This window comes from Sulfitobacter sp. NFXS29, from assembly GCF_040148765.1.
Lineage (GTDB): Bacteria > Pseudomonadota > Alphaproteobacteria > Rhodobacterales > Rhodobacteraceae > Sulfitobacter.
Genome location: NZ_JAGDED010000003.1, coordinates 54,586 through 276,698 on the forward strand (window position 1 = coordinate 54,586; position 222,113 = coordinate 276,698).

The 222,113-nt window shown below is 62.7% G+C and carries 225 protein-coding genes, 1 tRNA gene, 1 other RNA gene and 1 riboswitch (2 of these 228 only partly in view); of the genes, 97 read left to right on the plus strand and 130 right to left on the minus strand.

Annotated elements, in window-relative coordinates; all coding sequences use genetic code 11:
* Together J3456_RS06850 and clpS are read right to left on the minus strand one after the other, a co-directional pair.
* On the minus strand, positions 1-455 hold the start of the coding sequence (locus J3456_RS06850; protein ID WP_349579484.1) for a class I SAM-dependent methyltransferase. It extends 538 nt beyond the left edge of the window; the window shows 455 of its 993 coding nt (coding positions 1-455); its start codon is at positions 453-455; its stop codon lies off the left edge, out of view.
* Between the two features lie 3 nt (positions 456-458).
* On the minus strand, positions 459-782 hold the full coding sequence (clpS, locus tag J3456_RS06855; protein ID WP_120352290.1) for an ATP-dependent Clp protease adapter ClpS: 324 nt from the start codon (positions 780-782) through the stop codon (positions 459-461).
* Positions 783-938: 156 nt separating this feature from the next.
* On the opposite strand from clpS, the gene J3456_RS06860 reads away from it, so the two are divergent.
* Together J3456_RS06860 and J3456_RS06865 are read left to right on the plus strand one after the other, a co-directional pair.
* Positions 939-1,646, plus strand: coding sequence for an HAD family hydrolase (locus tag J3456_RS06860; RefSeq protein ID WP_349579485.1), 708 nt, complete (start codon positions 939-941; stop codon positions 1,644-1,646).
* Between the two features lie 262 nt (positions 1,647-1,908).
* Complete coding sequence (locus J3456_RS06865; RefSeq protein ID WP_259946435.1) at positions 1,909-3,381, plus strand: D-alanyl-D-alanine carboxypeptidase family protein; 1,473 nt, start codon at positions 1,909-1,911, stop codon at positions 3,379-3,381.
* Positions 3,382-3,516: 135 nt separating this feature from the next.
* On the opposite strand, the gene J3456_RS06870 is transcribed toward J3456_RS06865, so the two are convergent.
* Genes J3456_RS06870 through J3456_RS06885 form a run of 4 tightly spaced genes read right to left on the minus strand, consistent with a single transcriptional unit; the run spans position 3,517 to position 9,229 of the window.
* Positions 3,517-5,097, minus strand: coding sequence for an ABC transporter ATP-binding protein (locus tag J3456_RS06870; RefSeq protein WP_349579486.1), 1,581 nt, complete (start codon positions 5,095-5,097; stop codon positions 3,517-3,519).
* Positions 5,094-6,200, minus strand: a complete 1,107-nt coding sequence (locus J3456_RS06875) for an ABC transporter permease (protein WP_349579487.1) — start codon at positions 6,198-6,200, stop codon at positions 5,094-5,096. Before J3456_RS06875 ends, J3456_RS06870 begins: the two co-directional genes overlap by 4 nt.
* A complete protein-coding gene (locus J3456_RS06880) occupies positions 6,200-7,291 on the minus strand; it encodes a microcin C ABC transporter permease YejB (RefSeq protein ID WP_349579488.1) in 1,092 nt (363 codons plus the stop codon). Before J3456_RS06880 ends, J3456_RS06875 begins: the two co-directional genes overlap by 1 nt.
* A 9-nt stretch (positions 7,292-7,300) precedes the next feature.
* Positions 7,301-9,229 carry an extracellular solute-binding protein gene (locus J3456_RS06885; RefSeq protein ID WP_502989495.1) on the minus strand — a complete coding sequence of 643 codons (1,929 nt, stop codon included), beginning with the start codon at positions 9,227-9,229 and terminating at the stop codon, positions 7,301-7,303.
* A 264-nt stretch (positions 9,230-9,493) separates the two neighbouring features.
* On the opposite strand from J3456_RS06885, the gene J3456_RS06890 reads away from it, so the two are divergent.
* Positions 9,494-10,747, plus strand: a complete 1,254-nt coding sequence (locus tag J3456_RS06890; RefSeq protein ID WP_349579489.1) for a GAF domain-containing sensor histidine kinase — start codon at positions 9,494-9,496, stop codon at positions 10,745-10,747.
* A gap of 44 nt (positions 10,748-10,791) precedes the next feature.
* On the opposite strand, the gene J3456_RS06895 is transcribed toward J3456_RS06890, so the two are convergent.
* Entirely contained in the window at positions 10,792-11,613 is an 822-nt protein-coding gene (locus J3456_RS06895) for an alpha/beta fold hydrolase (protein ID WP_349579490.1), read from the minus strand.
* A 125-nt stretch (positions 11,614-11,738) separates the two neighbouring features.
* A complete protein-coding gene (locus J3456_RS06900) occupies positions 11,739-12,239 on the minus strand; it encodes a c-type cytochrome (RefSeq protein ID WP_259946441.1) in 501 nt (166 codons plus the stop codon).
* A gap of 154 nt (positions 12,240-12,393) precedes the next feature.
* Here J3456_RS06900 and J3456_RS06905 point away from each other — a divergent pair, with 154 nt between their 5' ends.
* Positions 12,394-13,251, plus strand: a complete 858-nt coding sequence (locus J3456_RS06905) for a prephenate dehydratase (RefSeq protein ID WP_349579491.1) — start codon at positions 12,394-12,396, stop codon at positions 13,249-13,251.
* Between the two features lie 15 nt (positions 13,252-13,266).
* On the opposite strand, the gene J3456_RS06910 is transcribed toward J3456_RS06905, so the two are convergent.
* Positions 13,267-13,740, minus strand: a complete 474-nt coding sequence (locus J3456_RS06910; RefSeq protein WP_349579492.1) for an SRPBCC family protein — start codon at positions 13,738-13,740, stop codon at positions 13,267-13,269.
* Positions 13,741-13,812: 72 nt separating this feature from the next.
* Positions 13,813-14,781 carry an NAD(+) diphosphatase gene (nudC, locus tag J3456_RS06915; protein ID WP_349579493.1) on the minus strand — a complete coding sequence of 323 codons (969 nt, stop codon included), beginning with the start codon at positions 14,779-14,781 and terminating at the stop codon, positions 13,813-13,815.
* Between the two features lie 166 nt (positions 14,782-14,947).
* Between nudC and J3456_RS06920 the strand changes: the two genes are divergently transcribed.
* Together J3456_RS06920 and ffs are read left to right on the plus strand one after the other, a co-directional pair.
* On the plus strand, positions 14,948-16,792 hold the full coding sequence (locus J3456_RS06920) for a 5'-nucleotidase C-terminal domain-containing protein (RefSeq protein WP_349579494.1): 1,845 nt from the start codon (positions 14,948-14,950) through the stop codon (positions 16,790-16,792).
* A gap of 37 nt (positions 16,793-16,829) precedes the next feature.
* Positions 16,830-16,927, plus strand: an RNA gene (ffs, locus tag J3456_RS06925) — signal recognition particle sRNA small type.
* Positions 16,928-17,076: 149 nt separating this feature from the next.
* On the opposite strand, the gene ypfJ is transcribed toward ffs, so the two are convergent.
* Positions 17,077-17,910, minus strand: a complete 834-nt coding sequence (gene ypfJ / locus J3456_RS06930; RefSeq protein WP_349579495.1) for a KPN_02809 family neutral zinc metallopeptidase — start codon at positions 17,908-17,910, stop codon at positions 17,077-17,079.
* Between the two features lie 63 nt (positions 17,911-17,973).
* Between ypfJ and J3456_RS06935 the strand changes: the two genes are divergently transcribed.
* The 4 genes from J3456_RS06935 to recR all read left to right on the plus strand — a co-directional run bounded on the left by J3456_RS06935 (position 17,974) and on the right by recR (position 21,218).
* The gene (locus tag J3456_RS06935; protein WP_349579496.1) at positions 17,974-18,336 is read left to right on the plus strand and encodes a YidH family protein; all 363 of its coding nucleotides are present in this window, start codon (positions 17,974-17,976) and stop codon (positions 18,334-18,336) included.
* A gap of 77 nt (positions 18,337-18,413) precedes the next feature.
* Positions 18,414-20,177 (plus strand): DNA polymerase III subunit gamma/tau, encoded by a 1,764-nt coding sequence (locus J3456_RS06940; RefSeq protein WP_349579497.1) that lies wholly within the window; start codon positions 18,414-18,416, stop codon positions 20,175-20,177.
* 51 nt (positions 20,178-20,228) lie between these two features.
* Complete coding sequence (locus J3456_RS06945) at positions 20,229-20,573, plus strand: YbaB/EbfC family nucleoid-associated protein (RefSeq protein WP_007118099.1); 345 nt, start codon at positions 20,229-20,231, stop codon at positions 20,571-20,573.
* Between the two features lie 51 nt (positions 20,574-20,624).
* Positions 20,625-21,218 (plus strand): recombination mediator RecR, encoded by a 594-nt coding sequence (gene recR / locus J3456_RS06950; RefSeq protein ID WP_120351929.1) that lies wholly within the window; start codon positions 20,625-20,627, stop codon positions 21,216-21,218.
* A 90-nt stretch (positions 21,219-21,308) separates the two neighbouring features.
* Here recR and J3456_RS06955 read toward each other — a convergent pair whose 3' ends face one another.
* From J3456_RS06955 to J3456_RS06965, 3 genes are all read right to left on the minus strand, one after another.
* Complete coding sequence (locus tag J3456_RS06955) at positions 21,309-22,487, minus strand: type III PLP-dependent enzyme (RefSeq protein WP_349579498.1); 1,179 nt, start codon at positions 22,485-22,487, stop codon at positions 21,309-21,311.
* A gap of 186 nt (positions 22,488-22,673) precedes the next feature.
* Positions 22,674-23,795 (minus strand): endonuclease/exonuclease/phosphatase family protein, encoded by a 1,122-nt coding sequence (locus tag J3456_RS06960; RefSeq protein ID WP_349579499.1) that lies wholly within the window; start codon positions 23,793-23,795, stop codon positions 22,674-22,676.
* Positions 23,796-23,913: 118 nt separating this feature from the next.
* Complete coding sequence (locus J3456_RS06965; protein ID WP_349579500.1) at positions 23,914-24,693, minus strand: DUF1013 domain-containing protein; 780 nt, start codon at positions 24,691-24,693, stop codon at positions 23,914-23,916.
* Between the two features lie 123 nt (positions 24,694-24,816).
* Between J3456_RS06965 and J3456_RS06970 the strand changes: the two genes are divergently transcribed.
* Positions 24,817-25,461, plus strand: coding sequence for a ribonuclease T2 family protein (locus J3456_RS06970; protein WP_349579501.1), 645 nt, complete (start codon positions 24,817-24,819; stop codon positions 25,459-25,461).
* A 162-nt stretch (positions 25,462-25,623) separates the two neighbouring features.
* On the opposite strand, the gene J3456_RS06975 is transcribed toward J3456_RS06970, so the two are convergent.
* Positions 25,624-26,634, minus strand: coding sequence for an NAD(P)H-quinone oxidoreductase (locus J3456_RS06975; RefSeq protein WP_067624857.1), 1,011 nt, complete (start codon positions 26,632-26,634; stop codon positions 25,624-25,626).
* Between the two features lie 98 nt (positions 26,635-26,732).
* Between J3456_RS06975 and J3456_RS06980 the strand changes: the two genes are divergently transcribed.
* Complete coding sequence (locus tag J3456_RS06980) at positions 26,733-27,962, plus strand: AMP-binding protein (RefSeq protein WP_349579502.1); 1,230 nt, start codon at positions 26,733-26,735, stop codon at positions 27,960-27,962.
* Positions 27,959-29,065 (plus strand): acetyl-CoA C-acyltransferase, encoded by a 1,107-nt coding sequence (locus J3456_RS06985; RefSeq protein WP_349579503.1) that lies wholly within the window; start codon positions 27,959-27,961, stop codon positions 29,063-29,065. Before J3456_RS06980 ends, J3456_RS06985 begins: the two co-directional genes overlap by 4 nt.
* A 36-nt stretch (positions 29,066-29,101) precedes the next feature.
* Here J3456_RS06985 and J3456_RS06990 read toward each other — a convergent pair whose 3' ends face one another.
* From J3456_RS06990 to J3456_RS07005, 4 genes are all read right to left on the minus strand, one after another.
* The gene (locus tag J3456_RS06990; RefSeq protein ID WP_259983109.1) at positions 29,102-29,647 is read right to left on the minus strand and encodes a biotin transporter BioY; all 546 of its coding nucleotides are present in this window, start codon (positions 29,645-29,647) and stop codon (positions 29,102-29,104) included.
* A 62-nt stretch (positions 29,648-29,709) separates the two neighbouring features.
* Positions 29,710-30,306: an energy-coupling factor transporter transmembrane component T family protein gene (locus J3456_RS06995; RefSeq protein WP_349579504.1), complete on the minus strand. Its 597-nt coding sequence runs from the start codon at positions 30,304-30,306 to the stop codon at positions 29,710-29,712.
* Positions 30,281-31,015: an energy-coupling factor ABC transporter ATP-binding protein gene (locus J3456_RS07000; RefSeq protein ID WP_349579505.1), complete on the minus strand. Its 735-nt coding sequence runs from the start codon at positions 31,013-31,015 to the stop codon at positions 30,281-30,283. Before J3456_RS07000 ends, J3456_RS06995 begins: the two co-directional genes overlap by 26 nt.
* Positions 31,016-31,097: 82 nt before the next feature.
* The gene (locus tag J3456_RS07005) at positions 31,098-31,790 is read right to left on the minus strand and encodes a COQ9 family protein (RefSeq protein WP_349579507.1); all 693 of its coding nucleotides are present in this window, start codon (positions 31,788-31,790) and stop codon (positions 31,098-31,100) included.
* 110 nt (positions 31,791-31,900) lie between these two features.
* On the opposite strand from J3456_RS07005, the gene rpsU reads away from it, so the two are divergent.
* The gene (gene rpsU, locus J3456_RS07010) at positions 31,901-32,107 is read left to right on the plus strand and encodes a 30S ribosomal protein S21 (RefSeq protein WP_007118112.1); all 207 of its coding nucleotides are present in this window, start codon (positions 31,901-31,903) and stop codon (positions 32,105-32,107) included.
* A gap of 138 nt (positions 32,108-32,245) precedes the next feature.
* On the opposite strand, the gene J3456_RS07015 is transcribed toward rpsU, so the two are convergent.
* Positions 32,246-32,704, minus strand: coding sequence for an Lrp/AsnC family transcriptional regulator (locus J3456_RS07015; RefSeq protein ID WP_349579508.1), 459 nt, complete (start codon positions 32,702-32,704; stop codon positions 32,246-32,248).
* 138 nt (positions 32,705-32,842) lie between these two features.
* On the opposite strand from J3456_RS07015, the gene ald reads away from it, so the two are divergent.
* Positions 32,843-33,961 carry an alanine dehydrogenase gene (gene ald / locus J3456_RS07020; protein ID WP_349579510.1) on the plus strand — a complete coding sequence of 373 codons (1,119 nt, stop codon included), beginning with the start codon at positions 32,843-32,845 and terminating at the stop codon, positions 33,959-33,961.
* Between the two features lie 64 nt (positions 33,962-34,025).
* Here ald and mscL read toward each other — a convergent pair whose 3' ends face one another.
* Complete coding sequence (gene mscL / locus J3456_RS07025; RefSeq protein WP_259946461.1) at positions 34,026-34,457, minus strand: large conductance mechanosensitive channel protein MscL; 432 nt, start codon at positions 34,455-34,457, stop codon at positions 34,026-34,028.
* Positions 34,458-34,580: 123 nt separating this feature from the next.
* Positions 34,581-35,555, minus strand: a complete 975-nt coding sequence (locus J3456_RS07030; protein ID WP_349579700.1) for a histidine kinase dimerization/phosphoacceptor domain -containing protein — start codon at positions 35,553-35,555, stop codon at positions 34,581-34,583.
* On the opposite strand from J3456_RS07030, the gene J3456_RS07035 reads away from it, so the two are divergent.
* Entirely contained in the window at positions 35,454-35,669 is a 216-nt protein-coding gene (locus J3456_RS07035) for a hypothetical protein (protein ID WP_349579511.1), read from the plus strand. The genes J3456_RS07030 and J3456_RS07035 overlap by 102 nt on opposite strands.
* A gap of 219 nt (positions 35,670-35,888) precedes the next feature.
* Here J3456_RS07035 and J3456_RS07040 read toward each other — a convergent pair whose 3' ends face one another.
* Genes J3456_RS07040 through pheS form a run of 4 tightly spaced genes read right to left on the minus strand, consistent with a single transcriptional unit; the run spans position 35,889 to position 40,342 of the window.
* On the minus strand, positions 35,889-36,332 hold the full coding sequence (locus J3456_RS07040; protein ID WP_120351942.1) for a YtoQ family protein: 444 nt from the start codon (positions 36,330-36,332) through the stop codon (positions 35,889-35,891).
* Positions 36,333-36,347: 15 nt separating this feature from the next.
* Positions 36,348-38,744 carry a phenylalanine--tRNA ligase subunit beta gene (pheT, locus tag J3456_RS07045; RefSeq protein ID WP_349579513.1) on the minus strand — a complete coding sequence of 799 codons (2,397 nt, stop codon included), beginning with the start codon at positions 38,742-38,744 and terminating at the stop codon, positions 36,348-36,350.
* Positions 38,741-39,229 carry a hypothetical protein gene (locus tag J3456_RS07050; protein WP_349579514.1) on the minus strand — a complete coding sequence of 163 codons (489 nt, stop codon included), beginning with the start codon at positions 39,227-39,229 and terminating at the stop codon, positions 38,741-38,743. Before J3456_RS07050 ends, pheT begins: the two co-directional genes overlap by 4 nt.
* 39 nt (positions 39,230-39,268) lie before the next feature.
* On the minus strand, positions 39,269-40,342 hold the full coding sequence (gene pheS, locus J3456_RS07055) for a phenylalanine--tRNA ligase subunit alpha (RefSeq protein WP_349579515.1): 1,074 nt from the start codon (positions 40,340-40,342) through the stop codon (positions 39,269-39,271).
* A 173-nt stretch (positions 40,343-40,515) separates the two neighbouring features.
* Here pheS and J3456_RS07060 point away from each other — a divergent pair, with 173 nt between their 5' ends.
* Positions 40,516-41,190, plus strand: coding sequence for a type 1 glutamine amidotransferase domain-containing protein (locus J3456_RS07060; RefSeq protein WP_349579516.1), 675 nt, complete (start codon positions 40,516-40,518; stop codon positions 41,188-41,190).
* Between the two features lie 90 nt (positions 41,191-41,280).
* Positions 41,281-41,493, plus strand: coding sequence for a hypothetical protein (locus J3456_RS07065; protein ID WP_349579517.1), 213 nt, complete (start codon positions 41,281-41,283; stop codon positions 41,491-41,493).
* On the opposite strand, the gene J3456_RS07070 is transcribed toward J3456_RS07065, so the two are convergent.
* The 6 genes from J3456_RS07070 to pyk all read right to left on the minus strand — a co-directional run bounded on the left by J3456_RS07070 (position 41,482) and on the right by pyk (position 46,524).
* A complete protein-coding gene (locus J3456_RS07070) occupies positions 41,482-42,678 on the minus strand; it encodes a Hint domain-containing protein (RefSeq protein WP_349579519.1) in 1,197 nt (398 codons plus the stop codon). The genes J3456_RS07065 and J3456_RS07070 overlap by 12 nt on opposite strands.
* 222 nt (positions 42,679-42,900) lie before the next feature.
* Positions 42,901-43,944 (minus strand): alpha/beta hydrolase, encoded by a 1,044-nt coding sequence (locus tag J3456_RS07075; protein ID WP_349579520.1) that lies wholly within the window; start codon positions 43,942-43,944, stop codon positions 42,901-42,903.
* Between the two features lie 163 nt (positions 43,945-44,107).
* Positions 44,108-44,473: a 50S ribosomal protein L20 gene (gene rplT / locus J3456_RS07080; protein ID WP_007118124.1), complete on the minus strand. Its 366-nt coding sequence runs from the start codon at positions 44,471-44,473 to the stop codon at positions 44,108-44,110.
* A gap of 15 nt (positions 44,474-44,488) precedes the next feature.
* Positions 44,489-44,689, minus strand: a complete 201-nt coding sequence (gene rpmI / locus J3456_RS07085; RefSeq protein WP_007118125.1) for a 50S ribosomal protein L35 — start codon at positions 44,687-44,689, stop codon at positions 44,489-44,491.
* 136 nt (positions 44,690-44,825) lie between these two features.
* Complete coding sequence (locus J3456_RS07090) at positions 44,826-45,050, minus strand: hypothetical protein (RefSeq protein ID WP_067624919.1); 225 nt, start codon at positions 45,048-45,050, stop codon at positions 44,826-44,828.
* Between the two features lie 28 nt (positions 45,051-45,078).
* Positions 45,079-46,524, minus strand: a complete 1,446-nt coding sequence (pyk, locus tag J3456_RS07095) for a pyruvate kinase (protein ID WP_067624802.1) — start codon at positions 46,522-46,524, stop codon at positions 45,079-45,081.
* A 152-nt stretch (positions 46,525-46,676) separates the two neighbouring features.
* Here pyk and J3456_RS07100 point away from each other — a divergent pair, with 152 nt between their 5' ends.
* The gene (locus J3456_RS07100; protein ID WP_349579521.1) at positions 46,677-46,988 is read left to right on the plus strand and encodes a DUF1244 domain-containing protein; all 312 of its coding nucleotides are present in this window, start codon (positions 46,677-46,679) and stop codon (positions 46,986-46,988) included.
* Between the two features lie 192 nt (positions 46,989-47,180).
* On the opposite strand, the gene J3456_RS07105 is transcribed toward J3456_RS07100, so the two are convergent.
* The gene (locus J3456_RS07105) at positions 47,181-47,639 is read right to left on the minus strand and encodes a MaoC family dehydratase (RefSeq protein ID WP_349579522.1); all 459 of its coding nucleotides are present in this window, start codon (positions 47,637-47,639) and stop codon (positions 47,181-47,183) included.
* Between the two features lie 106 nt (positions 47,640-47,745).
* On the opposite strand from J3456_RS07105, the gene J3456_RS07110 reads away from it, so the two are divergent.
* Positions 47,746-48,189, plus strand: a complete 444-nt coding sequence (locus tag J3456_RS07110; RefSeq protein ID WP_259946479.1) for a DMT family transporter — start codon at positions 47,746-47,748, stop codon at positions 48,187-48,189.
* A 3-nt stretch (positions 48,190-48,192) separates the two neighbouring features.
* On the opposite strand, the gene J3456_RS07115 is transcribed toward J3456_RS07110, so the two are convergent.
* Genes J3456_RS07115 through dgcN form a run of 3 tightly spaced genes read right to left on the minus strand, consistent with a single transcriptional unit; the run spans position 48,193 to position 51,025 of the window.
* Complete coding sequence (locus J3456_RS07115) at positions 48,193-49,053, minus strand: D-amino-acid transaminase (protein ID WP_349579523.1); 861 nt, start codon at positions 49,051-49,053, stop codon at positions 48,193-48,195.
* 2 nt (positions 49,054-49,055) lie between these two features.
* Positions 49,056-50,021, minus strand: coding sequence for an N-acetyl-D-Glu racemase DgcA (gene dgcA, locus J3456_RS07120; RefSeq protein ID WP_349579524.1), 966 nt, complete (start codon positions 50,019-50,021; stop codon positions 49,056-49,058).
* A gap of 2 nt (positions 50,022-50,023) precedes the next feature.
* The gene (gene dgcN, locus J3456_RS07125; RefSeq protein ID WP_349579525.1) at positions 50,024-51,025 is read right to left on the minus strand and encodes an N-acetyltransferase DgcN; all 1,002 of its coding nucleotides are present in this window, start codon (positions 51,023-51,025) and stop codon (positions 50,024-50,026) included.
* 257 nt (positions 51,026-51,282) lie between these two features.
* Between dgcN and J3456_RS07130 the strand changes: the two genes are divergently transcribed.
* On the plus strand, positions 51,283-52,242 hold the full coding sequence (locus J3456_RS07130; RefSeq protein ID WP_349579526.1) for an L-malyl-CoA/beta-methylmalyl-CoA lyase: 960 nt from the start codon (positions 51,283-51,285) through the stop codon (positions 52,240-52,242).
* Positions 52,243-52,400: 158 nt separating this feature from the next.
* Entirely contained in the window at positions 52,401-53,363 is a 963-nt protein-coding gene (locus J3456_RS07135) for an acetyl-CoA carboxylase carboxyltransferase subunit alpha (protein WP_349579527.1), read from the plus strand.
* Here the strand turns inward: J3456_RS07135 and J3456_RS07140 are convergent.
* The gene (locus tag J3456_RS07140; RefSeq protein WP_349579529.1) at positions 53,360-53,806 is read right to left on the minus strand and encodes a GNAT family N-acetyltransferase; all 447 of its coding nucleotides are present in this window, start codon (positions 53,804-53,806) and stop codon (positions 53,360-53,362) included. The two genes, J3456_RS07135 and J3456_RS07140, sit on opposite strands and share 4 nt — an antisense overlap.
* Before the next feature lie 293 nt (positions 53,807-54,099).
* On the opposite strand from J3456_RS07140, the gene J3456_RS07145 reads away from it, so the two are divergent.
* Positions 54,100-54,411, plus strand: a complete 312-nt coding sequence (locus J3456_RS07145) for a hypothetical protein (RefSeq protein WP_349579531.1) — start codon at positions 54,100-54,102, stop codon at positions 54,409-54,411.
* 15 nt (positions 54,412-54,426) lie between these two features.
* Here J3456_RS07145 and J3456_RS07150 read toward each other — a convergent pair whose 3' ends face one another.
* Positions 54,427-55,077: a GntR family transcriptional regulator gene (locus tag J3456_RS07150; protein WP_349579532.1), complete on the minus strand. Its 651-nt coding sequence runs from the start codon at positions 55,075-55,077 to the stop codon at positions 54,427-54,429.
* Between the two features lie 126 nt (positions 55,078-55,203).
* Here J3456_RS07150 and J3456_RS07155 point away from each other — a divergent pair, with 126 nt between their 5' ends.
* Complete coding sequence (locus tag J3456_RS07155; RefSeq protein ID WP_067624770.1) at positions 55,204-55,497, plus strand: Dabb family protein; 294 nt, start codon at positions 55,204-55,206, stop codon at positions 55,495-55,497.
* Between the two features lie 8 nt (positions 55,498-55,505).
* Positions 55,506-56,627, plus strand: coding sequence for an aminodeoxychorismate synthase component I (locus J3456_RS07160; protein ID WP_349579533.1), 1,122 nt, complete (start codon positions 55,506-55,508; stop codon positions 56,625-56,627).
* Here the strand turns inward: J3456_RS07160 and J3456_RS07165 are convergent.
* Positions 56,624-57,325 carry a M48 family metallopeptidase gene (locus J3456_RS07165; RefSeq protein ID WP_349579534.1) on the minus strand — a complete coding sequence of 234 codons (702 nt, stop codon included), beginning with the start codon at positions 57,323-57,325 and terminating at the stop codon, positions 56,624-56,626. The genes J3456_RS07160 and J3456_RS07165 overlap by 4 nt on opposite strands.
* 111 nt (positions 57,326-57,436) lie before the next feature.
* On the opposite strand from J3456_RS07165, the gene J3456_RS07170 reads away from it, so the two are divergent.
* Together J3456_RS07170 and J3456_RS07175 are read left to right on the plus strand one after the other, a co-directional pair.
* Positions 57,437-57,766: a TIGR02300 family protein gene (locus J3456_RS07170; protein ID WP_067624760.1), complete on the plus strand. Its 330-nt coding sequence runs from the start codon at positions 57,437-57,439 to the stop codon at positions 57,764-57,766.
* 93 nt (positions 57,767-57,859) lie between these two features.
* Positions 57,860-57,935: transfer RNA gene (locus J3456_RS07175), tRNA-Ala, on the plus strand.
* 390 nt (positions 57,936-58,325) lie between these two features.
* Here J3456_RS07175 and J3456_RS07180 read toward each other — a convergent pair.
* Entirely contained in the window at positions 58,326-59,090 is a 765-nt protein-coding gene (locus J3456_RS07180) for a sulfite exporter TauE/SafE family protein (RefSeq protein ID WP_349579535.1), read from the minus strand.
* 142 nt (positions 59,091-59,232) lie between these two features.
* Here J3456_RS07180 and J3456_RS07185 point away from each other — a divergent pair, with 142 nt between their 5' ends.
* Positions 59,233-60,915: an acyl-CoA dehydrogenase family protein gene (locus tag J3456_RS07185; protein WP_349579536.1), complete on the plus strand. Its 1,683-nt coding sequence runs from the start codon at positions 59,233-59,235 to the stop codon at positions 60,913-60,915.
* A gap of 67 nt (positions 60,916-60,982) precedes the next feature.
* Positions 60,983-61,375, plus strand: a complete 393-nt coding sequence (locus J3456_RS07190) for an META domain-containing protein (RefSeq protein WP_349579537.1) — start codon at positions 60,983-60,985, stop codon at positions 61,373-61,375.
* Here J3456_RS07190 and recO read toward each other — a convergent pair.
* The 12 genes from recO to folK all read right to left on the minus strand — a co-directional run bounded on the left by recO (position 61,359) and on the right by folK (position 70,858).
* Positions 61,359-62,081, minus strand: a complete 723-nt coding sequence (recO, locus tag J3456_RS07195) for a DNA repair protein RecO (protein ID WP_349579538.1) — start codon at positions 62,079-62,081, stop codon at positions 61,359-61,361. The genes J3456_RS07190 and recO overlap by 17 nt on opposite strands.
* On the minus strand, positions 62,081-62,410 hold the full coding sequence (locus J3456_RS07200) for a DUF1491 family protein (RefSeq protein ID WP_349579539.1): 330 nt from the start codon (positions 62,408-62,410) through the stop codon (positions 62,081-62,083). The genes recO and J3456_RS07200 overlap by 1 nt, the downstream gene beginning before the upstream one ends.
* Before the next feature lie 15 nt (positions 62,411-62,425).
* The gene (gene era, locus J3456_RS07205; protein WP_342849867.1) at positions 62,426-63,334 is read right to left on the minus strand and encodes a GTPase Era; all 909 of its coding nucleotides are present in this window, start codon (positions 63,332-63,334) and stop codon (positions 62,426-62,428) included.
* Positions 63,331-64,017, minus strand: a complete 687-nt coding sequence (gene rnc / locus J3456_RS07210; protein ID WP_259946506.1) for a ribonuclease III — start codon at positions 64,015-64,017, stop codon at positions 63,331-63,333. Before rnc ends, era begins: the two co-directional genes overlap by 4 nt.
* A complete protein-coding gene (gene lepB, locus J3456_RS07215; protein WP_349579540.1) occupies positions 64,014-64,850 on the minus strand; it encodes a signal peptidase I in 837 nt (278 codons plus the stop codon). Before lepB ends, rnc begins: the two co-directional genes overlap by 4 nt.
* A 132-nt stretch (positions 64,851-64,982) precedes the next feature.
* The gene (acpS, locus tag J3456_RS07220; RefSeq protein WP_349579541.1) at positions 64,983-65,387 is read right to left on the minus strand and encodes a holo-ACP synthase; all 405 of its coding nucleotides are present in this window, start codon (positions 65,385-65,387) and stop codon (positions 64,983-64,985) included.
* A 145-nt stretch (positions 65,388-65,532) separates the two neighbouring features.
* A complete protein-coding gene (locus J3456_RS07225) occupies positions 65,533-65,976 on the minus strand; it encodes a PA2169 family four-helix-bundle protein (RefSeq protein ID WP_349579543.1) in 444 nt (147 codons plus the stop codon).
* A 113-nt stretch (positions 65,977-66,089) separates the two neighbouring features.
* The gene (locus J3456_RS07230; protein ID WP_349579544.1) at positions 66,090-66,842 is read right to left on the minus strand and encodes a pyridoxine 5'-phosphate synthase; all 753 of its coding nucleotides are present in this window, start codon (positions 66,840-66,842) and stop codon (positions 66,090-66,092) included.
* 99 nt (positions 66,843-66,941) lie between these two features.
* Positions 66,942-67,598 (minus strand): DUF2062 domain-containing protein, encoded by a 657-nt coding sequence (locus J3456_RS07235; protein ID WP_349579545.1) that lies wholly within the window; start codon positions 67,596-67,598, stop codon positions 66,942-66,944.
* A 37-nt stretch (positions 67,599-67,635) separates the two neighbouring features.
* Positions 67,636-69,786, minus strand: coding sequence for a RelA/SpoT family protein (locus J3456_RS07240; RefSeq protein WP_349579546.1), 2,151 nt, complete (start codon positions 69,784-69,786; stop codon positions 67,636-67,638).
* 36 nt (positions 69,787-69,822) lie between these two features.
* On the minus strand, positions 69,823-70,176 hold the full coding sequence (gene rpoZ / locus J3456_RS07245) for a DNA-directed RNA polymerase subunit omega (RefSeq protein ID WP_067264606.1): 354 nt from the start codon (positions 70,174-70,176) through the stop codon (positions 69,823-69,825).
* A gap of 73 nt (positions 70,177-70,249) precedes the next feature.
* Complete coding sequence (gene folK, locus J3456_RS07250) at positions 70,250-70,858, minus strand: 2-amino-4-hydroxy-6-hydroxymethyldihydropteridine diphosphokinase (protein WP_349579548.1); 609 nt, start codon at positions 70,856-70,858, stop codon at positions 70,250-70,252.
* A 123-nt stretch (positions 70,859-70,981) separates the two neighbouring features.
* Here folK and J3456_RS07255 point away from each other — a divergent pair, with 123 nt between their 5' ends.
* The 5 genes from J3456_RS07255 (at position 70,982) to J3456_RS07275 (ending at position 74,678) form a co-directional block, all read left to right on the plus strand.
* Entirely contained in the window at positions 70,982-71,536 is a 555-nt protein-coding gene (locus J3456_RS07255) for a LabA-like NYN domain-containing protein (protein ID WP_259946512.1), read from the plus strand.
* 253 nt (positions 71,537-71,789) lie between these two features.
* A complete protein-coding gene (locus tag J3456_RS07260; protein ID WP_349579549.1) occupies positions 71,790-72,527 on the plus strand; it encodes a helix-turn-helix transcriptional regulator in 738 nt (245 codons plus the stop codon).
* 60 nt (positions 72,528-72,587) lie between these two features.
* A complete protein-coding gene (ispH, locus tag J3456_RS07265) occupies positions 72,588-73,538 on the plus strand; it encodes a 4-hydroxy-3-methylbut-2-enyl diphosphate reductase (protein ID WP_259946515.1) in 951 nt (316 codons plus the stop codon).
* A gap of 55 nt (positions 73,539-73,593) precedes the next feature.
* Entirely contained in the window at positions 73,594-74,058 is a 465-nt protein-coding gene (gene rnhA, locus J3456_RS07270; RefSeq protein WP_120351974.1) for a ribonuclease HI, read from the plus strand.
* Positions 74,055-74,678, plus strand: coding sequence for a trimeric intracellular cation channel family protein (locus tag J3456_RS07275; RefSeq protein WP_132443817.1), 624 nt, complete (start codon positions 74,055-74,057; stop codon positions 74,676-74,678). Before rnhA ends, J3456_RS07275 begins: the two co-directional genes overlap by 4 nt.
* A 4-nt stretch (positions 74,679-74,682) precedes the next feature.
* Here J3456_RS07275 and fmt read toward each other — a convergent pair whose 3' ends face one another.
* The 4 genes from fmt to def (J3456_RS07295) are packed head-to-tail and all read right to left on the minus strand — an operon-like array spanning position 74,683 to position 77,140.
* Entirely contained in the window at positions 74,683-75,597 is a 915-nt protein-coding gene (fmt, locus tag J3456_RS07280; protein WP_349579550.1) for a methionyl-tRNA formyltransferase, read from the minus strand.
* A 36-nt stretch (positions 75,598-75,633) separates the two neighbouring features.
* Positions 75,634-76,131: a peptide deformylase gene (gene def / locus J3456_RS07285; RefSeq protein WP_132443819.1), complete on the minus strand. Its 498-nt coding sequence runs from the start codon at positions 76,129-76,131 to the stop codon at positions 75,634-75,636.
* Complete coding sequence (gene def, locus J3456_RS07290) at positions 76,128-76,625, minus strand: peptide deformylase (protein ID WP_349579551.1); 498 nt, start codon at positions 76,623-76,625, stop codon at positions 76,128-76,130. Before def (J3456_RS07290) ends, def (J3456_RS07285) begins: the two co-directional genes overlap by 4 nt.
* On the minus strand, positions 76,622-77,140 hold the full coding sequence (gene def / locus J3456_RS07295) for a peptide deformylase (protein WP_349579552.1): 519 nt from the start codon (positions 77,138-77,140) through the stop codon (positions 76,622-76,624). Before def (J3456_RS07295) ends, def (J3456_RS07290) begins: the two co-directional genes overlap by 4 nt.
* 96 nt (positions 77,141-77,236) lie before the next feature.
* Between def (J3456_RS07295) and J3456_RS07300 the strand changes: the two genes are divergently transcribed.
* Complete coding sequence (locus J3456_RS07300; protein ID WP_349579553.1) at positions 77,237-78,406, plus strand: MalY/PatB family protein; 1,170 nt, start codon at positions 77,237-77,239, stop codon at positions 78,404-78,406.
* Positions 78,407-78,448: 42 nt separating this feature from the next.
* On the opposite strand, the gene J3456_RS07305 is transcribed toward J3456_RS07300, so the two are convergent.
* Complete coding sequence (locus tag J3456_RS07305) at positions 78,449-78,805, minus strand: hypothetical protein (protein WP_120352295.1); 357 nt, start codon at positions 78,803-78,805, stop codon at positions 78,449-78,451.
* 173 nt (positions 78,806-78,978) lie between these two features.
* On the opposite strand from J3456_RS07305, the gene J3456_RS07310 reads away from it, so the two are divergent.
* The 7 genes from J3456_RS07310 (at position 78,979) to mnmH (ending at position 85,050) form a co-directional block, all read left to right on the plus strand.
* Positions 78,979-79,953: a glutathione S-transferase family protein gene (locus J3456_RS07310; protein ID WP_349579554.1), complete on the plus strand. Its 975-nt coding sequence runs from the start codon at positions 78,979-78,981 to the stop codon at positions 79,951-79,953.
* 90 nt (positions 79,954-80,043) lie between these two features.
* Complete coding sequence (cobD, locus tag J3456_RS07315; RefSeq protein ID WP_349579555.1) at positions 80,044-80,991, plus strand: threonine-phosphate decarboxylase CobD; 948 nt, start codon at positions 80,044-80,046, stop codon at positions 80,989-80,991.
* Positions 80,988-81,896, plus strand: coding sequence for an adenosylcobinamide-phosphate synthase CbiB (gene cbiB / locus J3456_RS07320; RefSeq protein WP_349579556.1), 909 nt, complete (start codon positions 80,988-80,990; stop codon positions 81,894-81,896). The genes cobD and cbiB overlap by 4 nt, the downstream gene beginning before the upstream one ends.
* 14 nt (positions 81,897-81,910) lie before the next feature.
* Entirely contained in the window at positions 81,911-83,089 is a 1,179-nt protein-coding gene (locus tag J3456_RS07325) for a lytic murein transglycosylase (protein ID WP_349579558.1), read from the plus strand.
* 13 nt (positions 83,090-83,102) lie between these two features.
* Positions 83,103-83,519 (plus strand): rhodanese-like domain-containing protein, encoded by a 417-nt coding sequence (locus J3456_RS07330; RefSeq protein WP_349579559.1) that lies wholly within the window; start codon positions 83,103-83,105, stop codon positions 83,517-83,519.
* A 71-nt stretch (positions 83,520-83,590) separates the two neighbouring features.
* The gene (locus J3456_RS07335; RefSeq protein WP_349579560.1) at positions 83,591-83,941 is read left to right on the plus strand and encodes a RidA family protein; all 351 of its coding nucleotides are present in this window, start codon (positions 83,591-83,593) and stop codon (positions 83,939-83,941) included.
* Positions 83,942-83,994: 53 nt separating this feature from the next.
* On the plus strand, positions 83,995-85,050 hold the full coding sequence (mnmH, locus tag J3456_RS07340) for a tRNA 2-selenouridine(34) synthase MnmH (protein WP_349579561.1): 1,056 nt from the start codon (positions 83,995-83,997) through the stop codon (positions 85,048-85,050).
* Here mnmH and selD read toward each other — a convergent pair.
* Positions 85,034-87,205, minus strand: coding sequence for a selenide, water dikinase SelD (gene selD, locus J3456_RS07345; RefSeq protein ID WP_502989496.1), 2,172 nt, complete (start codon positions 87,203-87,205; stop codon positions 85,034-85,036). The genes mnmH and selD overlap by 17 nt on opposite strands.
* 290 nt (positions 87,206-87,495) lie before the next feature.
* Here selD and J3456_RS07350 point away from each other — a divergent pair, with 290 nt between their 5' ends.
* The 4 genes from J3456_RS07350 (at position 87,496) to J3456_RS07365 (ending at position 92,589) form a co-directional block, all read left to right on the plus strand.
* Positions 87,496-89,589, plus strand: a complete 2,094-nt coding sequence (locus tag J3456_RS07350; protein WP_349579562.1) for a DEAD/DEAH box helicase — start codon at positions 87,496-87,498, stop codon at positions 89,587-89,589.
* A 229-nt stretch (positions 89,590-89,818) separates the two neighbouring features.
* Positions 89,819-91,216 carry an aminotransferase family protein gene (locus J3456_RS07355; RefSeq protein WP_349579563.1) on the plus strand — a complete coding sequence of 466 codons (1,398 nt, stop codon included), beginning with the start codon at positions 89,819-89,821 and terminating at the stop codon, positions 91,214-91,216.
* A gap of 206 nt (positions 91,217-91,422) precedes the next feature.
* Complete coding sequence (locus J3456_RS07360; RefSeq protein WP_067631066.1) at positions 91,423-91,686, plus strand: YMGG-like glycine zipper-containing protein; 264 nt, start codon at positions 91,423-91,425, stop codon at positions 91,684-91,686.
* A gap of 141 nt (positions 91,687-91,827) precedes the next feature.
* On the plus strand, positions 91,828-92,589 hold the full coding sequence (locus J3456_RS07365) for a sulfite exporter TauE/SafE family protein (protein ID WP_349579564.1): 762 nt from the start codon (positions 91,828-91,830) through the stop codon (positions 92,587-92,589).
* Here the strand turns inward: J3456_RS07365 and nagA are convergent.
* Complete coding sequence (nagA, locus tag J3456_RS07370; RefSeq protein ID WP_349579565.1) at positions 92,586-93,716, minus strand: N-acetylglucosamine-6-phosphate deacetylase; 1,131 nt, start codon at positions 93,714-93,716, stop codon at positions 92,586-92,588. The genes J3456_RS07365 and nagA overlap by 4 nt on opposite strands.
* A complete protein-coding gene (locus tag J3456_RS07375; protein WP_349579566.1) occupies positions 93,713-94,603 on the minus strand; it encodes a glucosamine kinase nucleotide-binding domain-containing protein in 891 nt (296 codons plus the stop codon). Before J3456_RS07375 ends, nagA begins: the two co-directional genes overlap by 4 nt.
* A 115-nt stretch (positions 94,604-94,718) precedes the next feature.
* On the opposite strand from J3456_RS07375, the gene pdxR reads away from it, so the two are divergent.
* The 6 genes from pdxR to J3456_RS07405 all read left to right on the plus strand — a co-directional run bounded on the left by pdxR (position 94,719) and on the right by J3456_RS07405 (position 103,660).
* A complete protein-coding gene (gene pdxR / locus J3456_RS07380; RefSeq protein ID WP_349579567.1) occupies positions 94,719-96,182 on the plus strand; it encodes a MocR-like pyridoxine biosynthesis transcription factor PdxR in 1,464 nt (487 codons plus the stop codon).
* Positions 96,183-96,278: 96 nt separating this feature from the next.
* Positions 96,279-98,054 carry a sulfoacetaldehyde acetyltransferase gene (gene xsc, locus J3456_RS07385; protein WP_349579568.1) on the plus strand — a complete coding sequence of 592 codons (1,776 nt, stop codon included), beginning with the start codon at positions 96,279-96,281 and terminating at the stop codon, positions 98,052-98,054.
* A gap of 3 nt (positions 98,055-98,057) precedes the next feature.
* Entirely contained in the window at positions 98,058-99,158 is a 1,101-nt protein-coding gene (locus J3456_RS07390) for an acetate/propionate family kinase (RefSeq protein ID WP_349579569.1), read from the plus strand.
* Entirely contained in the window at positions 99,155-101,971 is a 2,817-nt protein-coding gene (locus J3456_RS07395; RefSeq protein ID WP_349579570.1) for a molybdopterin oxidoreductase family protein, read from the plus strand. Before J3456_RS07390 ends, J3456_RS07395 begins: the two co-directional genes overlap by 4 nt.
* Before the next feature lie 49 nt (positions 101,972-102,020).
* Positions 102,021-102,785 (plus strand): 4Fe-4S dicluster domain-containing protein, encoded by a 765-nt coding sequence (locus tag J3456_RS07400; RefSeq protein ID WP_349579571.1) that lies wholly within the window; start codon positions 102,021-102,023, stop codon positions 102,783-102,785.
* Complete coding sequence (locus tag J3456_RS07405) at positions 102,785-103,660, plus strand: dimethyl sulfoxide reductase anchor subunit family protein (protein WP_349579572.1); 876 nt, start codon at positions 102,785-102,787, stop codon at positions 103,658-103,660. The genes J3456_RS07400 and J3456_RS07405 overlap by 1 nt, the downstream gene beginning before the upstream one ends.
* A gap of 62 nt (positions 103,661-103,722) precedes the next feature.
* Here the strand turns inward: J3456_RS07405 and dapA are convergent, their stop codons facing one another.
* Positions 103,723-104,598, minus strand: coding sequence for a 4-hydroxy-tetrahydrodipicolinate synthase (dapA, locus tag J3456_RS07410; protein WP_067941085.1), 876 nt, complete (start codon positions 104,596-104,598; stop codon positions 103,723-103,725).
* Between the two features lie 125 nt (positions 104,599-104,723).
* Here dapA and J3456_RS07415 point away from each other — a divergent pair, with 125 nt between their 5' ends.
* Positions 104,724-106,688: a lytic transglycosylase domain-containing protein gene (locus J3456_RS07415; RefSeq protein ID WP_349579573.1), complete on the plus strand. Its 1,965-nt coding sequence runs from the start codon at positions 104,724-104,726 to the stop codon at positions 106,686-106,688.
* Here the strand turns inward: J3456_RS07415 and J3456_RS07420 are convergent.
* Both J3456_RS07420 and mnmC2 read right to left on the minus strand, forming a co-directional pair.
* Positions 106,653-107,546, minus strand: a complete 894-nt coding sequence (locus J3456_RS07420; RefSeq protein WP_120351998.1) for a DMT family transporter — start codon at positions 107,544-107,546, stop codon at positions 106,653-106,655. The genes J3456_RS07415 and J3456_RS07420 overlap by 36 nt on opposite strands.
* A complete protein-coding gene (gene mnmC2 / locus J3456_RS07425; RefSeq protein ID WP_349579574.1) occupies positions 107,543-108,217 on the minus strand; it encodes a tRNA (5-methylaminomethyl-2-thiouridine)(34)-methyltransferase MnmC2 in 675 nt (224 codons plus the stop codon). The genes J3456_RS07420 and mnmC2 overlap by 4 nt, the downstream gene beginning before the upstream one ends.
* Before the next feature lie 58 nt (positions 108,218-108,275).
* Here mnmC2 and J3456_RS07430 point away from each other — a divergent pair, with 58 nt between their 5' ends.
* Positions 108,276-109,313 (plus strand): NAD(P)/FAD-dependent oxidoreductase, encoded by a 1,038-nt coding sequence (locus tag J3456_RS07430; protein WP_349579575.1) that lies wholly within the window; start codon positions 108,276-108,278, stop codon positions 109,311-109,313.
* A 59-nt stretch (positions 109,314-109,372) separates the two neighbouring features.
* Here the strand turns inward: J3456_RS07430 and J3456_RS07435 are convergent, their stop codons facing one another.
* Positions 109,373-110,029, minus strand: coding sequence for a YiaD family glycine zipper/OmpA-like lipoprotein (locus tag J3456_RS07435; protein ID WP_067629273.1), 657 nt, complete (start codon positions 110,027-110,029; stop codon positions 109,373-109,375).
* Positions 110,030-110,128: 99 nt separating this feature from the next.
* Positions 110,129-111,031 carry a methylated-DNA--[protein]-cysteine S-methyltransferase gene (locus J3456_RS07440; protein WP_349579576.1) on the minus strand — a complete coding sequence of 301 codons (903 nt, stop codon included), beginning with the start codon at positions 111,029-111,031 and terminating at the stop codon, positions 110,129-110,131.
* A 109-nt stretch (positions 111,032-111,140) separates the two neighbouring features.
* Here J3456_RS07440 and nth point away from each other — a divergent pair, with 109 nt between their 5' ends.
* Genes nth through J3456_RS07455 form a run of 3 tightly spaced genes read left to right on the plus strand, consistent with a single transcriptional unit; the run spans position 111,141 to position 113,364 of the window.
* On the plus strand, positions 111,141-111,785 hold the full coding sequence (gene nth / locus J3456_RS07445) for an endonuclease III (protein ID WP_120352000.1): 645 nt from the start codon (positions 111,141-111,143) through the stop codon (positions 111,783-111,785).
* On the plus strand, positions 111,782-112,771 hold the full coding sequence (locus tag J3456_RS07450) for an adenosine kinase (protein ID WP_349579577.1): 990 nt from the start codon (positions 111,782-111,784) through the stop codon (positions 112,769-112,771). The genes nth and J3456_RS07450 overlap by 4 nt, the downstream gene beginning before the upstream one ends.
* Positions 112,771-113,364, plus strand: a complete 594-nt coding sequence (locus tag J3456_RS07455; RefSeq protein WP_349579578.1) for a GNAT family N-acetyltransferase — start codon at positions 112,771-112,773, stop codon at positions 113,362-113,364. The genes J3456_RS07450 and J3456_RS07455 overlap by 1 nt, the downstream gene beginning before the upstream one ends.
* 29 nt (positions 113,365-113,393) lie before the next feature.
* On the opposite strand, the gene J3456_RS07460 is transcribed toward J3456_RS07455, so the two are convergent.
* Genes J3456_RS07460 through J3456_RS07470 form a run of 3 tightly spaced genes read right to left on the minus strand, consistent with a single transcriptional unit; the run spans position 113,394 to position 114,561 of the window.
* Positions 113,394-113,876 (minus strand): hypothetical protein, encoded by a 483-nt coding sequence (locus J3456_RS07460; protein WP_067629283.1) that lies wholly within the window; start codon positions 113,874-113,876, stop codon positions 113,394-113,396.
* On the minus strand, positions 113,873-114,355 hold the full coding sequence (locus J3456_RS07465; protein ID WP_349579579.1) for an RNA pyrophosphohydrolase: 483 nt from the start codon (positions 114,353-114,355) through the stop codon (positions 113,873-113,875). The genes J3456_RS07460 and J3456_RS07465 overlap by 4 nt, the downstream gene beginning before the upstream one ends.
* Entirely contained in the window at positions 114,352-114,561 is a 210-nt protein-coding gene (locus tag J3456_RS07470) for a GNAT family protein (RefSeq protein ID WP_349579580.1), read from the minus strand. The genes J3456_RS07465 and J3456_RS07470 overlap by 4 nt, the downstream gene beginning before the upstream one ends.
* A 113-nt stretch (positions 114,562-114,674) precedes the next feature.
* On the opposite strand from J3456_RS07470, the gene J3456_RS07475 reads away from it, so the two are divergent.
* The 4 genes from J3456_RS07475 (at position 114,675) to zapE (ending at position 120,086) form a co-directional block, all read left to right on the plus strand.
* The gene (locus J3456_RS07475; protein ID WP_349579581.1) at positions 114,675-116,702 is read left to right on the plus strand and encodes an FAD-dependent oxidoreductase; all 2,028 of its coding nucleotides are present in this window, start codon (positions 114,675-114,677) and stop codon (positions 116,700-116,702) included.
* A 111-nt stretch (positions 116,703-116,813) separates the two neighbouring features.
* Entirely contained in the window at positions 116,814-117,755 is a 942-nt protein-coding gene (locus tag J3456_RS07480; protein WP_349579582.1) for a zinc transporter ZntB, read from the plus strand.
* A 144-nt stretch (positions 117,756-117,899) separates the two neighbouring features.
* Complete coding sequence (locus J3456_RS07485; protein ID WP_067629295.1) at positions 117,900-118,805, plus strand: LysR family transcriptional regulator; 906 nt, start codon at positions 117,900-117,902, stop codon at positions 118,803-118,805.
* 222 nt (positions 118,806-119,027) lie between these two features.
* Positions 119,028-120,086: a cell division protein ZapE gene (zapE, locus tag J3456_RS07490; protein WP_349579583.1), complete on the plus strand. Its 1,059-nt coding sequence runs from the start codon at positions 119,028-119,030 to the stop codon at positions 120,084-120,086.
* 18 nt (positions 120,087-120,104) lie between these two features.
* Here the strand turns inward: zapE and J3456_RS07495 are convergent, their stop codons facing one another.
* From J3456_RS07495 to J3456_RS07510, 4 genes are all read right to left on the minus strand, one after another.
* Positions 120,105-120,290: a hypothetical protein gene (locus J3456_RS07495; RefSeq protein ID WP_067629297.1), complete on the minus strand. Its 186-nt coding sequence runs from the start codon at positions 120,288-120,290 to the stop codon at positions 120,105-120,107.
* Positions 120,291-120,386: 96 nt separating this feature from the next.
* The gene (locus J3456_RS07500; protein ID WP_349579584.1) at positions 120,387-121,658 is read right to left on the minus strand and encodes a bifunctional folylpolyglutamate synthase/dihydrofolate synthase; all 1,272 of its coding nucleotides are present in this window, start codon (positions 121,656-121,658) and stop codon (positions 120,387-120,389) included.
* Positions 121,655-122,614, minus strand: a complete 960-nt coding sequence (accD, locus tag J3456_RS07505) for an acetyl-CoA carboxylase, carboxyltransferase subunit beta (RefSeq protein ID WP_349579585.1) — start codon at positions 122,612-122,614, stop codon at positions 121,655-121,657. Before accD ends, J3456_RS07500 begins: the two co-directional genes overlap by 4 nt.
* Before the next feature lie 56 nt (positions 122,615-122,670).
* Positions 122,671-123,570 (minus strand): CPBP family intramembrane glutamic endopeptidase, encoded by a 900-nt coding sequence (locus J3456_RS07510; RefSeq protein ID WP_349579586.1) that lies wholly within the window; start codon positions 123,568-123,570, stop codon positions 122,671-122,673.
* 210 nt (positions 123,571-123,780) lie between these two features.
* Here J3456_RS07510 and ilvD point away from each other — a divergent pair, with 210 nt between their 5' ends.
* The 5 genes from ilvD (at position 123,781) to blaOXA (ending at position 128,226) form a co-directional block, all read left to right on the plus strand.
* Positions 123,781-125,547, plus strand: a complete 1,767-nt coding sequence (gene ilvD, locus J3456_RS07515) for a dihydroxy-acid dehydratase (RefSeq protein ID WP_349579587.1) — start codon at positions 123,781-123,783, stop codon at positions 125,545-125,547.
* Between the two features lie 22 nt (positions 125,548-125,569).
* Positions 125,570-126,127, plus strand: coding sequence for a hypothetical protein (locus J3456_RS07520; RefSeq protein ID WP_349579588.1), 558 nt, complete (start codon positions 125,570-125,572; stop codon positions 126,125-126,127).
* A gap of 120 nt (positions 126,128-126,247) precedes the next feature.
* A complete protein-coding gene (locus J3456_RS07525) occupies positions 126,248-127,021 on the plus strand; it encodes a DUF6478 family protein (protein WP_349579589.1) in 774 nt (257 codons plus the stop codon).
* Between the two features lie 9 nt (positions 127,022-127,030).
* Positions 127,031-127,405 carry a hypothetical protein gene (locus J3456_RS07530; protein WP_349579590.1) on the plus strand — a complete coding sequence of 125 codons (375 nt, stop codon included), beginning with the start codon at positions 127,031-127,033 and terminating at the stop codon, positions 127,403-127,405.
* A gap of 32 nt (positions 127,406-127,437) precedes the next feature.
* Positions 127,438-128,226 carry a class D beta-lactamase gene (gene blaOXA, locus J3456_RS07535; RefSeq protein ID WP_349579591.1) on the plus strand — a complete coding sequence of 263 codons (789 nt, stop codon included), beginning with the start codon at positions 127,438-127,440 and terminating at the stop codon, positions 128,224-128,226.
* 53 nt (positions 128,227-128,279) lie between these two features.
* Here blaOXA and J3456_RS07540 read toward each other — a convergent pair whose 3' ends face one another.
* Genes J3456_RS07540 through gpmI form a run of 3 tightly spaced genes read right to left on the minus strand, consistent with a single transcriptional unit; the run spans position 128,280 to position 132,274 of the window.
* Entirely contained in the window at positions 128,280-129,620 is a 1,341-nt protein-coding gene (locus J3456_RS07540) for a S41 family peptidase (protein ID WP_259946561.1), read from the minus strand.
* A 3-nt stretch (positions 129,621-129,623) separates the two neighbouring features.
* Complete coding sequence (locus tag J3456_RS07545) at positions 129,624-130,760, minus strand: murein hydrolase activator EnvC family protein (protein ID WP_349579592.1); 1,137 nt, start codon at positions 130,758-130,760, stop codon at positions 129,624-129,626.
* Complete coding sequence (gene gpmI / locus J3456_RS07550) at positions 130,757-132,274, minus strand: 2,3-bisphosphoglycerate-independent phosphoglycerate mutase (RefSeq protein WP_349579593.1); 1,518 nt, start codon at positions 132,272-132,274, stop codon at positions 130,757-130,759. Before gpmI ends, J3456_RS07545 begins: the two co-directional genes overlap by 4 nt.
* Positions 132,275-132,443: 169 nt before the next feature.
* On the opposite strand from gpmI, the gene J3456_RS07555 reads away from it, so the two are divergent.
* The 4 genes from J3456_RS07555 to J3456_RS07570 all read left to right on the plus strand — a co-directional run bounded on the left by J3456_RS07555 (position 132,444) and on the right by J3456_RS07570 (position 136,582).
* Positions 132,444-132,623, plus strand: coding sequence for a zinc-finger domain-containing protein (locus J3456_RS07555; RefSeq protein ID WP_067622513.1), 180 nt, complete (start codon positions 132,444-132,446; stop codon positions 132,621-132,623).
* 123 nt (positions 132,624-132,746) lie between these two features.
* Positions 132,747-135,545 (plus strand): DNA polymerase I, encoded by a 2,799-nt coding sequence (polA, locus tag J3456_RS07560; RefSeq protein WP_349579594.1) that lies wholly within the window; start codon positions 132,747-132,749, stop codon positions 135,543-135,545.
* Positions 135,545-135,751 (plus strand): YdeI/OmpD-associated family protein, encoded by a 207-nt coding sequence (locus tag J3456_RS07565; protein WP_349579595.1) that lies wholly within the window; start codon positions 135,545-135,547, stop codon positions 135,749-135,751. Before polA ends, J3456_RS07565 begins: the two co-directional genes overlap by 1 nt.
* A 213-nt stretch (positions 135,752-135,964) precedes the next feature.
* The gene (locus J3456_RS07570; protein ID WP_349579596.1) at positions 135,965-136,582 is read left to right on the plus strand and encodes a glutathione S-transferase; all 618 of its coding nucleotides are present in this window, start codon (positions 135,965-135,967) and stop codon (positions 136,580-136,582) included.
* On the opposite strand, the gene J3456_RS07575 is transcribed toward J3456_RS07570, so the two are convergent.
* Together J3456_RS07575 and J3456_RS07580 are read right to left on the minus strand one after the other, a co-directional pair.
* Entirely contained in the window at positions 136,571-137,344 is a 774-nt protein-coding gene (locus J3456_RS07575) for a hydroxypyruvate isomerase family protein (RefSeq protein ID WP_349579597.1), read from the minus strand. The two genes, J3456_RS07570 and J3456_RS07575, sit on opposite strands and share 12 nt — an antisense overlap.
* An 18-nt stretch (positions 137,345-137,362) precedes the next feature.
* The gene (locus J3456_RS07580) at positions 137,363-137,938 is read right to left on the minus strand and encodes a DUF1285 domain-containing protein (protein WP_349579598.1); all 576 of its coding nucleotides are present in this window, start codon (positions 137,936-137,938) and stop codon (positions 137,363-137,365) included.
* 70 nt (positions 137,939-138,008) lie between these two features.
* Here J3456_RS07580 and J3456_RS07585 point away from each other — a divergent pair, with 70 nt between their 5' ends.
* The 4 genes from J3456_RS07585 to J3456_RS07600 are packed head-to-tail and all read left to right on the plus strand — an operon-like array spanning position 138,009 to position 144,701.
* Positions 138,009-139,016 (plus strand): AAA family ATPase, encoded by a 1,008-nt coding sequence (locus J3456_RS07585; RefSeq protein ID WP_349579599.1) that lies wholly within the window; start codon positions 138,009-138,011, stop codon positions 139,014-139,016.
* The gene (locus tag J3456_RS07590; protein ID WP_349579600.1) at positions 139,013-139,900 is read left to right on the plus strand and encodes a DUF58 domain-containing protein; all 888 of its coding nucleotides are present in this window, start codon (positions 139,013-139,015) and stop codon (positions 139,898-139,900) included. The genes J3456_RS07585 and J3456_RS07590 overlap by 4 nt, the downstream gene beginning before the upstream one ends.
* The gene (locus J3456_RS07595) at positions 139,897-142,662 is read left to right on the plus strand and encodes a DUF4159 domain-containing protein (protein ID WP_349579601.1); all 2,766 of its coding nucleotides are present in this window, start codon (positions 139,897-139,899) and stop codon (positions 142,660-142,662) included. The genes J3456_RS07590 and J3456_RS07595 overlap by 4 nt, the downstream gene beginning before the upstream one ends.
* Positions 142,659-144,701, plus strand: a complete 2,043-nt coding sequence (locus J3456_RS07600; RefSeq protein WP_349579602.1) for a hypothetical protein — start codon at positions 142,659-142,661, stop codon at positions 144,699-144,701. Before J3456_RS07595 ends, J3456_RS07600 begins: the two co-directional genes overlap by 4 nt.
* Here J3456_RS07600 and J3456_RS07605 read toward each other — a convergent pair.
* The 5 genes from J3456_RS07605 to J3456_RS07625 all read right to left on the minus strand — a co-directional run bounded on the left by J3456_RS07605 (position 144,698) and on the right by J3456_RS07625 (position 149,557).
* Complete coding sequence (locus tag J3456_RS07605; protein WP_349579603.1) at positions 144,698-145,579, minus strand: nickel/cobalt transporter; 882 nt, start codon at positions 145,577-145,579, stop codon at positions 144,698-144,700. The genes J3456_RS07600 and J3456_RS07605 overlap by 4 nt on opposite strands.
* The gene (locus J3456_RS07610; RefSeq protein ID WP_349579605.1) at positions 145,564-146,214 is read right to left on the minus strand and encodes a DUF1007 family protein; all 651 of its coding nucleotides are present in this window, start codon (positions 146,212-146,214) and stop codon (positions 145,564-145,566) included. Before J3456_RS07610 ends, J3456_RS07605 begins: the two co-directional genes overlap by 16 nt.
* A 91-nt stretch (positions 146,215-146,305) precedes the next feature.
* Entirely contained in the window at positions 146,306-147,085 is a 780-nt protein-coding gene (yaaA, locus tag J3456_RS07615; RefSeq protein ID WP_349579606.1) for a peroxide stress protein YaaA, read from the minus strand.
* Between the two features lie 29 nt (positions 147,086-147,114).
* Positions 147,115-149,160 carry a DNA helicase RecQ gene (gene recQ, locus J3456_RS07620; RefSeq protein WP_349579607.1) on the minus strand — a complete coding sequence of 682 codons (2,046 nt, stop codon included), beginning with the start codon at positions 149,158-149,160 and terminating at the stop codon, positions 147,115-147,117.
* A 109-nt stretch (positions 149,161-149,269) separates the two neighbouring features.
* Positions 149,270-149,557, minus strand: coding sequence for a YggT family protein (locus J3456_RS07625; protein WP_349579608.1), 288 nt, complete (start codon positions 149,555-149,557; stop codon positions 149,270-149,272).
* A 132-nt stretch (positions 149,558-149,689) separates the two neighbouring features.
* Between J3456_RS07625 and J3456_RS07630 the strand changes: the two genes are divergently transcribed.
* The 6 genes from J3456_RS07630 to arfB all read left to right on the plus strand — a co-directional run bounded on the left by J3456_RS07630 (position 149,690) and on the right by arfB (position 155,012).
* Entirely contained in the window at positions 149,690-150,268 is a 579-nt protein-coding gene (locus J3456_RS07630) for an acyl-CoA thioesterase (RefSeq protein ID WP_349579609.1), read from the plus strand.
* 104 nt (positions 150,269-150,372) lie between these two features.
* Complete coding sequence (locus J3456_RS07635; RefSeq protein ID WP_349579610.1) at positions 150,373-151,746, plus strand: MFS transporter; 1,374 nt, start codon at positions 150,373-150,375, stop codon at positions 151,744-151,746.
* Positions 151,743-152,687, plus strand: coding sequence for a penicillin-insensitive murein endopeptidase (gene mepA, locus J3456_RS07640; RefSeq protein WP_349579611.1), 945 nt, complete (start codon positions 151,743-151,745; stop codon positions 152,685-152,687). Before J3456_RS07635 ends, mepA begins: the two co-directional genes overlap by 4 nt.
* Positions 152,660-153,574 carry an esterase-like activity of phytase family protein gene (locus J3456_RS07645; RefSeq protein WP_349579612.1) on the plus strand — a complete coding sequence of 305 codons (915 nt, stop codon included), beginning with the start codon at positions 152,660-152,662 and terminating at the stop codon, positions 153,572-153,574. Before mepA ends, J3456_RS07645 begins: the two co-directional genes overlap by 28 nt.
* Before the next feature lie 64 nt (positions 153,575-153,638).
* Complete coding sequence (locus J3456_RS07650) at positions 153,639-154,259, plus strand: queuosine precursor transporter (RefSeq protein WP_349579613.1); 621 nt, start codon at positions 153,639-153,641, stop codon at positions 154,257-154,259.
* A 330-nt stretch (positions 154,260-154,589) separates the two neighbouring features.
* Positions 154,590-155,012: an alternative ribosome rescue aminoacyl-tRNA hydrolase ArfB gene (gene arfB, locus J3456_RS07655; RefSeq protein WP_342849784.1), complete on the plus strand. Its 423-nt coding sequence runs from the start codon at positions 154,590-154,592 to the stop codon at positions 155,010-155,012.
* Between the two features lie 3 nt (positions 155,013-155,015).
* Here arfB and cobF read toward each other — a convergent pair whose 3' ends face one another.
* Genes cobF through cbiE form a run of 7 tightly spaced genes read right to left on the minus strand, consistent with a single transcriptional unit; the run spans position 155,016 to position 160,442 of the window.
* Positions 155,016-155,765, minus strand: a complete 750-nt coding sequence (gene cobF, locus J3456_RS07660) for a precorrin-6A synthase (deacetylating) (RefSeq protein WP_349579614.1) — start codon at positions 155,763-155,765, stop codon at positions 155,016-155,018.
* Entirely contained in the window at positions 155,762-156,064 is a 303-nt protein-coding gene (locus J3456_RS07665) for a DUF1636 family protein (protein WP_349579617.1), read from the minus strand. Before J3456_RS07665 ends, cobF begins: the two co-directional genes overlap by 4 nt.
* The gene (cobA, locus tag J3456_RS07670) at positions 156,061-156,786 is read right to left on the minus strand and encodes a uroporphyrinogen-III C-methyltransferase (protein WP_349579619.1); all 726 of its coding nucleotides are present in this window, start codon (positions 156,784-156,786) and stop codon (positions 156,061-156,063) included. The genes J3456_RS07665 and cobA overlap by 4 nt, the downstream gene beginning before the upstream one ends.
* Positions 156,786-158,108 carry a cobyrinic acid a,c-diamide synthase CobB gene (locus J3456_RS07675; protein ID WP_349579620.1) on the minus strand — a complete coding sequence of 441 codons (1,323 nt, stop codon included), beginning with the start codon at positions 158,106-158,108 and terminating at the stop codon, positions 156,786-156,788. Before J3456_RS07675 ends, cobA begins: the two co-directional genes overlap by 1 nt.
* Entirely contained in the window at positions 158,105-158,890 is a 786-nt protein-coding gene (cobM, locus tag J3456_RS07680) for a precorrin-4 C(11)-methyltransferase (protein ID WP_349579621.1), read from the minus strand. Before cobM ends, J3456_RS07675 begins: the two co-directional genes overlap by 4 nt.
* The gene (locus J3456_RS07685) at positions 158,887-159,264 is read right to left on the minus strand and encodes a cobalamin biosynthesis protein (protein WP_349579622.1); all 378 of its coding nucleotides are present in this window, start codon (positions 159,262-159,264) and stop codon (positions 158,887-158,889) included. The genes cobM and J3456_RS07685 overlap by 4 nt, the downstream gene beginning before the upstream one ends.
* The gene (gene cbiE / locus J3456_RS07690) at positions 159,261-160,442 is read right to left on the minus strand and encodes a precorrin-6y C5,15-methyltransferase (decarboxylating) subunit CbiE (protein WP_349579623.1); all 1,182 of its coding nucleotides are present in this window, start codon (positions 160,440-160,442) and stop codon (positions 159,261-159,263) included. Before cbiE ends, J3456_RS07685 begins: the two co-directional genes overlap by 4 nt.
* Between cbiE and J3456_RS07695 the strand changes: the two genes are divergently transcribed.
* Positions 160,441-161,190 carry a cobalt-precorrin-6A reductase gene (locus tag J3456_RS07695; RefSeq protein WP_349579702.1) on the plus strand — a complete coding sequence of 250 codons (750 nt, stop codon included), beginning with the start codon at positions 160,441-160,443 and terminating at the stop codon, positions 161,188-161,190. The two genes, cbiE and J3456_RS07695, sit on opposite strands and share 2 nt — an antisense overlap.
* On the opposite strand, the gene cobJ is transcribed toward J3456_RS07695, so the two are convergent.
* The 10 genes from cobJ to J3456_RS07745 form a co-directional block, all read right to left on the minus strand.
* On the minus strand, positions 161,166-161,900 hold the full coding sequence (gene cobJ, locus J3456_RS07700) for a precorrin-3B C(17)-methyltransferase (protein WP_349579624.1): 735 nt from the start codon (positions 161,898-161,900) through the stop codon (positions 161,166-161,168). The two genes, J3456_RS07695 and cobJ, sit on opposite strands and share 25 nt — an antisense overlap.
* On the minus strand, positions 161,897-162,628 hold the full coding sequence (locus tag J3456_RS07705) for a precorrin-2 C(20)-methyltransferase (RefSeq protein ID WP_349579703.1): 732 nt from the start codon (positions 162,626-162,628) through the stop codon (positions 161,897-161,899). Before J3456_RS07705 ends, cobJ begins: the two co-directional genes overlap by 4 nt.
* 2 nt (positions 162,629-162,630) lie before the next feature.
* On the minus strand, positions 162,631-163,260 hold the full coding sequence (locus J3456_RS07710) for a precorrin-8X methylmutase (protein ID WP_349579625.1): 630 nt from the start codon (positions 163,258-163,260) through the stop codon (positions 162,631-162,633).
* A complete protein-coding gene (cobG, locus tag J3456_RS07715; protein ID WP_349579626.1) occupies positions 163,250-164,398 on the minus strand; it encodes a precorrin-3B synthase in 1,149 nt (382 codons plus the stop codon). Before cobG ends, J3456_RS07710 begins: the two co-directional genes overlap by 11 nt.
* Complete coding sequence (cobN, locus tag J3456_RS07720; protein WP_349579627.1) at positions 164,395-167,637, minus strand: cobaltochelatase subunit CobN; 3,243 nt, start codon at positions 167,635-167,637, stop codon at positions 164,395-164,397. Before cobN ends, cobG begins: the two co-directional genes overlap by 4 nt.
* 6 nt (positions 167,638-167,643) lie before the next feature.
* Positions 167,644-168,678 (minus strand): cobalamin biosynthesis protein CobW, encoded by a 1,035-nt coding sequence (cobW, locus tag J3456_RS07725; protein WP_349579628.1) that lies wholly within the window; start codon positions 168,676-168,678, stop codon positions 167,644-167,646.
* Positions 168,675-169,049: a DUF1636 family protein gene (locus tag J3456_RS07730; RefSeq protein WP_349579629.1), complete on the minus strand. Its 375-nt coding sequence runs from the start codon at positions 169,047-169,049 to the stop codon at positions 168,675-168,677. Before J3456_RS07730 ends, cobW begins: the two co-directional genes overlap by 4 nt.
* A 72-nt stretch (positions 169,050-169,121) precedes the next feature.
* Complete coding sequence (locus J3456_RS07735; protein ID WP_349579630.1) at positions 169,122-169,619, minus strand: hypothetical protein; 498 nt, start codon at positions 169,617-169,619, stop codon at positions 169,122-169,124.
* Between the two features lie 11 nt (positions 169,620-169,630).
* Positions 169,631-170,314 (minus strand): CbtA family protein, encoded by a 684-nt coding sequence (locus tag J3456_RS07740; RefSeq protein ID WP_349579631.1) that lies wholly within the window; start codon positions 170,312-170,314, stop codon positions 169,631-169,633.
* A gap of 222 nt (positions 170,315-170,536) precedes the next feature.
* Positions 170,537-170,707, minus strand: coding sequence for a CbtB domain-containing protein (locus tag J3456_RS07745; protein WP_349579632.1), 171 nt, complete (start codon positions 170,705-170,707; stop codon positions 170,537-170,539).
* 34 nt (positions 170,708-170,741) lie between these two features.
* Positions 170,742-170,958, minus strand: a riboswitch (cobalamin riboswitch).
* 165 nt (positions 170,959-171,123) lie between these two features.
* Here J3456_RS07745 and J3456_RS07750 point away from each other — a divergent pair.
* Entirely contained in the window at positions 171,124-172,125 is a 1,002-nt protein-coding gene (locus J3456_RS07750) for a PAS domain-containing protein (RefSeq protein WP_349579633.1), read from the plus strand.
* Positions 172,126-172,128: 3 nt separating this feature from the next.
* Here the strand turns inward: J3456_RS07750 and pncB are convergent, their stop codons facing one another.
* Both pncB and pncA read right to left on the minus strand, forming a co-directional pair.
* Complete coding sequence (gene pncB, locus J3456_RS07755) at positions 172,129-173,421, minus strand: nicotinate phosphoribosyltransferase (protein ID WP_349579634.1); 1,293 nt, start codon at positions 173,419-173,421, stop codon at positions 172,129-172,131.
* Positions 173,422-173,491: 70 nt separating this feature from the next.
* Complete coding sequence (pncA, locus tag J3456_RS07760; protein WP_349579635.1) at positions 173,492-174,088, minus strand: bifunctional nicotinamidase/pyrazinamidase; 597 nt, start codon at positions 174,086-174,088, stop codon at positions 173,492-173,494.
* Positions 174,089-174,186: 98 nt separating this feature from the next.
* Here pncA and trhO point away from each other — a divergent pair, with 98 nt between their 5' ends.
* Complete coding sequence (trhO, locus tag J3456_RS07765; RefSeq protein WP_349579705.1) at positions 174,187-175,086, plus strand: oxygen-dependent tRNA uridine(34) hydroxylase TrhO; 900 nt, start codon at positions 174,187-174,189, stop codon at positions 175,084-175,086.
* A gap of 6 nt (positions 175,087-175,092) precedes the next feature.
* On the opposite strand, the gene J3456_RS07770 is transcribed toward trhO, so the two are convergent.
* The 5 genes from J3456_RS07770 to J3456_RS07790 form a co-directional block, all read right to left on the minus strand.
* Positions 175,093-176,421: an NAD(P)/FAD-dependent oxidoreductase gene (locus J3456_RS07770; RefSeq protein WP_349579636.1), complete on the minus strand. Its 1,329-nt coding sequence runs from the start codon at positions 176,419-176,421 to the stop codon at positions 175,093-175,095.
* Positions 176,418-177,239 carry an ABC transporter permease gene (locus J3456_RS07775; protein WP_007118263.1) on the minus strand — a complete coding sequence of 274 codons (822 nt, stop codon included), beginning with the start codon at positions 177,237-177,239 and terminating at the stop codon, positions 176,418-176,420. Before J3456_RS07775 ends, J3456_RS07770 begins: the two co-directional genes overlap by 4 nt.
* Positions 177,236-178,111: an ABC transporter permease subunit gene (locus tag J3456_RS07780; protein ID WP_349579637.1), complete on the minus strand. Its 876-nt coding sequence runs from the start codon at positions 178,109-178,111 to the stop codon at positions 177,236-177,238. Before J3456_RS07780 ends, J3456_RS07775 begins: the two co-directional genes overlap by 4 nt.
* 2 nt (positions 178,112-178,113) lie before the next feature.
* Positions 178,114-179,241 carry an ABC transporter ATP-binding protein gene (locus J3456_RS07785; protein WP_349579638.1) on the minus strand — a complete coding sequence of 376 codons (1,128 nt, stop codon included), beginning with the start codon at positions 179,239-179,241 and terminating at the stop codon, positions 178,114-178,116.
* Positions 179,242-179,340: 99 nt separating this feature from the next.
* Entirely contained in the window at positions 179,341-180,426 is a 1,086-nt protein-coding gene (locus J3456_RS07790) for a polyamine ABC transporter substrate-binding protein (RefSeq protein ID WP_349579640.1), read from the minus strand.
* A 145-nt stretch (positions 180,427-180,571) separates the two neighbouring features.
* Here J3456_RS07790 and J3456_RS07795 point away from each other — a divergent pair, with 145 nt between their 5' ends.
* On the plus strand, positions 180,572-181,273 hold the full coding sequence (locus tag J3456_RS07795) for a GntR family transcriptional regulator (protein WP_349579641.1): 702 nt from the start codon (positions 180,572-180,574) through the stop codon (positions 181,271-181,273).
* 75 nt (positions 181,274-181,348) lie between these two features.
* On the plus strand, positions 181,349-182,743 hold the full coding sequence (locus J3456_RS07800; protein WP_349579642.1) for an aspartate aminotransferase family protein: 1,395 nt from the start codon (positions 181,349-181,351) through the stop codon (positions 182,741-182,743).
* A gap of 33 nt (positions 182,744-182,776) precedes the next feature.
* On the opposite strand, the gene J3456_RS07805 is transcribed toward J3456_RS07800, so the two are convergent.
* The 7 genes from J3456_RS07805 to dapD all read right to left on the minus strand — a co-directional run bounded on the left by J3456_RS07805 (position 182,777) and on the right by dapD (position 189,849).
* The gene (locus tag J3456_RS07805) at positions 182,777-184,072 is read right to left on the minus strand and encodes a lytic murein transglycosylase (protein ID WP_349579643.1); all 1,296 of its coding nucleotides are present in this window, start codon (positions 184,070-184,072) and stop codon (positions 182,777-182,779) included.
* 101 nt (positions 184,073-184,173) lie between these two features.
* Positions 184,174-186,438, minus strand: a complete 2,265-nt coding sequence (gene rnr, locus J3456_RS07810) for a ribonuclease R (protein ID WP_349579644.1) — start codon at positions 186,436-186,438, stop codon at positions 184,174-184,176.
* A gap of 32 nt (positions 186,439-186,470) precedes the next feature.
* Complete coding sequence (locus tag J3456_RS07815) at positions 186,471-187,040, minus strand: TIGR04282 family arsenosugar biosynthesis glycosyltransferase (RefSeq protein ID WP_349579645.1); 570 nt, start codon at positions 187,038-187,040, stop codon at positions 186,471-186,473.
* On the minus strand, positions 187,037-188,182 hold the full coding sequence (gene dapE, locus J3456_RS07820) for a succinyl-diaminopimelate desuccinylase (protein WP_349579646.1): 1,146 nt from the start codon (positions 188,180-188,182) through the stop codon (positions 187,037-187,039). The genes J3456_RS07815 and dapE overlap by 4 nt, the downstream gene beginning before the upstream one ends.
* 101 nt (positions 188,183-188,283) lie before the next feature.
* On the minus strand, positions 188,284-188,622 hold the full coding sequence (locus J3456_RS07825; protein WP_349579647.1) for a DUF8846 family protein: 339 nt from the start codon (positions 188,620-188,622) through the stop codon (positions 188,284-188,286).
* A gap of 88 nt (positions 188,623-188,710) precedes the next feature.
* Positions 188,711-188,965 (minus strand): GlsB/YeaQ/YmgE family stress response membrane protein, encoded by a 255-nt coding sequence (locus tag J3456_RS07830; RefSeq protein ID WP_067622328.1) that lies wholly within the window; start codon positions 188,963-188,965, stop codon positions 188,711-188,713.
* A gap of 56 nt (positions 188,966-189,021) precedes the next feature.
* On the minus strand, positions 189,022-189,849 hold the full coding sequence (gene dapD, locus J3456_RS07835) for a 2,3,4,5-tetrahydropyridine-2,6-dicarboxylate N-succinyltransferase (RefSeq protein WP_067940927.1): 828 nt from the start codon (positions 189,847-189,849) through the stop codon (positions 189,022-189,024).
* 173 nt (positions 189,850-190,022) lie between these two features.
* Here dapD and J3456_RS07840 point away from each other — a divergent pair, with 173 nt between their 5' ends.
* Positions 190,023-190,886, plus strand: coding sequence for an LOG family protein (locus J3456_RS07840; protein WP_349579648.1), 864 nt, complete (start codon positions 190,023-190,025; stop codon positions 190,884-190,886).
* A gap of 20 nt (positions 190,887-190,906) precedes the next feature.
* Here J3456_RS07840 and J3456_RS07845 read toward each other — a convergent pair whose 3' ends face one another.
* Together J3456_RS07845 and J3456_RS07850 are read right to left on the minus strand one after the other, a co-directional pair.
* The gene (locus J3456_RS07845; RefSeq protein WP_349579649.1) at positions 190,907-191,872 is read right to left on the minus strand and encodes an NAD(P)H-dependent flavin oxidoreductase; all 966 of its coding nucleotides are present in this window, start codon (positions 191,870-191,872) and stop codon (positions 190,907-190,909) included.
* Positions 191,873-191,875: 3 nt separating this feature from the next.
* Positions 191,876-193,489, minus strand: a complete 1,614-nt coding sequence (locus tag J3456_RS07850) for a GMC family oxidoreductase (protein WP_349579650.1) — start codon at positions 193,487-193,489, stop codon at positions 191,876-191,878.
* Positions 193,490-193,768: 279 nt separating this feature from the next.
* Between J3456_RS07850 and J3456_RS07855 the strand changes: the two genes are divergently transcribed.
* From J3456_RS07855 to J3456_RS07865, 3 genes are all read left to right on the plus strand, one after another.
* Positions 193,769-196,969, plus strand: a complete 3,201-nt coding sequence (locus J3456_RS07855; RefSeq protein WP_349579652.1) for a CHASE domain-containing protein — start codon at positions 193,769-193,771, stop codon at positions 196,967-196,969.
* 138 nt (positions 196,970-197,107) lie between these two features.
* The gene (locus tag J3456_RS07860) at positions 197,108-198,760 is read left to right on the plus strand and encodes a PAS domain-containing sensor histidine kinase (RefSeq protein ID WP_349579653.1); all 1,653 of its coding nucleotides are present in this window, start codon (positions 197,108-197,110) and stop codon (positions 198,758-198,760) included.
* A gap of 12 nt (positions 198,761-198,772) precedes the next feature.
* Positions 198,773-199,144 carry a response regulator gene (locus J3456_RS07865; RefSeq protein ID WP_349579654.1) on the plus strand — a complete coding sequence of 124 codons (372 nt, stop codon included), beginning with the start codon at positions 198,773-198,775 and terminating at the stop codon, positions 199,142-199,144.
* A gap of 91 nt (positions 199,145-199,235) precedes the next feature.
* On the opposite strand, the gene J3456_RS07870 is transcribed toward J3456_RS07865, so the two are convergent.
* The 5 genes from J3456_RS07870 to J3456_RS07890 all read right to left on the minus strand — a co-directional run bounded on the left by J3456_RS07870 (position 199,236) and on the right by J3456_RS07890 (position 204,372).
* Positions 199,236-199,595 (minus strand): Hpt domain-containing protein, encoded by a 360-nt coding sequence (locus tag J3456_RS07870; protein ID WP_067940935.1) that lies wholly within the window; start codon positions 199,593-199,595, stop codon positions 199,236-199,238.
* Entirely contained in the window at positions 199,592-200,563 is a 972-nt protein-coding gene (locus J3456_RS07875; RefSeq protein WP_349579655.1) for a response regulator, read from the minus strand. The genes J3456_RS07870 and J3456_RS07875 overlap by 4 nt, the downstream gene beginning before the upstream one ends.
* 286 nt (positions 200,564-200,849) lie before the next feature.
* Entirely contained in the window at positions 200,850-202,220 is a 1,371-nt protein-coding gene (locus J3456_RS07880) for an aspartate aminotransferase family protein (protein WP_349579657.1), read from the minus strand.
* Positions 202,221-202,267: 47 nt separating this feature from the next.
* On the minus strand, positions 202,268-203,752 hold the full coding sequence (locus J3456_RS07885) for an NAD-dependent succinate-semialdehyde dehydrogenase (protein WP_349579658.1): 1,485 nt from the start codon (positions 203,750-203,752) through the stop codon (positions 202,268-202,270).
* Between the two features lie 128 nt (positions 203,753-203,880).
* Positions 203,881-204,372, minus strand: coding sequence for an Lrp/AsnC family transcriptional regulator (locus J3456_RS07890; protein WP_349579659.1), 492 nt, complete (start codon positions 204,370-204,372; stop codon positions 203,881-203,883).
* Positions 204,373-204,436: 64 nt separating this feature from the next.
* On the opposite strand from J3456_RS07890, the gene ehuR reads away from it, so the two are divergent.
* From ehuR to doeB, 8 genes are all read left to right on the plus strand, one after another.
* Positions 204,437-205,819, plus strand: coding sequence for a MocR-like ectoine utilization transcription factor EhuR (gene ehuR / locus J3456_RS07895; RefSeq protein ID WP_349579660.1), 1,383 nt, complete (start codon positions 204,437-204,439; stop codon positions 205,817-205,819).
* A 131-nt stretch (positions 205,820-205,950) separates the two neighbouring features.
* Positions 205,951-206,961, plus strand: a complete 1,011-nt coding sequence (locus J3456_RS07900; RefSeq protein ID WP_349579661.1) for a TRAP transporter substrate-binding protein — start codon at positions 205,951-205,953, stop codon at positions 206,959-206,961.
* A gap of 76 nt (positions 206,962-207,037) precedes the next feature.
* Complete coding sequence (locus tag J3456_RS07905) at positions 207,038-207,676, plus strand: TRAP transporter small permease (protein WP_206054276.1); 639 nt, start codon at positions 207,038-207,040, stop codon at positions 207,674-207,676.
* Positions 207,677-207,679: 3 nt separating this feature from the next.
* Positions 207,680-208,966 carry a TRAP transporter large permease gene (locus J3456_RS07910; RefSeq protein ID WP_259946621.1) on the plus strand — a complete coding sequence of 429 codons (1,287 nt, stop codon included), beginning with the start codon at positions 207,680-207,682 and terminating at the stop codon, positions 208,964-208,966.
* A gap of 12 nt (positions 208,967-208,978) precedes the next feature.
* A complete protein-coding gene (locus J3456_RS07915; RefSeq protein ID WP_132443899.1) occupies positions 208,979-209,419 on the plus strand; it encodes a universal stress protein in 441 nt (146 codons plus the stop codon).
* A 17-nt stretch (positions 209,420-209,436) separates the two neighbouring features.
* Positions 209,437-210,228 (plus strand): aspartate racemase/maleate isomerase family protein, encoded by a 792-nt coding sequence (locus J3456_RS07920; RefSeq protein ID WP_349579663.1) that lies wholly within the window; start codon positions 209,437-209,439, stop codon positions 210,226-210,228.
* Positions 210,229-210,288: 60 nt separating this feature from the next.
* Entirely contained in the window at positions 210,289-211,470 is a 1,182-nt protein-coding gene (doeA, locus tag J3456_RS07925) for an ectoine hydrolase DoeA (RefSeq protein ID WP_349579664.1), read from the plus strand.
* Positions 211,467-212,456: a N(2)-acetyl-L-2,4-diaminobutanoate deacetylase DoeB gene (gene doeB / locus J3456_RS07930; protein ID WP_349579666.1), complete on the plus strand. Its 990-nt coding sequence runs from the start codon at positions 211,467-211,469 to the stop codon at positions 212,454-212,456. Before doeA ends, doeB begins: the two co-directional genes overlap by 4 nt.
* 15 nt (positions 212,457-212,471) lie before the next feature.
* On the opposite strand, the gene J3456_RS07935 is transcribed toward doeB, so the two are convergent.
* From J3456_RS07935 to J3456_RS07980, 10 genes are all read right to left on the minus strand, one after another.
* Positions 212,472-213,431, minus strand: coding sequence for an ABC transporter ATP-binding protein (locus J3456_RS07935; RefSeq protein ID WP_120352070.1), 960 nt, complete (start codon positions 213,429-213,431; stop codon positions 212,472-212,474).
* On the minus strand, positions 213,428-214,405 hold the full coding sequence (locus J3456_RS07940) for an ABC transporter ATP-binding protein (protein WP_349579667.1): 978 nt from the start codon (positions 214,403-214,405) through the stop codon (positions 213,428-213,430). The genes J3456_RS07935 and J3456_RS07940 overlap by 4 nt, the downstream gene beginning before the upstream one ends.
* Positions 214,406-214,408: 3 nt before the next feature.
* On the minus strand, positions 214,409-215,314 hold the full coding sequence (locus tag J3456_RS07945; protein WP_067938852.1) for an ABC transporter permease subunit: 906 nt from the start codon (positions 215,312-215,314) through the stop codon (positions 214,409-214,411).
* A complete protein-coding gene (locus tag J3456_RS07950; RefSeq protein ID WP_349579668.1) occupies positions 215,314-216,321 on the minus strand; it encodes an ABC transporter permease subunit in 1,008 nt (335 codons plus the stop codon). Before J3456_RS07950 ends, J3456_RS07945 begins: the two co-directional genes overlap by 1 nt.
* A complete protein-coding gene (locus J3456_RS07955) occupies positions 216,315-217,424 on the minus strand; it encodes a M24 family metallopeptidase (protein ID WP_349579669.1) in 1,110 nt (369 codons plus the stop codon). The genes J3456_RS07950 and J3456_RS07955 overlap by 7 nt, the downstream gene beginning before the upstream one ends.
* A gap of 78 nt (positions 217,425-217,502) precedes the next feature.
* Positions 217,503-219,095, minus strand: a complete 1,593-nt coding sequence (locus J3456_RS07960) for an ABC transporter substrate-binding protein (RefSeq protein WP_349579670.1) — start codon at positions 219,093-219,095, stop codon at positions 217,503-217,505.
* A gap of 64 nt (positions 219,096-219,159) precedes the next feature.
* Entirely contained in the window at positions 219,160-219,750 is a 591-nt protein-coding gene (locus tag J3456_RS07965) for a helix-turn-helix domain-containing protein (RefSeq protein WP_349579671.1), read from the minus strand.
* A gap of 202 nt (positions 219,751-219,952) precedes the next feature.
* Positions 219,953-220,759, minus strand: a complete 807-nt coding sequence (locus J3456_RS07970; RefSeq protein WP_349579672.1) for a metallophosphoesterase family protein — start codon at positions 220,757-220,759, stop codon at positions 219,953-219,955.
* Complete coding sequence (locus J3456_RS07975; RefSeq protein WP_259946633.1) at positions 220,756-221,544, minus strand: ATP-binding cassette domain-containing protein; 789 nt, start codon at positions 221,542-221,544, stop codon at positions 220,756-220,758. The genes J3456_RS07970 and J3456_RS07975 overlap by 4 nt, the downstream gene beginning before the upstream one ends.
* On the minus strand, positions 221,537-222,113 hold the 3' portion of the coding sequence (locus J3456_RS07980) for an ABC transporter ATP-binding protein (RefSeq protein ID WP_349579673.1). It continues 398 nt past the right edge of the window; 577 of the gene's 975 nt are visible here — the last part of the coding sequence; the start codon falls outside the window, past its right edge; it ends in the stop codon at positions 221,537-221,539. Before J3456_RS07980 ends, J3456_RS07975 begins: the two co-directional genes overlap by 8 nt.

A 222,113-nucleotide genomic window follows, 5' to 3' on the forward strand; every position in this document is an offset into this window, starting at 1 on the left:
GCGGGGCCAGCTTCCCAATCGGTGAAGAAATCGCTAGAGCCCGCGTCGATCCAGTAAAGCTTGCCATGCGCCTTGGAGATCGGCCCCTGCACCGTCACCCGCGCCCGCATCTCGCGCAGGATCGAATCCGCGCCATCAGTCTTTTGCCCATCAACCACCACCGGCCCGTCGCTTACGGCACAGGCTTGCGCGACCAAGGCGCGGGCCTCATGTTTGGCGCGCGGCAGGCAGACGATGGCAGCGGCATAGCGCCCCTCGATCGAATGCGCGGCCTCATAGCCCCGCGCCGTCCAAGCGTCATAGGCGGGTTTGAAATCGTGAATGATCTTGCAGCGCTCGGGCGGCAAACCGGCCAGATCAGCGTCCACGGGGGGCTGAAAGATGGCGATCACCCCAGTTTCGGGCAACTCCAGCCCACCGCCGTTCAGGGCCAGTTCCAGTCGCGGATCAATCACGTGTTATTCTTCTTTTTCCATAGTGCATTGCAGCGGATGCTGGTGACGCCGGGCGAAATCCATCACCTGCGCCACTTTCGTCTCCGCGATCTCGTGGCTAAAGACGCCAACCACGGCCAGGCCCTTTTTGTGAACCGTCAACATGATCTCAAACGCCTGCGCGTGGTTCAGGCCAAAGAACCGCTCCAGCACATGCACCACGAATTCCATCGGGGTGAAATCGTCGTTCAGCAGCATCACCTTGTAAAGCGGCGGGCGTTTGGTCTTGGGACGGGTCTTGGTCAACAACTCGGTGTCGTCGTCATCCTTGGGGCCGTCCGCCATCATCTGCCAACCCATCGCGGGCCGGTCTGCTGCTTGGATCGTCCAATCTGCTTTCGCGTCGTCACGGTGCATTGCTGCTCCTGCGGCTGGGGGTAGAGCTTGTTCGTCGTGCAGCCGTCTATATAACCTCTGAACCAATTTAGGAAAGAGGCAGCACATATGGGCGGGGCACTCACCACAATCGGTTTCGATGCGGATGACACATTGTGGCATAATGAACGCTACTTTGCACTCTCTCACGACCGTTTTGCAGCCCTTCTAGCCGAACATAGTGAACGCGACCACCTGATGGCACGGCTTTTGGAAGCCGAACGGCGCAATCTGCCGCATTACGGCTACGGGATCAAAGGGTTCACCCTGTCGATGATCGAGACCGCAATCGAGGTGACAGGGGGCAAAGTCCCCGCCGAGGTGATCGGTGACCTGCTCGCCGCCGGGCGCGAGATGCTGGAGCATCCGATCGAACTGCTGCCCCATGTCGAAGACGTGCTGGAAAACCTGCGCGGTGATTACCGGCTGATCGTGGTGACCAAAGGCGACCTGCTGGATCAGGAGCGTAAACTGGCGCAATCGGGCCTGCGAGAGAGGTTCGATGCGGTCGAAATCGTCTCTCACAAGACCGAAGCCGCCTATCGCCACATTTTTGAGCAGCATGGGCAAGGGGCTGCGCGGGGGCTGATGGTCGGCAACTCACTGGCCTCCGATGTGCGCCCGATGATCGCGGCGGGCGGCTGGGGCGTCTATGTGCCCCACGACCTCACATGGGCGATGGAGCACGCCGAAGCGCCAACCAATTCACCACGTTTTGCAGAAATCAGCGACCTCTCGGGCCTTCCGGAAACGGTGAAAAAGATCGTGTCGGGGTGACTCGCCCGCGCCGGTGAGTCGCCCCTGCGCCCGCCCCAAACGCCCCACTAGGGGCCAATTTACGCCCAATTCTCGCCTTATTCGCGCTTATAGTGGGTCAATGTGCGCAAGCCTCTACATATTGGAGGGGGGATCCGTCCTTTTTTACCCTGTCCATCGGATTCGACGGCTTCCGCGATGCGCCGTCCTATGCTAGCTTTGAACCAATCAATAAATGGTCAGCCGAAAATCGGCGACTTGAGGCAGTAAAAGGCAGGCAAATATGAAGGCTCGGCGCATTCAGCCGGCCCGCTACGGGCTATTTCTATTCGCAGCACTTTGGGTTCTGGTCATCCTCCCCCTCAGCGCCATGGCCGCCCCCTATGCCGCCTATGTCATCGATGCCCGCACCGGCAAAGAGATCCACGCGGAAAACGCCGACACGCGCCTGCACCCCGCCTCCCTGACCAAGATGATGACCCTCTACATCGCTTTTCAAGCGGTCGAACGCGGGGAGCTTTCACTCGACACCCAAGTTACGATCTCCAAGAACGCCGCGTCGGAGCCGCCCAGCAAACTGGGCATGCGTCCGGGCCAAAAGATCGCTCTGCGCTACCTGATCCGCGCCGCCGCCGTGAAATCCGCCAATGATGCCGCCACCGCGATCGGCGAAGCCATCGAAGGGTCCGAAGCCGCCTTTGCCCGCCGGATGAACCGCACCGCCAAACAGCTTGGCATGACGCGCACCACCTTCAAAAATATGCACGGGCTGACCGAAAGCGGTCACCTCTCTACTGCGCGCGATATGACGGCCCTGGGCCGCCACCTGCTCTATGATTACCCGCAGTACTACAATCTGTTCTCGCGCATCACCGCCGACGCGGGCGTGCGCAAGGTCTCCCACACAAACCGCCGGTTTCTGGGGTCTTACAAAGGCGCCGATGGCATCAAGACCGGCTATACCCGCGCCGCTGGCTTCAACCTGACGGCCTCGGCCGAGCGTGGCAACGAACGGATCATCGTGACCGTCTTCGGGGGCAAATCCACCGCTTCGCGCAATGCCAAAGTGGCTGAGTTGATGGACCTCGGCTTCCGCCGCGCCCCCTCCTCGGCCCCCCTGCGCAAACCAGTGCCCCCGGTCTACGCCGATGTCGAAGACACGCCCGCTGCCCCCGGTGCCGCAGGCAAAACGATCCGCCTTGTCGGAGCCGTCACCACCTCCAAACGCCCGCAACTCCGCCCCCGCAGCGAAGTCGTGGTCGTGGCCACCGCGGCTGCCCCCGAAGCAACCAGCACCGTCTCGAACAGCGACATTACGGCAGCCCTCCGCGAAGCAGTGCAAACCGCGCCAACCCCGCCCGCCGCCGCGCCCACACCAGAGATCAAAGACGCCGAAGTCGTCATCGCCGCTGCGCAGGCCTCCCCCCGCCCCGAACCGCGCCCCAAAGACGTAACGCTGGCCGTACAGCAAGCGGTAGAGCAGGAAATCGTGACCCGCGTCTCCACCTCGGGCGGTCGCCACTGGGGGGTCAACGTGGGCCGCTTCCCCAGCCGCTACGCCGCCGAGAAAGTTCTGCTGAAAACCGCACTGGCTGAAATGTCGACACTTGATGGCACATTGCGCAAAGTGGTGCAGCGTCCGCAAGGCTATGACGCGAACTTCCTCGGCCTGTCACGCGAAAGCGCCGACCTCGCCTGCCGCCGTCTGGCCGCGCGCAACGTCAGCTGCTTCATGATCGGCCCGAGCGAAGGCTAAAACCCAAAGACCGCCGCCGCCCCTCAGGCAACGCCCACCAATCTTCATCCTTTTAAAAATACCGCGGGGGAATCGCGCGCCCCGGCGCGATGGGGGCAGCGCCCCCCTCCCCCTCTCGGCACTCACGACGTCTGATTAACCAGCCGCCTGCAACAGCTTGCGCGTATAGTCGGTCTGCGGATTGTCATAAAGCGCATCAACGTCGCCGTATTCCACAACATCACCGCGTTTCATCACCATCACCTTATGCGACATCGCCCGCACGACCTTCAGATCGTGACTGATGAACAGATAGGCCAACCCGTATTTCGCCTGCAATTCCCGCAGCAAATCTACAATCTGCACCTGCACCGTCATGTCCAAGGCCGAGGTCGGCTCGTCCAGAACCAGCAGCTTCGGCCGCAGCACCATAGCGCGGGCGATAGCGATCCTCTGGCGCTGCCCGCCGGAAAACTCATGCGGGTAGCGGTCCATTGTCGCCGGGTCGAGCCCCACTTCCGTCATCACCTCCGCCACCAGTTCACGTCGGTCGCGCGCCTTGTCGATCTTGTGGATCGCCAACCCCTCCGAGATGATCTGGAAACAGGTCATCCGCGGGCTGAGCGACCCGAAAGGATCCTGAAAAACGATCTGCATGTCGGCGCGTAGGCGGCGTAGCTTTTTGGTGGACCATTTGCGCAGGTCCTCGCCACGAAAAGTCACCTCCCCTTCCGAGCCGATGAGCCGCATGATCGCCAGCGCCGCGGTGGTCTTGCCCGAGCCGCTTTCGCCGACGATGCCAAGCGTTTCGCCCGCGCGGATCGACAGGCTGGTGTCATTGACGGCCTTCACATGGCCCACGGTACGGCGCAGCAGGCCCTTCTGGATCGGGAACCAAACCTTGAGGTTGTCAGTCCGCAGCACTTCCGCAGCATCCGCCGCCACAGGGGCGGGCGCGCCGGTGGGCTCGGCGCCGAGCAGTTTGCGTGTGTAGGGGTGTTGCGGATTATCGAAAATCTCAGCCGTCGGCCCCTCTTCGACGACCAGTCCTTTCTGCATCACAAAGACCCGGTCGGCGATGCGCCGGACGATCCCGAGGTCATGGGTAATGAACAAAAGCCCCATCCCCATCTCATCCTTCAGGTCTTTCAACAGGTCGAGAATCTGCGCCTGAATGGTCACGTCGAGCGCCGTGGTCGGCTCATCCGCAATCAAGATGTCGGGCTTGTTGGCCAGCGCCATCGCGATCATCACACGCTGCCGCTGTCCGCCGGAAAGCTGGTGCGGATAGGCGCCCATGCGGCTCTCCGCGTCATTGATGCCGACCTGTTCCAGCAGGCTCAACACCCGCGCCCGGGCCTCGGCCCCCTTCAACCCCTGATGCAGTGCCAGCGACTCCGCCAGCTGCTTTTCGATCGTGTGCAGCGGATTGAGCGAGGTCATCGGCTCTTGGAAAATAAACGAGATGTCGTTGCCACGCACCTTGTGCAGCAGCTTGTCATCCGCGCCGATCATCTCTTGCCCATCATAGGTGACCGAGCCGCTGACCCGCGCGCTATCGCCCAAGAGCGACACCGTCGAGAGCGCCGAGACCGACTTGCCCGAGCCGCTTTCGCCCACCAACGCGACTGTCTCTCCCCGGTTGACGGCAAAGCTGACCCCGCGCACCGCCGGGATCAACTGCCCGTCCTGCCGGAAGGAAACTTGCAGGTCTTTGACGTCCAACAAAGCAGTCACGAGAAGGTCTTTCTGGGGTCGAATGCGTCGCGGATGCCTTCAAAGATGAAGACCAGCAGCGACAGCATGATGGCAAAGGTAAAAAAGGCCGAGAAGGCCAGCCAAGGCGCTTGCAGGTTCTGCTTGGCCTGCAGCGTCAACTCCCCCAGCGACGGCGCGGAGGACGGCAGACCGAAGCCCAAGAAGTCGAGCGTCGCCAGCGTGGAGATCGTCCCGGTAATGATAAACGGCAGCATGGTCAGCGTCGCCACCATCGCATTGGGCAGCATATGGCGCAGCATGATGGTGCCGTTGCCGACCCCAAGCGCACGGGCCGCGCGGACGTATTCAAGGTTGCGTGCGCGCAGGAATTCGGCCCGCACCACGCCCACCAGCGCGGTCCATGAGAACAACACCAAGAGGATCACCAAAAGCCAGAAACTTCGCCCCAGAATCGCGAACATAATGATGATCACGTAAAGCGACGGCGTTGAGGACCAAATCTCGATGATGCGCTGAAAGATCAGATCGAGCCAGCCGCCGAAGAAGCCCTGCACCGCGCCCGCCAAAATGCCGATGATCGACGCCGCCCCGGTGACGATCAGGGTGAAGACCACTGACAAACGGAAACCATGGATCACCCGCGCCATCACATCGCGTTTGGTGCCGTCGGTCCCGAGCCAGTTCTGCCCATTGGGCGGCAGCGGTGCGGCCCCGGGGCGGTCCACGGCGGTGTCGAAGGAATAGGGAATGACCGGCCAGAGCGCCCAGCCTGTCTCGATCGCCTCGCCTTCGACTTCGCCATCCTCGGCGTCGAGGATATAGCCCTCGGGATCGTCGAAACAGGCGTCTAGCCCGCCGGTCGCAATGAGGCATTGCACCTCCGGATCGCGGTAGGCGGCCTCGGTCTGGAAATCGCCGCCGAATGCGGTCTCGGGGTAGAAGTTGAAGATCGGCGCGTAATACTCGCCGCGGTAGCTCACGAGGATCGGCTTGTCGTTGGCCACGAACTCGGCCAGCAGCGAAATGCCAAAGAGGATCGCGAAAATCCACAACGACCAATAGGCACGGCGGTTCGCGGTGAAATTGCGCCAGCGGCGCTGGTTCAGGGGGGACAGCGCCATCAGCCTTCCCTCTTCTCAAAGTCGATGCGCGGGTCGACGAGCACATACATCATGTCCGACAAGATGCCGACGACAAGACCGATGAGGCCAAAGATGAAAAGCGTCCCGAAGACGATCGGATAATCGCGCGCCACCGCCGCCTCAAAACCCAGACGCCCCAACCCATCAAGGCTAAAGATCGTCTCGATGATGATCGACCCGCCGAAAAAGACCGAGATGAAGACCGCCGGGAAACTGGCGATCACGATCAACATCGCGTTGCGGAAGACATGTCCGTAAAGCACCTTGCGCTCTGACAGGCCCTTGGCGCGGGCCGTGATGACATATTGCTTTTTGATCTCGTCCAGAAAGCTGTTCTTGGTCAGCAGCGTCAGCGTGGCAAAGGCCGAGATCGTCGAGGCCAGCACCGGCAGGGTGATGTGCCAGAAATAATCGGCCACCTTGCCCAAGGGGCTGAGGCTGTCGAAATTATCCGAGGTCAGGCCACGCAGCGGGAAGATCTGCCAGTAAGACCCACCGGCAAAGAGCACCAGCAACAGGATGGCAAAGAGGAAACCGGGGATCGCATAGGCCGCGATGATCGCGCCCGAGGTCCAAGTGTCAAAGCGCGAGCCGTCGCGCACCGCCTTGCGGATGCCCAAGGGGATCGACACCAGATGCGCGATCAGCGTTGACCAAAGCCCCAGCGTGATCGAGACCGGCAGCTTTTCCTTGATCAGGTCGATCACACTGATGGCACGGAAGTAACTCTCGCCGAAATCAAGCCGCATGTAGTTCCACAGCATGTGAAAGAACCGCTCCACGGGGGGTTTGTCGAAGCCGAATTCCTTCTCCAACTCCTCGATCAGTTCCGGCGGCAGGCCCCGGGCGCCGACATAGGTGCTGTCCGACCCGCGCGCCATCGTGTCGACCCCGGCGTCGTTGTTGCCCCCGGCAAAGCCGCCAAAGACGTCACCGCCGCCCTGAATCCGCGCGATGGCCTGCTCTACCGGGCCACCGGGGACGAATTGCACCAAGGCAAAGTTGACCACCATGATGCCGAACAAGGTCGGAATCACCAGCAACAGCCGTCTGAGAATATAAGCACCCATGAGGTCGCTTTACCGCAAGGCGCCGGAGGCGCGCAATTGCTGCGCGCGGTCTTCATCATACCACCAGAAATCGAGGTAGCCCAAAGCATAGGACGGAATCTCGGGGTGGTCGTATTGGTCGTAATAGGCAACCCAATAGCTGTCGTTGTACCATGTGGGGATCATGAAGAATTCATGCCGCAGCGCCCGATCCAGCGCCATCAGAGCCGCATCTTCGTCCTCTGCCGTTTCGGCATCGAGCGAGGCTTCGATGATCGCGTCGACCAGCGGGCTGGCAAGCCCTGCGGGGTTGAACAGCGAAAATTCTGCCGCCTCGGACCCGTAGCGCTGTGACAGACCGGTGCCGGTGCCGAGGAAGGCGGCATAGGCGTCATAGATCATGTCATAGTCGCGGTCCCGCTCGCGGGCGGTGTATTGCGAACTGTCCACCTTCTCCAGCCGCGCGTCGATGCCGATGGATTGCAGGTTGCCCACAAAATTTTCGATCACCGCCGAAATCGTCGGCGACCCGGCGGAGTTCATCAGGAAGTTCAGCCGCAAGGGCTCGCCCGCCTCATTGACACGCATGCCGTTCTGCACGGTCCAACCCGCATCCTCCAACAGCTTGGAAGCCTGCCGCGCGTTGCGGCGGTCCAACAGGCGGCTGGGGTCTGAGGTATGCGGCACCACGGCAGGCGCGCTCAACAGCTCCCCCGGCACCAGATCGCCAAGGCTTTCCAGAAGCGTCAGTTCCGCCCCCTCGGGCGCGGCCCCGGCCATCAGCGGCGTATCTTGCGTGAACGAGGCGCGGTGGCTGAAAAGCCCGTATTGCAGCGACTCGTTGGTCCATTCAAAGTTGAACATCAGTGCCACGGCCTCGCGCACACGGCGGTCCTGCAGCGTCTCGCGGCCGAGGTTAAAGATGATGCCCGAAGGCGTGGGAGGCGAGCCGTCGGGCAACTCAGCCTTGACGATATCGCCGTCACTCACCTTGGAGAAATCGTAACCCGTGGCCCATTTCTTGGAATCCCCTTCGGCGCGGAAGGTGTATTCACCCGCCTTGAACGCCTCAAAGGCCGAAGTGTCGTCGCTGAAAATCTCCAGCCGGATGCGGTCGAAATTCATGCGGCCACGGTTGATCGGCAGGTCGCGGCCCCAGTAGTCCGGGTTGCGCTTGAGCACGATGCGTTTGGTCAGATCGACGCTTTCGACCATATAGGCGCCCGATCCGGGGGGCGGGTCCATCCAGCTGTCTTTAAGGGTATTGCCGGTTTCCTCGAACCAATGTTTCGGCCATGCGGGCACGCCGCCTACCGTCTCGATCAGGCTGCGGCGGGAGATACCGTCGGCAAAGTGGAACTTCACTGTATGATCGTCCAGCGCTTCAACCTTGGGGATGCGCTTGCGCACCGCGTCTGCATAGGATTTCAGGCCCTCGTCCAAGAGCAGGTTGTGCGAGAACACGATGTCATGCGCGGTCACGGGCGTGCCGTCCGAAAACGTCGCCTCGGGGCGCATGTGGAAGGTCACCCAAGACTTGTCCTCGGGGTACTCAAGGCTTTCGCACAGCAGGCAGTAGCTTTCGCCATAGACATCCGCCGGCAGCGGCTCACCCGATGGGGCCTCGCCCAGCAGGCTTTCAAACCCGAAGATCGAGAACAGATGCGCGCGGCCCTTGCCGGAATAGGGGTTCATCGAATCCAGCGTGCCCACGAAGGGGATCGAGATTTCCCCGCCCTTGGGCGCATCGGGGTTCACATAGTTAAAATGCTCGAAATCCGCCGGGTAGGTCAGATCGCCATAAAAAGAATAGCCATGGCTTTTGATGACCTCCTGCTCCTGCGCCGCGGCGGCACCGGCCAAGAGGGCCGCCACCATCAGCGTCAGCGTCGCGAGCCATAGCGGCAGGTCATCAAAGACCGAAGGGCGGGTCGCGGCGCGGGTCTGGGCACGGGGCATAGGTCACTCCTTGGCGTGGCATAGTCCGGGTAGGCGTCATCTAGGCTAACGCTGTGAGATGCCAAGATACAAGTTGCGAATATGTAAGGTTGCCCTGCACGGGCGGTCCACCGCGGAGGTTGCCCCGCTGAAGGGCGGTTTCCCCCGCTTCCGCTCGCGAGAATGTGTGTCCGACGCCCGGGAACTTCGCGGGCCAGCCGATTTCTCGCCCCAATATTAACAGATTCTTCACTCAAATTAACGATGCGTAAACTGGAGCAGACAATGAGAACCTACCCGATTCCCTTTAACGAAGAAGCCCGCTTGCGCGCCGTTTTTGATGTGCCCGGCCTCACAGCCGAGAACGAAGCTTTGTTCGACACTATTTGCGAGGCCACCCGCCGTCTGCTTGACTGTCCGATTGCACATATCAGCGTCGTGGAGGCCGATACCCAATGGTACAAATCCGTGGTCGGCTACCCGCTGGAACCGATGCCGAAAGACACCGGGTTTTGCAGCCATACGATCATGTCAGACGTGCCACTGGTGGTGCCCGACCTCAGCAAAGACCCTCGATTTGAGCGCCACCCCATGGTTGCCAAGGGCGGACCCGAGGCGCGTTATTACTGCGGCGTGCCGCTGATCCTGTCCTCGGGCCACCGCTTTGGCAGCCTCTGCGCGCTGGACCTGCAACCGCACGAACAGCCCTCCGAGAAACAGATCGCCCTGTTGGAAGACCTTGGCCGTATGGTCGTCGCCGCGCTTGAGCGCAGCCAGCCGAACGCCCCTGAGCTAAAGGCCGACACCAGCGCCGAATCCACATTTTTAACGCTCGTGGGTCACGAACTGCGAACACCGCTGACGGTTCTTTTCGGCAGCCTGCGCATGTTGGAGGCCAAAGCCGAACAAGGGGTAAATCCGCTGCTGATTCGCTCTGCCCGGCGGTCTGTCGACCACCTCAGCGCGTTGATCGAGACGATCATTTCCTACAGCAATGTCAGCACCGGAGAGCTGAGCCTGAACGAGCGGAAATGCAATCTGAACGATCTTTTGCAATCGGTTTCGGCCCTGCATTTCGCCACCACGGATGCGACCACGAAAACCATCACCCTACGCGACAGCCTGCCGCTGGAGGAAATGCACATAGATGGCGACCAGATCGAATTGGCGGTGACGGCCTTGGTGCTAAACTCCGTGCTGCACGGCGGCAGTGAAATCGCGCTAGGGACGTTCAAAGACGCCGAGGGCAATATCGAGATTTCGATCACCGACAATGGCTCTTTTGACGATCACGTCGACCTTGCCGAGCTTTACAAACCCTTTGTCGTCGGCGGCATGATGGATAATCGCGGCACCAAGGGCGGGCTGGGCCTTGGTCTGCCGCTGACCCGCAAGCTGATCGAAATGCACGGCGGAGATTTCGAGGTGCATGTAGAGGCGGGCCGCAGCCGCGCCGTGATCCGCCTGCCCGCCTGGCGCTGCGACATCGGCGGGATCGCCGCGGCAAACGTCGCCGCCCCGGTGATCGCGGCTCAGTAATTTTGATGCGCGGGGCGCGCACTATGCCGCGCCCCGCTCTTTGCTCAGGCTCCGTCGACCGTGCGGATCAATGCGTTGATCTCTTCCGCCAATAGGTCCGGGTGATCCTCGGGCGTGAAGTGTTTGCCCCCTTCAATCCGCCGCAGCGGTGCATTCAAATCTTTCGCAAGCCGCTCCCCATATTCGAGTTTTTGAAACTCATCGTCCGCGCCCCAAACAATCCGAGCAGGGATGTTGAGCGTGGGCAGCTTGTCCGCGATGGCCTTGGTGTCTTCCACGTCCAGCGACTGCGCCTGCCGGACAAAGGCTTCGGCCTCTCCATGTTGGGCGTAATGCGGGGCGTGGGCGTCAAAGGCAGCCTCGGCGGCGGCATCGGTCTCATGCCCCTTTGAGAACATCATCTTCAGCAACTGGTGGAACGACCCATCGGGCGCATGTTTCGCCACGCCGCCGGTCTTGGCCACAGCGCTGACCAGCGGCACCGGCCATGAATCATAGCTGATCGCATTCGTCAAAAGCAGCCCGCTGACCATTTCAGGATGACGCACCGCCGCAATTTGCGCGACACCGCCACCAAGGTCATGCGCGGCAAGGATCGCACGCGAGATACCCTGATCGCGCATCCAAGCGACCAGATAGTCCGCCTGGGCCGCGACCGAAATATCACGCCCTTCACCCTGCGGGATCGAAGCCCCATACCCCGGCATTTCCCAAGCGAGCACCCGGCGCCCGGTGACCTTCGGGGCGACATCCCGCCAAAGCGCGGGACAGGTGGGAATACCGTGAAGCAGGATGACAGGCTCCCCCGCCCCCGTCTCTTCCCAACGCATTTCGATCCCATTGACCGTGGTTGTATGACTTTGCATGTCGCGTCTCCTTTCGGTGTGGACGTTTCATGGCCCAACACCTGTATGAGGAAGACGTTCCTCCGCGTCCCAAACGCAAAAGCCGCCCCGAAGGGCGGCTTTCACTCACGCAATGCAGCGTGGAATTAGTTGGAAACGCTTTGCAGGTAAGCGATCACGTCGGCGCGGTCTTCGACCTTACGCAGACCGGCGAAACCCATGGTGGTGCCGGGGGCGTAGCCTTTGGGGCTTTCCAAGAAGGCGCTCAGCTCTTCCGGGGTCCATGCACCTTCGAGCGAGGTCAGCGCACCGGAATAGCCGAAACCGTCAACCGAGGCGATATCGCGGTCGACAACACCGTCAAGGTGCGGACCAACGGCGTTGGAACCGTCGACCTTGTGGCAAGCGGCGCATTTGCGGAACACTTTAGAGCCGCTGTCGGCATCGGCTTCGGCCATCACGGCGGTAAAGTCGATCTCTTCGCCGCCTTCGTCACCACCGGCATCGGCCACTTCGATCACATAGGACGCTTCCCCATGTGCATCGGCGTGGTAAATCTCTTCACCCGCCCATTTGCCCAGCAGAAGTACCAACCAGGCGCCGAATACGCCGGCTGCGATTTTGGTCAGGGTCATTGTATCGAACATGCGTCAGGGTCCATCACTTGGTATTGGCACCATGGGCGGGCCATGGTTCTTGGCATCGTTGCCCGCGTATCTATTGCTTTCCCTTGGCGCAGGCAAGGTGTAGTTACCGCGACCAATTGCCCTTCTCCGCGCCTTTTGCAGCAGGATACGATCCATGACCGTCCAGACCACGCCGCGCATCGCCTTCCAAGGGGCCCTTGGTGCCTATAGTCACGAGGCCTGCCTTCAAGCCTGCCCCGACATGGAACCGGTACCCTGCCAGTCGTTCGAAGGGGTGATCCGCGCCGTAAATGAAGGCCGCGCCGAACTGGCGATGCTGCCGGTGGAGAACACGACCTATGGCCGTGTGGCCGATATCCACCGCCTGCTGCCGGAAAGCGGGCTGCATATCATCGGCGAAGCTTTCGTCCGGGTGCGCATCGCTCTGATGGCCCGCCCCGGCGTGGCATTAAAAGACATCAAACACGTCCGCGCGCATCTGGTGCTGCTGCCGCAGGCGCGCAGTTTCTTGCAGCAACATGGCATCACCTCTGAACCCGCCGCCGATTCCGCCGGGGCCGCCGCCGAACTGGCCGCCACCGAGGGCTGCACCGATGGCGTTCTGGCAGGCGAGGTCGCGGCAGAGATCAACGGCTTGACCGTGTTGGCCCGCGATATCGAGGATATGGACCACAACACCACCCGCTTTTTGCTGATGGCCCCGCAGATCGACCTTTCGCGCCGGGCCGAGCGGATGCTGACCACCTTCGTCTTCGAGGTGCGCAACATTCCCGCCGCGCTTTATAAGGCGATGGGGGGCTTTGCGACCAATGGCGTCAACATGACCAAGCTGGAAAGCTATATGGTCGGCGGGTCATTTACCGCGACACAGTTCTACGCCGATATCGAAGGCCATCCCGAAGACCCGGCGGTGAAACGCGCGCTGGATGAATTGGGGTATTTCACCAATAAGCTGGAAATTCTCGGCGCCTACCCCGCCCATCCCGGCCGGGGCGCGCCGACCGGGATGTAGGCTAGGCGCGCAGCCTCAGACTTTGACGCCGCGGGCGTGGCGCACTTCCATACCGCGGGCATATTCCGCGACGCGGTCCTTGTATTTCTTGGTCAGGGTCGTCTTGGCCAGTTTGAGCGATTGCACCCAGAGCCGCGCGGAAAGGGTCAGCGGCTTGATCTCAAGCGCTACCAACACGCGCGTGCTGTTGCGCGACAGGGGCATCAATTCAAACGACATTTGCCCCGCCAACCCCTGTGACATGCTGTCGATCACCATCTCGTTGGGCCGGTCGAAGGTCACCATCTCAAGCGTCAGCTCGCGCCGCTTGCCGCGCAGGGGGAAGACCGCGTTCCACGTCATTCCCACACCGGGCTGATGCATCGCATCGGCGCGCTGCACCTCGGCACCGCGCCGCATGGCCGCCCGCTCAAAGCTCTCAAAATCGCACAACATGTCAAAGACCGCTTCGATCGGCGCTTCGACGTCTTCTTTGGTCGAGAATTTCATTCCGTCCGTTCCAATTCTTCTGCTCGCATTTGCCACCCCTGCCGCTTTGACCACGCCTGTTAGGTCGGTGTGTCAGGTCAGTGTATCCGCAAGCCAGTTTTCCAGCAAGAAATGCGCGATGGCCCCGCGGCGGGCGGGCAGCAGACGCGGGTGGCTTCCGGCAAAGACATCCATCATCTCTTCTCGGGTGACCCAGAGCGCGTCTTCGATCTCAACCGGGTCGATGGTCAGGTCGCGGCTCAGCGCTTCGCCAGCGCAGCCCAACATCAGCGAGGCCGGAAAGGGCCATGGCTGGCTGGAGAGGTAGCTGACCGCGCCGACCTGCACCCCTGCTTCTTCAAAAACCTCCCGCCGCACGGCGGCCTCTACCGTCTCTCCCGGTTCGACAAAGCCTGCCAGCAGGGAATACATCCCCTCGGGCCAGCCGGGGGAGCGGCCCATGAGCACGGAATTGCCATGGGTAATCAACATGATGACCACCGGGTCGGTGCGTGGGAAATGTGCGCCGCTGCAATCGGGGCAGACGCGCTGCCATCCGCCTTGGGCCAGATCGGTCGCAGCGCCGCAGCGCGCGCAATGGCGGTGGGTTTCGTGCCAGCCGAGGATCGCCTTGCCGCTGGCAGCCAGTTCGGCATCGCGCGGATCGAGCCATGTCATCACCCGCCGCAACTCGGCGAATGCCATGTCATCGCCCAGCAGTGGGTGCCGCTGTTCGCTGGGGTCAAGGAACGCCCCCAGTTGCGATTGGTCCAGATCGGCAGGCTGCCAGCCTGAGATATCGACGGCAAAGCGCGCGGCCCCGTCCTCACGGCCCAGCAAGATCGGCGCGGCAGCGGCCTCTTGCAGCGCCGGGTGATCCATCGCCAATCGGACCAAACCGGCAGGGCGTTCAGGCGCGATCAGGGGCTTGCCACGCCAAAAGACAATGGCACGGGCCGCAGGGTCGGCGCGAAGCTGCGCCAATGCTTCCGGGTTGCCGCGTATCTCTCCCGCCCGATCAAGAGCCGAGCCTCCAAAGGTTACCGTCTCCGCATGACGCATGGTGCTCTCCCGATACCGGCCCGATACAGGCTTTGTGCGTTTCGCCCAGCCATGCCACGGCGCGGGCGATATTGGCAATCCCAAGCCCCCTTGCCAGACCGGTTGAAATCTGGTCATATCAAAACATCTTTAGGTTGTATAATTTTAACGAGTAATTCCCTTTACGGTGAACAAGCACAGCACATATGTCACGGCCGGTGTCGTTCCCCCCGAGGGGGGCACCCCGGTCGGGGCACGTCTGCGCATACTGGCCACGACTGATTTGCACATGCAGATCGTGGGCCATGATTATGTGGGTGACCGTTCGGTGGGGCACCATGGGCTGGCCGGGGTTGCCACGCTGATCCGCACCGCCCGGCAAGAGGCCGCCGCACAGGGCGCGGCCTGTCTCTTGCTCGACAATGGTGATCTGTTGCAGGGCAATGCCTTGGGCGACCAACTCGCCCAGATGCCGGTCACCCCCACGCATCCGCTTGTCGCCTGTGTAAACCATCTGCGTTATGACGGTTTGGGCTTGGGCAATCACGACCTTGATCATGGTCTGCCCTATCTGCGCGCCGTGGCGGGCGCGATTGATATGCCGCTGATCTCAACCAATCTGCATCTGACCGATCCCGGCCCCCTGCGCCACTGGGCCGTTGTGTCATGTCTGCTGCCCGCTGTTGGGGGGCATCCCTCCTCTACGCTGCAGGTTGGCCTGCTCTCCGTTCTGCCGGGCCGAACGGCGATTTGGAACCGCGAGGTCTTGGAAGACGCGGCTGAAATCGTCAGCCCCCTCGAAAGCCTGCGCAGCGCCGCTTTGGCGCTGCGGGCAGAGGGGGCCGACCTGACCGTGCTGCTAGCCCATATGGGCATCCCCCAAAAAGGAGAAATCGCCGCCGAAGAAGACATCTGCGCCTTGGCCAAGATCGAAGGGATCGACGCCGTGATTGCCGGCCACACCCACCTTCGGTTTCCCGGCGCGGACCACGGCCCGCGCAAGGGAGTCGACACGCAGGCGGGCACCCTGTCCAACCGACCGGCGGCAATGCCGGGGTTTGGCGGGTCCGATTTGGCGGTGCTGGATTTGGCCCTCGAACGGGACGCGCGGGGGGGCTGGCGGGTGTCGCAGCATCACAGCCACCTGCGCGACAACAGCGCGCAAACACTGGCCGATCCCGTGGTGCTCAGTGCCGCGCGGATCAGCCACATTGGCACCCGCAAGCATCTGGAAGAGGTGGTCGGCCACACCGGGACGGCGCTGCACAACTACTTTGCCCTTGCCATGCCCACCTCCATCGATGCGCTGACCGCCCGCGCGCAGGCCGAGGTGATACGCGAAGGCGTGGCGGGCACGGCGGACAGCGCATTGCCCATCCTCGCGGCGACGGCGGCACATACGGCGGGCGGGCGCGGCGGGCCCGAGCATTTTTTACACATCCCCCCCGGTGCGGTGCAGCGCCGCCACATCGCCGGGCTGGTTCCATATCGAAACGCGGTCTGGGCGCTGCGTATCACGGGGGCTGACCTCCGGCGACGGCTGGAAAAAGCGGCAGAGGTTTACGCCCCGCTTGGCAGCGCGACAGGTCCGCTTCTCGATCCCTGCCGCCCGCCCTTTCACTGCGATACGATCTACGGCGTGACCTATGCAATCGACCCCCACCGCCCCCGTGGGGCGCGCATCACCGCGCTGTCGTGGCAGGGGGGACCTGTCGAGCCGGACCAACGGTTTCTATTGGCGACCAACCAGTTTCGTGCAGCGGGCGGCGGCGGATTTGACCGCGCCCCCCTCGCAGATGTCGCCCTGCGCAGCCCCCTGCCCCTGACCGAGGCGCTGATTGCCGCCCTCACGCCGGACCCGGACCACCCGTGGTCCGGCGCTCTCCCATGGCACTTCGATGGGACCGGTGCGCAAGCGGTCCTCTATACCTCACCGAACGCGTTGCCTTTCGTTAATGATATCGCGCATCTGTCGCCCGATCCCCGCGGAATGACGGCGTCGGGCTTTGCCCAGATCTGGATCCGCTTGTGAGGCTTGCACTTCGATCCTTCCCCTCCTATATGGGCCTTGAGAGGTTGGTGCGGGCAAGCGCCTCGCCAACCCGGTCAGATCCGGAAGGAAGCAGCCGTAACGAGCCCCGCTTGGGTCGTTATCAGCCTCTCACCACCGTCGCATTGTGCAGCAATGCAACGCCCCCGCAGTCGTTCCGCAGGAACGCTGAGAGGGGTCGCTACTCCAAAGAAAATGACGCGGTTGAGAGATAGCAGGCCCGCCGACGTGCCCCGCCCGCGGGCACCACGGGCATCCTCACCGCCTCACAGCCGATCCGCCTCAAAGGTATCACAGGCCGCGACTTCGCCGCTCTCAAAGCCCCGTTCGAACCAACGCGCGCGTTGCTCTGACGTACCATGGGTAAAGGTATGCGGTTGTGGCACCTGACCTGCCTGCCGTTGCAAATGGTCATCCCCGATCATCCGCGCCGCATTCAAGGCCTCCTGAAGGTCGCCCTTTTCCATCAACCCTTCGACGTTCGACGCCCAGATCCCCGAAAAACAATCGGCCATCAGTTCAAGCCGCACGGTCAGGGCATTCGCCTCAACCTGGGAGGACTGCTGCCGCATCCGAGCCACCTGCGGCAAGACGCCGATCTCATTCTGCACGTGATGAGCGACCTCATGTGCAATCACATAGGCCGCCGCGAAATCGCCCTCGGCCCCAAGACGCTGGTCCAGCGTGCGGAAAAAGGCTGTGTCGAGATAGGCCATGTTATCCGCCGGGCAGTAGAACGGCCCCGTCGCCCCCGACGCCCCGCCACAGGCGCTTTGAGTAACGTTTTCAAACACCACAAGCTTGGGCGGCGTATAGGTTTCCCCCAGTTGCTCTTGGAAAATCCGGCTCCAGACCTGCTCTGTCGTGGTCAGCACGCGGGCGGCGAAATCGACTTGCGGGTCTTCGCTGTCGCTCAGCGGGCGGGACTGCTGGACCTGACCGCCGCCTTGGCCGGTCAATAGCGGGGTCACGTCGATGCCGGTGAAATATCCGATGGCCATAACCGCCAGAACGCCCACCAGACCAAGTCCGCCAGCCTTGCCGGCCCTTCCGCTGCGGCGAATGACATTCTTACTCCGCCCAATTCCACCCAACCGCATGAACCGTCCCTCGCTATGTCAAAGCCTATTGCCACATGAACGCGCAAGGCGCAGTTTGGTTCAATGAGTGATAAGAATGACCTAGCCGAAGACCGCACCGATTGGGCCGAGGATCGCACGATTCTCGCCAATGAACGCACCTTTGCGGGCTGGATGCGCACCGGCATGGCCTGTGTGGCCGTGGCGATTGGTCTGCGCGCCGTTTTCGGTGAGTTCGAGCCGACATGGGTGGCGAAAGCCGTGGCTTCGGTCTTCATCCTTGCAGCGCTTTACGTCTATTGGGCGGCACAGGCCTCGGCGGCGAAAACCCAAAAGCGGCTGAGCGACCATCACGCCCATGCCCAGCCTAACAGCCGCATGAAAATCTTGGCGATCTTCCTCGCCTTTGCCTCAACCGGCGTCGGCGCGATCCTTTGGATGCTCTGAGCATCCCGCAAGCACGGTAGACGCCACGGCGCGGAGCGCCTAGTTTACGGCCTTGACCGAATCCGATCTGGGGCACCATGACAGATACATCCGCCTACCGCGTTCTGGCCCGCAAATACCGGCCCGAAACCTTTGCCGATCTTGTCGGCCAAGACGCCATGGTGCGCACGCTCAAGAACGCTTTTGCCGCCGACCGGATCGCGCAGGCCTTTGTGATGACGGGCATCCGTGGCACCGGCAAGACGACCACCGCGCGGATCATCGCCAAGGGGATGAACTGCATCGGCCCAGACGGCAACGGCGGGCCGACGACCGATCCTTGCGGCGTCTGCGAACACTGCACCGCCATCATGGAAGGCCGCCACGTCGATGTGATGGAGATGGACGCCGCCTCGAACACCGGTGTCGCCAACATCCGCGAGATCATCGATTCGGTGCACTACCGCGCCGCCTCGGCCCGCTACAAAGTCTACATCATCGACGAAGTGCACATGCTCTCCACCGGTGCATTCAACGCGCTGCTGAAGACGCTGGAAGAGCCGCCCGAACACGTCAAATTTATCTTTGCCACCACCGAGATCCGCAAGGTGCCGGTGACGGTGCTGTCGCGCTGCCAGCGCTTTGATCTGCGCCGGATCGAACCCGAGGTGATGATCGCCCTGCTGCGCAAGATCGCGACGTCTGAGAATGCCGAGATCACCGACGACGCGCTCGCACTCATCACCCGCGCCGCCGAAGGCTCGGCCCGCGACGCGACCTCGCTGCTGGATCAAGCGATCAGCCACGGCGCGGGCGAGACCGGGGCCGAACAGGTGCGCGCCATGCTGGGGCTGGCCGACCGGGGCCGGGTGCTGGACCTTTTCGACATGGTGCTGCGCGGCGATGCCGGTGCCGCGCTCACCGAACTTTCCGCGCAATATGCCGATGGGGCCGACCCGATGGCGGTGCTGCGTGATCTGGCCGAGATCACCCATTGGGTGTCGGTCGTGAAAATCACCCCCGACGCTGCCGAAGACCCCACCATCGCCCCCGAAGAACGCGCCCGTGGCCAGCAGATGGCCGAGACCCTGCCGATGCGGGTGCTCACGCGGCTGTGGCAGATGCTGCTGAAAGCGCTGGATGAAGTGGCCGCCGCCCCCAACGCGATGATGGCCGCCGAAATGGCCGTGATCCGTCTCACCCATGTGGCCGACCTGCCTTCGCCCGAGGAACTGGTGCGCAAGCTGCAAAACAGCACGCCACCCCCGCCCCCCGGCCCCGTCGGTGGTGGCGGTGGCGGCGGCAATGGTGCACCCCAAGGCAGCACCGGCGCGCAGGCCGTGCAACACGCCCAGCAGCGCATGGCGTCGAACCCCGGCCCGCAGGGGCAGAGCACCGCCTTGGCGCAAGACCTGAACGCCGCGCTGGCCCGCTTCCCGACATTCGAACATGTGGTCGAGTTGATCCGCGTGAACCGCGATGTGAAATTGCTGGTTGAGGTCGAAACCTGCCTGCAACTGGCCGCCTATCAGCCCGGCCGCATCGAATTCGTCCCCACCGACGACGCCCCGCGCGATCTGGCGCAACGGCTGGGGCAAAAGCTGCAACTCTGGACCGGCAACCGCTGGGCGGTGTCGCTGGTCAACGAAGGCGGTGCCGAAACCATCGCGCAGATCCGCGATGCGCGCGAACTGGCGCTGAAGAAACAAGCCCAAGAACATCCGATGATGCAGGCGGTGCTGGCACAGTTCCCCAAAGCGCGGATCACCGCGATCCGCACCCCCGAAGACATCGCCGCCGCCGCCACGGCAGAGGCGCTGCCAGAGGTCGAAGACGAATGGGATCCGTTCGAGGACGGTTGATACACCCCACCTCACGCCACATATAAACGACAACGCAACAAGGAGACCCAGATGCTCAAGGGATTAGGCGGCCTCGGCGATATGGCCGGGATGATGAAAAAAGCGCAGGAAATGCAGGGCAAGATGGCCGAACTGCAAGAGGAGATGCACAACATCACCGTTGAAGGTGAATCCGGTGCAGGCCTCGTCAAAGCGACATGTAGCGCCAAGGGTGAGTTGAAGGGGCTCGATATCGACCCGTCGATCTTTAACAAAGACGAAAAAGAAGTGGTCGAAGACCTGATCCTTGCCGCCATCAAAGATGCGCAGAGCAAAGCATCTGAACGCGCGCAGGCCGAAATGTCCAAGCTGACCGAAGGCATGGGCCTTCCCGCAGGTATGAAACTGCCCTTCTAAACGGTTGGGGCGGAGACGCCCCTTCCCTCCCTTTTCCCACAGGTGCCATTCTTGAGCTCTACCCGCGACATTGACGCCCTGATCGAGCTGATGGCGAAATTGCCCGGCCTTGGCCCCCGCTCGGCCCGGCGCGCGGTGCTGCACCTGATCCGCAAACGCGCGCTGTTGCTCACCCCTTTGTCCGACCTGATGCAGACCGTCGCCGCCACGGCGCGCGAATGCCTGAACTGCGGCAACGTGGGCACCGCTGATGTCTGCGACATCTGCACCTCCGAAAAACGTGCCAATGGCGAGCTTTGCGTGGTCGAAGATGTGGCCGACCTCTGGGCGATGGAACGGTCTGGCGTGTTCAAGGGCCGTTATCATGTGCTGGGCGGCACGCTCTCGGCGCTGGATGCCATCGGCCCGCAGGAATTGCGTATCCCCCGTCTGGTGGACCGGATCGACACCGAAAGCGTGACCGAAGTGATCCTCGCGCTCAACGCCACGATCGACGGCCAAACCACCGCGCATTACATCGCAGATCAATTGGAAGGCCGGGTGCGGCTCACCTCCCTCGCCCAAGGGGTTCCGATTGGCGGGGAGCTTGATTACCTCGACGACGGGACCATCACCGCCGCGATGCAGGCGCGTAAGGCGCTTTAAGCCCCCCCGGAATTGCAGTCCGGAATCAAAGCGGGCCGCCCGCTCCTCCCAAAGCAGACGACCCTTTTCCGTGGCGACGCAGACCGTGCTTTAGAGCACGATCACATCAAGCGGCGGAAATCCATTGAACCCAACCGAACTGTAAGAGCTTGTGTAGGCTCCGCAAGCGCGAATCATCACTTTATCGCCATCGCGTAGGGCCAAAGGCAGGTGAATCGGTCGTTTTTCGTAAAGAATGTCCGCCGAATCGCACGACGGGCCAGCCAAAACGCAGGGTCCGGTCTCTTCGCCGTCATGCGGGGTGACGATCTGGTAGCGAATCGCTTCGCCCTCGGTTTCGGCAAGGCCAGAGAAACGGCCAATGTCGAGATAGACCCAACGGTGCAGGTCGTCCGCGGACTTACGGCTCACCAGCAGGACTTCGGCCGCGATATGACCCGCCTCTGCCACCAGCCCACGGCCCGGCTCTGCCATCAGTTGCGGCACGTCGCCGAACCGTGCTTTGACAGCCGAGATGACGGCCGCAGCATAGGCGCGCGGCGCCTCGATGCTTTCGCCGTAAAAGGCCGGGAAGCCACCGCCGAGATTCAGCAGTTGCAAATCATGGCCATCCGCACGGGCGGCATGCCACAGCGGCGCGACTTGATCCAACACCGGGTTCCAGAACTCCGCCTTGCGGGTCTGCGAACCGACGTGGAAGGACAGGCCGAAGGGCACGAGGCCCACGGCAACCGCGTGGTTCAACAGCGCAGGCAGCGCCGAACCAGCACAACCGAATTTGCGGCTGAGTGGCCAGTCGGCCATGGAGTTTTCGACGATCAAGCGCAGGTAGACCCGCGCGCCCGGTGCATGGGCGGCGATTTTGTCGAGTTCGGCTTCGCTGTCGGCTGCGAACAGGGTCACGCCTGCGGAATGCGCGAAAGCGATGTCAGAGGCGCGTTTGATGGTGTTGCCGAAAGAGATGTTCTCAGGCTTCGCACCTTGGCTGAGGCAAAGCTCAATCTCGGCCCGCGAGGCCGCGTCGAAGCCAGAGCCCTTTTTGACCAGCAGACGGATGATTTCCGGCGCCGGGTTTGCCTTCACCGCGTAGTGGATATGCGCCTCGCCCAGCCCTTTGTGCAGCGCGTCATATTGCGCGGCGACACGGTCGCGGCTAATCACCAGCGTTGGTTTGTCAAAGCTGTTGGCAGCGATATAGGCGGCAGCCGGATCGGAAAATGCAGTGGTTGCGGTGCGCAGGGCACCGGGGACTGTAGCGTTCATGGTCATCTCCAAAGAGCAGGTGGGGCTGGTTCCCCGCGTGTCGTTTCAAGAGACGTTACCGTCGCTACATAAACGCGGGTCAGTCAGAGTAGGAACTGACCGGCCAGAGGCGCGTGCGTTGGCGTCTGTAATGCGCCACATACGCCGTTTTAGGATTCGTACAAGGGGTAAAATTACCCGAAATGCAGATTGTTAGTTTTGCTCGTCTTCCCAGTCACTGCCGATGGGGTCGCGGTCTCTTTTGCGTTCTTCTTTGATCATATCTTCGGTCTCCTGCTCCTCTTCTGGATCGGTTTCCTCGGGATCACTTTCGGCGGCTTCGGTCTGGGCCAGCGCCAAGACAAACCACATGGGGAAGTGATCCGACCCGATCTTATCCAACCGGTCCATCTCAAGCAGTCGGAACTGCGGGTCGTGGAACAGGTGATCGAGCGGCCAGCGCACCCACGGCATCGTCGCGCTAAAGGTGTTATACATGCCGCGCCCCACGCGCGGGTCCAACAGGGCGGAGAGCCGCTGGAACCGCCGCGTCGTCGTGGACCAAGCCACATCGTTCAGATCGCCCGACACCACCGCGGGCAGCGGATCTTTCTCGGCCTCGATCCCGACCAAAGCGATTTCGCTGTCGCGCCCCTTGGTGTCATGTTCGATCACAGGCGGTTCGGGGTGCACGACATAGAGGCGGAAATCCTCCCCCATCGGCAGATGCACCCGGGCGCGGATCGACGGCACGTCGCGCGTTACCAGCTCCCGCACCTCAACCTCCGACAACGGCAGTTTCGACATCACGCACAGCCCGTAGCCATTGTCGAGCGGCACGTCGATGCGGTGCTCGTAGTTCTTGCCCAGCCCGGCATCCAGCGCATCAATCCAATCCTGATCCACTTCAATGGCCATGAAGATATCCGGCACCCTCGCCTCAACGAGGGCGATAAGCTTGCCATAGTCCCGGTTGGATTTCTTGACGTTGGCGGCCAGCAGACTGAAATGGCGGTCCGTCTCGCGGCGCAGTTCGGGCGAGGCGGCGAGCGATTGCTTGCGCCAAAGTGGGGTGAACTTGGTGATATAAAGCGCCTGAAGCGCTGCAACGCCCAGCATGAGAGCGATGCCAATCATGCCGGAAGGCGTCGTCGGCCCCTGCACCAGCGCAAAGGCGGCGGCCAGTAGCAGCGCCAGACCAAGGAATTGCTCACGTGGGAAGGCCAGCCCCCGGATCGCCCCAAAAGGCAGCTTGCTCATCGGCAGCAGGCTGCACAGTATCAGCAGCCCTGCCAGCCCCCAGATCATCCAGTCCAATGCCGTTTCCAAATCCATCCCCCGGCGCAAAGCGCCTTTTTAACAAAGAAAAACAGGGCGCCGGAGACTCCGACGCCCTGTCACTTTAACACATCCTTGTGGCGAAAGTTCCTTCCGCCACACCCCCTGAGGGGGCTTAGCCCTTGGCTTTGTCTTCATCCTCGTCGTCTTCATCGGTGCTATCGGGCAGCGAGAAGAAGCTGTCGGCGTCGGAGTAATCGCCCTTGGAATGATCCTCTTCCTCTTCGTCGTCCGTGCTGTTGCCGGAGAGGGTGAAGGTCTCCAGACCTTCGATGGCCGTGGGGATTTTCGGCTCGTTGTCCATGCCGAGGCTCTGCTCGGTCGACACCAGCTTGCGGCGCTCGTCGTCGTTCATCACTTCGCCCGCAGCGGCCTTTTTCGCGGCGGCCTTTTGCACGGCGGCGTCAAGCTCAGACTGTTTGCACAGGCCAAGGGCAACCGGGTCGATTGGCTGGATGTTGGCGATGTTCCAATGCGTGCGCTCGCGAATCGCTTGGATCGTCGGCTTGGTGGTGCCTACCAGCTTGCTGACCTGACCGTCGGAAAGTTCGGGGTGGAACTTGACCAGCCACAGGATCGACGCCGGACGGTCCTGACGTTTGCTGAGCGGGGTATAGCGCGGGCCGCGGCGCTTCTCTTCGCCTTCAGCGGCGGCGTTGAACTTGAGCTTCAGCTTGTGCAGCGGATTGTCCTGCGCCGCGTCGATCTCTTCTTGAGTGAGCTGGTTGTTGGCAACCGGATCAAAACCCTTCACGCCCTGCGCCACGTCGCCATCGGCGATGCCCTGCACTTCCAACTCATGCATGCCGACGAAATCGGCGATCTGCTTAAAGCTGATGGTGGTGTTGTCCACGAGCCAGACGGCGGTGGCTTTGGCCATAATCGGTTTTGCCATGTCACTCTCCTAAAAACGCAATTTTCCCGTCGCCTGAAAGGCTGTCCTGCTTGGCAGAACGGTCTTCATTGTCGGGGAAGTTGGCGGCTGTATACTGTCTCAAACATCATAAGGGAAGACCCAATGCGGCCACTGCGCGCCTGTCTGCTGATCCTCACGCTGATCGCCCCCACCGCCACGCTGGCCGAAGGGGAGCGTTCGGGTGAATTCGACTATTACGTCATGTCCCTGTCATGGTCGCCCAATTGGTGCGAATTGACCGGCGACGCGCGGCAGTCTCCGCAATGCGATGCGGATAAGGACCACGGCTGGACGCTGCATGGGCTTTGGCCGCAGTTCACGCGCGGGTATCCGTCCTATTGCCAAAGCGGCCAGCGCCCGCCCAGTCGCGCACAGACCGGGGAGATGGCCGATATTATGGGCACCGGGGGCTTGGCATGGCATCAGTGGAAGAAACACGGCTCTTGTAGCGGGCTGGACTCGGCGGATTATTTCGCCCTCTCACGAGAGGCCTACGCCCGCATCAACCGCCCCGAGGTCTTTCGCAAGCTCGACCGCGCCGTTTCTCTGCCCGCCTCCGTGGTAGAGGAGGCATTCCTCAAGGCGAACCCCGACCTGACCGCACAGGGGATCACCATCACTTGCAAGCAAGGTCACATCCAAGAGGCGCGCATCTGTCTGTCTCGCAGTCTTGAGTTCATCCCCTGCGGGCCGGACGTTCGGCGGGACTGTACGCTTGATAACGCCTTGTTCACCCCTCTGCGCTAAACCCATCGGGGCGAGTATTTGGGCGAAAACGGGAGAGGCGTAATTTCCTCCCCCGCATTCAATGCCTTTCGGCTCTCTCTCCAACACGGGTGGCTGGCGTCCCGGCCACCCGTGCTATCAGTAAACGAATTACTGGTTAACAATTCGTTACTGATTCAAATTTTATTGGTCTGCCTCGGCGTCCAGCGCGCCACCGACCTTTAGAACGATCTTGCCGATATGGCCGCTGGCCTCCATCCGGCGGTGCGCGTCATTCGCCTCGGACAGGTCATAGGTGCTGTCCATCACCGGCGCGACGCGGCCCTGCTCCAACAGGGGCCAGACGTTCTGCAAAAGCTCCTCTGCTATCCGCGCCTTGGCCAGATCGCTTTGCGGGCGCAGGGTCGATCCGGTCATGGTCAGGCGGCGGGTCATCAATGTGACAAAGTTCACCTCCTGTTTGGCCCCCTGCAGAAAAGCGATCTGCACCAGCCTGCCATCTTCGGCCAAAGCCTTCAGGTTGCGGTTGATATAGCTACCCCCGACCATGTCGAGGATCACATCCGCGCCGCCCTCGGCCTGCAGCACGTCAACGAAATCCGTATCCCGGTAATTGATCGCCACTTCGGCACCCAGCTTCATGCAGGCCGTGCATTTGCTATCCGTGCCCGCGGTCACAAACACCCGCGCGCCCAAGATACGGGCCAATTGGATCGCCGTCGTGCCGATGCCGGAAGAGCCGCCGTGGATCAGTACTTTCTCCCCAGCCTTAAGCCCGCCTCGCATAAAGAGGTTGGACCAGACGGTAAAGAAGGTCTCGGGCAGGCAGGCCGCTTCTTTCAGCCCCATGCCTTCGGGAATCGGCAGGCAATGCGCGGCGGGGGTGGCCACATATTCGGCATAGCCGCCACCGGGCAGCAGGGCGCAGACCAGATCCCCCGGTGCCAGTGTCGTCACGCCGGGGCCGACCTCGACCACCTCGCCCGAGGCCTCCAGCCCCGGCAGATCGCTGGCGGTGGGCGGCGGCGCATATTTGCCCGCGCGTTGCAGCGCGTCGGGGCGATTCACCCCGGCATAGGCGACCTTGATGATGACCTGCCCATGTTTCGGCTGGGGCCGCGGGCGGGTGGTGCCCTGAAGAACGTCCGGACCGCCGGGTTCGGTGATTTCGATTGCACGCATGGTCTCTGTCATGTCTGAAGTATCCTCGGGTCTGATTTTGCCGCAGCCTAACGGGCGGCCCCGGGGCGTGCACCCGGAAATTGAAACCCGGCGGAAGTGGGAGAAGGCGGATGCGCGCGCAAGGCAGTTTCAGATGGCAGCAGGACGCGCGGCTTTTCGCGGGACAATCGGAAGTGCCCCGCGCGCCCGAAGGCCAGCGCGACAGCTTCCGCGCCCTGCCCGCGACCCCGACCTTCGACGCGCTGACGGCCCTTACCGCAGCGATCAGCCAGCAGGCCCCCTTTTGGCTCAGCGACCGCCCCTTGCCCGATGAGATCGCCTGTCCGCCCGGCGCATTCCTTACCCTCACCGGGGGCGCGTCGGGCCAACCCAAGGCCGTGCGCCGCAGCCAAGCCTCTTGGATCGCCAGCTTTGACGTGAACGCCGATCGCTTTGCTCTAACCCGCCACGACAGCGTTGCCGTGTTGGGGCAGCTCAGCCATTCCCTGTCGCTCTATGCGGTGTTGGAGGCGCTGCACCTTGGCCTCGACGCGCATGTTCTGGCCGATCAGCCCCCCCGCCAGCAGGCGGCGCAGATTGCCACGACGGGGGCGACGATCCTCTATGCCACGCCGACGCAATTGCGGCTGCTGGCCCGTGGGGCCGCCGCCCCGCTGCCCTCGCTGCGGCTGGTGCTTTGTGGCGGCGGCGCGCTTGATGCGGCGACGCGGGCGGCGACCGGGCGGCTTTGCCCCCATGCGGCGGTGCATGTGTTTTACGGCGCGGCAGAGACGAGCTTTATCACGCTGGCCGATGCCGCCACGCCCGAAGGATCGGTTGGCCGCCCCTATCCCGGCGTCGAGCTGCGGCTTTTGGATGCGGCGGGGCAACCCACTTCAGACGTGGGTGAAATCTGGGTGCGCAGCCCGTACCTTTTCGATGGCTACGCTCTGGGCCGCAGCACCGAGACCCGCAGGCAGGATGGTTTCGTGACCGTGGGCGAGATGGGCGAACTGGATGACAAAGGACAGCTGTGGATCAGAGGGCGGCGGCAGCGCATGGTGCAGATTGCCGATCAACTGGTCTTCCCCGAAGCGGTGGAGGCCGTGATCGCCGCGCATACCGGGCTGCCCTGCGCGGTGCTGCCCCGTGACGATGCGCTGCGGGGGCAACATCTGATTGCAGTTGTCGAAGGCACCGCAGAGGCGGCGCGCCCTGAAACGATTATCGCCCATTGTCGCGCAGCACTCGGCCCACTGGCCGCCCCCCGTCGGGTCTATTTCCGCGCCGACCTGCCGCTGTTGCCTTCGGGCAAGATTGACCTTCGCGCCCTCGCCGACGGGTTGGAGGGCAAATCATGAGCCGCGCCTACATCGTTTCTGCCTGCCGCAGCCCGGTCGCCCCGCGCGGCGGCGCCTTGGCGCATCTGTCTTTGCCTGACCTTGCCGCGCCGGTCCTTTCCGCCGCCCTTGCCCGCGCGGGGTTGGTCTCTGCGCAGGTCGACGAAGTGATCTGCAGCACCGCCCTTGGCCCCGGCGGCAACCCCGCGCGCAGCATCGCCTTAGCGGCGGGGCTGCCTGAACATGTCGCGGGCCTGAGCATCGACCGGCAGTGCGCGGGGGGCTTGGACGCGCTCGCGCTGGCGCGGCAAATGGTCCTCGCGGGGGCTGCGGATATCGTTGTGGCGGGCGGGGCGGAAAGCTACTCGCGCCAACCGCTGCGCTACCGCACCTTCGCCGATGGCCGCCCGCCTGAGCCCTATACCCAAGCGCCCTTTACCCCATGGCCCGCGCGTGACCCCGACATGGCGCAAGCCGCGGCAGCGCTTGCCCGGTCGCAGGGCATCACCCGCGAAGCGCAGGATGACTGGGCGGTGGAAAGCCACACAAAGGCCCGTGCGCAGCGAGCGCCCAAGGCGGAACTCGTATCGCTCGCAAGCACCGAAGCCGATACATTCACCCGCCGTCTCACCCCCGCGCTATGCCGCCGGGCCAAGGTGCTTTTCGGTGAGATCACTGCCGCCAATGCCGCCGTCGCCGCCGATGCCGCGGCCTTTTGCGTCGTTGTCTCAGACCGGGTGGCGGCTGAGCTCAGCGTGCCAAAGATCGAACTTATCGCCACCGCAACCAAGGGCAGCAAACCCGAAGAGCCGGGATTGGCTCCACTGGTGGCGATTGGCGAAGTCTTTCGCCAGACGGGATTAACCGCCAGCGATCTGACCCTCGCCGAGATCATGGAGGCCTATGCCGTGCAGGCCATCGCCTGCGCCACCGGCGCGGGGGTCGCGCCGCAGATCGTCAACATCGGCGGGGGGGCCTTGGCACGCGGGCATCCGATTGGTGCATCGGGTGCGATCAACGCGGTGCGGCTCTGGCATGGATTGGTGGCGCGGGGGTCGGGCACCGGATTGGCGGCGATTGCCGCAGCCGGGGGGATCGGCTCTGCCGCGCTGATGCGGCTGTAGCGGTCCGCCCCCTTTCGCGGGAGCGGGCCAATCGTTTTAGCTGCGCGACAGCACGCTTGCAGGGCGCGCCTTGGCCAGACCTGAGGTGATGAAACCCGCCAGCACGGCTTTGATCAGGTCACCGGGGATGAAGGCTTGGACCAGCAGGGTCGCCTCAAGCAGTGACTTGTTCAGCGTCATCATCATGCCGAAGATGCCGAAGGCATAGACCACAAGGATGCCGCCCAACACGGCCGAAACCCCGGCAGCCAGACCCACAGGCGCACTGCGCCACTGGTCCATGATAAAGCCGGTCACAAAGGCACCGATCGGGAAGCCAACGAGGAAACCCACGGTCGGCGAGGCAAAGACGCCCAGACCGCCACGGCCCCCGGCCAGAAGCGGCAGACCAAGCGCAACCAGCGCCACGAACAGCAGCGCGGCAAGACCACCGCGCCATGCGCCCAGCACCGTACCACAAAGCATGACACCCAGCGACTGCGCCGTGATTGGCACGCCAAAGCCAAGCGTGAATTTCGGGATCAAGCCCAATGCCGCAATCAGCGCGGCGAAGAGGGCGATCATTGTCAGATTGCGTTCCATTGAGAGGGTCCTTGAATTAAAGTTTTCAATGCCTAGGCCAGCCCTCGGCCCCGGTCAAGCAATCACAGCCCGCCCCGCGCGCGCAGCGCCTCTGCCACATGTTCGGCATCATCGATGGCCAGCACGGTAAAGGGCATCACAATCCGCCAGCCCGCCCGCCTGCGCGACCGCGCGCGCCACGCCAGCGATAGCATCTGCCCTTTGGCCGCCAGCACCGGCGTAAAACGCACCACCAGCGCCACCGCCAACTCCAGACTGCGGGTCCGGACACCGAAGCGGCGCAGCGGCGTGGCAAGCCAGCGCACCACCGCCATCATATCGCTGAGCTTCGTGGTCATGGTCACAAGATTGGCCAGCCCCACCGCCGTGACCATGCGCAGCACAATGACAAGGCCGGCCTCAGCATCGCGGATCAGCACATGCCACAGCAGGATCAACGCCACAAAGGGCCAGAGCATCCGCAGCCGCCCCAAGCCGCCTTTTAGAAAAGCCCGCCCCGGCAGGGCGTAAAGCAGCAACATCCCGGCACAAAAGGCGATCTGCCAGACCAGATCCTCGACCCCGAATAGCAACAGGGTCGCCGCACAAAGCGCCCCCAGCTTGGCCCCCGCGGGCCAGCCATGGGCGCGGGTCTCAACCGGCGAGGTCAGAGAGATCATCGCTCGCCCCCAGTTCTTTCATCCGTGTCTCGAAGGCGCGCAGCACCGGACGCGCGCTGCCTTGCTGGGCGACCTCACCACGCTCCAGCCAGAGGATGTGATCGTAGCCCGCCACCGCTGCCGGATCGTGGGTGATGTGCACCAGCGTCAGGTCGAGCCCGGCCAAGACCCGCTCAAGATGCAGCCGCGTCGGAATGTCGAGCCCGGCAAAGGGTTCGTCGAGCACCAGCACCCGTGGTTGCATCGCCAGAACCGCCATCAGGCAAACCAACTGCCGCTGCCCCTGTGATAGCTGATGGATCGACGCCTGCGCCCAATGACGCTTGTCAAACTGACCAAGGATTGCCGCCACGCCCCGCGCTGCTTCGGCCTTGGATTGACCCATTTGCAGCAGGCCAAAGGCAATTTCTTCCTCCACGGTGGGAAAGATGATCTGATGGTCGGGGTTTTGAAACAGAATGCCGACAGCCCCAATCGCCCGGCGGCGGTCCCGGGCAACGTCGATCCCGCCGATCCGCACCTGCCCCTCATCTGCGACCACCAAGCCCGAAAGAACCCGCGCGAAAGAGGTCTTGCCCGACCCGTTGCGCCCCACGATGCCGATCCGCGAGGCATCGGACCTGAGGCTCACGTCGCGCAGCACCGGTGTGCCCGCGGGGGTGTAGCACACCTTTGCAATATCAATGAGCGGAAGTGTCTGGCTGGTCATCGGGGGCCTGTATAAAACCGGGTGCCCCGACCTACCACCTGCCGGGCGGGCGGGAAAGCCCGCAGGTCGCCCGCAGGTTGCGTCAGCTCGGCGGCGTCCAGCGGCCGGGCAGATCAGGGTCCTGCTGCCCCCGCGGCGCTTTGATATGGCTCAACAGCCAGTTCGGCCCGGCCATCAGACGGCTGAGCGTCGGGCTTTCGCGCACTTGCGCTTTGATCTTCTCGATCTGCATCACATCGTCGATCCGGCGATCGAGGAACGACCACGTCGCCTGATGCCCCTCGCTGGCGTCCCCCAGCCAATAGAGCAACGTGGCAGAATACACCCCCGACAGCGTGGCGCGTTTGCTGTACCAGTTCACATCATCCGACGTATCGCCAAGCGCGGTCCAGATTTTATCGCTGGTCTCCCAGATCAGGCCCGCCCCTTCGGGCGCGTGATGCGGCAGGGCGAAAAGCGTGCTGCCCCGTCGGATCGCCTCACGATCTCCGGCTTCCAGCCGCAGGCGCACGGCCTTGGCGATCCGGTCCCTGAACCGCATCTGTGACAAATCGGCCTGCGCCAAACCTTCCAACATCTTCGCATCGCCGCGTCGGTGATAGGCCACGGCCAGATCGACCGCGCCCCGGGGGCAAACCGCGCGCGCCAGCGCCGGGTCCAGACCGCTGTCCTTGATCGCGGCCTTGAACGTCGCGGGCGACCAGCCGTCAAACGGCACATGCATCACTGCGGCATCAAGCAGTTGGTCCTTTGGGTCGGCCTTGGGCGGGGTCATGGCGGGCTCCTATCGGGGCGTGATGGGGTGGACAAAGGAGATATAGGCTGTTATAGGCCCATTTCCTGCAATTCCTTGCAACTTTATCCTAGAAAGGTGGTGACAACCACATGCAGGTTAGTGTTCGCGACAACAACGTCGATCAGGCCCTTCGGGCTCTGAAGAAAAAGCTACAGCGCGAAGGCGTTTTCCGTGAAATGAAGCTCAAGCAACATTTCGAGAAACCGTCCGAGAAAAAAGCGCGCGAGAAAGCTGAAGCGATCCGTCGTGCCCGTAAACTGGCACGGAAAAAAGCGCAACGCGAAGGTATGATGTAAATCATTCCCGCGACACGCGACAGATATAGAACCCCCGGTGCCCTCGGCAGCGGGGGTTTTGTTTTGTGGGGTACTGCCCGGGGGCCTTCGGCCTTGATTCCGGGCTGCTCCACTTGGAACCTCCGCCGCGCCTTCCAGCTACACCGGCAGCGCCGTCGTCTTACACACTGTCCGCAACGCAAAACTCGACTGCATCTGCGCCACCCCCGGCAGTCGCGCTAAATGCTGGCGATGGATCCGCGCGAAATCCTCGGTGTTCTCCGCCACGATCTTAAGCAGATAATCCGCCGTTCCCGCCATTAAATGACATTCCAACACATCGGGAATGCGCGACACTGATTTTTCAAAGGCCTCCAAGACCTCTTCGGCCTGCGCCTGTAGGGTGATCTCAACAAACACCGTGGTCGGCATACCGAGCCTACGCGGGTCCAGCAGGGCGACATAATCGCGGATATAGCCCTCCTTCTCCAACCGCTGCACGCGGCGGTGACAGGCCGAGGGCGACAAATGCACCACCTCCGACAGTTCGGCATTGGACATCCGCCCGTTGCGCTGCAAAGCGCGCAGAACACGCCGATCAATCTCATCCAAGGACATTTGCGCAATACTTTCGCGTAAAGATGCATTCATGCGCGATTATATTCGAATAAAATCCCCAATGGCGACCCCAAATTCGCAGCGATATGCACGGCGGCTGTGATAATCCTGTCCCACTACGGAGGAGGAGTGACCCCCATGAAAATCGGATGCCCGACAGAAATCAAACCGCAGGAATTCCGCGTCGGCCTGACGCCCAATGCCGCACAAGAAGCCATCGCCCACGGGCATGAGGTCATCGTGCAGGCCGGGGCGGGCGTCGGCGCGGGCTTTGAAGATGCGGATTACACCGCTGCAGGTGCCACCATCATCGACACGGCCGAGGAAATCTTTGCCAGCGCCGATATGATCGCCAAGGTGAAGGAGCCGCAGGCGGGCGAACGCAAGATGCTGCGCGAAGGGCAATTGCTCTTTACCTATCTGCACCTCGCGCCCGACCCGGATCAAACGCATGATCTGTTGGCCTCGGGCTGTACCGCGATTGCTTATGAAACCGTGACCGACCGGAATGGCGGGCTGCCCCTCTTGGCACCGATGTCCGAAGTCGCGGGGCGTCTGGCACCGCAGGTCGGCGCTTGGACGCTGCAAAAGGCCAATGGCGGACGCGGCGTGCTGATGGGCGGCGTGCCCGGTGTCGGCCCGGCCAAAGTTATGGTCATCGGCGGCGGCGTTGTCGGCACCCATGCCGCCCGGATCGCCGCAGGCATGGGCGCGGATGTGACCGTGCTGGATCGTTCGCTGCCCCGGATGCGCTATCTCGATGACATCTATAGCGGCACCTTCAAAACCGCCTATGCCAGCGCGGGCAACACCATCGAATTGGCGCGCCAAGCCGATATGATCATCGGCGCGGTGCTGATCCCCGGTGCCGCAGCGCCCAAGCTGATCAGCCGCGCGCAGCTGTCCGAACTCAAACCCGGCGCAGCGCTGGTCGACGTGGCCATTGACCAAGGCGGCTGTTTTGAGACCTCCAAGGCCACCACGCACCAAGACCCGGTTTATGAGGTCGACGGCATCATGCACTACTGCGTGGCCAACATGCCCGGCGCTGTGGCGCGCACTTCGACCATTGCGCTTGGCAATGCCACCATGCCTTTCATGCTGGCACTGGCCGATAAGGGCTGGAAACAGGCCTGTGCCGATGACCCCCACCTCAAGGCTGGGCTCAATGTACACGCGGGGAAGCTGACCTATGCCGCCGTGGGAGAGGCGCTTGGGATCGACAGCATCACCGCAGATCAAGCCATCGCGGGCTAAACGCCACCGGTGAGACACGAAAGGCCCGCCAATCTGGCGGGCCTTTCTCATGCGATAGCGCCGCTTAGCGCGTTTTCAAAGCATCCCGAATTTCCAACAATACATCAAGCTGCGACGGACCGGTCTTGACCTCCGGCGCCACCTCATCAGGCTTTTCCGCAGCCGATTTCACGCGGTTCACCATCTTCACCAAGACGAAGACGACGAAGGCGATGATGAAAAAGTTGATCACGGCCATCAGGAACGAGCCGTAAGCAAAGACCGAGGCGCCCGCCTCTCGGGCCTGCTCTAGCGACGCACTTGCGGGCACATCGCCCGATAGCACCGCGTAGTTGTTGGTGAAATCCACCCCGCCGGTGAAAAGCCCGACAATCGGGTTGATCAAATCGGCCACCAGCGACGACACGATCGCCGTAAAAGCCGCGCCGATGATGATACCAACGGCCATGTCCATGACATTGCCCTTGGCGATGAAATCCTTGAATTCTTGAATCACAGTTCTGTCCCTATTCCACGTCGCGCCGATACCCTCGCCGTCATCCCCGATAGTGGGGACTGCGGCACATTGGGGTCAATAAAGTTTTCAGGTGAACCGCCCGTTTTGCGGGCTCGGGCAGGTCTATTCCCGAAAACAGACCCGCAAAAGCGCGCCCTCAGGGCTGAAATCGGTCGTCAGCCGCCCATTCAACTGCTCGGCTGCCGTGGCCATCAACATCCGCCCAAGGCCTGTGCTATCGGCGCCCGACACGGCACCGTCATGCCCGCGACCATTGTCCCGACACTCCAAAAGCCAGCCCTCGCCCCCCTCTTGCCGCCGCAGAGAGACCCTGATCTCTCCTGCCCGGTCCCCGACAAAGGCGTGTTTGATCGAATTGGCCACGAACTCACTCACGATCATGCCAAGCGCCGAGGCTTGCACGGCCTGCAACTCGCCCGGCTCGGCTTCGCAAAAGATGGTGACGTGATCCGGCGCACTGGCGGCGAGAAGTTTGTTTAACTGCTCAAGGTAAGAAGAGGTTTGCACCTTGCCTTTGCCGCCCTGCCCCATCAATTCGCTGTGCAGTGATGCCACCGCCCCAAAGCGCCGCTCTACAAGGGCCAACACATCCTTTGCGTCGGGGTCTTGGACCTTGCGCGTCGCCATCCGCAGCAGTGACGCGATGGTCTGGAACGAGTTTTTCACCCGGTGGTCCATCTCGGCGCGCAGGGCGGCCTCGATGCGGATTTTCTTGCGCAGTTCCAACTGCATCATCACGTGGCGCGACAGGGTTTGCAGCGCTTGGCGTTGGAAATCAGTCAGGGTGCGCGGCTTGGTATCCAGCACGCAAAGCGTGCCGATCGGTTGGCCGTTCGGCGCGACAAGGTTCGCCCCGGCATAGAATTTCACCCGCGGGTCGCCCAGATAGAGCGGGTTGTCCACGGTGCGCGAATCGGCCCCCATATCCGAGATCTCGGTATAACCCCCATCGAGGATCGCGTGAGAGCAGACCGATTGATCCAAACCGGTCTCCTGCGGCTCAAACCCCACACGGGCCTTGAACCACTGGCGCTTTTCATCAACCAGACTGATAAGAGAGACGGGCGTTTCGCAGATCTTGGACGCAAGCTCGACGATATCGTCGAAATCCGCTTCGGCTTCGGTATCAAGAATATCATAGGAATAGAGCGTCTCAAGACGCGCATCCTGCTCTGCGGGCGTGTCGGCTAAAATGGACCTTCTCCTTCCAAAGTTAACCCGCCACGCAATTTTGGCACGGCAGCGGGGGTCGGATTTGGCCTGCCTTTCGGGGGCAGATCAAGGCTGATGAACCTCCAGCTAGTGAAGGTTTAGCCCGCGAAGCAGCGGCGTCCACTACGCTGCCGAATCGATTCGCACTTAAGCCCTTGATTGATGTTAAAATTTAATGCGGCTAGTCCCGCTGCCGCGTCACCCTGGCAGGGTTCCGGTGAGCACATAGCGCAGAATCTCGACCACCTGAGCAGGTTCGGAGGCCACGGCCAGCGCCGCGGCATCGACTTCCTTCAGCGCATGGGCATGGTCAGGGCCGTGCAGGATGATCAGCGATTTGCCCAAAGCGGCGGCATAGCCTGCGTCAAAGGCCGCATTCCACTGCTTGTATTGTTCGCCAAAGCGCACCACGACCACATCCGCTTCGGCAATCGCCTTGCGGGTGCGAATCGCGTTGATCTGCGCGCCCTTGCGGTCATGCCAGAACTTGTCGGCCTCTTCCCCAAGGATCGCCACGCCACAATCGTCGCTGGCGGCGTGGTCGGTGACCGGCGCGGTGAAGGTCACCTCAAGGCTGCGTGCCCCTTCGATGATCTGTTCGCGCCAATCGGTGTGGATTTCACCGGAGAGATAGACTTTCATCGCTCGTCCTTTCGTTCAGCCGCGCAGCACGCCGCCTGTGGCTTTGGTCACTTTCTCGACAACCTTAGCACCTACGGCTTCGATGTCTGCATCCTTCAGCGTCTTGTCACTGGGCTGCAACCGCACAGTGATCGCGAGGGATTTCTTGCCCTCGCCAAGGCTGCCGCCGATGAACTCGTCAAAAACGCGCACGTCTTCGATCAGGTTTTTATCGGCCCCCTTGGCCGCGTTCACCAGCGTCAGCGCCTCGACATCCGTATCAACGACAAAGGCAAAATCACGCTCGACCGCTTGCAGGTCGCTGATCTGCAAGGCCGGGCGCGTGGCACCGGATTTGCGCGGCAGCGGCACTTCGGCGGGATAGATGGTGAAGGCCATCGCGGGGCCTTTGACGTCCATCGCGGCCAGCACGCGCGGGTGCACTTCGCCAAAGATGCCGAGCACCTTTTTCGGGCCAAGGCAGACCTTGCCGTGACGGCCCGGATGCCACCAATCCGCCGCGCCGCGCAGGACCTGCACCTTGGCGGGCGCGCCGATGGCCGCCAGCACGGCTTCGGCATCGGCTTTGACGTCATAGACATCCACCGCCCGCGCCGCGCCATGCACGTCGCGCGGACCGGTACGGCCCACCAGCAGGCCGCTGACCATGATCTGCTCTTCGCCCGGCTCACCGCCTGAGAAGGCAGGACCAACCTCAAACAGCGCCATATCAGCAAAGCCGCGCGCTTGATTGCGGGCCGCGGCCTGCAACAGACCGGGCAGCAGATCGGGGCGCATGTGGCTCATGTCCGACGAGATCGGGTTTTCCAGCCGTGTCTCATCCGTACCGCCGCCGAACAGCGCGGCAGAGGCTTGGTCGATGAAGCTGTAAGACACACATTCGTTGTAGCCGAGCGCTGCCGCCGTGCGCCGGGCGGTAACCACGCGGCGCTGCATGGGCGAGAGCACGGGGCGCGGCACGCCCGTTGTCAGACGCGGCAGCGGCTTGCCTTCGAGCTTGGTGAGCGACGCAATCCGCGCGACCTCTTCCACCAGATCGGCCTCGCCCTGCACGTCAGGACGCCAGCTTGGCACCTGCGCCATCTCACCGTCGAGTTGGAAGCCAAGCGCGGTCAGCGTCTGGCGTTGGTCGCTTTCGGGGATCGTCATGCCGACCAGCGACTGCACTTTGGCCGCGTCCAGCTTGTAGGCGCGACTGGTGTCAGGCACTTGGCCTGCGACCACAACCTCAGACGCCTCACCGCCCGCGTGATCGAGGATCATCCGCGTGGCGTGTTCGATGCCGTAGGGCGTGAAGGCCGGGTCCACACCGCGCTCGAACCGGTAGCGCGCGTCCGAGTTGATCTTGAGCGCGCGGCCCGCATAGGCGATCTGCACCGGGTCCCAATAGGCGCTTTCGACAAAGACGTTGACCGTGTCTTCGGTCACGCCTGTGGCCTCGCCGCCCATGATGCCCGCGATGCTTTCTACGCCGCTGTCGTCGGAAATGACCATCTGGCCCGCTTGCAGGGTATAGGTCTTTTCATCCAGCGCCATGATCTCTTCGCCGCCCTTGGCACGGTGCACGCGCAGGTTGCCCTTGACCTTATCGGCGTCAAAGACATGCAGCGGGCGGTTGCGGTCGAAGGTGAAGAAGTTGGTCACGTCCACGAGGAAAGAGATCGGACGCAGCCCAATGGCGCGCAGGCAATCTTGCAGCCACGCCGGGCTGGGGCCGTTCTTCACGCCCGTGATCACGCGGCCATAGAACACCGGGCAACCGTCGAGCGTGTCATCGTCGATGCTGACATTGATCGGCGAGGCAAAGCGGCCCTCGACCGCATCGCAATCGCGCGGCTTCAGCTTGCCCAGACCCCGTGCAGCGAGGTCACGCGCAATGCCGCGCACGCCGAGCGCATCGGGGCGGTTGGGGGTGATGGCGATCTCGATCACCGGGTCGACTTTGGCGGGGTCATTCTCGGCCAGCCAATCGATGAAACGGTCGCCGGGCTTGCCCGAGGGCAGCTCGATGATGCCGTCATGCTCTTCGCTCAGCTCCATCTCGCGCTCGGAGGCCATCATGCCGAAGCTTTCAACGCCGCGGATTTTGCCGACGCCGATGGTGGTGTCGATCCCCGGCACATAGACGCCCGGCTTGGCCACGACGACGGTGATGCCAGCGCGGGCATTGGGCGCGCCGCAGATGATCTGCATCACGCCTTCGTCGGTTTCCACCTGACAGACGTTCAGCCGGTCGGCATCGGGGTGTTTCTCGGCGGATTGGACATAGCCGAGGGTGAAATCGGCCAGCTTCGCCGCCGGGTTCTCGACGCCTTCGACTTCGAGGCCGAGGTCGGTGAGGGCATAGGTGATCTCATCAATCGACGCCGTGGTGTCGAGATGGTCCTTGAGCCAGGAGAGAGTAAATTTCATTGTTTGAGTTCCTCAACATCGGTCAAATAGCCATCAATGCCAGTTCCCTGCACGATGTCTTTTCTCATTTCTTTAAGCAAACTTCTTCGTGCGGCCCTGAATGGCTCAGTAGCTGCGAGATAAGCTTCACTCTCAGTTTTAGTGGCCCTACGTCCGAGCTTATGTAGATACTGAACCCTCTTCCCATCTGTCCAAAGGTGATCGCCTATATTGCTACCAATTAGCCGCAATGATGCTTTAGCAACGGCGTCAGGGGCCATGAGCGCGATCTGATCTTGTAGCGGAGATAGCTTTTCCATCAGAGATGTGCCCGCGTCAGCAGGAGTTTCATAGTCTTCCTTTGAGTGTTCCTGAAGAACAACGAGGTATTGTCTGTAAACTGTGAGCCGTTCCCTACGAAGTTCATCCGCCCGTTGTTGTGCCGCTTTAGCGAAGAACAAAAGAATGCCTATAGCAGCAGCCACAAACGGCGAGCTAAGGGTCAAGATCTCTTTAACCCAAGCAACTGCGTCCCTTCCTTCCATTTACCGCGACAACCCACCATGCAAATTCGGCTGATCCAAGCTCGCGAACCCATAGTGCCGCAACCAGCGCAAATCTGAATCAAAGAACGCACGAAGATCCGGAATCCCGTATTTCAGCATCGCGATCCGGTCGATCCCCATGCCGAAGGCAAAGCCCTGCCATTCGTTCGGGTCGATCCCGCCCGCCTGCAACACCTTGGGGTGCACCATGCCGGAGCCCAGCACTTCCATCCAGCCGTCGCCCTCGCCGATGCGCAACTGGCCGTCGACCCAAGAACACTGGATGTCGACCTCAGCCGAAGGCTCGGTGAAGGGGAAGTGCGACGCGCGGAAGCGGGTCTTGATGCCGTCGATCTCGAAAAACGCGGCGAAAAACTCCTCAAGCGTCCACTTGAGGTTCGCCATCGAGATGTCTTTGTCGATCGCCAAGCCTTCGACCTGATGGAACATCGGCGTGTGGGTCTGGTCGTAATCAGCACGGTAGACGCCGCCGGGGCAGATAATGCGCAGGGGCGCGCCTTCGGCCTCCATCGTGCGGATCTGCACAGGCGAGGTGTGGGTGCGCAGCACATGCGGGGCGCGCTCGTCGCCCTCGGCACGGGCCATGTAAAACGTGTCCATCTCGGCCCGCGCGGGGTGGTGGCCGGGGATGTTCAGCGCGTCGAAGTTGTACCAATCGGTGTCGATGCGCGGGCCTTCGGCGACGGAAAAACCCATCTCTGCGAAGATCGCGGTCAACTCCTCGGTCACTTGGCTGACCGGGTGGATGCTGCCCTGACGCTGGTGCCGCGTCGGCAGGGTCACGTCGAGCCATTCGCTGCGCAGACGCTCGTCCAGCGCGGCATCACCAAGCGCGGCCTTTTTGGCTGACAGCGCCGAGTTGATCTCATCCTTCAGCGCGTTCAGCGCGGGGCCAGCGACCTGCCGTTCTTCGGGGGTCATCTTGCCGAGCTCGCGCATCTTCAGGGCCACTTCGCCCTTTTTGCCCACGGCGGCCAGCCGGATGTCTTCCAGCGCGGATTCGTCGCCAGCATCGGCGATTTGGCTCAGGTACTTTTGCTTCAGATCGTCCATGACAGGCCCTTGGAATAATACCCCGTCCTGCTAGCCCTCCCGCCTTGTGAATGCAAGCCGTAGGGGTTGTGGCAGCCTGAGGGAACCACCACCTCTGCCATGCGTTAGGCCGCATCCCTCTGGCGCGCCCTCATGGCAGCGGCGTGCCCAAACTCCCCCGAAAGGAGAGACCTATGAAAATCCTGATGGTTCTGACATCGCATGACGAACTGGGCGACACTGGCAACAAGACCGGCTTCTGGCTCGAAGAATTCGCCGCGCCCTACTACGTCTTCAAAGACGCGGGCGCCGATGTGACCCTCGCCTCGCCCAAGGGCGGCCAGCCGCCGCTTGACCCCAACAGCGACAGCGAAGACGCGCAGACCGACGCGACCCGCCGCTTTAAAGACGATGACGCCGCGCAAAAGGCGCTCGCCTCGACCAAAGTGCTTGGCGATGTGGATGCGGATGGCTTCGACGCAATCTTCTACCCCGGCGGCCACGGCCCGCTGTGGGATTTGGCCAATGACGCCGACAGCAAGCGCCTGATCGAGACCTTCTGGGCTTCTGATCGCCCTGTCGGTGCCGTCTGCCATGCGCCTGCCGTGTTCAGAGACACTGAACATGACGGCAAGCCGCTGGTTTCTGGCAAGCGCGTCACCGGCTTTACCAACACCGAAGAAGAAGGCGTTGGCCTCACCGATGTGGTGCCTTTCTTGGTCGAAGATATGCTGAAGAAAAACGGCGGCGACTACAGCAAGGGCGACGATTGGGCGTCTTACGTGCTGGTCGACGGCAAGCTGGTCACCGGCCAGAACCCCGCCTCTTCGGAAGAAGCGGCGAAAGAGATGCTGGCACTGTTGAAGTAACGGCATGAGGGGGCGCAGCCGCGCCCCTTCCCCGCCCGGAGGAACCGCCGGTGGTCGCGGCGTGTTTTACCTCTGAAAGGAGCCTCCGACATGGCAGATTATGACCGCAGCACCGGCGCCCCATGGAGCGCCGCAGACCTTGAGCAGCTTCGCATTCTGGCGGCAGAGGGCACAGCGCCCTCCGTGATCGCCGTACAACTGGGCCGCAGCGAGGAGGCGATCGCCCATCGGGCCGCGCAGGACGGCATCAGCCTGACCCCCGCCAGCCTGAACCCCTATGACCCCGACACGTTAGACCGATAGCAACGCGCGCCCGTTCTTCTTGTGCTTTTCGATCAGCCGTTTTTGCACCTCCCCGGGTGGGATCGGATGCGCGGTTGCGCCGAAACGGTCGCCTGCGACCAAGGTGGGAAAGAGCGTGGCGAATTCTTCGCGCTGCGCATGGCTTAGGGTGCTGATCGTCTCAGCGGTCAGCAGGAAGCTCTCGCTCGGCGCGCCCTCGGCATAGACGACTTCGTGATGCTTGAAGATCAGGTGGAAATATTCCACCTGCGCCACGCTATCGTCGACATGCACCCCCGGCAGTTCGGTCAGCCGAATGGCGGCGACGAGCACGGCCATGGCCCCGCAAATCCGTTTCACGATGCCCGAACGCGCTACCATGCGGTGCTGCCGCGACACCATGAGGTCGCGTTTGGGCAGGCCCGCACCCAATGCCCCAGCAGTGATCCGAATGGGGTAAAGTTTCGGGTTCTTCGCCAGTTCCGGCGCCCCAACAGGGCGGCGCAATGCGGCGACAAGCTCTTGATAGCCACTGCCTTGGGTCAGCACCCGCGCGCCGGGGGCCAAGGTTTCGACCGGCAAATCGCCCTGGTCGGTTGTGATCAAGGTACCGCGCGTGAAACAGGCCACACCGGTCGAGACCAAATCCCCCTTCTCGCGCATCGTGTCTATGTCGGACTTCCAATTCAAACTTCCGACAAGCCCACCCTCCGGCAGACCAGAGAAATCAACGGTCATGGTGGTGAAAAGATCGCCCGCAGGCGGGCTGCCCGCCAGATTAACGATGCCAGCGTAGGTCACCTCAAGATCACCGGCCAAATCCCGCGGGTCTGCGTTCACCCGGAAGGGAAACCCCTCTAGCGAGGTGGGGGTAGAACCGCCATTCGGATCGTCATCCGGGACGATGGTGGTGTCGAAAACAGAACTGGCGGGCTGGAGATCAATCTCCATAGTAGCCAGCGGTTTGGTCGTCTCTAGATGGTGCCAGTCATAGCCAAAGGACATCTGCGTGTTCTCGCCAACCGCCGCGCCATTCGTATAAGGGTCTGTCGCGTGCCAAGTCAGCGTCTCGGTCGTGCCATCCGCATAGGTCAGCGTGATCCGCGCCCCATCCAGATCGACACCGCGCGAACTGGTATCGTCGCGAATGCCGTGGACCGTTTCATGGGGGTCTTCGTCCAACCTGTTGATTACAATCCCGGGCATAAACGTCCCCACCTTTTTCAAATAACCTGCCGACCAACGGCATAAATTGCCACGCCACCCGCGCAGGATCTCTGCACAATGGCCTATCGTTAAGCCACATTGTCCATAAGGTGGGGTAGGAGCATGGCCATGGCGAGGGTTTATTAAGGCAACATTAAGCAGCTACCTGATACGCAAAAAGCCCCGCCGATAGGCGGGGCTTTCGCTTGGTATTGAGGTGATTTACTTCGAAAAGTGGTCTTTCAAAAAGCCAGACACCTGCTCAAGCGCCGCTTCGGGCGCGGGGGTACCCGCAATGGGGTTGAGCATGGCAAAGTCGTGGATCGAGAAATCATAGCGCGTGCCCTCGGTCTCCACGCCCGCTTTGACCAGCTTGGCCGCAAAGGCTTCCCCTTCGTCGCGCAACACATCGTTTGCGCCCGTGATCACGAGCGAAGGCGGCAGATCGGCCAACGCTTCGGTGTCATAGTTCAACGGAGAGATCATCGGATCCATGGGATCGGCGTCCTCAGGCAGATAGGCGTTCCAGAACCACTCCATCGAGGCTTTGGTCAACCACGGGCCATCAGCGAATTCCTCGTAAGAGCCACTTGTCAGATCAGCGGTGGTAACCGGGTAGATCATCGCCAGCGCGTCGAGGTTCGGGCCGCCCTGCTCTTTTGCCATCTGCGCCACGACAGCGACCATCTGACCGCCAACGGAATCGCCCGCCAAAGCCAATTGGTTGGGATCAATACCGAAATCAGCGGCATTCTCTGCAACATGTTTCAGCACCGCGAAATCCTGCTCAAGCTGCACGGGGTGCTTCTGCTCGGGCGCCGGGGCGTAGTCGACAAAGACATAGACCGCGCCTGTCTGGTTTGCCAGCTCACGGATCATGCGCTCATGGGTCGTAAAATTACCCAGGATCCAGCCGCCACCGTGGAAGTAAAGCACGCCCGGCAAGGCTTCATCACCGGCATCCGCGGGCTTTACCACGACCACATCCATCTGCCCGGTCGGGCCAACTTCCAGTGTCATTTTCTCGACCGAGGCATCGGGCATCTCGACATCTGCCTTTGTCTGCGTGTTGATCAAGACTTGCCGCGCCTCTTCCGGCGATAGCTCGTTGATGGGGGTCGAGCCTTCAAGGCTGTCGATAAACTCCTGCGTCTGCGCCTGTAGCACGACTTTGTCTTTATCGGCATGCGCCTCAGCAAAGGCGGCCGCGGGCACCAGCGCGCCAATCGCGGCACCGGTTAGCAGTTGGCGTAGGGAAAGTGTCATTGAATGTCTTCCTTCCTGAATGTGTCCTGCTGGCACAACAGATGGCTCTTGGGGCAGTTCAATGACATTTTCTTGAGGATCCCCTTCGGTCCTTCTGCGTCTGCCCAAACGCAAAAAGCCCCGCCGTGGGGCGGGGCTTTCTAAAACTCAATGCAAGGTCAGCTTAGGCTGCCAGTGCGTCCTGCGCCTGTTTGACGATCGCGCCAAAGGCTTCGGGCTCATGCACGGCCAGATCGGCCAGAACCTTACGGTCCACTTCGATACCTGCCAGCGACAGACCGTTGATGAAGCGGCTGTATGTCAGCGCTTCGTCATGGCTCCGCACGGCGGCGTTGATCCGCTGGATCCACAGAGCGCGGAAGTTGCGCTTGCGGTTCTTGCGGTCACGGGTTGCATATTGGTTAGCCTTGTCGACCGCCTGTGTGGCGACCTTGAAGACGTTCTTGCGCCGACCATAATAGCCTTTTGCGGCTTTGATGATCTTCTTGTGACGCGCGTGGGTGACTGTACCACCTTTAACTCGGGACATCTCGGTACTCCTATATCAGCGGGCGTAGGGCATGAAGCCCTTGATGATCTTTGCATCGGGCTCGGACAGTGTTGTCGTGCCGCGTGCGTTACGGATGAACTTGTTGGTCCGCTTGATCATACCGTGCTGTTTGCCAGCTTGGCTGCCGATGACCTTACCAGTCGCCGAGACCTTAAAGCGCTTTTTGGCGCTCGATTTCGTCTTCATCTTGGGCATTTCCGTCTCCGTCTTTTGAGTTCGGTATAAACACGACTCGGCATGCCACTTGAGGCCGGTCGTGCAGGCTAAGATGCGCCGTATAGGCGCGCTCGGGCAAGGATGCAAGAGGTTTTGAGCAGCGCTGTGGACGCGCTTAAGGCAACAGGTCCGCCGCCACGGAAACGAAGACATCCGGCAGCGTCTCGAAGGAATAGCGCCCCGGATTTTTCTGCAGGGCAAAGACGATTAGCCCTGCAGCAATCAAGATCGTGATGGCCGAGGCGCGCGGCGACCGACGGTCGGTCACCGCAGAGAGGATCGAAGGGATCGACAGCACCGCCAGAACGATGCCAACCACCATTGCCAAGTCAGAGTTCACACGCAACATCCCCCTAGTTGAGGAAAGGCTACTCCGGATCGGAGGCGTAAATCAAACGTTCGTCACATGGCGCCACGCGCAGAATATTGGTGCTGCCCGGCACGTTGAAAGGCACACCGGCTGTCACCACGATATGATCCTCCGGCCCGGCGTAGCCCTCTGACAATGCTGCCCGCGCGGCGCTGAGGACGGCTAGTTTGAACCGGTCATGCCCATCGGTGATGATGCAATTCGTGCCCCAGCTGAGCGCCAGACGGCGCGCGGTATTGACCAAAGGCGACAGCGCGATGATCGGCACGCGGGGGCGTTCGCGCGCGGTCAGCAGCGCGGTGGTGCCCGACTGGGTGAAACAGCAGATCGCCTTGATGTCCGTCGTCTCAGCAATCTCACGCGCGGCGGCGACGATTCCGTCGGCCACGGTGGTACGGTCCGCAGTACGCGAAGATTCGATGATCTGCGTATAGGTCGGATCGGCCTCGACCTCTTGGGCGACATTATCCATCGTCGCCACGGCCTCCAGCGGGTAATCCCCGGCGGCTGATTCCGCACTCAACATCACCGCATCCGCGCCTTCGTAGATCGCCGTGGCCACGTCCGACACTTCGGCGCGGGTCGGCATCGGGCTTTCGATCATCGATTCGAGCATCTGAGTCGCCACGATCACCGGCTTGGCTGCCGCCCGGCATTTGCGCACCAGACGCTTCTGGATCGGCGGCACGTTCTGCACGGGCAGCTCCACGCCCAGATCGCCGCGTGCCACCATGATGCCATCGCTGACATCCAAGATCGCCTCGAAACGCTCCACCGCGGCGGGCTTTTCGATTTTCGACAGGATCGCCGCCCGGCCTTTGACCAGATCGCGCGCCTCGGTCACATCCTCGGGCCGCTGGACAAAGCTGAGGGCGAGCCAATCGACCCCCAACTCGCACACGAATTCCAGATCGGCGCGGTCCTTCTCGGACAGGGCGGCAAGCGGCAGCAGCACGTCGGGCACGTTCACGCCCTTGCGGTTCGAGATCACACCGCCCGTCACGACTTCGCAATCGGCAAAATCAGGGCCGCAGTCGCGCACCTTCAGACGGATTTTACCGTCATTCACCAACAGGCTCGCGCCCGGCTCAAGGGCTGCGAAAATTTCGGGATGGGGCAGGCAAACACGGGCCGCATCGCCTGGCGCCTCATCAAGATCAAGCCGGAAGGACGCCCCCTCTTCCAAGGTCGGGCCATCGCCCTCGAAGACGCCCACGCGCAGCTTCGGCCCCTGTAGGTCAGCCAAAATGCCAATCGCGCCGCCGGTCTCTTTCTCGATCTCGCGGATGATACGGTGCTTTTCGCGGATCTCTTCATGGCTGCCGTGGCTCATGTTGAGCCGGAAAACATCTGCACCGGCGTTGTGCAATGCCGCGATCACCTCTCGGGTTTCGGAGGCCGGCCCGAGTGTGGCCACGATCTTTACATTGCGCAAACGTCTCATATCTGTTCCTTCGTGTCCTATGTCCCCAAAGCGAATGTTAACGATAACATTGCCTATCCGGTGGCCTAGCGCCCCCATGAGTGCCTGTCAAAGGTTTCATCAGAATGACGGCCCCTCGCGGTGCCGTCCAGTGATATGAGAAGGAAGCTGTCATGCCCAGCCAACAAGAGATCGAACTGCAAGCCGCCGCCTTTCGCCGGTTGCAGAAACACCTGATGGAAGACCGGACCGATGTGCAGAACATCGACATGATGAACCTCGCCGGATTTTGCCGCAACTGCCTGTCGCGCTGGTATCAAGAGGCCGCCAACGAGCGCGGCATCGATATGGGCAAAGACGAGGCGCGCGAGCGTTTCTACGGGATGACCATGGACGCGTGGAAAGCCAACTATCAGACCGAAGCGAAAGACAGCCAGAAAGAGGCGTTCAAAACGGCGTTTGAAGAGAATGTCGGCAAAGGCTAACAGCTCTTCGATCCGAAACAATGCACCGCCAAAGAGCAGCATTGACCATGATCGCGCAACACTCACGACCTGCGCGGCGTGAGTGAAACCGTCAATCGGGCAGGCATTTGGGGCTTTCTTTTCGGTGCCCCTATGCCTGCCCTTTTCGCCTGCATCGCTGAGCTTCGCCCCCACCGCCCCGAAGGGGGCCACTCAAAACATGTAGAGCACCAGCCAATCGGCCTTAAGCGCCGGGCGCTCTGCCCCCTCAATCTCAACCGTCGCGGCGAAGCGGGTCATCAGATTGCCGCGCCCCCGCGTCTGCGCCTCTGCCAAAGCAAACCGCCCCCGGATCCGCTTGCCAGAATGCACAGGCGTGATGAAACGCACGCTGTCGAACCCGTAGTTGATCGACGCCTTTGCCCCCGCCATCACCGGCAGCGCGCCATAGGCCATGCCCGACATCATCGACAGTGTCAGCATCCCATGCGCCACAGTGCCGCCGAAATCCGTTTCCGCCGCGCGGACCGGATCTACATGGATAAACTGATGGTCCTCGGTCACTTCGGCAAAAGCGTCGATCCGCGCCTGATCCATCATGAACCATGGTGAGACGCCCAATTCGCGCCCGACGGCGGCTTTCATCTCTGCCCGGTCAATCTCGTTGCGCATTGCGGCCTCCTCTTTGCATCAGTCTAGCCGCGCGGCCCGTGGCTGCGAAAGCCCTTGCGCCCGGCGGGACATTTCTCATGCTGGGGCCAAGCAGAGCGGAGCCGTCATGAACACCCCCATCCTTGCCCTTATCGTCGTGGCCATCGCCGGGGCCGCCGTGGCCTTGCAAACGCCGATCAATGCCGCCTTGGGCCGTAACATCGGCAGCGGGGTCGCTGCGGCGGCGGTGTCCTTTGGCGTGGGTTTCGCAATCCTACTGGGGGTCTTGCTACTGCGGGGCGAGTTGGGCGCCCTGCCCCGCGCGGCTTCGGCTTCGCCGGTCTTGCTGCTGGGTGGTGTGCTGGGGGCGTTCTACGTCTGGTCAGTGCTTTGGGCGATCCCGACGTTGGGCGCGCTGACGGTGATCTCAGCCCTGATCCTCGGCCAGCTAAGCGCGGCGCTGGTCATCGATGCGACGGGGCTTTTGGGCCTGACGGTGCAGGCCATCACCCCCACCCGCATCGCCGCCGCCGCGCTGGTGGCGGCGGGGCTGGTTTTATCGCGGTTCTGAGCGTCAGATCGCGGTTTTGCGCATCTCTTCCAGATAGATTTCGCGCAGACGGGGCGCCAATTTGCCCGGCGTGCCGCTGCCGATCTTGGTGCCGTCAATCTCTACCACGGGCGTCACGAAAGCGCTGGCCGAGGTCACAAACGCCTCATCCGCCTGCTGCGCCTCTTCGATGGTAAAGTTGCGTTCTTCGACCTGCATCTGCGCCTCACGGGCCAGTTCCAGCACCGCCTTGCGGGTGATGCCGTGCAGGATATCGCTGGAGGTCTCGCGCGTGACGATCTTGCCGTCTTTAACGATATAGGCGTTGTTCGAGGTGCCTTCGGTGACGAAACCGTCTTCGACCATCCACGCGTCTTCGACACCCGCCTTCTTGGCCATCATCTTGCCCATCGACGGGTAGAGAAGCTGCACCGTTTTAATATCACGACGGCCCCAGCGGATGTCTTCGATGCTGATGACGCGGATGCCATCACGGGCGGCAGGGTTGTCGGCCAGACCCGGTTTCGACTGTGTAAACAGCACCAGCGACGGCGCGGTGGTCTCGGGATCGGGAAAGGCGAAATCGCGGTCGCCGTCCGACCCCCGCGTGACCTGAAGGTAAATCAGCCCGTCTTTGATCTCGTTCAGCCGCACCAGCTCGCGGTGAATCTCCAGCAGCTCCTCGGTTGTCGCAGGCGCGCGCATGTCGAGCTCGTTCATCGAGCGGGTCAACCGTTCGGCATGGCCGTCGAAAGCGATCAGCTTGCCATCCAGCACGCTCGTCACCTCATAGACCCCATCGGCCATCAGAAACCCCCGATCAAAGATCGAGACCTTGGCCTGATCCTCGGGCAGGTATTCGCCGTTTACATAGACAGTTCGCATGGTCACCCCCAGAGCGCGGCCACGGGGGGATGCACGCCCGCGCCGTCGAATTTCAAAGCATTCTCGCGGTCTTCGGCCAGAAGCAGCGGGCCGTCAAGGTCCACGACCTTTGCGCCTTGGGCGACCAGCGTCGCCGGGGCCATCGCCAGCGACGATCCGACCATGCAGCCGACCATCACGTCAAACCCTTCGGCAAGTGCCGCATCACGCAGCGCCAGTGCTTCGGTCAGCCCACCGGTCTTGTCGAGCTTGATGTTCACCACATCGTATTTGCCCTTGAGGCCGGGCAGGCTGGCACGGTCATGGCAGCTCTCATCCGCACAGACCGGAACGGGGCGGTCCATCCCCAAGAGCGCGTCATCTTCGCCTGCGGGCAAGGGTTGCTCCACCAGTGCTACACCAAGGCGCACCAGATGGGGCGCAAGGTCGGCATAGACCTCAGCCGACCAACCCTCATTTGCATCGATGATGATCGTGGCATCGGGCGCACCTGCGCGCACGGCTTCGAGCCGGGGCATGTCGTCGGGGGTGCCGAGCTTGATCTTCAAGAGCGGTCGATGGCTGTGCTTCGCCGCCTGCGCACGCATCGCTTCGGGCGCGTCCAGTGACAGCGTATAGGCCGTGACTTCCGGCCCTGGCGCGGTCAGCCCGGCCAGTTCCCAAACCCGCTTCCCGGCGCGCTTGGCCTCCAGATCCCATAGCGCGCAGTCCACTGCATTACGGGCAGCACCCGCCGGCAGAAGATCATAGAGCGCTTGGCGGGTGATATCGCCGGGCAGGCCGTTTATCTCAGCCGTGACGGATTCGAGGGTTTCCTCATAGCGGGCGTAGGGCACGCATTCGCCCCAGCCGGTGACGCCGCCTTCGGTCACGCGGACGGTCAGCACTTTGGCCTCAGTCCGTGAACCACGGCTAATGGTAAAGACTTGCGCCAGTTTGAATGTATCTGCGGTAACGTCGATCTGCATGGTCACAGCGCCGCCAGCGCATCGGCCAGTCGCGCCGCCCCTTGGCGGAAGGGATCGACCGCAGGCAGGCCAAGACGTTCTTCGACCTCGGCCAGATAGGCATCCGCCTCGGCTTCGGACATGTGGTAGGTGTTGATCGAAATGCCGACGACCTGACAGGCGGCGTTCGCCACCTTTGCCAGCGTCAACGCCATGTCGCGCACCGCTTCCAAGCTGGGCAGGGAATAGTCCGGCAGGCCGCGCATATGGGTCCGGGTCGGCTCATGGCAGAGGATCAGCGCGTCGGGCTGGCCGCCGTGGATCAGCGCCATGGTCACGCCGGAGTAGGAGACATGGAACAGGCTGCCCTGCCCTTCGATGATATCCCAATGGTCGTCATCATTGTCAGGCGTAAGGTATTCCACCGACCCGGCCATGAAATCGGCGATCACAGCATCCAAGGGCACGCCTTCGCCGGTGATCAGAATGCCGGTCTGGCCGGTGGCGCGGAAGGTGCTTTTCATGCCCTTTTCGCGCATCGCATCATCCAGTGCCAAGGCCGTGTACATCTTGCCGACCGAGCAATCGGTACCCACGGCCAAGACCCGCTTGCCGCTTCGTTTTTTACCGTCGGCGATGGGGTATTCCACGCTCGGCACGCGCACGTCATGCAGGGTGGTGCCGTTGGCTGCGCTTGCCGCAACAAGATCGGCCTCATCGCGCAACAGGTTGTGCAGTCCCGATGCGATATCGAAACCCATGTTCGACGCCTCAATCAGCACCTCTTTCCATGCCGCGCTTATTTTGCCGCCGCGATTAGCGACGCCAATGACCAAAGTCTCTGCCCCTGCATCACGCGCTTCGGCCAAAGTCATGTCTTGCAGACCGAGATCGGCCTTGCAGCCGTCCATGCGGAACTGGCCGACCGCGTTGTCGGGGCGCCAGTCTTTGATGCCTTGGGCAACCTTGGCAGACAGGGCATCGGGCGCGTCGCCCAAAAACAGCAGATAAGGGGTTTTGATCATGGCAGGCCTCCGGCATTGAATTTGTCCGCATATTGCGCGCGAGAATACGCAAGTGCGTGGCGTTGTCGACGCATCTGCATGCAAATGCGCAGCATTTCCCGCAAATTACCGTTGGCTGCGCAAAATTCGTGCGCTGCGCCGTGAGGCCACAAAAATCATCGAAATGCTGCGACTGCGAAAACCTCCTTGCGATTGGCGGCGCAATTTCATACCAGAATGAAGACACGTGATGAAACTTTATTACCTATAGGTGCCCCATGAGCTTCCGCATTCAGCCTGCCGCCCCTGCTCGCCCGAACCGCTGCCAATTGTTCGGCCCCGGCTCCCGTCCGGCGATCTTTGAAAAGATGGCAGCTTCGGATGCCGATGTGATCAACCTCGACCTCGAAGACAGCGTGGCCCCCTCGGACAAAGACAGCGCCCGCGCCAATATCATCAAGGCGATTTCCGAGATCGACTGGGGCAAGAAGACACTTTCGGTGCGGATCAACGGGTTGGACACGCCCTATTGGTATCGTGACGTGGTGGACCTGCTGGAGCAGGCCGGGCCGCGGCTCGACCAAATCATGATCCCGAAAGTGGGCTGTGCGGCGGATGTCTATGCGGTCGATGCGCTGGTGACCGCGGTCGAGACCGCCGAGGGGCGAGAGAAGAAGATCAGCTTTGAAGTCATCATCGAATCCGCTGCCGGTATCGCCCATGTGGAAGAGATCGCCGCGTCTTCTCCGCGTTTGCAGGCCATGTCGCTGGGAGCGGCGGATTTCGCAGCCTCCATGGGCATGCAGACCACCGGGATCGGCGGTACGCAGGAAAATTACTACATGCAGCGCGGTGAGCAGAAACACTGGTCCGACCCGTGGCACTGGGCGCAGGCCGCCATCGTCGCCGCTTGTCGCACCCATGGCGTGCTGCCGGTCGATGGGCCTTTCGGGGATTTCTCTGATGACGAAGGTTTCCGCGCACAGGCGCAGCGCTCGGCCACCTTGGGGATGGTGGGCAAATGGGCGATCCACCCCAAACAGGTGGCGCTGAGCAACGAGGTTTTCACCCCTTCCGAAGAGGCCGTGACCGAGGCGCGGGAGATTCTGGCGGCGATGGAAGAGGCCAAGGCGAAGGGCGAAGGGGCGACCGTTTACAAGGGGCGTCTGGTGGACATCGCCAGCATCAAACAGGCTGAGGTTGTTGTGCGGCAGTCCGAGATGATCGCCGGGAGCTAAGCGCCTGCGGCAGATCGCCGGGGGCCCTGCCCCCGGACCCCCGCGGGTATTTAAGAAAGGATGAAGAGGTAAGGGCGTGGGCCTGCCTGCCTTTCAAACCCGCGTTGCAAACCGGCGCGTTGCGCTCCATATAACAGGGCAACAAGCCGGAGCATGCAATGACCCAATATTTGGATTTCGAAAAACCGCTGGCCGAGATCGAAGGCAAGGCGGAAGAGCTGCGGGCGCTGGCCCGGTCCAACGAAGAAATGGACATCACCGATGAGGCCCGCGCGCTGGATAAAAAAGCCGCGGGGATGCTCGAAGACCTTTATGGCTCATTGACGCCTTGGCGCAAATGTCAGGTGGCGCGTCATCCAGAGCGGCCGCATTGCAAAGACTATATCGAAGCGCTTTTCACGGAATTCACACCGCTGGCAGGCGACCGAAATTTCGCCGATGATCTGGCCGTCATGGGCGGGCTGGCGCGGTTTCACGATACGCCGGTGGTCGTGATTGGCCATGAGAAGGGCAATGACACCAAGAGCCGGATCGAGCGCAATTTCGGCATGGCGCGGCCTGAGGGTTATCGCAAGGCCGTGCGGCTGATGGAACTGGCCGACAAGTTCAACCTGCCCGTGGTCACCATCGTCGACACGCCCGGGGCCTATCCCGGTAAGGGTGCAGAGGAGCGCGGCCAGTCTGAAGCGATTGCCCGCTCGACAGAGAAATGCCTGCAGATCGGCGTGCCGCTGATTAGTGTGATCGTCGGTGAAGGCGGCTCTGGCGGGGCGGTGGCTTTTGCCACGGCGAACCGCGTCGCGATGTTGGAGCATTCGGTTTATTCGGTCATCACGCCCGAAGGCTGTGCGTCGATCCTGTGGAAAGACAGCGAGAAGATGCGCGAAGCCGCCGAACAGATGCGTTTGACGGCGGATGAGCTCAAGACATTGGGCGTGATCGACCGGATCATTCCGGAACCGATGGGCGGCGCGCATCGTCATGCCGAAGAGTCGATCAAGGCGGTGGGCAAGTCGATCGAAGCCATGCTCAAGGAACTCGACGGCAAGGACGGCAAGACCTTGATCAAAGACCGCCGGACCAAGTTCCTTGAGATGGGGCGCAAAGGGCTGGCGGCCTAAGTCAGCCGCCGCCGAAAACGCGGATCAGGCGTGATTTGATCGAAACCGGCGGCGCGGTAGAAACCTTGCGCGCGCTGGTTTTTTGCATCCGTGCCTACGGTCATATAGCTGCAGCCCCGCGCCTTCGCGTGCTCCAGCGCGGCCTCCACCAGTGCTTTGCCGATGCCGCGCCCGCGCGCGGTGTCGCAGACAAAGAGATGGTGCAGATCCATCCCCCTTGCGCCGAATTGCAACTGCATCTGCGGGCAGAGCGCGGCATAGCCATGCAGCCCGGTTGCGCCTTCGGCCACCGAGAGTGTCAGCCAAGGCGTCGGGCCAAGGCAGTCACGTTCCAGCGCTGCCAGCGTGAGTGTTGCGGTGTCACCGTGGTAGGCCGCCAGTGCGTGAGCCAGATCAAGCACCATTGGTAGATCGGATTTTTGAACGGGGCGAATAGGGGGCATGTCGTCTCTTTCTGTGATTGCCACAGGGAGACAAGCAAAGCCGCGCTGTGGCGGCTTGTGGATATGGGGATAGGTGCCGCGCCGGTTAGGAGCGGGGATAATAGACTGTTGTGAAGCAGGTCTGTTCCATGAAGCCTAGGTGCCTCCGCGCCGCGCGTCTGTCAAGCGCCGCATATGTGAGCCGGTGTGATTTGCAAGCGGCCCCAATGCACCCGATATTAAATGTACAGGGCGTCTGCGACACCCCTGTGCCGCTAGATGCCCTTGTTGGTCACATCAGAAGGGAGCCTGTCATGTATAAGCGTATTCTCACCGCCGCCCTGCTCTTTGGTATGGCCTGCACCGGGCCACCGGCTTGGGCTCAGGCTTTGGCCTGCGCCCCGCGTGCGGCGCTCGCTGCGCAATTGGAAGCCGCCTATGGCGAGACCCTTTCGGCGCGAGGCCTTCAAAACCCGAACGCGCTGATCGAAGTTTTTGCCTCGGCTGAAAGCGGCAGCTTTACCGTGCTAGTAAGCAGGGCTGATGGCATGAGCTGCATCCTCTCCACTGGCACGCATTGGATGATCGAACCTATCGCGCGCCCAAAAGAGGGCGCGGCGAGCTGAACATGAGGCCAGCAGTTAACTGGCCAGCATCCGCAGACCTTGGGTGACATCGGAGCGCACCGCCAGCCGCAGCCCCGGCTCATCCCCGGCGCGCAGGGCGGCGATGATCAGCCGGTGGAAATGCGGCGGCTCGGTCCGGCGCAGGCGGCCATAGAGCGCCCGCATGGTAGGCCCGAGTTGCAGCCAGACCGTTTCTGCCATGGCGAGCATGGCAGGCGCTTGGGCGCGCAGATAAAGCGTTCGGTGAAATTCGAGGTTGGTGCGGATATAGCTGACAGCATCCCGGTGGGCCACGGCCTCGGCGATATTGGTGTTGATGGCCTGCATCCGCTCGATCAGCGCCATATGTGCGCGCGGCAAGGCGCGAGAGGCGAGTTCGACCTCTAAAAGCGCGCGTAGGGCAGCCAATTCCTCAATCCGTTCGTTGCTGAGTTCGGGGGTGGAGATGCGCCCAGAGGCCGACATTGTCAGTGCGCCTTCGGCCGCCAAACGCCGCACCGCTTCGCGCGCGGGCGTCATGGAGACCTCATATTCCTTGCCGATGCCGCGCAGGGTCAGCGCGTGACCGGGCGGCAGATCGCCGTGCATGATCCGCGCGCGCATGCGGCGGTAGACACGATCATGGGCCAGTGGTGTGGCCTCGACAGGGCGGGGGCTGAGGTTCATGATGCGGTTGTGATCACAAATTGGCCACCCGTCAAGCGCGGCATTTTGCGGCGCTGAGCACGATCACCCGTTGTCCCGGGCCCTGCGGCGATTTATCGGGGATAAAACCGCCAAAGGAGACGCGCCTTGACCAAACGAAACTTCATCCGTCACGTGGTCTTTTTCTCGGCCAAAGACCCCAAAGACTTGCCCACGATCGTGGCGGGGCTTTGGAAACTGGCCGACATCCCGCATTCGACAACCTTCGAGATCTGCGAAAACACCCGTGTCGATGCGCTTTCGGGCGATGTGGATGTGGTTGTCTATGCCGAATTCCCCGACGCCGAGGCGCTGGCCGCCTATAAGGCGCATCCGATCTATCAAGAATCCATCGATATCGTCCGCCCGCTGCGCGACATGCGCGTGCCTGCGGACTTTTAAGGCGCGGCATGGCTGGCCCTTGCGTCCTCTTTGACACTGGCCCGCTGGGAAGCGGCACGGGTTTTCACGCGCCCCAGCGGATCATCAGTGCCCAGACCCCCGCGGAGGTGCCCGAAGCCTTTGCAGCCCTTGAGGCGGCACAGGCGGGAGGCGCGTGGCTTGCTGGCTATGCGAGTTATGAGCTGGGCTACCTCGGCTCTGGTAAGCTGCGCGACCTGATGCCTGCGGAGCGCGGGCTGCCCTTGCTGCGTTTCGGGGTGTTTGATGCGCCCGAGGCGCACCGTTTCGCGGACGCGGCGGGGGATGCGAGCCTTTCTGAGCTGACACCGGACTGGGACTTTGCCCAGTATGAGGCCGCCTTTGCGCAGGTGCAGGACTTCATCACAGCCGGGGACATCTATCAGGCCAATCTGACCTTTGGGATGGAGGGGCGTTATAGCGGCACGCCTGCCGCCCTCTATGCCCGGCTGCGGCAGCGCCAGACGGTGGAACATGGGGCCTTCGTCGATCTTGGCGGCCCGGTGCTGCTGTCACGCTCGCCCGAGTTGTTCTTTGCGCTGACCGCAGAGGGGCATCTGACCGCGCGCCCGATGAAGGGCACCGCGCGACGGGGGCTGGATGCCCATGAAGATGCCAGGCTTCGCGCCGACCTTGCCGCGTCGGAAAAGAACATGGCCGAGAACCTGATGATCGTGGACCTGCTGCGCAATGACATCAGTCGGATTGCCGAAGTGGGCAGTGTCGAGGTGCCGAAACTATTCGAGATCGAAACCTATGAGACCCTGCACCAGATGACCTCGCGGATCACGGCGCAGGTCTTGCCGGGCAAGCGTCTGGCCGAGATCTTCCACGCGCTTTTCCCCTGTGGCTCTATCACCGGCGCGCCGAAAATTCGCGCCATGCAGATCCTGTGCGCGCTAGAGCCCGCGCCGCGCGATGCCTATTGCGGGGCGGTGGGCTGGATCGCCCCCACGGGGGCCATGCAGTTCAACGTGGCGATCCGCACGGCGACCTGCCACGCCGATGGGCGGTTGCGGCTGAATGTCGGTGGTGGCGTGGTGCATGACAGCACGGCCGAGGATGAATATGCCGAAGCGCTGCTGAAAGCACGCTTTGCGGCCCTGCCCTAGAATCGGTAGCGATGCAGCCCGCCGCCATGGTCGCGCAGCCATTGGCGGGGGGCCTGATAATCACCGTATATCCGCGTGACCTCGGCCCAGAAGGCGGGCGAGTGGTTCATCTGCGCCAGATGCGCGACCTCATGGGCGGCGACATAATCCAGCACCTCGGGCGGGGTCATGATCAGCCGCCACGAGAACATCAGCCCGCCATCACTGGTGCAAGACCCCCAGCGAGAGCGCGTGTCGCGCAGGGTGATCCGGGCATAGGGCCTGCCCAGCAGGGCGGCATAGTCGTCACAGGCCCCGGCGAGGCGGTCGCGGGCCACTTCGCGCAGATGCGCCGCAAGACGTTTGCCGATGCTCTCCTCCGGGCCGGGCACGAAGATTTCTTCGGGGCCGATCCGCACGCCCCTCCCTTGTACGGTAGCCCCCTGCCCGCCGCGCACCCGCAGCACCTTGCCGCCCACCGGCAGCTCAGCCCCCGGCGCCACGATCACATCCTCGCCCCGCGCGGCGAGATGCTGGCGAATCCAGTCCTGTTTGGTCTCGGCAAAGGCCAAAGCCTCACGCTCGGCCAGACGTTTGGGCATGGTCAGGGTGACCCGCCCGTCCAACTGCGAGATCCGCAAAGAGATGCGTCGCGCGCGCGCCGAACGGCGCAGGATCAGCGGAATCGGCGGGTTGCCGGGCAGCACAGGGTCTTTCATTACCGGAGCAACGTCCCTAGATAGAGGCCAAAGCCTTTGACAGTGCCCCCCTCATATGGCACTTGGCCGGAATCATCTACACGCAACAGCAATATTATAAAGGGGTGTTTCATGCCCAACGAAGAATGGGGAACCAAGCGCCTGTGCCCCACTACGGGCAAGCGCTTCTATGACCTCAATAAGAATCCGATCATCAGCCCCTACACGGGCGAAGAGGTCGAGGTCGACAACTCCAAGTCGCGGATGATCGCGGCGGATGCCGAGGATGCGGTCACAGCCAAAGCCAAGAAGGGCGACAAGGCGAACGACGAATCGTTGGTCGATGACGATGACGCGGTCGACGTGGATCTGGACGATGACATCCTTGATGACGACGACGATGATGACGATACAGTTCCGCTCGACGATTTGGCCGATGTGGCCTCGGACGACGAGGACTAATTAATCGGCGGCGGGGTCAATTTTCCGCTTGATCCCGCCTCCGCCAGCGCCTAATTAGCGGCACAGAACGACCCGGATCACATGATCCACGATGGGGCCTTAGCTCAGCTGGGAGAGCGCCTGCATGGCATGCAGGAGGTCAGCGGTTCGATCCCGCTAGGCTCCACCATCATCCCCCTTTCAGATATAAGATAAGTATCACCCGATAGAGGGGCTGACTGACGCGCATCCGCTTCGCGGCTACTCTGAGTCAGCGGTTCGATCCCGCTAGGCTCCACCAAGCCTTTTGCAAAGCAAAAGGTGTCGCGCGACAGTCGCTTCGAAGAAGCGATGAGAGCGCTAGCGCAACAACCCCCACAAACGATACGACTATATCCCAGCTGAAAACGATGCTTTGCGATCAAAACCTATAGGCCAACCCTGCCTACTGGTCGGCGATCTGTCTCGCCTCTTGCCACTATGCCGCGCCCACGATGTGCACTGCCTAGCGCGGGCCAAACCTTGCCAGATCGCCAACCCATTGCGAAAGGCTGATGTTAGCTGGCCGTGCCGTACCCGCTCAGAAGATCGCCCGACGGATCAAGTTCAACCCCGCCACCATCAGCACCAGCAATGTCATCTTGCGGAACAGCACCGGGTCCACCCGGTCCATCACCTTGCTACCCAGCCAGACGCCCAGCATCACCGGCAGGATCAACAGCGCGGAAAACGGCCATGTCTGCGCATTCAGCACCCCCGAGCCGATATGCGCCGCCAAAAGCGCCACGGCGCCCAGCCCGTAGATCACACCTTGGATTCGCATCTGGTCATGTTTCTCGGTCCCGAGCGCGGTGAGATAGGCCACCGTGGGCGGCCCCCAGATGCCCGAAATCCCTCCGACGGCTCCGGCAAAACCGCCCACCAGCGCCTCAACCTTGGCCGAGCGCTGCGGCAGGTGGAATTTATGCTTGGACAGTTGCAGCAGTGCGAAGAGCACTACCGGCACACCAATCATCAAGAGCATCACCGTCGCGGGCACCAGCCGCACCATCTGCGCGGAGAGCACCAGCATCACGCCGCCGCAAACCAAGAAAACCCAGAATAACCGGATCGAGCGCAGCGCCGCCTGCGGCCCCTGCCGCAGCGCTTGAAACGCATTGGCCAGCACCGTCGGCAGAATCAGCCCCGCCAGCGCCAATTCAGGCGCCATAAAAGTCGTGAGACCAGAAATCAGCACGAGCGGCAGGGCAAATCCGACAACGCCCTTCACGAACCCGCCACAGAGGCCGATTGCAAGTGCAGCATAGAATCTGAACGGGGTGAGAAAGGGGAAAATACTGTCCATACCGCTACATAGCACCCCCTCTGGCAGCTGCACGCCGAAAATACGCGCGCAAGATTAAAACAAAATGCTGCGGTTAAACGTATCTTTGTTGTGCTGCGACTGCGAAGGGTCTATGTCTTTCCCAAGCAAGAAAGGACAGCTCATGGCACATGATGGTCAGGATATGACGATGCATAGCGTAATTCTCGACGATCTGATCGGGCTCACCGGCGCGGCGCTGCCGCCGTTGGATCGGCTGCTGGAAACCGCCACCGCCGCCGTCCGTGCGCAGGTAAGCGAGGGGGATCGCGTTTCGGCCAAGCTGATCGAGGCCAACCAGACCGCCGCCCACGGGCTCGCGTGGCTCGCCACCTATGTCCAAGCGCTGCGACAGATGCAGCTTTGGGCCGAACGGTTGCAGGATGACGGGCGCTTTGGCGAGGTTGAGCAACTGCTGCACCAGATCGGCTTTGGCGAATACCTTTGCCAGATGCGCGGCGGTATTCAAATGAACCAAGGCGAGATACTGCGCCTGCAAGATTTGGGGCTGAGTGCCGAGGATGAGGCCACGCTCGACGCGCCGTCGATCACTACCCTGACCCGCAGCGGCAACACCCAAGCCGCGCGCAGTCGTCTGGTGGAACTGATGCAAGAGCGCAGCGCCGATGTGACCTTTGGCGTCAGCGGGCTTGATGAAGAGCTTGAAATGATCCGCGACCAGTTCCGCCGCTACGCGGTCGAAAAGGTCGAGCCCTTCGCCCATGACTGGCATCTGAAAGACGAATTGATCCCCATTGAGGTGATCGAAGAATTGGCCGAAATGGGTGTTTTCGGCCTGACCATTCCCGAAGAATACGGTGGTCTGGGCCTGACCAAAGCGTCGATGTGTGTGGTCAGCGAAGAACTGTCGCGCGGCTATATCGGTGTCGGCTCGCTCGGCACCCGGTCGGAAATCGCGGCGGAACTGATCCTCTGCGGCGGCACCGACGCGCAGAAAGAAAAATGGCTGCCCCGCATCGCCAGCGCCGAGACTTTGCCCACGGCCGTTTTCACCGAGCCGAACACCGGGTCGGACCTCGGCAGCCTGCGCACCCGTGCGGTGAAGGACGGGGACGACTACAAGGTCACCGGCAACAAGACTTGGATCACCCATGCCGCGCGCACCCATGTGATGACACTGCTGGCGCGGACCGACCCTGAAACGACAGACCACCGTGGCCTGTCGATGTTCTTGGCCGAAAAGACCCCCGGCGACGATGCCAATCCCTTCCCCACCCCCGGCATGACCGGTGGAGAGATTGAGGTTCTCGGCTACCGCGGCATGAAGGAATACGAACTTGGCTTCGACGGTTTTGAGGTGAAGGGCGAGAACCTGCTCGGCGGCGAAGAGGGGCGCGGCTTCAAACAGCTGATGGAGACGTTTGAATCGGCCCGCATCCAAACCGCTGCGCGTGCCATCGGCGTGGCGCAATCGGCGCTCGATATCTCGATGCAATACGCCCAAGACCGCAAGCAATTCGGTAAGGCGCTGATCGACTTCCCCCGCGTGTCGGGCAAGCTGGCGATGATGGCGGTGGAACTGATGGTCGCGCGTCAGTTGACCTATTACAGCGCCTTTGAAAAAGACGCCGGGCGGCGCTGTGATGTCGAAGCAGGCATGGCGAAACTGCTCGGCGCGCGGGTCGCTTGGGCCGCCGCCGACAACGGGCTCCAGATTCACGGCGGCAACGGTTTCGCGCTGGAATACAAGATCAGCCGGGTGCTTTGTGACGCGCGGATTCTCAACATCTTTGAGGGTGCGGCGGAGATCCAAGCGCAGGTTATCGCGCGGCGGCTGCTGGGCTAACGCGCCGGGGTTGCAAGCGCTGCCGATGTCGAGGACATAGGCGGCGTTTCAACCCAAAGGACAGCCCATGCGCAGCTTTTTGATCCTCGCCGCCCTCAGTGCCCTACCGCAATGCCAAGGGGATGAAACCGTCCGCGCCTACGGGGCGGGCGACAAGACGTGGACCTTGGTGGAGTTGGACGGCACCTCCTTCGATGCCCGAGCCACGCTGACCTTCCCCGAGACCGGCAAAATCGCCGGAGAAGCCCCCTGCAACGCTTATAGCGCTGCAATGACGGCGCCCTACCCGTGGTTCGACGCGGGCCATATCGCCGCCACGCGCCGCGCCTGCCCAGACCTCGCGGCAGAGGCGGCGTATCTGAAAGCCTTGGGGGATGTGACGCTCTCGGACGTGTTGGGCGACACGTTGATCCTGTCGGATGACAGCGGCGAGCGGCTGGTGTTCAAAGCCGCCGACTAAAAGCGTCGATAAACCGCGCCCGCGCCTCGGGCAGCGGTTTGCCCCCCAGATCGCGCGCCAGATGCGCGGTCAGGAAATGGCCCGTGGTCACCAAGCCCTGCGCGATCTCCGCGTCACTGCCCGCGCCCCCACGCAGAACCGCAGGCAGGGGCAGCAGCCGATCCGCCCACTCCCCCGCGCCTTTGGCCGATACCGCGCGGCCCGTTTTGGGTGAGACATAGATCAGTTCTTCGCTCACCCCGGTCACTGCGCAGCTTTCCAGATCGAGTGCATAGCCCATTTCTTCCAGCAGGCGCAGTTCCCATTTCAGATAGGCCAGTGGCCAGACATCCCCCTGCCCCAGCATATCCAAGAGCGTCTCGGTGCGCAGGTAAAGCGCGGGATGCGGTTCGCGCTCGGGCAGGCAGAAGGACAGGAGCGCGGTCACCGCATTCAGCCCGGCCAGCGCCAGACGGTCCTGCATGGCCACCGCGGCACGGCTGCGCAAAGGCTCGACGGTGAAGGCCCCGATGTGATCCTCCAACCGCGCGCGCCATGCTAGATCAAGCTGCGCGCCGGGCTGTAGGCTGGGGGCGATCTTGCGGCTGGTGCCGCCACGGACGATGCCCGCGTGACGGCCTTGGGCGGGGGTAAAAACCTCGATGATCGCCGAAGTCTCGCCATGTCGCCGCGCGCTCAGCAGGATGCCCTGATCGCGCCATTCCATCAGGTGAGCCCCGGTTCGTCCAACAGGTGGCGGCCCTGCCGGTCTTCGACTTCGATCACCCAGAGGTCCGGGTCAAAGCTGCGTTGGCGGACGACGGTGGCGTCAACCTCGGCCTCGTCGCCCGAAGCCAGCTCAATCCACTTCCGGTCCCCGGTCATCAGATCGAAAGAGCGTTGAAACAGCACCGCTTTGCCGTCCAGCGTCGCCAGTTTCACCAGCACCGCGCCGCCAGTGTCATCACCATGTGCCACAACAAACGCCGGGATATCCTGCAAACGCAGCCGGGTGAGATAGGCGTCGACCCAGAAGCGCGCGGTCAGACGCGCCATGGCTGGCCTTTACGCTCAGTCGTTGCCATCTTTGAAATCCAAGCCCATCTCGGAATAACGCTCAGCCTCTTCCAGCCAATTGGCACGGACCTTGACCTGCAAGAACAGATGCACCTTGCGGCCAAGGAACTCTTCAAGCTCTTCGCGGGCAGCTTTGCCCACGGCTTTGATCGTTTCGCCCTTGTTGCCCAGAACGATGCCCTTGTGACCATCGCGGATCACATAGACCAATTGGTCAATCCGGGCGGAGCCATCGGGGCGCTCTTCCCAGTTCTCGGTCTCGACCGTGAGCTGATAAGGCAGTTCCTGATGCAGACGTAGGGTCAGCTTCTCGCGGGTGATCTCGGCCGCGATGTTGCGCATCGGCAGGTCGGCGATCTGGTCTTCGGGATAGAGCCACGGGCCTTCCGGCACCTCTCCGGCCAGCCATTGGCGCAACGTGTCGATGCCGTGGCCGCGCTCGGCGGAGATCATAAAGGTTTCGGTGAAGTCAAACCGCGCGTTCATCTTCTCGGTCAGGCCCAGCAGCACCGGCGCCTCGACGCGGTCGATCTTGTTGATCGCCAGCGCCACGCGGCGGCCTTTAGCGATGTTGCCAAGTTCCTCAAGAATGCGCTCGACACCCTCGGTCATGCCGCGGTGCGCCTCGATCAGCAGCACGATCACATCGGCATCCGCAGCCCCGCCCCACGCGGCGGCAACCATCGCGCGGTCCAAACGGCGGCGCGGCTGGAACAGACCCGGCGTGTCGACGAAAACAAGCTGCGTCTGGCCCTCCATCGCGACACCACGGATGCGGGCACGCGTGGTTTGCACCTTATGCGTCACGATCGAGACTTTGGCCCCCACCATGCGGTTCAGCAGCGTGGATTTGCCCGCGTTGGGCTCTCCGATCAGGGCGACGAATCCGGCACGGGTGGTCATGAGTTCTTCTCCAATTGCCGCAGCAGCGTGGTGGCGGCGGCCTGTTCGGCGGCGCGTTTTGAGGGCGCGGTGGCGGCGGCTTCGGCCCCGTTGTCCAACCGCGCGGTAATGGTGAAAACCGGCGCATGGTCAGGGCCGCTGCGGTCAGTCTGGACATAGCGCGGCGGGGTCAGCCCGCGCGCCTGTGCCCATTCCTGCAATGCGGTTTTGGCGTCGCGCGCGTCTTCTTTAACCGTCTTCAGCCTGTCGCCCCAGAGGCGCAGCACCAGCGCCTTTGCCGCGTCAAATCCGCCATCCAGATAGACGGCGGCGATGACCGCTTCGATCGCATCGCCCAAAAGCGCCTGTTTGCGCCGCCCGCCCGAAATCATCTCAGACCGGCCCAGTTTCAGCACCTTGCCCAGATCGATCTCACGCGCCACATCGGCGCAGGTTTCCTTGCGCACCAATGCGTTGAACCGCGGGGCCAACTGCCCCTCGGTCGCGCCGGGATCCAGCGCCAGAAGCGCCTCGGCCATGACGAGGCCCAGCACCCGGTCGCCCAGAAACTCCAACCGCTGGTTGTCATCGCGGTTGGCCGAGGACATGGAGGCATGGGTCACGGCGCGCACCAGCACGTCCGGCGTGGCAAAGTGATGGCCGATCCGCGCCTCGAAGGCTTTGAGGTCTCCGCTCAGCTTCATCTGACAGCTTCGAAGAAACGGTCGCTGCGCCATGTCCAGAAGAACAGCATCGAACGCCCAGCAGAGCTGAACATGATGCGATCCGCGCGGCCAATGAGGTTCTCAAACGGCACGAAACCCACGCCACCTGCGCGCTGCGCCAACCGGCTGTCAGCAGAGTTGTCGCGGTTGTCGCCCATGAAGAAGTAATGCCCCTCAGGCACGGTATAGACGCCGGTGTTGTCCGACTGTTGGTTGGTGATGTTCAATATCGGGTACGAGACGCCATTAGGCAATGTTTCGATCTGGCGGCTTTTGACGCAGGTGCCGCCTTGCCCAACGGGGCCGTTTTCGCAACGCGGGCGAAGTTGCTGTGGGCCTTGCGGGGCCATGACCTCTTCAAAGGTGCCTGCGTCTTCGACTTGGACCGGGGTGCCATTCAGACTGATGACACCGTTTTGGATCTGCACCTTGTCCCCCGGCAGACCGATCAGACGTTTGATGTAGTCGCGGCCCGATACGGGGTGACGGAAGACCACCACATCGCCGCGCTCAGGCTCGGACCCGAAAAGCCGATCGTTGTCGCCGTCGAACACACCGCAGACATCCTTGGCGTCGATCTCTATCCCGACCCCGGGGAGCATCAGACTGGGGCAAGACGCGTAGGAATAACCGTAAGCCATTTTGTTCACGAAAAGGAAATCGCCGATCAACAGCGTCTCTTTCATCGACCCCGAAGGAATCCAGAAGGGCTGGAAGAACAGGGTCCGAAAGACACCCGCGATCAGCAGCGCCCAGAAGATTGTCTTGATGGTTTCGACAAAGGCGTTGCCGGTTTTTTCCTTAGCGGCCATGCGGCGCTCCTGACATATCGGTTTGGGGTTACATGCGGGGCCGTGCGGGCCAAGTCAAGGGAAGCAGGGCCGGATCGGCCTGCCCCGCGTGCATATGACGCGAAACGGCGGGGCGCGCCAGTCTGAGCGGTCTTAATCGGCAAGGGGGCGCGCTTCGATCACGACAAAGGCCTGCGCCCAGGGGTGGTCATCGGTCAGGGTGACATGGATGATCGCCTCATGCCCCGGCGGAGTCATCGCGGCCAGACGATCGGCGGCCCAGCCGGTCACTTCCATCACGGGCTGGCCGGTGCGCAGGTTGCTGACCGCCATGTCGCGCCATGCAATGCCCATGCGCAGCCCGGTGCCAAGCGCCTTTGAACAGGCCTCTTTCGCGGCCCAGCGTTTGGCGTAAGTTCCCGCGACATCGCGGCGACGCTCGGCCTTGCGCTGTTCGACGTCCGTAAAAACACGATTGCGGAAACGATCGCCAAAGCGGTCGATCGTGCCTTGGATACGCTCGATATTTGCCAGATCAGTGCCGATGCCGAGGATCATTGAGTGCCATTCTTGTCGCGTGACGGGGCCGATGCGCCCTTTGTCGCCAATAGATCATGCGCCGCTGCCGAGGAAAAGCAGCAATACGACGCGAAAACGCCGCCCCGCGGAACGGGACGGCGTTAAACTCGAGATGTCGCGCAGCTTATGCGACGGCGTGGCGGGCCTTCTCGGCTTTCGCCTCATCGATGGCGCGCTGCACGGCGGCGCGCTGCTCGGTCAGGAACTCATAACCGGGGCGGCCAGCGGTGGCTTTGATCGCGTCGTCGTAGTTTTCGACCAATGCGGATTCGCCGTTGATGATCTCGTCATAGACGGCTTCCGCATCGCCTGTGACCGCATCGCGCAGTTTCAGCCAACCACGGTGGGCCGATGCAGCGGCGGAGCCTTCTTCGGAGACATCCACGCCGTCGACGCCCAACTGGCGGTGCAACTCGGTGTGGAACTTCTCGCGCTCGGCGATACGCTGGTCGAAGAAGCCGACAAATGCCGCCTCATCCGAGACCTGCTTGCGGGATTCACGATAGCCGTCGCGGCTGTCGATCAGGCGGGTGTGGAGTTTCTTCAGTGTGTCGATATGGTCGCTCATTGGTGCCTCCTTAGGTTTGTTAACCAGTCTGGCGGCCCAACGCAGTCAAAGCCGTTTTGGGTCCAGAAGAAGGCATCCTTTGAGTGATTTTCCGCCACCGAAGACCGGCGGGCTCAGGCTTCGCGGGCCTCATCCATCAGGCGGCGCATCTCGGTTATGGCGGGTTCCAGCCCGAGGAATATCGCCTCTCCGATCAGGAAGTGCCCGATGTTGAGTTCGCGCACCTCTGGAAAGGCGGCGATGGGGGTCACCGTGTCATAGGTCAGCCCGTGTCCGGCATGAACCTCAAGCCCGAGGGAAGCTGCGAAACTCGACATCTCGCGCAGCTTGTTGAGCTCAACGTCCGCCTCGTCCCAACGGCCTTCGGCGAAGGCATCGCAATAGGCGCCGGTGTGCAGTTCGATCACCTCTGCGCCGATGCGATTGGCGGCTTCGATCTGCGCAGGCTCGGCGGCGATGAAGATCGACACCCGGCTGCCCGCCTCGCGCAGGGGCGCGATGAAATGGGCGAGCTTGTTCTCCTCGCGGGCGACTTCCAAACCGCCTTCCGTGGTGCGCTCTTCGCGCTTTTCGGGCACGATACAAACAGCGTGTGGCTTATGACGTAGGGCAATCTTTTGCATCTCGTCAGTGGCGGCCATTTCAAAGTTCAGCGGGACGGAAAGCACCTCCATCAACCCTTCGATATCGGCGTCAGAGATATGCCGCCGGTCTTCGCGCAGATGCGCGGTGATGCCATCGGCGCCAGCCTTTTCCGCGATCTTTGCCGCGCGCAGCGGGTCGGGATAGGCGCCGCCCCGGGCGTTGCGCACGGTCGCCACATGGTCAATGTTCACGCCCAATCTCAGCTTTGGTTGATCCGCCATCTCGATTCCCCTTGCATCACTTGCCCGACCATAGGTCGGAAATTCCGCCAACCCCATAGGGGGAAGCGGTTTTTCCGGAAAATTGATGCCCTGAAAGCCTCAGTCCGCGTGGCGCTTGGCCTCGGCCTTTTGCGCCGCCTTATGCTTGAGCGCCTCGAACTTGGCCTTGATCATACCGCGGCGTCGCTTTTGGTAAGCCCGCAGCACCGGCACCGAGATATAATATGCGATCGTGGCACAGATCATCCCCGGCAGTATTCCCCCGATCAGATAGGGGTAGAAGACCTGATGGAAAAAGGCGGTCAGCCCCGTCCAATCCATCTGGCTATCGGTAAAAATCGCAACAAAGTTCTCTTGCAGATCGCGGCCCGCATCCAAAAACTTCCCCCCGAAGGAGCGATGCTCTTTGGGGGCCACGGGCGCGCCAAGGATCCAATGCCCGGTCTGCAAAGCCGCGATGCCGATGGGGACATAGGTCAATGGGTTGCCAAAGAAGGTCGCCATAAGGGCGGCGAGGATATTGGCCCGCATCACCCGCCCGATCAGTGCCGCCACGATGAAGTGCAGACCATAAAAGGGCGTGAAGGTGGTAAAGACCCCGGCCCAGATGCCGCGCGCAATGCGCTCGGGGCTGTCGGGCAGCCGCCGCATCCGGTGTTTGACGTAGTGAAACGCACGTGTCCAACCACCCCGCGGCCACAGAAACTCGGCCAGCGCGCGCAGGGTCGGTTTCGGATCGCGGCGTTTGAAAATCAAGTCTCAGGTCCAGTATCGGCGTTTCGTCTGCGCGGGGTCAGTCGGTCTTTTCGACAGTCTTTCCCATGCTCATATTGCGGTGCCTGCTGACATCGGCGACTTCACTTTCGGCTTCGATCGTGGACATCAACGAATGCAGGTGACTTACGTCTCTGAGATCCACATAGACCACCAACCGGTAAAAGTCAGGCTTGCGCTCCACAAACTCCAAATCAGAGATATTGGCCGAGGCTTCGCCGATCAAGGTGCAGACCCGCCCCAGTACGCCCGCGCCGTTGCCGATGGTGATGTCCAGCGCGCAGGTATAGACCGCCGGGTGGCTGCCATCGTGCCAGCGCAGATCCAGCCAACGCTCGGGCTGGTCTTCGTATTCCGACAGGCGGTCGCAGTCGATTGAGTGGACGGTCACGCCCTTGCCGCGGAAGGTGATGCCGACGATCCGCTCACCGGGCAGCGGCGTGCAGCAGGGCGCGCGGTCAAAGCTCTGGCCCGGCTCCAACCCCACGACGGCGCGGCGCACATCGATCTGCTCGCCCTTTTGCGGGGCAAGATCGGGATAGACGCATTCGACCACTTCGCGGCCCGTGAGTTCGGAACTGCCAAGCCGGGCGAGCACCTCATCGGGGCCGTTGAGCCGCATGTTCTTGGCGACGGTATGCAGCACCTTATCGGTCGCTTTCTTGCCGACCTGCGCAAAGGCCGAGCGCGCCAATTCGCGGCCCAGTTTGATAAAGCGCTCGCGGTCGACCTCCCGCAGGGACCGCCGGATTGCCGACTTGGCCTTGCCAGTGGTGGCGATATCGAGCCATGTGACCTGCGGTGTTTGCCCCTGCGCGGTGGTGATCTCAATCGACTGACCGTTTTTGATCCGCGTCCAGAGCGGCACACGCATCCCGTCGACCTTGGCCCCAACGCAGGCATTGCCGATCCGGGTGTGGATCGCATAGGCAAAATCAATCGGCGTCGCCCCGCGCGGCAGCTTCACCACATCGCCTTTGGGCGTGAAGCAAAAGACCTGATCCGCGTACATCTCAAGCTTCACCGCTTCGAGGAAATCCTCGTGGTCAGTCTCAGCGTCGAACTGTTCGGTCAACTGGCTGATCCATTTGGCGGGATCAACGGCAAAGGGGTTTCGACTGCGCACACCGTCGCGGTAGGACCAATGCGCGGCGACGCCGGTCTCGGCCACGTCATGCATCTGCCGGGTGCGGATCTGCACCTCCACCCGCTTGCCATCCCGGCCCGAGACGGTGGTATGAATCGAGCGGTAACCGTTGGTCTTGGGCTGGCTGATGTAATCCTTGAACCGCCCCGGCACCGCGCGCCAGCGCCGGTGGATCGCGCCGAGTGTGCGGTAGCAATCCTCCTCAGACGCGGTGATCACGCGAAAGCCGTAAATGTCGGACAGACGGGAGAAGCTCTGCTCTTTCTCCTCCATCTTGCGCCAGATCGAATAGGGTTTCTTGGCCCGGCCAAAAACCTCGGCGTCGATATCCGCCTTTTCCAACTCGACCCGCATGTCGCCGGTGATCCGCTGGATCACATCGCCGGTGTCGCGTTGCAGGGTGATAAAGCGGCGAATGATCGACGCACGCGCCTCGGGGTTAAGCACGCGGAAGGCGAGGTCTTCCAGCTCTTCGCGCATCCACTGCATGCCCATGCGCCCCGCCAGCGGCGCGTAGATGTCCATCGTCTCCCGCGCCTTTTTGACCTGCTTGTCCGGGCGCATGGATTTGATCGTGCGCATGTTGTGCAGACGGTCGGCGAGCTTAACGAGGATGACGCGCAAGTCCTTGGACATCGCCATAAAGAGCTTGCGGAAATTCTCGGCCTGCTTGGTCTCGGTCGAGTTGAGCTGAAGGTTGGTCAGCTTGGTGACACCATCGACCAATTCCGCCACTTCACCGCCAAAGAGGCTCTGCACCTCGGCATAAGACGCTTTGGTGTCTTCGATGGTATCGTGCAGAAGGGCGGTGATGATCGTCGCATCGTCAAGCTGCTGTTCCGTGAGGATCGCAGCGACAGCGACAGGGTGGGTGAAATAGGGTTCACCGGAATGGCGAAACTGCCCCTCATGCATCCGCGCCCCGTAGTCGAAAGCGGCGCGGATCAGGGGTTCGTTGGTACGCGGATTGTAGCCTTGAACAAGAGCGATCAGGTCATCGGCAGTTATGTCGGCGCTGTTCATGCCATCTGCCTCATAGCCCCGGCCGGGGCGCGGGGGTTAGCCCTGCCCCTGTGCGGCCATCAACTGGCGCAGCAACATTTCTTCGGACATGCTGTCTTCTTCGGGCTTGTCCTCTTCGGCACCCATCAAAAGCGCCATGGCGTCTTCTTCGGGCTCGTCAACTTCGATCTGGCTCTGGTTGCTTTCGATCAGACGCTCGCGCAGGTCATCAGCCGACTGTGTTTCTTCGGCGATTTCACGCAGGGACACGACGGGGTTCTTGTCATTGTCGCGGTCGACAGTCAGCTGCGATCCGGCAGAGATCTCACGGGCGCGATGCGCGGCCAGCATAACGAGTTCGAAACGGTTCGGAACCTTATCCACACAATCTTCGACGGTGACGCGGGCCATGAAGCCTCCAATATCTCATTTGCTGCCAGAAGTGCGGTATTTAGGCCGCCTCGGGCAGATTTACAAGCCGTTATTACAGACGCCGCACGCTGGCACGATCCCGCTCAGGCAAAGCCTCAAGCAGCGCGCGGACCGGTTTCCCAAGCAGCGGATGCACCCAATCGGGGGCCACATCGGCCAAGGGCACCAGCACAAAAGCGCGGTCTTGCAAGCGCGGATGCGGCAGGATCAACTGCTCTGGCGTGCGGCCAATCTGCGCCTCAAGCGGCAAATTACGCCACATCTTGTGGGTGTTACGGTCTGGCAACACGATATCATCACAGGCCAGCAAATCCAAATCCAAAGTGCGCTGGCCCCAACGCTGCACCCGCTCCCGACCCAGCTGCGCCTCGATCCGATGCAGGACGCCAAGCGCCTTGGCCGGTTCCCAAGGCGCCTCCAGACGCGCTGCAGCGTTCACATAATCGGGCCCCGCTCCTGCGGGGAAAGCCGGAGTATGATAGAATGCACTGGTCGCGCGAATCACCGCGCCGGAGGTTTGCAGCAGCTTCAAAGCCGACTTCAGGGTTTCCTGCGGCGCACCGACAGAAGAGGCGAGGTTCCCGCCAAGCGCAATCAGGAGACTATACTTTCGTATAGGCTCTCTACTGCTTAATTCCATACCCACGGGGTCTTGCGACATTGTTAAAAAGCCTTAGTTATGCACCCTGATGTGGGGGCATCGCCAGCCGTCACGGATTTATTAATCTGCGACGATTACAACTCAAACCGGGAATACGGCGAAGCCTGCCGAAAGGATAGATTAATGTTCTACAAAGATGAGCGTTTGGCGCTTTTCATAGACGGCTCCAACCTCTACGCCGCAGCAAAGACGCTTGGCTTCGACATCGACTATAAGTTGCTGCGGCAAGAGTTCATGCGCCGCGGCAAGCTGCTGCGCGCCTTCTACTATACCGCATTGCTGGAAAACGATGAGTATTCGCCGATCCGCCCGCTTGTTGACTGGCTGAACTACAACGGCTTTTCCATGGTCACCAAACCGGCCAAGGAATACACCGACAGCATGGGCCGCCGCAAAGTCAAAGGCGACATGGACATCGAACTGGCCGTTGATGCGATGGAACTGGCACCGCGTGTCGACCATATCGTGATCTTTTCCGGCGACGGCGACTTCCGCCCGCTGGTCGAAAGCCTGCAACGCCAAGGCGTGCGTGTTTCTGTCGTGTCGACGATTCGCAGCCAGCCGCCGATGATCTCTGACGATCTGCGCCGCCAAGCCGACAACTTTATCGAGCTTGATGATCTGCGTGATGTCATTGGCCGCCCGCCGCGCGATCCGATCTCGCCCTCGCAAGACTAAGCGCAAACCGCCTTATTTCCGCCCGAAACCATGTTGCTAGCCGCAGCAGTGACTTTCTTGCGCCCGGCATCAAGGGAGCAGGCAGACGAATAACAGACCAGTGACAATGGCGTCACTGGCCTGTGAAATTTCTAAAATACCCCAGGGAAGATACAATACAGCACATGAACCCATGCGTTCCCCTTGATCCCACAGTACCCGTTCCCGTAGAAGTAGACGACCCCCCGAAAAAGGGGGGTTAAAGTGAGGGACGATGCTTTTCGATGATGCGGTGCGGCTGGAGAAGCTACAGGATGTCGGCACGCTCTGGAACGGCATTGTAGAAGCGCTGCGACAGATCGGCTTCACCCATGCCATCCACATCAGCGTCGGGGCGGATTTCAAAGATGCCCAGTTTTTATCCACCATCCCCGACCTTTACGATGACCTCCCCCCCGAGGATGACCCCTTTCTCCACCACTCGTGCAACAGCTATGAAGTTCTGAGGATCGGGCAGGCCTTCGTGCACCTCTACCCCGATGTTACCCCCTCTGAGCATTCGCTGATCGCACGCGCAGGACGGGAAGGTTTGCATGCCGCCTTTGCGGTGCCCATGCGGCTGAAAGGATCAGAACGTTTCGGCGGCTTCATCATTGGCAACTGGATGGAGGCCGAGGAATTCCAACGGAGCTTTAGCGACATAGCCGAGGATCTTCGCCTCTTTTGCCTACTGATGCACCGCCGCATCGAAGACCTGACCGGCACCGCCCCGCTGCCCCTGCCCGAGACCCCATCGGCCTTCGGCAAACTCAGCCCGCGCGAAGCCGAAGTGGTGAACCTGCTGGCCCATGGCTACACCCGCCAGCAAACCGCGCATCGCTGCAACCTCTCGATCCACACCGTCTCGGACTATGCGAAATCGGGCTACCGCAAATTGGGCATCCGCAACCGGGCGCAGGCCGCCGCCCTCGTTCACGGCACCGCGGGCGAGGCTGCGCCCAAGAAAGGCTGACGGGCTGGACGAAGCGCGCCCAAGCCCTTACCTCTGCGCCAACCGTTCGGAGACCTCGCCATGACCAACACGCCCCTGACCCTCTACCTCGCCGCGCCGCGCGGATTCTGCGCGGGCGTGGACCGGGCGATCAAAATCGTCGAAATGGCGCTCGAGAAATGGGGCGCGCCGGTCTATGTGCGCCATGAGATCGTGCACAATAAATTCGTCGTCGACGGGCTGCGCGACAAAGGCGCGGTCTTTGTCGAGGAACTGTCAGAATGCCCTGATGACCGCCCGGTGATCTTTTCGGCCCATGGCGTGCCGAAATCTGTGCCCTCCGCCGCGCAGGCGCGCAATATGATCTATGTCGATGCCACCTGCCCGCTGGTCTCCAAGGTCCATATCGAGGCGCAACGCCATGCCGATGCAGGGCTGCAGATCATCATGATCGGCCACGCGGGCCACCCTGAGACGGTCGGCACCATGGGGCAATTGCCCGAAGGCGATGTGCTGCTGGTCGAAACGCCCGACGATGTGGCCGGTGTCGCCGTGCGTGATGAGGCGCAGCTGGCCTATGTCACCCAGACCACGCTCAGCGTCGATGATACCGCCGATATCGTCGCGGCCCTTCAGGCGCGGTTCCCGGCCATCATCGGCCCGCATAAAGAAGACATCTGCTACGCCACCACCAACCGTCAGGAGGCCGTCAAGGCCATGGCGCCCAAATGCGACGCGATGCTGGTGGTGGGCGCGCCGAATTCGTCGAACTCCAAGCGGCTGGTCGAGGTCGGCGCCCGCGCGGGCTGCGCCTATGCGCAACTGGTGCAACGTGCGGACGACATCGACTGGCGCGCGCTAGATGGGATCGGCAGCATCGGCATCACGGCGGGCGCCTCGGCCCCCGAAGTGCTGATCAACGAAGTGATCGACGCCTTCAAAGCGCGCTATGACGTGACCACAGAATTGGTCGAAACCGCGCAGGAAAACGTCGAATTCAAGGTGCCCCGCGTCTTGCGCCAACCCGCCTGATTGACCGCCGCGCGCCAGCCGCCTAAACCGCGTTGAAACCGCGACGGGAGCCGACATGCCAGACCTTTACGCCTACACAGACGGAGCCTGCTCGGGCAATCCCGGCCCCGGTGGCTGGGGCGTGTTGATGCGCGCCATGGACGGCGACAAGATCGTCAAGGAACGCGAGTTAAAGGGCGGCGAGGCGCAGACCACCAACAACCGCATGGAATTGATGGCCGCAATCTCGGCGTTGGAATCGCTCAGCCGCGCCACTGAGATCACCATCGTGACCGACAGCAACTACGTCAAAAACGGCATCACCGGCTGGATCTTTGGCTGGAAGAAAAACGGCTGGAAAAACGCCGCCAAGAAGCCCGTCAAAAACGCCGAGCTTTGGCAGCGGCTGGATGCGGCGAACGCGCGGCATAATGTGACGTGGAAATGGGTCAAGGGCCACGCCGGCCACCCCGAAAACGAACGCGCCGATGAACTGGCCCGCGCGGGCATGGCCCCCTTCAAACCGGGCGGCAAGAAGTGAGCCTGCTGGCCCTGCTGGACTATGCCGCCGTGCTGGTCTTTGCCATCACCGGCGCGTTGGTCGCCAGCCGGGCGCAGCTTGATATCGTGGGCTTCGCCTTTATCGCCTGCCTGACCGCCGTGGGCGGCGGCACGATCCGCGACCTCCTGCTCGACCGCAATCCGATCTTTTGGATTGAAACCCCCAGTATGCTCGGCGTGGCCATCGTGGCGGCGCTGGTGGTGTTTTTCACCGCGCACCTGCTGGAAAGCCGCTTTCGCACGTTGATCTGGCTCGACAGTCTGGCACTGGCTGTCGCAGTCGCGGCGGGGGTCGGTGTGGCGATGTCCCAAGAGCAATCCGCGCCGATCATCATCGTCATGGGCATGATCACCGGCTGTATGGGCGGGCTGATGCGCGATGTGGTGGTGGGCCAATTGCCACTGGTGCTGACCCAAGGCGAACTCTACGCCACCGCGGCGCTCTCCGGTGCCGCTGTGGCCGTGCTGCTGGCGCCTTATTTCGACGGGACGCTCTACCCGCTATTGGCCTGCGCCGCCACTACTTGGGTGCTCCGCGCCGGATCGCTTTATTTCGGCTGGCACCTGCCGGTCTACAAAAGCACTCCGCCGAAAAGCTGAGCGCTTAAGCGGCGCTCAGCTTCGTGCCGACCGCGATCTGCGCGCCGCGTTGAAACACATCCGCTTCCTGCACGCCCTTGCCTGCGCGCTGCAACCGCGTGAGCCGCACCGCACCGTCGCCGCAAGCCACGCGCAGGTCATCTGACAGCACTTCACCCGCCGCGCCGGTGCCTTCGTCCAGCACCGATCCGAGCACCTTCACCCGCTGGCCGTCGTTTTCGAACCACGCCCCGGGAAAGGGCGACAGGCCCCGGATCAGGCGGTCCACCTCAACCGCCGGGCGGGACCAGTCGATCCGTGCCTCGGCCTTGTCGATCTTGGCGGCATAGGTCACGCCCTCCTCGGGCTGAGGCTGGGGAGGCAGGTCTGGCAACCGCGACAGCGCCTTGTTGATCGCCACCGCGCCCATGGCGCTCAGCCGGTCGTGCAGTTCCGCTGTGGTCTCAGCGGCGCCGATCTCCGTTTCTTCGCAGAGCAGCACGGGGCCGGTGTCCAACCCCGCTTCCATTTGCATGATGCAAACGCCGGTCTTTTCATCCCCCGCCATGATCGCACGGTGAATGGGCGCGGCCCCGCGCCAGCGCGGCAAGAGGCTTGCATGGATGTTCAGACAGCCCTGTTTCGGCGCGTCCAGAATGACCTGCGGCAAGATCAGACCGTAGGCCACGACCACCGCCGCATCTGCGTCAAGCTCGGCGAATTCTTCCTGCGGTTCGGGATGTTTAAGCGATACCGGATGCCGCACCAGCAGGCCAATCTCTTCGGCGCGTTGCTGCACCGGACTGGGGCGGGGTTTCTTGCCGCGTCCGGCGGGGCGTGGCGGCTGGCAGTAGACGGCGCAGATGTCATGCCCCGCTTGCACCAGTGCATCGAGGATCGGCACCGAAAAATCGGGCGTGCCCATGAAAATCAGTCGCATCTGTTCACTCCTGACGGACAGCACCTGTGAGGGCTGTCAGCCGTTCTGTTTACGTGCTTTGCGCAACAGCATGTCGCGCTTGGTTTTGCTGAGGTTGTCGAAATACATTTTGCCCGCCAGATGGTCGATCTGGTGTTGCACGCTGACGGCCTCAAGCCCAACGAAATCACGCTCAACCTCGGCCCCCGTCTCGTCAAGGAACCGCACCTTCACGCCGCGGGGGCGGCGGATCACGGCGCTGAAACCGGGCAGGTTCGGGCTGGCTTCCTCATAAGGGTGCAGTACGGCAGAAGCGTCTATGATCACCGGGTTCGCCAGTCGGATGCGCTTGTTGCGCGCCTCGGAGGCATCAACCACCGCGACCTGCAACATCACCCCGATCTGCGGCGCGGCAAGGCCGACGCCGGGCATGGCATCCATCGTCTCGATCATATCGTCCCAAAGGGTGCGGATTTCATCCGTCACCGCTTCAATGGGTTCGGCAGGGCTGCGCAGGCGTTTGTCGGGCCATGCAACGTAGCGGCGTAGGGTCATTGGGCGTTGAACTCCGCAATCTTGGCGGCGCGGGTGTCCGCGTCGAGGTGATCGAAGGTCACCACACCGTCAAGGTGATCCATCTCATGCTGCGCGATCAGCGCGGCGGCACCCTCAAGGCTTTGCACATAGCGGCCACCGTTCAGCCCGGTCCAAACCATCTGCACCTGCGACGGGCGCGAGACGTCGGTGCTGATGCCGGGGATGCTCAGGCAGCCTTCGGTATTGGTCACGCGCTCTTCGCCGATCTCTTGAAACATCGGGTTGATGCAGACCAGCGGGTCGGATTTGTCTTCCTTCCAGCCCGCATCCATCACGAAGATCCGCAGCATCGCGCCGACCTGCGGCCCGGCCAGACCCCGCCCGGGCGCGGCATACATCGTCTCGAGCATATCGGCCGCCAGCTTTTCGATCTCTGGCGTGATCTCTTCGATCGGCGCGCAGGTCTCGGCCAGACGCGGGTCGGGCCAGCGAAGAACCTCCAGCACGCTCATCCGCGCGCCAACTCGCGCTTCAGCTTCACCATCTTGCGGGTGATCATCTGGCGCTTCAGCGGCTTGAGGTAATCGATAAACAACTTCCCATCGAGGTGGTCGATCTCATGCTGCACACAGGTCGCCCAGAGGCCATCAAACGCCTCCTGCTGCTCTTTGCCGTCCCGGTCCAACCAGCGGACCTCAACCTCAGCCGGGCGGGTCACATCGGCGTATTGCTCAGGAATGCTCAGGCAGCCTTCCTCATAGGTGTTCAAGTCATCCGAGGAGGTCACAATCTCAGGGTTGAACATCAACAGCGGGCGCGGCGCTTCGCCCTCTTCCTTGACGCAATCGAGCACGATGACACGGCTCAGCACGCCGATCTGCGGCGCGGCAAGGCCGATGCCCGGCGCGTCATACATGGTGGTCAACATATCATCGCCCAGCACGCGCAACTCGTCGCTAAGGTCGGCGACGGGGGCTGCGGCTTTCTTGAGCCGTGGATCGGGGTGCAAAAGGATCGGGCGTTTCATCCCGCTCATTTAGGCCATGCCCGGGCATCGCGCAACCGGGGGCTTGCAGCGCCTGCGGCAGCCGTTAGCTTGGCCACAATATCAGGAGAGACCAGCATGAGCTTTGACGACATCATCGACCGGCGCGGCACCCATTGTGCGAAATGGGACAAGATGGAAGCGATCTATGGCGTGCCCGCGGACAGCGGCATCGCCATGTGGGTGGCCGACATGGATTTCCGCCCTCCGCAGGTGGTGCAGGACGCGCTTCAGGCCCAGATCGACCACGGGGTGCACGGGTATTTCGGCGACGATAGCGAATACCTCGCGGCAATTCAGTGGTGGATGGAAAACCGCCACGGCTGGAAGGTCGACGCCGATGCGATCTTTACCACGCATGGTTTGGTGAACGGCACCGCCATGTGCGTCGATGCCTTCACCCAGCCCGGCGATGGGGTGGTGCTGTTCACCCCGGTCTATCACGCCTTCGCCCGCGTGATTAATGCCGCCGAACGCCGCGTGGTGGAATGCCCGCTGACCAATGCCTCGGGCCGCTACGAGATGGATTTCGACGCCTATGACGCCCTGATGACCGGGGATGAGAAAATGGTGATCCTCTGCTCGCCGCACAACCCCGGTGGGCGTGTCTGGAGCCGCGAGGAATTGCAGGGCGTGGCCGATTTCGCCAAGCGGCATGATCTGGTGCTGGTCTCGGATGAGATTCACCACGATCTGGTGATGCCGGGGCACAAGCACATCCCCATGGCACATATTGACGGGATCGAAGACCGTCTGGTGATGATGACCGCCACGACCAAGACTTTCAACATCGCCGGCGGCCATACCGGCAATGTCATCATTCACGACCCCAAGCTGCGTCAACGCTTCGCCCAGCGCATGGCGGCTTTGGGCGTCTCGGCGAACTCTTTCGGGCTGATCATGGCAACGGCGGCCTATTCCCCCGAGGGGGCCGCTTGGGTGGATGAGCTGACCGCCTATCTGGACGGAAACCGGCAGTTGTTCGATGACGCGGTGAACGCGATTCCGGGGCTACGCTCGATGCCGCTGGAATCGACCTATCTGGCTTGGGTGGACTTTTCGGGCACTGGGATGGACCCCGCGGAGTTTCAGAAACGAGTTGAGAAAAACGCTGCCATCGCAGCCAACCACGGCGCCACCTTCGGCACGGGGGGCGAAAGCTTCCTGCGCTTCAACCTCGCCACGCCACGCGCACGGGTCGAGGAAGCTTGCGACCGGCTCGTCAAAGCCTTTAGCGATCTACAGTAATCGGAAAATGGCGCGGCGGGACTGACCCGCCGTGCCGCCCTTTCAGGCGCGGCCGTCTTCGATCAGCCCCAGTGGCGCATCGGCGGGACGCTCGAAATCAAGCGGCGGACGGTCTGCCACGGCGGTCGCGCGTTTGAACTCATAACGCATTTCGCCCGCTTCTTCCTCGCTCGCCACGATCAGACATTGGAACAGATGCAGGCTGCCATCATAGAGATCGACCAACCCGCGCAGCTTGGGCGCATCCGCCGCATCGACGGAAAAACCAGTCTTCCACATACGCAGCACCCGGTAAACATCGCCGCCCACCTCAAGCCGCAGGCGCGCGCCTTTGCGCAGGCTTGCCATACGCGCGGCATCCAGCCCCGCTTGTATTTCTTTCGACAGAAATTCTTCCATGAGCAATCCCCCCGCTGATGCCTCTAAGCTGGCGGAAAGCGTAGAAAATACAAGTTAAGATTTGATGACGTGCGGGCAGTCTGCACCTGCGCAGGGCGGCTGCGCGCCTATGAAGATGTGCAGCCCTCGCCCCCTGCCCTAGATATATCCTCAAACGCGCAAAGGAGAACAAGATGGGCCTATTGGTTGACGGAAAATGGCAAGACAAATGGTATGATACCAAATCCTCGGGCGGCAAGTTTGAGCGCGCCGCAGCGAAGTTTCGCAACTGGGTGACCGCCGATGGCAGCGCCGGCCCCAGCGGCGCCGGCGGGTTCAAGGCAGAATCGGGGCGCTATCATCTCTATGTCAGCTATGCCTGCCCTTGGGCACATCGCGCGCTGATCTTCCGCCAATTGAAGGGGCTGGAGGATCACATCGGCGTGTCGGTCGTACACCCCGACATGCTGGGCGAAGGCTGGACCTTTGATGATGACTTCCCCGGCGCCACTGGCGATACCCTCTTTGGCCTGCCCTATGCCCGCGACATCTATACCCGTGCCGATCCCAATTTCACGGGCCGCGTCACCGTGCCGATTCTTTGGGACAAAGAGCGCGAGACCATCGTCAGCAATGAATCCGCCGAAATCATCCGCATGTTCAACAGTGCCTTTGATGAGATCACCGGTAACAGCGATGACTACTACCCCACAGAGCTGCACGACCGCATCCAAGAGGTGAACGCACGCATCTATGACACGCTCAACAACGGGGTCTACAAGGCCGGTTTCGCCACCACACAAGAGGCCTATGACGCCGCCGTGCATCCGCTTTTTGACACGCTGGATTGGATCGAAGACATCCTGTCGCAAAACCGCTACCTCGCAGGTGACAAGATGACCGAGGCGGACTGGCGGCTCTTCACCACGCTGGTGCGCTTCGACAAGGTCTATCACCTGCACTTCAAGTGTAACCGCAAGCGGATCGTCGATTACCCGAATATCTGGGCCTATACGCGCGAACTCTATCAGGTGCCGGGCGTGGCCGAGACGGTGAACTTCGACCATATCGTGCGGCACTACCACTACAGCCACGACACGATTAACCCGCACCGGATCATCCCGATCAACCCGGTGCTGGATTTCGACGCGCCGCACGGGCGCGGCTGACCCCTCCTCCCCCTGCCCGCCTTGCGGAAGGCGCTTGATCGCGCAGCGCTTTTGCGCTTTCACCGCAGCAAGAACGGCAGGGGGACGAGGATGAAACAGCCAGATCAGCGCGACCACGGCGGCGGTGTCGATGCGGCAGCGGCGCGTTTCGGCGGGCAGCGGGCGGAGTGGATCGACCTGTCGACCGGGATCAATCCGCAGCCCTATCCAATCCCCGCCCTGCCTGCTGAGGCGTGGAACGCGCTCCCCGATGCGGCGGCGCAAACCGCGCTGGAGGAGGCCGCCCGCGCCTTCTGGAAGGTGCCACCGGATGCTGCGCTGCTTGCCGTGCCGGGAGCATCCTCGGCGATTGCCCGCATCCCGGCGCTCGCCCCACGCGGTACCGTGCGCATTCCAGGTCCGACTTACAATGAACATGCCGCCAGTTTCGCCGAGAACGGCTGGCAGGTGGTCGAGGCGGGCGAGACCGAGGGTGCCGTTCACGTCCACCCCAACAACCCCGACGGGCGGCTTTGGGATGCGGCAGAGGTCACCGCCCCCCTCAGCATCATCGACGAGAGCTTCTGTGACATCACCCCTGATGCCACCCTCATGGCGCAGGCCACGACACCCGGCAGGCTGATCCTCAAAAGCTTTGGCAAGTTCTGGGGGCTGGCCGGGCTGCGGCTGGGTTTTGTCATCGGCGATCCGGCTTTGGTGGCACGGCTTGGCCAGATGCTCGGCCCTTGGCCGGTAAGCGGCCCGGCTTTGCATATCGGCGCGGCGGCTTTGCGGGATGGCGCTTGGGCCGAGGCCACGCGGGCCCGGCTGGCGACTGACGCCACCCGTCTCGACACAATGATGACCGAAGCGGGGGCGCAGATCTTCGGTGGCACCCCGCTTTTCAGGCTTTATGAGGTCGACAACGCGCTAGCTTGGCAGGAACGCCTCGCCCACCATCACATCTGGACCCGCGTCTTCCCCTATAACCCACGCTGGCTGCGCCTCGGCCTGCCCCCCGCTGACGGCTGGTCGCGGTTGGAGCGGGCGCTGGCATGAGCACGGCGGCGGTCCTCGCGCTGGCCATGCTGCTCGACGCGGCCCTTGGGGAACCGGCATGGCTCTGGCGGCGCTTGCCGCATCCGGCGGTGCTGATGGGGCGGCTGATCGGCTCGGGGGATCGTCGGCTGAACCACGGCCAAACGCGGCGTGCCAAGGGCGTGGCGCTGCTGCTGGCGCTGATGATCGGGATGGCGTGCCTTGGCTGGGTGCTGAGCCTTCTAGGCCCGCTGGCCGAGATCATCATCGCCGCGATCCTGCTGGCGCAACGCTCCCTCGTTGAGCACCTGCGCGCGGTGGCGGACGGGCTGCGCCAATCGCTGCCCGCTGGCCGCCGCGCGGTGGCGATGATCGTCAGCCGCGACACTGCCGAGATGCCCCCTGACGCCGTGGCACGCTCGGCCATCGAAAGCGGCGCGGAAAACCTCAGCGATGGCATCATCGCGCCTGCCTTTTGGTTCCTGCTGGGCGGACTGCCGGGGCTGATGATCTATAAAATCGTTAACACCGCCGACAGTATGATCGGCTACCGCACCCCGCGCTATGCCGATTTCGGCTGGGCCGCGGCGCGGATGGACGATCTGCTGAACCTCGCCCCGGCACGGCTGACCGCGCTGCTCATCGCGCTCCCCGGCGGGGTGCTGCACCACTGGCGTGGCATCCGGGCGGATGCAGCGCTGCACCGCTCGCCCAACGCCGGTTGGCCGGAAGCCGCCATGGCGCGGGCCATAGGTGTGGCCCTCGCCGGTCCGCGCAGCTATGATGGCCAAGTGCAGCAGTTTCCTTGGGTGCACGGCGCGGGGGCGCGCGTCATCGGACCTCAGGAGATTGATGCGGCCATCACCCGCCTCTGGCAGGCATGGTTGGTGATGTGGGCAATCGCCCTAGTTCTGGCCTGTCTGTGACCAAGAGGATACCTATGCGCCCCACTTTTCTAGCCGCCACCCTTGCGGCCCTCACCCTTCCCGCCACCGCCTTTGCGCAAACGGCCTGTGGCGGTGATTTCTCCAGCTTTATCGCGGATGCCAAGGCCGAGGCCGTGGCAAATGGCGCCGATCCCGCCAATGCCGACCGCTTCTTTGCCGGCCTGCGCCAAGACCCCGCCGTTTTGCGCGCCGATCAGGCGCAGGGCGTGTTCCAAAAGCCTTTCATCGAATTTTCGCGCCACTTGATCTCGGAAAACCGGATCAACCGGGGCCGCGCCATGGCCGAGAAATACGACGCGGTCTTTGACCGGGTTGAATCCGAGTATGGCGTCAGCCGTGGCGTGCTACTGGCCTTCTGGGCGTTTGAGACGGATTACGGCGCGATCCAAGGCGACTTTAACACCGCCAACGCGCTGGCCACGCTGGCGCATGACTGCCGCCGCCCCGAGTTGTTCCACCCACAGCTTTTCGCCGCTCTAGAGCTTTTCGAGCGCGGTGAATTCGACCCCGCCACCACCACCGGCGCTTGGGCCGGAGAGATCGGCATGGTGCAAATGCTGCCGCGCGACATCATTGAAAACGGTGTGGACGGCGATGGCGATGGCGAAGTCTCGCTGAAAACCTCTGCCCCTGATGCGCTGCTGTCGGGTGCGAAAATGCTGCAAAGCCTTGGCTGGCGCGCGGGGGAACCTTGGCTGGCCGAAGTCACCCTGCCGCAGGATTTCGACTGGTCGCAAACCGGGCTGGAAACCTCCAAACCCGTCAGCGAATGGCAGGCTATGGGCGTATCCCCGCGAGGCGGTGCGCTGGCTGAGGGACTGACCGCCTCGGTCCTGCTGCCACAAGGGCGCGGCGGGCCTGCTTTCGTCGCCTATCCGAATTTCCGGGTTTATTTCGAGTGGAACCAGAGCTTTACCTACGTCATGACTGCCGCCTATTTCGCCACGCGGCTGGAAGGCGCGCAGGTTTATGATGCGGGCAATCCGCAACCCGGCCTCGGTGGGGAGGCGATGAAGACGCTTCAGCGCAAATTGCAATCCATGGGCTATGACGTGGGCGATGTGGATGGCATCCTCGGCTCTGGCACCCGTGCCGCCGTGCGCGCCGAGCAGGAGCGTCTGGGCATGCCCGTCGATGGCTGGCCCACACCTGATCTGCTGAACCAACTGTAAGGAGAAGACCCCGATGGCCCTCAAGAAAACCGCCGCGCAAATGGTCGCTGAGGCCCGCGCCCGGATCGAAGAGATCGACAGCGCTGAGGCCATCGCCATGCTGGACGACGAAAATGTGCAATTCGTCGACCTGCGTGATCCCCGCGAACGTGAGCGTACCGGGTTCATCCCCGGTGCGTTCCACTGCCCACGCGGCATGTTGGAGTTCTGGGTCGACCCCGACAGCCCCTACTTCAAAGAGGTCTTTGCCCAAGACAAGAAGTTCGTCTTTCACTGCGCCTCGGGCTGGCGCTCGGCCATCTCAGTCGCGACACTGCAAGACATGGGCTTTGACGCGGCGCACCTAAAGGACGGTTTTGGCGGTTGGGAAAAAGCAGGCGGCCCAAAAGAGGGCGGCCCAGAAGCAGGCGGAAAGGCTGAGAAGCCCTGACGCGCGGCCTTTGATCTGGTCTCCCTCTCGCAAAGCTGCCACAACCTTTGCAACGTCAAAGGAGAGACAGAATGACCGAGATCAAACGCCATCACACCAACACCCGCATGAGCCAAATTGTCGAGCATGGCGAAGTGATCTACCTTGCCGGTCAGGTCGGCACGGCAGGTGCGGATGTGGCCCAGCAAACCCAAGATTGCCTTGATAAGGTCGACACCCTGCTGGCCGAGGTCGGCAGCGACAAGACCCGCATCCTGCAATCGACCATCTGGCTGGCCGACATGGCCGATTTCGCGGCGATGAACGCCGTTTGGGATGCTTGGGTGCCCGAGGGCCACGCCCCCGCCCGCGCCTGCGGCGAATCCAAACTCGCCACGCCAGAATATCTCGTCGAAGTGCTGGTAATCGCGGCCAAAGCCTAAGCCATCGCCCCCCGTCCTGTCACAGGGCGTGGGGCCTTTGCCGGAACCCCCAGATGACCCCCTGCACCCTCACCGCCCTGTCGGACCTCGCCACGCTTGACGTGGACACCATCATCGACGTGCGCGCCCCGATGGAGTTTGCCGAGGATCATCTGCCTGGCGCGATCAATCTGCCCGTGCTGTCGGATGCCCAACGGGCCGAGGTCGGCACGATCTACACCCAAGTCAGCCCCTTTGACGCGCGCAAGATCGGCGGGGCGCTGGTGGCGCAGAACACGGCGCGGCATTTGCAGACGGCACTTGCGGGTAAAGACGGTGGCTGGCAACCGCTGGTTTATTGCTGGCGCGGCGGGCAGCGGTCGGGTGCGTTTTCTACGATCCTCGATCAGGTCGGCTGGCGCGTGCAACTGTTGCGCGGTGGCTATCGCAGCTATCGGCGGCTGGTGGTCGCGGCGCTCTACGACACACCCATGCCGCACCGGTTGATGCTGATCGAAGGCGGCACCGGCACGGCCAAGACGCGGCTGCTGCACCATCTAGCAAAGGCAGGCGCGCAGGTGCTGGACCTCGAAGGGCTGGCACAACATCGCGGGTCGCTTTTCGGCGCGGTGGACGGCGGCCAACCGCATCAGAAAATGTTTGAATCCCGTCTGGCCCAAGCCCTCATGCCGCTCGATCCGGAGCAGGTAACCTGGGTCGAGGCGGAAAGCAGCAAGATCGGTGACATCACCCTGCCCCCCGCCCTCTGGGCCGCGATGCGCGCAGCCCAGCGGGTTGAGATCGCCGCCCCGCTCGCCGCGCGGGCGGATTTCCTCTGTCGGGCCTATGACGACCTGACGACGGACCCTGCTTTGCTGAATGACCGCATCGACAGGCTGCGCCCCTATCACAGTGCAGATACCATCGCGGCATGGCAGAGCCAAGCCCGCGCAGGCCATTGGGCCATGCTTGCCGAAGGGCTGATCGGCCAACACTACGACCCGCGCTACGCCAAAGCCGCCAGCCGCAACCCCGCGCCGATAGAGCGGCTGACGCTCGACACACTCGACGATACCTCCTTGGCCGAGACCGCCGCCGCGCTGAACACCCGGTTTACGTCAGGCGCATAGAGGGGGCACCGGCCTCCAGCCGTCCGATGATATGGCCCGTAAGACCCGCAGCCTCTAGCCGTGCCTGCGCTGCTTCCGCCGCCGCCTCTGGCAAGGCCGCCAGCAGCCCCCCGGCAGTCTGGGGGTCGTGGAAAAGCGGGTTCACCGGGCCTGCGGCCTCTATCGGAGCATCGGCCTGATTGACCGACAATAGCGATGATGCCACCCCCTGATCCGACAGCGCCTGCGCGCCGGGGTAAATCGGCACCGCCGCGCCCCGAAGCTCTGCCGCCAGCCCCGAGGCGCGGCAAATCGCCTGCACATGGCCTGCCAAGCCAAAGCCCGTCACATCCGTCATCGCATTGGCAGCGCCCAAAATCTCTGCCTCCCGCGCCTGCGGTGTCGCCATGAGCCCGAGCGCTTTGGCCACCACCCGCCCCGACGCGCTGCCCGCCATATGCCCGGCAAGGATCACGCCAGACCCAATGGGCCGGGTCAGCATCAACACATCCCCTGGCTGCGCGCCGCCGACACCGATGGGCATGTCCGCCCGCGTGCCGGTGACCGTAAACCCAATGGTCAGTTCCGCGCCCATGGTCGTATGGCCGCCCACAATCTGCGCCCCTGCCGCCGCCATTACATCTTGCGCGGCCGCCGCGATCTCTCGCAACGTGCGGGCCTGCAATGCGGGCGACATGCGCGGCAGGATGATCGAACTCAGCGCCACCTGCGGCTTGGCCCCCATGGCCCAGACATCGCCCAAGGCATGGACCGCTGCGATCCGCGTCATCAGCGCCGGGTCTTCGATGAAGCCGCGCAGGTGATCCGTGCTCATCACCTGAAAGCCACCGCCCGGTTGGCGCAGCACCGCCGCATCATCCCCCGCCCCGGTGACGACATCGCCGGAGATTGGCCCCTGCACCTTTGCCAAAAGATCGCCCAGCACCGCGCCGCCCACCTTTGCGCCGCAACCGCCACAAAGCGGCTTGCCCGCCAGCGCCTCTTCCACGCCCGAGGCCGTCGGACCCGACAGCGCATTGCCCTTCATTTCGGGCAGGTCATCAAGCTGATCCATGAACTTGCGATCAATGCGGTCCTTCCACTGCCAAAGCAGCGCCCCGCCAAGGGCCAGCCCGTTCCGCTCAGCCACGGCGGATTTCCCCCCGAGCGAGATCAGCTTGAGATAGTGCCGCTGCGGTTTGAACGCCTGCCGTGCCCCGCCGCTTAGCGCCGCGCGCAGGTTGTCATGCAGCACCGGTGCTGCCCGCACGGCGAAAACCCCGGCCTTGGGGCGCGGCGTGGCCTCCATATGCGCGCAATCGCCCACGGCAAAGAGTGCCGCATCATCCACCACCCCCAGATCCGTGCCGACACGGATAAAGCCCTCATGCAGCGGCAAATCGGTTTGCCTGAGCCATTCATGCGGCACCGCCCCCGCAGCGCCCACACAAAGCGCAGCCGAAATCGGCGCGCCACCCGCCAAGATCACCTGCCGATCGGTGATGCGCGTGACCTTGGCATCAAGCGCAAGGGCCACCCCCAAATCCGCCATATGCCGCCGCACCATGGCCGCGGTCCGGGGCGCCATGCCGGAGAGTTCTGGCCCATGTTCCACCACCGTCACGGCAGGCTGCACACCCGCCTGCCGCAGCGCAAAAGCCATCGCCATGGCAAGCTCACAGCCCGCAACACCGCCACCGATCACCGCCACCGCGGGCGGTTGCTCTCCTGCTTTGACCGCCGCCAGAAAATCACGCCAGCGCGCGGCATAGACATCAAGCGGCTTGGCCCCGACCGCGTATTGCGCAAACCCCGGCAGGTCCATCTTGGCCGTGATCCCTATGTCGATTGAGGCCACGTCATAGGCCACGGCCCCATGCCCTTCGACCGTGAACGCGCGGGCCGCGCGGTCAATCCCCGTCGCCGCCCCAAGGATCAGCCGCGCCCCGGCGTGGCGGCATAGGCGCATCAGGTCGATCTCCAATTCATCCCGCCCGTAGTACCCGGCGATATGGCCGGGCAGCATGCCGGTATAGGGCGCGGTGGGGCCGGGGTTGATGACCGTGAGCCGCGCGCCGGGCAGCGGGTCCATCCCCCATTTGCGCAGCACCAGCGCATGGGCGTGCCCGCCGCCCACCAGCACCAGATCTCGCGTCAGGGGCAGATCGCTTTGCACCAGATTGCCTCACTCTCTCTTTCAGCTTTGGTTATAGCTAACCGAAGCTGCCCGGCCGCGCCATTGGCCTGACCGAGATGTGAGCGGATCGGACCAGAGCGAAAATGGCATTTCCCCGCCCATTCGGGCCTCCAAACCCGCCAAACAGGTAAAAAGGGTGACAATTCGCCCAAAAACCCCCATGTACATTCCATCCCCGACCCTCTACCGACGGTCGGATTCCTTTGCCGTGGCTGGTAGCACCCCACGTGCCCGCCCCCCGCACAAACGTTCAAGACAGGACAGCCTTCGTGATCCAGACTATTGCCGATGCCCTTGCCCAACAGGGTTATGAAACACTTACCGCCGTACAGGAGGCCGTCACAGACCCCGCGCTGAACGATCAAGACCTTCTGGTTTCCGCCCAAACCGGGTCGGGCAAGACGGTGGGCTTTGGCCTCGCCATCGCGCCGACACTCTTGGGGGAAGACACCCATTTCGGCCAAGCAGGCGCACCGCTGGCGCTGATTATCGCGCCGACCCGCGAATTGGCCATGCAGGTCAGCCGCGAGCTGACGTGGCTCTATGGCAAAGCGGGCGCGGTGGTCACCACCTGCGTCGGCGGCATGGACACCCGCACCGAGCGCCGTGCGCTTGACCGGGGCGCGCATATCGTCGTCGCCACGCCGGGCCGCCTGTGTGACCACATCAAACGCAACAACATCAACCTCGACGCGATCCGCGCCGTGGTGCTCGACGAAGCGGATGAGATGCTCGACCTCGGCTTCCGCGAAGACCTTGAGTTCATCCTCTCCGAATCCCCCGAAGAACGCCGCACGCTGCTGTTCTCGGCCACCGTGCCTGCGGCGATTGCCAAACTGGCGAAATCCTACCAGCGCGACGCGCAGCGCATCACCACTGTGAGCGAAGCCAAACAGCACAGCGATATCGAATACCGCGCGCTGAACGTGCACCCGCGTGACACTGAAAACGCAATCATCAACGTGCTGCGCTTTTATGAAGCCAAGAACGCCATCGTGTTCTGCAACACCCGCGCCGCCGTGGCGCGCCTGACCACACGGTTCACCAACCGGGGCTTTTCGGTCGTGGCGCTGTCGGGTGAGCTGACGCAATCCGAGCGGACCAACGCCCTGCAAGCGCTGCGCGACGGGCGGGCCCGCGTTTGTATCGCAACGGATGTCGCCGCACGCGGCATCGACTTGCCAAACCTTGAACTGGTGATCCACGCCGATCTGCCCAGCAACTCCGACACGCTGCTGCACCGCTCTGGCCGGACAGGCCGCGCCGGGCGCAAGGGTGTTTCCGCCCTGATCGTGCCAGGGAAACTGCGCAGCAAAGCCAACCGTCTGATCGGCGGCGCGAAGCTGAAAGTGGAATGGGCGGCACCGCCCTCTGCCGCCGAAGTAAACGCTGCGGATGAGGCCCGTCTGCTGGCCGATCCCGCATGGTCCGACCCGATTCCCGAAGACGCCGAAGGTTTTGTCGCCAATCTGGTTGAGCAATTCAGTGCCGAGCAACTGGCCACTGCCTTCGTCAACCTCTACCGCGCCCGCCAATCCGCGCCGGAAGAGCTGGCAGAACCCGGTGCGCCCGGCGACGACAAACCGCGCCCGGCCTTTGGTAAATCGGTCTGGTTCTCGATCTCGACCGGCCGCAATGACGGGGCCGAGCCGCGCACGCTGCTGCCGATGCTTTGCCGTCGCGGCGATCTGACCAAAGACGACATCGGCGCGATCCGTGTGCAGGGCAGCCACAGCTTTGTCGAAGTGCTGGAAACCTCTGTCCCCGGCCTGCTGAGCGCACTTGGCGGTGACATGAAGCTGGAAGAAGGCGCGGTGTTGACGCAGCTCGACAAAGCCCCCGATCTGGCCCGTGGCCCAAAGCCTGCAGGCAAACGTGGCCCCAAGCCGGGTGGCGGCTACAAAGGTGACCGCGACCGTGGTCCGCGCCCGCCGCGTGACAACTACGATCCCGACGCCGCCCCCGCCCCGCGCAAACCCCGCGCCAAAGCGGCGGATGGCCCCGGTGCGGCGTCGTTCGACAAGCCCAAATACGACAAGCCCAAGTTCGACAAACCGCGCGCGCCCAAGGGCGAACGCCCGCCAAAGTCGCACAAGACCGAGCGCAGCCCGATGAAACCCGGCGCGACGCCCAAACCTAAGACTGGCGGCGAAACAACCGGCAAGCCCAAGGCGAAAGCCGTTTGGAAAAAGGAAAAGCCCGCAGGCGATGCACCGCGCAAAGGCAAGGGCAAGCCGACAACCTCGGCCACCACGCCGGGAGGCGAGAAGTCCTACAAGCGGGCGTCGGACCCGTCCAAACGCTTCACCCCGCCGAATAAGATCGGCAAGCAGGGCGGCAAGGGCGGCCCGAAATCGAAGTAAACTCGAACGCCGGGGCACCACCCCGGCGTTTTCTTTAAGGCCCCGGACATTTTAAAAAAGTCCGGTTCGATTCCTTTAAAAGAAATCGGCACCTCCGGCTGGCCTTAAGGAACAAACCCATCTGGCACTACTTGCGGCGCGGATTTCGCGGTGATGTGATAGGCACATTCCCCGCCTCAGCGCGGGCTTCATTCGTGGGTTCGCCCACCCGCACAGAAAGGTTTGCCCCATGGACGGCAATTTCAACGAGAACGACATCTCCCGCGTTGTCGAAGCCGACCGCGCGCATATCTGGCACCACCTGAGCCAGCACAAACCCTATGAAACGATCGACCCGCGCATCATTGTCGAAGGCAAGGGCATGCGGGTCTGGGACCAAAAGGGCAAAGAGCACCTCGATGCCGTGTCGGGTGGTGTCTGGACGGTCAACGTCGGCTATGGCCGCGAAAGCATCGCCAATGCCGTGCGCGACCAACTGATCAAGCTGAACTATTTCGCCGGTTCCGCCGGCTCGATCCCCGGTTCTCATTTCGCCGAGAAACTGCTGGATAAGATGCCGGGTCTTGATCGCGTCTACTATTGCAACTCCGGCTCCGAGGCGAATGAGAAAGCCTTTAAAATGGTGCGCCAGATCGCGCACAAACGCTATGGCGGCAAAAAGCACAAGATCCTCTACCGCGATCGCGATTACCACGGCACCACCATCGGCTGCCTCTCAGCGGGCGGTCAGGACGAGCGCAATGCACAATATGGCCCCTTCACGCCGGGGTTTGTGCGCGTGCCGCATTGTCTGGAATACCGCAGCTTCGAACAGGACGGTGCGCCGCAAGAGAACTACGGCACATGGGCGGCTGACCAGATCGAAAAGGTGATCCTCGCCGAAGGGCCGGAAACCGTCGGCGCGCTTTGCTTAGAGCCGGTGACAGCAGGCGGCGGCGTGATCTGCCCGCCCGATGGCTATTGGGAGCGGGTGCAAGAGATTTGCCGCAAATACGACATCCTGCTGCATATCGATGAGGTCGTTTGCGGTGTGGGCCGGACCGGGACTTGGTTCGGCTATCAGCACTACGGCATCCAGCCCGACATGGTGACCATGGCCAAGGGCGTCGCCTCAGGCTATGCCGCCATCGCCTGTCTGGTTACGACCGATGCGGTCTTCGACATGTTCAAGGACGATGCCAGCGATCCGCTGAACTACTTCCGCGACATCTCGACCTTTGGTGGCTGCACCGCGGGGCCGACCGCGGGCATTGAGAATATGAACATCATCGAACGCGAGAACCTGTTGGAGAACACCACCAACATGGGCCACTACATGCTGGAGCAGCTTCATGCGCTGGCCGACAAACACAAGGTGATCGGCGATGTGCGCGGCAAGGGGCTGTTCTTGGGCGCCGAACTGGTCACTGACCGCGACAGCCGCGACCCCGTCGAGGAAAAGCGCATCCAAGCCGTCGTCGGGGACTGCATGGCCCAAGGGGTGATCATCGGGGCCACCAACCGCTCCCTGCCCGGTAAGAACAACACGCTGTGTTTCTCGCCCGCCCTGATCGCCTCACGCGATGATATTGATGAGATCATCACCGCGGTGGATGGCGCATTGGGCCGGGTTTTCGCTTCGGCGTAAAACCGCGCTTTCAGGCCTGCGACAGGCGGCATCGGTTGACCCGGTGCCGCCTTCGTCTATCTAAACCTCTGTCTTGCCCGAACATGACAACAGATGGAAAATTGCCGCGCACACCCGCGTTGAAAATTTTTCTTAACGTCCATCGCTTTCGCGGGAACCTCTTCCAATCCCCCCGCGTTGGCAAATGAGTAACTTGGGAGAAAGACATGAAGAAATTCCTTATCGCCGTTCCGCTGGTCGCCACTCTTGCCGCTTGTAACGGCACCACGCCCAGCCAAGGCGCCCTGACAGGTGCAGCCCTCGGCGCAGCCACAGGTGCTGCTGTTTCAGGTGGTGACGACAAGGTTCAAGGCGCAATCATCGGCGGTCTCGCTGGTGCGGCGGCTGGCAACTACATCGGCCAGACTCAGTCCGGCAAATGTGTGTACCAGAACTCCAACGGCCAGCGCTACGTCGCAGCTTGCCCGTAAACGGCTGACATCGCGCGATTTCGCGCTATCGGGGCTTCGACCATCGGTCGGAGCCCTTTTTCGTGTCTGCCCCCCCATCTTGGCATCGCCGTGATTTGATCCTAACAGGGTTCCAAGCGCCGCATGGCGTGGGGAGGGACAATGACCACTTTAAGCGATATCGCGATCTTGCTGATCGCGGCCTTTGGCGCGGGCGTGTTGAACACCATCGCCGGGGGCGGCACCTTTCTGACCTTTCCGGCGCTGGTCTTTACCGGGATGCCACCTGTGGCGGCCAATGCCACCAGCGCCGTGGCGGTGTTTCCCGGCTACCTTGCCGGGGCTTTCGGCTTTCGCGATGAATTAGGCGGCTTTGACCGCAAGCGGTTGCTGCGGCTTAGCCTCATCACACTGGCGGGCGGTGTGGTCGGCTCGGGCCTGCTGCTGGTCTCGTCCAACGCGGCCTTCTCGATTGTCGTGCCTTTCTTGCTCCTCGCGGCGACGCTGGCCTTCCTGCTGGGCGACCGCGTCCGCGCCTTTGCCGCGTCCCATGCCCGCGCCGTCACACCCGAAGGCGCGCTCGGCCTGTTCGCGGTCAGCGTCTATGGCGGCTATTTCAACGGGGGCTTGGGCATCGTTCTGCTGGCCCTCTTCGCGCTTTGGGGCATGACCGACCTCCACGGGATGAACGGGCTCAAGAACGGGCTGAGCTTTGTGCTCTCATCGATTTCCGTGGCGGTCTTTGCCTTGGCCGGGCTGGTCGCATGGCCGCAGGCGTTTCTGATGATGCTGGCCGCGACGGCAGGGGGCTATGCCGGAGCGCCGCTGGCGCGGGCCTTGCCGAAACAGACCGTGCGCTGGCTGATCGCCGCCATCGGCTTTGGCATGAGCGCGGTGTTCTTCTGGCGGCTTTTCGCAGGCTAGGCCAGCAGTTCCACCGCACCGCTTTCGGGGTCGAACAGCAGCAAAGGTTGGCCCGCGCTTTCGATCCGGCCCAAGCCCATATCATCGCGCAACAGCGCCAGCGGCCCCGAAATCGCCCGCGCCAAGGCGGTCTCCAACGGCTCTCCCACCGCATGGGTCAGCGTACGGACCGCGCGACCCAACTCCAAGTGCGCCCCCGCCAGAGTGCCATCCGCCAAGGTCAACCGCCCCTCCGCGCGATAAACCTCGCGCCCGTTGAGCGTGAAGCCCGCGATATCAGAGCCCGCCGTGGCCATGGCATCACTGACGAGGAAAATCCCCTCCCCCTTGGCCGCCAGCGCGTTGCGCATGCTGGCGGGATGCACATGGATGCCATCGGCAATCAGCCCGGCGTGAACCCCGTCCCGCGCCAGCGCCGCCCCAACCAATCCCGGCGCGCGGTTGCCCATCTGGCTCATCGCGTTGAACAGATGCGTGACGCAGCGCGCGCCCGCATCAAAAGCAGCCATAGAGGTCTCGTAATCCGCGTCGCTATGGCCAAGCGAGACGATGACCCCCGCCTCCGCCATCGTGGCGATCTGCGCGGCGCTGGTGTTTTCCGGCGCGACCGTCACCATGAGGTTCGGCAGCAGCACGGCGGCGCGCAGGATCAGGGCAAGATCCGCCGCCTCCATCGGGCGGATCAGCGCCCCGTCATGCGCACCCTTACGCGATAACGCCAGATGCGGGCCTTCCAGATGCAGCCCGATAATGCCCGGCACCCCCTCGGCGATAGCAGCCGCGACAGCCTCAATCGCCGCTTCGGTTTTATCGGGCGTGTCGGTGATCAAGGTGGGCAAAAGCGCCGTGACACCCGTGCTGCGATGCGCCTCGGCCATGCGCCGCAGGGTGGCCACATCGGGCCTGTCGTTGAACATCACCCCGCCGCCGCCATTGACCTGAAGATCGACGAAACCGGGGCAGAGCACCCCCGCCTGCAGCCGCTCTGTCGGCACGCCCTGCGGCACCTCTTCAAAGGCAAGGATGCGGCGGCTGCCGTCTTGCATCTGCGCCAGCACCTTGCCGTGGTGCAGATGCTTTCCATCGTGAATATCCGCCCCGGTGAAAACCCTCGCGATCTCGCTCATGGCAAAACCTCCTCCGCTGCGGCCTTGCAGACCAGATGAAACGCCCCATCAAGCGCCGTGCCGCGCGCCGCGATCAGCCCTGACAGATGGTCTTCTGGCAGGTAACGCGCGTAATGCGGGCCAATCCCGCCCAGCAGGCAGAGCGGGTCGCCGGGCGCGAAATCCAGCGCCTTCAAGGCGCGGAGGTAATAGGCCGCCCCCTCTTGCATCAGTGCCTGCGCGTGGCGGTCCCCAGCCTCGGCAGCCGCGATGACCTTGGGCGCGAATGCCGCATAGTCTCCGGGTTGCGCTGTCAGGCTGAAAGAAACGAGAGCCTCTGGATCATCGCCGAAATCCGCCATCAAAGCGCGGGTCAGGTCGCTGTGCGGCAGCACCCGGTCATGGCATTGCAACGCAAAATCCAACGCGCCCCGCCCCAGCCATGCGCCTGATCCTTGGTCGGCCAGATGAAACCCCCAGCTTCCGACATAGCGATACGCCGTGCCGTCCGTCGCGGCCACAATCGTACCCGTGCCGATGGCCAGCAGCCAGCCCGCCACGCCTTCGCCAAGCGCGCCGACCACGCAGGCGGGGCGGTCATCGTCGGCGTGGATCCGGGCATAGGGCAGCGCCGCGCGCAGCCGCGCTTCGTCCCGCGCGACGTTCATACCCGCCAGCCCGATGAACGCCGTGGCGTTCTTGAGTGCCGTGAGGGGCAGCCCCGCCTCGGCCGCCGCCGCGTCCACCGCGCCGCGCAGGTTTGCGAGCGCTCTGTCCGGGGCATTGCCGATATTGGCGCGCCCCCCTTTTGCACGGCCAAGAATGCCATCGCGCTGCGTGCCGATGGCGGCGCGGCAACCGGTGCCACCACCGTCAACGGCGATCAAAAGAGGGGCGGAGATGCTCATGCGACACTTTTAGGCGAGGTGCAGGGTGAACGGAAGTCGCGCTGTGCGCCGATTTAATTCACCGCAATATAATGCCAGATTGAACTCCCCCTAGGGCCAGCCTAACGTCGCCCCCATGGCCCTGCCCGTCGAGACCTTCTTCCTGCGCCCCGATGCGCAAGGCACCCTGCAACAGCAGATCCAACAGATGATCGCCCAAGGCATCCTCTCGGGTCGGTTCCAGCGGGGTGAGAAGCTGCCCTCCACCCGCAAGCTCGCGGCGCATCTGGGGGTCAGCCGGATCACGGTCACCATCGCCTATACCGAGCTTTTGGCGAATGACTACCTCACCTCGCGCGGGCGGTCGGGGTATTTCGTTTCAGACAACGCCCCCGCGCCCCCAGCCTTCGCGCCCCGGGCCGAGGCCGATGACGCCATCGACTGGACCCGCGCCATCGGTCAACGCTTCAGCGCCAATGGGCTGGCCGCCAAACCGCAGGATTGGGCCAGCTACCGCTACCCCTTTATTTACGGGCAAGCCGACCCCTCCCTTTTTGACCACGCCAACTGGCGGCTCTGCGCGCTGCAAGCCTTGGGTCAACGCGACTTCACTTCGATGACGACCGACTACTACGATCAGGACGACCCGCAGCTGATCGAGTTCATCGCCCGCCACATCCTGCCCCGGCGCGGCGTCTCGGCGCGGCCCGAGCAAATCCTCATCACCCTCGGCGCGCAGAACGCGCTTTGGCTGACCGCGCAGGTGCTGCTGACCCAACGCCGCCGCGCCGTTTTAGAAGACCCGTGTTATCCGGCGCTCAGCGGTATCCTGAGCCAGTCCCGCTGTCACATCACCCCAGTACGCGTGGATCAAGACGGCCTCCCGCCTGAGGCGATCCCCCCCGATACGGATGTGATTTTCACCACGCCCAGCCACCAATGCCCGACCAATGCGACCATGCCGATGGACCGCCGCCGCGCGCTCTTGGCCCGCGCCCGCGCGCTTGAGGCGCTGATCGTCGAGGATGACTATGAGTTCGAGATGTCCTTTCTCAAACCCGCCTCGCCCGCGCTCAAATCGCTCGATGATGAGGGGCGGGTGATCTATGTTGGCAGCTTCTCCAAGTCGCTCTTTCCGGGGCTGCGGCTGGGGTATCTGGTGGGGTCTGAGCCGTTCATCCGTGAGGCCCGCGCGCTGCGCGCCTCGGTCCTGCGCCACCCGCCTGGGCATATCCAGCGCACTGCCGCTTATTTCCTGTCTCTGGGCCATTACGACGCGCAGATCCGTCGCATGGGGCTGGCCTTGCACGAGCGTCGCCGCGTCATGGAAGAGGCGCTTGAGACGCACGGCCTGCGTGTCTCGGGCCGGGGTGCCTATGGCGGATCGTCCTTCTGGATGCGCGCGCCGGAAAGCGTCGATACCGCGCAACTGGCCGAAAACCTGCGCGCGCGGGACGTACTGGTCGAACCCGGCCACGCCTTTTTCGCGGGCGAAGAGAAGGCGACGAATTACTACCGGCTGGCCTATTCCTCCATCCCCGCCGCACGCATTGAGGAGGGGGTTGGCCTGATCGCCGAAGAGATCGACCGCCTGCGCTGATCTGGCCCTAGGGCTAGGCCAATTCTGGCCCTAACCCCCGCCCGCGCCTGCCCGTAATTTGCCCAGAGCTTTGCCCCACGCCCAAAGGATCGACCCATGAAAATGACCACCGAAGAAGCCTTCGTCAAAACCCTTCAGATGCATGGGATCGACACTGCCTTTGGCATTATCGGCTCGGCCATGATGCCGATCTCCGACCTCTTCCCCGCCGCCGGGATCACTTTTTACGACGGCGCGCATGAGTGTAACTCCGGCATGATGGCCGATGGGTTTACGCGCGCGTCGGGGCGGATGTCGATGATGGTGGCGCAAAACGGGCCGGGGATTACCAACTTTGTGACGCCGGTGAAAACCGCCTATTGGAACCACACGCCGCTGCTGCTGGTGACCCCGCAAGCGGCGAACAAGACCATTGGTCAGGGCGGTTTTCAGGAAGTCGAGCAGATGGCGCTCTTCCGCGACATGGTCGCTTATCAGGAAGAAGTGCGCGATCCGACCCGCATTGCCGAGACGTTGAACCGGGTGATCCTGCAAGCCAAACGCCACTCCGCCCCGGCGCAGATCAACATTCCCCGCGATTTCTGGACCCAAGTGATCGACATCGACCTGCCCGCCATCGTCGAGTTCGAGCGCCCCTCTGGCGGCGAGACGGCCATTGCCGAAGCGGCAGAGCTCCTTTCGAACGCCAAATTCCCGGTGATCCTGAATGGCGCGGGTGTGGTCATCGGCGGCGCAATCGACGACGCGCGCAAACTGGCCGAACGGCTCGATGCGCCTGTCTGCTGCGGCTACCAGCACAATGACGCCTTCCCCGGATCGCACCCGCTGTCGGTCGGGCCGCTGGGCTACAACGGCTCGAAAGCGGCGATGGAATTGATCGCCAAGGCCGATGTGGTGCTGGCGCTTGGTACGCGGCTCAACCCCTTTTCAACCCTGCCGGGCTACGGCATCGATTATTGGCCCAAGGACGCCAAGATTATTCAGGTCGACATCAACCCCGACCGCATCGGCCTGACCAAGAAGGTCAGTGTCGGCATCGTCGGCGATGCGGGCAAAGTGGCCCGCACGATCCTTGACGGGCTGAGCGACAGCGCGGGCGACGCGGGGCGCGAGGAACGGCGCAACCTGATCGCCCAGACCAAATCCGCATGGGCGCAGGAACTCACCTCGATGGATCACGAGGACGACGATCCCGGCACCACATGGAACGAACGCGCCCGCGACCGCGAGCCGGAAAAGATGTCCCCCCGCATGGCATGGCGCGCAATCCAGAAAACTCTGCCGAAAGAGGCGATCATCAGCTCCGACATCGGCAACAACTGCGCCATTGGCAACGCCTATCCGACATTTGAAACGGGCCGCAAATACCTCGCCCCCGGTCTCTTTGGCCCCTGCGGCTATGGTTTCCCGGCGATCTGCGGGGCCAAGATCGCCTGCCCGGATGTGCCTGTGGTGGGCTTTGCCGGGGACGGTGCGTTTGGCATTTCGATGAACGAGATGGTCAGCGTCAGCCGCGACGACTGGCCTGCCGTGACCATGGTGATCTTTCGCAACTACCAGTGGGGCGCGGAGAAACGGAACACGACGCTGTGGTTCGACGACAACTTCGTCGGCACCGAATTGGCGCAGGACGTGAGCTATGCCGCAGTGGCCAAGGCCTGCGGCGTCGAGGGCGTGCAGGTATCGTCAATGGATGAGTTGACCGACGCGCTGGACCGCGCAGTCAAAGCGCAGATGGAAGAGGGCAAGACCACCTTTATCGAAGTGCTGCTGAATCAAGAACTTGGCGAGCCCTTCCGCCGCGACGCGATGAAGAAACCCGTTTCCGTCGCCGGGATCAGCCGGGATGACATGCGCCCGCAACGGGTCTGAGGCGTGACACAAGCGCTGGTGCTTGTCGTCAACGCGGGATCGTCATCCATCAAGGCGGCGGTCTTTGACGGCGGGTTAACCGAGCGTCTGCGGATTGAGGCGCAGGGCATCGGCCAGACCGGCGCACTTCGGGTCGGCTCTGCACCAACGCAGCCGCGCGCCTTGCCGGATCACCAGACGGCCTTTCGCGCGCTGCTAGAGGCGCTGCGCGGGGCGGGTATCGATACTGGCGATCTCACCGCCGCCGCGCACCGTATCGTGCATGGCGGGCCGGATCTGGCCGAGACCTGTGTGATCAGCCCGAAAGTGCGGGCCGCCATCGCCGCCGCCGCGCCGCTGGCACCGTTGCACAATCCGCACCACCTCGGGGCCATCGACGCGCTGGCCAGCCTCATGCCCGACCTGCCGCAGGTTGCCGCCTTTGATACCGGGTTTCACCGGACCAACCCCGAAGTCGCCCGCCGCTATGCCCTGCCCGAACGGGCAGAGACCGCCGCACTGCGCCGCTATGGGTTCCACGGCATCAGCTATGAAAGCCTCGTCGCGAACTTTCGCGAGACCACTGGCGCAGACCTCCCCCGCCGTTTGCTGGCGCTGCATTTGGGCAATGGCGCATCGCTCTGCGCCATCCACGAGGGGCAATCGGTCGCCACCACCATGGGCTTTTCGCCGCTCGGCGGGCTGACCATGGGCACCCGCGCGGGCGAGATTGACGCGGGCGCGGTGCTGCATCTGGTGCGCGACGTTGGATTGGAGCAGGCTCAAACGCTGCTGCATCACAAAAGCGGGTTGCTGGGGCTATCGGGTCTCACCGCCGATATGCGGCAATTGGCGGAAACAGACAGCGATGCCGCCCGCTTCGCCCGTGACCACTTTTGCTACTGGATCACCCGGCAAGCGGGGTCGATGATCGCCGCCATGGGCGGGATCGACGGCATCGCCTTCACCGGGGGTATCGGCGAAAACGATTCCGAGGTGAGGGAAAAGGTTCTTGCAAACCTAAGCTGGGCGGGAAATATTCCCAATTGGATCATCCCCGCCGCCGAAGAGAAACATATCGCGCGCCAAGCGCGCGCCTTGCTGAAAGACCCAGCCCGCCCATGAAGCATTCCCAGCCGCCGCTTGATCTGTCGCCCAGGGTCTCGGACGAGGTTCGCAAGACCACCTGCTACATGTGCGCCTGCCGCTGCGGCATTGACGTGCATATGAAAAAGGGCAAGGTCGCCTATATTGAGGGCAACCGCGACCACCCGGTGAACCAAGGTGTGCTCTGCGCCAAAGGCTCTGCGGGGATCATGCAACACAACTCCCCCGCGCGGCTGCGCAACCCGATGAAACGGGTCGGCCCGCGTGGCTCGGGAGAGTTTGAGAGCATTAGCTGGAAAGAGGCACTGCAGATCGCCACCGACTGGCTGGAGCCCCTGCGCCGCGAAGCGCCGGAAAAGCTGGCGTTCTTCACCGGGCGCGACCAATCGCAGAGCTTCACCTCGCTCTGGGCGCAGGCTTTCGGCACGCCGAACTACGCGGCCCATGGCGGTTTCTGCTCGGTCAATATGGCCACCGCGGGCATCTACACGATGGGCGGTGCGTTCTGGGAATTTGGTCAGCCCGATTGGGACCACACCAAGCTGTTCATGCTGTTCGGTGTGGCCGAGGACCATGACAGCAACCCGATCAAGATGGGTCTGGGCAAGCTCAAGAAACGCGGCGCACGGGTCATCGGGGTGAACCCGATCCGCACCGGGTACAACGCTATTGCCGACGATTGGGTCGGCATCACGCCCGGCACCGATGGGCTGTTCATCCTGTCGTTGATCCACTGCCTGATGAAGGCCGGGCGCATCGATCTGGATTACCTTGCGCGTTACACCGACGCCCCAGTGCTGCTGAACAGCGACCCCAAGTCGCCGGAGTATGGCCTGCAACTGCGCGATGAGGACGGCAAGGCGCTGGTGGTCGACCGCAAGACCGGCAAGCTGACCCCCTTCGATCAGCCCGGCGTGCGCCCTGACCTTGCCGCCACTTACCGAACGGCGGGCATTACGCACCGCCCGGTCTTTCACCAGATGGCCGAGCAATATCTGGGTGAGGACTACACCCCCGAAGCCGTGGCCGGGCGTTGTGGCATCCCCGCCCCGCGCATCCGCGCCATCGCCGCCGAACTGGCCCGCGTCGCCTTTGACGAAGCCTTCGAGCTTGAGCACGAATGGACCGACTTCCGCGGCGAGCATCACAAGACGATGACAGGCCGCCCGGTCTCTTTCCACGCCATGCGCGGCATCTCGGCCCACGCCAATGGGTTTCAGACCTGCCGTGCGCTGCATGTGCTGCAGATCATCCTTGGCACCGTCGAAGTGCCGGGCGGTTTTCGTTTTAAGCCGCCCTACCCCAAGCCTGCCACCGCGCACCCCAAACCACATTGCAAAGCCACCCCCGATGCGCCGCTCGACGGGCCGCATCTGGGTTTCGTTCAAGGCCCCGACGATCTGGCGCTACGCGCTGATGGCAGCCCGGCGCGGATCGACAAGGCGTTCACATGGGAAAACCCGATGTCAGCCCATGGGCTGATGCATATGGTGATCTCCAACGCCTACGCGGGCGATCCCTATAAGATCGACACGCTGTTTCTCTATATGGCCAATATGTCGTGGAACTCTTCGATGAACCCCGGCGGGGTGATGGAGATGCTGACCGACACCGACGAGAATGGCGACTACGTCATCCCGCGCATCATCTATTCCGATGCCTATTCCTCGGAAATGGTCGCCTTTGCGGACCTGATCCTGCCCGACACGACGTACCTTGAACGGCACGACTGTATCTCACTGCTCGACCGCCCGATCAGCGAGGCCGACGCCGCAGCCGATGCGATCCGTTGGCCGGTTGTCGAGCCTAACCGCGACGTGCGCGGCTTTCAGTCAGCGCTCTGCGATCTGGGGGCGAAGCTCGGCCTGCCGGGTTTCGTAAACGAGGATGGCAGCCAGAAGTTCAAAGACTACGCCGATTACATCACCAATCACGAACGCCGTCCGGGCATCGGCCCGTTGGCCGGGTTCCGAGGCAAGAACGGCAAGGATGTCGGACGGGGGGAGCCAAACCCCGAGCAGATTGACCGCTATATTGAAAACGGCGGCTTCTTCGTCAATCATATCCCGGAGGGGGCGAACTACTACAAACCGTGGAACGCTGCCTATCAGGATTGGGCCGTCGGCATGGGCATCTATGACGCGCCGCAGCCCTATCTGTTCTCGCTCTACGTCGAGCCGCTGCGGCGCTTTCAACTGGCCGCCGAAGGTCATGGCAAACGCCAGCCCCCCGACCATCTGCGCGAGCGCATCAAGCAGACAATGTCGCCCCTGCCGATCTGGTATGACAGCGATCCGCAGGGCGCTGAGGGCTATGACGTTCACGCGCTCACCCAACGCCCGATGGCGATGTACCATTCTTGGGGCGGTCAAAACGCATGGCTGCGCCAGTTGCACGGGCACAACCCGCTCTACCTGCCCACCGCGATCATGCGCGCCAAGGGGCTGCAAGACGGCGACTGGGCGCGCGTGACCTCTCCGCACGGCGGGATCACCGTGCCGGTGATGGAGATGGCGGCCCTGAACCCGAAAACGGTCTGGACGTGGAACGCCATCGGCAAGCGCAAAGGCGCATGGGCGCTGGACCGCGACGCGCCCGAGGCGACCAAGGGCTTCTTGCTCAACCACCTGATCCACGAGTTGCTGCCACCGAAAGGCGATGGGCTGCGGTGGTCGAACTCCGACCCGATCACCGGGCAGGCCGCGTGGTTCGACCTTAAAGTGCATATCGAGAAGACCGACGCCCCCGCCGAGGCGCAGCCGAAAATCCCGCCGCAACGCTCCCCCGTCCCGCCCGCGCCGCGCGACATTGCGTGGAAGGTGGGCAAATGACCGCCTCTCTCTCCTCCGCACCGCTCAAGACCCCTCAGGACACCCAGCCATGACCACGCTCCCACAACAGACCGACCGCAAACTCGGCCTTGTGATCGACCTTGATACCTGTGTCGGCTGCCATGCATGCGTGATCTCCTGCAAGGGTTGGAACACCGAGAACTACGGCGCGCCCTTGTCGGACCAAGACGCCTATGGCGCGGACCCGTCGGGCACCTTCCTCAACCGCGTGCACAGCTATGAGGTGCAGCCCGAGGCCGGTGCCGCGCAACTCGTTCACTTCCCGAAATCCTGCCTGCACTGCGATGACGCGCCCTGCGTCACCGTTTGCCCCACGGGGGCGAGCTACAAGCGCGTCGAAGACGGCATCGTGCTGGTCAACGAAAGCGATTGTATCGGCTGCGGCCTCTGCGCCTGGGCCTGCCCCTACGGCGCGCGTGAGATGGACGTGGCCGCAGGTGTGATGAAGAAATGTACCCTCTGCGTCGACCGTATCTATAACGAGAACCTGTCCGAAGAAGACCGCCAGCCCGCCTGTGTACGCACCTGCCCCGCCGGCGCGCGGCACTTTGGCGATCTGGGCGACCCCGACAGCGCGGTCAGCCAGCTTGTCGCCGAGCGTGGCGGAGTGGACCTAATGCCCGAGCAAGGCACCAAGCCGGTCAACAAATACCTCCCGCCCCGCCCGCGCGACCAGTTGCAAGGCCCAGAGGACAGTAGGGAGATTGACATACTGGCGCCCTTCCTTGCCCCGATCGACAGCGGCCCCAAAAGCTTCCTCGGCTGGCTTGACCGCACTTTGGAGAAGCTCTGATGCATCCGGCACCATCTGTCATCTTGTTCAGCAGCCTGTCGGGGCTCGGCTTTGGCCTGCTTGCATGGCTCGGCATCGGCCTGCCTGCCGTGACCGGCTGGGTGGCCTTCGTTTTCTTCGCGCTGGCTTACCTTTTGGCCGTGGGCGGGCTGATCGCATCGACATTCCACTTGGGCCATCCAGAACGCGCGCTCAAGGCCTTTACCCAATGGCGCAGCAGTTGGCTTAGCCGTGAAGCTTGGACCTCGGTCGCGGCCTTGCTGACCATGGTGGCCTATGGCGCGGGGCTGGTGTTCTATGACACGCGGCTTTGGCCGCTGGGGCTGCTTGGCGCGGCGCTGTCGCTGCTGACGGTGCTGACCACGGCGATGATCTATGCTCAGATGAAGACGGTGCCGCGCTGGCACAGTGTCATGACGCCGCTGAATTTCCTCTCGCTTAGCATTGCGGGGGGCGCGTTGCTGGCCGGGCAAGTGACCGCGGCGATGCTGCTTCTTGCGCTGGCGGGCGTGGTGCAGATCGTCACATGGTGGCGCGGGGATCAGGCGCTGGCGGCCTCGGGCACCGATATCGCTACGGCGACGCGGCTCGGCAATATCGGCAGCGTCCGCGCCTTTGAGCCGCCGCATACTGGCAGCAACTACCTGCTGCGAGAGTTCGTTTATCAGATTGGGCGCAAACACGCGCTGAAGCTGCGGGTAATTGCGATTACGCTTATGGTGCTGCTGCCACTGCTGCTTTTGCTATCGCCCGTGATGCACCACCTTGCCGCTGCGCTCGCGGTGCTCAGTCACGCAGCGGGGGTGCTGACCTCCCGCTGGCTGTTCTTTGCGCAGGCGGAGCATGTGGTCGGCATCTACTACGGCAAACGCTGAACGCAAAAGAGGGGGTGTCTCCACCCCCTCTTGCATTCTAACTCACGGATTAAAAAGCAGTCTTAGTTCATCAAACCCGCATGACGCAGCCCCGCATCGACCAGTTCCTTGGTCGGGTCCGTCAGCTCTGTCAGCGGCAGACGCACCTCGTCAGAACACAGGTCCAACCGCGACATGGCGTATTTCACGCCCACCAGCCCCGGCTCGGTAAAGATCGCTTTGTGCAGCGGCATCAGACGGTCTTGAAGCTCCAACGCTTTGGCGTAATCACCCTCTAGGCAAGCAGCCTGCATCTGCGCGGAAAGACGCGGTGCGACATTGGCGGTGACCGAGATACAGCCAACGCCGCCTTGGGCATTGAACCCATGCGCAGTGGCGTCTTCGCCGGACAGCTGGCAGAAATCCGGGCCGCAGGTGATGCGCTGATCGCTGACGCGCGCCAGATCGCCGGTGGCGTCTTTCACGCCGACGATGCGCGGCAGTTGAGCCAACTCGCCCATCGTCTCGGGCAGCATATCCACGACCGAACGGCCGGGGATGTTGTAGATGATGATCGGCAGCTCACAGCAGTCATGCACGGCGGTGAAATGCGCCACCAAGCCGCGTTGCGTAGGCTTGTTGTAATAGGGCGTCACCACCAGCAGCGCGTCGGCGCCGACCTTTTCGGCGTGGCGGGCAAGGCGGATGCTTTCGACCGTGTTGTTCGACCCGGCACCGGCAATCACCGGGATGCGCCCAGCGACGGCTTTGACCACCTCTTCGACGACGGTCTCATGCTCGGCATGGCTCAGCGTCGGGGATTCGCCGGTGGTGCCGACGGGGACAAGCCCGCTCGACCCTTCGCCGATGTGCCATTCGATAAGTTTCTTGAGCGTATCCAGATCCAGCGCGCCGTTGCGAAACGGCGTGACGAGGGCAGGCAGAGAGCCTTTGAACATGTGCACGCTCCTTAAGTGCTGGCCGGCGGAAAACCGGACTGGATGAAGACTTTTACGGGCACTAATGTTTGATAAACCTCGCCCGAGCCATATGTTGCAAGGCTCTAGCCTCGGAGACGTAGGAAATGCAAGCGATGACGCGCCTGATGGCGATTCTCATGAGTGTTTTTGTCCTGACCGTGCCTGCGGAAGCGCAGCGCCCGCGCCCTTTGGGCTGGGCGATGGACGCGATGCGCAGCGGCAATTGGGACGCGGCTGCGGCTTTGGCCGCCCGCGATGGGCAGGTCGCCGCCGATGTGATCGAATGGCACCGCCTGCGCGCCGGGCGGGGCACCTATACGCAAGCGCGTGACTTTCTGAACCGCAGGCCCGATTGGCCCGGTGAGGCATATTTGCGCCGGCAGACCGAAGCCGCGGCGATCAAACAGTCCCAAGACGACATACTGGATTTCTTTTCGGCCATGGCCCCGCAGACCCCGCGCGGGGTCTTGGCCCATGCCAAGGCATTGATCGACAGCGGCCAGCGCGGCGAGGCCGAGGCGAACCTCGTTCTGGCGTGGCGCACCATGCCGATGAACGCCACCAGTCAGGAGTTGTTCGTCGACACATACGGCAGCCTTCTGGCCCCGCATCACGCGGCGCGGCTCGAAGAAATGCTCTGGCAGCGCGAGCATTCAGAAGCACGGCAGATGTTCGATCTGGTTTCCAGCGCCGACAAGGCACTGGCCGAGACGCGCATCGCCCTGCAAAAGCTGGAAAGCGATGTGAACATCAAGATCGACGCCCTGCCCGCATCAAAGGCCGATGCGCCGGGGCTGGCACATGACCGCTTTGAATGGCGGATGCGCAAAGGGCTGCGCGATGACGCCAAGGCATTGATGCTGGCAAGGTCGACCTCGGCTGTGGGGCTGGGCCAGCCCCGCGCTTGGGCCAACCGCCGCCGCGCCTTGGCGCGGGACGAGATGCGCAATGGCGATGCCAAAACCGCCTACCGGCTGGCCTCGCAGCATTTTCTGACCGACGGCTCGAACTACGCGGACCTTGAGTGGCTCTCGGGCTATATCTCGCTGCGCTTTCTAAACGACCCAACCACTGCGTTGGGCCATTTTCAAAACCACGATAACGCCGTGGAATCCCCGATCAGCCAAGGCCGCGCCGGCTATTGGCAAGGCCGCGCGTTGGAAGCGATGGGCGATGCCGAAGGGGCTGCCAAAGCCTATGCCATGGGGGCGAAGCATCAGACATCCTTCTACGGACTGCTGGCCGCTGAGCGGGGCGGCATTCCCTTCGACGAAAAGCTGACTGGCGCGGCCCCGGCCCAAGACTGGCGAACATCCCCGCTGGCCCGCGCGCCCTTGTTCGAAGCCGGGTTGCTGTTGCAGGCCTCGGGTGAGCTGTCCACCGCAGAGCGGTTCTGGACCCATCTTGCAGAGCAACTGGTGCCCGAAGACATCGCCCTGCTGGGGCAGGCGGCAATTGACGCAGGTCAGCCGCATATCGCGGTGATGATTGGCAAACGCGCGGCGCAGCGCGGGTTGGAAGTGCCCGCCCCCTATTATGCGCTGCACAGTCTGGTCGAGAAAGACCTGCCAATGGCCACCGAAATGACCCTTGCCATCGCGCGCCGCGAAAGCGAGTTTGACCCGAACGTCCAAAGCGGTGTCGGCGCGCGGGGCTTGATGCAGATCATGCCCGCAACGGCGAAAGACGTGGCGCGCGATCTGGGCATCTCTAGCCAGCACACCACAGACCGTCTGACCGCCGATCCTGATTACAACGCGCGGCTTGGGGCGACTTACCTGTCGCAAATGGCGGGGCAGTTTGATGGCAATGTGGCGATGATGTCAGCCGCCTATAACGCGGGCCCCAGCCGCCCGCGCCGCTGGATGTCGACCTATGGCGACCCGCGCAAAGGCGAGATCGACATCGTCGATTGGATTGAGATGATCCCCTTCCGCGAGACGCAGAACTACGTCATGCGGGTGACCGAAAGCCTGCCCGTCTACCGCGCCCGACTGGGGAAAGACCCGTTGCCGATCCCCTTTAGCGAAGAGTTAACCGGGTCGACGCTGAAGGCGTTCGCGCCATAGGGTGAACAGCCCCGCCGCCACGATCATGCCCGCGCCCAGCACCACGCTGGGACGCAGCACTTCGTTAAAGACCGACAGACCAATGATCACGGTAAAGATCAACTGCGTATAGGCAAAGGGTTGAACGGCGCTCGCCTCGGCAACCTCATAACACCGTATCAGCAGCCAATGGCCCGTGACCCCGGTGATGCAAAGCGTGCCCATCAACAGCCAGTTGCCCGGTGTCATCGGCTCCCAAAACCAGACGCCGACGGCGGTCATCACCGCCGCTCCGGTCACGCCGGTCCAAAAGAAACTCGTCGCCGTATTGTCACGCCGTGCGACATAGCGGGTGAGCAATCCATAAACTGCGAACATTGCCGCCCCTGCCAGAGGGATCGCGGCGGCAGGGTCCACCACCCGCAGCCCCGGTTGCAGGATCACCAGCACCCCGATGAACCCCACACCAATCGCGGCCCACCGCCGCCAGCCGACCTTTTCACCCAATATCGGGCCCGACAGCGCCGCCACCAGCAGTGGATAACAGGTGAAGACAGCATGGCTTTCCACCAGCCCAAGGATCGTGAAGCCCAGCACCATCGTACAAATTTGCGCCGACAACAGCACGCCACGCAGGATCTGCACCGCAGGCTGCGTGGTCGCGGCGGCTTTGCGGATGCCGCCCGCTTTGCGCAGCGCCAGCGCGATAACGAAAGCGGCAAAGAACCAATAGCGGATCATCACCACCATCAGCACGTTGTAATTTTCGGCCAAATGACGCGACAGCCCGTCTTGGACGGCAAAGACCATTGTCGTGGCGATCATCAGCATGATGCCAAGCGGGATGTTATTGGATTGAGGCACGCTGGACTGGCTCATGCTGGCATCTGCGCGCGGGTCATGTGGCGTTTGCGGCCATAGCCGGGGATGCGGGTGACTTCGAACCCGCCCGCGCTGAGCGCGCGGCGGACGAAGCCTGCGGCGGTATAGGTCGCGGCAGTGCCACCGGGCGCGGTGTGGTGGGCGACTTCGGCCAACAGAGCATCGCCCCACAACTCAGGGTTCTTGGCGGGCGAGAACCCGTCGAGGAACCAAGCATCGGCCTGCCCCTGCCACGCGGGGAGGGCCTGCCGCGCATCACCGATGATGATCTCGGCGCGCAGGCCGGGCAGTTCCAACACGCCGCCGGTGCCATCCCACGCCGCTGTCAGCGCATCACGCCGCCCGTCAAGCGCGGGAAAGGCCGCATGGGCCTGCGCCATATCCTCAGGCCGCATTGGGTAGGCTTCGAAACTGGTGAAATGCAGCGGCCCGTCAAGACCCGCGCGCATCCAAGCATCCCACGCGAGCAGCAGGTTCAGCCCGGTGCCAAAGCCCAGTTCGGCGATGTGAAAACCGGGGCGAAACCGCTCAGGCAGATCATTGCCCGCCAGAAAGACATAGGCCGTCTCCGCCGCGCCATCCTCTAGGCTGAAGTAGGGATCATCGAACTGGGTCGAGACGGGCACTTGGCCCTCGCGCCACGTGATCTGGGTATTCTGGTTTGGCACGGTACGTCCTGCTAGAGGGGGAGTGAAGTCGCGCAGACACTGCGCAAGCTGGCGGGGAATGGCAATGGTGGATGTAACCGTAAGAGGGGCCGGGATTTTCGGCCTGTCGGTGGCTTGGGCCTGCGCGCTGCGCGGGGCATCGGTGCGGGTGGTGGACCCGGCAGGACCGGCGGCAGGCGCCTCGGGCGGGATCGTGGGCGCGCTGGCGCCGCATGTGCCGGAGAATTGGAACGCTAAGAAAGCCTTTCAGCTTGAAAGCCTGCTCAGCGCTGAGGGTTTCTGGGCCGAGGTTGAGGCCGTGGGCGGTCACGCCCCGGGTTATATCCGCAGCGGGCGGCTGCAGCCGGTGGCGGATGACGCGGCGCTCGCGCTGGCGCGGCAACGGCAAGACACGGCAGCCGAGCTCTGGCAGGGCCGTGCCCGGTGGGAATTGATCCGCGCCGAGGATCGCGATTGGGCCCCGCACAGCCCCACCGGGTGGCTGATCCACGACACGCTCAGCGCCCTCGTCCACCCACGCCAAGCCTGCGCGGCGCTGGTGGCGGCCTTGGCGGTGAAAGGCGTTGAGATTGTGGCCGAAGCCCCCGAGGCGGGCCAGACCCTCTGGGCCACCGGCGTCGCGGGGTTGGAGACGTTGAATGCGGGCCACCCGCGTCTGGTTGGCGCAGGGATCAAGGGTCAAGCCGCGCTCTTGCAACTCGACCAAGGCGGCGCGGCGCAGCTCTTTGCCGATGGTGTGCATGTGATCCCGCATCTGGACGGCACGGTGGCCGTCGGCGGCACGACAGAACGCGAATATGACAGCCCCGACAGCACCGATGCACAGCTTGACGTGGTGATCGCCAAGGCCCGCGCGGCGGTGCCCGCCTTGCAAGACGCGCCGGTGATCGAACGCTGGGCCGGGCTGCGCCCCCGCAGCCGCAGCCGCGCGCCGATGCTGGGCACATGGCCCGGCAGGCCGGGGCAGTATATCGCCAATGGCGGGTTCAAAATCGGCTTTGGTATGGCCCCCAAAGTAGCAGAGGTGATGGCAGATCTGCTGCTTGAGGGGCGCGACACTATCCCCGTTGGGTTCCGGGTCGGCGATAACCTTTAGGCCAAAGAAAAACCCCGGCCACTGGCCGGGGTTCAGTACCGTTCCCAAAGGGTCGCGGCTTAGCGTGCGTTCGGCAGGATCACGATCTCGACCCGGCGGTTCTGCGCCTTGCCTGCGGCACTCAGGTTACTCGCCACCGGCTGGCTTTCGCCACGGCCAAATGTCTGCAAACGCTGCTGCGGCACGCCGTTGGACAGCAGGATATTGCCCACAGCCTGCGCGCGACGCTCGGAAAGCTGCTGGTTATACGCTGCTTCGCCATCGCTGTCGGTGTGGCCGACGACCTGCAGGGTGGAGTTCTGATAAACGTTCACATTCTGCGCCAGCGCGGCCAGATCGTCACGCAGGGCGGGCGATACATTGGTGCTGTCGGTCGCGAACAGGATATCCTGCGGCAGGGTCACGATCAGACGGTCGCCGGTGTTGGTAATGACCACACGGCTGTCCATCGCGGCGCGCAACTCGGCTTCTTGCTTATCAAGCGAGTAACCCACGCCTGCGCCGATCGTGCCGCCGATCAAAGCGCCTTTCAGCGCGCCTTTGCCGTCACCTTCGGAAATCGCACCGGCAAGGGCCCCGACGCCCGCACCGATCAAAGCGCCATTCTTGGTCCGCTGGTTGGGATCGCCATTGCCGGGCTGCAGAGGCTGCGTACACGCACCCAGTGTCATCGCGCCGGCCAGAGCGGCGGCCAAAGTCATCTTCGAAGAAATCATGTCTACTGCCTTCATGTTTGCGGGCCCCGTTCGGGCGGGGCATCTTGACGTGAACGCAATATAGGCACTCAATGTTCCCGCGAACATTACATATAACCGTTATTCGGCAGAAACCCGCCCAGATGGGGGAGTTTGCGCCTCTGCCCGCGCGGATTCAAAGGCCAGCATCGCCCGTTTTACCGGCAGGCCCCAGTGATAGCCGCCCAAGCCGCCGCTTTTGCGCAGCGCGCGGTGACAGGGGATCAGCCAACTCACCGGATTGCGCCCCACCGCCGTGCCTACGGCGCGCACGGCACGGGGGCTGCCGATGCTCTGCGCGATCTCGGAATAGGTGGTCACCTGCCCCGACGGGATGCTCAACAGCGCCTCCCAGACCTTGATTTGAAACGGCGCACCGATGAGGTAGAGCGGTGCCTTCGCTTCGGGGTCTTTTTGCATGCCAAACGCGGTATCGACCCATGGACGCAGGCGGTCGGGTGCTTCGACGAAATCGGCCATGGGCCACCGGCTGCAAAGGTCCTCCATCGCCGCGTCCTCTCCCACTTCGGAGGAGAGCGCCAAGCCGCAGATGCCTTTGTCGGTGCCCATCACCAGCGTCGGACCAAAGGGGCTGTCAAACCACCCCCAATAGATCGTTAGCCCGGCGCCTTTTCGGGCGAACTCACCGGGGCTCATCGCCTCCCAGCGCAGGAACAGGTCATGCAACCGTCCGCTGCCTGATAGCCCCAACTCATGTGCCGCCGCCAATGTGGTGAAGTGATCGCGCAGCATGACCTTGGCCTGATCCAGCATCAGATATTGCTGGTAGCGTTTGGGCGACACCCCCACCCAGCGCGAGAACAGCCGCTGGAAATGCGCGGCGGACATGCCCATTTCCCCGGCGATCCAGTCCAGTTGCTTGGGGTCTTCGGCCTCATCGATCAGGGCGATGGCGCGGCGCATCACCTGATAGTGGTAACCCTGATCTTCGGGCGCGGGGGATATCTGTGCGATCTGTGTCATGCCCCTAGATTAGCCACGCCCCAGCCCCCGCGCGACCCGTTTCTTGCGCCAATGTATCGCAGCCCGCCCCCGCTTGCCCTGCCGCGTCATTCATCGCATACCCAGAGCCATGGCCCGCCAACTTGATTATCATACCATCCGCGAGATCTTCGCACGCTTCCAGCAGGCAGAGCCTGAGCCCGAGGGCGAGTTGGAACATGTGAACGTCTATACGCTGGTTGTGGCCGTGGCGCTGAGCGCGCAATCCACCGATGCGGGCGTCAACAAAGCCACGCGCGAGCTTTTCAAAATCGCCGACACCCCGCAGAAGATGCTGGATCTGGGGGTTGAGGGGCTGATCGACCATATCAAAACCATCGGCCTCTACCGTCAGAAAGCCAAGAACGTCATCAAACTGAGCCAAATCCTCGTCGACGATTACGACGGTGAGGTGCCCAATTCCCGCGCGGCGCTGCAATCGCTGCCGGGGGTGGGGCGCAAAACGGCGAATGTGGTGCTCAATATGTGGTGGGGCCAGCCCGCGCAGGCGGTGGACACGCATATCTTCCGCGTTGGCAACCGCACCGGCATCGCGCCGGGCAAAACCGTCGACACAGTCGAACGCGCCATCGAAGACAACATCCCCGCTGATTTCCAGCGTCATGCCCATCACTGGCTGATCCTGCATGGCCGCTATCATTGCAAGGCACGCAAACCGCTGTGCCGCACCTGTATCATCCGTGACCTGTGCCAATACGAGGACAAGACAGAATGACCCAATACGAAGTGGTTGGCATCGGCAACGCCGTCGTCGACGTGATCTCCCATGCCGATGACACTTTCCTTGCCGAGAACGGCATCGAAAAAGGCATCATGCAGTTGATCGAACGTGACCGCGCCGAAGATCTCTATACCGCGATGCAAGACCGCGTGCAGACGCCGGGCGGCTCGGTCGCCAATACCGTCGCAGGCGCGGGCGCGCTGGGCCTCAAGACCGCCTTCATTGGGCGGGTGCGCGATGATGAACTGGGCCAGTTCTACGCCAAGGCGATGACCGACATCGGCATCGATTTCGTCAACGCCCCGGTGACCGAGGGGGAGAACCCAACCTCGCGCTGCATGATCTTCGTTACCCCAGATGGGGAGCGGTCGCTGAACACATATCTCGGCATCTCGACCGGGCTGACCTCGGCTGACGTGCCGCAGGCGGTGACGGAAAGGGCCAAGCTGATGTTCCTTGAGGGCTACCTCTTTGACCATGACGCGGGCAAAACCGCCTTTCGTGAGGCCGCGCGCGCGGCGACGGCCGGTGGCGGCATGGCGGGTATCGCCATCTCCGACCCCTTCTGCGTGGAGCGTCACCGCGATGATTTCCTCGCACTGATCGAAAACGATCTGGGCTATGTCATCGGCAACGAGGCCGAGATTCGCGCCCTGTGGGAGACCGACGATACCGAAGCCGCGCTGGCCAAAACCGCCGAGATTTGCCCGCTGGTGGTCTGCACCCGGTCGGGCGACGGGGTCACGCTGGTGCGGGGCGAGGAACGTGTCGACGTGCCGGTCGAAAAGGTCGTCCCGGTGGATGCCACGGGCGCAGGCGACCAATTCGCGGCGGGCTTCCTCTATGGTCTCGCCACGGGCCGCGATCTGGAGACCTGTGGCCGCATGGGCAACATCTGCGCAGGCGAGGTGATCCGCCACATCGGGCCCCGCCCCCAGACCGACATCATGGCCCTGTTCAAGGCCGAAGGGCTGGTCTGATGATCGAGAACGGCTTTCACGATGTCCCGCCCGGCAAACTTGCGGTGGTGGTGACCCATCTGGAAATGGACGCCAAACCCAGCTTGCGGGAGGTGCCCCTGCCCGAGGGTGTGACCTTTCAAAAGGTCACACCGACGCTCGACTGGTTTCGCGACATTTTCTGCCGGGTTGGGATGGATTGGCTGTGGTACGGGCGGCTCAAGCTGGATGACGCGGGCCTCTCCGCGGTGCTGCAAGACCCGGCGCGGGCCTTCTATACACTGACCCGCGATGGCAAGGACGAGGCGCTTCTTGAGCTGAACTTCCCCGAAGATGGCACCTGCGAACTGGCCTATTTCGGGCTGACCTCGGCGCTGATTGGCAGCGGATCGGGGCGGTATCTGATGAACCAAGCGATCACCCTGGCATGGAAACAGCCGATCACCCGGCTGCACCTGCACACCTGCACCAACGACAGCCCGCAGGCGCTTGGCTTTTATGCGCGCTCAGGCTTCACCCCCGTTCGCCGTCAGGTCGAGATCGACGACGATCCGCGCCTGACCGGCCTGCTGCCGCGCGATGCGGCGCCGCAAGTGCCGCTTATCGAAGGGTAGGAACGGCGAAGGGTAAAACTGCCGCCGGATTACCGAACCGGCGTGCACTCTGCCCCTTGGAAACAAGCGATCACCTTGTCGACCATTGCAGGCTTCGGCGAACCAAAGAGGTCGCCGCCACAGGGGTTGCTTTCCAGTGCATAGGCCCCATCCGGTTTGCGTTCGAGAAAGGCCAGAACGTCCCCCTCCTCGGCAGAGCCGCACCACGGGCCAAAGCACAGAACGTTGAGCATCAATGGCTGGTCAAAGGGCACATCAAAGCCCCCTTCCGACAACGCCTTGCCGCTGATTTGCGCCCGCAGCGGCGTCTCTTCGGGCGGGTTGCTCCCGACTTTGCCGGTCTTTGGCAAGGCGGCGGCGTCAAAGGTCAGACGCCCCTGCACCACGACATAGCTCTCTTCGGCCTTGGCCGCGCGTTGATAGGTCGCCTCGACCGAATGGGGCAGACAACTGAGCGCAAGCGCAGGCAGCGGGGCCAAGGTGGCGAGGGCGCAGGCGATGATCCGTGTCATAACTTCTCCTCAAACTCTTCAAGAACTGCCGTATATACCGCGCGTTTGAACGGCACGATATTCGCGACCAGTTGATCTGCGGGCATCCAACGCCATTCCGAGAATTCAGGTTCGGCCGTCTGGATATTGACCTGATCGTCCTGCCCCAGAAAACGCATGAGAAACCATTTTTGTTCCTGCCCCCGGTAGCGGCCTTTCCAGATGTGGGGCACCAGTTCATGCGGCAGATCATAGGGCAGCCAACGGGAAGTCTCGGCCTCGATCCGCACCAAATCGCGAGGGATGCCGGTCTCTTCCTCCAACTCGCGCAGGGCCGCATCACGCGCGGCCTCGCCCTTATCCACCCCGCCCTGCGGCATCTGCCAAGCGTCCTGATCCCGGTCGCGCCGCTGGCCGACAAAGACCCCGCCCTCAGCATTCACCAGCATCACGCCGACGCAAGCACGGTAGGGCAGTTTGGCAATCTCTTCGGGGGTCATGTCAGTATCTTCTCCATTTCAAAGCGGTCCAGATATTCATCTGACCGTGCGACGCGCTCTGCTGCGATAACACGAAAGCCCATCGCCTCAAAGGCAGGGCGCGCCATCAGGCTGGCATGGGTCGACAGCCGGGCCTCGCCCGCCGCAATCGCTACCTGTTTGACCCGGCCATAAAGCGCAGCATTACCCCTACCAGCCCCATCCAACACCTCTGTCTTGACCCGCCGTGAGCCGCGCGGATGACGCGGCGTTTCGCGTGACTTGCTCTGCCGTTTCCGATGATGTCACAGTGACCCAGCCCACCCAGAAAGGTAAAGCCATGTCCGATTACCCCCACCTGCTTGCCCCGCTCGACCTTGGTTTTACCACGCTGAAGAACCGCTTGCTGATGGGGTCGATGCACACCGGGCTGGAGGAAACCGGCGACTGGAACCGCGTGGCCGAGTTCTACGCCGCGCGGGCGCGGGGCGATGTGGGCCTGATGGTCACCGGCGGCATCGGGCCGAACCGCGAAGGCGCGGTGGCCCATGGCGCGGCGATGATGGTCAGCCAGAAGGACGTCGACAACCACAGCATCATCACCCAGCGGGTGCATGAGGCAGGCGGCAAGATCGCCATGCAAATCCTGCACGCGGGCCGCTATGCCTTTACCCCCGAATGCGTGGCCCCAAGCGCGGTGAAATCCCCCATCTCTATGTTCGCACCCAAGGAGTTGGACGAGGAAGGCATCGAGAAACAGATCAGCGATATCGCCGCCTGCGCCCTGCGCGCGCGGGAGGCAGGCTACGACGGGGTCGAGATCATGGGGTCGGAGGGGTATTTTCTGAACCAGTTCCTCGTCTCCCATACCAACAAGCGCGAGGACCGCTGGGGCGGATCCTATGAAAACCGTATGCGCCTGCCGCTGGAGGTGGTGCGCCGGGTGCGCGAAACGGTGGGCGAAGATTTCATCCTGATCTACCGCCTGTCGATGATCGACCTCATCCCCAACGGCTCAACCTTTGAGGAGGTCGTGCAACTGGCCCAAGAGGTCGAGAAGGCGGGCGCCAATATCATCAACACCGGCATCGGCTGGCACGAGGCGCGCATCCCCACCATCGCCACTTCTGTCCCGCGCGCGGCCTTTGCGTGGGTCACGAAAAAGCTGATGGGCAAGGTGGGCATCCCGCTGATCACCTCGAACCGGATCAACACGCCGCAAGTGGCCGAGGAGGTGCTGGCGGAGGGCTGCGCCGATATGGTCAGCCTCGCCCGTCCGATGCTGGCCGATGCCGATTTCCTTGCCAAGGCCAAGGCCGGTCAGGCCGAGCGGATCGCCCCCTGCATCGCCTGCAACCAAGCCTGCCTCGACCATACTTTTGGCGGCAAGATCTCCACCTGCCTTGTGAACCCACGCGCCTGCTATGAGACGGAGTTGCGGATCGAGCCCGTTGCAAACGCGAAGTCCATCGCCGTGGTCGGAGCCGGTCCTGCGGGGCTCTCGGCGGCCATCACGGCGGCGGAACGTGGGCATAAGGTGACGCTGATCGACCGAGCCAGCGAGATCGGCGGGCAGCTTAACCTCGCCAAGCAAGTGGCAGGGAAAGAAGAATTCTGGGGCTTAGTCGATTGGTACCGCACCATGCTCAAGGTCCACGACGTGACCGTGCAGCTTGAGACCGAAGCCACCGCCGATGCGCTTCGCGGCTTCGACGAGGTCATCATCGCCACCGGCGTTGTGCCGCGTGACCCACAAATTCCGGGGCAAGACGGCGGCAATGTCGTGAGCTACATCGATGTGCTGAACGGCACGGCAAAGGTCGGCCAGCGGGTCGCCGTGATCGGTGCGGGCGGGATCGGTTTCGACGTGTCGGAACATCTGGTGCACGACGGCGAGAGCAGCACGCTGAACCTGCCAGAATGGATGCGCGAATGGGGTGTCACCGATCCGGGCGAACATCGCAGCGGGCTGGCCCCCGAAGGGCCACAGCCCCCCGCGCCTGCGCGGCAGATCACCATGCTGCAACGCAAGACCAGCAAACCCGGCAAAGGCTTGGGCAAAACCACGGGCTGGATTCACCGCGCCTCTCTCACTATGCGCAACGTGAAGATGATCGCGGGTGTGAACTACGAAAGTATCGACGAACAGGGGCTGCACATTTCCTTTGGCGAGGCGCGGGAGAACCCCACGCTGATCGAGGCCGACACCATCGTGCTCTGCGCCGGGCAACTCTCTGACCGCAGTCTTGCCGACACCCTAGAGGCCAGCGGCACCGCCTGTCATGTGATCGGCGGCGCCGATGTGGCGGCAGAGCTTGACGCGAAACGCGCGATCAACCAAGGCACACGTCTGGCTGCAGCCCTCTGACCCTATGCGTTTGAGCGCATCTTCTAACCCTGTGCGCTGGCGCGCGCCCTTGCACCCGGCGCGCGCAACCCGCTAAATCACCTGACCGCTTTTGCCAGCCAATAGGTGACCATGCCCCTCTGCGTCTTTGACATATCTGATGACGGCACCACCACGGTGCCCGAAGACACCAAACTGACCGGGCCTGCGCGCTACCGTTGGTGGCATTTCGACATGGCCGATCCCGCGCTGGCGCCCTGGCTGGCCGAACACCTGCCCGAGATCCCGGCGGGCGCATTGCTGCAACCCGAAACGCGCCCGCGCTGCGATGAATATGAGGACGGTCTGATCCTCAATCTGCGCGGCATCAACCTGAACGAAGGGCAGCAGGCCGACCAGATGGTCTCGGTCCGGATGTGGGTGACGGATGCGGTGGTGATTACTGTGCGGATGCGCCGGGTCTTTGCCATTGATGAATTGCGCGCACTGGCCGCCCAGAGCAACGCCCCGCCCCGGCCTTCGGCCTTCCTCGAAGCGCTGGTCTCAAGGTTGACCGCACGGGTGCAGATCGAAGTGGCGCGGCTGGCGGACCGGACGGCTTTCTATGAAATCGACCTCGAAGACCTCAGCACCCCGCCGCCCAAAGACCTGCCCGTCACCCGCCGCAGCACGATCAAACTCGAACGCTACCTCGCCCCGCAGCGCAGCGCGTTGGAGCGGTTGGCGGACCTAGACCTGCCGCTGGTCCCGGATGTCGATTCAATGAAGCTGCGCGAGTTGGCGAACCGCACCGCCATCGTGGTGGAGGAACTGGACGCCCTGCAAGAACGCATCGTCACGGTACAGGACGAACACGACAACCAAGTCGCCCAACGCCAAGCGCGCCATGGCTATGTGCTGTCGATCGCCGCGGCTGTCTTCCTGCCGCTGGGGTTTCTCACCGGGCTTTTCGGCGTGAACGTCGGCGGGATGCCCGGCGTGGACGATCCGCGCGCCTTTGCCGTCCTTTGCCTTGCCATGGTCGGCCTCGCCGCGCTCATGCTGGCGGTTCTGAAATGGCTGCGCTGGCTGTAAGCCCCTCGGAAACGGATTGTTCTGCCGTTTCCATGCCATGAACGATCCCTGCAAAGACCACGGGACTGTCTTGCCTCTGCCCCGATCCTGCCTGAATTGCCGCCCATACCTGAGGGCAACAAGATCAATGCGAAGGGACAGGCAATGGACCGCCTTACGGAAATGGAAGCGTTTGCCACAGTGGTGGATCAAGGCGGCTTTACAGATGCCGCCAAGAAGATGGGGATCTCGAAATCCGCTGTCTCAAAGCATGTATCCTCACTTGAGGCCCGCTTGGGGGCGCGGTTGCTTAACCGTACCACCCGCCGCGTGTCGCCCACGGAGATCGGGCTGGCCTATTACGACCGCGCCCGCCGCGTGCTGAACGACGCAGGCGAGGCCGATGCGCTGGTCACCTCAATGCAATCCGCGCCTTCGGGGCTGTTGCGGATTTCGGTCGCGACGGACTTTGGCGTGAATCATTTGTCACCTGCGCTGTCGGAGTTCTTGCAGGACTTTCCCGACATCACGGTGAACATGGTGCTGAACAACCGCTACGTCGAGCTGATCTCGGAAGGCTTCGACATGGCCGTGCGGATCGGCGAGTTGGAGGACAGCACCCTGCGCGCGCGCAAGCTGACCGAGACGACCAAACGCATGATCGCCAGCCCGAAGTATTTCGAACAATACGGACGGCCGGAAAAGATCGATGATCTGAACAATCACAAGTTGCTGCATTACTCGAACCAGTCGTCGGGCAATGTGTGGAAACTGACCGCACCTTCGGGTGAAAAGCGGCAGGTCCGCACGGCGGGCTGGCTGTCGGTCAATGACGGGCAGAGCCTTTTGAACGCCGCGATTTCGGGACTGGGGATCGCCTATCTACCAAGCTTTCTTTACGCCGATGCGATGGAAAAAGGGTTGGTTGAGGATGCCATCCCCGAACTGCCGCTGGAAACGCAAGGCATCTATGCCGTCTATCCACCGGGCCGGTTCACCCAGCCCAAGGTGCGGGCGTTCATCGACTTCCTCGTGCATGAGTTTGCCGAGAAGGGGCCGACGGACTGGTAAACACACTCGGACCGGAATCAAGCCGCAGGCGCCGGACCATCGCCTTGCCCGCCCGGACGGGTAGGCGATTTAGTACGGCTGGGTGGGACTTGGCAAACGCACATCATGGTTGAGCCATAAACTGGCAGCGACCTGCCGTGGATCGCCGACCCACGGGCAGGCGCTGGCCCTCTCCACAAGACCACCTTTCCTCTCCCCCACCAGCACGCTATCTATCCCGCCATGAGCAATATGCGCGAAACCTATGCCCGGCTTGTCGCCGAGGGCAAGCTACAGGCCGACCCGGCCCAAGAAACCGTCATGGCGGAGTTTGACCGCATCCGCGATGCGCTGGCCCACCCGCCGAAGAAAAGCTTCTTTCGCAAAGCGCCCGAACCGCCCAAGGGGCTGTACCTCTGGGGTGGTGTGGGGCGCGGCAAATCCATGCTGATGGACATGTTCGTGGCACATCTGCCCGACGTGCCCGCGCGCCGGGTGCATTTCCACGCCTTCATGCAGGAAATTCACAACGCCATGCATGAGGTCCGCAAGACCGGCGTGGATGACGCCATCGCGCCCGTTGCCCGCGATGTGGCCGACAGCGTGCGCCTGCTCGCTTTCGACGAGATGCAGATCACCGACATCACCGACGCGATGATCGTAGGCCGCCTGTTCGAAGCGCTTTTTGCCGCCGGGGTCGTGGTCGTCACCACCTCCAACCGCCTGCCCGATGACCTGTATAAAAACGGCATCAACCGCGAGGTGTTTGTCCCCTTCATCGACCTCATCAAAGAGCGGATGGTGGTCCATGAACTCGCCAGCCCGACCGATTACCGCCAAAATCGACTGGCCGGGTCGCAGGTCTATTTCACCCCCGTCAACGCCGAGAGCCGGGCCGCGATGGATGCGGTTTGGGACGATCTGGCAGGCACACAGGGCGAACCGCTGACCCTCCACGTCAAGGGCCGCGAAGTGGTGATTCCGGCTTTTCACAACGGCATGGCCCGCGCCGGTTTCCATGCGCTTTGCGGGCAGCCCTTGGGGGCCGCGGATTACCTCGCGCTGGCGCAGGCCGTGCGGGTGCTCCTGCTGGACAACATCCCCACCCTCGGCCGGTCGAACTTTAACGAGGCCAAGCGCTTTGTCACGCTGATCGACGCGCTTTATGAGGCCAAGGTGCGGCTGATCTGCTCGGCCGCCGCCGCGCCGGAAATGCTCTATCTCGAGGGCGAAGGCACCTTTGAGTTCGAGCGCACAGCCTCCCGACTGCGCGAAATGCAGGGGGAAGACTGGGGGCGCTGACCGCCCCCTGCCGCCAAATCAGGAATCACTGACCGGCTGCATATGCAGGTCATTGCCCTGCAAAATCGGGTGGTAAGGCCGCTCGACTTCATAAAGCCACCACAGGCCGCCTGCGATAATGGCGACACCTATGGCCATGAAGATAAATTGATATTTCCGTGCATCGTCCTGATCGTGACGCGCGGACTGGCTGAAATTGCGCATGGGGACACCTCGGTCAAATTCGAAAGGGGAGACTTCCTAAGACCAAGATACACCACATCTGCACTTCGCAGCAGCGGTACACCCAAATATGGTTAACTAGACGTTTTCACGCAACACGCTACCGGCAAGGTAGAGCGAGCCGCAGATCAGCACACGCGCACGGGGTTCGCGGGCGATGATCGCCTTGAGCGCCGCGGTGACATTCTCGGCCTTGGCGGTCTCGAACCCGACATCACGCGCCGCTTTGGCCGTTGCCTCGGCAGGTAGGGTCGCCGCCTCGCCGGGGATCGACACGGCGGTCAGACTTGCCGCCTCTGCCGCCAAGGGGCGCAAGTATCCGGCGATATCCTTGGTGTTCAACATGCCGCAAATTAGATGCGTCGGGCGTTTCGGCAGGGCAGCCAGCGTCGCGGCCAGCGCCACGCCTGCGGCGGGGTTGTGCCCGCCGTCCAGCCAAAGCTCACCCTCGGGCGCCATGCGGGCCAGCGGCCCCTCTGACAGCCGCTGCATCCGCGCGGGCCACTGCGCCTGCGTCACTGCAGCCTCGCAAGCCTCTGCATCGATACCAAGCTGTCGCAGCGCCGCCAGTGCGGCCCCCGCGTTCACGATCTGATGGTCACCGGGCAGGTTGGGGCGCGGCAGATCAAGCAAGCCGCGTTCATCTTGATACACCATACGCCCCGCTTCGGGCGCGACATGCCATTGCTGGCCATAGGCCAAAAGCGGCGCGCCCAGTTTCGCGGCGCGGTCTTCGATCACCTCAAGCGCGGGGTCTTGCTGGGGGCCGACCACACAGGGCACAAGACGCTTGATGATGCCAGCCTTCTCGCCCGCGATTTCGGCCAGCGTTTCGCCCAAATACTGCTGATGATCGACCGACACCGGGGTGATCACGGTCAGCGCCGGGTCGATCACATTTGTCGCATCCAAGCGCCCGCCGAGACCCACCTCTAGCAGCGTGTAATCGGCTGTGCTGCGCGAAAAAGCGAGGATGGCGGCGCAGGTTGTGATCTCGAAATAGGTGATCTCTTCGCCACCGTTGGCGGCGTGGCATTCATCCAACACGGCCGCCAGATCGGGCTCTGAGATCAACTGCCCTGCAACGCGGATACGCTCATGAAACCGCGCCAGATGGGGCGAGGTATAGGCGTGCACCGTTTTGCCCGCCGCCTCTAGCCCCGCGCGAATCATCGCTTGGGTCGACCCTTTGCCATTGGTGCCCGCGATGTGGATCACTGGCGGCAGGTCGTTTTGAGGGTTGCCCAAAGCGTCGAGCAGCCGCCACATCCGGTCGAGTGTCAGATCGATGATCTTGGGGTGCAGCGCCATCATCCGTTCAAGGATGACATCCGATGAAGGCGTGCTCATTTCTTCTCAGGCGTATCGGCGGGCAGCTCCGCTGAGACCTGAACGACGGCGGCGGCCTCGGCCACCTCCACTTCTTCGGGCGCGGGCAGGTCACCGCGTACGGCAGGCGTCATTCCCATCAGCATACGGGTGATGGTGATCAACTCATCACGCATCTCGGTCCGTTTGGTCACCCGGTCGAGCATCCCATGGTCGAGCAGATATTCCGCCCGCTGAAAGCCCTCGGGCAGTTTTTCACGGATGGTCTGTTCAATCACACGCGGCCCGGCAAAGCAGATCAGCGCGTTCGGCTCGGCAATCTGCACGTCGCCCAACATCGCATAGGACGCGGTGACGCCGCCGGTGGTGGGATGGGTCAGCACGACGATATAGGGCAGGCCCGCCTCTTTCAGCATCTGCACGGCGACCGTGGTGCGCGGCATCTGCATTAGGCTCAGGATACCTTCTTGCATCCGCGCGCCACCAGCGGCGGAGAACAGCACCAGAGGGCGTTTCAGCTTCACGGCTTCTTCGGCAGCGGCAATGATCGCATTGCCCACATACATGCCCATGGAACCGCCCATGAACGAAAAGTCCTGCGCACAGGACACAATCGGCGTGCGGCCAATCTCACCCGTGACCACGAGCATGGCTTCATGCTCGCCCGTCTGCTTTTGCGCGGCCTTCATCCGGTCGGGATAGCGTTTCTGATCCTTGAAATGCAGCGGGTCTGGCGTGGGCGCAGGAACCTTCACCTCGGTAAAGATGCCACCGTCGAACAGCGCCTTGAACCGCTCACGCGGGCTGATGTGCATGTGATGGCCGCAGTTGGTGCAGACGTTCAGATTGTCGGCCAACTCGCGGTGAAACAGCATGGTGCCGCATTCGTTACACTTGGTCCACAGGTTGTCCGGCGTCTCGCGGCGCGAGAAGATCGAGTTGATACGCGGACGGACGTAGTTTGTGATCCAGTTCATTGGCAGGCCTCTGCTGTGGTTCCGTTCCAGATAATCCCCGCATGGGGAAATTGCAATCAGCGGCGTATCGCCAGCCTTGCCGCGAGCCACGACACCAGCATCAACGCGAAATCCACCGGCAACCAAGTCCGCAACGCCGCCGCGTCATCCATCGAAAACGGCGTCAGATAAAGCGCCAGCCCCGAAAGATCATCCGGCAGAGAGATAATGAGAATGGCCGAGACATTGTTCCACAGATGCACCGCGATGGCGGGCCCAAGCGAGCCGGAGCGCGCGGTAAGGTCGGCCATCAGGATGCCGAAGACCCCAGCCCAGAGCGCCACCATCAGCGCATTCTCCCCCGCTTCGGCGGGCAGGTAGTGACCAAGCGCGAAAAGCGCCGAGGGCAGCACCATCCAGATCAGCGGCGAGCGAAACCGTGCCGCCAGTTGCTGCTGCACATAGCCGCGAAAGACGATCTCTTCGGCGCTGACCTGCACCAACACCGCCAGCAGCGACAGGGGCAAGAGCAGCAGCCAGCGACTCAAGGGCAGGTTCGGCGTCAGTTCGCCGCCCATGTCCCACGGCGGCAAGATCAGCAGCACCGCTCCAAGGGCCAGCATAGCAAGGGACACCGCGCGAAAACTCGGCCAAAGCCGCCCCGGCACGCCCAGCAAGCTGCTCGCGCTGCGCCGGTGTACGACCCGCACAGTCACACCGACGGCCATTGCCATGGTCCCGAAACTGAACAGCAGCAGATACATCGCCTGCGGCGTGGCCCCTTCAAGCAGGTTGCCATGCAGCGATGCCGCCGCCGTGCCTGCCAGCGCATAGACCGTTTGAAAGTAAAGCTCGTTCAGCGCGACATAGGCCACCACCGCCACGAACAGCCCCAAGAAAAACCGCCAAAGCGCCGATGAGGCCCGCGCGGGCGCGACGAAGGTCGTATGGGCGCTGTAATCGGGCCGCCACGTCATGAGAGGCGCCGTTCAAATCGGGAGTGGTTCTTGCAGAGCATATGCCGGGCTTTCACGCTTGCGGGCAGGTCAAACCAGCCGCGTCAGAAGGTCAGAACCTATGCCCTAACACGCTGCGATACAACAGTTCCCCCGCCTCATACGCGCCAAAGCCTTGCAGCACCGCCCCTGCCCCTCTATTCCATTCAAGACGTTTCAAGGAGCCCACCGATGTCCACCACGCCCCGCTTCGACAAATCCCGGCTGCCCAGCCGCCACGTGACCGAAGGCCCGGCCCGCGCGCCGCACCGGTCTTACTACTATGCCATGGGCATGACCGAAGAAGAGATTCACCAGCCGCTGGTGGGCGTCGCCACCTGCTGGAACGAAGCAGCCCCCTGTAACATCGCCCTGAACCGTCAGGCGCAGGCTGTAAAAGTGGGCGTGCATTCCGAACAGGGCACCCCGCGCGAATTCACCACCATCACCGTCACCGATGGCATCGCCATGGGCCACGAGGGCATGCGTTCCTCGCTGGCCTCGCGTGAGGCGATTGCCGACACGGTTGAGCTGACCATGCGCGGCCATTGCTATGACGCGATCGTGGGTCTGGCGGGCTGTGACAAGTCGCTGCCGGGGATGATGATGGCCATGCTGCGGCTCAACGTGCCGTCGGTCTTCCTCTATGGCGGGTCGATCCTGCCGGGCAAAGCGCCTGCCGGGGCCGATGTGCCCGAGGATTTCGCCAGCCGTGACCTGACCGTGCAGGACATGTTCGAAGCCGTGGGCCGCTTCCAGAACGGCTCCATGTCGCAGGCCGCTTTGGACGTGCTTGAGCGCGTCGCTTGCCCTTCCGCGGGTGCTTGCGGCGGCCAGTTCACCGCCAATACCATGGCCTGTGTGTCGGAAGCGATCGGCCTCGCGCTGCCGAACTCTTCGGGCATGCCAGCCCCCTATGAGAGCCGTGACGCCTATGCCGAGGCCTCTGGCGCGGCAGTGATGCACCTGATCGAAAAGAACATCCGCGCCCGCGACATCTGCACCCGCGAAGCCTTTGAAAACGCAGCGCGTATCGTGGCCTGCACCGGTGGGTCGACCAACGCCGGTCTGCACCTGCCCGCCATGGCCCATGAAGCGGGGATCGAATTCTACCTCGAAGACGTCTGCGAGATCTTCCGCGACACACCCTATTTCGTCGATATGAAACCGGGCGGCGCTTATGTGGCCAAAGATCTTTACGATGCGGGCGGCGTGCCGGTGGTGATGAATGAGTTGCGCAAAGCGGGCTTGATCCACGAAGACTGCATGACTGCCACCGGCTACTCTATGGGCGAAGTGCTCGATCAGGTTACCCGCGAAGCAGACGGCAAGGTAATCCACTCGGTCGCCAATCCGATCAGCAAAACCGGCGGCGTTGTCGGCCTTAAAGGCAACCTCGCCCCCGAAGGTGCCATCGTGAAAATCGCGGGCATGTCGGACGACGACATCGTCTTCACCGGCCCGGCACTGGTGTTTGAATGCGAGCAAGACGCTTTCGAAGCCGTGCAAAACCGCGCCTATTCCGAAGGCGACGTTTTCGTCATCCGCAACGAAGGCCCCGCAGGCGGCCCCGGCATGCGTGAAATGCTGGCCACCACCGCCGCGCTTTCGGGTCAAGGCATGGGCAAGAAGGTGGCGCTGATCACCGACGGTCGTTTCTCGGGTGCGACCCGTGGTTTCTGCGTGGGTCACGTGGGGCCAGAGGCCGCGCACGGCGGGCCAATTGCGCTGCTGAAAAACGGCGACATGATCACCCTTGATGCCATCACCGGCAGCATCAGCGTCGATCTGAGCGATGATGAACTGGCTGAGCGCCGCAAGGGCTGGGCTGGCCCCCGCGCGACGAACTACCAAAGCGGCGCGCTGTGGAAATATGCCAAGCTTGTCGGCCCCACCTACCTTGGAGCCGTGACACATCCGGGCGCTCAGGCCGAGACCCATGATTACATGGACCTCTAAACGCCCTCTTGCGGCACTTGCTATGCTCACCCTGTCCGCCTGCGAAGGCGGTCAGGGTTTTTCCTTTGGCGGCAGCACCGACGTGCCCGACAAACCCCTGCGGCAAACGGCGCTGGCCGGGGGCGCGGTGCAAGTGGTGCCCCCGCAGGGCTATTGCATCGACCCCAAAAGCCTCAAACGCCGCTTTGCCCTGATGGCGCGCTGCGATGCGCTTGGCCTGCCGGATGTGGTCACCGCCGCGCCGCGTGGCATCCTCACGCTGGCGCTGATCGAGGCCGAGGCAGAGGCCCCTCTGCCCACCCCGCAACAGGTCGCCGAGGCTACTGGCTTGAGCCAGCTGCAAGAGGCCGGCAGCATTGAAGGCGCAACGATCTTTGTGGCCCAAGGGCCGGTGCCCGCCGAGGGCATGTCGCCCCGCCATTGGCGCGGCATGGCACGGATCGGCGGCCATGTCGCCAGCGTCACCCTCTACGGCGCACCGCAAAGCCGGGCCATTTCCGAAGAGGGCCGCGCACTGGTCGCAGACCTGATCCACCAAAGCCGCAGCAAAAGCGCGAAGGCTGCCGCCGCTGGCAGCTGACCCGCCCGTTGTTTCCAAATTGGCAACACTGCCCGCCCCCGGAAACAATCACGGGGGGCTATTCATTTGAACGAAATGCCCGCCTTGCATAGACTGCATCAAAACGAGAGGCGCAGGTTCATGGTCAACTTCCCCAGCGGCTATCTGGAGAGCAAGCTCTATGCCCGCGCACTGCAACGTTGGGCCGATGCGGCCCGCAAGGCTGCCACGGTCGACCTTGCCACCCTGCGCCGACAACGCAGCCGCGCCCGGCTGCTGCGCGCCCAACTGGATCGTCTGATTCACCGCGCAGAAGACCGCCTCGCCCTGCCCGCGATTGGCGCCAGCGGCTTTCCGAAACCGCATAACGCCGATTGGGCATGGCGGCCCGAACTTTGGCGCGGCCCGCTTGCCACGCCGGGGATGTCGTCGGTCGAAACCAAATCCACACTGGGCGAGGAAGTGACCCTGTTCCACGATTGTGCGCAATCGGAACTGACCCTGCGCCAATCGCGCAACCTGCGCGAGGCCGATTTGGCCCCCTATGGGCTGCAACTCGACGTCTTCAAATTTGATGGGTCTTTCCTGTCGCTGGTGATTAACCTGCCCACCGACGCCATCACCGGATTGAAACGCCGCCACCTGATCCGCATGGATACGATCGTGCAATTGGAACACCCGCTTGAGATCTTTGCCCGGCTCAACATCCGCCATGGTCCGAACACCGAACAGATCGTCCGCGAACTGCCCGTTGGTCAGGAAAACATCAGCGTCGAATTTGATCTGGCCTATAGCAAGCTCAACGAAAAGCGGATCGAGGCGGCATGGATCGACCTGATCTTTGAGGGGCCGGACATGAACCAAGTCGTGCTGCGCGACCTCACTTTCTCGCGCCGCCCCCGCGCCCAGATCTAGGACCCCGTCATGAGCCACTTTGACCTGACCAAAACCGTATTGCGCCAAGGCATCTGGCACGGCGTGCTGACCGCCAGGAACGGCACCGACGCCCCGCAAATCAGCGTAACGCATGAAGGCAAAGAGGTGGCAGAGGTAACGCTGGAACCCGAAGGGACCGAGGGGCGCTGGCACCTCTCCTTCGCCCTCCCACCCGAGGCGATTGCCGATGGGGTGCAGACCCTCGTTATCACCGAAAAGACCAGCGGGGCGCTCTTGGGTCATGTGACCCTGATCGCGGATGAAGCGCTTGGCGATGACATTCGGGCCGAGATGGACCTGCTGCGCGCCGAACTCGACATGCTCAAACGCGCCTTTCGGCGGCATTGCCGCGAGATGGATTAACCCCGCTATCAAACCCGGCGAAAGGCTGCCCCATGCGCGCATTCTGCTCTTTGCTTTTGTCCTTCGTCATGGCCTTGCCCGCCTCAGCCGAGACACTGTGCACGCTGTTGATCGACGCCCCCACAGGCGCGACCCTGCTGGAAGAGGGCGACTGTGATCGGCCCGTCACCCCGGCATCGACCTTCAAATTGCCGCTGGCGGTGATCGGCTATGATACCGGGCTTCTGATCGACGCCGAAACCCCAGTTTTCAGCTACCGAACAGGCGATCCCGACTGGGGCGGTGCGCCATGGCGGCAAGACACGTCACCCACTGATTGGCTGCGTCATTCCGTGTTGTGGTACTCGCGCCGGCTGACGCATGAGTTGGGCGCTGACAGACTCGCGCACTATGCGCGGCGCTTTGGCTATGGCAATGCGGATTTTAGCGGCGATGCGGGCCATTACAACGGATTAGACCGCGCTTGGATTGCCTCTTCGCTACAGGTTTCCCCACGCCAGCAAGCGGTCTTTCTACGTGCGCTGCTGCGCGACGCCCTGCCCGTATCTCCTGCCGCCATGCAAAAAACCCGCGCGATTGTCGAGCGGCGAGACGTGGCCGGATGGCAGTTCAAGGGCAAAACAGGCGCTGCCTTTCCCCGACGTGCGAACCGCAGCTTTGACTATGCCCGCGGTTGGGGCTGGTATCTAGGTTGGGCCGAAAAGGCGGATCGGCAGGTGGTTTTTGTCACCCTCACCCAAGCAACCCAACGCAAGGAAGGCTCTCCGGGCAATCTAACCCGCGATGCGTTTCTCAACGAATGGCCAGGCCAGCTTGACTAACAAAAAGCCCCGCTGCTGCCAGCGGGGCTTGTTACGTTTCTGGGAAGACCCCGTTACTCGTTCGGGCCCAAAGCCGACAGACCCTTGAGGATGTCGATGGCATAGGCCAGTTGGTAATCCTCTTCACGCAGCTCAGCCGCCTTGCGGGCCTTCTCGCGGTCGTCTTCGATCTGTTTGATCTGGTCGTCGGTCAGGCTGTCATTGTTCAACCGCCCGCGCAGATCGGCTTCAGAGCGGAGGGGGCGTGCCGACAACGCCTCGTCGTCCTCCTCGGCCTCAGGTGCGGCCGGGGGCTGGGCCACAACGATGTCAGGCGACACGCCAAGCGCTTGGATCGACCGGCCCGAAGGCGTGTAATAGCGTGCCGTGGTCAGACGCATGGCCCCGTCGCCGCGCAGCGGCATGACGGTCTGAACCGACCCTTTGCCAAAACTCTTAGTGCCGATGACGATGGCGCGGCGGTGGTCCTGCAAGGCACCTGCGACGATTTCCGACGCCGAGGCAGAGCCGCCGTTGATCAGCACCACAATGGGTTTGCCCATCGCCAGATCGCCCGGCGTGGCATTCACCCGGTCGCCATCTTCGATGTCGCGGCCACGGGTGCTGACGATTTCCCCTTCTTCGAGGAAGGCATCCGACACGGCAATCGCCTGATTGAGCAAGCCGCCGGGGTTGTTGCGCATATCAATGACGATGCCGTTAATATTCTCGATGCCGCCCGCGTCTTCGATCTGCTGCTCCAGACCTTCTTTCATCTTGGGATAGGTCTGTTCGTTGAACGTCGTCAGACGCAGAACGGCGGTGTTGCCCACGGTCCGGGCGCGCACGGCGGTCAGCTGGATCGTGTCGCGCACGATGGAAACGTCGAAGGGCTCAGGCTCCCCTTCGCGGACCACGGTAATGAGGATCTCTGACCCCACCGGCCCGCGCATCATCTCGACCGCGTCGTCGAGGCCAAGACCCAATAGACTTTCACCATCGACATGGGTGATGAAATCGCCCGCCTCAATCCCGGCCTCAGCAGCAGGGGTGCCATCAATGGGCGAAACGACTTTGACGAAACCCTCTTCTTGGGTGACCTCGATGCCCAAGCCCCCGAATTCGCCGCGCGTCTGCTCGCGCATCTTTTCGGCGTCTTTCGGCGACAGGTAGGACGAATGCGGATCAAGCGAGGTTAGCATACCGTTGATGGCGGCTTCGATCAGGTCACCGGGGTCGACATCTTCGACATATTGCGCGCGGATGCGTTCGAAAATATCACCGAAAAGATCAAGCTGTTCGTAAACATTTGTCGTCTTCTCGGCCTCTTGCGCCAGCAGCGGTCCGGCGATCTGAGTGGTCGCCACCACCCCCGCGACCGTGCCTGCAACGGCTGCCATCACGAATTTCTTCATCTGCTATCCATCCTTGTCGGTGCGGAACCAATCTGCCGGGTCCTGAGGTGTGTTGTCTTGCCTGACTTCTATATAGAGCGTTTCCGTCCGGTCAGTGCCAGTGCCTTCACCATTTGGTGACATCTGGGAAGTTGTGCCGTTTTCCGGCCCGCCCATCAACCCGATGGGCGTGCCACCGGCAATCACCTGCCCGGCTTGGCCGTAAACGATATCTAGCCCCGCCAGCACAAACAGCGTGTCGACCTGCGGCTCAAGGATCACGACATTGCCCAGATCAAGCAGTGGACCCACGTATCGGATCGTCGACGCCGCGGGGCTGGTGACAATGGCGCGGGGGCGGGTGGCAAGGATCATGCCGGGCCGTGTGACCCCAGCCGAATCCGTCTCTCCTGCCTTGCGCAGCACCAAACCTTGGGCGGGCAAGGGCAGCTCGCCCACCTGACCATCAAGGTTCACCGGGGCCGGTTCTTCCACGCCGGTGGTGATTTCGGACAGGCCACTGGCAAAGCCATCCAATGTCTCGGTCGAGGCAATCAGGATCGCGGTGCGCACCGGGTCTTCGGTAAAGCGCGTGGGCAGATCGGTACGGTTGGCCATGGCCTGATTGAGCGCGGTACGGGCGCGCTGCACTTCGGTCAGCCCCTCTTGCAACCGCTGTGCCGCATCGGTCTGCAAGGCACGCAGGGTTTTAATGTCTTCGTAGTCTTGGCGCAGCGCATCGGCGCGGGCGTTGAGCGCGGGCGTCAATTCGGCCAGCAACATCCCGGCACGCGCAGTGCCCATCGGGCCATCGGGGTGCAGCAGCACCACGGGTGAGGGATCACCACCGATGCTTTGCAAAACGCCTAGGAACTGCGCCACCTCGCCCTCGCGCGCCTGTAGCTTGCGGCTCAGCTGTGCCTCGTTGATCGCCGCCTGACGCAGCCCTGCCCGCATCGCGGCAAGCCCCGCCTCAAACGCCTGAATCGTTTCGGTCAGCGCCTGCACCCGGTCGCGCGCCCCATCGGCTTGGTCGAGCCGCGCCCCTGCCGCCTCCAACGCGGTCGCGGCCGCGCGTGCCTCCGCGGCGGCCTCTTGGGCCTGCGCCTGTGCCATCGCGGGCAAGCAGGCAAAAAGAACAGCCGCGGCCAGATGTTTCATGAAAGCAGACTTTTCCCGGTCATTTCTTCGGGCTGCGGCAGGCCCATCAACTCTAGCACCGTCGGTGCCAGATCGGCCAGACGCCCGTCGCGCAAGGCGGCCCCTTCGGGCGCGCCCACCGCCACCACCGGCACAGGGTTAAGCGTATGCGCCGTATGCGCGCCACCGGTCTCAGGGTCGATCATCATCTCGCAATTGCCGTGATCCGCCGTGACGATCATCGCGCCACCCGCTTTTTCCAGCGCCTTGAGCACCCGGCCAAGGCCCGTGTCCACCGCCTCACAAGCCGCAATCGCTGCCTCAAGGTCGCCGGTATGGCCGACCATATCGGGGTTGGCGTAATTCACCACGATCAGGTCATAACCTGCTTCAATCGCCTGCACGAACTGATCCGTCACCTCGCCGCAGGACATCTCAGGCTGCATGTCATAGGTCGCCACATTGGGCGACTTGGGCATGTTGCGGTCTTCACCCTCCGCCGGGGTTTCGACGCCACCATTGAGGAAAAAGGTCACATGGGGATATTTCTCGGTCTCGGCCAAACGGAACTGCCGCAGCCCCTGCTGCGCCACCCAATCCCCCAGCGTGTTTTTGATGTCCGGCTTGGGATACATCGTCGTCATATAGACGGCGTGGTCTTTGGAATATTCCGCCATGCCCATCAGCGCCGCCCAATCGGGGCGCGGGCCGGTGTCATAGGCGTCGAACCCCGGATCGCCCAAGGCAGCCATGATCTCGCGCGCGCGGTCGGCGCGGAAGTTGAGGCAGAAGAGCCCGTCGCCCGTCGCCGCCCCCGCATAGCCGTCGATCACGCTGGCGGCAAAGAACTCATCCGTCTCACCCCGCCCGTAGGCGGCCTGCACCGCTGCGCGGGCGTCGGGAAACGCCTGCCCTTCGCCGCGCAGAATTGCCCCCGAAGCCTTGCCCACCCGGTCCCAACGAGTGTCGCGGTCCATCGCGAAATAGCGCCCGGTCACAGTGACGATCCTGACGCCTTCGGGCAGCGCCGCCTCCAACGTCTCGAAATAGCCAAGGGCAGAGGACGGCGCCACATCGCGCCCATCCGTCACCGCATGGATCACCACCGGCAGTCCCGCCGCATCCAGCGCGCGGGCGGCGGCGATCATATGGCTCAGATGCCCATGCACGCCCCCGTCCGAGACGACGCCCATCAGATGCGCGGTGCCGCCGGTTTCCTTGAGTTTGGCGATAAAACCCCGCAGCCGCGCATTCTCGGCAAAGCTGCCTTCTTCGATGGCCAGATCGATCTGCCCCAGATCCATCGCCACCACCCGGCCCGCGCCGATATTGGTGTGGCCAACCTCGGAATTGCCCATCTGCCCGCGCGGTAAGCCTACGTCGGGGCCATGGGTGATCAACTGCGCCTTTGGTCCCGCTTGCATGATCCGGTCAAAATTCGGCGTCTTGGCCAGCAGGGGTGCGTTGCCCTCCGGCACCTCGCTGAGGCCCCAACCGTCAAGGATGCACAATACGACAGGTTTGGGGGCGCTCATCAGACTGCTTGCTCCGGCTTGGTGGCTGTTCTGCGTCTTTTACCCCTTGTGGGCTGGCACTTGAACCACTTTGTGCACAAGCCTCCCATTCCCGCGCAGAGCCCTTGCCCCGCGCGCCTGCTTTGGTCATAACGAGTGGCAACTTTCGCCTGAGCCGAGGACCAACTCCATGACCCTGCAAGCGCCCGAAACCCGCATCGTGAACACTTGGCGCGTGGCCTGCGACGGCAGCGAAGGCGCGCTTGGCCATCCGCGCGTCTGGCTGCAAATCCCCCAGGATCGCGGCTGGGTCGAATGCGGCTACTGCGACTGTAAATTCGTGCACACGGATTTCGAAGGCAAAGTCTGAGCCTTTCCGGCCCTCACCTGAACACCTGAACCGACGGCACGAACCTGCCCGCGCGGCGCATTGGCGTCTGGCCGTGGGCCATGCTTCGTGGCAAAAGGGTCGCCAATCCAGCGGAGCATTCATATGACATTCGGCAAAGGCCACCACCTGCATCTGATCGACGGCTCGGCCTTCATCTTTCGCGCCTATCACGCCCTGCCACCGCTGACGCGCAAATCCGACGGCATGCCCATCGGCGCCGTGGCCGGGTTCTGCAACATGCTGCACCGCTATGTTGAGGGCAACACCGGCCCCAATGCGCCCACGCATGTTGCCGTGATTTTCGACAAGGGCAGCCACACTTTCCGCAACGACATGTACGACCAGTACAAGGCCAACCGCGAGGCCATGCCCGAAGACCTGCGCCCGCAGATCCCGCTGACCCGCACCGCGACCGAGGCGTTCAACATCGCCTGCAAAGAGCTTGAGGGCTATGAGGCCGATGACATCATCGCCACCCTCGCCGTACAGGCCCGCGCCGCCGGGGGGCGTTGCACCATCATCAGCTCCGACAAAGACCTGATGCAGCTTGTCGGCGACGGCGTGGAAATGCTGGACGCGATGAAGAACAAGACCATCGACCGCGACGGCGTCTTCGAGAAATTTGGCGTCTATCCCGAGCGCGTCGTCGATGTGCAGGCGCTGGCGGGCGATTCGGTCGACAACGTGCCCGGCGCGCCCGGCATCGGCATCAAGACAGCGGCGCTGCTGATCAACGAATACGGCGATCTGGATGCGCTGCTAGAGCGCGCGAGCGAGATCAAACAGCCCAAACGCCGCCAGACCCTGATCGACCATGCCGAGCAAATCCGCCTGAGCCGCAGCCTCGTGCTGCTCGATGAAAACACGCCCATCGATTTCACCATCGACGATCTCGAAGTGCGCGACCCCGATGCCGACCGCCTGCTCGGTTTTCTGTCTGAGATGGAATTCCGCACCCTGTCGAAGCGCGTGGCCGAAGTGCTGGGCCGCGAAGCCCCCGCCATCCCCGACGCGCCAGCGCCTGCCGTGGCCGACGCACCGCAGGTCGCGGATGTGCCCTTCGACCACAGCAAATATGAGCAGGTCAGCGACGCCGAGGCGCTGCGCGTCTGGCTCGACCGGATTTACGAGGTCGGCTATGTCGCGGTCGACACCGAAACCACCGGCCTCAATGAGATGACCGCCGAACTGGTCGGCGTCTCGCTCTCCGTGGAACCGGGGCAAGCCTGCTATATCCCGCTGACCCACAAGGCTAGCCGCAGCGATGATCTGTTCGGCTCCGATGACCTCGCGCCCGGCCAGATGCCTGTCGAAGAAGCGCTGCAACTGCTGACCCCGATGCTGGAGGATCCTGCGATCCTGAAAATCGGGCAAAACATGAAATACGACGGCAAGATCTTTGCCCAGCTTGGCATCACCGTCGCACCCATCGACGACACCATGCTGATGTCCTACGCGATGCACGCAGGTCTGCATGGGCATGGCATGGACACGCTCTCGGAACGCTACCTCGGCCACACGCCCCTGCCGATCAAACCGCTATTGGGCAGCGGTAAATCTGCCGTGACCTTTGACAAGGTGCCGATGGAAGACGCGGTGCCCTATGCCGCCGAAGATGCCGATGTCACCCTGCGCCTGTGGCAACTCTTCAAGCCGCAGCTGCACCGCGCCGAAGTCACCAAAGTCTACGAAACGCTTGAACGCCCGCTGGTGCCCGTGCTGGCCCAGATGGAGCGCTCGGGGATACTCGTCGACCGCGACACGCTCAGCCGCATGTCCAATGCCTTTGCCCAAAAGATGGCGGGGCTTGAGGCTGATATTCACGATCTGGCCGGAGAGGCGTTCAACGTCGGCTCCCCCGCGCAGCTGGGTGAAATCCTATTCGGCAAGATGGGGCTTGAGGGCGGTAAGAAGGGTAAGACCGGTAAATATTCCACCGGCGCGGATGTGCTGGAGGATCTGGCCACTGAACATGACCTCGCCCGCCGGGTGCTGGACTGGCGGCAACTGTCCAAGCTGAAGTCGACCTATACCGACGCGCTGCAAGACCATGTGAACGCCGACACGGGCCGCGTGCACACCTGCTATTCCATCGCCGGTGCCGCGACGGGGCGTCTGGCCTCGACCGATCCGAACCTGCAAAACATCCCGATCCGCTCCGAGGAAGGCCGCCGCATTCGTGAGGCTTTCGTCGCCCCCGAGGGCAAAGTGCTGGTGGCGCTGGACTACAGCCAGATCGAACTGCGCATCCTCGCGCATATCGCTCAGATCGACGCACTTAAGGAGGCATTCGCCCGCGGCGACGACATCCACGCCATGACAGCGTCCGAGATGTTCGACGTGCCGATGGACCAGATGACCCCGGAAATCCGCCGCAACGCCAAGGCGATCAACTTTGGTGTGATCTACGGCATCTCCGGCTTTGGTCTGGCGCGCAACCTGCGCATTCCACGGGCCGAGGCGCAGGGTTTTATCGACCGCTATTTCGAACGCTTCCCCGGCATCCGCACCTATATGGACGACACCAAAGCCTTCGCCAAAGAGCACGGGTTTGTGCAGACGCTGTTCGGTCGCAAGATCAACACGCCCAACATCGGGGCCAAAGGGCCGCAGGCCGGGTTTGCCGCCCGCGCCGCGATCAACGCGCCGATCCAAGGCACCGCCGCCGATGTGATCCGCCGCGCCATGGTGCGGATGCCCGAGGCCATCGCCGATCTGCCCGCGACGATGCTGTTGCAGGTGCACGATGAACTGCTGTTCGAAGTAGAAAAAGGGGCCGAAGACGCGCTAATCGCCGCCGCGCGTGAGGTGATGGAGAACGCCAATGATCCGGTGGTGAAGCTTGACGTGAAGCTGATCGTCGATGCCGGCGTCGGTGCAAACTGGGCGGAGGCGCATTGATGGACCAAGCAGACCTTCCCGAAGACCTCGCCCAAGCGCTGGAAGAGACCGGTGCACAGGCGGGCTGGGACGGCTACAGCGATGAGTTGCGCGCCGATGCGCTGACGTGGATCGACGCGGCGCGGACCACGACGGCGCGGTCTAAGCGTGTCGATGATGTGGCGCGCTTTGCCGGTAAGGGGCTGCCGCCGACACCGTTTCAGTAGGGAGAAATGAAGCACCGGCCCGGAATCAAGCCGTAGGCGCCGGGCCATCGCCTGCCCGCCCCCTGGGTAGGCGATTTGGTGAGGCTGGGCATACCCTTTCGAGCACACATCACGGATGAGCCATAAAGTGGCAGAAACCTCTGCCCCGGTCGCCCACCCGCGGTCAGGCCATGGCCCTTTGTACATCTTGCCCATGTCACCTAAATACTCCCCATGACCCCAATCCTCTACTCCTTCCGCCGTTGCCCCTATGCCATGCGCGCGCGCCTCGCCATTGCCGCCGCGCAAACGCCCGTCCACCTGCGCGAAGTCGTCCTGCGGGACAAACCGCAAGCGTTCCTCTCGGCATCCCCCACCGCCACCGTCCCTTGCCTCATCACCGAAACCGGCCCCATCGACGAAAGCCTCGACATCATGAAATGGGCGCTGGCCCAGAACGATCCCGAAGGCTGGCTTTGCATGCCGCCCGAGGGGCACGATTGGATCGCCCGCGCCGATGGCCCGTTCAAAGACGCGCTGGACCGCACCAAATACGCCACCCGCTATCCCGAAGTGGTCCCCGAAGAACAACGCGCAAAGGCTGCCGCCTTCCTCCAAGACCTCGACGCGCAATTGGATGACTGGATCTTCGACTGCCCGACGCTGGCCGATTACGCGATCCTGCCCTTCGTGCGGCAATTCGCCTTTATCGATCGCGCTTGGTTCGACGCGCAGGATTGGCCCGCTCTGCGCGGCTGGCTCGACCGGTTCCTCGCCTCGCCCCGGTTCGAAAGCGTGATGAGCAAATACCCCCAGTGGCAGCCCGACGATGCACCGGTGTCATTCCCCTAAGGCGGCCACCCATCCGAGTGTCTGCTCCGTCGCCGCGCCCGGCGCATACTCCCCACTGACAAAACCGTCATAGCCCGCCCGCAGCGCGGCAAAGAGCCGGTCGAAATCGACATTACCGCTGCCCGGCGCCCCACGCCCCGGCGCGTCACCAAGCTGCACATGGCGGATCAGAGGGCGATATTCCTCGAATACCGCCACGGCATCGCCATGGATCATCTGCGCGTGAAAACTGTCGAACTGCAGCGCCACATTGGGCGCATCCACTGCCGCGAGAAGCTCCGCCGCCTGAGCGTAATCGTTCAAGAAATACCCCGGTTTGGCCTCAGGGCAGAGCGGCTCGATCATCAGCGTGACCCCCGGCGGCGCCTCGGCGGCGGCATGGCGGAGGTTCGCCACGAATGCCTCTGCCGCCGCTTGCCCCTCGGCCTCCCCGGCCTCCCCGGCCATCACATGGACCATTCTGGGCCGCAGCGCGTCGACATAGCGCCAAACGCGACGCATATCATGAGCAAATCGTGCCTCCCCGCCCGGAATGGCCGCGAAACCGGGCTGGCCACCGGTATAATTCGGCGGTGGGGCATTGATCAGGGCAAGGGTTAACCCGTTGCGCAGCAAGGCGCGCTGCGTCTCTTTCGCGGGGATGTCATAGGGAAACAACACTTCGACTGCGCCAAACCCCGCCTCTGCCGCCGCGTCGAACCGATCCAGATAGGGCAGTTCCGACCAGAGCAGCGACAGGTTGGCGGCAGGTATCAGCGGCATTTCGGGCTTTCGATGGCTTTACGGCAGGTCTTCCGACGGGATGATGCCAAAGAATTCCCCACCCGACCAGACACCAAACCAGCCATCGCGGTGTTGGCCCAGATCGACCAAACGGTAAAAGCTCTTGCGGTCGATCAGCGCCTCAAGGTTCCGGCGCAGCAGCACATAGGGCGACGGCTCGCCCGTCTCCTCATCGCGGACCACGCGGATCGGATGTTCCGGCCCCGCCTCGGCCACATCGCCCAGATTGGTGAGAAACCGCAACTGCTGCGCCTCACCCTCGCCTTCGGCCTCGAAATCCACGGCGACAAAGGGCGCATCTTCGACCGTGATGCCCACCTTCTCAACCGGGGACTTAAGGAAATAGTCATCCCCCTCGCGCCAGAGAATCGAAGCGAACAATTTGACCAATTCGATCCGCCCAATCGGCGTGCCTTGGTAGAACCACGTCCCATCGCGTCTGATTTGCATGTCCAGATCGCCGCAGAATTCCGGGTTCCACTTCTCAAGCGGCGGGGTTCCGCGCGTTTTTGCGGCCTTGGCGGCTTCGATCAGGCTGTCTGCACTGGGTGTCACGGTATTTTGTCCGCTCATTGGTTTTGCCATTCCCTTTGGTCGCGATACACTTACACCTGAAAGATATAACTCCGGGGAAAGAAATGTCATGGCCGAAGCGGATGATCTGATCGCGCAAATCGAAGCGCTGACCGAAAAGCTGGCAGATGCCAAGCAATCGATCACCGGGCGGTTTGTCGGCCAAGAGCAGGTTGTCGACCTCGCGCTCACGGCTCTGCTCTGCGGTGGCCACGGGTTGCTGATTGGTCTGCCAGGCTTGGGCAAGACACGACTGGTCGAGACCTTGAGCACCGTCATGGGCCTTCACGGCAACCGGGTGCAATTCACGCCCGATCTAATGCCCGCCGATATTCTGGGTTCCGAAGTGCTCGACACCGCGCCCGATGGCAGCCGCGCCTTCCGCTTTATCGAGGGGCCGATCTTTTGCCAGCTTCTGATGGCGGATGAGATCAACCGCGCCAGCCCGCGCACGCAGTCGGCGCTTTTGCAGGCGATGCAGGAAAAAACCGTGACTGTCGCGGGACAAGACCGCGCCCTCGGCCAGCCCTTCCACGTGCTCGCCACCCAAAACCCGATCGAGCAAGAAGGCACCTACCCCCTACCCGAGGCACAACTCGACCGTTTCCTCGTGCAGATCGACGTGGCCTACCCCGACCGCGCGACCGAGCGGGACATCCTTATCGCCACCACCGGCGTCGAAGACAGCGCGGTGCGCCCTGTCTTCTCTACCGAAGACCTGCTGGCCGCACAGAACCTGTTGCGCCGGATGCCCGTGGGCGACAGTGTGGTGGAACTGATCCTTGATCTTGTCCGCGCCTTCCGCCCCGATGAACCCGAGGCCACCCAGCCCGTGCGCGAGAGTGTCGCTTGGGGCCCGGGACCACGCGCCGCGCAGGCGCTGATGATGACAGTGCGTGCCCGCGCCCTGCTTGACGGGCGGCTTGCCCCCTCGGCTGAGGATGTCTTGGCCATGGCCCGCCCAGTGCTAAGCCACCGTATGGCGCTTAATTTCGCAGCCCGCGCGCGGGGCGACAGCCTGCAAGCACTGATCGACGACACCGCCGCCCGGCTGATCGGGAAAAAGGCCGCCGCGTGACTCATTCCCCCCTATCCCTCAGGGCCGACGCCGAGGGCGAGGCGGCCCGGCTTCCCGCGCTTTTGGCGCGGGCCGAGCATTTGGCAGGCGCCGTGTTGCCCGGTGCCCACGGCCGCCGCCGTGCGGGGACGGGGGATGATTTCTGGCAATACCGTCCGGCGCAAATGGGCGACAGCCGCCGTATGGTCGACCACCGCCGCTCGGCGCGGGGCGATCAGGAGTTCGTGCGCGAGCGGGAATGGCAGATTGCGCAATCGGTGATGCTTTGGGTCGATCAGGGGGCGTCGATGCGCTTTGCCTCTGACAAAGGGCTGCCCGATAAGGCGGATCGCGCACGGCTGTTGGGCCTCGCGCTGTCGATCCTGCTGCTGCGCGGCGGTGAGCGTGTGGGCCTGACCGGCACCGCCTTGCCGCCCGGGCGCGGCAATCCGCAGGTGCTGCGTCTGGCCGAATTGCTCTGCCGAGAAGACACCCGCGAGTATGCCCCGCCCGAACACCGCGGCATGATCCCCCATGCGCGGGCGATCTTCATCTCGGATTTCATGGGCGATCTTGAACCGGTGCAGACTGCATTGACCAAAGCCGCCGATCGTGGCGTGCGCGGCGTGCTTTATCATCTGCTCGACCCGGCAGAGGAGGCCTTCCCCTTCGCGGGTCGTACCATTTTCGAAAGTGTCGGCGGCACGCTGCGCCATGAGACGCTCAAGGCGAACGACCTGCGCGACCGTTATCTCGACCGGCTCGCGGCGCGCAAAGATGAATTGCAACATCTCTGCGCCCGCACCGGCTGGCGCTATGGATTGCACCACACGGATGCCTCGGCGCAATCGGCGCTGCTTTGGCTTTATGGTGCGCTGGACGCGCGGCAGGGGAGTGCTGCATGAGCGTCTTTGGCGGCATCGGTTTCACCGCGCCTTGGCTGTTGCTGGCCCTGCTGGCGCTGCCGATCCTCTGGCTGATCCTGCGCGCCGTGCCCCCCGCGCCGATCCGCCGCCGCTTTCCCGGCGTTGCGCTGCTCTTGGGGCTGGCAGATGATGAAAGCACCTCAGACCGCACGCCCTGGTGGTTGCTGCTACTTCGGATGTTTGCCGTGGCCGCGATCATTGTTGGCCTCGCCGGACCGGTGCTGAACCCTCAGGCCGAGACGGAACAGAGCAGTGGTCCGCTCTTGATGGTGCTTGATGGCTCATGGGCCGGGGCCAGCGGCTGGGATCGCCAATTGGCCGCCGTCGATGCGCAACTGACCCGTGCCGGACGGGCCGAGCGGACGGTGGGCATCCTGACCCTGACCGACCCGCAGGTGCCGACCTTCCAATCCGCCGACGCATGGCGCAGTCGCCTTGCCGGGCTCAATCCCGCGCCGTGGCAACCTGCCCCGGAAGAGATCACCCGCGCGACTGAGATCATGGCAGACCTGACCGCCTTTGACACGATGTGGTTCAGCGATGGTCTAGACTATCCGGGCCGCGATGACCTGCTCGCCACGTTGCAAGCCAAAGGGGCGGTTGAGGTCCATCAGTCGGCCAACAACGTCATCGGCATCGCGCCTGCGGTCTATCAAGATGGCGCGATCGACCTCACCCTGCGCCGCGCCGCTCCCGGCCCGGAACGCGACGCTGTGGTGCAGGCCCATGGCCGTGACCCGGCAGGCAACGCCCGCGTTTTGGCCACCGCCAATGCTACCTTCGAGGCGGGCGCTACCGAGGCCAGCACCTCTCTCTCCCTACCCGCCGAGATGCGCGCGCGGCTGACCTCTTTCGATATCGCAGGCCAACGCTCTGCCGGGGCGCGCACCTTGGTCGACGACGGGCTGCGCCGCCGTGAGGTTGCGCTGATTGGTGGGCGCGGGGCGCAGGAGGGGCTGCAACTGCTCTCGCCGCTACACTATATCGAACAGGCGCTGGCCCCGAATGCAGATTTGATCGACGGCACCCTGAGCGACGTGCTGCCCGCCAACCCTGATGTGATCGTGCTGGCCGATGTCGCCACGCTTAGCCCTGCCGAAGCAGAGCCTCTGCAAGAGTGGATCGATGCGGGCGGCATGCTGATCCGTTTCGCCGGGCCGCGCATTGCCGCCAGTGATGTGAGCCGCATCGACGAAGACCCGCTGATGCCCGTGCGCCTGCGCGCCGGGGGGCGCAGCGTGGGCGGGGCTATGTCTTGGGGCGAACCGAAGGCGCTGGCCCCTTTCCGCAACGGCTCGCCTTTCTTCGGCCTGCCGGTGCCAGATGACGTGACTGTTTCCGCGCAGGTCGTGGCCCAACCCGACCCGACGCTGGCCGACCGGGTGATTGCGTCGCTGAGTGACGGCACGCCGCTGGTCACGCGCAAGCCCGTGGGTCAGGGGCAAATCGTGCTCTTCCACGTCACCGCCACCGCGGAATGGTCGACCCTGCCGCTCTCGGGCCTTTTCGTGCAGATGATGGAGCGGCTGGCTGTGTCCTCTGGCGCCAGCACGCCCGAGGCCGGCAGCCTTGAGGGCACCACATGGACCCCGCTGCGGGTGATGGACGGTTTCGGCACCCTCTCGGACGCGGGCAACCTGCCCGGTGTCGCGGGGCCCGACTTGATTTCGGCCCCCGCTGGCCCGGCCCTGCCGCCCGGCATCTACGGCTCCGAAGAGCGGCGGCTGGCGCGCAATGTGCTGACTGCTGAGACCACGCTCACCCCCGCCAGATGGCCATCGGATGTGCCGCTGCGTGGTCTTGCGCTACCGCCCGAACAGCCGCTGGCCGGAGCGCTTCTGAGCCTCGCGATCCTGTTGCTGGTTGCCGATGTGCTGGCCTCCCTCGCCCTTTCGGGCCTGTTGCTGCGCCGTTCGACCGGGACCTTGGCGCTGGTCTTGGGGCTGGGCTCGCCACAGATGGGGGACGCGCAGGAAACCGATCCTGAAAGCTTTGCAATCCGCTCGGCCTCCGAGGTCACACTGGCTCATGTGTTGACCGGCAACCCGGATGTTGACGAAGTCGCCCGCGCCGGACTTACCGGCCTGTCAGATACACTTTATTTTCGCACCACGGTAGAGCCTGCCCTGCCCACAGGCGTCGATTTGGAGCAGGACGAACTCGCCTTTTTCCCGATCCTCTATTGGCCCGTCACCCCCGATCAACCGCAGCCCTCAACCGAGGCTTATGGCAAGCTGAACGACTATCTCCGCTCGGGCGGGTTGATCCTGTTTGATACCCGCGACGCAGATATCGCAAGCTATGGCGCCGCCAGTCCGAACGGGCGCAAGCTGCAGGAATTGGCCGCCCCGCTCGACATCCCACCGCTTGAGCCGCTGCCCGGCGACCATGTGCTGACCCGCACCTTCTATTTGCTGCAGGACTACCCGGGTCGCTACACCAGCCGCGATGTCTGGGTCGAGGCCGCGCCGCCCGATGCCGAGCGGATCGAGGGGATGCCTTTCCGCAACCTCAATGACGGGGTCACCCCGGTGGTGATCGGCGGCAACGATTGGGCCGCCGCTTGGGCTGTGCGCCGCGATGGTGCGCCGCTGCTGCCCATCGGGCGCGGCTATGCCGGGGAACGGCAGCGCGAACTGGCCTATCGCTTTGGCGTAAACCTTGTGATGCATGTGCTGACAGGCAACTACAAATCCGATCAGGTCCATGTGCCTGCGCTGCTCGATAGGTTGGGCCAATGACCGGAACCGTGCTTTTTGACCCGCTGATCCCGCTGCCGCTGCTGATTGGGCTGGGGGTGCTTGCCGCGATAGGCGTTCTGCTGGCGGTCTGGCGTGGCCTGTCGGGCTGGGCACTGCGGGGGCTGGCCGCCGTGGTGGTGCTCGGCGCATTGGCTGGCCCCTCCTATCAAACAGAGGACCGCGCCCCGCTGAGCGACATCGTGCTGCTGCTCGAAGACGGAAGCGCCAGCCAGCGGCTGGCGGACCGCGCCAACCAGTCCGATACCGCCGCCGAGGCGATGGCCGACCGGATCACCGCGCGCCCGAATACGGAACTGCGCCGGATCACCGTCCCCGACGGGGCCGAGGACGCGGGCACACGGCTGATGACCACGCTGGCCGACGCGCTGGCCGAAGAGCCGCGCGCGCGGATTGCGGGCATTCTGGCGGTCAGCGATGGCCGGGTGCATGACGCGGACCTGCCGCTTGACCTGCCCGCGCCGCTGCACCTTCTGCAAACGGGCCGGGCCGCGGATTGGGACCGCCGCCTGACCGTGCGCAATGCGCCCGCCTTTGCCATCATCGGAGAGCCGGTGACCCTGACCCTGCGCATCGACGATCTGGGCGCCGCGCCCGAGGACGGGGGGCTGACCCGGCTTGATATCTCTGTCGATGGGGAAGACCCGCAAAGCTTTGAAGTGCCAATTGGCCAAGACATCGAACTGCCCGTCGCCCTGCCCCACGGAGGGCGCAATGTGATCCGTTTCTCCCTCCCCGAAGCGCCGGGGGAATTGACCGACCGCAACAATGCCGCGCTGATTCAGATGAACGGGGTGCGCGACCGGTTGAGCGTGCTGCTCGTCTCAGGCGAGCCGCATCCCGGCGGGCGCACGTGGCGCAACCTGCTGAAGTCCGACAGCGCGGTCGATCTGGTGCATTTCACGATTCTGCGCCCGCCCGACAAGCAGGACGGCGTGCCGGTGAACGAGTTGTCGCTGATCGCCTTCCCGACCCGCGAATTGTTCATGGACAAGATCGACGACTTCGATCTCATCATCTTTGACCGCTACCAGCGGCGCGGCATTCTGCCTGCGCTCTACCTCGACAATGTGGCGCAATATGTGCGCAAGGGCGGCGCGGTGCTGGTTGCCGCGGGGCCGGATTTCGCCAGTGCCGACAGCCTCTACCGGTCGCCGCTTGGCACGGTGCTGCCCGCCACGCCAACCGCACGGGTGCTGGAGGAGGCTTTCCCCCCCGTCGTGACCGACATCGGTCAGCGCCACCCCGTGACCGCCGAACTGCCGGGCAAAGGCGACTGGGGCCGTTGGCTGCGCCAGATCGACGTGACAGCTGAGCGTGGCGATGTGGTGATGAGCGGCGCAGACGACCGCCCGCTGCTGGTGCTCGACCGCGTCGACGAAGGCCGCGTGGCGCTGCTGGCTTCAGACCATGCATGGCTCTGGAACCGGGGCTATGAGGGCGGCGGCCCGCAGTTGGAATTGCTGCGCCGTCTGGCCCATTGGATGATGAAGGAACCCGAGCTCGAGGAAGAGGCGCTGACCGCCACCGCCCAAGGCCGCACCATGCGCATCACCCGGCGCACCTTGGATGAAACCGTGCCCCCCGTCACCATCACCGCCCCTGATGGCAGCACCACCGAAATACCCCTCGTCCCCGCTGGACCGGGCCGTTTCGAGGCTGAATTCACGGGCGAAGAGATGGGCCTCTACCGATTGGAAAACGCGGAGGAGGTGACTGTTATCGGCCTCGGCCCTGCTGCCCCGCGCGAGTTTATTGAGACGATTGCCAGTGACGCAGCCCTGCGCCCAGCCATCGACACTCTGCGCGGTGGCGTGGCGCGGGTGGAAGACGGGCTGCCGCGCCTGCGCGACGTGCGCCTTGGCCGTCCGGCTGCCGGACGCGGTTGGCTGGGGCTGACCCCGCGTGGCGCTTATGAGACGCGCGATGTGCGGCAAACGCCGCTGTTGCCGGGGTGGTTGGTGCTGTTGCTTTCGGCCCTGTTCATCATTGCCGCTTGGCTGCGCGAAGGCCGCCGTTAAAGCGCGCGAAGCAGCAGCCCGCCCGCGAGCGTGACGACGATAAGCCCTGCCGTCAGCTCGGCCACCGCCGCGGCCTGTGCCAAGCGCGGCGATCCGGCGAGCCCACCAAGCACCCCCGCCCGCAACCCCGTGGCGGCAAGACCGGTGGCGATGGTGATCAACCCGGTGCCAAGTGCCATGGCAAAAGCGCCCAGAACACCGACACCGCCGATGCCCATATGCCAAGTGATCACCAGCACGAAAAGCGCCCCGGTGCAGGGACGGATGGCGATCCCGGCGATCAAAAGCAGCGCATCGCGCAGGCTGCCCGCCTGCTGGACCTGGGCCAAGCTTGGCCCATGGGCATGACCACAATGGCCGCAGACCTCTTCGCTATGCGCCACCTTCTTTTGCCGCGCATGGCGCAGCCCGCGCCAGATCAACCAAAGCCCGATCAAGGCAATTGCGCCGTAGCTTGCCGGCGCCATGATGTCTTCGGTCACGCCCACCAGCGCCTCACGGCCAAGGCCCAAAAGCAGGATCCCCGCATAGACCAAAGCCACCGCCGTCACCGCTTGGCCCAACGAGGCGGCCAGAGCGATCAGCGACAGCCGCAGCATGGGCACCGAGCGCGCCAGCCCATAGCCGCCAATCACGATCTTGCCGTGCCCCGGCCCTGCCGCATGCACCACGCCGTAGGCAAAAGACGCCAAGAGCACCGTCCAGAACGCCGCCGTATCGCCCCCCCGTGTGGCGCGCAGCCCGCTGGCGATGCTGTTTTGAAACCCGCGTTGCTGCCCTGCCGCCCAATGGGCAATGGCGTTAAAGCCCCCCGTCCACCACAGCGCCGCCAGCGCCAGCAGGGTCGCCAATGCGGCCAGCGCTATGATGCGTCGCATGTGATCACCACCTCATTGGCCAAGGCTTCGCCAATTTCAGGCAGGCCGACATCGTTCGGATCGGTATTCGCGTCCAAGGCGCTCAGATCCTGCTGAAGTTCGCGCAGATCGGCGTTCATCTCTGGCATCTTGACCCGCGCGCGACAGGCGTCATCGCCTTGCACGGTCACCTTCTGAGTCACCTCATAGGCGGTGTAATAGGTCGGATCATAGGGTTTGATGACCAGACCATTCGCGTCAGGCGCATCGCCCTCGACCGCCCGCAGATGGCTGGTGATGATCCGGCCCTCGGAAAAAGTCGTCGCCACCTCCTGCGGGCCGGAAAGCGCGATCTCTTCACCGCCGTTCAGCAAGACCGTATCGCCGTTGAACCCTTCGACCCAACGCATGTCGAACCCGTTGAGTGAGGCCATCTCTGCCTCGGTCAACACGCCATCGTAATCGGGATCAAGCCCGCGATCCTCGGTCACCAGCAGGGAATAGAATTCGTCATAGGCCCATGTGATCCGCAGATGGGTCAAGCGCCCCTCTGCATCGAGGATCACCTCAAACCCGGTATCGACAAAGATATGCGGATGCGCGCCAAGCGGTGTGGCGCAGGCAAGTAGGGCGGCGGTAACAAGCGGGTATTTCATGGCGCTAGGTCTACCCCCCTTCGCCAATCGCAGCAATTGCCCGGCGGGTGACATATGGCGGGATCGCGCGCATCGGCCCCCCGCCCCCGCATCAGGTCGACGGATAGGGCCGGACAAAGACCGGACGCTCGGGGGTCGAGGCATCGGGCTGATAGGCATAGCCGCCGCTGTCGAAATCCTGCAAGCCTTCGGGATCGTTCACCCGGTGCTGCACGATATACCGCGCCATGGCGCCGCGTGCTTTCTTGGCAAAGAAGCTAACGATTTTTGGCCCCTTGCCGTCGCCCTTGTCTTCCATGAACTGCGGGGTGATCACGCGCAATTTCAGCGCTTTGAGGTCCACCGCGCCAAAATATTCTTGGCTGGCGCAGTTCACCAGAACATCGCTGCCTGTCGCCTCGGCCTGCGCGTTCAGCGCCTTTGACAGGCTCTCGCGCCAGTAGTCATAGAGGTTGCCACCGCGGCGGGTTTTCAGCTTGCTGCCCATCTCCAGCCGGTAAGGTTGAATCGCATCCAGCGGGCGCAGCACGCCGTAAAGCCCCGAGAGGATGCGCAGGTGCTCTTGGGCATAGGTCATCTCATCCGCATCAAGGCTCGCGGCCTCCAACCCTTGATAGGTGTCGCCGGCAAATGCCAGCGCAGCGGGGCGGGTGGTGTCGGCACTGGGCTCGGCTTCGAACGCCTGAAACCGGTCGCGGTTGAGACGGGCCAGATCGTCGCTCAGCCCCATCAGTTTTTTGAGATCGCCCAAAGTAAGATTACGCGCCGTGGTCGCCAGCCGCACGGCATCTTCCTGAAAATCAGGCTGGGTATCCGCGACATCGCGTTCGGCCCAGTCGAGGCGTTTGGCGGGGGAAATAACGACGAGCATGGCAGTCTCCTTGGAGCGTTTCGGGTGATCTAGCCCGCGTCGCGCAGAACGTCCAGAAAGGCGGGGCCAAAGCGTTCGGCGCGTTTGTCGCCCAAGAGCCGCTCAATGGCAGAACTGTCGGCGCTGCGCAGTTGCGCCACCTTGGCCAGCATTGCGGCAGAACAGCTCAGCGGTTTGTCGGTGCCCTGCTCTCCGCGCGCCAGATCGGCCTGCACCTGCAACAACTGGTCATAGACATTGCCCGCCTCGCGCCCCGCCAGCTTGCGCCGGGCCTTATGCATCGGCTGCGCTTCGCCGTTGATGACCTCAAGGAAAGCGGCGCCGTAGTTTTCCAGCTTTTTTGCCCCCACGCCGCCGATACGGGCCATGGCATCAAGGTTTTGCGGGCGCGCCTCGGCCATCTCGATCAGGGTGCGGTCGGTGAAGATGATATAGGCAGGCACGCGCGCCGCCTCGGCCAACGCACGCCGCTTGGCCTTAAGCGCCGACAGCAGCGGCGCGTCTTCATCGCTGACCATCGCTTTAACGGCAGGTCGGCGATTGGCCCCTGCCGCCTTGATCGTATCGCGCCGCAGGCTGATCGACGCCTCACCGCGCAGGATCGGCAGGGCGGCATCGGTCATCCGCAGCGCGCCGTGGCGTTCGGCATCGGGGCGCACGAGGTCATGGCCCATCATCTGACGGAACACCGCTTGCCATTCATTGCGGCTGTATTCGCCGCCGACGCCGTAAGTGGGCAGGGACTGGTGGCCGCGCTGGCGGACCTTGTCGGTCTCATTGCCGAGCAGGATGTCGATCAGATGGCCAGCGCCGAACCATTCGTCAGTGCGCAACATCGCCGAAAGCGCCTTGCGTACCGCCGTGGTGCCGTCGAACACATCCGCAGGACTGTCGCAGAGGTCGCAGCGTCCGCAGGTAATCTCAGTCTCGTCGAAATAGCCCAACAGGGACTTGCGACGACATTCCAGCGCTTCGGCCAACCCCAGCAGCGCGTTCAACCGCCCATGATCCGCCGCGCGGCGTTCAGGCGGGGCCAAGCCTTCGTCGATCTGACTGCGGCGCAGGCGGATGTCGTCGGGGCCGAAGAGGGTCAGCGTTTCCGCCGGGGCACCATCGCGCCCGGCGCGGCCGATTTCCTGATAGTATGCCTCGATCGACTTGGGCAGATCGGCGTGTGCGACCCAACGGATATCCGGTTTATCAACCCCCATGCCAAAGGCTACCGTGGCGCAGACGATCAACCCGTCCTCTTGCTGGAACCGACGCTCGGCGATGCGGCGGTCTTCGGCCTCCATCCCACCGTGGTAATGGAGCGCCGTTTGCCCCTGATCGCGCAGCGCCTTGGCCAGCCCTTCGGTCTTGGCCCGCGTGCCGCAATAGACGATGCCGGACTGGCCTTTACGCGCGGCGGCGAAGTTCAAGATTTGATCGCGCGGCTTGTTCTTGGCGGCAAAGGCGAGGTGGATGTTGGGCCGGTCAAAGCCGCGCAGGAAAGCGCGCGGGGGCGTGCCGTCAAACAGCTTCTCGACAATCTCAACCTGCGTTTCGGCATCTGCCGTGGCGGTGAAAGCGGCCAGCGGCACGTTCAGCGTGCGGCGCAATTCACCAATGCGCAGGTAATCGGGGCGGAAATCATGGCCCCACTGGCTGACGCAATGCGCCTCGTCTACGGCGATCAGATTGACGCCAACGCGCCGCAACATGCCCATGGCCGAGCCTGCGGCGAGCCGTTCCGGTGCCATATAGAGCAGTTTGAGGGTGCCCGCCTCCAACGCTTCCCAGACCGCGTCGGTCTCCTCAGCCGTGTTGCCCGAGGTCAGCGCGCCCGCCGCGACGCCCGCCTCTTGCAGGCTGCGGACCTGATCGCGCATCAGGGCGATGAGCGGGCTGATGACCACCGTCACCCCCTCGCGCATCAGCGCAGGCAGTTGAAAACACAAGGATTTGCCGCCGCCCGTGGGCATGATCGCGAGCACGTTCTCGCCCTCAGTGACCGCCTCAACGATCTCTTGCTGGCCGGGGCGGAACCCGTCAAAACCGAATACATCACGAAGAAGCGTGGCAGCGCCTGTCATGGGGAACCTGTAAGATTGTCTGCTCTTTTTATGCAGACTCCCACACTAACAAACCGTGAACAAGGCCCGATGCGCGCGACATGGGCGCGCGGACCCGCCTTGGCACGGGTCAGTAGAAGGCCGCGGCGTTGTTTGTCAGCACGATCCGCGCAATGGCCACGGCGATCAGCACGATCAATGGTGCCAGATCCAAACCACCCATCGGCGGGATCACATTGCGCACGCGGCTATAGACCGGCTCTAGAATGCGGTTCAGCCCATCCCAGATTTGCGCAACCAAGGGTTGGCGCAGATTCAGCACCTGAAAATTGATCAACCAAGACATGATGACATGTGCGATGACGATGAACCAAACGATGTTCAAAAGCAGCATCAGGATTTGGAACAGTGACGTCATGGAATATCCCCTTGGTTTGACGCAAGACAGTTAAGCGCCCCGCCCGCAAAGGGCAAGAGTGCCGCGACGTATATGCTTGACCGCGCAGCGCTTCCGCCGCAGATCGGCACCGTCACGACAAAGGAAAGCCCCATGTTCCCGATCATCCGCATGGCCAAAGACGTCATCGTCGCCGCGCGGCAGGCGCCGCTGGAAAACCTGACCGACACCCATGTCAGCCATCACATCTGCTGGCCGCATGACCTCGATATCTGGATGGAGCTGAACAACGGGCGGGCGCTGTCGCTCTATGATCTGGGCCGCACCGCCATGGCGCAGCGTGCCGGGTTGATTACGCTGCTTCGCCAAAACAAATGGGCAATCACAATCGCAGGCTCCAGCACCCGGTTCCGCCGCCGCATCCGCATGTTTGAGAAGTTCGAGATGCGCAGCCGGACGCTGTGTTGGGACGACAAGTTCATCTATCTGGAGCAGTCCATGTGGAAGAAGAACGGCGAATGCGCGAGCCATGTGCTCTACCGCTCTGCCGTGACCGATCGCAACGGGCTGATCCCACCCGAAAAGGTGCTGCGCGCCATGGGGCGGCAGCAACCTTCGCCCGAGGTGCCGGGCTGGGTGGCCGAATGGATCCGTGCCGACAGCCACCGCCCGTGGCCGCCAATGCAAGACGGCGCGCCCGTGTCCGAAGCTGCACCGCACCTTTCCGCCTAACCCGACCGGCAGCCCGACGTTTCAACCCTGCCACGACTGGCGCTTGCGCCTTGCCCCGCGCCCTGCTCTAACTTGGAAAAGAGCAGGCCGCGAAGGGGCGCAACATGGCACAGACAGGCGGGCGCAAGCGCATCTGGGGATGGTACTTTTTCGACTGGGCCAGCCAGCCTTACAACACCCTGCTGCTGACCTTTATCTTTGGCCCCTATTTCGCCCAAACCGCGACCAACGCGCTGGTCGATGGCGGGATGGAGCTTTCCGCCGCGAAAGCCCAAGCGCAGGCCTATTGGGGCTACGGTCTGGCGCTGGCCGGGATCGCGATTGCCATACTGGCGCCGATCTTGGGCGCGGTGGCAGATTCCTCGGGCCGTCGGATGCCATGGATTTGGCTGTTTTCAGCGATGTATGTGATCGGCGCAGCCGCCCTGTGGTGGACGGCCCCGGCGGGTTTCTCTTTGCTTTGGGCGCTGTTCTTTTTCGGCATCGGCTTGGTCGGGATGGAATTCGCCACGATTTTTACCAACGCCTATCTGCCCGAGCTGCACCCCGACCCGGGTGAACGCGGGCGGATCTCTGGCGATGGCTGGGCCTTTGGCTATGCCGGCGGGGTGCTGGCGCTGATCGCGATGATCGCCCTGTTTCAAAGCGGTGCGAATGGGCGCACCATGGCGGGGCTGACGCCGCTGTTCGGGCTGGACCCGGCGACCAAGGCCGACACCCGCATTGTCGGGCCGCTTGCGGCGATCTGGTACGCCGTTTTCATGATCCCCTTCTTCCTTTATGTGCGCGACACGCCGAAACCCGGAGCGCAACGCTACCGCGTGGGCGCGGGTCTGTCGGATCTGGCGCGCACCCTGCGGGGCTTGCCAAAACACCCCTCGCTGCTGGCCTATCTTGGCTCGTCGATGTTCTACCGTGACGCGCTAAACGGGATGTACACTTTCGGCGGGGTCTATGCGCTTGGCGTGCTGGAGTGGTCGATCCAAGAGATCGGCATCTTTGGCATTCTCGCCGCCATCTCGGGCGCGGTGTTCTGTGTGCTGGGCGGACGGATCGACCGGCGCATTGGCCCGATGCCGGTGATCGTGGCCTGCTGCATCATCCTTGTGGCGACTGCCTGTTTGATCATCTCGTTGGGGCCGAATTCTGTCATGGGCGTTTCTTTGCCTGAGGGGTCTGCCCTGCCCGATATCCTATTCTATGTCGCTGGTGCCTCCATCGGGGCGGCGGGCGGTGCGCTGCAGGCGTCTTCGCGTAACATGCTGACACGGCAAGGAAACCCAGAGCGGATGACCGAGGCCTTCGGCCTCTATGCGCTTTCGGGCAAGGCCACTTCCTTCCTGGCTCCGGCGCTGATTGCCCTGACCAGTGACCTCACCGGCAGCCAGCGGCTTGGCATCACCCCTGTCGTGGGGCTTTTCATCGTCGGTTTGATCCTGTTAGCGTGGGTCAAACCCAAGGGAGATTTCGCCACATGACGCTGCTTCGCACCCTCACCTCCGTGGCGCTGGCCTTTGCGCTGGCCTCATGCGGGGGCGGCCGGACCGAAACCGACATCAGCGGCGAGAAAGTCGCCCTGCCGACCATCGGCTCTTCAGGCGGCGCACTCAGCACTGTCGCGGCCAAGCAGCTTTTCGGGGCCAAGAGCTTTGCCTCCACGCAATCCTCGGCCGCCTTCGGCAGCTACTCTAAAGGCTGCCTCGCCGGAGCCGAGCAATTGCCCGAGACGGGTCCGACATGGCAGGCCATGCGCCTGTCGCGTAACCGCAACTGGGCCCATCCTGAGATGGTCGATATGGTCAAGAAACTCAGCCGCAAGGCCGCGCAGCAGCCGGGCTGGGAAGGCATCTATGTGGGCGATATGAGCCAGCCGCGCGGGGGGCCGATGCTGACCGGTCACGCCAGCCACCAGATCGGGCTGGATGCCGATATCTGGATGTTGCCGCCCAAATCCCTCAACCTCAGCCGGGCGCAGCGCGAGAACATCTCGTCGATCTCCATGCGCCGGGCGAGTGGGGCCTATGTCAATTCCTCTTGGACGCCCGCGCATCACGAGGTGGTCAAGGCCGCTGCCCAAGACCCCCGCACCGCCCGCATCTTCGTCTTCCCCGGCGCGAAGGTACAGATGTGCGCCGATGAAAAGGGCGACCGCAGCTATCTGCGCAAAATCCGGCCTTGGTACGGGCATCACTATCATTTCCACGTCCGCATCGCCTGCCCTAAAGGCGCGCGCGGCTGTGTGGATCAGGCCCCGCCCCCGCCGGGTGACGGCTGCGCCGATGCGCGGCAGTGGCAGGCCAATATCCTGAACCCACCAAAACCGGATCCGACGGCCCCCAAAACGAAACCCAAGCCCAAGCGCGACATCCTGCTTGCGGACCTGCCTGCCCAATGCAACGCCGTTTTGAACGCAAACTGATCCGCGCCTGCCTCCCGTTCTTCCTGCTCATTGCCTGCGTGGCCCCTGCCGCGCAGACAGAGCCGGTGGTGCAGGTCGACAGCGTGCTGACATGGAGCCACCCCGCTTCGTGGTTCGGCGGCTTTTCGGGGGTCGAGGTCAATGCCGATGGCACCCGTCTGACGGCGGTCTCGGACCGGGGCCGCTTCGTGCAGGCGCGCATGGTCCGCGAAGCGGGCCGTCTGGTGGCGCTTGAACTTGAGGAAAACGCCCCGCTCAAAGGAGCCGATGGCAAAGCCCTGCGCGGCCAGATGCGCGATGCCGAAGCGCTGGCGCTTGACGACACTGGGCAACTCTACATCTCGTTCGAACACGATCATCACGTCGCTCGGCTTGCGCCTGAAACCGGGGTTACCACCCCTCTGCCCGGACATGACGACTTCGCTGGCTTCGCGCCGAACGCGGGGATGGAGACATTGGCGGCCCATCCCGATGGACGGCTCTTTGCGGCCCCCGAAGGCGGCGGCCCCACATCAGGGCCCATCCCGCTTTATGCCTTTGATGGCACCACATGGACAATCGCCGCAGAGATCCCGCGCCAAGGGCCGTTCTTGCCGGTGGACGCGGATTTTGCCGAGGATGGCACGCTCTATCTGCTGGAGCGGACGATCACGCCATTGGGCTTTCGCAGCCGCATCCGCAGCTTTGATTTGACCGCGCCAGGACTTGGGGAGGTAACTTTGCTGACCTCCGGCCCCGGTCAATATGACAACCTCGAAGCGCTCAGCACATGGCAGGACGCGGCGGGGCAAACCCGGCTGACCCTGCTGTCGGACGACAACTTCTTCGTCATGCAGCGCAATGAGGTGGTCGAGCTGATCCTTGCCAAACCGGGCGTCGAGGGCTAAAGACCGTTCCGTCTGCGATCCCCGCAGGCCAAGTCGCCGCACCCTTGCACAAAACGGTTCATACATGACACGCACCTATCTTCCCGGCATCCTTGCCATGGCCGCCATCGTCGTGGCCTCGAATATCCTTGTTCAGTTTCTATTCGGCCAATGGCTGACGTGGGGCGCTTTCACCTATCCGCTGGCATTCCTCGTCACCGATGTGATGAACCGTCTCTACGGCGCCTCTGCCGCGCGCCGGGTCGTGTTGGTGGGGTTCGTCGTCGGCTTGATCTGCTCGCTGATTGGGACACAGATCATGGGCGAATTCGGCCCGCTGGTGACGGTCCGCATCGCGGTCGCCTCGGGCTCCGCCTTCCTCGTGGCGCAGCTTTTGGATGTGACGATCTTTAACCGTTTTCGCGATGGCGCATGGTGGCGCGCGCCTTTGATCAGCACGCTGATCAGCAGCGCGATCGACACGGCGCTGTTTTTCTCCGTCGCGTTCTCGGCCAGCCTGTCGTTCATCCACCCCGCGACCGATGTCGCTTGGGCGACCGAAGCTTTGCCGCTGTTGGGTGCAGGCCCCGTTGCGCCACTTTGGGTCTCGCTTGCCGTGGCGGATTGGTCGGTGAAACTGGCCATCGCACTGGTTGCCCTGATCCCCTTCCGGCTGCTGACCGCACGGCTGACCGCCCGCGCTTGATACCGGCGTAAGGGGCCCGCCCCCTTGCCGCCGCACCGTCCAAAAAAACGCTTTGCGAATTTCAAAACCTGTGCAACGCTCAGGGTGAGTTCAACAAATGTAAAGGAGGTGATCCAGTGTCAAGAAAGGTATTGGAGCGAGGTGTCGGAACAGCCAGCGGGGTTTCTTGTTAGGGCAGCCCCTGGCAGTGCAACCACCTGGTGGACATCGGTCTAACCGATCCCCCTCCTGAAACCATTCGATTGGGCCGTTCCGCAAGGGGCGGCCCATTTCGCATTCCCCCTTCACCCTCACGGCGCAGACTGGCATGGTACCGGGCAAGGAGAGCCCATGCTGCACATCAACGATAACATCGCCATTCACGACTGGGAGCTGACGGAAAGTTTCATGCGCGCCTCCGGCCCCGGCGGGCAGAATGTGAACAAGGTCTCCTCGGCGGTGGAATTGCGGTTCGAGGCCGCCACCTCGCCGTCGCTGGCTCAGCCGGTCAAGAACCGCCTGCGCCGTCTGGCCGGGCGGCGCTGGACCACCGAAGGCGCGCTGGTGTTGCAATGTGATGAAACCCGCAGTCAGGCGCGTAACCGCGAATTGGTCCGCGAGCGGTTGGCCGAGTTGATCCGCACCGCCCTGACCCCGCCGAAACGCCGCATCGCGACCCGCCCGACGCTGGGGTCAAAGAAACGCCGCCTCAAGGCCAAGAAGGTGCGTGGCGAGGTTAAGGCAATGCGCGGCAAGGTTGACCCAAATACCTGAGCCTTAGCCTCGGCGCAGCAGATAGATATCCATGATCCAGCCATGCGCCGCCCGGGCGGCGGCACGGGTGGCGATGATGTCTTCGGCAACCTGGGCGAGTGGGCCGTGTCGGATGATCTCTTCGGCCATGCCGACATAGGCCCCCCACCAGATCGTCACGCCCGCAGGCTCCAACGTCTGAAAAGCGCAGTCGCCATCCAGCATGATGACCAGCGTATCGACCCCCTCGGGCCAGCCGTGATCGCGCAGCTGCCGCCCTGTGGTCACCATAAAAGGCGCGCCAATCTCATTCAGAGGGATCGCATGAGATGCGGTCAGCCCTTGCAGAGACGTAATACCGGGGATCACCGTCATGCGTGGGGCCGGGACGAGCCGCGCGGCGATGCGCAGGGTGCTGTCATAGAGCGACGGATCCCCCCAAACGAGCAGCGCCACGCGCCGCGCCGTCGGGTGCTGCGCCATTGCCGCGCGCCATGCATCTGCAATCGCGTCATGCCAGTGGTCCACGCGGGCGCGGTAATCCTCAATCGCGGGGTCGCGCACGGGCAGGTCAAAGCCGACGATCTGCACCGCCTCATTGGTCAGCACTTCGTCACAGATACTGCGCCGTAGCCCCGCCAGATCGTCCTTGCCCGCGCCCTTTTGCGGGATCAAGATCAGGTCTTGCGCATTCATCGCCCGGATCGCCTGTAGCGTCAGATGCTCAGGGTTGCCGGTGCCGATGCCGATCAATGTCAGTTCCAGATCGCTCATCCCGGTATCCTCGCGATTGCCTTCAAACGCAGCCCGCCGAGCACCCGCGCATCGGGGAATGTGCCATCGGCAGAGGCTGCATAGAGCGCTACGAAGCGGCGCAGATCATCCATGTCGGCTTCGGTGATCTCTCCAAACAGGTAGGCCACCTTGCCCGGCGCGCGAAACGCCACCGTCTGCGTCCGTGCGCAGCCTGACATACAGTCGATGCCCTCAACCACCACATCAGGCAATCCAGCGCGGACCACGTCCAGAAAGCCGCCATCGTCGGTGCAAGAGGTGCAAACGAAGACTTTCACGCCTCAAACTCAGCCAACGGCCCGTAGAAGATCAACGCGGGCGTGGTGCTGCTGGCGCTCTCCAGATGGCGCGCCAGAGTTTCGATGGTAAAGCGCTGCACCTTTTCCGCCGGGGTCGAAACCGCCTCGGCCAACAGCGCGGGCGTGTCGCCGGGCAACCCGTGTTCGATCAGCCGCGCAGCGAGACCTGCAAACGTGCGTTTGCCCATATAGACCACGGTGGTCGCCATCGGATCGGCCAAAGCGGCCATGTTCACGTCATGGGGCAATTCGCCCGTCACATCCGCGCCGGTGATGAACTGCACGCGCCGCGCGGTCATACGCCGGGTCAGCGGGATGCCCGCCGTCGCGGCGGCGGCTGAGGCGGCGGTCACGCCCGGCACGATCTCGAAAGGAATATGCGCTGCCCGCAGCGCGATGATCTCTTCTTCCAGCCGTCCGAACATGCCGCTATCACCGGATTTCAACCGCACGACGTTCAGCCCAGCCTGAGCATGATCGACCAGCACGCGGCTCACATGGTCTTGCTTGGGCGACGCACGCCCGGCCCGTTTGCCGACGCCGATCAAGTCCGCATCGGGCCGCGCGTGTTCTAAAATTGGACCCGCGCTCAGGTCATCAAACAACACCACATCAGCCGCCTGCAACCGCGCGACGGCCTTGACGGTTAACAGCTCCGGATCGCCGGGACCGGAGGAAACGAAGGAAACGAAGCCCCCCATCACAGCGCCGCAATCATGTGAAAGAACGTCCCCGTGGCACGCCCGCCGCCCGCGAACTCACGCACCGAACCAGTCTCGGGCACCTCAAGATCATTGGCGTCGGTGATGCGGGCCAGCGGTGCATCGGGTTCTGCAAGGATCGTGGCATAGTGGAACTCATGGCCCCGCAGTTCGGCCCGCGCGGAATGGCCGGGGATCGGCGCGTTAAGATCGGCCTGACGGTAGCCCAGATGCATCTTGCGCTTGGCAAAGGATGTCTCCAACCCCAAAAGCCCTGCCATCTCGTGCCGCGCCCCTTCTTTGTCGATGATGCCTGCACCCATCGCCATATAGCCCCCGCATTCTCCATGCACGGGGCGCGTCTCGGCAAAGTCGCGCAGCCCCTTGCGGAAATGTGCAGCGGCGGCAAGCTTGCCTGCATGGAGTTCAGGGTAGCCGCCGGGTAGCCAGCAACAATCGGCGCTGTCGTCTGGTGCCTGATCTGCCAGCGGAGAAAAGGGCAGAATCTCCGCCCCCGCCGCCCGCCATCCCGCCAGCAAATGCGGATATACAAAAGCAAAAGCGTTGTCCTGCGCCAGCGCGATGCGCTGTCCGGGCGGGGTAATCTTTGCGGGCGCAGGCGGGTTCTGCAACGTGCCCCGCGCAGCGGCCCGCAGGGCGGGGATATCAACATGAGCCGCGACGAAGGCTGCCGCCTGCCCCAACAGATCGGGCAGGTTTTCCTGCTCTCCGGCCTGTACCAACCCGAGATGACGCTCGGGCATTTCGATCTCAACCCGGCGTGGGAGCGCGCCGAAAACCTCGATACCCACAGCCTCCATCCCCGCGCGGACCAAAGTCTCATGCCGGGGGGAAGCGACGCGATTCAGCACCACGCCCGCCAGTTCCACATCGGGCCGCATTTCGCGAAAGCCAAGCGCCGTGGCCGCCACCGATTGCGCCGCGCCCGACACGTCAAGCACCAGCACCACCGGCCAGCCCATCAGCGCCGCGACATCGGCGCTGGCGCCATTGCCACAGGCGCCCGGCTTGGCCACACCGTCAAACAGCCCCATCGACCCTTCGCCAAGGATCAACTCGGCCCCATCGGCATTGCCGACCAACCCTTCGATCCGCGCGCGGTCCATCGACCAACTGTCAAGATTGAAAGAAGCCCGCCCCGATGCCGCCGTGTGAAAGGCCGGGTCGATGTAATCCGGGCCACTTTTGAACGGCTGCACCGCGACACCCTCGGCACGCAGCGCGGCCAGCAGGCCCAGCATTAGGGTCGTTTTGCCGGTGCCGGATGCGGGAGCAGAGATCAGCAGGCCGGGGGGGATCATGAGGAGGTCTCCGGGAAACGCGGCTCGGCCCCGACGGGGCGGAAGCGGCGGTCATAATCAGCGGCATAAAGGCGGCTTTCGCCGAAATCTTCGGCTCCGATGGCATGGCCCACGAGGATCAGCGCGGTACGGGCCATTTCCTCGCCGACCTCTGTGCGCAGGGTTGCAAGCGTCGCTTTGACGATGCGCTGATCGGGCCAGCTTGCGCGCCAGACCACGGCCACGGGGCAATCGGCACCGTAATGCGGGGTCAGCTCTTCGACGACTTTATTAAGCACATGGACCGACAGATGGATGGCCAACGTCGCCCCGGTGCGGGCAAAATTGGCGAGTGTTTCGCCTTCGGGCATCGCGGTGGCGCGGCCCGAGGTGCGGGTGAGGATCACCGATTGGGCCACGCCCGGCAGGGTCAGTTCGGCCCCCAATTCGGCGGCGGCAGCGGCAAAGGACGGCACCCCCGGCGTCACGTCATAGGCGATGCCCATCTCGCGCAGGCGGCGCAGCTGTTCGCCCATCGCGGACCAGACCGACAGATCGCCAGAATGCAGCCGCGCCACGTCATGCCCTGCGGCAGCGGCGGCTGCAATTTCTTCCATGATGTCGTCCAGCGACAGCCGCGCCGTGTTGACGATCCGCGCGCCCTCGGGGCAATGGCTCAGCAGCGCTTCGGGCACCAGCGATCCGGCATAGAGGCAGACCGGGCAGGCCGCGATCAGGTCGCGCCCGCGCAGGGTGATAAGGTCCGCCGCCCCCGGGCCCGCTCCGATGAAATGTACAGTCACGGTGTTTTTCCTTTCGTCTCGGCAATCGCCGCAGTTGCCATGGCATCGCCCGAAACGACGCGCTCGGCAACCAATACGGCCCCCGGCCCGGCAGCGGCCAGAGCGGCGGCTTCCGAGAGTGATCCGGTGCCAAAGCGGTCTTCGATCCGGGCCGATTGTGTAGGTGTGATCATACGGCCCAAATCCTCGGTGGTGATGCCCAGCCCCGGCACGCCGAGTTCTTGGGCAAAGTCGCGAAACACGGTCGCGCGGGCCTTTGCCGCTTCGGTCACCAGCGCGTCGATCTTGAGGCCATCGGGGTTTGCCCGCGCCAATGCATCGCGCAATGACGCCACGCTTGCCGCGCCCCGAAATCCGATCCCGGCCATCCTCATAGTGTCACGCTCCATTGTACCACGGGCCGCAGCGGCTGCCAGCCGCGCATCCGGCCCAAAGGTGCCGCCTGCGCCAGTTCGATCCGCAAAAGACTGCCCCCATGCGCCGCGTGAAGCTGCGCCAAAAGCGCTTCGGTTTCCAGCGTCACCCCATTGGCGACCAGCCGCGTACCCGCTGGTAACGCAGGCAGCAGGGCATCGTAAAGCGCCGCGTTGCCGCCACCCCCGACGAAGACAACGTCAGGCACAGGATGTCCCGCCCAGACCTCCGGTGCGCGGCCATGGGCGACCTGCATACGCGCGGTCAGGCCGAAGTCCGCGATGTTGCGGGTGATATTCTCCACCCGCGCGGCGTGTTGTTCAAATGCGATGGCGTGACCGCCCGCAAGACAGAACTCGACCGAGACCGAGCCGCTGCCCGCGCCGATGTCCCACAGCAAATCGCCGGGCCGGGGGGCGAGAGCCGAAAGTGTCAGCGCCCGCACCGGTGCTTTGGTGATTTGGCCATCGCTGGCAAAATAATCGTCCGGCAGGCCGGGGGCGCGCGGCAAGCCGATGCCTTCGGGCAGGTCCACGCCAACTGCCACGGGGGCTTGCACATCCGTCAGATCATACCCATCGGCCTGCACCGCACGCAGCCGCGCGTCAGGGCCGCCAAGCCGTTCGGCCACATGCATCCGCGCCGTACCTGCGCCCTGTTCGCAGAGAAACTCCGCCAGTGCTGCAGGCGCATCCCCATCACGTAGCAGGCAAATCATCCGCCCCTTGGGACGCAACGCAGCGCGCAATTGCGCCAGCGGTGCCGCGTGCAGACCGTGGCAAGTGACCTCTTCCAGCCGCCAGCCAAGCGCATTGGCCACCAGCGAGAAGGTCGAGGGCGCGGGCAGGCTGCGCCATTCGCCGGGGCCCAATGCGCCGACGATGCTGCCGCCCGCGCCAAACCAAAAGGGATCGCCCGAGACCAGCATCACAACCCGCCTGCCCCGCTCGGCCAGCACCGGCTCGACAGAGAAAGGCACCGGCCAAGCGCGCCCGCGCGTGCCCGCCGCTGCCCGTTCTAAATGACGCGGACCGCCAAAGATTACCTCGGCCTCTGCCAGCGCCGCACGGCTTGCCGGGGGTAAGGCATCCGCGCTATCGTCGGGCATTCCGATGATGCTGAGCCAAGGATCACCCATTATGCGCGTCCTTCTTTTGGGTGGCACCACCGAAGCCAGCGCTCTGGCGCGCGCCTTGGTCAAAGCCGAGATCGACGCCGTGTTTTCCTATGCCGGGCGCACCGATAAGCCAGTGGCCCAGCCCCTGCCCACCCGCGTCGGCGGGTTTGGTGGCGTGGCCGGGCTGGTGGCCTATCTCAAGGCCGAGGCGATCACCCATGTCATCGACGCCACCCATCCTTTTGCCGCAGGAATGAGCAACAACGCCTTCATCGCCTGCGCCCGGCAAGACCTGCCGCTGGTGCGGTTTGAGCGCCCCCCGTGGGAACCGCAGGAGGGGGACAACTGGACCTTCGTGCCTGACATCACCGATCTGCCCGCCGCCCTGCCCGACAGCCCGGCACGGGTGTTTCTGGCCATCGGCAAGCAGCAATTGGCGCTCTTTGCCGCGAAACCGCAACACCGCTACCTGCTGCGCCTCGTCGATCCGCCACGCGATCCGCTGCCGCTGCCACGGGCAACGGTCGTGCTGGCGCGCGGACCCTTCGATGTGGCCGGAGATACCGCGCTGATGCAGACCCATGCGATCACCCATGTGGTCGCCAAAAACGCCGGTGGCAGCGGCGCGCGGGCCAAGCTGGATGCCGCCCGCGCGCTTGGCCTGCCGGTGATCTTGGCCGACCGGCCCGTTCTGCCGGGCGAGGTGGCCGCCAATGATGTGACCGAGGTGATGCATTGGCTACATCATACCGCGCTGCGCGGCGTATAGACATAGCGTCCGACCCGGCGCGTCGCGGAATTGCCGACGATCACCACAGTGCGCATATCGGCCATTTCCGGTGTCGCTTCGCCCAATGTGACGGTGTTGAACGCCTCTTCGGGCGTGGTCACGGCGCGGGCGAAGGTGATTAGCCGGTCCGGCCCGCATTCGGCGCGCAGTATCTCCAGCGCTTCGGCGAATTGATGCGGCCGCGACTTGCTGCGCGGGTTGTAGAAGGCCATGGCGAAATCCGCCCGCGCGGCCATCCGCAGACGGTGCTCGACCATCGTCCACGGCTTAAGATTATCGCTGAGGTTGATCGCACAGAAATCATGGCCCAAAGGCGCGCCAAGCCGGGCTGCTGCCGCCAGCATCGCCGTGATACCGGGCAGCACGCGGATGTCGACGCTCTCGAACGCCGGGTCACGTTCTACCGCCTCGAACACCGCCGAGGCCATGGCAAAGACGCCCGGATCGCCGGAAGACACCACCACAACCCGCGCACCAGCCTGTGCCAATTGCAGCGCATGTTCCGCGCGGTCCAACTCCACCCGGTTGTCCGTGGGATGCAGCGTCAACCCATCGCGCGGGGCGACGCGGGCGACGTAGGGAATATAGCCGATGACATCGGTGGCCTGCGCCAGCGCCTCGGTCACCTCGGGTGTCACCAGTGCGTCGTCACCGGGGCCAAGCCCCGCGATATGAAGAATGCCGCTCATGTTTCGGCCTCCGGTCTGCGGCCCTGGCCATGCACCAAGACGATCGCGAAATAGGGGCAGTCGTCGTCCGCCACTTCAGACAGTTTCGCCACCCGCTGATCGGGCATGGTGCCACGCTCGACCAGCCAAGCATCATCCAACTTGCCCGCCGCCGCCAGCGCACGGCGCACGGTCGGCAGATTGCGGCCCGTCTTCATCACCACCAGCGCATCGGCACGTTTCATATGCTCGGTCAATTCGGCCTCGGGCAGCGTACCCATCAGCACAGTCATCACGTCATCGCCCCAAGTGAAGGGCGTATCCAGCGCGTTCCAGCAGCCCACCATGCCGGGGATTGCGGGCAGCACCTCAACCTCGGCGCGGCCCTGAAGCCGGGTGTGCAGATGCATGAAGGAGCCGTAGAAGAAGGGATCGCCCTCACACAGCACGACCACCTCGTGATCTTTGGACAATTCCGCCAGCCGATCTGCCCATTCGGCATAGAAGGCGACCATCTGGGCGCGGTACTCTTCGGAATCAAACCGCAGCTCCGTGGTCACGGGATATTCCATCGCATATTCCACCACGTCGTCGCGCAGCATCCCCTCAACGATCCGGCGCGCTTGGCCCGCGCGGCCCTTCTTGCGGAAATACGCCAGATGCTGCGCGCCGCGAATGGCACGGTCGGATTTCACGCTCATCAGTTCCGGGTCGCCGGGGCCGAGGCCCGCGCAGATAACCTTGCCCATCTTCATTCCACCCTGCTTGCCAGCGCGTTTACCGCCGCCACGGTGATCGCCGAGCCGCCCAAGCGCCCCTGCACAATCATCGAAGGCACGGGCAAATCTTGCATCAACGCCTCTTTAGATTCCGCCGCGCCGATGAAGCCCACCGGGCAGCCGATGATCGCCGCCGGGCGCGGGCAATCGGGGTCTTCGAGCATGTTGAGCAGGTGAAACAGCGCCGTCGGCGCGTTGCCGATGGCCACCACCGCGCCTTGCAAATGGGGCCGCCACAGTTCCAGCGCGGCAGCGGAGCGGGTGTTGCTCATCTTTGCCGCCAAATCCGGCACCGAGGGGTCGCGCAGGGTGCAGATCACCTCATTCTCGCGCGGAAGCCGTTTGCGGGTGATGCCTTCGCTGACCATATAGGCGTCGCAGAGGATCGGCGCGCCGTCCTCCAGCGCCGCCCGCGCGGCCACGGCCATGCCGTCGGAAAAGCGGATATGCTCCTCCAGCCCGACCAAGCCCGCGGCGTGGATCATGCGCACGGCAACGATTTCTTCCTCGGGGGTGAAACGCGCCAGCGCCGCCTCGGCGCGGATGGTGGCAAAGGACTGGCGGTAAATCTCGGCACCGTCGGTGATATAGCTATGGGGCATCGGCGGACTTTCTAAAGTGAGAGGCGATGGCGGCGGGGGTTAGCCCGCGCAGATCAGGGGCCGCATCGGCGCGGCCATTGCGGATGAGGTCATATTGGCCCGGCGCGGTGGCGGTCAGGGTGAGGTCTGTGGCACGCGGTGCAGCACAGCCCTTGGCGCAGCCTGAGACATGCAGGCGTTGGCCTTGCGGCACCGAAGCGGCAAGGTCGCGCGCCAGTCCGCGCGTCTCGCCGCGTGCCTGAGCACAGCCGGGCGCGCCGATACAGGCGACGACGCGCAAGAGTGGGTCGGCGGCATCGGTGATGAGGCTGGGCGAGTCGGGGAGCTCGGTAGCACCTTCGATCAGCACCATCCGCCACGGAGTCAGGCGGAGCGGGCCAAGGTCGGCAAGCGCGGTGAGCGTTTCTGCGTCCATTTGCCCAAAAGCGCAGGCGACCAGCGCGCCCGCTGGATAGTGGCCTAGCGTCGGAGTGCTGAGGCCGCTTTGCCGGGGATGGTTGAAACAGGGAGTTAGGGTCGCCCCTGCCGCCAAGGCGCGCGCGGCACGGGTGGCCCCCTGCGCGCGAACCCATGTGGCCAACGCGATGGCTTCGGCCACGGCGGTATCGCGGGAAACCGGTTTGCCCAATGCCGCCCCCTCGGCGCAGAGCAAAAGCTGCCCATCCGCCGCCCGCTCAAAGCGAATGTCGGCGGGGTCTGCCTGCAACACCGGCTGCGCCCCGGCATCGACCGCATAGCCGAATTTGCTGGAGACATCGGGCAGCGCATGCCTCTGCGCGGCGGCGGTCAACTGCTGGGTCAGATGATCCGTATCATCGCCCGCTTGCCAGAAGGGCGTCAGCATGAGGTTACGCCGCCGCTCGGTGTGCTCGTCGGCGTCGATCAGCGCCAGCGCGCGAAGCGCGTCGATCAGCCCCTCTTGCCGCGCGGGATCAATCCCGCGCAACTGCAGATTGGCCCGGTTCGACAGGTCGATCACCCCGTTGCCATAGCGCTGCGACAACTCTGCGACGCCGCGCGCTTGAGCCGGGGTCAACCGCCCCTGCGGCACCCGGAGGCGGACCACCAGCCCATCGCCCGACAGCATTGGCCGCAGCGCGCCGGGGCACCAGCCCTTGATGACGTGGGCCGTGCTCACTCCACCCCTTCCAAGGTGGCCGAGATCGAATTGCGGCGGGTCACCCAAAGCCCAGCGTCCCGAAGGGCTGCGAAACGGTCGCGCATGGCCTGCAGCGCGGCGGGGTTCTCGGCCTCCATAAAGGCCACCAGATCGTCGCGGCCCAGCGTGGCGTCGAAATAAATGTCAAAGAGATGCGCGGGCACCTCGCGTGTCAGATGCGCAAAGGCGGCCAGATTGTCGAGCGTCGCCGCCACCTCTGCCGCGCCGCGAAAACCGTGGCGCATCATCCCGCTGGCCCAGCCGGGATTGGCGGCACGGGCGCGCACGACACGGGCGATTTCCTCGGGCATGGACCGCGCGCGGGGGCTGCCAGCGCGGGTGTGATCAAGGTGGTACATCGACGGTTTCTGAGCCCCAAGATGCGCCATCGCGGCGGCAAAACCACCTTCGTGGCTGGCATAGTCCGATGCGAGCAGGATATCGCTTTCGGCCAAATCCTGCACATGAGCAAAGCCATCGGCGCGGTGCAACTGCGCCTCCAGCGCGGCGCGGTCTTGATGCGCTTCGCCTTGGGCATTGATCGCCCATTCGGAGCCGCTCAGCCACGCCTCCCCAGCCGCCGCGCGGCCCGCGTCGGAATAGTCTTGCAACGCGGCTTCCATGTTCACGCCGTAAAGGCCCGGCTTGGGGCCAAAGACGCGCGGCGTGCGGGTGAGGTAGGGGTTCATGTCGGGCGCTTCTTCACGCTCCGCCAGTGCTGCGGAACCGGCCTCAAAAATCTGTCCCAGCCCCGGAAACACATCCCGGAACAGGCCCGAGATGCGCAGCGTCACGTCAATGCGCGGACGGTCCAGTAGGGTCAGCGGCAACACCTCAAAGCCCGAAACCCGCTCGCTGCCTTCGTCCCATTTCGGCGCAAGCCCCGCGAGATGCATGGCCATAGCGACCTCTTCACCCGCCGTGCGCATGGTGGCCGATCCCCAAAGGTCAATCACCAACCCGCGCGGCCAGTCGCCGTTGTCCTGCAAATGCCGCCTGAGCAGTTCCTCGGCCAGTTTCACCCCCTGCGCATGGGCAGCCCGGCTGGGCACCCCGCGCGGATCAACGGCATAGAGATTGCGCCCCGTGGGCAGCACGTCCGAGCGCCCGCGATAGGGAGAGCCGGAAGGGCCAGCGGTGACGCGCCGCCCCGCAAGCGCGGTCAGCAGCCCGTCCCATTCGCCCTCTCCCGCGCCAAACACATGCAGGCCATCGCCGTATTGGCTTTCCTTGATGTCGCAGACGAAGGCGTCAATCCGGGTCAGCGCCTCGGCCGAGGAACTGGCAGCATCGAGGCCAAGGTCATCTTCGACCCCCGCCGCCTGCGCCTCGGCGCGGATCGTGTCGACGAGCCGGTCGCGGCGCGCGGGATCGAGCCCATCGGCGGTGGAATACTCATCCAGCAGCCGTTCCAGCCGCAACAGCCCTTCAGGTGTTTCGCTGTCTTTCAACGGGGGTGGCAGATGGCCCAAGGTCACGGCACCGATGCGCCGCTTGGCCTGTGCCGCTTCGCCCGGATCATTGACGATAAACGGATAGATCACCGGCAGATCGCCGGTCAGCGCCTCGGGCCAGCAATCGTTTGACAGGGCCACGGCCTTGCCCGGCAGCCATTCCAGCGTGCCATGCGCGCCGATGTGCACCAACGCGTGGTGCCCCTGTGCGCGCAGCCAGAGATAGAAGGCCACATATGAATGGCGCGGGGTGCGGGCGAGGTCGTGATAGCTGTCTTCGCGGTCCGTCAGATCGCCGCGTTCGGGTTGCAGCGCGACCAGCGCGTTGCCGCAGGTTTGCGCGGCGAAGTGGAGGGCGCCATCTTGAACCAGCGGATCATCCTCAACCGCGCCCCATGCGTCGCAAAGGTCATCGCGCAGCGTCTGTGGCAGGCTGGCCAAGGCGGCGTGGTAGTCGGCAAGCGGCCACGAAATGCGCTGTTCGGTAAGGCTCCGGCCAAAACCGATCTGCGGTGTCACGCTATAGCCCTCGCCCGCCAGACGCATCAGCATGTCTTCGACACTGGCCAGCGCGTCGAGCCCGACTGCGTGGGCCAGTTGATCGTCCCGCCCCGGATAGGTCGAGAGCACCAGTGCCAGCTTGCGCGCGTCCGCAGGGGTCTGCGCCAGCCGTTGCCAGCCCAGCACACGCGCCACGACGGCGGCGATGCGGGCATCCTCGGCCCGGTGGGCGAAGCGAGAATATTGCAGATCGGGGTCGCGTTTTTCGGGACTTTTGAAACTGACAACGCCGGTGAAAATACGGCCATCCACTTCGGGCAGGACCACATGCATGGCCAGATCGGCGGGCGAAAGGCCGCGCTCGCTTTCGTCCCAATCACGCCGCCGCGCTGTCGAAAGCGCCACTTGAAACACCGGGCATCCGGGGGCGTCGAGTGGGGAGGTCCCGTCATCCCCGCGCCCCGAAAAGGCGGTGGCGTTGACGATTGAAACGGGCTCCATCGCGCCAAGCGCATCGCCCAAAAAGGCCCGCGCGGGATCGGACTTGAGCGAGGGGACAAACAGCCCGATGGCATTCAGCCCCGCCGCCCGCAAGGCGCGGATCAGCGCATCAACTGGCGCGGTATCGGCAGCAAGCAAGTAGCTGCGGTAAAATGTGACAGCGACAGTATCGCCCGCCGCATCGACAAAAGGCACGACGCCTTGATCAGGGTCGTAATAGCCACAATCAGGCACCGTTTTCGCGCCCATCACCGGCCCGGCATAGAACCCCGCTGCCAGCGCCATCTGCGCCAGCGCGGCCTGCGCCGCAACCGGCCCGCCCGCGTCACAGAGATGCGCAAGACGGCGCAGGGTAGAGACAGGCAGCGTTGAATGCGCGTCCAGCCCCGGATCTTCACGCCCATCGGCGGGCAGCACGGCCAGTGCAATGTCATTCCGGCGGGCGAAATCTTGGACCTGCATGATGCCGTAGGGCCAATAATTCTCGCCCCCGATAAGGCGGATCAGGATGCCCTTGGCCCCGGTCAGCGTCTGTTCGATGTAGTTGTCGACCGACGCAGGGTGGCGCAGCGCCACAAGGTTGCACAGCCGCAAGGAGGGCAGCTTGCCCTCCTTGCCGCCGCCGCGATGCCAGCCTGCCGCGAAAGCGCCAAGGTCACTGTCGGAAAACGACAGCACCACCAGATCAGCGGGCGTTTGACCCGGATCATAGGGGGTGTCGGTATCCTCCAACCCGTGGCTTTCGCGAAAGACGACATGCATGCGCGGTTAGGCTCCCAATACGTCGCGGATCGCGGCGAGGTTGATGTCGTCATGTTCAGCGATGACCACCAAATGCCCCGCGCGCGGATCGCTGCCCCAAGGGCGGTCGAACTGCTGACGCACCCGCGCGCCCACGGCCTGCACCAACAGGCGCATCGGCTTGCCCTCGACAGCGACATAGCCCTTCACGCGCAGGATGTTCTGCTCACGCGCAAGCCGCTCGATTGCGGTGACCAGCGCCTCAACATCCGCCACTTCCGGCATCGGGATCACCACGGTTTCGAAATCGTCATGCTCGTGATCGTCGTGGCCGTCATGGTGCGAGGGGCGCGCGGCGAGGTCGTCTTCGGCAGCGGCGTTGAGGCCCAGCACGACCTTGGGGTCGATCACGCCTTCGGTCATCTCAAGGATCGGGATCTCTCGCGGGCTTTCCGCTTCGATCACCTTGCGTGCTTTGGCGAGCCCTTCGGAACCGGCCAGATCGGCCTTGGACATTAGGATGATATCGGCGCAGGAGATTTGATCTTCGAAGACCTCAGACAGCGGAGTTTCGTGGTCGAGACTGTCATCAGCCAGACGCTGCGCATCAACGGCAGCGACATCAGCGGCAAAAGTACCCGCGGCCACGGCCTCGGCATCGGCCAGCGCGATCACGCCATCGACGGTGATCTTCGAGCGGATCGCGGGCCAGTCAAAGGCCTTGAGCAGCGGTTTCGGCAGGGCCAACCCAGAGGTTTCGATCAGGATGTGATCAGGGCGCGTCGGCAGGGCCATCAGCGCTTCGATGGTCGGGATGAAATCATCCGCCACGGTGCAGCAGATGCAGCCATTGGCCAGCTCGACGATGTTTTCAGCCGGGCAATCCTCAATGGCGCAGGATTTCAGGATGTCGCCATCCACGCCCACGGTGCCGAACTCATTAACCAGCACGGCAAGGCGACGCCCGCCTGCATTGGTCATCAAATGGCGGATCAGCGTGGTTTTGCCGGACCCGAGAAAGCCGGTGATGACGGTGACGGGAATTTTGGCGAGATCGCTCATGCGGTAGGCTCCTGCGGCAGGGTCAAAGGGGGGATACGCGCAAGGCTTTGCTTGCGAAAGATGACCGGGCGTTCGCGCCATGCCACCAGCCCGTCTTCGGTAGCGGCATAGGCGGCGGCACCGGCAAGGATGTCGGCGGCATCATCCTTGGTCAGGCGGCCATAGACATAGGACCATTTGCCCGGCGCAGAGAGCGCCACAGCGGCGCCCTGCGAACAGGCGGAAAGACATTGCACCGGCACGATGGTCACGCCCTCGGGCGCGCCTGCGGCGTCAAGGGCGGCATGAAGCTGCGCGCCGGGGCGCGGCGCGTCTTCCTCCAGCACCTCGCCTGCGCGGCAGGTCATGCAGACATGTAGGGTCGTGCTCATTGATCTGATCCCATCGGGTTATGCGTGCCGGGTATGCGCTCCGGCCCGTTATGAAAAGGGGAAGCGGGGCGATTATTCAACTGTCAGCACCTCGCGCGCGGTAATCGGCGCACCGTTTACCGCCAAGGGGCGGTGGTCATTGGCGTTGAGAGTGACCTCAACCGTGACCTCACCCTTGGGCAGATCAGGCAGATGCAGCCATGGGCCATAAAGCCGCCCGATCTTGGTGCCGTTGACATAGACATGGGCATGGCCCTCGCCGGGTTGGTGGTCGCCGCTGGCGTTCTGCGGGGCAAAGGCGAAGCCTTCGGTCTCTACGGAAAGGTTATGACCCGACATTGGGTCAGGCGTCACGCGGATCGCGAGGCTGGGGGCGTCTTCTGCGGCAAGCGTGATCGGTTGGCCGTGCATCCGCGCGTGATCTGCGCCGCCGTGGTCCACCCCGCCATGGGCGGCAGGGTCGCCGTGGTCATGGCCGTCGAAGGTCACGCCGCTGCTCGCGGCGATGGCAAAACCAATGCCACCGCCAAAGACCAATCCGATGACGAATAGTGCCAGTGATCTGTCCATCTTGACCTCCCTCAGGCGCTACGCGCGCCTTCACGTTGCCAAAAGAAGCCGGCGAAGCTGCCTAGCAGAACCCATGCGGCAAGGCCAATGCCAAGTGCGCGGGCGGCGAATAGCGCGCCGATCTCAGTGGGCACCGGGCCGCTGAAACTGTCGGGTTCGGGTGCGCCGACGACATGCGGGGCCATCAGCAACACCGCCGCGCCGATCCATGCGGCCCAACCATTGCCGAAGGCCAGCAGCCAGAGCGCCACCAGCGCCGCCCCGGCCGTGGCGAACCACCAGATCTGCCGCGCGGTGATGTCTGCCGCGGCCACGCCGGGCACCTCGGGCGCAAGGCTGAACCCCGGCGCGAGGTGGAAAGCAACGAAGCCGGCCACCCCCCAAAGGATACCCCAGCGGCCATCAATCACCGCGCCGCGTTCTTCGCCAAAGCTCATCGCGCCAAGTAGGATCAGCGCATAGGCAGTATAGGTCAGCATGGTGAAGATCAGGCTTAGCCCATCGCGGACGGCATCAAAACCGGTCAGTTCGGGGTGCGCGCTGACCGCGTCGGCCCCGAAATGCACCAGTGCGCCGGTCTCATAAAGCTCAGCATGGAGCAGCACGGGCTGCACGAAATAGAGTTGCAGCAGGCCGGTCAGCAGCCCGGCAGACGCCCCTGCAAAAAGGGCGGAGGTTAGGAAACGAGAGAACATCGAAATGGTCCTTGGATACGAAATGAAAGACGGCGCCGCGCATGAAGCGGACCGAGACCGTCACCAGACCTCTAGACGTGGTAGACCCTTCCCAACGCGATATGCGATGGAAAGTGAGCACAGCGGATCAACAAAAGGCTGGCAAAAGCAGACGGACGGCAGAATCACAGATAGCCGGACTGCGTGTTGGCAGCCCGGACCCCCGTGATAGTGACGTGGCGCTTAGTGGCAGGGAAAGCCTGTCGCGTGGCGCACGTCATGGGCGGCATCGTGCAATGCTGCGGCCTGCACATGGCCAGTCAGAGCCATCAGGGCAACGCCCAGCACAGCGGCAAACAGAGCCGGTACAAGCTTGCTGCGCGTGGCGCTGGCGGTCTTAATCATTGTCGTCATCTTCATTCTCCTTACCGTCACACCCGACGGCATCTAGCGTTTCATTCGCTTGGCAGGTCTCCTGGCTCGCGGGTCGTGACCTTTGCCCGCCTTCCCCGTCCGGATGGACAAGTGGCACGAGGGGCATTGGCTCACCGCTTACAGTCGCGGGGGCGGCTTCGGCTTCGGGGTCATGCGACCCGTTACTGAATTCCCTTTTCGGTCCCACACCAACAGGCGCTTCTCGGGACACCAAGCGCCCTCAATTACGCATTTTCGACCCTTCATGACAAGCCGCATTTATTGAGCACGACGAAACGCGATCGCGCATACAGCATCTAGTAGACAAATATGGCCCAAACCCCAGTATGCGGGTTGACCCAAAAGCCACGCGCGGGGCACATTGTCGGCCAGTTTCGAGCGAAGGGCGGCAATTCATGAACGACAAGACGGTTTTGGCCGCTCGGCAGACCCTGACCGATGACGTTTTAGGCAAGGTCGTGCGCTACGCCCGCTTGCCGTTGTGCATCACCGACCCGACCCTGCCGGACAATCCGATCGTCTATGTTAATGAGGCTTTCACCGATCTTACCGGCTATCGCTTGGAGGAGATCGTCGGGCAAAACTGTCGCTTTCTGCAAGGGCCGGATACCACGCGTGAAAGTATCGACGCAGTGCGCAACATCCTGTTGGATCGCCGGGTCGATACGGTCGAGATCGTGAACTACCGCAAGGACGGCAGCCGCTTTCTGAACGCCCTGCAATTGGGCCCGATCAATGACGAAAACGGCAACCTGATCTATTTCTTCGGCTCGCAGCTCGATGTCTCCGAACGCCGCCGATTAGAAAGCGAGCACCGCAAACTGGCCGATGACGAGTTGCTGCACCGGCTGCGCAATATCGTGAATGTCATGACCGCCATGGTCCGTTTGACCGCCCGCGAAGAACCGACCCCAGCAGCCTTTGCCAACAAGGTGATCGACCGCCTTTCGGCTTTGGGCGCGGCGCATTTCGACACGATCGGCCGCAGTGATCAGCAAGAGGTGGATTTCAAGACCCTGATAGGGCCGATCATTCGAGCCTATACCTCGGCCACTGATGAACAAATCAACCTTTCGGGGGCGAACCCGCTGATTTCGCACCGCCTCGTCTCGCCCCTGACGCTGGCCCTGCATGAGCTGGCGACAAACGCGGTGAAACATGGCGCGCTCAGCACCGAAACGGGGCGGGTGTCGTTGGACATCGCGCTTCTTCAAGCGCCCGCCCGGTTGCGATTCGTTTGGCAGGAAATCGGTGGACCAGAGGTGACGAAATCCGACCGCGACAGCGGCTCGCGGATCATCCAGTCGCTGACCCGCGCGGTCGGTGGCACCTTGCAATACGATTGGCAGCCCGACGGATTGATCGCCACGGCGGAATTCCCGATTGGTCAGGATTGACCCTTAGACGATCACCTGCTGCGCGGCCTGCTCTCCCACCCCGAAGACCCGTTTGTAGCGCGCGATTTCATCCGCCGGGCCCATCGCCTTGTTGGGGTTGTCCGAGAGTTTGACCGTGGGCCGCCCATTGGCGCTGACCGCTTTGCAGACAAGGCTGAAGGGCGCCAGCGCATCATTCGGCACCAGCCCGCGGAAGTCATTGGTCAACAACGTCCCCCAGCCGAAGGAGATTTTCGCCTTGCCCGCGAATTGGGCGTGAAGCTCTTTGATCTTATCCACGTCGAGCCCATCGCTAAAGATCACCCGCTTGGTCGTCGGGTCTTCGCCGCGCGCGCGCCACCAGTCGATGGCCGTCTGCGCCGCCGTGGCCGGATCACCGCTGTCGACGCGGATGCCGGTCCAGCCCGCCAGCCAATCCGGCGCGTGATCAAGGAAACCCTTGGTGCCGTAAGTGTCGGGCAAGATGATCCGCAGATTGCCTTCGTGTTCGTCATGCCAATCCGACAGCACGTCGTAGGGCGCGCGGGCAAGCTCGGCGTCATCATCGGCCAAGGCAGCATAGACCATCGGTAACTCATGGGCGTTGGTGCCAATCGCCTCTAGTTCGCGCATCATGGCGATGCGGCAATTAGAGGTGCCGGTGAAGGCATTGCCCAGCCCCTCATGCATCGCCTGCACACACCAGTCCTGCCACAGGTACGAATGCCGCCGCCGCGTGCCGAAATCCGCAATCGAAAGATTGGCCACTTCGCGCAGCGTCTCGATCTTTTCCCAGACGCGGGTCATGGCGCGGGCGTAAAGCACCTGAAGCTCGAACTTGCCCATCGGGTCAAGTGCTGCACGGCTGCGCAGTTCCATCAGTACGGCCAGCGCGGGGATCTCCCACAGCATGACCTCGTGCCATTTGCCCTCAAAGGTCAGTTCATATTGATCGCCTTTGCGTTCGAGATGATAGGGCGGCAGGCGCATGCCTTCGAACCACTCCATGAAATCCGGGCGGAACATCTGGCGCTTGCCGTAGAAGGTATTGCCGCGCAGCCAAGTGCTTTCGCCCCGGCTGAGGCTGAGCGAGCGGATGTGATCCAACTGCTCGCGCAGCTCGCCTTCGTCGATCAGATTGGCCAGCGGGATATGGGTGGAGCGGTTGATCAGGCTAAAGGTGACCTGTGTGTCCGGCTTGTTGCGAAACACCGACTGGCACATCAGCAGCTTGTAGAAATCCGTGTCGATCAGCGACCGCACGATGGGGTCGATCTTCCACTTGTGGTTATAAACGCGGGTGGCGATGTCGACCATGGGAGGTTCCTTATTGCTTGCACCCTTCATGCCAAGGGGGCGGGCAGATGGGCAAGGGGAAAGCGGCGGATTAGGCCAACGCCACCCCCGCCGCGCGCATCCCCTCGCGGGATTTGGCGAGCGATCCGTCCAGATCAATTGCGCGGCACAGGTCTTCGCGGACATCGACATTGAAACCCAGTTTCGCCGCATCCACGGCCGAGAAGTTCACGCAGAAGTCCAGCGCCAGCCCGACCATGGTCAGCCGTTCGATCCCGCGCGTGCGCAAGTAGCCTTCGAGCCCCGTGGGGGTGCTGTGGTCATTCTCAAAAAACGCCGAATAGCTGTCGATGTCGGGGTTATAGCCCTTGCGAATGATCAGATCGGCCCGGTCTGTTTGCAGATCAGGATGGAACTGCGCGCCGATGCTGCCTTGAATGCAGTGATCGGGCCAGAGCACTTGCGGGCCATAGGGCATGGTGACGATCTCGTACGGCGCATTGTTCTTATGCGAAGAGGCGAATGACGAATGCCCCGCGGGGTGCCAATCCTGCGTCAGGACCACGGCGTCGAATTCAGACATCAGCGCATTGATGCCGCGCAGAATCTCATCACCTTGGGGCACTTCCAGCGCGCCACCGGGGCAGAAATCATTTTGGACGTCGATCACGATCAGGGCATGGGTCATGGGCAGTCTCCTCAACAAAAGGGGTAGGGCTGCGGGTGGGGTAGGTCAATGGCACGCCCCGGATTGAGCTTTGCGCCTGAAGCGCTTATTTGACGCTTATGTATACCATTGCCGCCCTATATCACTTCACCCGTTTTGAAGATCCCGCCGCGCTCAAGCCTGCGCTGCTCGCACTTTGCGAGGCGCAATCGGTCATGGGCACGTTGCTTTTGGCCCCCGAGGGGGTGAACGGCACCATCGCCGGGCCGCGCGCCGGGATCGACGCGGTGATCGCCCATCTGCGCGCCCTGCCCGGCTGCGCCGATCTGGAGTGGAAAGAGGCCACCAACGACAAGCCGCCTTTTGGCAAGATGAAGGTGCGGATCAAACGCGAGATCGTGACGATGGGCCAGCCCGATGTCGATCCGCGCGCCAAGGTTGGGCATTACGTCGACCCCAAAGAGTGGAATGAGTTGATCCGCTCGCCCGATGTGGCGGTGATCGACACGCGCAACAATTACGAAGTGGCCATCGGCACCTTTGAAGGCGCGGTTGACCCACAGACCGAAAGCTTTGGCGAATTCCCCGCGTGGTGGGAGGCGAACAAAGACCGCTTCCACAACAAGAAGATCGCGATGTTCTGCACTGGCGGCATCCGTTGCGAGAAATCGACCAATTACCTCATTGGTCAGGGCGTTGAGGATGTCTTTCACCTCAAAGGCGGCATTCTGAAATACCTCGAAGAAGTGCCCGAACAGGAAAGCACGTGGGAAGGCGATTGCTTTGTCTTCGACAACCGCGTCAGCGTCGGCCACGGGCTGCGCGAAGGGCCGCATATGCTCTGCCACGGCTGCCGCCGCCCGATCCTGCCTGAGGATACGACACACCCCGCCTATGAGGTCGGGGTGTCCTGTCATCAGTGCGCGGAGGAAACATCGGACGCCGACAAAGAGCGGTTCCGCGAGCGTCAGCGGCAGATTGCGCTGGCGAAAGAACGCGCAGCGTCGGAGCAGGGCTGAACGCCTTTAACGGTCCGACAGCGCAAACCCCGCATAGGCAAAAGGCATGACCGCCCGGCGAAAGCGGCCCAACTCGAACCGCGCAAGCGGGGCGCGCATGGGGGCGGGATAGGGCCGCTCTGGCGTCTTGCCGCGCACCAGATCAGCCAAAAGCGCACCGGAATAGCTGGCCATCGCCACGCCATTGCCGTGGTAGCACAGCCCCGCAAACATGCCCGGCTGATCCGGCACCTCGCCCACAAAGGGCATCCGGTTGCGGGCGATACAGACCATGCCGGACCAGCCGTGCGGGGTCTCTACATCGCGCCACGCGGGGAACATCGCCTCGAAATCGGCGCGCGCGCGGCGCAGGGCGCGCCTTTCGGAATTTGGGTTGGACATCAGGCCGCCGCGCACACCGAACAACATGCGATTGTCAGGCATTAGCCGGAAGTAATGCAGCAGATGGCGGCTGTCATAGCAGGCTTGTTGGCTGGTCCAGCCTTGGGCAGACAACTCTGCCTCGGTCATTGGGCGGGTCACGATCACGCTGGACTGCGTTGGCATGTAACGCGCGGCAAGCCACGGCGGCAGGTCTTCAGAGGAATAGCCGTTGGTGGCGATGATCACCCGTTCGGCGCGGATGCGGCCCGTGAGGGTGGTGACATCGAATGCACCGTCGCGGCGGGTCACGTTCAAGGCCGGGCTGTTGTGATAGACCGTCACCCCCGCGTCTTCGGCGGCCTGTGCGAGGTCGGTCACATATTTGCGGGGGTTCAGGCCAAATCCAATCGGCACGGTGATCGCACCTTCGAAGCCCGCGTTTAGCCCCTCTGCGGCCAAATCGGCCTTTTCGGTCAGCCGTGCCGTGACACCGTAGTTCTCTGCGTAGTAATCCAGCTTGCCGCGCATCTCTTCGAAATCGCGGGGGCGGTGGGCCAATTGGGTCTCGCCTTGGGAATGCCGGTCGACATCGACACCGCGGGTCGCGATGAAATCCTCCACCTGCCGGATCGCGGCCAATTCGGCCTGCCGCCAACCGAGCCGCTCCTGCCGCCCAAATTTGCGATCAAGCGTGGCGTCTTCCAGCATCCCGCCGCCCAGACAGCAAAAGCCCCCGTTGCGGCCAGATGCGCCAAAGCCCACACGCTCGGCCTCCAGCACCGTGGCCCCTACCCCGGCTCGCGCCAGATGCAGCGCCGCGTTGAGGCCGGTGAACCCGCCACCGATGATCACTACATCAGCCTGCGCGTCGCCCTGCTGCGCCGGGCGGTCCGGCGCGGCGCAGGTTTCATCCCACCAGCAGCCCGCGCGCGGCGCTTCGGAATAGGCGAAATCCGCGTAGATGCGCCTCATGTGGCAGGCCGTTCCGCCGCGCGGGCCTCCTCTTGCGCACGTAGGCTGGAGCGTTTGCTGACCAACGACGCGGTGATGACCCCCACGGTGACGATGGCGATCATGATCGTCGACAGCGCGTTGATCTCAGGCGAGACGCCCAAACGCACGGCGCTGAAGATTTTGATCGGCAACGTCGTCGCTGACGGCCCGGCGGTGAAGGAGGCGATCACCAAATCATCAAGGCTCAGTGTGAAGGCCAAGAGCCAGCCCGAGATCACCGCAGGCGCGATGATCGGCAGGGTGACCAGACGAAATGCCTCCCAAGGGGACGAGCCGAGATCGAGCGCGGCCTCCTCCAACGAGCGATCGAAAGACACCAGCCGCGAAGACACAACGACCGAGACGTAGCACATCGAAAAGGTCGTGTGCGCCAGCACGATAGTGAGCACGCCGCGGTCCAGCCCGATGCCGATGAACAGCAAAAGCAGCGACAGACCGGTGATCACTTCAGGCATCACCAGCGGCGCATAGATCATGCCGGAAAACAGCGTTCGCCCCATGAACCGCCCGCCGCGCACCAGCACATAGGCGGCCATCGTGCCCAACACCGTGGCGATCGACGACGAAATCACCGCGACCTTGATCGTGACCCAAGCGGCGTTCAAGAAAGCTTCGTTTTGCAGCAACTCGCTGTACCAGCGGGTCGAAAAACCGGCCCAGACCGTCACCAGTTTCGAGGCGTTGAAGCTGTAGATCACCAGAATGATCATCGGCAGGTAGAGAAAGGCAAACCCCAGCGTCAGGGAGGTCACGTTGAACCATGTCATCCGCTTCATTGTTCGGCCTCCGCCTGTTTCTGCTGGTTGCGCTGGAACAGGATGATCGGGATGATCAGGATCAGCAGCAAGATCACGGCAACGGCGCTCGCCACCGGCCAGTCGCGGTTGTTAAAGAACTCTTCCCAAAGCACTTTGCCGATCATCAGCGTGCCCGACCCGCCCAGTAGCGAGGGGATCACGAATTCGCCCAAGGCAGGGATGAAGACCAGAAAACTGCCCGCCACGATGCCATTGCGCGACAGCGGGATCGTCACCAGCCAGAAGGCTTGCAGCCGCGAACAGCCCAAATCCTCAGCCGCCTCATTCAGCGATTCATCCAAACGATCCAGCGCGGCATAGATCGGCAAGATCATGAACGGCAGGTAGGTATAGACGATGCCGATATAGACTGCCGTGTTGGTATTAAGGATCTGTAAAGGCTCTGCGGTTAAACCCACCCACATCAGCAGTTGGTTTAGCAGCCCTTCGTTGCTGAGAATGCCCATCCACGCATAGACGCGGATCAGGAACGAGGTCCAGAACGGCAAAATCACCAACATCATCAACGTGGCGCGCCACTCTTCGGGGGCGCGGGCCATGCCGTAGGCGATGGGATAGCCGACCAACAGCGTAAAGACGGTCGAGACCACAGCGATGCGCAGCGAACTAAGGTAGGCTTTCCAATACAGATCGTCGGAGGCGAGGAAGGTGAAATTCTCGAAATCCAATTGGGCGATCAGCGCGCCGATGCCATCCTTGATGGTCGGCGTGTAGGGCGGAATCGCCAGCGCCGTGTCAGACAAGGAGATTTTGAAAACAATCAGGAAAGGCACCAGAAACAGCGCCAGCAGCCAGAAATAGGGGACCGCGATCAGGGCGAAACGACGCATATTCATTGCGCCAACAAGACGCCTGCGGTGGCGCTCCATGAAATCCAAACGGGGTCTTCCCAAGTGATGTCACGCCGGGCGATGCGCCGGGTGTTAGCGGTCTGCGCTTTGATCACCTGCCCGCCGGGCAGTTCGACGTGATAGGTGCTGAGGTTGCCCAAATACGCGATGTCGAGCACTTTGCCCTGTAGCGCATTGGGGGCATCCTCGGGCCGGTCGGTCGAGATACGAATTTTCTCGGGCCGGATCGCCAGATGGGCCTGCTGCCCCTCGCTGAACGGCACGGCGGAGGTCGCGGTCAGCGGCGGCTGCCCGTCGATCCAGTTCAGATGATATTGGTCTTCGCCAATGGCCTTGGTGCTGGCTTCGATGATGTTCACGTCGCCGATGAAGTCGGCCACGTAGACGGAATTCGGTGCCTCATAGATTTCAGCCGGGGTGGCCACCTGAATGACGCGCCCCTCGTCCATCACCGCCACGCGGGAGGCGACGGTCATCGCCTCTTCTTGGTCGTGGGTCACGATGACAAAAGTGGTGCCGGTGGATTCTTGAATATCCATCAGCTCGAACTGAGTGTCTTGGCGCAGCTTTTTGTCAAGCGCGCCTAAGGGTTCATCCAGCAACAAAAGCTTTGGCGCTTTGGCAAGGGATCGGGCCAATGCCACGCGCTGCCGTTGGCCACCAGAGATCTGATGCGGTTTACGGCGGGCGAATTTCTCTAGCCGGGTCAGTTTCAGCATCTCGGCCACACGGGCCGCAATCGCGTCCTTTTCCATTTTGTCGCGGCGCAGACCAAAAGCGATGTTGTCCCAGATGCTAAGATGCGGGAACAGCGCATAGGACTGGAACATCATGTTCACCGCCCGTTTGTTCGGCGGCACCGGGCCGATGTCTTGCCCGGCCAGTTCGATCTGCCCGGAGGTTGGGTTTTCAAACCCCGCGAGCATCCGCATCATCGTCGTCTTGCCGCAGCCCGACGGGCCCAGCAGGGCAAAGAATTCCTGCGCATAAATGTCCAAGGACAGATCGTCGATGGCGACGAATTCACCGAATTTCTTGGTTACATTCTTAAAGCGAATGAGCGGTTTTTCGTCGGGGTCGTTCCAGGGGGCGAAGACGGTTGGGCTCACGGTTGAGACATCCTTTGATCGGGCTTTGCTCGGGCTTTGATCGGGTCGCGGGGCAAGAAAAAAGGGCGCGACCAGTCTGGCCGCACCCCCTGTCTCAGATCAGGTACCAGACTTGATCTTGGTCCAGAGCCTGGTCACCACGCGTTGCACTTTCGGCGGATAGGGTGTGGTGGTGAACAGGTTGTTCAGCGCCGCTTCGGAAGGGTAGATCGCCGGGTCGCCGATCACATCCTCAACCAAATGCGCTTGCGAGGCCTTGTTGCCGTTCGCATAGTAAACGTAGTTCGACGCTGCCGCCATATTCTCGGCGTCCATGATGAAATTCAGGAACTTATGCGCGCCTTCGGGGTTCGGTGCGTCGACCGGGATGGCCATCTGGTCGAACCACATCTGCGCCCCTTCGGAGGGGGCGTTATAGGCGATCTCGACGCCGTTGTCGGCTTCGGCCGCGCGGTCGCGGGCCTGCAGAATATCGCCAGACCAACCGACTGCGACACAGACATCACCGTTGGCCAAAGCATTGATATATTCCGAAGAGTGGAATTTTTGGATGTAGGGGCGGACCGGCATGAAGACCTCCTCGGCCTTTGCGATCACATCCGGGTCATGGCTGTTGGGATCTTCGCCGATGTAGTTCAGCGCTGCGGGGATCATCTCGGCCGGGGCATCGAGGAAATGCACGCCGCAATCGGCCAGTTTCTCCATATTGGCAGGGTCGAAAACCAGATCCCAGGAATCAACCGGGGCGTCTTCGCCCAAAGCCTCTTTGACTTTGCCGAGGTTTACGCCGATGCCTGTGGTGCCCCACATGTAGTTGATCGAATGCGCGTTGTCGGGATCATATTGTTCGGTCCGCGAGGAAACCACATCCCACATATTTTCAAGGTTGGGCAGCTTGGAGGCATCCAGCGGCTGGAATGCACCGGCAGTGATCTGGCGCTGCAGGAAGGTGCCCGAGGGGACAACCACGTCATAGCCCGACCCACCGGCCAGCATTTTGGTCTCTAGCACTTCGTTGCTGTCGAACACGTCATAGACCAGTTCGATGCCGGTCTCTTCTTCGAATTTATCCAGCAGGGATTCGTCGATATAATCCGACCAGTTGTAGACGCGGACCGTTTCGGCAGTGGCGGCACCTGCCATCAAGGTGGCGACGGCGGCGCTGCTTAGTAGCACATGTTTCATTTCAAACTCCCGTTAGACAGGTCGGGTTGATCCCCACCTTTCGTCAATTTGATCAAGTTTTGCCTCCTCGGGCAAGATGGTTTATGCTTTCATGCAGAATGAAATGCTGCAACACACGGCGAAACAAGACGGAAAGACCGCTCCCATGGGTTCAGAAAAGACCGATCCGAGACTGCTTCCCGCCGCCGATGCGGCGGCCAAGACACCAATCCATCAGCATGTTTACGAACGTCTGCGCAAGATGATTCTATTTGGCGATTTGGCCCCCGGACAGGGGGTTACGATCCAAGGTCTGACCGCCGCGCTTGATGCAGGCATGACGCCCGTGCGCGAAGCCATCCGACGCCTAATCTCCGAAGGGGCGCTGACCCATTTGGGCAACCGCCGTGTCACCGTGCCAGAGCTGACCCACGCCGGGCTGGAAGAGCTGGGTTTCATGCGTGAAACGCTAGAGCCCGAACTGACCAAACGCGCCGCAAATCGCATGACAGACGGGCGTTTGAACGCTTTGAAAGACTGCGACAACGCGCTGAACCTTGCCATCGATCGGGGCGATGTCGGTGGCTATCTGATGCAGAACTACAGCTTTCACAGGATGATCTACGACCTTGCCGAAGCGCCCATCATGGCCGCCACGGTGGACCGGCTGTGGCTGCGTTTCGGCCCCTCGCTTCGCGTGGTTTGCGGGCGCTATGGCACCAGCAATCTGCCCGATAAACACGCAGAACTTCTTGCGGCCTTTGCCGAGGGCAACGCCGCATTGGCGGGTGAGGTCATGACAGGCGATGTTGCACAAGGAATGACCCAAATCCGCGCCGCCCTTGATGGGTTGCCCATTCCGCGTTGATTCGATTGACATGCTATAATTTGATCATATTCTGCAGCGAAGCTTATTTTTCACGCAGATAGAAGGTGCACAGACATGCCGCCCATTACGAATCACCTCCCCACCACGGACCTTCAGGCGCTTGATGCGGCGCATCATATGCATCCTTTCACCACCAACGATGAATTAGCCGACAAGGGCGCACGCATCATCACACGGGCCAAGGGCATCTATCTGACCGACAGCGAGGGGAATGAAATTCTCGACGCGATGGCGGGACTGTGGTGTGTGAACCTCGGCTATGGCCGCGAAGAGATGGGCAAGGTCGCCGCACGGCAGATGAACGAACTGCCCTATTACAACACCTTCTTTCAAACGACCCATGTGCCCGCCATCGCGCTGGCCAAGGAACTGGCCGACCTCGCCCCCGGTGATTTGAACCACGTCTTTTTCGCCGGGTCCGGATCAGAGGCGAACGATACCAACCTGCGTATGGTCCGGACCTATTGGACGCAAAAGGGCAAGCCAGAGAAGAGCCATATCATCAGCCGCAAGAATGCCTATCACGGCTCCTCCGTCGGGTCGGCCAGTCTGGGCGGCATGACCTATATGCATGAGCAAGGCGGCCTGCCGATCCCCGGCATCCATCACATCGGCCAGCCCGATTGGTATGCCGAGGGCGGGGATATGTCGCCCGAGGACTTCGGCCTGAAACGGGCGCAGGAGCTGGACGCGAAGATCGTCGAACTGGGTGCCGACAAGGTTGCCGCCTTCATTGCCGAACCCGTGCAGGGCGCAGGCGGGGTAGTCATTCCGCCCAGCACTTACTGGCCTGAAATTCAGCGCATTTGTGAAAAGCACGACATTCTGCTGATCGCGGACGAGGTGATCTGTGGCTTTGGCCGGACGGGGAACTGGTTTGGCTCGCAAACCATGGGGATCAAACCGCATATCATGACCATCGCCAAGGGCCTCAGCTCGGGCTACGCGCCGATTGGCGGGTCGATTGTGTGTGACGAAGTGGCCGAGGTCATCAACGCCTGCGAATTCAACCACGGCTACACCTATTCCGGTCACCCGGTCTGTGCCGCCGTGGCGCTGGAAAACCTGCGCATCATGCAAGAAGAGAACATCATCGACCATGTGCGAGACATCGCCGCCCCCGCGCTGAAAGAGGCGCTGGATAAGCTAGGAGAGCATCCACTGGTTGGCGGGGTCAACGTTTCCGGCCTGATGGCGTCTCTGCCGCTGACGCCGGATAAGGAAAGCCGTGCGCCATTCGCGGATGGGGGCCTCGCTGGCTACACCTGCCGGGAGCATTGCTTTGCCAATAATCTGGTAATGCGCCATGTCGGCGACCGGATGATCATCTCTCCGCCATTGGTCATTACGCCCGAAGAGATCAAGATCTTCGCCGAACGGGCGACCAAGGCACTGGATGCGACCTATGCCGATCTGAAAGACAAGGACATGTTGAAAGCTGCGTCCTGAACGACCGGGCTGCCCCCGTTTGGGGGCGGCCCTTTATTCCTCGCGCAGTCGGGCCAGCAGCCGGGGCGAAGCATAGCCATCCGGCGCGATCCCTTCGACCTGCTGATAGCTGCGCACAGCATTGACGGTCAACGGGCCGATCTTGGCGTCGATCTTTTGCGTGTCAAAACCCGCCTTTGTCAGTAGGGTCTGCAATTCGATCCGCTCATCAAAGCTCAGCGCGCGGTCCTCGCGGGGCCACTCTTGCTTTATCTCCCCGGCGCCACCGATCCGGTCGGCCAGATGGCCGACGCCGATGACATAGGCATCCGCCGTATTATAGCGCTCGATCACCGCGAAATTCGGGAAGATCATAAAGGCCGCGCCCTGCGCGCCTGCGGGCAGCAGGATCGACGCGGGCCCGTGATCCGCCACCGCGTCGCCATTCAACGCGGTCACGCCAAGGTCGGCCCATTCCGCCGGGGTCTTGGTCACCTCCCGGTCGGCCAGCAGATAGTCGAACCCTTCGGGCAGGGCCACTTCGACACCCCATGGCTGGCCCGTCGTCCAGCCGAAATGCTTGAGGTAGGCGGCGGTAGAGGCCAAAGCATCGCTGGGGTCATCGCCCCAAATGTCCCGCCGCCCGTCACCATCCCAATCGACGGCATGAGCGTGGAAGGACGACGGCATGAACTGCGTATGCCCCATCGCGCCCGCCCAAGAGCCGCGCAACTGCTCTGCATCGGTATCGCCCGCCTGCAAAATGCGCAAAGCGTCCAGCAGTTCGCCCTCGAAAAACTCCGCCCGCCGCGCGTCATAGGCGAGGGTGGCCAGCGAATTCAGCACGCTGTCGCCGCCCCGGAAACTGCCATAGGCGCTCTCTAGCCCCCAGATCGCGGTGACGATCTCTTTCTCCACGCCGTATTTGATTTCGATATCTTCCAGCGTGCGCTCCCACTGGGCCAACGCCTTCTGCCCGTTCTGCACCCGCAGGTCCGAGGTCGCGGTGTCGAGGTAATCCCAGATCGTTTTGGTAAACTCCGACTGGTTGCGGTCGCGGCGGATCACCTCGGTGTCATAGAGCACCGTATCCAGCGCGCGGTCAAAGACATCCGGGTCGATGCCCTGCTGCAGGGCGCGGGGCCGGAATTCCGTCACCCAAGCGCGCAACCCGGCCTCATCCCCGGTGGCCTCTGGGGTGGTTTGCTCTGCCGGGGTGGCGGAAACAACCACGGCCTGCGACGTGCGCGGCGCGGGCCGCGTAGATTCAGCAGGACCAGACCCAAAGGCCGGAGCCCCCATGCCTGCGGTCGCAAGAATGCCTGAAATCATCGCGTAATGCCGGATCATAATCGCCTCACCTCATAGAGTTGCGACAAATCCTATGCCCGCCCCGCCCCGGTGGGAAGGGAGGGGCACCGCCATCCGCGAAGCTCCGCTTGTTTGCCGCCTTAGCGGCGGGTGCGGGTCACTTTACGCTTGATCTTGTCCTTCTTGCGCTTGGCTTTGACGGCCTTGCCGCGCGGGTTGCGCCCGGCGGGGCTTCGGCTGCCACCTCCACCCTGCTTGACCTTTTTATCTTCGATCTCAAGCAGTTCCAGTGCGATGCCCCCGGTGACGGGCACCGCCTCGGCCAGCCGTACGGTCACCCGTTGGCCGATGCCGATGATCATGCCGGTATCGGACCCCATCAGCGTCTGCGCCTCTGGATCATGGTGAAAATACTCGCGCCCCAAAGACCGCATCGGCACCAGCCCATCGGCGCCCGTCTCGTCCAGCTTCACGAAGGCCCCGAACCGGGCGATGCCGCTGATCCGACCGGTGAACTCATTGCCCACACGCTCTGACAAGAAGGCGGCGAGGTAGCGGTCGGTCGTGTCGCGCTCTGCCACCATTGAGCGCCGCTCGGTGTCCGAGATATGCGCGCCGGTCTGTTCCAGCCCTTCGATCTCTTCCGGGGTCAGACCGTCCTTGCCCCAGCCATGCGCCGTGATCAGGGCGCGGTGCACAATCAGGTCGGCATAGCGCCGGATCGGAGAGGTAAAATGTGCATAAGACCGCAGGGCGAGGCCAAAGTGCCCGATATGCGCGGGACCGTAATAGGCCTGTGTCATCGACCGCAGGGTGCTGAGGTTGATCAGTTCCGCGTCATTCGTCCCCGCCGCCTGATCCAGCAGGCGGTTGAGATGCGCGGTTTGTAGCACCTGCCCCTTGGCAAGGGTAAAGCCTGCCGCCTGCGCCGTTTCGCGCAAGGACTCAAGCTTCTCCGGTGAGGGTTCCTCGTGAATGCGGAACAACAGCGGAGTCTTCTTTTTCAGCAAGGTCTCGGCGGCGGCGACATTGGCCAGCACCATGAACTCTTCGATCAGCTTATGCGCGTCGAGCCTTTCGCGGAAGTTGACCGATTTCACCTTGCCATCGTCACCCAACTCAATCCGGCGTTCCGGTAAGTCCAACTCAAGCGGTTGCCGCTCGGCCCGCGCGGTTTTCAGCGCGCCGTAGGCGGCATAAAGCGGTTTTAGCACAGGCTCCAACAGCGGGCCGGTGCGGTCGTTGGGGTTGCCGTCAATGGCGTCCTGCACCTCTTCGTAATGCAAGGATGCGGGCGAGCGCATCAGCCCGCGATGGAACGTATGGCCGATCTTGTTGCCCTTGGCGTCCAGCACCATACGCACGGCGATACAGGCGCGCGGGACACCTTCGTGCAATGAGCACAGATCGCCCGACAGGCGATCCGGCAGCATCGGCACCACCCGGTCGGGGAAATAGGTCGAGTTGCCCCGTTTGCGCGCTTCGATATCCAGCGCCGAACCGGGCGTGACATAGGCCGCCACATCCGCGATGGCGACCCAGACGACATGACCGCCTTCGTTCTTGGGGTCCTCATCCGGATGGGCATAGCAGGCGTCATCATGGTCGCGTGCATCGGACGGGTCGATGGTAACCAGTGGCAGGTCGCGCAGGTCTTCGCGGCCCTTAAGGCCCTGCGGTTTGGCGGCATCGGCCTGTTCGACCACCTTATCGGGGAAATCATCGGGAATGCCATGCTGGTGGATCGCGATCAGCGACACCGCACGCGGCTCTGACGGGTCGCCCAACCGCTCGACAATACGCGCACGGGGGGAGCCCATGCGCCCCTTTGGCCCGGCCTGTTCGGCTTCGACCAGCTCACCGTCTTTGGCCCCGTGGGTATGGTCGGCTCCGACGCGCCATTCACGGTCAGCGCCCTTGTCGATCGGCACGATCCGCCCGCCCTCGGCAGCCTTGCGGAAGATGCCCAAGACCTTTTTCGGATTGCTGCCAATGCGGCGGATCAGCCGCGCCTCATAATGGTGGTCTTCGCCTTTCACCAGCGTCAGCCGTGCCAGAATGCGGTCGCCTTCGCCAAGAGCGGGATCACTGTCGCGCGGGATCAGCAGCACGACGGGCTCGTTGCCCTCGCCATGCCATTCCATCGGCCTGGCAAACAGATCACCATCCTTGTCCGGCCCCGTGACCAACAGCACCGAGACAGGCGGCAAGCGATCCGGATCCTGATAGCTGCGCTTGCGCTTTTCCAGATGGCCTTCGGCCTCTAGCTCTTTCAGCACGCGCTTGAGATCGATCCGCGCCGCACCTTTGATGCCAAAGGCTTTGGCGATGTCGCGCTTGGCGGTCAGCGTGGGGTTCTGTTCGATCCAGTCGAGGATCTCGGATTTGCTGGGTATCTTGCTCATACCTCAGCAGGTAGCACGCGGCCCCCCTGTCGTCATGGCAAATCGTGAATTTCGTCCACGTCGCGCAGGGCGGAGACTTCGGCGATGCGGTAGCCCGGCAGGGTCGCGCGGCTGTCGGCCAGCGCGTGCGGGCCGGACCAGCGTACAGCGTCGAACAGGCTGGGCGGTGCGCGGCGGGGGTGTTTCAGGCCAACGAGCCAGTAGCCACCATCCGGCGCGGGGCCAAACACCGCGTCATGTCGTCCAAGCGCGCCGAAGGCCCGCGCAAGTTCCTTGCGGTTGATGCCCGGAATGTCCGCCCCGATCACACAGGCCGGTCCAGGTGCCGCGCGCAGCATCCGTGCCATGCGGTCGCCCAGATTGCCCCTGCCCTGCGGCCAGCGGGGCAAATGCGCGGGCCAAACCCGGCTTTGCAGCCCTTCGATATCCGGCGCGACAGCCAGCACCACCTGCCAGCGCGGGTCTTCAATGCGGCGCAGCAGACGGCGCGTCTGGTGGCGAAACCACCAAGCCGCGCCGACCATGCCAAGGTCACGGCCCAACCGGGTTTTCACCCGACCGGGACGTGGTTCTTTCACCATAACGATGAGCGATGGTTTCACGTGAAATAATTCCGCAGCACGCGGGTGTAGATGGATTTGAGCTGTTCGATATGCTCAACCCGCACATGCTCATCAACTTGGTGCATGGACTGGCCGACCAGACCGAACTCGACCACTGGGCAATGCGCTTTGACAAAACGCGCGTCAGAGGTGCCGCCGGTGGTAGAAAGCTCGGGCTTCACGCCCGTCTCTGCCTCGACCGCGCCCGCAACCAGATCGGACAGCGCGCCCGGCGGGGTGATAAAGCTCTCGCCGGAGATCTTGATCTCCACCTCCACCTGCAGGCCGAATTGCTCGGCGATTTTGTCAGCTTCGCCGCGCAGCCAATCGCTGAGGCTTGCGCCTGAATGGTGGTCGTTGAACCGGATATTCACCGCGCCGCGGCACTGCGCCGGGATCACGTTGGTGGCCTTGTTGCCGGTGTCGACCGTGACAACCGCCAGTGTCGACGGATCGAAATGATCGCTGCCCTGATCCAACTGATGGCTGGCCAAACGGTCCATCAGCCGCATCATCGCGGGCAGCGGGTTGTTGGCCCGGTGCGGATAGGCCGCGTGGCCCTGTTTGCCGGTCACTTTGAAATGCGCATTCATCGAGCCGCGCCGCCCGATCTTGATCATATCGCCCATGGTTTCGGGGCAAGTCGGCTCCCCCACAAGGCAGACATCCATCCGCTCGCCGTTCTCGGCCATGTAGTCCAACAGCGCCGTGGTCCCGTCGAAGGCGTCGCCCTCTTCATCCCCGGTGATCGCCAGCACGATGGAACCATCGGGCGGTGTGTCCTTCACGAAATCGACCGCCGCCGCGACAAAGGCGGCCACGCCGGATTTCATATCCGTGGTGCCGCGGCCATACATGATGCCGTCTTTGATCTCGCCTCCGAAGGGGGGCATCGACCAATCGGCCTCATCCCCGATCGGCACCACGTCGGTATGACCGTTAAAGCCGAAAGACGTGGTGTTGCCCTTGTTGCCCCAGCGGGCAAAGAGGTTGCAAATGCCGCCCCGGTCCACGCGCGTGCAGTCGAACCCAGCCGCGCCCAGCACCTCTTCCAGCAGTTCCAACGCACCATCGTTGACGGGGGTGACAGAGGCGCAGCGCACCAGTTTTGCGGTGAGATCAACAGGGTCGAGACCGGACATATCGGCTCCTTTTCAGGGGTTATCGCTTGTCCGGTAACTTGTGTGGGCAAATCGCGCCGATGCCAAGGGGGCGCACTGCAATTCCCCGTGTGGGGCCGTGGTCAGTCGAAAAACGGGGTCATTTGGGCGACGATGACCGAGTTTTCCTCTAGTGCGCGCTGCATCAACTCACGCTCTTCGCCGTCGATCTCTTGGCCCTCGGCCTCGCGCTCTTCCAGCGTGCCATAGCCGGTCACGTCCAGCGGGTTGGTGTCGGCCTGTTTGAGGATCGCCACGGTCTCTCGCACGGCTTCGGCCTCGTCGATACCAGAGGCGAAACACATCAGCGCGGCCCCGGTGGCCTTGTCGGGCAGGCCATCGCCATCCTTGCGGCCGATCTGAACCAAAAGGGTAAAGACCTGCTGGCGCGAAGGTTTCTTGGTTTTCTTGGGATCAGACATGATTAGGGCCGCCGATTGCTTTCGGCAGCCCTAACCTTTTCGCTCAGATTTGGAAAGGGGCCGCGCCCCTGCCCTTAGGTCTTGGCAATCAGGTCTTGCCGCGGACCAACCGTGTGACCCAGATCAGTAGGCAGGCACCGATGATGCCGACCACCAACTGACCGAACCAACCGCCCAGCGTACTGCCAACGATCAGCATCAAGAGCCAGTTCGCGACCAAGGCACCTACGATGCCGAGGATGATGTTCATGATCAGACCCATGTCCGACTTCATGATTTTTTCTGCGATCCAGCCTGCAAGGCCACCCACGATGATTGCGGCAAACCAACCGATACCCGTCATGTCGTTAATCTCCTTTGAATTCAGGTCTCAACGCAATGGCAGGGCATTTGGTTCCCTCAGTCGCGCAGCAGCTCGTTGATCGAGGTTTTGGAGCGGGTCTTGGCGTCCACCCGTTTTACGATTACGGCGCAGTAGAGGTTCACGTTGTTCTTCGATGGCATGGTGCCTGCGACGACAACCGACCCTGCGGGCACTTCGCCATACATGATCTCACCGGTTTCGCGGTCGACGATCTTGGTCGACTGGCCGATGAAGACACCCATGCCCAGCACCGAACCTTCGCGCACGATGCAGCCTTCGACGACTTCCGACCGCGCCCCGATAAAGCAGTTGTCTTCGATGATAGTCGGGCCTGCCTGCATCGGTTCCAACACGCCGCCAATGCCGACGCCGCCCGAGAGGTGCACGTTTTTGCCGATCTGCGCGCAGGAGCCGACGGTGGCCCATGTATCAACCATGGTGCCGCTGTCGACATAGGCGCCGATGTTGACGAAAGACGGCATCAGCACCACGCCCGGCGCGATATAGGCCGAGCGGCGCACGACGCAGTTCGGCACGGCGCGGAAGCCGGCCTCTTTCCACTCGGCATCGCCCCACCCTTTGAATTTGCTGTCGACCTTGTCCCACCAGCCAGCGCCCTGCGGGCCGCCTTCTTGATGTTCCATATCCTTGATGCGGAAGCCCAGCAGCACGGCCTTTTTGGCCCATTGATTGACGTGCCACTGACCGTCGTCCTGCTTTTCCGCCACGCGCAGCTTGCCGCTGTCGAGCGCGTTCAGCGTCTCTTCGATGGCGTCGCGGGTCTCTCCGGTGGTGGCGGATGTGATCTGGTCGCGGGTATCCCAAGCGGCTTCGATGGCGGTTTCAAGTTGGGCGTTGGACATGGGGCAAGTCTCCGAATGATGAAAAGGCCTTTTGAGGGCTATAGCCTTGCACCGCCAAGGGTGCAATTGCCGGGCGATGAGGGGCGTGGTCATTCTGTGATCAACAATGCATGTTGACCTGAGCGGCCATCGCGCCACCTGAGCCAAGCCCTAGACCAAGGAAAGACCCGAGGATGACCGAGGAACACCGCCACCCCCTGCGCCGCGCCAATGTTGATCGCGCCAGGGCCCAGGACGCCCCCGACACGCCGCAAACCCGCGCGCCCGCCTATCGTCTGGCCTTTACCGACGATGACTTCATGTGCCGCGATGAGCTGCGCCCGGTGCGCCTGCAACTGGAATTGCTCAAGCCCGAACTGCTGCTCGATGCCCACGGCATCCAATCGACCATCGTGCTCTTTGGCGGCGCGCGCATTCCTGCACCAGCCGAGAAACACACCGCCCGCACCAAAACGTTGGCCGATCTGTCGCGTTTTTATGACGAGACGCGCACCTTTGCCCGGCTGATGACTGAAAAGTCGATGGAAACCGGCGGCGTGGAGAACGTCATCGTCACCGGAGGTGGACCAGGCGTGATGGAGGCGGGCAACCGTGGCGCGTTGGATGCCGGCGGGCATTCCATCGGCCTTAACATCGTTCTGCCGTTTGAGCAGGCACCCAACGAATATGTCACGCCGGAGCTTTGCTTTAACTTCCACTATTTCGCGATCCGCAAGATGCATTTCCTGATGCGCGCTCGCGCGATCTGCGTCTTCCCCGGTGGCTTCGGCACGATGGACGAATTGTTCGAGGCGCTGACGCTGATCCAGACGGGCCGCATGAACCGCGTACCCTTCTTGCTGTTCGGGCGCGAGTTCTGGGAAAAGATCATCAACTGGGACGCGCTGGCCGATGCCGGAACGATCTCTGCCGAAGATCTCGGCCTGTTCCGCTTTGTCGAAAGCGCGGATGAGGCGATGGAGGTGATCGAGAAATGGGAGACCGCCCCCGCGCGCGAGCATGTGCCGGGCCGGGAAGAGGTCGAAGATCACGGCTGATCGGGCTTTGCCCGGCCCCGTCACCGGGTAAAGGTCTGGTCCAAGGCCATTTCGGCCCCTTGGACAATATCGCGCAGGATATCGGCGGCGGGACTGACCGCGCCGATCAACCCTGCGACCTCTCCGACAAAGGCGTTGGCGGTGCGGGCGTCGCCCTCTGCCACCGCCGCCTTCCAACGTGGCAATTCCTGCGCCAGCGCGGCGCGCAGCCCGTCGGGGTCATCATGCCAACGGTCGGTGAAATCGTTGCGCAAGACACGGCCCGTGTAGCGTTTGGGCCAGTCATAGCCGCGCATGATGTCGGTCACGGTGCTGCGCAGCGTATCATCGCCACTGGCCTCAATCGCGGCCTTTAGCATCGCGGGGTGCACCAGCGCCTCTTCCGAGGCCCAGAACCGCGAGCCGACGACCACCCCATCGGCCCCCAGCATCAGCGCCGCAGCCAACCCGCGCCCATCGCCCACACCGCCCGCCGCACAAAGCAGCACCTCCGGCGCTTGGCGGGCGATGTGATCGGCAATTTCGGGCACAAGGGTAAAGGTCGCGCGTTTTTCGCCGTGACCACCGGCTTCGGCCCCTTGGGCGACGATGATTTCAGCCCCCAGATCAATCGCATGCGCCGCATCGCGCAGGGTTTGCACCTGACAGATCAACGGCACTTTGGCCGCTTGGATCTGGGGCACGAACTCTGCCGGATTGCCGAAAGACAGAAAGACCGCCGCCGGGTCGCGGGCGAGGACCTGCTCCAACGCTTGCGGATGCTCCCGCAGCTTCCAAGTGATAAAGCCGCAGCCGACCGATTGATTGCCCGCCAGATCCAACTGCTCGGCGATCCATTCGCCCGCGTCATAGGCACCGCCGATCATACCCAAGCCCCCCGCGCTTGAGACCGCAGCCGCAAGCCGCCCGCCCGCCGCAAAGGCCATGGGCGCTTGGATGATCGGATGGCTGATCCCCAGCCGTTTGGTCAGCCGCGTGGTCAGCATCCCCTACCGCCTCGCCAGAATGGCGTCAGCCGCCTTTTCGGCGATCATCACCGTTGGCGAAGCCGTGTTGCCCGAGACGATCTTGGGCATGATCGAGGCATCCACCACCCTGAGCCCCTGCAGCCCGTGCACCCGCAGATCGGCATCGACCACCGCCATCGGATCGCTGCCCATCTTGCAGGTGCCAACGGGGTGAAAGATCGTCGTGGCAATGTCGCGCGCCTTGTCGAGCAGGTCTTCATCGCTCTGCACGGCCGGGCCGGGCAGAATTTCTTCGGGCTGATAGGGATGCAACGCCTTAGCCGTCATGATGTGCCGCGCCTGTTTCATCGCCGCGACCGCGACGCGCTTGTCGCTCTCGGCGGAAAGATAATTCAGACGGATATCGGGCTGCACCGCGCTGTCGCGGCTGGTCAGATGGCAAGATCCGATGCTCTCGGGCCGCAGGTTACAGACCGAGACAGTGATCGCCGGGAACGGGTGCAGCGGATCGCCCAGCTTGTCGGTCGACAGGGGCTGGACGTGGTATTCCAGATCGGGCGTCTCAAGCGCCGGATCGGACTTGGTGAACATGCCGAACTGGCTGGGCGCCATCGCCAAGGGGCCGCTGCGCCGCATGAGATATTCCAGCCCCATGCGCCCCTTGCCCCAAAGCGAATGGGTCATCGTATTGAGCGTTTTGGTGTTCTGCACTTTATAGACGGTGCGGATCTGCAAATGGTCCTGAAGGTTCTCCCCCACGCCGGGCAGTTCATGCAGCGCGGTGATGCCCATACCGCTCAAAAGCTCGCCCTGCCCGATGCCCGAAAGTTCGAGGATCTTGGGTGAGTTGATTGCCCCCGCCGACAACAGCACTTCGCCCTCGGCCACGGCCCGCAGAGCGCGGCCTTCGTGGGTAAAGCGCACGCCGGTCACGCGCTTGCCTTCAAGGATCAGCCCATTGGTATGGGCATGGGTCATCACCCGCAGGTTGGGGCGCTGCATCGCGGGGCGCAGGAAACCGCGCGCCGTGTTCCAGCGCACACCGCCATGTTGGTTCACCTCAAAAAAGCCCGAGCCTTCGTTGTCGCCATCGTTAAAATCGGCACGCGGTTCGATCCCGAATTCCCGCGCGCCTTCTTGCACGGCCTCCAGAATGTCCCACCGCAGGCGTTGTTTGCTGACCTTCCACTCGCCTCCGGCGCTGTGCATGTCATTGCCGCCCGCGTGGTGATCCTCGGACTTGAGGAAATAGGGCAGCACGTCGTCCCAGCTCCACCCGGCGTTGCCAAGCTGCCGCCAATGGTCATAGTCCGCCGCCTGCCCGCGCATGTAGATCATGCCGTTGATAGAGCTACAGCCGCCCAGCACCTTGCCGCGCGGGTAGGTCAGAGAGCGCCCGTTCAGCCCCGGCTCAGGCGCGGTTTTCATCATCCAATCAGTGCGCGGATTGCCGATACAATAAAGGTACCCCACTGGCACCTTCACCCAATGGTAGTTGTCATCCCCCCCGGCCTCGAGCAGCAGGACGTTATTGGCTGGATCAGCGCTGAGACGGTTGGCCAAAACACAGCCCGCGGTGCCAGCGCCGACAATGATATAGTCATAGCGACCCTCTAGCTGCGTCTCGTCATTCATGGTGATCTCTCCCGATATTCTGGCCCGCCTCCCCGGCGCGTCATTGGTAGAGCGCCCGGCGACAGGTCACAATCCCTGCCGTAACTCGCCCGCCCGCCGCAGCATTTGCCGCAAAGCCACATTCGCCCCGCTTTGCCCGCGCAGCGCATCCGTTTGTTGATTTTTTCGACCCTTAGGTGAATATGGCCGAACTGGATATATTGCCCCCGATGCGTTAGATTTTGCCTTGGGGTTGAAATTTCGCTGCCTTCTGGTGGCCAGAACTAAGGGCTATGATGAGTGCGGCGACCCGAATTTATACTGTTTCTCGGATGTCTCGCCATCACCTTTGGGGTGTTCCTTTACAGCAACCGCAGCAATGATCTCGCCAACGAACGGGCCTTTGACCGGATCGCCGAGGAAAGCCTGAAAAGCCTCGACGCGCGGATGCATACCTATTTGCAAAGCCTCAACGGCATCGCCGCCTTCATGAACGCCTCTGACGAAGTGACCGCCAGTGATTTCGCGCATTACGTCGATACGCTGGAGATCGACACCTTCCTTCCCGGCATCAACGGCATCGGCTTTGTCGCCCCGGTCGCCCGAGGGACCGAAGAGGCTTTCATCGAAGAGGTAACCGCCCTCGGGATAGAGGATTTCCGGATCCACCCCAACACCGGCAATGCCGAGAAGATGGTGATCCAATATATCTACCCCCAAGGGCCGAATGCAGAGGCCGTGGGTCTTGATATCAGCTTTAACGAGGACCGCCGCCGCGCCGCCCTGCGGGCCCGCGAGACCAGAGAGCCGCAACTGACACCGCGCATTCTCCTGGTGCAGGACAAATCCCGTCAGCCCGGTTTTTTGTTGCTGCGTCCAGTCTATGCCGCCGGCGACAGCCCGGCACAGGATACGGCAAGCTTTATCGGTTGGGTCTATGCGCCCTTTGTCGGTGCAAACCTGTTGAACGCGCTGACCCCGGCTCAGGGGGAGGCTTATAATATCAAGGTATTCGATGGGCTGACCACCGCCCCGGAGAACCGGATTTTCGACAGCACGCCCGAAGACGTTGAAAGCGGGCATCACAAAATCACCCAAACGATCGAACGCTTTGGCCGCCCTTGGACCGTGGTCCATGTCAGCACAACCAGTTTTGATAGCGCAACGCACAGCGCCGTGCCGGAGATCCTGTTAATTTCCGGCATATTGCTGGCGATCCTTTTCTTTGTCGCCTTCCGCAGCCTGCGCCAGCGCAGCGCGGCCCTGAGCGAGCTTGCCGCGCTGCGCGAACGCCAGATCGACGCCCATGAAGAGGAAAACCGCGCTGTCATCGAGAACGCTGTAACGCCTGTTTTCCTGCTCGACAGCGAGGACCGCGTGCTTTTCGCCAACCAAGCGGCGCTGGTCTGCTTTGGCTATGGACATGAGACGCTCAAGGGGATGGATTTCCGCAATCTCGTCACCGATTTGATCGAAGACCACGACCACGAGCAGGTCAACGCGGCAGGCAAGACCTGCTTTGGCCAAGACCTGAAGCTTGATCTACAACGCAACAGCTGGACCACCTACACCGGCGAGCGGCGCGTGACGGCCATCGTGCGCGATCTGACCTCGGAACTTGCGGTGCAGGATGAACTGGCGAAGAACAAAGCGCTCTATGACCTCGCCCTTGAAGGCGCGCAGATCGGCGTTTTCGACATCGACCTGCGCACCGGGAAATCCGAGGTGTCCGACACATGGCGGCGCATTCTAGGGATGGCCAATTTCGAGCGGTTGACCGACCCGCAGGCGGAATTTCTCAAACGTGTTCACACCGAAGACCTGCCCCTGCTGACCCAGACCGATCAGGCCTGCATCTCGGGGCAGCAACAACGTTCCGTCACCGAATATCGGCTGAAGATTGGCACCGGGGAATGGCGCTGGATGCGCTCTGACGCGGTGGTGACCGAACGCGATGAAAACGGCACCGCCCTGCGGATGGTCGGCACCCAAACCGATGTGACCGACATCGTCCATGCCCGCAACGCGCTTGAAACCAGCGAGCGGCGCTTTCGGCAGGTGCTGGCAGCGGCCCCGGTGGGCATGGCGATCCTGGGCGAAGGGGGCGTGTTCAACAGCGTCAACAGCGCGCTTTGCACCCTCTGCGGCTATAGCGAAGAAGAACTGTTGTCGAATACCAAACTCGGCGATCTGATGCCCGAGGGCGATCTGAAGAAGCTCTACGGTGAGGTGCGCGGGCTGGTCGATTCCCGCAGTTCACAGAACTATCAGGCCGAATACCGCATCACCCATAAGCTGGGCTATGAACGCTGGGGGCTGTTCAACGTCTCGTGGACCTTTGACAAGAACACACGCGCCTATGTCTTTATCGTTCAGATCAACGACATCACCGACCAAAAGAAGCTTGCGCAGATCAAGAGCGAATTCGTCTCGACCGTCAGCCATGAGCTGCGCACGCCGCTGACCTCGATCAAAGGGGCTTTGGGTCTGATCGACACCACGGACAACAGCCGTTTCCTGCCAGCGCATATCCGGCTGATCGACATCGCGCGCAGCAATGCCGACCGGCTGTCGCATATCGTGAACGATATTCTGGACCTCGAAAAGATTTCCTCGGGCGAGGTGCAGTTCGATTTCCACGATGTCGATCTGAACAAGGTGATCAACGATTCGGTCAACGAAATGTCGCCCTTCGCAATCACCCACAACAACACCTTGGGCGTGCAACTGCCCGATACGCCGTTGACGGTTCGGGTGGATGAAAGCCGCACGCGGCAGGTCTTGGCCAATCTGATCTCAAACGCCTGCAAATATTCCGATGCCGAGAGCGAGGTGCAAATTCGCGCCGAGCGGCTAGGGGACCGGGCGATTGTCTTTATCCAGAACACCGGCCCCGGCGTGCCGGAAAACTTCCGCCCGCGCATCTTTCAGGCGTTCTCTCAGGCCGATGGGTCCGACACCCGCGCCAAGGGCGGCACCGGGCTGGGGCTGAACATCACACGGCAGATCATCAAACGTCAGGGCGGCACCATCGGATTTGAAAGCATCCCGAAGGGCGTCACTGTCTTTTGGTTCACCTGCCCCATCGCCGAGGCCGAAACCGTGCAAACGCCCGCCGCCCCCGACGCGGAAACCGGTGAGCGGGACAGGAAGCTGCGCGTGCTGCATATCGAAGACGATATCGACTTTGCCGAGGTGATCCGCACCGGTTTGGACAGCGTGGCAGAGGTGACCAACGTCACCAACCTTGCCCAAGCGCAGAAGATGATCGGCCAAGAAGAGCTTGATGTGGTGATCCTTGATTGGTCCCTGCCTGACGGCGATGCCCGCTCTTTACTGGAGGACATCATCCGTCTGCATCCAGAGGCCAAGATCATCAGCCTATCCGCCGACAACAACCGAGAGCCCGATCCCCGCGTCGGGATCAACCTTGTCAAATCACGGAGCGGGATCAGCACGGTGGTCAACTCAATTACGGGAACAACCGCACGCGCATCTTAACCTGTCGCATCTTAGCGAAGTGACGCTAAAGTGCGACATGCCATATTATTGCCAATATGCTCTGGTATTTTGATTAAATTACAACGCACATGACATGCTATAGTTTGAGCATGTCCGCTTCGGGGCGAGGAATTACGAGTGTCGTCAAAGCCATTTACCAAGCGTACCGCCGCCACATTTTTTCTGGGCACTGCCATTTCCGGCAGTTGGTACACCGCAACCTCCGCGCTTTTCGCGGGTCAAACGGGGGAGGTTATCCCCGTCGTCGGCGCGATCATTCTGGCGGGGCTAACGCCCTTCGCCGCGAGCGCGCTCCAGTCAAGCCCCGAGAGGGGTGATGATAGTTTCGATATGGAACAAAGGCTTAGGGCATTTGATAGCCACGCCATCGTGAATATCGTCGATACCGGCGGAATGTTGGAACAGGTTAATGACCGTTTCATCGAACTGACGGGCTATACCCGCGATCAATTGATCGGCCAGCCTGTGTCGATGCTTTACCAAGACGCGTTTCGCGAACTTCTGGCAGAAATCCGGGCCACCCTGATGGCCGGAAAGACATGGCAGGGAGAGACCCCGCTGCGTTGCGCCGATGGTCGGGTGATACAGACGCAATGCACCGTGATGCCACTTTTCGATAAGAAAGGGGCATGGGCCGGGTCGATCTCAGCCCGTACCGATATGACCCACGCCAAGGAACTTCTGGCCGAACGCGACACGGCGGAAACGCTTTATGAACTGCGCGATGACATTTGGATCGTCGATGCCGAGACAGAGCGTTTCAGCTATATGAACCGCGTCGCCATGAGCCGAAGCGGCTGGTGTACCGATACCTATACCGAACAAACGCTCGGAACCTTGGCAGAGAAAAGCGACAATCCAGCCCTTCTTGATGCCTGCCGGGATCTAAAAAAGTCGGGCAAGGCGATAACGCAGTTCGACACGCAACTGTTTGGCAATCATTTCCAAGTCACGATCAAACTTCTGCTCACCGGCGGCGCGGCGGGGCGGTTCCTGGTCATGTTGCACGACGTTTCGGATATCATCAGCGAAGAGCGGATGAAGTCGGAATTCATCTCTATGGTCAGCCATGAACTGCGCTCACCCCTAACCTCGATCAAAGGCTCCATGGGGCTGCTTTTGTCACGGGCGGCGGGTGAATTGCCCAGCAAAGCGCGGGCGTTGCTAGAAATCTCCCACCGCAACGCCGACCGGCTTGTGCTGATCATCAACGACATCCTCGATCTGGAAAAGATCGCGAACGGGCGACTGGAGTTCAACCTTGAAGAGGTTGATATCGCAGAACTTCTGCACGAGACCAGCGCCGCGAACGCCTCGCTTGAACAACGCCACGGCGTGCGCATTCAGGTGGAAAGCACGGATGACCTGAACAAAGTGACCACAGATCCGAACCGGGTCATTCAGGTGCTGACGAACTTCCTATCAAACGCGTCCAAATTCTCCAAACCCGGAGAGCGCGTTACCATTCGCGCCGAAGAGAATGAGGACGAATTGCGCATCTCCGTGGCGGACCGCGGCCCGGGCATTCCGGCCGCTGAGCAGCACAAGGTGTTCCAGCGGTTTGCCGATTTGTCCAACTCCAACCGGGCTGACAAAGGCGGCACCGGGCTGGGCCTCAGTGTTTGCAAAGCCATCGTCGAGAATCTTGGCGGTAAAATAGGTTTTGACAGCCGCGAGGGATTTGGTACGACATTTTACTTTACCCTGCCGAAGAAAAATTCTCAGGTAGCGGCAGAGGAACCGGCTGCGTTGCTGCGCGAAGCCTCCTAGAGAGAGTATGGAATGATCAAACTGCTGCACGTCGAGGATGACGCCGATATCCGTGAAATTGCGCTGATGGCGCTTGAGCTAAGCGGCGATTTCGATGTCGTCCAATGCGAGACCGGGGAAGCGGCGCTGAAACAGGTTCAGTCCTATACGCCCGATGTGATCCTGCTCGATATGATGATGCCCGGCATGACCGGTCGCCAGACCCTTGAGAAGATGCGCGAAATGGATAGCCTGCGTGACGTGCCGGCGATCTTCATGACCGCCCGCGCCCAGCATAACGAGATCGAAGAGCTGCGCGATCTGGGGGCCGCTGACGTGATCAGCAAACCCTTCGACCCCATCGCTCTCGCGGATCAGGTCAAGGCGGCGATGCAGGCCAACTAGGCCAGCGACCACTTGGCCTGCCCTATGGGGCAGCTTCTAGATAAATTGTCTGAAAGATTTGGGGCCGGGGCAAACCACGGCCGCCGCGCCCTTAGGCTTGGGCGTCGATTTGCTGCCGGCAATGCGCGACGAAACCATCCAGCTCCGAGATGATCTCGATCGGGCAATCGGCGCGTTCGGCGCGGGGTCCGGCGAGATGCTCGACGATTTGGGTTTCGCACTGACGCGCCAGCCGGCCAAGCTCTTCAAAGCCGAGCGACCCGGCGCTGCCTGCGATCTGGTGCAGAATGGCCTGCGCGCTGGCCAGATTGCCTTTGATCTCATCCACGGTCGTCCCGTCCCAAGCGGCCAAGCCATGGGTTGCGATCAATGTCTGGCGCTCGTCCAGCATTTCGACAAAGCGCTTGCGAATGCGCTCTATGCCGGGAAGTTCAGCTAACATTTTAGTCATGCTTGTTGATCATTCTGCCAAAAGTCATTGAGCGATTTCGTATGTGCTTCACTGGCGGCTTCTGCGCTTGCATGAGCCTGCGCCAGCGCATCCATAACGGAATTGCCGCTCTTCCAGATCAGCCGCACGGCCTCCCCCGCGCTGACACGCGGGTGAACACGTTCGCCATTATTGTCGAACAATTCGGTTTGAGACAACTCTAAGTTAACCGCATCCATCAAACCGCCCATATTCGGACGCCAGCCGCTTTCCGTAACGCACACGAAAGTGCCATTGCCCGCGTAGGACATGAGCACCTGATGGTCCACAAGCGTATCAGACAGGATCTCGGCCACGTCGGACACAAGGCTATAGAACTCAAAAGAGGTCATCGTCGCGTGGAAAGCGTCAACCTCGCGGATGGTAAAGGCAAAGGCGGTGGAGCCGAAAAGCGTGCTGCGCGACAGCTGTGCGACGTAGTTTTCCATCGCGGTGTAGTCGATCACATTGTCCACGTCATAGATTGGGACCGGCTCGAACAATTCCATATGGGTGGCCTGATCGGCGATGGTCTTGGCGGCAAAGATTTTCTTGGTCCGCTGCTGACGCTCTTTCACCATGCCCTCGACCAGCCCGATGCGGGCTTTCAGCTCGGCAATCTCAAAGGGTTTGGTCACATAGTCGGTGGCCCCGGCGGCAAAGGCCGCGTCGATATAGCGTTTGTCGGACATCGCGGTGAGCATCAGGATCGGCGTATCGGCATGGCGCGCCGAGTTGCGAATGTGCTGCGCCAGTTCGATCCCGTCCATGCCCGGCATCTGAATGTCTAGCATGAAGCAATCAATCGGACCGAGGTCGGGATCACCCAACATATCGACCGCATGCAGTGCAGATGGGGCGGTCGTCAGATCATGCGCACCGATAATCTCTACAAATTGCCCAAGCAATTCGAGGATAATCGGATCGTCATCCACCGCCAGAATTCTCATCACATCTCTCCACAGATCAAAATCTTTGGGCCCCAAACTGGACGGACCGCTGCTTTGTCCTAATTTCTCTGGGAACTGTGGCCTAAATTTGACGAATTCTAAGTAAATAGGCGACAAACCGGGGCACTGTTTCCATATCGGGGGAATTTGACCCGAAAAACGGCCATCTTTACCGCTTTTTCATTTTTGGTCGGACGACTCGCCACTTCGCGTCAAAGAGTGATTCCCCTCAACGCAAACGGCCCGACGTTTCCGCCGGGCCGCTCTATCCTCATCCCCTAGGGTCTTAGCCCAAGCTTGCCTTGATCGCCTCGGCGGTGGCGCCCACGACCTTATCCGCTTCTTCGCGGGTCAGGCAGAAGGGCGGCGCAAAGCCGATGATGTCGCCTTGGGGCATGGCGCGGGCAATGACCCCGGCCTTGAGCATATCGCCAACGATGGTCGGCACCACTTTGCGCGCCGGGTCAAACTGCGTGCGGCCATCGCGGTCTTCGACCAGTTCCACGGCACAGAGCATCCCTTCGCCGCGAATATCGCCCACTTTGGGGTGATCGCCCAATGCCGCCTTCATCTGCGCATTGAGATACCCCCCCACGTCCGAGGCATTCTCGATCAGCTTCAGATCGTCGATCAGCTTGAGGTTCGCGATCCCCGCAGCCGCGCCGATGGGATGCGCCGAGTAGGTCCAGCCGTGGCCGATGGGGCCGTTTTCATCGGTGCCCTGCTCCAGCACCTTCCACATTTTGTCACCCACGATCGAACCCGAAAGCGGCGCATAGGCCGAGGTCAGGCCTTTGGCGATGGTGATCAGGTCCGGCTTCATGCCGTAGTGATCCGAACCGAACATGCTGCCCAGACGGCCAAAGCCGGTGACGACCTCATCCGCGACCAGCAGGATGTCGTGTTTGTTCAGCACTTCCTGCACGGCGGCCCAATAGCCTTCGGGCGGCGGCACGATGCCCCCGGTGCCCAGAACCGGCTCACCGATGAAGGCGGCGATGGTGTCGGCACCCTCACGCTCGATCAGCGCTTCCAATTCGCCCACCAGATGCGCGGTGAACTCTGCTTCGCTCATGTTGGCGTCGGGGCGGCGGTAGTAATAGGGCGCGTCGGTGTGGACCACCTGCGCCAGCGGCAGGTCGAACTTCTTGTGAAACAGCTCCAGTCCGGTCAGCGAGCCCGTCACCAGACCCGACCCGTGGTAGCCACGCCAGCGCGAGATGATCTTTTTCTTCTCAGGACGGCCAAGGATGTTGTTGTAGTACCAGATCAGCTTGACGTTGGTCTCATTCGCGTCCGAGCCGCCAAGACCGAAATAGACCTTGCTCATACCTTCGGGCGCGCGGTCGAGGATCATCTTGCTGAGCGTGATGCTCGCCTCGGTGCCATGGCCGACGTAGGAGTGGTAATAGGCCAGCTCATGCGCCTGCTCGGCAATCGCCTCGGCGATCTCGGTCCGGCCGTAGCCCACGTTCACGCAATAGAGGCCGGCAAAAGCGTCGAGCATCTGGTTGCCGTCGCGGTCGGTGATATGGCTGCCTTTGGCGGTCTTGATCACACGGGTCGGGCTTTCGCCGCGCACGTGCTGCGCCAGATGGGTTGAGGGGTGAAAGAAATTTTCACGGTCCCATTGTTCGAGCATATCGTTCTTCAGCATTGGTCTTTCCTTTCTTCCGACGCGCCTTTGCGCCGTATCTTCAAATCTCAGGCCCAGTCACGGCAGACGTATTTCACTTCCGTAAAGGCTTCGAGCCCCAGCCGCGATCCCTCGCGCCCGATCCCCGATTGTTTCGTCCCGCCAAAGGGGATCGGCGCGCCGGTCACCTTGGTGCGGTTCACCGCCACCATGCCGAAACACAGCGCCCGGCTGGCGCGGTAGATGCGGCGTGGGTCTTGGCTGTGGACATAGGCCACCAGCCCGTATTCCGTGTCATTGGCCCGTGTGATCGCCTCATCCTCAGTGTCGAAGGCCGCGATGGCGGCCACGGGGCCAAAGGTCTCTTCGCGCATGATCAGCGCGTCCGCAGGCACATCGGCCAACACCGTCGGTTCAAAGAACAGCGGCCCTGCCGCGTGACGTTTGCCACCACAAAGCAGCCGCGCCCCACGGTCAAGCGCATCTTTGACGTGCTCTTCTTGTTTGGCGACGGCCTTTTCGTTCATCAACGGCCCGATGTCGGGATCGTCCGCGCCGACGCCCACGGTCAGCGCCTGCGTTGCTGCGGTGAAACGCGCGCAGAAGGTCGCATAGCTGTCGCGGGCGATGAAAAAGCGGTTCGCGCCAAGGCAGTCCTGACCGGAGGTGGCGAACTTGGCCTTGATCGCCTCTTCGACCGCGCGGTCCATATCGGCATCATCGAACATGATGAAAGGCGCATGGCCGCCGAGTTCCAGCACCAAGCGTTTCACGCTGTCGGATGCCTGACGATACAGCAGCTTACCGATCTCGGTAGACCCGGTGAAGGAGATTGCCCGCACGCGGTTATCCTCCATCCAGGGCTTCACGATCTCAGGTGCCTCGCCGGTGACGACGTTGAACACGCCCTTTGGCAGCCCCGCCTGCTCGCCCAATTCGGCCAATGCCAGCGCCGAGAATGGCGTCTCTGCCGACGGGTGCGCCACCACGGTGCAGCCTGCCGCCAGCGCGGCACCTGCCTTGCGGGTCAGCATGGCAGAGGGGAAGTTCCACGGGGTGATCAGTGCGGCCACGCCCACCGGCTCGCGCCAGATTTCCACCTCTGCATCCGGCAGATGCGAGGTGACGCCTTCGATGTTGGGGCGGCGCGCCTCTTCGGAATAGAACTCGAAAAAAGACGCGGCATAGTCGATCTCGCCACGGGATTCCGAGATGGGTTTGCCCTGTTCGGCGGTCATGATCCGCGCCAGATCCTCGCGGTTTTCCAACATCAGATCGCGCCAACGGCGCAGGATGGCACCACGCTCTTGCGGCAACAGCCCGGCCCAATGGGGGAAGGCGGCATGGGCGGCATCCACCGCGGCGCGGCTGTCATCGGCGTTAAGCTTGGCAACCGACCCCAAGACCGCACCGCTTGCCGGGTCAGTCACTTTAAAGTCATCGCTCTGGGCGCCAGCGACCCATGCGCCGCCGACATAGGCAAAATGGCGGGCCAGCTCGCCCCGCGTCAGCGCGGGCAGACCATCGGCGGGGGTTGGGATCATCTTGGTCATCGGGCACCTCCTTGGGATGAATTGCCCCGAAGTTAAGGCAGGATAAGGCGCGGGTTTGACCGAATATCAGCCCATCGGCAGGAGGTTTTGCGGCGCAGCACCCTGCCCGCCGCAAAAACTACGGCGGCTCAGCTTTCGTCTTCGGGCAAGAGCAGCGACAGCGGCAGCGGTGCCGATTTGACCGATTTGGTGACCACATAGGTGAAATAGCGCGTCAGCCCGGCCTGCTGATCCAAAAGCGCATCCATCAGACGTTGGTAGCTGTCGATATCGCGGGTGACGACCTGTAGCAGATAGTCAAAGCCACCGCCCAAGGCCCAGCACTGCACGATTTCATCATGTTGCGCGATGACCGCCTCAAACCGCTGAAACGCCTCGGCGCGGTGATTGCCCAGTTCGGCTTGCACAAAGACGGTGACATGCGGGGCAATGCGACGCAGGGCGACATGGGCCTGATAGCCGGTGATGACCCCCGCAGACTCCAACCGCGCCAGCCGTTCGCCGCAGGCGGTGGGACTGAGATTAACCTTGTCGGCAAGCGCAGATTTGGCGATGCGCCCCTCGCGAGAGAGGATCGACAGCACCGCGATATCGCGTTTATCCAGTTTGACAAAGCTCATGGCAGTTTCATGCGAGCGCAGGTCAGACTTGTCAATTGTCATGATTGTGGTGATCATCCAGATCATGACAAAATGGCGCCCAGACCCCGGATCCCTGACCCGCCCTGCCTACCGTTCACTCGTTCAGACGATTGAAACGGCGATTCAGAATGGTGTGCTGAAACCCGGAGACCGGATGCCGACGCAGCGCCAACTGGCGTTCGACCTGTCGCTCAGCGTGCAAACCGTCAGCCGCGCCTATGACAAACTGATCGAAGCGGGCAAGATCGTCGGCGAGGTCGGGCGCGGCACTTTCGTACGCGCGGCAAGCGATGATATTTCCATGCCCTTCGTCAGCCGCAAGGCCGCCGGGCGGTTGCTGGATATGTCGATCCTGAAACCGGTGCTCGACCACGCCCATGAAGAGGCGATGCAAAAGACGCTACGCGCCATGGCACGCTCCCTGCCCCGCGCCATGATGGGCGGGTTTCGCCAAGACCTCCGCGCCGGAGACAGCAGCAGCGCGGTGCGGCGCTGGCTCTCGCTTTGCGGCCTTGATCTGGACGGGATGGCAGTGATCCCCACCAACGGCAGCACCAGCGCCATGACCGTCGCGATCATGACAGCCGCCCAACCCGGCGATCTGATCGTCAGCGAAGACATCGGCCATCACACCCTGCGCCCCCTCGCCCGTTTTTTAGGCATCCGCCTGCAAGGAGTGAGCGTCGACGCGGGCGGCATCTGCCCCGAGGCGCTGGAGCGGGTCTGTGCGAAAGAGCCTGTCAAAGCCGTCTACCTGATCCCGAATGGTGCCAACCCGTTGGCCTTTACCATGACCGAAAGCCGCCGCGCCGCGGTGATTGAGGTGGCACGACGCCATGATCTGCTGATCATCGAGAACCAGTCATGGGGGCCGCTGCAAGACGCGCCGCCACCGCCGATGGCAGCCATGGCGCCAGAACGGGTGCTCTATTTCACCAGCCTCACCAAATGCCTGATGCCGGGGCTGCGGGTCGGTTATCTGGTGGTGCCGGACCACCTTGGCGCCTCGGCGGCCAATCGGCATATGGTGACCAGTTGGATGGCCACCAATATGATGACCGAGATCGCCGGGCGCTGGATCGAGGAAGGCACCGCCCAAACCCTGCTCAACCGTCAGCAACTGACCCTGCGCGACCGCGCCGATTTCGCCGCCAACGTCTTTCGCGGGCTCGACATGCGCACCAGCCCAAACGGGCTGCATCTTTGGCTGCCATGTCATGACATTTACGAAGAGGCTGAACTGGTCAAATCCATCCGCGAGAGCGGCGTCGCCGTGGCCAACGGCGCCAGTTTCGCCATCGGCCCGCCAGACCGTCACCCCGGCCTGCGTATCGCCGTCGGGGGGCAATCCTTTCCCGAATTTGCCCGCGGGATTCGCATGATCGATGCAAGATTACGCAACAGGGGTAGGACGGAAGGACTGTGAGAGCGGCTCAAATTGTCATGGATCAATATTCACATTGACATGATTGAGATCGGTTTAAATGATCTAACAGTCAGGACATTAGTTTCGCTGCGGCCTTTGTGCTGCGCGGGCAATAAATGAAAGGGAGTAACATGGCTATTTTCAAGACCGTAATCACCGGGGGTATCCTCGCAGCCGTGACGAGTGTCGCAGGCGCGGCCTCTGCCGATACATGGCGCTATGCCTTCGAAGAAGCGCTCGACGAAGTGCAGGGTAAATACGCCCAGAAATTCAAAGAAGAAGTCGAAGCGAACTCCGACCACGAAGTTCAGCTTTTCCCATACGGCACCTTGGGTGAATCCGTCGACACGATGGAACAGGCGCAGGCCGGCATCCTGCAGTTCGTCGACCAGTCGCCCGGCTTCACCGGCGCGCTGATCCCCGAGGCGCAGGTGTTCTTCGTGCCCTACCTGCTGCCGCAGGACGGTGAGCAACTCAACGAGTTCTTCCGCACCTCCAAGGCCATCAACGAGATGTTCCCCGCGCTCTATGCAGAGCAAGGTCTGGAACTGCTCAAGATGTTCCCCGAAGGCGAGGTCTGCATGACCACGCAAGAGCCGGTCAAAACGCCCGAAGACCTTAACGAGGTTAAGTTCCGCGTGATGACCAACCCGCTCTTGGTGGAAAGCTACAAAGCCTTTGGTGCCACGCCAACACCGCTGCCATGGGGCGAGGTTTACGGCGCGATGCAGACCGGCATCATCCAAGGTCAAGAGAACCCAGGCTTCTATCTGGAATCCACCAAGATGTATGAGGTGACCGAGGTCATCACCTGCATCGGCCACAACAACTTCACCACTGCTGTCATGGCCAACAAGGATTTCTATGACGGTCTGTCCGATGAGGACAAAAAGGTTGTGCAGAACGCCTCTGACGCGGCATTCGAATATATCCTCGAATACCAGTCCGGCCTGCAGGAAAAATCGCTGGAAAACATCGCAGCGGCGAAGCCTGACATGCAGATCAACATCCTGTCCGAAGAAGAGCGCCAGCCCTTTAAAGACAAAGCTGCATCGGTCGAAGAAGCCTTCATCGAGATGACAGGCGACAGCGGCAAGGAAATCCTTGAGCAATTCAAGGCTGACCTCGAAGCCGTGAAGTAAACGCATCCTTTCACCCTCCGGCACTGTCCGGGGGGTGACCTTATTTTGACGCGATCCATTTTGAACCATTCACGGGATGACGCCGGTGACGGAAGACAACCACAGTTCGCAGCTGCAATCGCAGACAGATACCACCGGCACCGATGACGCCCCCGTGGGCACCTATAAATCCACCCTCCCCGGCCCTTTGGGCACAATCGACAATGCGATCAGCTGGCTTGAGTCTGTGATGCTCGCCGCTGGTGTTCTGTTGATGGCGGCCAATACGATTGCCAATGTGGTGGGCCGTTTCGTCTTTCAAAGCTCGATCTTCTTTTCCGAAGAATTGAACAGCATTCTGATCATTCTCATCACTTTCGCGGGCATTTCCTATGCCGCGCGGCATGGGCGGCATATCCGCATGTCAGCGATTTTCGACGCCCTGCCCCCGCGCCCCCGCAAGGTGCTGATGATCTTCATCGCCTTCGTCACCGCCGTCTTCATGTTCGGCCTCGCGTGGTACGCGCTGCAATATATCATGACCCAAGCCGGACGCGGTCGCCTGCTGCCCGCCCTGCAGGTGCCGGTCTGGTGGACGCTGGTTTGGGTGCCCTTCGGCTTCTTCATGACCGGGCTGCAATACCTGCTGACCGCCATCAAAAACATCATCGAGCCTGACATTTACCTGTCGACCAGCGTGCTGGAAGGCTACGACGACAACGAGCGGGAGGTCTAAGCGATGGGCACTACCATTTTCTCCATCATGGTCGTCCTGCTGCTGCTGGGCTTTCCCATGATGATCCCGCTGATCGTCGGTGCGTTTGTCGGTTTCTATTCGCTCTTCGGCGGTTTCGGCCAGTTAGAGACGATGGTGCAGCAGATGATGGCAGGCGTTCGCCCTGCCTCTCTGATCGCGGTGCCGATGTTCATCTTTGCCGCTGACATCATGACGCGGGGCCAGTCCGCCGGGCGGTTGATCGACATGGTGATGTCCTTCGTGGGTCACATGAAGGGTGGTCTTGCCGTTGCCACGGCTGCGGCCTGTACCATGTTCGGCGCGGTCTCGGGCTCTACGCAGGCCACAGTGGTTGCAGTGGGCTCCCCCCTGCGGCCTCGGATGTTGAAAGCGGGCTACAAAGACAGCTTTGTGCTGGCGCTGATCGTGAACTCTTCTGACATCGCGTTTCTGATCCCGCCCTCCATCGGGATGATCATCTACGGCGTCGTCTCCAACACCTCGATTGCCGAACTGTTCATCGCGGGCATTGGGCCCGGTCTGCTGATCCTCGCGCTGTTTTCGGTCTATTCGGTGATCTACGCCTACCGCCACAACGTCCCCACCGAAGAGAAAGCCACATGGGGCGAACGTGCCCGCGCTGTACAACAAGCGCTTTGGCCGCTGGGGTTTCCGGCGATCATCATCGGCGGCATCTACGGCGGCGTTTTCTCTCCGACCGAGGCGGCGGCGGCCTGCGTGCTCTATGCCATCTTCCTTGAGATGATCGTCTTTCGTGAGATCGACTTTGCGGGCATCTATGAGACGGCGAAATCCACCGGGCTGATCACCGCCGTGGTCTTCATCCTTGTTGCGGCGGGCGCGGCCTTCTCTTGGGTGATCTCCTTCGCGCAAATCCCGCAGGCGGTTTTGGCGGGCATCGGGATCGACAGCATGGGGCCGATTGGGGTGCTCTTTGTGATCTCCATCGCCTTCTTCATCGGCTGTATGTTCGTGGACCCGATCGTGGTGATCCTCGTCTTCGTGCCGATCTTTGCGCCGGTGGTCGACTCGGTCGGCCTTGACCCGGTGCTGGTCGGGACAGTCATCACGCTGCAAGTCGCCATCGGTTCGGCCACGCCGCCCTTTGGTTGTGACATCTTCACCGCCATCGCGGTCTTCAAACGGCCCTATATGGAGGTCATCCGCGGCACCCCGCCCTTCATCGTCATGCTGCTGAGCGTGTCTGTCGCGTTGATTTTCTTCCCACAGATCGCCCTGTTCCTGCGCGATCTAGCCTTTTCAAAATAAGAGGAGAGCGTCATGTTCACCCATATCCTCGCCCCCTATGACGGCTCGGTGAATGCCGACCGCGCGTTGATGAAGGCGGCAGAGATGGCCAATCTGACCGGGGCGAAGGTGACGCTGCTGACGATCTACCGCCATCATTCGATGCTGGAGGCGTCGCTCTCGATGGTGCGGGTGAATGATCCGGGCAATATCGACGATGCGATGCAGGCCCATGCGACCGAGATCATCAGCCACGGCAAACAGTTGATGAAAGACGCGGGCGTCGAGAATGTGCGCGCTTTCGTGCGCTCGGGCCGACCGGCGCGGGCGGTGACCGAATTTGCCAAGAAACATGATGCCGACCTTATCGTCATCGGCTCGCGCGGGTTGGGCGCGACGGGCGATAGCTATCTGCTCGGATCGGTGTCACACAAAGTCACGGGGCTTGCGAAATGCCCCGTGCTTGTCGTCTAGATCAAAGGAATATTCAGGTGACACCCCCTGTGCAAAGCGAAACGCTTGAGTGCCGTTTGCGTGAAGATGACCCCGTGCGCCTTGGTGCGATGCTGCTATCGACCGACATGACCTTTGAGCGTGACGCGGCGCGGCTGATCGACCCCGCGCAGGCCGCATTGCATGTGGCGCGCATCGCTTTTGAGAACCCCACCACCCCCGAGCGCCTGCGCGCGATGACCCCCGATATGGCCCGCACCGCGGCGCTGCTGGTGCCGGGGATCAAGCTTTCGGCCATCGCCTTTTGCTGCACTTCTGCCTCTGTCGCCATCGGCAATCCGGCGGTACGCGAAGCCATCGGCGAAGGGCTCCCCGGTGTGCCGGTCATCACCCCCGCCTCTGCCGCCATCGCGGGCTTTGCAGCACTTGGTGTGACGCGGGTGGCAATGCTCACCCCCTATCTGCCGGAAACCGCCGCCCCCCTCGCCGCCTATTTCGAGGAGCAGGGCCTACAGGTCATGCGCAACGGAGCCTTCGGGCTGGAAGACGACCGCGATATGGCGCGGATCGACGACGAAAGCATCATCAACGGCGCCAAAGCACTGGACGGAGCGGAAGTAGAGGCATTTTTCCTCTCCTGCACATCCTTGCGCGGTGTCGACGTAATCGACCGGATCGAAGCCGCTTTGGGCAAGCCGGTCGTGACCTCCAACCAAGCGCTGTGCTGGGCGTTGCAACGGATGGGCGGGCTTACGGGCCGCCCCGATGGCTATGGCCGTCTGTTCGACTGCAACATGCCAAGCGCCCATGCACAGGGCATCATTCCGTGATCCCGGCCCCTCTGGCCGGATCAAAATATTCGGGTAACCAGACATGAAAGGGGCTGGCCTATGACCACGTATGAGGCGAATTTTACCAACAGCGAGTACCAGCGCCGGGTCGACCGAACGCGCAAGACCATGGCCGCGCGCAACATGGATGCGATCGTGGTCAGCGACCCGTCGAACATGTCTTGGCTGTCGGGCTATGACGGCTGGTCCTTCTACGTTTATCAAGCGGTGATCGTAACCCATGAGGGAGAGCCCGTCTGGTGGGGCCGCGGCATGGACGCGCTTGGCGCACGGCGGACCGTCTTCATGGAGGATGACTGCATCCGCGGCTACGATGACAGCTACGTCCAGAACCCTGAAAAGCACCCGATGGAAGACCTCTCGGCCCTTCTAAGCGAGATGGGGTTAGAGAACGCGCGCATCGGCGTTGAAATGGACAACTACTATTACTCCGCCCGCGCCCATGACACGCTAAAGACCAAACTGCCCAAGGCGACCTTTATGGACGCCACGGCATTGGTGAACTGGGAACGCGCCGTGAAATCCGAGCGCGAGATCGAATATATGGAACGCGCCGCGCGGATCGTCGAAGAGATGCACGTCCGCATCCTTGAAGTCGCCGTGCCGGGGATGCGCAAGAACGATCTGGTGGCCGAGATCTATGCCACCGGCATTCGCGGTGCGCAGGGCTTCTGGGGCGACTATCCGGCCATCGTGCCCATGGCCCCCTCCGGCATGGACGCCACTGCCCCGCATCTAACGTGGGACGACCGCCCCATGCAGCCCAACGAGGCGACCTTCTTTGAAATCGCAGGTGCCCACCGGCGTTATCAGTGCCCGCAATCGCGCACGCTGTTTTTCGGGGATGTCCCGCAAAAATACCGCGACGCCGAACAGGCGGTGCTAGAGGCCATCGACGCAGGGCTGGAGCAGGCCAAACCGGGCAACAAGGCTGAGGACATTGCCAACGCTTTCAACAAGACGCTCAACATGGCGGGGTTTGAGAAGGACAGCCGCTGCGGCTATGCCATCGGTATCAGCTATCCCCCCGACTGGGGCGAGCGCACGATCTCTTTCCGCCGGGGCGATACGACGATCCTAGAACCGAACATGACCTTCCATTTCATGCCCGCGCTCTGGCTCGACGACGGCGGGCTAGAGATCACCGAGCCGATTCGCATCACCGAGACCGGCCATGAATGTTTCTGCACCACACCGCGAAAGTTGTTTGTATCCGCATGACCAGCAATCCCATCACCCCGACCATCCCGCTCGACAAGCCCGGCGCGCATCACGGGTTTCTCCGCCTGCCCTACAGCCGCGATGACAGCGCCTGGGGCTCTGTCATGGTGCCGATCACCGTCATCAATGGCGGCGACGGCCCCACGGCGCTGCTGACGGGCGGCAACCATGGCGATGAATACGAAGGCCCGATTGCCCTGCAGGAACTGGCCGCCACGCTGAATCCTGCGCAGATCAAAGGCCGCGTCATTATCCTGCCGATGATGAACCAACCCGCCTTTGCCGCTGGCCGCCGCTGTTCGCCCATCGACGGCGGCAACATGAACCGCAGCTTTCCGGGCAGCCCCGGCGGCACGGTAACCCAAAAGATCGCGCATTACATCGCCACCGAACTGGTGCCGCTGGCGGATATCGTGCTGGATTACCACTCTGGCGGGCGCACGCTGGATTTCCTACCCTTCGCCGCGGCGCATATCTTGCCGGACATGAAACAGGAGGCCGCCTGCATGGCCGCCATGGAGGCGTTCAACGCGCCCTATTCGATGAAGATGCTGGAGATCGACAGTCGCGGCATGTTCGACACGGAAGTGGAGGAACAGGGCAAGGTCTTCGTCACCACCGAGCTTGGCGGCGCGGGCACGTCGACGGCCAAGAGCGTTGCCGTCGCCCGCAAAGGCGCGCTTAATCTGCTGATCCATGCAGGGATTTTGGCTGGTGAGCCCGAGATGGCAGAGACCGTGATGCTCGACATGCCCGATGGGCGCTGCTTCACCTTTAGCGAGACGAATGCGCTGCTAGAACCGCTGGTCGATCTGGGGGATGAGGTGACCGAAGGCCAGCCCATCGCGCGGCTCTGGCCGAGTGACCGCAGTGGCCAACCCGCAATCACCGCCCATGCGCAGCTTGGCGGCATCCTGACCGCCCGGCATGTGCCGGGGCTGGTCAAGATGGGCGATTGCATCGGCGTGGTGGCGCAGGTGGTCTAAACCACCTGCAACGCTTCACTCGTCGACGGGGAAGTAGCAGGCTGCCGGATGCGGCGCGCCCTCAAGAACGGGGCGCTCTTTCCGGCAGACATCCTGCACCTTCCAGCAGCGCGGCGCAAAGGGGCAGCCCTCGGGGATCGCCAGTGGCGAGGGCAATTCGCCCTGTAGCTTGATACGCTCCTTGCCGCCTTCGGGGTCGGCACGTGGCGTCGCGGAGAGCAGCGCCGCCGTGTAAGGGTGCCGCGGGTTCTCAAAGACTTCGTCTTTCGGCCCCTTCTCAACCGCGCGGCCCAGATACATGACGATCACATCGTCAGCCACATGGCGCACGACCGAAAGGTCATGGCTGATGAAGAGATAGGCCAGCTGCATCTTTTCCTGAAGGTCCACCAACAAGTTCAGGATGGCCGACTGGATCGACAGATCGAGCGCTGAAACCGGCTCGTCCAATACCAGCACCTTCGGATCCAGCATCAACGCCCGCGCCACCGCGATCCGCTGGCGCTGACCGCCCGAGAACATATGCGGGTAGCGGTCGTAATGCTCAGGCCGCAGACCGACAAGGCGCAGCATCTCGCGGGCCTTTTCCTCACGCTCTTTCTTCGACATGTCCTTGCGGTTGATGACCAGCGGCTCCTGCAGGATCGTGCCAATCTGCTGGCGCGGGTTCAGCGAGCCGTAGGGGTCTTGAAACACGATCTGCACATGCTGGCGCAGGTCGGCCCAATCCTCAGGCCGCACCTGTTTGCCGTCTAGCGTGAGCGAGCCGGCGGTCGGCTCTTCGATCATGGTGACCATGCGCGCCAGCGTGGATTTACCACAGCCGCTTTCGCCCACAACGGCCAGCGTCTTGCCGGGGTGCAGTTGGAAATCAAGGCCCGCGACGGCCTTGAGCGTCTGGGTCTTGCGCAGGAAGCCGCCACCAACCTGATAGTGACGCTCTAGCGCGTCGGCGGTCATTACGGGGGCAGTCATGACGCGACCCTTTCATCGGTATTCAGCGGATAGAAACAACGGGCCTTGCCCAGTTCCTCGCTCAGCGGTGGCGGGTTCTGGTTGCGGCATTTGTCATTGGCGAACTTGCAGCGCGGCGAGAACAGGCACCCCGCAGGCCGGTCGAACTGGCCTGGCACAACGCCGGGGATCGTCGGCAAGCGCTTTTCGGTGGCACGCTCCGGCAGCGCATCCAGCAACGCCGCCGTGTAAGGATGGTGCGGCTGGCGGAAGAGCGGCAGCACCTGCTGCTCTTCAATCTTTTGGCCCGCATATTGCACGCTCACACGCTCGGCGGTTTCGGCAACCACACCCATGTCATGGGTGATCAGCACCAGCCCCATGCCGGTCTCTTCGCGCAGCGAGGTCAGCAGGTCGAGGATCTGCGCCTGAATGGTCACGTCGAGCGCGGTTGTCGGCTCATCCGCGATCAAGAGCTTTGGCTTGCAGGCAATCGCCATAGCGATCATCACGCGCTGGTTCATCCCGCCAGACATCTGGTGCGGGAAGACCGACAGGCGCTTTTCCGGGTCCGGGATGCCGACTTGCTCAAAGAGTTCAATTGCCCGCTTGTGCCGCTCGGCCCGGTTCATGCCAAGGTGATAGCGCAGGGATTCCTTGATCTGCCAGCCCACCGGAAAACAGGGGTTGAGCGAGGACATCGGCTCTTGGAAGATCATGGCAAGGTCATTGCCGACGATCTTGCGCCGGTCACGGTTGCTCATTTTCAGCAGGTCATGACCGTCGAAGGTCAGCTCATCGGCGGTGACGGTGGCGGTCCAAGGCAGCAGGCCCATCAGTGCCAACATCGATACCGATTTGCCCGAGCCACTTTCGCCGACGATGGCAAGGATCTCGCCGGTGTCTACATCTTGGTCGACCGAGTCCACGGCGCGGAACTTGCCCGAGGCGGTGGCGAAATCGACCGAGAGGTTGCGGATACGCAGAAGAGACATCAATCAGCTCCGCTTCAGTTTCGGATCAAGGGCGTCGCGCAGACCGTCACCCATGAGGTTGATCGCCAACACGGTGACGAGGATCGCAAGGCCGGGGAAGGTCACGACCCACCACGCCCGCAGGATGAACTCACGCGCTTCGGCCAGCATGGTGCCCCATTCGGGCGTCGGCGGCTGTGCGCCCATGCCGAGGAAGCCAAGAGCAGCGGCATCAAGGATCGCTGTGGAAAACGACAACGCGGCCTGCACGATGATCGGAGCAAGGCAGTTCGGCAGCACGGTCACGACCATCAGCCGCAGCGTGCCAGCACCGACAACACGGGCCGAGGTCACGTAGTCCTTCTGCCGCTCAGACAGCACGCTCGCCCGTGTCAGACGCACGTAATGCGGCTGCAACACAATCGCGATGGCAATCATCGCATTGGTCAGCGACGGCCCAAGGATGGCCACCAGCACCAGCGCCAGCAGCAGCGACGGGAAGGCCAGAATGATGTCCATGATCCGCATGATGATCGTGTCGAGCCACTTGGGCGCGAAGCCCGAGATCAACCCAATGATGATCCCGCCAGAAGCGGCGATGGAAACCACGACGATGCCAACGAAGAAGGAGTAGCGCGCACCGACAATCAGACGCGACAGCATATCGCGACCGAGCGGGTCGGTGCCGAGGATATGGCTCCACGTGCCGCCGTCCTGCCAGACAGGCGGCTGCAACGTCGCAGCGCGGAACTGTTGGGTCGCGTCATGCGGCGCGATCCACGGACCGAACAACGCCAGAAAGGCGAAGACGGCAAAGATCCACAGGCCAATCACGGCCCCACGGTTTTCGCGGAAATAGAACCAGAATTCGCGCAGGCGTCCGGGGCGCGCGTGTACCATTTCGGCTTCGGCAGAGAGTGCGTCGTCCATTAGCGTTTCCTGATCTTGGGGTTGATGATGCCATAAAGCATGTCAACGGTGAGGTTCACGACCATGACCATGACGGCGATCAGCAGCAGGCCACCCTGCACCACCGGGTAGTCGCGGCGGAAAATACTGTCGACCATCCACTTGCCGATGCCCGGCCAGCTAAAGATCGTCTCGGTCAGAATGGCGCCGGCCAGCAGCGTGCCGACCGAGAGACCGATCACAGTGATGACAGGGATAAGCGCGTTGCGCAGGGCGTGGATGCCATTGATCCGGCCCGGCGACATGCCCTTGGCGCGCGCGGTGCGGATGTAGTCTTCGCCCAGTACTTCAAGCATGGCCGAGCGGGTCTGCCGCGCGATCACGGCCAGCGGGATGGTGCCCAGCACGATGGTCGGCAGCAAAAGGTGCCGCAGCGCCGACGTAAACGCCCCGTCCTGCCCCGAGGCGATACTGTCGATCAGCATGAATCCAGTGGCATTGGGGAAGTAATAAAGCAGGTCGATCCGACCCGAGACTGGCGTCCAGCCCAAGTTTCCCGAGAAGACGATGATCAGCAGCAGCGCCCACCAGAAGATTGGCATTGAATAGCCCACGAGGGCGGTCGACATCAGCGCCCGGTCAAAGAACTTGCCCCGGTTCACCGCAGCAATCACCCCTGCAGGCAGGCCCAAGGCCACGGCAAAGATCATCGCGCAGACCGACAGTTCCAGCGTGGCGGGGAAGAGCGAGAAGAACTCATCCCAAACGGGTCGTTTGGTGACAAAGGAGTTGCCCAGATCGCCCTGCAGCACGCCGTTAAAGTACTCCCAGAACTGCACATAGATCGGGCGGTCAAACCCAAACTGCTGTTGCAGTTCCAAGTAGCGTTCTTCTGAGATGCCCCGCTCGCCCGCCATGACGACGATAGGGTCGCCCGGCAGCATGCGGATGAAGGCAAATGATATCAGCGTGACGCCGATAAAGGTCGGGATGAAGGTCGCGAGGCGCGACAAAACATATTTCAGCACGGGAGCACCATCAGTTCCTTCGGAAAGTTGGTCAGGGATTTGTAGCCATCTTCGGTGATCAGCACGTCATCTTCGATGCGCACCCCAAAGTTGCCGATCTCATAGAGGCCGGGTTCGTTGGTGTACACCGTTCCGGCGGGTAAAGTCATATGGTTGCCGCGCATGATATAAGGCGCTTCATGCACATCGCGGCCAAGGCCGTGGCCGGTCTTGGTGCGGATGCGGTCGGCATAGGGCGAAGCTTCGAGCACGCCGGTCACCACATCGTCGATCTCATGCGCCGTGACACCGGCGCGGGTGGCGTCCAGCCCGGCGAGGTTGGCGCGCAACACGGTGTCATAAACCTCGCGCCCCTCGTCGCTGACATGGCCGAGGAAAACGGTGCGGGTGATGTCAGCGGCAAAGCCGTTCTTGCGCGCACCAAAGTCGATCAGCAGCGCATCGCCCGCTTTGACGCGGTAATCTTCGCGCGCCTTGGCATGGGGGCGGGCTGAACCGTCCCCCGCCGCGACGATCGGCGCAAAGGACAGATCATCCGCCCCTTCGGCAAAAACCATCTGCACCAGTTTCTGTTCGATCTCTTTCTCGGTCTGGCCGAGCTTCACAGAGTCGAGCGTGGCGCGCAGGGCGCGTTCGGAAATGTTAATCGCCTCTTGCAGGGCGGCGACCTCGGCCTCGGTCTTGATCATGCGCGGGGCAGAGATTTCACGCTCCGCGTCGATGATCCGCAAATCGGGCTGCGCTTTCTTCAGCGCGTGATGCACAAAGACGCGCATCACTTGGCCCTCAACGGCCAGCGAGGTGATGTTCAGATGCTGCATCAGCGCGGCAAAGGCATCGTCATAGCCGGTTTGATCGCGCCAATCGAAAACGGCACCCTCAAAGCCAACCAATTCCCAGCTGCCCAATTCTAGGTTCGGCACCAAAGCGGCGGCGGGGCCACGCGCGGGGATGACCAGAACAAAGGGGCGCTCGTGGCTCATGAAGGCATGGTCGACCGCGCGGGTGAAATTCGGGCCGGGCACCAGCGCCACGGCATCCACCGATAGGTCAGCGGCGATATCGGCATAGGCCGACAGGCGATCATTCAGAGAGTTGGACAAGGTAGGGCTTCCCGGCGGGTGAGGTTAATAAAATGGGGACGGCACAGAATGCCGCCCCCTTTGATCATAGCGGCAGGGTTACTGCTTCAGGCCAACTTGGTTGAAGATGTGGCCACCCAGCGGGTGAACGACATAGTTTTCAACTTCGGGGCGCATGGTCATGTAGACGACCGAATGCGCGATGGTGGCCCAAGGCGCTTGATCCTTGAAGATCTGCTGCGCTTCTTCGTACAGCGGCGCACGCTCTTCTTGGGTCGGCAGAACCTTGGCTTTCTGGATCAACGCGTCGAATTCCTCGTTGCACCACTGGGCGCGGTTGGATTTCTCGACACCGTCACAGCCCAGCAGAACCGCGAGGAAGTTGTCTGGGTCGCCATTGTCACCGGTCCAACCCAGCAGCACGGCACCATCACGGTCTTTCGACTTGGAGCGCTCTAGGTACTCACCCCATTCGTAGGAGACGATTTCAACATCGACACCAACTTTGGAGAAGTCTTCCTGCATCAGCTCGGCCATACGGCGGGCGTTGGGGTTGTAGGGACGCTGAACCGGCATCGCCCAGATCTTCATGGACAGGTCAGTGACGCCTTCTTCCTCGAGCATCGCCTTGGCGGCCTCGGGGTCATAGTTGTCGTCTTCGATGGCGTCGTTGTAGGACCACATGGTCGGCGGGATCGGGTTCTTTGCGATTTCGCCGGAGCCCTGGAACACCACGTCGATGATCGCCTGTTTGTCGATCGCCATGTTCAGCGCCTTGCGGACATTGGCGTTGTCAAAGGGCGCGACCTGCGTGTTGTAAGCCAGATAGCCCACGTTCAGGCCTTCTTGCTCCATCACGACGATGTCTTCGGCGTCTTTCATCGCCTGAACATCTGCAGGGTTCGGATATGCCGTCACGTGGCACTCACCCGCCTGCACCTTTTGGTAGCGGACCGACGCGTCAGGCGTAATCGCGAAGATCAGGCTTTCGACTTTGGCCGGGTCGCCCCAGTATTCGTCGTTGCGCAGGTAACGGATGACCGCGTCTTTCTGGTAGGCTTGGAACTGGAATGGGCCAGTGCCGATAGGTGCTTGGTTCAGCATCTCGGGCGTGCCAGCTTCGAGCATCGCGTCGGCATATTCCTTAGACACGATCGAGGCGAAATCCATCGCCATGTTCGCGATGAAGGGCGCTTCGGGGCGGGTCAGGTTGAAGACGACGGTGTAATCGTCAACTTTCTCGATGCTCTCGATCAGGTCGGGCATGGACATGCCGCCGTAGTATTCCCACGTGCCGCCGGAAACCTGGTTGTAGGGGTTCTCTTCATTGCCCTGACGGTCAAAGCTAAAGATCACGTCGTCGGCGTTGAAGTCGCGTGTCGGCGTGAACTGGTCGTTGGAGTGGAACTTCACCCCTTCGCGCAGCTTGAAGGTCACCTTCATGCCGTCTTCGCTGACTTCCCAGCTTTCGGCCAGTGCAGGCACAACTTCGGTCGTGCCGACTTTGAACTCGGCCAGACGGTTGTAGATCGGGTGGCTGGAGGCGTCGAAGGTGGTGCCAGCGGTGTAAAGCGCGGGGTCAAAACCCTCGGGCGAGCCTTCGGAGCAATAGACCAGCGCTTGGGCCGAAGCGGCTGTGGCACCCAGTGCCGCCAGCATGGCGCCGGTGGCCAGTTTGGTTGTAAAAGACATAATTTTCTCTCTCCTGATTGGTTTGTTTTTTGGCAGCGGTTTGTCCGCCGCAGGTGATACGCCCTTACGGGCGAGACGACGCGAATGCGGTGGCTATTGCCCCTTCATTCGGACGTATTCTATTGGCGCCAGCGGCCTGTTCGTACTGCATCCGACCGACCCAAAGCATGCGCGCGGGCTTGTCTGTTTTGTTCGACCACGAGTGGGGGCTGCTGCCGAGGTAATGCAGACTGTCGCCGGGCCGCATGATGTGCTCGCCGCCATCGACAACCTGCGCGATCTCTCCTTCAAGGATATAGATCACCTCTTCGCCCTCATGCACGACCTCTTCGGAGGCATAGCCCGGTGGCACGTTCATGATGTAGGAGGACAGCTCATGACCGGGAAAATCAGCGCCGAGCTTTTCATATTCAATCGAAGACCCCGACACGGCAAAACGCTGACGTTCATCCGCGCGGGTCAGGCTGTCTTGGGTCTTGGGGGTATGGATGAAAAAGCCAACTTCGACCTGAAGCGCGACGGCAATCTGCGACAGGGTGCCCAGCGACGGCGTGGCCCGGCCCCGCTCGACTTGGCTCAGATAACCGACCGATACGCCCGAGGCTTCGCCCAACTGCTGCAAGGTCAGGGACAAACGGTGACGTTGCTTGCGCATACGTGCGCCAAGCGTGGATACACTATCGCCATTGGCAGTCGGCAAATTCACCCTCCCCGTGAATAGCGGCCCGATCTTGCGTCGGGCACAGCCTTTTATTCTCTCGTTGTGTGAGATTAAAAAAGTTGAGGGTCAACAAAAATTTTTTTACTGCGGCGCAGCATGGGGCCTATGGCGATGACTGCGCGCGGCGGATGTCGTTCTATTCAAAGGATTTTAGCTGCTCACGATCAATCCGCGCCAATTCACGCGCCGTCGGGTCAAGCGGCGCGAAAGAAACGCTCAGGCCGCTGGGATGCCAGTCGCAGATCCCGAATCCGGTGCCCTCAACGATGCGCAAGTCGCGGGTTTCGGTTAGATCGATGGTAGAATGCATCCCGTTGGAGATCACCACCGGGATGCCGTGCCAATGGCTCACTCGGTTCACATGCACATGGCCCGAAAGGATCCCCGCCACCTGCTGGCCTTTGAGCATTTCAGCCAAACGCGCGCTGCTGGCCTCATCCAAACTGCCCCACGGCAGCGCTTCGGGGTCAATGCGCGGCGGGTGGTGAATGACCAAGAGTTTCGCCAGTTCGGGGTGACGTTGCAGTGCCGCTTCCAGAAACTTGAACTGCGCATCGTCCAGCGCCCCCGCCACCTTGCCCGGCACGCTGCTGTCCAGCGTGATGACATGCAGATCACCCTGCGGCGCATCATGGAAATAGGGCGCATCCGCCAGCCCCGGCGCAAAGACCGCGTTGAACCCGGCGCGTTTGTCGTGGTTGCCAAGGGCCATCACCAGCGGCGCTTTCAGCGGGGCCGTGATCTCGTGCACCAGCGCATAGCTTTCCCGGTCGCCTTGATTGGTCAGATCGCCGCTGGCCACGACAAAATCAGGCTGCGGGTCCATCGCATTGATCACCGCCACCACGCGGCGCAGGGTGGCGGGCGTGTCGCTTTGCAGATGCGGGTCGGCCAATTCGGGGTGCGAGATATGCAGGTCGGTCAGGTGGACGAAACGGGTCATGGGCGTGCTCCTGCGGCTGTCAGCAGGGTTTTCGTATAAGGGTGTTTGGGCGCGCGCAACACATCAGCGGCCGCACCGCTCTCAAGCGTCTTACCGTGCTGCAGCACCAGCACCCGGTCACAGACCGCCCCCACCACCGCGAGGTCATGGCTGATAAAGACCATGCCAAGGCCGAGGTCATCTTGCAGGTCCATCAGAAGATTAAGAATTTGCGCCTGAACCGAGACATCGAGGGCCGAGACCGCCTCATCCGCGACCAAAAGCGCGGGGCGGGTGATGATGGCGCGGGCGATGGCGATGCGCTGGCGCTGCCCGCCCGAGAATTCATGCGGATATTTGCCTGCGTCGGCGGGATGCAGCCCGACCTGCGCCAAGGCTTCGGCGACACGGTGGCCGATATTCTCTGTCTCGCCATTGGCGCGCAGCGGCTCGGCGATGGACCAGCCAATGCGGCGGCGCGGGTTCAGCGAGCCGAAAGGGTCTTGAAACACCATCTGAAAACCGCGCCGCAGCCGGCGCAGTTCTTCGCCCCGAAGCTCATGCAGATCGCGCCCCTGAAACAGCACCTCCCCCGCGTCCGGACGTTCAAACGCCATGATGAGCCGCGCCAATGTCGATTTGCCAGAGCCGCTTTCGCCGACCACGCCCAAGGTCTCGCCCGCATGCAGCGAAAACGCCGCCCCCTCCAACGCGGTCAGCACCGGCGGGGCGCGCAGCAGGCTTTGACGCGGCAGCTTGTAACGGCGGGTCAGGTTTCGGACCTCCAAGAGCGGCGCGTCAGTCATGTCGCGGCTCCGTCAGCAGATGACAGGCGGCGCCGCGCCCCGTTTCGGTCTGCGCAAAGGCCGGGCGCTGCGTGGCGCAATGGGGCAGTTCAACCGGGCAGCGCCCCGAGAAACGGCAGCCCAAGGGCAGCGCATGCAGCGGCGGCACAGTGCCGGGAATGGTCGGCAGCCTGCGGCGTTTTCCTTGGGCATCCCGCCCCGCCACACCGGCATCGGGCCGCGCGCCCAAGAGCCCCTTGGTATAGGGATGCGCGGGCGCGCCAAGCACCTCGGCCGTGCGGCCCCGCTCAACCATATCGCCCGCATACATCACCACGATGTCGTCGGTGGCGCGCGCCACGGCGGCAAGATCATGGCTGATGAAAACCAGCGCCATCTGCCGCTCCCGCGCCAGCCGTTGCAGCAGGTCGGTGATCCGCAGCGCTACATTGGCATCCAGTGCCGTGGTCGGCTCATCCGCGATCAGCAGCATCGGATTGCAGGCCAAGGCCAGCGCGATCAGCACCCGCTGGCGCTGCCCGCCCGACATCTCATGCGGGAATTGCCGCAGGCGTCGATCGGGATCGGGA

What these genes read in the sequence shown, in the direction of transcription:
- J3456_RS06995 (WP_349579504.1), bottom strand. Translation starts at nt 30,306, where the DNA reads ATGATCTCTCTGACCTCGCCGGTTGAGACCCGCGCCCATGGCTGGCCC.
- era (WP_342849867.1), bottom strand. Translation starts at nt 63,334, where the DNA reads ATGACCACCCGTGCCGGATTCGTCGCCCTGATCGGAGAGCCCAACGCG.
- J3456_RS07105 (WP_349579522.1), bottom strand. Translation starts at nt 47,639, where the DNA reads ATGCGCAACGAGATTGACCGGGCAGAGATGAAAGCCGCCGTCGGGCGC.
- J3456_RS07885 (WP_349579658.1), bottom strand. Translation starts at nt 203,752, where the DNA reads ATGACCAAGATGATCCCAACCCCCGCCGATGGTCTGCCCGCGCTGACG.
- J3456_RS07575 (WP_349579597.1), bottom strand. Translation starts at nt 137,344, where the DNA reads ATGCCGCTGATACCTGCCGCCAACCTGTCGCTGCTCTGGTCGGAACTG.
- cbiE (WP_349579623.1), bottom strand. Translation starts at nt 160,442, where the DNA reads ATGGGTGATCCTTGGCTCAGCATCATCGGAATGCCCGACGATAGCGCG.
- J3456_RS07415 (WP_349579573.1), top strand. Translation starts at nt 104,724, where the DNA reads ATGCAAGCGATGACGCGCCTGATGGCGATTCTCATGAGTGTTTTTGTC.
- J3456_RS06955 (WP_349579498.1), bottom strand. Translation starts at nt 22,487, where the DNA reads ATGACCATGAACGCTACAGTCCCCGGTGCCCTGCGCACCGCAACCACT.
- fmt (WP_349579550.1), bottom strand. Translation starts at nt 75,597, where the DNA reads ATGCGACTGATTTTCATGGGCACGCCCGATTTTTCGGTGCCGATCCTC.
- J3456_RS06965 (WP_349579500.1), bottom strand. Translation starts at nt 24,693, where the DNA reads ATGGCAAAACCGATTATGGCCAAAGCCACCGCCGTCTGGCTCGTGGAC.
- J3456_RS06940 (WP_349579497.1), top strand. Translation starts at nt 18,414, where the DNA reads ATGACAGATACATCCGCCTACCGCGTTCTGGCCCGCAAATACCGGCCC.
- J3456_RS07240 (WP_349579546.1), bottom strand. Translation starts at nt 69,786, where the DNA reads ATGAACAGCGCCGACATAACTGCCGATGACCTGATCGCTCTTGTTCAA.
- J3456_RS06895 (WP_349579490.1), bottom strand. Translation starts at nt 11,613, where the DNA reads ATGCAAAGTCATACAACCACGGTCAATGGGATCGAAATGCGTTGGGAA.
- J3456_RS07375 (WP_349579566.1), bottom strand. Translation starts at nt 94,603, where the DNA reads ATGAGCATCTCCGCCCCTCTTTTGATCGCCGTTGACGGTGGTGGCACC.
- mnmH (WP_349579561.1), top strand. Translation starts at nt 83,995, where the DNA reads ATGACCCCCTGCACCCTCACCGCCCTGTCGGACCTCGCCACGCTTGAC.
- dapE (WP_349579646.1), bottom strand. Translation starts at nt 188,182, where the DNA reads ATGTCCGGTCTCGACCCTGTTGATCTCACCGCAAAACTGGTGCGCTGC.
- J3456_RS07495 (WP_067629297.1), bottom strand. Translation starts at nt 120,290, where the DNA reads ATGCGCAATTTCAGCCAGTCCGCGCGTCACGATCAGGACGATGCACGG.
- J3456_RS06875 (WP_349579487.1), bottom strand. Translation starts at nt 6,200, where the DNA reads ATGGCGCTGTCCCCCCTGAACCAGCGCCGCTGGCGCAATTTCACCGCG.
- rnc (WP_259946506.1), bottom strand. Translation starts at nt 64,017, where the DNA reads ATGAAGCTGAGCGGAGACCTCAAAGCCTTCGAGGCGCGGATCGGCCAT.
- J3456_RS07060 (WP_349579516.1), top strand. Translation starts at nt 40,516, where the DNA reads ATGAAAATCCTGATGGTTCTGACATCGCATGACGAACTGGGCGACACT.
- J3456_RS07355 (WP_349579563.1), top strand. Translation starts at nt 89,819, where the DNA reads ATGGACGGCAATTTCAACGAGAACGACATCTCCCGCGTTGTCGAAGCC.
- rplT (WP_007118124.1), bottom strand. Translation starts at nt 44,473, where the DNA reads ATGTCCCGAGTTAAAGGTGGTACAGTCACCCACGCGCGTCACAAGAAG.
- J3456_RS06960 (WP_349579499.1), bottom strand. Translation starts at nt 23,795, where the DNA reads ATGGATTTGGAAACGGCATTGGACTGGATGATCTGGGGGCTGGCAGGG.
- J3456_RS07545 (WP_349579592.1), bottom strand. Translation starts at nt 130,760, where the DNA reads ATGAAACATCTGGCCGCGGCTGTTCTTTTTGCCTGCTTGCCCGCGATG.
- J3456_RS07435 (WP_067629273.1), bottom strand. Translation starts at nt 110,029, where the DNA reads ATGATTTCTTCGAAGATGACTTTGGCCGCCGCTCTGGCCGGCGCGATG.
- nth (WP_120352000.1), top strand. Translation starts at nt 111,141, where the DNA reads ATGGCCCGCCAACTTGATTATCATACCATCCGCGAGATCTTCGCACGC.
- J3456_RS07530 (WP_349579590.1), top strand. Translation starts at nt 127,031, where the DNA reads ATGAGCCACTTTGACCTGACCAAAACCGTATTGCGCCAAGGCATCTGG.
- J3456_RS07685 (WP_349579622.1), bottom strand. Translation starts at nt 159,264, where the DNA reads ATGAGGATGGCCGGGATCGGATTTCGGGGCGCGGCAAGCGTGGCGTCA.
- J3456_RS07455 (WP_349579578.1), top strand. Translation starts at nt 112,771, where the DNA reads ATGATCGAGAACGGCTTTCACGATGTCCCGCCCGGCAAACTTGCGGTG.
- J3456_RS07500 (WP_349579584.1), bottom strand. Translation starts at nt 121,658, where the DNA reads ATGAGCACGCCTTCATCGGATGTCATCCTTGAACGGATGATGGCGCTG.
- J3456_RS07845 (WP_349579649.1), bottom strand. Translation starts at nt 191,872, where the DNA reads ATGCTGACCACGCGGCTGACCAAACGGCTGGGGATCAGCCATCCGATC.
- pyk (WP_067624802.1), bottom strand. Translation starts at nt 46,524, where the DNA reads ATGAGACGTTTGCGCAATGTAAAGATCGTGGCCACACTCGGGCCGGCC.
- J3456_RS07170 (WP_067624760.1), top strand. Translation starts at nt 57,437, where the DNA reads ATGCCCAACGAAGAATGGGGAACCAAGCGCCTGTGCCCCACTACGGGC.
- gpmI (WP_349579593.1), bottom strand. Translation starts at nt 132,274, where the DNA reads ATGAGCGCCCCCAAACCTGTCGTATTGTGCATCCTTGACGGTTGGGGC.
- cobN (WP_349579627.1), bottom strand. Translation starts at nt 167,637, where the DNA reads ATGCATGTCGTCTTTCGCGAAAGCCACGGGTTGGAGGATACCGACACC.
- J3456_RS07395 (WP_349579570.1), top strand. Translation starts at nt 99,155, where the DNA reads ATGAAGCATTCCCAGCCGCCGCTTGATCTGTCGCCCAGGGTCTCGGAC.
- def (WP_132443819.1), bottom strand. Translation starts at nt 76,131, where the DNA reads ATGACCCTACGCCGCTACGTTGCATGGCCCGACAAACGCCTGCGCAGC.
- J3456_RS07480 (WP_349579582.1), top strand. Translation starts at nt 116,814, where the DNA reads ATGCCCCTCTGCGTCTTTGACATATCTGATGACGGCACCACCACGGTG.
- cbiB (WP_349579556.1), top strand. Translation starts at nt 80,988, where the DNA reads ATGAGCACGGCGGCGGTCCTCGCGCTGGCCATGCTGCTCGACGCGGCC.
- J3456_RS07790 (WP_349579640.1), bottom strand. Translation starts at nt 180,426, where the DNA reads ATGAAACATGTGCTACTAAGCAGCGCCGCCGTCGCCACCTTGATGGCA.
- ehuR (WP_349579660.1), top strand. Translation starts at nt 204,437, where the DNA reads ATGACAAAATGGCGCCCAGACCCCGGATCCCTGACCCGCCCTGCCTAC.
- J3456_RS06945 (WP_007118099.1), top strand. Translation starts at nt 20,229, where the DNA reads ATGCTCAAGGGATTAGGCGGCCTCGGCGATATGGCCGGGATGATGAAA.
- J3456_RS07635 (WP_349579610.1), top strand. Translation starts at nt 150,373, where the DNA reads ATGGCACAGACAGGCGGGCGCAAGCGCATCTGGGGATGGTACTTTTTC.
- J3456_RS07115 (WP_349579523.1), bottom strand. Translation starts at nt 49,053, where the DNA reads ATGCGAACTGTCTATGTAAACGGCGAATACCTGCCCGAGGATCAGGCC.
- J3456_RS06880 (WP_349579488.1), bottom strand. Translation starts at nt 7,291, where the DNA reads ATGGGTGCTTATATTCTCAGACGGCTGTTGCTGGTGATTCCGACCTTG.
- cobW (WP_349579628.1), bottom strand. Translation starts at nt 168,678, where the DNA reads ATGAGCGATCTCGCCAAAATTCCCGTCACCGTCATCACCGGCTTTCTC.
- J3456_RS07230 (WP_349579544.1), bottom strand. Translation starts at nt 66,842, where the DNA reads ATGGCGGATCAACCAAAGCTGAGATTGGGCGTGAACATTGACCATGTG.
- J3456_RS07840 (WP_349579648.1), top strand. Translation starts at nt 190,023, where the DNA reads ATGACCGAGGAACACCGCCACCCCCTGCGCCGCGCCAATGTTGATCGC.
- rpmI (WP_007118125.1), bottom strand. Translation starts at nt 44,689, where the DNA reads ATGCCCAAGATGAAGACGAAATCGAGCGCCAAAAAGCGCTTTAAGGTC.
- pncB (WP_349579634.1), bottom strand. Translation starts at nt 173,421, where the DNA reads ATGGTCGACATCGCCACCCGCGTTTATAACCACAAGTGGAAGATCGAC.
- J3456_RS07000 (WP_349579505.1), bottom strand. Translation starts at nt 31,015, where the DNA reads ATGACCAGCCAGACACTTCCGCTCATTGATATTGCAAAGGTGTGCTAC.
- zapE (WP_349579583.1), top strand. Translation starts at nt 119,028, where the DNA reads ATGAGCAATATGCGCGAAACCTATGCCCGGCTTGTCGCCGAGGGCAAG.
- recQ (WP_349579607.1), bottom strand. Translation starts at nt 149,160, where the DNA reads ATGACAGGCGCTGCCACGCTTCTTCGTGATGTATTCGGTTTTGACGGG.
- J3456_RS07305 (WP_120352295.1), bottom strand. Translation starts at nt 78,805, where the DNA reads ATGGAAGAATTTCTGTCGAAAGAAATACAAGCGGGGCTGGATGCCGCG.
- J3456_RS07065 (WP_349579517.1), top strand. Translation starts at nt 41,281, where the DNA reads ATGGCAGATTATGACCGCAGCACCGGCGCCCCATGGAGCGCCGCAGAC.
- J3456_RS07770 (WP_349579636.1), bottom strand. Translation starts at nt 176,421, where the DNA reads ATGAGGCGCATCTACGCGGATTTCGCCTATTCCGAAGCGCCGCGCGCG.
- J3456_RS07145 (WP_349579531.1), top strand. Translation starts at nt 54,100, where the DNA reads ATGTATAAGCGTATTCTCACCGCCGCCCTGCTCTTTGGTATGGCCTGC.
- J3456_RS07870 (WP_067940935.1), bottom strand. Translation starts at nt 199,595, where the DNA reads ATGACTAAAATGTTAGCTGAACTTCCCGGCATAGAGCGCATTCGCAAG.
- J3456_RS07965 (WP_349579671.1), bottom strand. Translation starts at nt 219,750, where the DNA reads ATGCGCAAGCAACGTCACCGTTTGTCCCTGACCTTGCAGCAGTTGGGC.
- J3456_RS07070 (WP_349579519.1), bottom strand. Translation starts at nt 42,678, where the DNA reads ATGCCCGGGATTGTAATCAACAGGTTGGACGAAGACCCCCATGAAACG.
- J3456_RS07400 (WP_349579571.1), top strand. Translation starts at nt 102,021, where the DNA reads ATGACCACGCTCCCACAACAGACCGACCGCAAACTCGGCCTTGTGATC.
- J3456_RS07200 (WP_349579539.1), bottom strand. Translation starts at nt 62,410, where the DNA reads ATGGCGCGTCTGACCGCGCGCTTCTGGGTCGACGCCTATCTCACCCGG.
- J3456_RS07850 (WP_349579650.1), bottom strand. Translation starts at nt 193,489, where the DNA reads ATGAATGACGAGACGCAGCTAGAGGGTCGCTATGACTATATCATTGTC.
- J3456_RS07745 (WP_349579632.1), bottom strand. Translation starts at nt 170,707, where the DNA reads ATGACGACAATGATTAAGACCGCCAGCGCCACGCGCAGCAAGCTTGTA.
- J3456_RS07900 (WP_349579661.1), top strand. Translation starts at nt 205,951, where the DNA reads ATGGCTATTTTCAAGACCGTAATCACCGGGGGTATCCTCGCAGCCGTG.
- J3456_RS07645 (WP_349579612.1), top strand. Translation starts at nt 152,660, where the DNA reads ATGCAACGCCGTTTTGAACGCAAACTGATCCGCGCCTGCCTCCCGTTC.
- dgcN (WP_349579525.1), bottom strand. Translation starts at nt 51,025, where the DNA reads ATGATCAAAACCCCTTATCTGCTGTTTTTGGGCGACGCGCCCGATGCC.
- J3456_RS06885 (WP_502989495.1), bottom strand. Translation starts at nt 9,229, where the DNA reads ATGCCCCGTGCCCAGACCCGCGCCGCGACCCGCCCTTCGGTCTTTGAT.
- J3456_RS07880 (WP_349579657.1), bottom strand. Translation starts at nt 202,220, where the DNA reads ATGCTGAAGAACGATATGCTCGAACAATGGGACCGTGAAAATTTCTTT.
- J3456_RS06990 (WP_259983109.1), bottom strand. Translation starts at nt 29,647, where the DNA reads ATGGAACGCAATCTGACAATGATCGCCCTCTTCGCCGCGCTGATTGCG.
- J3456_RS07255 (WP_259946512.1), top strand. Translation starts at nt 70,982, where the DNA reads ATGTTCTACAAAGATGAGCGTTTGGCGCTTTTCATAGACGGCTCCAAC.
- J3456_RS07890 (WP_349579659.1), bottom strand. Translation starts at nt 204,372, where the DNA reads ATGAGCTTTGTCAAACTGGATAAACGCGATATCGCGGTGCTGTCGATC.
- J3456_RS07440 (WP_349579576.1), bottom strand. Translation starts at nt 111,031, where the DNA reads ATGACACAGATCGCACAGATATCCCCCGCGCCCGAAGATCAGGGTTAC.
- yaaA (WP_349579606.1), bottom strand. Translation starts at nt 147,085, where the DNA reads ATGCTCGTCGTTATTTCCCCCGCCAAACGCCTCGACTGGGCCGAACGC.
- J3456_RS06910 (WP_349579492.1), bottom strand. Translation starts at nt 13,740, where the DNA reads ATGAAATTCTCGACCAAAGAAGACGTCGAAGCGCCGATCGAAGCGGTC.
- J3456_RS07150 (WP_349579532.1), bottom strand. Translation starts at nt 55,077, where the DNA reads ATGAACCTCAGCCCCCGCCCTGTCGAGGCCACACCACTGGCCCATGAT.
- J3456_RS06860 (WP_349579485.1), top strand. Translation starts at nt 939, where the DNA reads ATGGGCGGGGCACTCACCACAATCGGTTTCGATGCGGATGACACATTG.
- J3456_RS07630 (WP_349579609.1), top strand. Translation starts at nt 149,690, where the DNA reads ATGTTCCCGATCATCCGCATGGCCAAAGACGTCATCGTCGCCGCGCGG.
- cobJ (WP_349579624.1), bottom strand. Translation starts at nt 161,900, where the DNA reads ATGAGCGGCATTCTTCATATCGCGGGGCTTGGCCCCGGTGACGACGCA.
- J3456_RS07130 (WP_349579526.1), top strand. Translation starts at nt 51,283, where the DNA reads ATGAGCTTCCGCATTCAGCCTGCCGCCCCTGCTCGCCCGAACCGCTGC.
- J3456_RS07825 (WP_349579647.1), bottom strand. Translation starts at nt 188,622, where the DNA reads ATGTCTGATCCCAAGAAAACCAAGAAACCTTCGCGCCAGCAGGTCTTT.
- J3456_RS07565 (WP_349579595.1), top strand. Translation starts at nt 135,545, where the DNA reads ATGGACCAAGCAGACCTTCCCGAAGACCTCGCCCAAGCGCTGGAAGAG.
- lepB (WP_349579540.1), bottom strand. Translation starts at nt 64,850, where the DNA reads ATGGCCGCTAAGGAAAAAACCGGCAACGCCTTTGTCGAAACCATCAAG.
- J3456_RS07525 (WP_349579589.1), top strand. Translation starts at nt 126,248, where the DNA reads ATGGTCAACTTCCCCAGCGGCTATCTGGAGAGCAAGCTCTATGCCCGC.
- J3456_RS07650 (WP_349579613.1), top strand. Translation starts at nt 153,639, where the DNA reads ATGACACGCACCTATCTTCCCGGCATCCTTGCCATGGCCGCCATCGTC.
- J3456_RS07960 (WP_349579670.1), bottom strand. Translation starts at nt 219,095, where the DNA reads ATGTCTTTTACAACCAAACTGGCCACCGGCGCCATGCTGGCGGCACTG.
- mepA (WP_349579611.1), top strand. Translation starts at nt 151,743, where the DNA reads ATGACGCTGCTTCGCACCCTCACCTCCGTGGCGCTGGCCTTTGCGCTG.
- J3456_RS07460 (WP_067629283.1), bottom strand. Translation starts at nt 113,876, where the DNA reads ATGACACGGATCATCGCCTGCGCCCTCGCCACCTTGGCCCCGCTGCCT.
- J3456_RS07705 (WP_349579703.1), bottom strand. Translation starts at nt 162,628, where the DNA reads ATGGGCAAGGTTATCTGCGCGGGCCTCGGCCCCGGCGACCCGGAACTG.
- J3456_RS07865 (WP_349579654.1), top strand. Translation starts at nt 198,773, where the DNA reads ATGATCAAACTGCTGCACGTCGAGGATGACGCCGATATCCGTGAAATT.
- ilvD (WP_349579587.1), top strand. Translation starts at nt 123,781, where the DNA reads ATGTCCACCACGCCCCGCTTCGACAAATCCCGGCTGCCCAGCCGCCAC.
- J3456_RS07365 (WP_349579564.1), top strand. Translation starts at nt 91,828, where the DNA reads ATGACCACTTTAAGCGATATCGCGATCTTGCTGATCGCGGCCTTTGGC.
- blaOXA (WP_349579591.1), top strand. Translation starts at nt 127,438, where the DNA reads ATGCGCGCATTCTGCTCTTTGCTTTTGTCCTTCGTCATGGCCTTGCCC.
- J3456_RS07325 (WP_349579558.1), top strand. Translation starts at nt 81,911, where the DNA reads ATGCGCCCCACTTTTCTAGCCGCCACCCTTGCGGCCCTCACCCTTCCC.
- J3456_RS07600 (WP_349579602.1), top strand. Translation starts at nt 142,659, where the DNA reads ATGACCGGAACCGTGCTTTTTGACCCGCTGATCCCGCTGCCGCTGCTG.
- J3456_RS07970 (WP_349579672.1), bottom strand. Translation starts at nt 220,759, where the DNA reads ATGACCCGTTTCGTCCACCTGACCGACCTGCATATCTCGCACCCCGAA.
- def (WP_349579552.1), bottom strand. Translation starts at nt 77,140, where the DNA reads ATGAAACGCCCGATCCTTTTGCACCCCGATCCACGGCTCAAGAAAGCC.
- def (WP_349579551.1), bottom strand. Translation starts at nt 76,625, where the DNA reads ATGAGCGTGCTGGAGGTTCTTCGCTGGCCCGACCCGCGTCTGGCCGAG.
- J3456_RS07310 (WP_349579554.1), top strand. Translation starts at nt 78,979, where the DNA reads ATGGGCCTATTGGTTGACGGAAAATGGCAAGACAAATGGTATGATACC.
- J3456_RS07710 (WP_349579625.1), bottom strand. Translation starts at nt 163,260, where the DNA reads ATGCCCCATAGCTATATCACCGACGGTGCCGAGATTTACCGCCAGTCC.
- J3456_RS07475 (WP_349579581.1), top strand. Translation starts at nt 114,675, where the DNA reads ATGTCCGATTACCCCCACCTGCTTGCCCCGCTCGACCTTGGTTTTACC.
- J3456_RS07805 (WP_349579643.1), bottom strand. Translation starts at nt 184,072, where the DNA reads ATGATCCGGCATTACGCGATGATTTCAGGCATTCTTGCGACCGCAGGC.
- J3456_RS07735 (WP_349579630.1), bottom strand. Translation starts at nt 169,619, where the DNA reads ATGGACAGATCACTGGCACTATTCGTCATCGGATTGGTCTTTGGCGGT.
- rnhA (WP_120351974.1), top strand. Translation starts at nt 73,594, where the DNA reads ATGCCAGACCTTTACGCCTACACAGACGGAGCCTGCTCGGGCAATCCC.
- J3456_RS07360 (WP_067631066.1), top strand. Translation starts at nt 91,423, where the DNA reads ATGAAGAAATTCCTTATCGCCGTTCCGCTGGTCGCCACTCTTGCCGCT.
- J3456_RS07100 (WP_349579521.1), top strand. Translation starts at nt 46,677, where the DNA reads ATGCCCAGCCAACAAGAGATCGAACTGCAAGCCGCCGCCTTTCGCCGG.
- J3456_RS07405 (WP_349579572.1), top strand. Translation starts at nt 102,785, where the DNA reads ATGCATCCGGCACCATCTGTCATCTTGTTCAGCAGCCTGTCGGGGCTC.
- clpS (WP_120352290.1), bottom strand. Translation starts at nt 782, where the DNA reads ATGATGGCGGACGGCCCCAAGGATGACGACGACACCGAGTTGTTGACC.
- xsc (WP_349579568.1), top strand. Translation starts at nt 96,279, where the DNA reads ATGAAAATGACCACCGAAGAAGCCTTCGTCAAAACCCTTCAGATGCAT.
- J3456_RS07430 (WP_349579575.1), top strand. Translation starts at nt 108,276, where the DNA reads ATGGCAATGGTGGATGTAACCGTAAGAGGGGCCGGGATTTTCGGCCTG.
- pdxR (WP_349579567.1), top strand. Translation starts at nt 94,719, where the DNA reads ATGGCCCTGCCCGTCGAGACCTTCTTCCTGCGCCCCGATGCGCAAGGC.
- J3456_RS07180 (WP_349579535.1), bottom strand. Translation starts at nt 59,090, where the DNA reads ATGGACAGTATTTTCCCCTTTCTCACCCCGTTCAGATTCTATGCTGCA.
- J3456_RS07800 (WP_349579642.1), top strand. Translation starts at nt 181,349, where the DNA reads ATGCCGCCCATTACGAATCACCTCCCCACCACGGACCTTCAGGCGCTT.
- J3456_RS07335 (WP_349579560.1), top strand. Translation starts at nt 83,591, where the DNA reads ATGACCGAGATCAAACGCCATCACACCAACACCCGCATGAGCCAAATT.
- cobF (WP_349579614.1), bottom strand. Translation starts at nt 155,765, where the DNA reads ATGAGCGATCTGGAACTGACATTGATCGGCATCGGCACCGGCAACCCT.
- J3456_RS07015 (WP_349579508.1), bottom strand. Translation starts at nt 32,704, where the DNA reads ATGTCCTTGGATGAGATTGATCGGCGTGTTCTGCGCGCTTTGCAGCGC.
- J3456_RS07940 (WP_349579667.1), bottom strand. Translation starts at nt 214,405, where the DNA reads ATGTCTCTTCTGCGTATCCGCAACCTCTCGGTCGATTTCGCCACCGCC.
- J3456_RS07110 (WP_259946479.1), top strand. Translation starts at nt 47,746, where the DNA reads ATGAACACCCCCATCCTTGCCCTTATCGTCGTGGCCATCGCCGGGGCC.
- J3456_RS07485 (WP_067629295.1), top strand. Translation starts at nt 117,900, where the DNA reads ATGGACCGCCTTACGGAAATGGAAGCGTTTGCCACAGTGGTGGATCAA.
- ispH (WP_259946515.1), top strand. Translation starts at nt 72,588, where the DNA reads ATGACCAACACGCCCCTGACCCTCTACCTCGCCGCGCCGCGCGGATTC.
- J3456_RS07580 (WP_349579598.1), bottom strand. Translation starts at nt 137,938, where the DNA reads ATGAGCGGACAAAATACCGTGACACCCAGTGCAGACAGCCTGATCGAA.
- J3456_RS07140 (WP_349579529.1), bottom strand. Translation starts at nt 53,806, where the DNA reads ATGCCCCCTATTCGCCCCGTTCAAAAATCCGATCTACCAATGGTGCTT.
- rpoZ (WP_067264606.1), bottom strand. Translation starts at nt 70,176, where the DNA reads ATGGCCCGCGTCACCGTCGAAGATTGTGTGGATAAGGTTCCGAACCGT.
- pheT (WP_349579513.1), bottom strand. Translation starts at nt 38,744, where the DNA reads ATGAAATTTACTCTCTCCTGGCTCAAGGACCATCTCGACACCACGGCG.
- J3456_RS07520 (WP_349579588.1), top strand. Translation starts at nt 125,570, where the DNA reads ATGCTCACCCTGTCCGCCTGCGAAGGCGGTCAGGGTTTTTCCTTTGGC.
- J3456_RS07570 (WP_349579596.1), top strand. Translation starts at nt 135,965, where the DNA reads ATGACCCCAATCCTCTACTCCTTCCGCCGTTGCCCCTATGCCATGCGC.
- cobA (WP_349579619.1), bottom strand. Translation starts at nt 156,786, where the DNA reads ATGGGGGGCTTCGTTTCCTTCGTTTCCTCCGGTCCCGGCGATCCGGAG.
- dapA (WP_067941085.1), bottom strand. Translation starts at nt 104,598, where the DNA reads ATGTTCAAAGGCTCTCTGCCTGCCCTCGTCACGCCGTTTCGCAACGGC.
- J3456_RS07625 (WP_349579608.1), bottom strand. Translation starts at nt 149,557, where the DNA reads ATGACGTCACTGTTCCAAATCCTGATGCTGCTTTTGAACATCGTTTGG.
- dgcA (WP_349579524.1), bottom strand. Translation starts at nt 50,021, where the DNA reads ATGCAGATCGACGTTACCGCAGATACATTCAAACTGGCGCAAGTCTTT.
- J3456_RS06890 (WP_349579489.1), top strand. Translation starts at nt 9,494, where the DNA reads ATGAGAACCTACCCGATTCCCTTTAACGAAGAAGCCCGCTTGCGCGCC.
- J3456_RS07905 (WP_206054276.1), top strand. Translation starts at nt 207,038, where the DNA reads ATGACGCCGGTGACGGAAGACAACCACAGTTCGCAGCTGCAATCGCAG.
- J3456_RS07740 (WP_349579631.1), bottom strand. Translation starts at nt 170,314, where the DNA reads ATGTTCTCTCGTTTCCTAACCTCCGCCCTTTTTGCAGGGGCGTCTGCC.
- J3456_RS07165 (WP_349579534.1), bottom strand. Translation starts at nt 57,325, where the DNA reads ATGAAAGACCCTGTGCTGCCCGGCAACCCGCCGATTCCGCTGATCCTG.
- J3456_RS07540 (WP_259946561.1), bottom strand. Translation starts at nt 129,620, where the DNA reads ATGAAGAAATTCGTGATGGCAGCCGTTGCAGGCACGGTCGCGGGGGTG.
- J3456_RS07160 (WP_349579533.1), top strand. Translation starts at nt 55,506, where the DNA reads ATGGCTGGCCCTTGCGTCCTCTTTGACACTGGCCCGCTGGGAAGCGGC.
- ald (WP_349579510.1), top strand. Translation starts at nt 32,843, where the DNA reads ATGAAAATCGGATGCCCGACAGAAATCAAACCGCAGGAATTCCGCGTC.
- J3456_RS07775 (WP_007118263.1), bottom strand. Translation starts at nt 177,239, where the DNA reads ATGAAGCGGATGACATGGTTCAACGTGACCTCCCTGACGCTGGGGTTT.
- J3456_RS06935 (WP_349579496.1), top strand. Translation starts at nt 17,974, where the DNA reads ATGAGTGATAAGAATGACCTAGCCGAAGACCGCACCGATTGGGCCGAG.
- pheS (WP_349579515.1), bottom strand. Translation starts at nt 40,342, where the DNA reads ATGGACGATCTGAAGCAAAAGTACCTGAGCCAAATCGCCGATGCTGGC.
- doeA (WP_349579664.1), top strand. Translation starts at nt 210,289, where the DNA reads ATGACCACGTATGAGGCGAATTTTACCAACAGCGAGTACCAGCGCCGG.
- J3456_RS07780 (WP_349579637.1), bottom strand. Translation starts at nt 178,111, where the DNA reads ATGCGTCGTTTCGCCCTGATCGCGGTCCCCTATTTCTGGCTGCTGGCG.
- J3456_RS07830 (WP_067622328.1), bottom strand. Translation starts at nt 188,965, where the DNA reads ATGACGGGTATCGGTTGGTTTGCCGCAATCATCGTGGGTGGCCTTGCA.
- J3456_RS07040 (WP_120351942.1), bottom strand. Translation starts at nt 36,332, where the DNA reads ATGAAAGTCTATCTCTCCGGTGAAATCCACACCGATTGGCGCGAACAG.
- J3456_RS07135 (WP_349579527.1), top strand. Translation starts at nt 52,401, where the DNA reads ATGACCCAATATTTGGATTTCGAAAAACCGCTGGCCGAGATCGAAGGC.
- J3456_RS06865 (WP_259946435.1), top strand. Translation starts at nt 1,909, where the DNA reads ATGAAGGCTCGGCGCATTCAGCCGGCCCGCTACGGGCTATTTCTATTC.
- J3456_RS07555 (WP_067622513.1), top strand. Translation starts at nt 132,444, where the DNA reads ATGACCCTGCAAGCGCCCGAAACCCGCATCGTGAACACTTGGCGCGTG.
- folK (WP_349579548.1), bottom strand. Translation starts at nt 70,858, where the DNA reads ATGTCGCAAGACCCCGTGGGTATGGAATTAAGCAGTAGAGAGCCTATA.
- nagA (WP_349579565.1), bottom strand. Translation starts at nt 93,716, where the DNA reads ATGAGCGAGATCGCGAGGGTTTTCACCGGGGCGGATATTCACGATGGA.
- ypfJ (WP_349579495.1), bottom strand. Translation starts at nt 17,910, where the DNA reads ATGCGGTTGGGTGGAATTGGGCGGAGTAAGAATGTCATTCGCCGCAGC.
- J3456_RS07915 (WP_132443899.1), top strand. Translation starts at nt 208,979, where the DNA reads ATGTTCACCCATATCCTCGCCCCCTATGACGGCTCGGTGAATGCCGAC.
- J3456_RS06970 (WP_349579501.1), top strand. Translation starts at nt 24,817, where the DNA reads ATGCGGCCACTGCGCGCCTGTCTGCTGATCCTCACGCTGATCGCCCCC.
- acpS (WP_349579541.1), bottom strand. Translation starts at nt 65,387, where the DNA reads ATGATCCTCGGCATCGGCACTGATCTGGCAAATATCGAGCGTATCCAA.
- J3456_RS07185 (WP_349579536.1), top strand. Translation starts at nt 59,233, where the DNA reads ATGGCACATGATGGTCAGGATATGACGATGCATAGCGTAATTCTCGAC.
- J3456_RS07450 (WP_349579577.1), top strand. Translation starts at nt 111,782, where the DNA reads ATGACCCAATACGAAGTGGTTGGCATCGGCAACGCCGTCGTCGACGTG.
- J3456_RS06900 (WP_259946441.1), bottom strand. Translation starts at nt 12,239, where the DNA reads ATGTTCGATACAATGACCCTGACCAAAATCGCAGCCGGCGTATTCGGC.
- J3456_RS07465 (WP_349579579.1), bottom strand. Translation starts at nt 114,355, where the DNA reads ATGACCCCCGAAGAGATTGCCAAACTGCCCTACCGTGCTTGCGTCGGC.
- trhO (WP_349579705.1), top strand. Translation starts at nt 174,187, where the DNA reads ATGTATACCATTGCCGCCCTATATCACTTCACCCGTTTTGAAGATCCC.
- rnr (WP_349579644.1), bottom strand. Translation starts at nt 186,438, where the DNA reads ATGAGCAAGATACCCAGCAAATCCGAGATCCTCGACTGGATCGAACAG.
- J3456_RS07935 (WP_120352070.1), bottom strand. Translation starts at nt 213,431, where the DNA reads ATGACTGCCCCCGTAATGACCGCCGACGCGCTAGAGCGTCACTATCAG.
- J3456_RS07005 (WP_349579507.1), bottom strand. Translation starts at nt 31,790, where the DNA reads ATGACCCCGCCCAAGGCCGACCCAAAGGACCAACTGCTTGATGCCGCA.
- J3456_RS07975 (WP_259946633.1), bottom strand. Translation starts at nt 221,544, where the DNA reads ATGACTGACGCGCCGCTCTTGGAGGTCCGAAACCTGACCCGCCGTTAC.
- recO (WP_349579538.1), bottom strand. Translation starts at nt 62,081, where the DNA reads ATGGAATGGCGCGATCAGGGCATCCTGCTGAGCGCGCGGCGACATGGC.
- J3456_RS07585 (WP_349579599.1), top strand. Translation starts at nt 138,009, where the DNA reads ATGGCCGAAGCGGATGATCTGATCGCGCAAATCGAAGCGCTGACCGAA.
- dapD (WP_067940927.1), bottom strand. Translation starts at nt 189,849, where the DNA reads ATGTCCAACGCCCAACTTGAAACCGCCATCGAAGCCGCTTGGGATACC.
- J3456_RS07945 (WP_067938852.1), bottom strand. Translation starts at nt 215,314, where the DNA reads ATGGACGACGCACTCTCTGCCGAAGCCGAAATGGTACACGCGCGCCCC.
- J3456_RS06985 (WP_349579503.1), top strand. Translation starts at nt 27,959, where the DNA reads ATGAGCCGCGCCTACATCGTTTCTGCCTGCCGCAGCCCGGTCGCCCCG.
- J3456_RS07875 (WP_349579655.1), bottom strand. Translation starts at nt 200,563, where the DNA reads ATGAGAATTCTGGCGGTGGATGACGATCCGATTATCCTCGAATTGCTT.
- J3456_RS07075 (WP_349579520.1), bottom strand. Translation starts at nt 43,944, where the DNA reads ATGACACTTTCCCTACGCCAACTGCTAACCGGTGCCGCGATTGGCGCG.
- J3456_RS07300 (WP_349579553.1), top strand. Translation starts at nt 77,237, where the DNA reads ATGAGCTTTGACGACATCATCGACCGGCGCGGCACCCATTGTGCGAAA.
- J3456_RS06905 (WP_349579491.1), top strand. Translation starts at nt 12,394, where the DNA reads ATGACCGTCCAGACCACGCCGCGCATCGCCTTCCAAGGGGCCCTTGGT.
- J3456_RS06975 (WP_067624857.1), bottom strand. Translation starts at nt 26,634, where the DNA reads ATGACAGAGACCATGCGTGCAATCGAAATCACCGAACCCGGCGGTCCG.
- rpsU (WP_007118112.1), top strand. Translation starts at nt 31,901, where the DNA reads ATGCAGGTTAGTGTTCGCGACAACAACGTCGATCAGGCCCTTCGGGCT.
- accD (WP_349579585.1), bottom strand. Translation starts at nt 122,614, where the DNA reads ATGAACTGGATCACAAACTACGTCCGTCCGCGTATCAACTCGATCTTC.
- doeB (WP_349579666.1), top strand. Translation starts at nt 211,467, where the DNA reads ATGACCAGCAATCCCATCACCCCGACCATCCCGCTCGACAAGCCCGGC.
- J3456_RS07605 (WP_349579603.1), bottom strand. Translation starts at nt 145,579, where the DNA reads ATGCGACGCATCATAGCGCTGGCCGCATTGGCGACCCTGCTGGCGCTG.
- J3456_RS07675 (WP_349579620.1), bottom strand. Translation starts at nt 158,108, where the DNA reads ATGATCCCCCCCGGCCTGCTGATCTCTGCTCCCGCATCCGGCACCGGC.
- J3456_RS07330 (WP_349579559.1), top strand. Translation starts at nt 83,103, where the DNA reads ATGGCCCTCAAGAAAACCGCCGCGCAAATGGTCGCTGAGGCCCGCGCC.
- J3456_RS07610 (WP_349579605.1), bottom strand. Translation starts at nt 146,214, where the DNA reads ATGAAATACCCGCTTGTTACCGCCGCCCTACTTGCCTGCGCCACACCG.
- arfB (WP_342849784.1), top strand. Translation starts at nt 154,590, where the DNA reads ATGCTGCACATCAACGATAACATCGCCATTCACGACTGGGAGCTGACG.
- J3456_RS07510 (WP_349579586.1), bottom strand. Translation starts at nt 123,570, where the DNA reads ATGACGTGGCGGCCCGATTACAGCGCCCATACGACCTTCGTCGCGCCC.
- J3456_RS07750 (WP_349579633.1), top strand. Translation starts at nt 171,124, where the DNA reads ATGAACGACAAGACGGTTTTGGCCGCTCGGCAGACCCTGACCGATGAC.
- J3456_RS07190 (WP_349579537.1), top strand. Translation starts at nt 60,983, where the DNA reads ATGCGCAGCTTTTTGATCCTCGCCGCCCTCAGTGCCCTACCGCAATGC.
- cobD (WP_349579555.1), top strand. Translation starts at nt 80,044, where the DNA reads ATGAAACAGCCAGATCAGCGCGACCACGGCGGCGGTGTCGATGCGGCA.
- J3456_RS07910 (WP_259946621.1), top strand. Translation starts at nt 207,680, where the DNA reads ATGGGCACTACCATTTTCTCCATCATGGTCGTCCTGCTGCTGCTGGGC.
- nudC (WP_349579493.1), bottom strand. Translation starts at nt 14,781, where the DNA reads ATGCGTCATGCGGAGACGGTAACCTTTGGAGGCTCGGCTCTTGATCGG.
- J3456_RS07595 (WP_349579601.1), top strand. Translation starts at nt 139,897, where the DNA reads ATGAGCGTCTTTGGCGGCATCGGTTTCACCGCGCCTTGGCTGTTGCTG.
- J3456_RS07730 (WP_349579629.1), bottom strand. Translation starts at nt 169,049, where the DNA reads ATGAGCACGACCCTACATGTCTGCATGACCTGCCGCGCAGGCGAGGTG.
- J3456_RS07795 (WP_349579641.1), top strand. Translation starts at nt 180,572, where the DNA reads ATGGGTTCAGAAAAGACCGATCCGAGACTGCTTCCCGCCGCCGATGCG.
- J3456_RS07420 (WP_120351998.1), bottom strand. Translation starts at nt 107,546, where the DNA reads ATGAGCCAGTCCAGCGTGCCTCAATCCAATAACATCCCGCTTGGCATC.
- polA (WP_349579594.1), top strand. Translation starts at nt 132,747, where the DNA reads ATGACATTCGGCAAAGGCCACCACCTGCATCTGATCGACGGCTCGGCC.
- pncA (WP_349579635.1), bottom strand. Translation starts at nt 174,088, where the DNA reads ATGACCCATGCCCTGATCGTGATCGACGTCCAAAATGATTTCTGCCCC.
- J3456_RS06980 (WP_349579502.1), top strand. Translation starts at nt 26,733, where the DNA reads ATGCGCGCGCAAGGCAGTTTCAGATGGCAGCAGGACGCGCGGCTTTTC.
- J3456_RS07225 (WP_349579543.1), bottom strand. Translation starts at nt 65,976, where the DNA reads ATGAGCGACCATATCGACACACTGAAGAAACTCCACACCCGCCTGATC.
- J3456_RS07260 (WP_349579549.1), top strand. Translation starts at nt 71,790, where the DNA reads ATGCTTTTCGATGATGCGGTGCGGCTGGAGAAGCTACAGGATGTCGGC.